Origin of the sequence: Acinetobacter sp. ANC 4558, assembly GCF_002135375.1 — a bacterium.
Lineage (GTDB): Bacteria > Pseudomonadota > Gammaproteobacteria > Pseudomonadales > Moraxellaceae > Acinetobacter.
In genome coordinates, this window is the sequence record NZ_NEGH01000011.1 from 1 (window position 1) to 163189 (window position 163189).

Annotated in this window: 133 protein-coding genes and 12 pseudogenes; 110 read left to right on the plus strand and 35 right to left on the minus strand. The window is 35.7% G+C overall.

Annotation, left to right across the window (positions count from 1 at the left end; genetic code table 11):
* Nucleotides 1-192 (minus strand): annotated as a pseudogene (locus B9T31_RS13060) (IS256 family transposase); the annotation flags it as partial.
* Between the two features lie 195 nt (nt 193-387).
* Here B9T31_RS13060 and B9T31_RS13065 point away from each other — a divergent pair.
* From B9T31_RS13065 to B9T31_RS13115, 11 genes and pseudogenes are all read left to right on the plus strand, one after another.
* Nucleotides 388-1519, plus strand: a pseudogene (locus B9T31_RS13065) (IS3 family transposase).
* A 36-nt stretch (nt 1520-1555) separates the two neighbouring features.
* Nucleotides 1556-1785 (plus strand): annotated as a pseudogene (locus tag B9T31_RS13070) (transposase); the annotation flags it as partial.
* Between the two features lie 412 nt (nt 1786-2197).
* Nucleotides 2198-3676, plus strand: coding sequence for a flavin-containing monooxygenase (locus B9T31_RS13075; RefSeq protein WP_086182389.1), 1479 nt, complete (start codon nt 2198-2200; stop codon nt 3674-3676).
* Nucleotides 3673-4611 (plus strand): alpha/beta hydrolase, encoded by a 939-nt coding sequence (locus B9T31_RS13080; protein ID WP_086182390.1) that lies wholly within the window; start codon nt 3673-3675, stop codon nt 4609-4611. The genes B9T31_RS13075 and B9T31_RS13080 overlap by 4 nt, the downstream gene beginning before the upstream one ends.
* Nucleotides 4612-4623: 12 nt before the next feature.
* Nucleotides 4624-5766 carry an iron-containing alcohol dehydrogenase gene (locus tag B9T31_RS13085; RefSeq protein WP_086182391.1) on the plus strand — a complete coding sequence of 381 codons (1143 nt, stop codon included), beginning with the start codon at nt 4624-4626 and terminating at the stop codon, nt 5764-5766.
* 16 nt (nt 5767-5782) lie between these two features.
* Nucleotides 5783-7195: a sigma-54 interaction domain-containing protein gene (locus B9T31_RS13090; protein WP_086182392.1), complete on the plus strand. Its 1413-nt coding sequence runs from the start codon at nt 5783-5785 to the stop codon at nt 7193-7195.
* A 31-nt stretch (nt 7196-7226) separates the two neighbouring features.
* Nucleotides 7227-8669 (plus strand): NAD-dependent succinate-semialdehyde dehydrogenase, encoded by a 1443-nt coding sequence (locus B9T31_RS13095; protein ID WP_086182393.1) that lies wholly within the window; start codon nt 7227-7229, stop codon nt 8667-8669.
* A 24-nt stretch (nt 8670-8693) separates the two neighbouring features.
* Entirely contained in the window at nt 8694-10058 is a 1365-nt protein-coding gene (locus B9T31_RS13100) for an MFS transporter (protein WP_086182394.1), read from the plus strand.
* A 131-nt stretch (nt 10059-10189) separates the two neighbouring features.
* A complete protein-coding gene (locus B9T31_RS13105; RefSeq protein WP_086182395.1) occupies nt 10190-10915 on the plus strand; it encodes an SDR family NAD(P)-dependent oxidoreductase in 726 nt (241 codons plus the stop codon).
* Between the two features lies 1 nt (nt 10916).
* Complete coding sequence (locus B9T31_RS13110) at nt 10917-11351, plus strand: acyl-CoA thioesterase (protein ID WP_228146049.1); 435 nt, start codon at nt 10917-10919, stop codon at nt 11349-11351.
* Nucleotides 11335-12069, plus strand: a complete 735-nt coding sequence (locus B9T31_RS13115; RefSeq protein ID WP_086182397.1) for an SDR family NAD(P)-dependent oxidoreductase — start codon at nt 11335-11337, stop codon at nt 12067-12069. The genes B9T31_RS13110 and B9T31_RS13115 overlap by 17 nt, the downstream gene beginning before the upstream one ends.
* 531 nt (nt 12070-12600) lie before the next feature.
* On the opposite strand, the pseudogene B9T31_RS13120 reads toward B9T31_RS13115, so the two are convergent.
* From B9T31_RS13120 to B9T31_RS13160, 9 genes and pseudogenes are all read right to left on the minus strand, one after another.
* Nucleotides 12601-12992: pseudogene (locus tag B9T31_RS13120) on the minus strand (Fic family protein); the annotation flags it as partial.
* An 874-nt stretch (nt 12993-13866) separates the two neighbouring features.
* Complete coding sequence (locus B9T31_RS13125) at nt 13867-14757, minus strand: SphA family protein (RefSeq protein WP_086182398.1); 891 nt, start codon at nt 14755-14757, stop codon at nt 13867-13869.
* 91 nt (nt 14758-14848) lie between these two features.
* A complete protein-coding gene (gene catA, locus B9T31_RS13130) occupies nt 14849-15769 on the minus strand; it encodes a catechol 1,2-dioxygenase (RefSeq protein ID WP_086182399.1) in 921 nt (306 codons plus the stop codon).
* A 135-nt stretch (nt 15770-15904) separates the two neighbouring features.
* Nucleotides 15905-16966: an NADH:ubiquinone reductase (Na(+)-transporting) subunit F gene (locus B9T31_RS13135; RefSeq protein ID WP_086182400.1), complete on the minus strand. Its 1062-nt coding sequence runs from the start codon at nt 16964-16966 to the stop codon at nt 15905-15907.
* A 12-nt stretch (nt 16967-16978) separates the two neighbouring features.
* On the minus strand, nt 16979-17341 hold the full coding sequence (locus tag B9T31_RS13140) for a phenol hydroxylase subunit P4 (RefSeq protein ID WP_086182401.1): 363 nt from the start codon (nt 17339-17341) through the stop codon (nt 16979-16981).
* Between the two features lie 86 nt (nt 17342-17427).
* On the minus strand, nt 17428-18963 hold the full coding sequence (locus tag B9T31_RS13145) for an aromatic/alkene/methane monooxygenase hydroxylase/oxygenase subunit alpha (RefSeq protein WP_086182402.1): 1536 nt from the start codon (nt 18961-18963) through the stop codon (nt 17428-17430).
* 56 nt (nt 18964-19019) lie between these two features.
* Nucleotides 19020-19289 carry an MmoB/DmpM family protein gene (locus B9T31_RS13150; RefSeq protein ID WP_086182403.1) on the minus strand — a complete coding sequence of 90 codons (270 nt, stop codon included), beginning with the start codon at nt 19287-19289 and terminating at the stop codon, nt 19020-19022.
* 13 nt (nt 19290-19302) lie between these two features.
* Nucleotides 19303-20301 carry an aromatic/alkene monooxygenase hydroxylase subunit beta gene (locus tag B9T31_RS13155; protein ID WP_086182404.1) on the minus strand — a complete coding sequence of 333 codons (999 nt, stop codon included), beginning with the start codon at nt 20299-20301 and terminating at the stop codon, nt 19303-19305.
* A 59-nt stretch (nt 20302-20360) separates the two neighbouring features.
* On the minus strand, nt 20361-20684 hold the full coding sequence (locus B9T31_RS13160; RefSeq protein WP_086182405.1) for a phenol hydroxylase subunit: 324 nt from the start codon (nt 20682-20684) through the stop codon (nt 20361-20363).
* 362 nt (nt 20685-21046) lie between these two features.
* Here B9T31_RS13160 and mobR point away from each other — a divergent pair, with 362 nt between their 5' ends.
* The 5 genes and pseudogenes from mobR to B9T31_RS18065 form a co-directional block, all read left to right on the plus strand.
* On the plus strand, nt 21047-22732 hold the full coding sequence (gene mobR / locus B9T31_RS13165; RefSeq protein ID WP_086182406.1) for a phenol degradation transcriptional regulator MobR: 1686 nt from the start codon (nt 21047-21049) through the stop codon (nt 22730-22732).
* 116 nt (nt 22733-22848) lie between these two features.
* Nucleotides 22849-22958 (plus strand): annotated as a pseudogene (locus B9T31_RS17690) (IS5/IS1182 family transposase); the annotation flags it as partial.
* A gap of 245 nt (nt 22959-23203) precedes the next feature.
* Nucleotides 23204-24340, plus strand: coding sequence for an IS256 family transposase (locus tag B9T31_RS13170; RefSeq protein WP_086182407.1), 1137 nt, complete (start codon nt 23204-23206; stop codon nt 24338-24340).
* Nucleotides 24341-24343: 3 nt separating this feature from the next.
* Nucleotides 24344-25167 (plus strand): annotated as a pseudogene (gene tnpC / locus B9T31_RS13175) (IS66 family transposase).
* A gap of 146 nt (nt 25168-25313) precedes the next feature.
* Nucleotides 25314-25806 (plus strand): annotated as a pseudogene (locus B9T31_RS18065) (transposase); the annotation flags it as partial.
* A 175-nt stretch (nt 25807-25981) separates the two neighbouring features.
* On the opposite strand, the gene B9T31_RS13180 reads toward B9T31_RS18065, so the two are convergent.
* Nucleotides 25982-26650: a GntR family transcriptional regulator gene (locus tag B9T31_RS13180; protein WP_086182408.1), complete on the minus strand. Its 669-nt coding sequence runs from the start codon at nt 26648-26650 to the stop codon at nt 25982-25984.
* A 131-nt stretch (nt 26651-26781) separates the two neighbouring features.
* Here B9T31_RS13180 and madL point away from each other — a divergent pair, with 131 nt between their 5' ends.
* From madL to B9T31_RS13295, 21 genes and pseudogenes are all read left to right on the plus strand, one after another.
* A complete protein-coding gene (gene madL / locus B9T31_RS13185; protein ID WP_086182409.1) occupies nt 26782-27195 on the plus strand; it encodes a malonate transporter subunit MadL in 414 nt (137 codons plus the stop codon).
* Between the two features lie 39 nt (nt 27196-27234).
* A complete protein-coding gene (madM, locus tag B9T31_RS13190) occupies nt 27235-27996 on the plus strand; it encodes a malonate transporter subunit MadM (RefSeq protein ID WP_086182410.1) in 762 nt (253 codons plus the stop codon).
* 37 nt (nt 27997-28033) lie between these two features.
* Entirely contained in the window at nt 28034-29689 is a 1656-nt protein-coding gene (gene mdcA / locus B9T31_RS13195) for a malonate decarboxylase subunit alpha (protein WP_086182411.1), read from the plus strand.
* Between the two features lie 4 nt (nt 29690-29693).
* Entirely contained in the window at nt 29694-30011 is a 318-nt protein-coding gene (gene mdcC, locus B9T31_RS13200; protein ID WP_086182412.1) for a malonate decarboxylase acyl carrier protein, read from the plus strand.
* Nucleotides 30004-30900 carry a biotin-independent malonate decarboxylase subunit beta gene (locus tag B9T31_RS13205; protein ID WP_086182413.1) on the plus strand — a complete coding sequence of 299 codons (897 nt, stop codon included), beginning with the start codon at nt 30004-30006 and terminating at the stop codon, nt 30898-30900. The genes mdcC and B9T31_RS13205 overlap by 8 nt, the downstream gene beginning before the upstream one ends.
* Nucleotides 30897-31613: a biotin-independent malonate decarboxylase subunit gamma gene (mdcE, locus tag B9T31_RS13210; RefSeq protein ID WP_086182414.1), complete on the plus strand. Its 717-nt coding sequence runs from the start codon at nt 30897-30899 to the stop codon at nt 31611-31613. Before B9T31_RS13205 ends, mdcE begins: the two co-directional genes overlap by 4 nt.
* Nucleotides 31614-31626: 13 nt before the next feature.
* Nucleotides 31627-32271 carry a malonate decarboxylase holo-[acyl-carrier-protein] synthase gene (gene mdcG / locus B9T31_RS13215; protein ID WP_086182415.1) on the plus strand — a complete coding sequence of 215 codons (645 nt, stop codon included), beginning with the start codon at nt 31627-31629 and terminating at the stop codon, nt 32269-32271.
* 3 nt (nt 32272-32274) lie between these two features.
* On the plus strand, nt 32275-33153 hold the full coding sequence (mdcB, locus tag B9T31_RS13220) for a triphosphoribosyl-dephospho-CoA synthase MdcB (RefSeq protein WP_086182416.1): 879 nt from the start codon (nt 32275-32277) through the stop codon (nt 33151-33153).
* Entirely contained in the window at nt 33131-34045 is a 915-nt protein-coding gene (locus tag B9T31_RS13225; protein ID WP_086182417.1) for an acyltransferase domain-containing protein, read from the plus strand. Before mdcB ends, B9T31_RS13225 begins: the two co-directional genes overlap by 23 nt.
* An 86-nt stretch (nt 34046-34131) precedes the next feature.
* On the plus strand, nt 34132-35469 hold the full coding sequence (locus tag B9T31_RS13230; protein WP_086182418.1) for a Na+/H+ antiporter NhaA: 1338 nt from the start codon (nt 34132-34134) through the stop codon (nt 35467-35469).
* Nucleotides 35470-35938: 469 nt separating this feature from the next.
* Nucleotides 35939-36010: pseudogene (locus B9T31_RS18255) on the plus strand (hypothetical protein); the annotation flags it as partial.
* Nucleotides 36009-36474 (plus strand): annotated as a pseudogene (locus B9T31_RS13235) (type I restriction endonuclease subunit R, EcoR124 family); the annotation flags it as partial. The pseudogenes B9T31_RS18255 and B9T31_RS13235, both read left to right, overlap by 2 nt.
* A 192-nt stretch (nt 36475-36666) precedes the next feature.
* A complete protein-coding gene (locus tag B9T31_RS13240) occupies nt 36667-37413 on the plus strand; it encodes an IS5 family transposase (RefSeq protein WP_086182419.1) in 747 nt (248 codons plus the stop codon).
* 178 nt (nt 37414-37591) lie between these two features.
* A complete protein-coding gene (locus B9T31_RS17930; RefSeq protein WP_213033238.1) occupies nt 37592-37945 on the plus strand; it encodes a hypothetical protein in 354 nt (117 codons plus the stop codon).
* A gap of 28 nt (nt 37946-37973) precedes the next feature.
* Nucleotides 37974-38141, plus strand: coding sequence for a POTRA domain-containing protein (locus tag B9T31_RS13250; RefSeq protein WP_265733387.1), 168 nt, complete (start codon nt 37974-37976; stop codon nt 38139-38141).
* Nucleotides 38123-40029: pseudogene (locus B9T31_RS18070) on the plus strand (hemagglutinin repeat-containing protein); the annotation flags it as partial. The gene B9T31_RS13250 and the pseudogene B9T31_RS18070, both read left to right, overlap by 19 nt.
* 292 nt (nt 40030-40321) lie before the next feature.
* Nucleotides 40322-40573: a hypothetical protein gene (locus B9T31_RS13270; RefSeq protein WP_086182423.1), complete on the plus strand. Its 252-nt coding sequence runs from the start codon at nt 40322-40324 to the stop codon at nt 40571-40573.
* 1373 nt (nt 40574-41946) lie between these two features.
* Nucleotides 41947-42168, plus strand: a complete 222-nt coding sequence (locus tag B9T31_RS13280) for a hypothetical protein (protein WP_086182425.1) — start codon at nt 41947-41949, stop codon at nt 42166-42168.
* Nucleotides 42169-42785: 617 nt separating this feature from the next.
* Nucleotides 42786-45527, plus strand: coding sequence for a type VI secretion system Vgr family protein (locus tag B9T31_RS13285; RefSeq protein WP_086182426.1), 2742 nt, complete (start codon nt 42786-42788; stop codon nt 45525-45527).
* Nucleotides 45520-46521 carry a T6SS immunity protein Tli4 family protein gene (locus tag B9T31_RS13290; protein ID WP_086182427.1) on the plus strand — a complete coding sequence of 334 codons (1002 nt, stop codon included), beginning with the start codon at nt 45520-45522 and terminating at the stop codon, nt 46519-46521. Before B9T31_RS13285 ends, B9T31_RS13290 begins: the two co-directional genes overlap by 8 nt.
* A 10-nt stretch (nt 46522-46531) precedes the next feature.
* Nucleotides 46532-48388: a lipase family alpha/beta hydrolase gene (locus tag B9T31_RS13295; RefSeq protein ID WP_086182428.1), complete on the plus strand. Its 1857-nt coding sequence runs from the start codon at nt 46532-46534 to the stop codon at nt 48386-48388.
* Nucleotides 48389-48482: 94 nt separating this feature from the next.
* On the opposite strand, the gene B9T31_RS13300 is transcribed toward B9T31_RS13295, so the two are convergent.
* The 6 genes from B9T31_RS13300 to B9T31_RS13325 form a co-directional block, all read right to left on the minus strand.
* On the minus strand, nt 48483-49292 hold the full coding sequence (locus B9T31_RS13300; RefSeq protein ID WP_086182429.1) for an AraC family transcriptional regulator: 810 nt from the start codon (nt 49290-49292) through the stop codon (nt 48483-48485).
* Nucleotides 49270-49683 (minus strand): hypothetical protein, encoded by a 414-nt coding sequence (locus B9T31_RS13305; protein ID WP_086182430.1) that lies wholly within the window; start codon nt 49681-49683, stop codon nt 49270-49272. Before B9T31_RS13305 ends, B9T31_RS13300 begins: the two co-directional genes overlap by 23 nt.
* Nucleotides 49684-49952: 269 nt before the next feature.
* Nucleotides 49953-50741 carry a TorF family putative porin gene (locus tag B9T31_RS13310; protein WP_086182431.1) on the minus strand — a complete coding sequence of 263 codons (789 nt, stop codon included), beginning with the start codon at nt 50739-50741 and terminating at the stop codon, nt 49953-49955.
* A 44-nt stretch (nt 50742-50785) separates the two neighbouring features.
* On the minus strand, nt 50786-52090 hold the full coding sequence (locus B9T31_RS13315) for an MFS transporter (RefSeq protein WP_171264760.1): 1305 nt from the start codon (nt 52088-52090) through the stop codon (nt 50786-50788).
* A 186-nt stretch (nt 52091-52276) separates the two neighbouring features.
* Nucleotides 52277-53353: a M14 family metallopeptidase gene (locus B9T31_RS13320; protein WP_086182433.1), complete on the minus strand. Its 1077-nt coding sequence runs from the start codon at nt 53351-53353 to the stop codon at nt 52277-52279.
* A gap of 21 nt (nt 53354-53374) precedes the next feature.
* Nucleotides 53375-54169: a gamma-glutamyl-gamma-aminobutyrate hydrolase family protein gene (locus B9T31_RS13325; RefSeq protein ID WP_086182434.1), complete on the minus strand. Its 795-nt coding sequence runs from the start codon at nt 54167-54169 to the stop codon at nt 53375-53377.
* A gap of 117 nt (nt 54170-54286) precedes the next feature.
* Here B9T31_RS13325 and B9T31_RS13330 point away from each other — a divergent pair, with 117 nt between their 5' ends.
* Nucleotides 54287-55222 (plus strand): LysR family transcriptional regulator, encoded by a 936-nt coding sequence (locus B9T31_RS13330; protein ID WP_086182435.1) that lies wholly within the window; start codon nt 54287-54289, stop codon nt 55220-55222.
* Nucleotides 55223-55508: 286 nt separating this feature from the next.
* Here the strand turns inward: B9T31_RS13330 and B9T31_RS13335 are convergent, their stop codons facing one another.
* Nucleotides 55509-55892 carry a VOC family protein gene (locus B9T31_RS13335; RefSeq protein WP_086182436.1) on the minus strand — a complete coding sequence of 128 codons (384 nt, stop codon included), beginning with the start codon at nt 55890-55892 and terminating at the stop codon, nt 55509-55511.
* A gap of 312 nt (nt 55893-56204) precedes the next feature.
* On the opposite strand from B9T31_RS13335, the gene B9T31_RS13340 reads away from it, so the two are divergent.
* The 10 genes from B9T31_RS13340 to B9T31_RS13385 all read left to right on the plus strand — a co-directional run bounded on the left by B9T31_RS13340 (nt 56205) and on the right by B9T31_RS13385 (nt 67631).
* Nucleotides 56205-57152 (plus strand): 2-hydroxyacid dehydrogenase, encoded by a 948-nt coding sequence (locus B9T31_RS13340; RefSeq protein WP_086182437.1) that lies wholly within the window; start codon nt 56205-56207, stop codon nt 57150-57152.
* Between the two features lie 480 nt (nt 57153-57632).
* Nucleotides 57633-58697: an ABC transporter substrate-binding protein gene (locus B9T31_RS13345; protein WP_086182438.1), complete on the plus strand. Its 1065-nt coding sequence runs from the start codon at nt 57633-57635 to the stop codon at nt 58695-58697.
* Between the two features lie 19 nt (nt 58698-58716).
* Entirely contained in the window at nt 58717-59430 is a 714-nt protein-coding gene (locus tag B9T31_RS13350) for a class II aldolase/adducin family protein (protein WP_086182439.1), read from the plus strand.
* Nucleotides 59431-59476: 46 nt separating this feature from the next.
* A complete protein-coding gene (locus B9T31_RS13355) occupies nt 59477-60670 on the plus strand; it encodes an LLM class flavin-dependent oxidoreductase (RefSeq protein ID WP_086182440.1) in 1194 nt (397 codons plus the stop codon).
* 10 nt (nt 60671-60680) lie between these two features.
* The gene (locus B9T31_RS13360; RefSeq protein WP_086182441.1) at nt 60681-60911 is read left to right on the plus strand and encodes a hypothetical protein; all 231 of its coding nucleotides are present in this window, start codon (nt 60681-60683) and stop codon (nt 60909-60911) included.
* Nucleotides 60912-60932: 21 nt separating this feature from the next.
* Entirely contained in the window at nt 60933-62504 is a 1572-nt protein-coding gene (locus B9T31_RS13365) for an ABC transporter substrate-binding protein (RefSeq protein ID WP_086182442.1), read from the plus strand.
* Between the two features lie 3 nt (nt 62505-62507).
* Entirely contained in the window at nt 62508-63659 is a 1152-nt protein-coding gene (locus B9T31_RS13370) for an ABC transporter permease (RefSeq protein WP_086182443.1), read from the plus strand.
* Nucleotides 63656-64504 (plus strand): ABC transporter permease, encoded by an 849-nt coding sequence (locus tag B9T31_RS13375; RefSeq protein ID WP_086182444.1) that lies wholly within the window; start codon nt 63656-63658, stop codon nt 64502-64504. Before B9T31_RS13370 ends, B9T31_RS13375 begins: the two co-directional genes overlap by 4 nt.
* 2 nt (nt 64505-64506) lie before the next feature.
* Nucleotides 64507-66354 (plus strand): dipeptide ABC transporter ATP-binding protein, encoded by a 1848-nt coding sequence (locus B9T31_RS13380; protein ID WP_086182445.1) that lies wholly within the window; start codon nt 64507-64509, stop codon nt 66352-66354.
* 2 nt (nt 66355-66356) lie between these two features.
* Nucleotides 66357-67631 carry an acyl-CoA dehydrogenase family protein gene (locus B9T31_RS13385; protein WP_086182446.1) on the plus strand — a complete coding sequence of 425 codons (1275 nt, stop codon included), beginning with the start codon at nt 66357-66359 and terminating at the stop codon, nt 67629-67631.
* Nucleotides 67632-67751: 120 nt separating this feature from the next.
* On the opposite strand, the gene B9T31_RS13390 is transcribed toward B9T31_RS13385, so the two are convergent.
* Nucleotides 67752-68807 (minus strand): ABC transporter substrate-binding protein, encoded by a 1056-nt coding sequence (locus tag B9T31_RS13390; protein ID WP_086182447.1) that lies wholly within the window; start codon nt 68805-68807, stop codon nt 67752-67754.
* Nucleotides 68808-69092: 285 nt separating this feature from the next.
* On the opposite strand from B9T31_RS13390, the gene B9T31_RS13395 reads away from it, so the two are divergent.
* From B9T31_RS13395 to B9T31_RS13425, 7 genes are all read left to right on the plus strand, one after another.
* On the plus strand, nt 69093-70919 hold the full coding sequence (locus B9T31_RS13395) for an ABC transporter ATP-binding protein (protein ID WP_086182448.1): 1827 nt from the start codon (nt 69093-69095) through the stop codon (nt 70917-70919).
* Between the two features lie 11 nt (nt 70920-70930).
* On the plus strand, nt 70931-72778 hold the full coding sequence (locus B9T31_RS13400) for an ABC transporter ATP-binding protein (RefSeq protein ID WP_086182449.1): 1848 nt from the start codon (nt 70931-70933) through the stop codon (nt 72776-72778).
* 378 nt (nt 72779-73156) lie between these two features.
* Entirely contained in the window at nt 73157-75652 is a 2496-nt protein-coding gene (locus tag B9T31_RS13405) for a TonB-dependent receptor plug domain-containing protein (protein ID WP_086182450.1), read from the plus strand.
* Nucleotides 75653-75664: 12 nt separating this feature from the next.
* Entirely contained in the window at nt 75665-76906 is a 1242-nt protein-coding gene (locus B9T31_RS13410; RefSeq protein WP_086182451.1) for a lipase family protein, read from the plus strand.
* Between the two features lie 353 nt (nt 76907-77259).
* Nucleotides 77260-79752 carry a TonB-dependent receptor plug domain-containing protein gene (locus tag B9T31_RS13415; protein ID WP_086182452.1) on the plus strand — a complete coding sequence of 831 codons (2493 nt, stop codon included), beginning with the start codon at nt 77260-77262 and terminating at the stop codon, nt 79750-79752.
* 14 nt (nt 79753-79766) lie between these two features.
* Nucleotides 79767-81011 (plus strand): alpha/beta hydrolase, encoded by a 1245-nt coding sequence (locus B9T31_RS13420; protein WP_086182453.1) that lies wholly within the window; start codon nt 79767-79769, stop codon nt 81009-81011.
* Nucleotides 81012-81022: 11 nt separating this feature from the next.
* Nucleotides 81023-82282, plus strand: coding sequence for a lipase family protein (locus B9T31_RS13425; RefSeq protein WP_086182454.1), 1260 nt, complete (start codon nt 81023-81025; stop codon nt 82280-82282).
* A gap of 57 nt (nt 82283-82339) precedes the next feature.
* Here the strand turns inward: B9T31_RS13425 and B9T31_RS13430 are convergent, their stop codons facing one another.
* Entirely contained in the window at nt 82340-83428 is a 1089-nt protein-coding gene (locus B9T31_RS13430; protein ID WP_086182455.1) for an LLM class flavin-dependent oxidoreductase, read from the minus strand.
* Between the two features lie 509 nt (nt 83429-83937).
* Here B9T31_RS13430 and B9T31_RS13435 point away from each other — a divergent pair.
* Entirely contained in the window at nt 83938-85008 is a 1071-nt protein-coding gene (locus B9T31_RS13435) for a sigma-54 interaction domain-containing protein (RefSeq protein ID WP_086182456.1), read from the plus strand.
* A gap of 181 nt (nt 85009-85189) precedes the next feature.
* On the opposite strand, the gene tatC is transcribed toward B9T31_RS13435, so the two are convergent.
* From tatC to B9T31_RS13470, 7 genes are all read right to left on the minus strand, one after another.
* Entirely contained in the window at nt 85190-85930 is a 741-nt protein-coding gene (gene tatC / locus B9T31_RS13440; RefSeq protein ID WP_086182457.1) for a twin-arginine translocase subunit TatC, read from the minus strand.
* A gap of 23 nt (nt 85931-85953) precedes the next feature.
* Nucleotides 85954-86337 (minus strand): twin-arginine translocase subunit TatB, encoded by a 384-nt coding sequence (locus B9T31_RS13445; protein WP_086182458.1) that lies wholly within the window; start codon nt 86335-86337, stop codon nt 85954-85956.
* A gap of 22 nt (nt 86338-86359) precedes the next feature.
* On the minus strand, nt 86360-86572 hold the full coding sequence (locus tag B9T31_RS13450; protein ID WP_171264761.1) for a Sec-independent protein translocase subunit TatA: 213 nt from the start codon (nt 86570-86572) through the stop codon (nt 86360-86362).
* Between the two features lie 113 nt (nt 86573-86685).
* Nucleotides 86686-87441, minus strand: coding sequence for an ABC transporter ATP-binding protein (locus tag B9T31_RS13455; RefSeq protein ID WP_086182460.1), 756 nt, complete (start codon nt 87439-87441; stop codon nt 86686-86688).
* Between the two features lie 73 nt (nt 87442-87514).
* Complete coding sequence (locus tag B9T31_RS13460) at nt 87515-88312, minus strand: ABC transporter permease (RefSeq protein ID WP_086182515.1); 798 nt, start codon at nt 88310-88312, stop codon at nt 87515-87517.
* Nucleotides 88312-89151 (minus strand): ABC transporter permease, encoded by an 840-nt coding sequence (locus B9T31_RS13465; RefSeq protein WP_139840925.1) that lies wholly within the window; start codon nt 89149-89151, stop codon nt 88312-88314. Before B9T31_RS13465 ends, B9T31_RS13460 begins: the two co-directional genes overlap by 1 nt.
* Nucleotides 89152-89160: 9 nt before the next feature.
* Nucleotides 89161-90240 carry an ABC transporter substrate-binding protein gene (locus B9T31_RS13470; protein ID WP_086182461.1) on the minus strand — a complete coding sequence of 360 codons (1080 nt, stop codon included), beginning with the start codon at nt 90238-90240 and terminating at the stop codon, nt 89161-89163.
* Nucleotides 90241-90553: 313 nt separating this feature from the next.
* Here B9T31_RS13470 and B9T31_RS13475 point away from each other — a divergent pair, with 313 nt between their 5' ends.
* The 7 genes from B9T31_RS13475 to B9T31_RS13505 all read left to right on the plus strand — a co-directional run bounded on the left by B9T31_RS13475 (nt 90554) and on the right by B9T31_RS13505 (nt 99507).
* The gene (locus B9T31_RS13475) at nt 90554-91678 is read left to right on the plus strand and encodes an LLM class flavin-dependent oxidoreductase (RefSeq protein WP_086182462.1); all 1125 of its coding nucleotides are present in this window, start codon (nt 90554-90556) and stop codon (nt 91676-91678) included.
* 192 nt (nt 91679-91870) lie between these two features.
* Nucleotides 91871-92704, plus strand: a complete 834-nt coding sequence (locus B9T31_RS13480) for an energy transducer TonB (protein WP_086182463.1) — start codon at nt 91871-91873, stop codon at nt 92702-92704.
* A gap of 28 nt (nt 92705-92732) precedes the next feature.
* Nucleotides 92733-93467 carry a MotA/TolQ/ExbB proton channel family protein gene (locus B9T31_RS13485; RefSeq protein ID WP_086182464.1) on the plus strand — a complete coding sequence of 245 codons (735 nt, stop codon included), beginning with the start codon at nt 92733-92735 and terminating at the stop codon, nt 93465-93467.
* Nucleotides 93467-93874: an ExbD/TolR family protein gene (locus B9T31_RS13490; protein ID WP_086182465.1), complete on the plus strand. Its 408-nt coding sequence runs from the start codon at nt 93467-93469 to the stop codon at nt 93872-93874. Before B9T31_RS13485 ends, B9T31_RS13490 begins: the two co-directional genes overlap by 1 nt.
* A gap of 320 nt (nt 93875-94194) precedes the next feature.
* On the plus strand, nt 94195-96531 hold the full coding sequence (locus tag B9T31_RS13495) for a TonB-dependent receptor (protein ID WP_086182466.1): 2337 nt from the start codon (nt 94195-94197) through the stop codon (nt 96529-96531).
* 17 nt (nt 96532-96548) lie between these two features.
* Nucleotides 96549-97742: an LLM class flavin-dependent oxidoreductase gene (locus B9T31_RS13500; protein ID WP_086182467.1), complete on the plus strand. Its 1194-nt coding sequence runs from the start codon at nt 96549-96551 to the stop codon at nt 97740-97742.
* Nucleotides 97743-98118: 376 nt separating this feature from the next.
* A complete protein-coding gene (locus B9T31_RS13505) occupies nt 98119-99507 on the plus strand; it encodes a methylenetetrahydrofolate reductase C-terminal domain-containing protein (RefSeq protein WP_086182468.1) in 1389 nt (462 codons plus the stop codon).
* A 253-nt stretch (nt 99508-99760) separates the two neighbouring features.
* On the opposite strand, the gene B9T31_RS13510 is transcribed toward B9T31_RS13505, so the two are convergent.
* Nucleotides 99761-100546, minus strand: coding sequence for a hypothetical protein (locus B9T31_RS13510; RefSeq protein WP_086182469.1), 786 nt, complete (start codon nt 100544-100546; stop codon nt 99761-99763).
* Nucleotides 100547-100894: 348 nt separating this feature from the next.
* Here B9T31_RS13510 and B9T31_RS13515 point away from each other — a divergent pair, with 348 nt between their 5' ends.
* Genes B9T31_RS13515 through B9T31_RS13535 form a run of 5 tightly spaced genes read left to right on the plus strand, consistent with a single transcriptional unit; the run spans nt 100895 to nt 105799 of the window.
* Entirely contained in the window at nt 100895-102142 is a 1248-nt protein-coding gene (locus B9T31_RS13515) for a dienelactone hydrolase family protein (protein ID WP_086182470.1), read from the plus strand.
* Nucleotides 102143-102158: 16 nt separating this feature from the next.
* A complete protein-coding gene (locus B9T31_RS13520; RefSeq protein WP_086182471.1) occupies nt 102159-102950 on the plus strand; it encodes an SDR family oxidoreductase in 792 nt (263 codons plus the stop codon).
* A gap of 46 nt (nt 102951-102996) precedes the next feature.
* On the plus strand, nt 102997-104235 hold the full coding sequence (locus B9T31_RS13525; RefSeq protein WP_086182472.1) for a styrene monooxygenase/indole monooxygenase family protein: 1239 nt from the start codon (nt 102997-102999) through the stop codon (nt 104233-104235).
* 34 nt (nt 104236-104269) lie between these two features.
* The gene (locus tag B9T31_RS13530) at nt 104270-104800 is read left to right on the plus strand and encodes a flavin reductase family protein (RefSeq protein ID WP_086182517.1); all 531 of its coding nucleotides are present in this window, start codon (nt 104270-104272) and stop codon (nt 104798-104800) included.
* Nucleotides 104801-104851: 51 nt separating this feature from the next.
* Nucleotides 104852-105799, plus strand: a complete 948-nt coding sequence (locus B9T31_RS13535; RefSeq protein ID WP_086182473.1) for a SphA family protein — start codon at nt 104852-104854, stop codon at nt 105797-105799.
* Nucleotides 105800-105936: 137 nt separating this feature from the next.
* Here B9T31_RS13535 and B9T31_RS13540 read toward each other — a convergent pair whose 3' ends face one another.
* Nucleotides 105937-106968, minus strand: coding sequence for an AraC family transcriptional regulator (locus B9T31_RS13540; protein ID WP_086182474.1), 1032 nt, complete (start codon nt 106966-106968; stop codon nt 105937-105939).
* A gap of 785 nt (nt 106969-107753) precedes the next feature.
* Here B9T31_RS13540 and B9T31_RS13545 point away from each other — a divergent pair.
* The 5 genes from B9T31_RS13545 to B9T31_RS13565 all read left to right on the plus strand — a co-directional run bounded on the left by B9T31_RS13545 (nt 107754) and on the right by B9T31_RS13565 (nt 113810).
* Complete coding sequence (locus B9T31_RS13545) at nt 107754-108125, plus strand: hypothetical protein (RefSeq protein ID WP_086182475.1); 372 nt, start codon at nt 107754-107756, stop codon at nt 108123-108125.
* Between the two features lie 212 nt (nt 108126-108337).
* Nucleotides 108338-108892: a DUF6990 domain-containing protein gene (locus tag B9T31_RS13550; protein WP_086182476.1), complete on the plus strand. Its 555-nt coding sequence runs from the start codon at nt 108338-108340 to the stop codon at nt 108890-108892.
* Between the two features lie 54 nt (nt 108893-108946).
* Nucleotides 108947-109489, plus strand: a complete 543-nt coding sequence (locus B9T31_RS13555) for a hypothetical protein (RefSeq protein WP_086182477.1) — start codon at nt 108947-108949, stop codon at nt 109487-109489.
* 259 nt (nt 109490-109748) lie between these two features.
* Nucleotides 109749-110306, plus strand: coding sequence for a DUF6990 domain-containing protein (locus tag B9T31_RS13560; protein ID WP_086182478.1), 558 nt, complete (start codon nt 109749-109751; stop codon nt 110304-110306).
* A 570-nt stretch (nt 110307-110876) separates the two neighbouring features.
* Entirely contained in the window at nt 110877-113810 is a 2934-nt protein-coding gene (locus B9T31_RS13565; RefSeq protein ID WP_086182479.1) for an FAD-binding and (Fe-S)-binding domain-containing protein, read from the plus strand.
* Nucleotides 113811-113877: 67 nt separating this feature from the next.
* Here the strand turns inward: B9T31_RS13565 and B9T31_RS13570 are convergent, their stop codons facing one another.
* From B9T31_RS13570 to B9T31_RS13585, 4 genes are all read right to left on the minus strand, one after another.
* The gene (locus tag B9T31_RS13570; protein ID WP_086182480.1) at nt 113878-114780 is read right to left on the minus strand and encodes a LysR substrate-binding domain-containing protein; all 903 of its coding nucleotides are present in this window, start codon (nt 114778-114780) and stop codon (nt 113878-113880) included.
* A gap of 222 nt (nt 114781-115002) precedes the next feature.
* Complete coding sequence (locus tag B9T31_RS13575) at nt 115003-116283, minus strand: dicarboxylate/amino acid:cation symporter (protein WP_213033240.1); 1281 nt, start codon at nt 116281-116283, stop codon at nt 115003-115005.
* A 388-nt stretch (nt 116284-116671) separates the two neighbouring features.
* Nucleotides 116672-118069 carry a VOC family protein gene (locus B9T31_RS13580; RefSeq protein WP_086182481.1) on the minus strand — a complete coding sequence of 466 codons (1398 nt, stop codon included), beginning with the start codon at nt 118067-118069 and terminating at the stop codon, nt 116672-116674.
* Between the two features lie 16 nt (nt 118070-118085).
* On the minus strand, nt 118086-119360 hold the full coding sequence (locus B9T31_RS13585) for an aspartate aminotransferase family protein (protein WP_086182482.1): 1275 nt from the start codon (nt 119358-119360) through the stop codon (nt 118086-118088).
* A gap of 561 nt (nt 119361-119921) precedes the next feature.
* Between B9T31_RS13585 and B9T31_RS13590 the strand changes: the two genes are divergently transcribed.
* The 24 genes from B9T31_RS13590 (at nt 119922) to B9T31_RS13705 (ending at nt 145402) form a co-directional block, all read left to right on the plus strand.
* Nucleotides 119922-121232 (plus strand): MFS transporter, encoded by a 1311-nt coding sequence (locus tag B9T31_RS13590; protein WP_086182483.1) that lies wholly within the window; start codon nt 119922-119924, stop codon nt 121230-121232.
* 26 nt (nt 121233-121258) lie between these two features.
* The gene (locus B9T31_RS13595) at nt 121259-122011 is read left to right on the plus strand and encodes a class II aldolase/adducin family protein (protein ID WP_086182484.1); all 753 of its coding nucleotides are present in this window, start codon (nt 121259-121261) and stop codon (nt 122009-122011) included.
* Complete coding sequence (locus B9T31_RS13600; RefSeq protein ID WP_086182485.1) at nt 122008-122931, plus strand: 2-hydroxyacid dehydrogenase; 924 nt, start codon at nt 122008-122010, stop codon at nt 122929-122931. Before B9T31_RS13595 ends, B9T31_RS13600 begins: the two co-directional genes overlap by 4 nt.
* Before the next feature lies 1 nt (nt 122932).
* The gene (locus B9T31_RS13605) at nt 122933-124174 is read left to right on the plus strand and encodes a Zn-dependent hydrolase (RefSeq protein WP_086182486.1); all 1242 of its coding nucleotides are present in this window, start codon (nt 122933-122935) and stop codon (nt 124172-124174) included.
* 18 nt (nt 124175-124192) lie between these two features.
* Nucleotides 124193-125257: a histone deacetylase family protein gene (locus B9T31_RS13610; RefSeq protein ID WP_086182487.1), complete on the plus strand. Its 1065-nt coding sequence runs from the start codon at nt 124193-124195 to the stop codon at nt 125255-125257.
* Between the two features lie 54 nt (nt 125258-125311).
* On the plus strand, nt 125312-126235 hold the full coding sequence (locus tag B9T31_RS13615) for a LysR family transcriptional regulator (RefSeq protein ID WP_086182488.1): 924 nt from the start codon (nt 125312-125314) through the stop codon (nt 126233-126235).
* Nucleotides 126236-126463: 228 nt separating this feature from the next.
* Nucleotides 126464-127822, plus strand: coding sequence for an LLM class flavin-dependent oxidoreductase (locus B9T31_RS13620; RefSeq protein ID WP_086182489.1), 1359 nt, complete (start codon nt 126464-126466; stop codon nt 127820-127822).
* 329 nt (nt 127823-128151) lie between these two features.
* The gene (locus B9T31_RS13625) at nt 128152-129501 is read left to right on the plus strand and encodes an LLM class flavin-dependent oxidoreductase (RefSeq protein ID WP_086182490.1); all 1350 of its coding nucleotides are present in this window, start codon (nt 128152-128154) and stop codon (nt 129499-129501) included.
* Between the two features lie 12 nt (nt 129502-129513).
* Nucleotides 129514-130122, plus strand: coding sequence for a nitroreductase family protein (locus B9T31_RS13630; RefSeq protein ID WP_086182491.1), 609 nt, complete (start codon nt 129514-129516; stop codon nt 130120-130122).
* A 61-nt stretch (nt 130123-130183) separates the two neighbouring features.
* Nucleotides 130184-131233 carry an NADP(H)-dependent aldo-keto reductase gene (locus tag B9T31_RS13635; protein ID WP_086182492.1) on the plus strand — a complete coding sequence of 350 codons (1050 nt, stop codon included), beginning with the start codon at nt 130184-130186 and terminating at the stop codon, nt 131231-131233.
* Between the two features lie 110 nt (nt 131234-131343).
* Nucleotides 131344-132216 (plus strand): nitroreductase family protein, encoded by an 873-nt coding sequence (locus B9T31_RS13640; RefSeq protein WP_086182493.1) that lies wholly within the window; start codon nt 131344-131346, stop codon nt 132214-132216.
* 244 nt (nt 132217-132460) lie between these two features.
* Complete coding sequence (locus B9T31_RS13645) at nt 132461-133420, plus strand: TauD/TfdA dioxygenase family protein (protein WP_086182494.1); 960 nt, start codon at nt 132461-132463, stop codon at nt 133418-133420.
* Nucleotides 133421-133519: 99 nt separating this feature from the next.
* Nucleotides 133520-134245 carry a Crp/Fnr family transcriptional regulator gene (locus B9T31_RS13650; RefSeq protein WP_086182495.1) on the plus strand — a complete coding sequence of 242 codons (726 nt, stop codon included), beginning with the start codon at nt 133520-133522 and terminating at the stop codon, nt 134243-134245.
* Nucleotides 134246-134668: 423 nt separating this feature from the next.
* Nucleotides 134669-136123, plus strand: a complete 1455-nt coding sequence (locus B9T31_RS13655; protein WP_416202542.1) for a DUF3138 domain-containing protein — start codon at nt 134669-134671, stop codon at nt 136121-136123.
* A 23-nt stretch (nt 136124-136146) separates the two neighbouring features.
* Nucleotides 136147-137247, plus strand: a complete 1101-nt coding sequence (locus B9T31_RS13660; protein WP_086182496.1) for an ABC transporter substrate-binding protein — start codon at nt 136147-136149, stop codon at nt 137245-137247.
* Between the two features lie 82 nt (nt 137248-137329).
* The gene (locus tag B9T31_RS13665) at nt 137330-138589 is read left to right on the plus strand and encodes an MFS transporter (protein ID WP_086182497.1); all 1260 of its coding nucleotides are present in this window, start codon (nt 137330-137332) and stop codon (nt 138587-138589) included.
* A 1-nt stretch (nt 138590) separates the two neighbouring features.
* Nucleotides 138591-139448 (plus strand): ABC transporter permease, encoded by an 858-nt coding sequence (locus B9T31_RS13670; RefSeq protein ID WP_228146047.1) that lies wholly within the window; start codon nt 138591-138593, stop codon nt 139446-139448.
* 14 nt (nt 139449-139462) lie between these two features.
* A complete protein-coding gene (locus tag B9T31_RS13675; protein ID WP_086182498.1) occupies nt 139463-140233 on the plus strand; it encodes an ABC transporter permease in 771 nt (256 codons plus the stop codon).
* Nucleotides 140234-140244: 11 nt separating this feature from the next.
* Nucleotides 140245-141354, plus strand: a complete 1110-nt coding sequence (locus B9T31_RS13680; protein ID WP_171264762.1) for an ABC transporter substrate-binding protein — start codon at nt 140245-140247, stop codon at nt 141352-141354.
* Complete coding sequence (locus tag B9T31_RS13685; protein ID WP_086182500.1) at nt 141347-142174, plus strand: ABC transporter ATP-binding protein; 828 nt, start codon at nt 141347-141349, stop codon at nt 142172-142174. The genes B9T31_RS13680 and B9T31_RS13685 overlap by 8 nt, the downstream gene beginning before the upstream one ends.
* Nucleotides 142175-142203: 29 nt before the next feature.
* A complete protein-coding gene (locus B9T31_RS13690; protein ID WP_086182501.1) occupies nt 142204-143052 on the plus strand; it encodes an ABC transporter permease in 849 nt (282 codons plus the stop codon).
* Between the two features lie 5 nt (nt 143053-143057).
* A complete protein-coding gene (locus B9T31_RS13695; RefSeq protein WP_228146048.1) occupies nt 143058-144104 on the plus strand; it encodes an ABC transporter substrate-binding protein in 1047 nt (348 codons plus the stop codon).
* Between the two features lie 196 nt (nt 144105-144300).
* Nucleotides 144301-144516: a TOBE domain-containing protein gene (locus tag B9T31_RS13700; RefSeq protein WP_086182522.1), complete on the plus strand. Its 216-nt coding sequence runs from the start codon at nt 144301-144303 to the stop codon at nt 144514-144516.
* Between the two features lie 61 nt (nt 144517-144577).
* The gene (locus B9T31_RS13705) at nt 144578-145402 is read left to right on the plus strand and encodes an ABC transporter ATP-binding protein (RefSeq protein WP_086182502.1); all 825 of its coding nucleotides are present in this window, start codon (nt 144578-144580) and stop codon (nt 145400-145402) included.
* A 171-nt stretch (nt 145403-145573) separates the two neighbouring features.
* Here B9T31_RS13705 and B9T31_RS13710 read toward each other — a convergent pair whose 3' ends face one another.
* On the minus strand, nt 145574-146740 hold the full coding sequence (locus B9T31_RS13710; protein WP_086182503.1) for a sigma-54 interaction domain-containing protein: 1167 nt from the start codon (nt 146738-146740) through the stop codon (nt 145574-145576).
* A gap of 641 nt (nt 146741-147381) precedes the next feature.
* Between B9T31_RS13710 and B9T31_RS13715 the strand changes: the two genes are divergently transcribed.
* From B9T31_RS13715 to B9T31_RS13750, 8 genes and pseudogenes are all read left to right on the plus strand, one after another.
* On the plus strand, nt 147382-148797 hold the full coding sequence (locus B9T31_RS13715; RefSeq protein ID WP_086182504.1) for an amino acid permease: 1416 nt from the start codon (nt 147382-147384) through the stop codon (nt 148795-148797).
* Between the two features lie 14 nt (nt 148798-148811).
* Entirely contained in the window at nt 148812-150152 is a 1341-nt protein-coding gene (locus B9T31_RS13720) for an aspartate aminotransferase family protein (RefSeq protein WP_086182505.1), read from the plus strand.
* A 22-nt stretch (nt 150153-150174) separates the two neighbouring features.
* Nucleotides 150175-151485 (plus strand): NAD(P)/FAD-dependent oxidoreductase, encoded by a 1311-nt coding sequence (locus B9T31_RS13725; protein ID WP_086182506.1) that lies wholly within the window; start codon nt 150175-150177, stop codon nt 151483-151485.
* A gap of 19 nt (nt 151486-151504) precedes the next feature.
* Nucleotides 151505-153094 carry an aldehyde dehydrogenase family protein gene (locus tag B9T31_RS13730; RefSeq protein WP_086182507.1) on the plus strand — a complete coding sequence of 530 codons (1590 nt, stop codon included), beginning with the start codon at nt 151505-151507 and terminating at the stop codon, nt 153092-153094.
* A gap of 75 nt (nt 153095-153169) precedes the next feature.
* Complete coding sequence (locus tag B9T31_RS13735; protein ID WP_086182508.1) at nt 153170-153829, plus strand: 3-oxoacid CoA-transferase subunit A; 660 nt, start codon at nt 153170-153172, stop codon at nt 153827-153829.
* Nucleotides 153830-153851: 22 nt separating this feature from the next.
* On the plus strand, nt 153852-154508 hold the full coding sequence (locus B9T31_RS13740) for a 3-oxoacid CoA-transferase subunit B (RefSeq protein ID WP_086182509.1): 657 nt from the start codon (nt 153852-153854) through the stop codon (nt 154506-154508).
* Nucleotides 154509-154510: 2 nt separating this feature from the next.
* Nucleotides 154511-155713 (plus strand): annotated as a pseudogene (pcaF, locus tag B9T31_RS13745) (3-oxoadipyl-CoA thiolase).
* A 15-nt stretch (nt 155714-155728) separates the two neighbouring features.
* Nucleotides 155729-156496 carry a hypothetical protein gene (locus B9T31_RS13750; protein WP_086182510.1) on the plus strand — a complete coding sequence of 256 codons (768 nt, stop codon included), beginning with the start codon at nt 155729-155731 and terminating at the stop codon, nt 156494-156496.
* 170 nt (nt 156497-156666) lie between these two features.
* On the opposite strand, the gene B9T31_RS13755 is transcribed toward B9T31_RS13750, so the two are convergent.
* The gene (locus tag B9T31_RS13755; protein ID WP_086182511.1) at nt 156667-157536 is read right to left on the minus strand and encodes a MurR/RpiR family transcriptional regulator; all 870 of its coding nucleotides are present in this window, start codon (nt 157534-157536) and stop codon (nt 156667-156669) included.
* Between the two features lie 706 nt (nt 157537-158242).
* Between B9T31_RS13755 and B9T31_RS13760 the strand changes: the two genes are divergently transcribed.
* The 5 genes and pseudogenes from B9T31_RS13760 to B9T31_RS13780 all read left to right on the plus strand — a co-directional run.
* The gene (locus tag B9T31_RS13760) at nt 158243-159799 is read left to right on the plus strand and encodes a BCCT family transporter (RefSeq protein ID WP_086182512.1); all 1557 of its coding nucleotides are present in this window, start codon (nt 158243-158245) and stop codon (nt 159797-159799) included.
* Nucleotides 159800-159944: 145 nt separating this feature from the next.
* Nucleotides 159945-161141: a hypothetical protein gene (locus B9T31_RS13765; RefSeq protein WP_213033241.1), complete on the plus strand. Its 1197-nt coding sequence runs from the start codon at nt 159945-159947 to the stop codon at nt 161139-161141.
* A 226-nt stretch (nt 161142-161367) separates the two neighbouring features.
* A complete protein-coding gene (hutC, locus tag B9T31_RS13770) occupies nt 161368-162123 on the plus strand; it encodes a histidine utilization repressor (protein WP_086182513.1) in 756 nt (251 codons plus the stop codon).
* A complete protein-coding gene (locus tag B9T31_RS13775; protein WP_086182514.1) occupies nt 162120-162701 on the plus strand; it encodes a HutD family protein in 582 nt (193 codons plus the stop codon). Before hutC ends, B9T31_RS13775 begins: the two co-directional genes overlap by 4 nt.
* Nucleotides 162702-162907: 206 nt before the next feature.
* Nucleotides 162908-163189, plus strand: a pseudogene (locus B9T31_RS13780) (urocanate hydratase); the annotation flags it as partial.

Here is a 163189-nt window from a genome sequence, read left to right on the forward strand (position 1 = left end):
AAAGCCATTGCGGCTATTTGAGCCTTTCTTAGGTTGATGCTTTTCATAACCAAGATGATCTGAAAGTTCTGTATTGAGTGCAGTTTCAATCATGAACTTTTTAAAGACTGCTGTCATTTGGTTTAAGTCTTCTGGAGTTTTTAGACCTTTAGCCAATTCAGCAGCCATACTTCTGATTGTTGCTTCATCCATGTGAAGTACCTTTTGTAATTATCCTCAGAAGGATAAATGAAAATTAAGTACTTACACAAAATTTAGAACAGTCCCGTAACTTGCTTTAAATATTTGAATAGCCACTAAAATTCTAGACACATATAACCATCTTTTGGACTGCCACCACTCTCCTAGACAAATTTCATCTATTCTTTTTGCATAGGAGAGAACATTATGAGTGGACAACGATATACCCCAGAATTTAAAGATGAAGCTGTTAAATTGATTACCGAGCGTGGGTATTCTGTCACAGATGTTGCAGAACGTTTAGGCGTATCACAACACAGCCTTTATAAATGGCTAAAGGCCGTACAGCCTTTACGCAACAACCCTGATGAACATGAATTGCTTGAGGCAAAGAAAGAAATCCTTCGCCTTAAAAGTCAGCTCAAACAAACTGAAGAGGAACGGGATATTCTAAAAAAGGCCGCAAGGTACTTTGCCAGTCTGCCCGAGTGAAGTATCAGTTTATCCTAGAATACAGCCATCAATTTAAGATTAAAACGATGTGCCGGGTTCTTAAGATTGCTCGTGCTGGCTACTATGCTTGGTTGCATGAACCCGAATCAGGCAGGACTATTGAAGATAAGCGGTTATTACAGCTCATCCGTTCTTCTTATGATGCTAGTTATGGCATCTATGGCTATCGCCGCATTACGCTGGATCTTAAGGAGTTAGGTGAAAGTTGTGGGCCTAATCGTGTGCTGAAGATCATGAAGCACAACGCTGTTCGAGGATATAAGAAGCATAAAAGCGATGGTCGCGGTCGTCCTCAGATTGTGCCACCTAACCGTTTAAATCGAGAGTTTATTGTAAACACACCTGATACCTCTTGGGTGACTGATATAACTTACATTCGCACATGGCAAGGCTGGTTATATCTGGCTGTGATTCTTGATTTATATTCGAGAAAAGTCATCGGTTGGTCAATGAAATCTACGCTTGCCAAGGATATCGTTTTGGATGCACTTCTTATAGCGGTATGGCGACGTAGGCCAAGTGAACCTGTGATCATACACTCAGACCAAGGCTCACAATATAGCAGTGGAGACTGGCAAAAATTCTGTCAGAAGCATAACTTAATACCCCAGCATGAGCAGACGACTTGCGCAGTATACTGCTCATGTTGGGATAATGCTGTTGCTGAATCCTAAAGAAGGAAAGAATTAAAAAGAGGATTTATAAAACACGAGAAATGGCGCGTGCAGATGTGTTTGATTACATCGAGATGTTTTACAATCGAATCAGGCGTCATTCGCATCTCGATGGAATGAGTTCAGAAGCCTTTGAGGCAGCTTCAAAATGAGGCTGTTTCATGTCCAGGATACTGGGAGCAGTCCACTCAGAATTTCTAAGAGAGAAAATCAAAACTACAAAAACAAAAAGCCAATATTCCCAAGAAATGTAACGCTAAAACTAGTAATGAACATATGGATTAGTATTTATATAAAATCAGGTGCTTAGTTGAAAATGCATTTGCAAGATTGAAGCATTTTAGAGGTATAGCCACACGTTGGGATAAACTAAAACTCAGTTGCTTTAGCTTGTATTTTTATCTGTTTACTATTATGAAATTTCAATAGATATTAAATTCATTAAAAAATAAAACTTTTGAAAAACGTTAGAACAATAGTTTTTCAGTGAGAGTTGATAACACAACTTTATTGCTTCTTAAAGTCTTGATTCTTTGGTCATGCCTTGAATTAATATGCGTATAAATTTTATTTTCAATCAAAGTCTAAGAAAAAATTCATAAATAATTTAATAGAAATATCAATAATTAATTCGTATAAAATTTCAATCAGAAATTATTCATCAGAAATATGGGTGTATAGGAATATATTCATCATTGATGGGTGTGTCTTAATTTAAAATATAACTAAAAACAGTTACTTGTGTGTATATTTAAAGTTGGCACGTTTCTTGTATTTATAAATTTGATGATTTTTTTCATATTTTTGAAAATTTGGTAAAGGATTAACAAGTGAAAAGTAAAGTTATTGATGTAGCAATTTTAGGTTCAGGTTATGGCGGTCTAGGAATGGCGGCCCAATTGAAAAGAAATGGCATAACAAGCTTTCAAATTTTTGAAAAAGCATCTGCATTGGGCGGTGTTTGGCGTGACAATATTTATCCAGGCGCAGCTTGTGATACGCAGTCGCATATTTATTGTTTTGATTATTTTCCAAACCTGCGTGTCAGCCGCATGTACGCAGGTCAAGAAGAGTTACTAAGCTATTTACAGCGTCTTGCGCAGCATTTTGAGCTTGAATCAAATATCCAATACAACGCTGAAATTACCAAAGCGGAATGGAATGAAGCTGAGCAGCTTTGGGATTTAGATATAAAAAACGCCGCGCCAGTAAAAGCGAAAGTTTTTGTTCCAGCTTGGGGCCAGTTAAATAAAGCAGTCACACCGAAATTTAAAGGTGCGGAAAGCTTTAAAGGCACTGCATTCCATTCGGCTGAGTGGGATTATTCTGTTGATCTTTCAAGCAAAAAAGTCATCAGCATTGGTAATGCTGCAAGTGCTGTGCAATACATTCCCGAAGTTGCCAAAGCTGCTGCGAAATTAACCGTATTCCAACGCAGCGCTAACTGGATTATGCCGCGTGATCAGCAAATTTTCACCGCTGAGGAGTTAGATGAATTTGAAGCAAATCCAGAAGTGTTCTTTGCCAGCCGTAATCACATTCACAAAATGCGTGAAGATGGTTTTAACCGTACTCAGCATGGTTCAGACTCTCAAAAAGAAGGTGTACGTATCGCACTTGAGTTCTTAGAAAAGAATATTGATGACCTTGAGCTGCGCCAAAAACTCACTCCTGATTATGAATTTGGTTGTAAGCGTATTTTACGAACAGATGATTATTATGCAGCTTTAAATCGTGAAAACGTTTATTTGGTTACGGATGGTGTGGCAGAAATTACTGAAAATGCAGTGATTACAACTGCCGGTGAAGTGATTGAAGCGGATGTGATTATTTACGGTACAGGTTTCGCAAGCCAAAATTTCAATGGCGATTTGGATATTATTGGCCAGCAAGCAACGCGCTTATCAGAAGCGTGGGCTGAGGGTGCAGAGGCTTACTTAGGTTTAACCGTTCCAGCATTCAACAACATGTTTGTTGTCTACGGCCCGAACACTAACTTAAACCACAATTCAATTGTGACCATGCTTGAAATTCAACACCAGTATATAGTCGATGCAACAAAATATATCTTGCAGAATCAATCATCCTTGGATGTCAAAGCACCAATTTTCACTGCTTATAATGAAGATATTCAAGTGAAAATGGCAGGTTCAGCATTTGCATCTGACTGTTCAAGCTGGTACAAAAATGACGCAGGCAAGGTCATTAATAACTGGCCATTAAATGTTGAATCATACCGTAATTATACGCAGTTTAATGCTGAAGATTATGTGGTTCATGTAGCTGTAGTTCATGGTGAGCCAGCATGAGCCTGCAGTTTCATCCAGAGGCACAGCCTATCATCGATGCTTTTATTGCCAATGGCGGTAAATCATTTGAAAAGATGGGCGAGATTCCAGCATTAAGAACAGCGTATGAAAATAACTGTACTTTAGCTGCTATGCAGGATTTGGATCAAATTCAGACAGAAGATGTCAGTGCCTTTGTGTCCGATCAAGCGGTGAATTTACGAATTTACGATACGCAAATCGAGCAGACTGAGAAACGTCCAACTGTTTTATTTATTCATGGTGGCGGCTGGGTCATTGGCAACCTCAATACGCATGATTCAATTTGCCGAAAAATTGCTGCATCGGCAGATGTGCGTGTTATTGCTGTGGATTATCGGTTGGCACCAGAAGCGAAGTTTCCAGCACCATTTGAAGACTGTCAGCGTGCTTTGCAATACATCATGGATCATGCGGATGATTTAAATATTGATGCAACGCGTTTGGTGTTTGCTGGTGACAGTGCAGGTGCAAATTTAGCTGCACATTTAGGGCAAAATTTTTATCAAACCTATGGTATGGAATTAAAAGCCCAAGTGCTGTTGTATCCGTTGATTGGATATTTCCCTGAGCTTAACAGCTATCAAAGCTATCAAGATGGTTTGCCATTGGTAGACAGCACGATGCATTGGTTTTTTGCACAGATCTTCGATGAAGGGCAAGATGCTTCTAAAATTTCACTATTAAATCAACCATTTGATGCTAAAAATGGTGACATTTTCTTATTAACGCTTGAGCACGATCCTTTACGTGATGAGGCTTTGCTGTATTTGCAAAAAGCCATTCAAAGCGGACTGAATGTGGAATATCACCACTTAAAAGGTTTAATGCACGGCATTTTTACATTGGCAGGGAAGTTGCCAGTCGCAGAGCAATATTTAGCCAAAATAGGTAAATATATCACGAGCAAAATTTAAACAGGAAAGTGAATGAGTTTTTCTACTTTTAAGAGTGCAAATAAATTAGTTACTGGTCAAACAGCACTGCAATATTTAGTGCAAGCGATTGAGCACTTTAAAGTGCAAAAGCCTTTAATTGTGACCGACCAAGGCGTGGTGAAGTCAGGCACGATACGGTATGTCTTAGACTTACTCACTGTTGATTATTCAATTTTTGATGCTGTAAAACCTGAGCCCGAAATAGGGCAAGTACAAGAGTGCATTGATGTTTACCGTACTCAGCAGTGTGATGCTGTATTGGCTGTCGGTGGCGGAAGTGCTTTGGATATTGCAAAGTGCGTGGCTGCATTAGTAGGTCAAGTTGGTGATATTCATGAATTTGTCGGCACAGATAAAATCAAAAGCCGTGATGTTCCTTTGATTGTCATTCCTACGACTTCGGGTACCGGTTCGGAAGTGACCAATATCGCGATTTTATCTGATACAGCAAATCAAATGAAGCAAGGCATCGTCAGTGATTTTTTACTACCGGATGTAGCGATTGTGTCGCCACTGATGTCGGTAAGCTGTCCTGCTTCTGTTACTGCTGCTAGTGGTGTTGATGCTTTGGTTCATGCGCTGGAAGCCTACATTTCGGTAAATCACTCTGATATTACTGATGCGCTAGCTGTTCAGGCAATTGAGCTGATTGTGGAGTATTTACCGCAAGCCTATGCCTTGCCAAGCAATCTGGTTGCGCGGGAAAAAATGGCAACAGCAAGCTTAATGGCAGGTTTAGCTTTTGGTAATGCAGGTGTAGGTGCAGTGCATGCCTTGGCTTATCCGCTTGGGGGTAAATACAAAATCCCGCATGGCGTGAGCAATGCCTTAATGTTGCCGCATGTCTTGAAATGGAACGTTATTGGCTGTGCAGAACGTCTGAGCCATATTGCGACGATTTTGAAACTGAATAAAGGACAAAATCATCAGGAAAACGCTGAAAGCTTGGTTGAGTTTTTACATAAGTTTTCTGAGCAGCTCAAAATCCCAGCAGGCTTACGATCTTTTGGGATTAAAGAATCAGATATACCAGCGTTGGCAGCAGAAGCCATCAAAGTAGAACGCTTATTGAAAAATAATCCGCGTCAGCTTTCTGTCGCTGATATTGAAGCTATTTACTATGAAGCTTATTGATTAGGCAGGTGATGATATGAGTGTAGATGAAGTCATTTCGTTTATGAAAACCAGTAAGGAGCGTTTTACGCTTCAAGATCAAGATGGACGTTCTATATTTGATATTGAGCCAATCCGTTCAATTATTGATGCAATTCAAGATGGTATTTATATCACCGATGCAAATGCAGTCACGATCGCGGTTAATAGTGCTTATCAACGTATTACAGGTCTAAACAGAAATATTTTGATTGGCCGTTATATGGGGGATTTAGTCAAGCTGGGTTATCTGTCGAATTCAGCATCTATAGAGGTGCTGAAGCGACAAGAAGTGGTAACGCTTGTGCAAACAATTAATGGTACACAGAAGATTTTGGTCACAGGTAGCCCAGTTTTTGATGAAAAAAAACAGCTGATTTGTGTTGTGACCAGTGTGCGGGATATTACTGAACTACTGCGTGCCAAACATGCACAGGAGCAACTGGAGAATTTATTCCGCAGTCAGTCACAGTACAAAATTTTCTGTGCTTCGAATGAGTTGATCATTTCCCGTGAAACACAAAAGCTCTTCGATTTGGCGACGAATGTAGCGAAATTTAATAGCAAGGTTTTATTGCGCGGTGAAACGGGCACAGGCAAAAGCAAGCTGGCTCGTTATATTCATAGTATCAGCCCACGTGCGGAACATGCCTTTTTGGAGCTGAACTGTTCAGGTATTCCAGATAACCTGCTAGAAATTGAGCTGTTTGGTTATGTGCCGGGTGCGTTCACGGGTGCTGCTGCCAAAGGCAAAAAGGGCCTACTTGAAATTGCCCATCAAGGAACACTGTTTCTGGATGAAATTGGTGATTTACCGCTCAGCATGCAAGTAAAGCTACTGAAAGTCATTGAAGAAAATCGCTTTTTACCTGTTGGCTCCACCGAATTTAAAGAAGTGGATATTCGGATCATGTCTGCAACACATCGCAATTTGGAAGAGATGGTGTCTAACGGTGAATTCCGTGAAGACTTGTTCTATCGCATTAATGTGGTGGAGCTGGAACTGCCACCTTTAAGAGCACGTAGCTCTGAAATCTTGCCTTTAGTTCAGCAGTATCAAAAAAGTTTTAATGAAAAATATGGCTTGGATAAGCAATTTAGCCCAGAAGTCATTGAGTCATTAACGCAGCATGATTGGCCTGGAAATATTCGTCAGTTGGTGAATGTTCTTGAATGTCTGATGGTCAGCACAACGCACACTGAAATTACCTTACACGACCTGCCTGCATATTTGCGACATGAAGCGAATATTGGAAAAGCAGAACTGAATTTGAAAGACAAAGTGCTCGCTTTTGAACGAGATTTGATCCTCAACGCATTAAACATCCATGGCTCTACACGTGCTACAGCTGATGCCCTTGGAGTTGAGCAATCGACGCTGGTAAAGAAAATTGCACGCTTTAAACAGTAACCATTCAAAATAGATATACGGAATTTACTATATGGATATCAAAAACTTATCGGTATTTGAAAATAAATGCTGGGTTAATGGTGTATGGATCAGCGCTAAAGAAACTCTAGAAGTTAAAAATCCACTGGACAATTCTGTGATTACTGAAGTCCCAGTATTGTCAGATGAAGTTGTATTACAGGCATTAACAGATGCTGAAATTGCTCAAAAGTCTTGGAAAAATGTCGCGCCGAATGAGCGTAGCCGTTTACTCCGAAACTGGTTCGATTTGCTCATGCAGCATCAAGAAGAACTTGCTGCGATTATGACAGTTGAGCAAGGTAAACCATTGAAAGAGGCAAAGGGTGAAATTGCTTATGCTGCCAGCTATGTCGAATGGTTCAGTGAAGAAGCAAAACGTGGCTATGGTGACATCATACCAACTGTGCCTTCGAGTCAAATTTTGGTGTTCAAAGAAGCCATAGGTGTTTGTGCAGCGATTACGCCATGGAACTTCCCTGCGGCGATGATTACCCGCAAGGTTGCGCCAGCTTTGGCGACAGGGTGTACCATTTTGGTCAAGCCAGCATCTGAAACGCCATTAACTGCATTGGCCATTGCAAAATTAGCTGAAAAAGCTGGTATTCCTGCGGGCGTATTTAATGTGATCACGGGTTCATCGACCAAAATTGGTAAGATTTTTACCGAAAGTCCAATTGTTAAAAAACTTAGCTTTACAGGTTCAACTGAAATTGGCGCCAAGCTGATGGCTCAAAGTGCACCTACAGTAAAAAAACTTTCACTGGAGCTTGGTGGCAATGCGCCTGTATTGGTCTTTAACAGTGCAAACTTAGATCAAGCAGTTCAAGGTGTGATGGATACCAAATTCCGAAATGCTGGACAGACCTGTGTTTGTGCCAACCGCATTTATGTACAAAGCGCAATCTATGATGAATTTGTTGCCAAACTGAAAGTCAAAGTAGATGTATTGAAAGTTGGCAATGGTTTAGATGCAGATACTGATATTGGTCCACTGATTAACCGTAAGGCTATTCAAAAAGTTGAAGAGCATATACAGGATGCCTTGTCTAAAGGTGCAACTTTGGTTACTGGAAAAACTGTGAATACTGAAGGCAATTGGTGTGTTCCAACATTAGTCAAAGATGTGACTCAAGACATGCTCTGCGCTAAAGAAGAAACTTTTGGTCCATTTGCGCCAATTTTCAAATTTGAACAAGAACAAGATGCTATTGCAATGTCGAATGATACTGAGTTTGGCTTGGCATCATATATTTTCACACAAGATATCAATCAATTTATACGTGTTTCACGCGGCTTAGAGTACGGCATGGTAGGGGTAAATACCGGTCTTATTTCAAATGCTGCTGCACCTTTTGGAGGGGTTAAATCATCAGGAATTGGCCGCGAAGGCTCTAAATACGGCATGGACGAATATTTAGAAATTAAATATGTCTGCTTAGGCAACATTAATTAAGTTAAGGGTTAAAAGGAAGTTTACATGGAAGCAGTTGAAAATAATGCTGGGGCAGTTGCTGTACCAGTAGAAAAGTCGTCAATTAAGAAAGTAGTTGGCGCGGCAATGGCAGGAACCATTGCAGAATGGTATGAATTTTTTATTTACGGTATTGCAAGTACTTTAGTATTCTCGAAACTATTTTTCCCTGCAATGGGCGATGGCAGTCTATTGATGGGTATCATCGCAGCTTTTGCTACTTATGCAGTTGGTTTTATTGCACGTCCTTTAGGTGGTTTGGTTTTTGGTCACTACGGTGATAAATACGGCCGTAAAAAGCTTTTACAGATCAGTTTGATTATGGTCGGGCTAGCGACATTTTTGATGGGATGTATTCCATCGTATGAAAGCATTGGTTATGCAGCGCCAGTAGTTTTAGTTTTACTTCGCTTTATCCAAGGTTTTGCAGTAGGCGGAGAGTGGGGCGGCGCAATGCTGTTAGTGGGTGAGCATAGCCCGGAAAATCAGCGTGGTTTTTGGACGAGTTTTCCACAAGCAGCAGCATGTGCAGGTAACGTCTTGGCAAGTTTAGTTTTACTAGGCTTATCGTTTACATTGCTTCAAGAAGATTTCTTGGCTTGGGGCTGGCGTGTTGCATTCTGGCTATCTGCAATTATCGTATTCATTGGCTACTATATTCGTAAAAATGTTGAAGAATCTGATGTTTTTAAAGAACAAATCAAACGCCAAGAAGAACAGCACAAAGCATCAGCAGGGTTAAAAGAGGTTTTGGTTCAATATCCGAAACAAGCACTATTTGGTATGTTGATGCGTGTAGGTGAAAACTCGACTTATTACATCATTGTTGTGTTTTCCATTGCCTACATGTCTATTCAATTGAAATTTGAATACACCACCATTTTATTGCTTTTACTATGTGCGAATACATTTCAATTTTTTGCAATGATTTTCTCTGGTTATTTATCTGACAAAATTGGCCGTAAGCTGACGATGTATATTGGTTATGCAGGCTTAGTGGTATGGCTACCATTCTATTTCACTGGTTTAAATACAGCTGAGTTCTCGGTTGTCTTGTTATCTATGTGTGTGGGTTTGTATTTCCAAGCAATGTGTTATGCAGGACAGGGTGCGGTGCTTGCAGAAATTTTCCCGACGCGTATGCGTTACTCAGGTTCATCATTCTGCTACCAAATCAGTGCGATTTTGGCAGGCTCAATTGCACCGATGATTGCAACGGTGCTATGGAAAACTTATGACAGTACTACACCGATCACGATCTACATTATGTTAGTGATTGCGCTATCTGTATTTGCCATTTTTATGCTTAAAGAAACACGTGGTCGTTCATTGCATGACGTAGACAATGAAGACCAAAAGAAATTTTCTTAACTCATCACATTTAAATGATTTAGACCATTTCACTCACATTTGGTGAGTGGAATGAGGAAATTTATGTTTAAAAAAGGACTTCTGAATAAAATTTAAATTGATTGCTATCTTCAGCTTTTAAGGATTTTAAAATGAACGGATTAATACAAAAGACAGTTGTCATCACAGGTGCCTTAGGCAGTATTGCTAAAGCAACTGTACAAGCCTTTGATGAGTACGATGTAAACTTTATCTTGCTGGATGTTATTGAGGAAGATGTAAATTTTTTATCGACTTTAAAAAGTTCTTACCAATATTTTAAAACTGATATTTCAACTTCAGATGCAATAGATTTGGTCAAAGCACAAGTTGAATCACAATTTAAAAACATTGATTTTTTGATTCATGCTGCCGGTTTATATCAGCATATTGAACTGGAAGATTTAAGCTACGAAGAATGGAATCGCCAAATCAGTATTAATTTAAATGCTAACTACTATCTAATTAAAAGTTTCCTGCCGATTTTGGCAGAGCAAAGCGCCATCGTCAACATTTCCTCTATTGCAGGACATCAAGGCAGTATTGCACATACAGCTTATGCCACAGCAAAAGGTGGTGTACTGGCATTGACCAAAAGTTTAGCGATTGAACTTGCACCAAAAACCCGTATTAATACCATTTCACCAGGTTTAATTGACACTGCAATGATGCAAGGTATGAGCGATGAAAAACGTAGTGCGATGATTAACAGCACACCGTTGAAGCGTTTAGGTCAGCCAGATGAAATTGCACAAGTAATTAAATTTCTTTGTAGTTCAGATGCATCATACATTACAGGTGAAAATATTCATGTAAATGGCGGGTTGTATCGTGGCTGACATGGTGCGATTTTCTCAAGTTATTCGTCCTATTTCTTGGGGCGAAATGGATCTGTTTGGACATTTAAATAATGTTCATTACTTCCGTTATATGGAAGATGCGCGGATTGAGTTTTTAGATCAGTTTCATTTTTTCCAAGAATCTTTGTATAGCATAATTTTGAAAAATGAATGTGAATACAAAGCACCAGTAGTTTATCCAGATAAGCTTGTGACGCGCTCCTATGTTAAGCATGTTGGCAATACTAGTTTCAGCATGTGTTATGAAATCTATAGTGTGGCTCAACAAAAAGTCGTGGCGGTTGGGTACAGTGTTATCGTGATTGTAGATCAAATAAACTTTTCAAAACAGCCAATCCCAGGTCATATAAAAGACTGCATACAAACCTATATGGCTCAATTTCCTTATGGTGAATCGAATGAAAATGCAAAATAAAGTGGCGATGATTACTGGTGCAGCATCAGGTATAGGCCGTGAAGTGGCTGTTTGTTTAGCTCGGGAGGGCTGTCAATTATGTTTGGTCGATATAAATGCGGTTCAATTAGAGCGGCTTAAGGAGGAATTATCCGAGCTTACTTTCGTATTGACTTGTATTGGAGATGTGACAGATCATCATTTTATTCAAGGTGTTATAAAAATGATTGAACAGCATTTTGGTCGTTTGGATTTAGCGCTGAATAATGCAGGGGTAACTACAGCTGCTAATGCGGTTGCCGATGTTACGATTGATGAGTGGCATAAAGTCATGAATATTAATGTCGACAGTCTGTACTACTGTATGCATTACCAAATTCCATTGATGTTGAAAAATGATGGCGGTGCCATTGTGAATATGTCTTCGATGTTAGGATTGATCGCCACGAAAAACCGTGCGCCGTATGTGACCAGCAAACATGCGGTTACGGGTATGAGTAAAGCGGTTGCATTAGATTATGCAGATCAAAATATACGGGTCAACTCAGTGCATCCAGGCTATATTGAAACACCGCTTATTGAGCATATTGATCATCAAGCACTTGTCAAAAAGCACCCTGTAGGTCGTTTAGGAAAAGTAGAAGAAGTTGCGGCTCTAGTCAGTTTCTTATTTTCAAATGAGGCTCAATTTATCACAGGTTCACAGTATGTGATCGATGGTGGATATTCAATTCAATAGATTTTCAGATCATAAATAGGAATTTCTTGTATGTGAGTTTTGATTAATAGTGAAAGTGAAACTATCAAATTAAAAAATAGTATTATATTTAGAGCCTGTTGATATTTCATAATGTTAGCCAAATAAATAGACAAGCTAAAACAACTGAATTTTCATAGTTCTGCTTTAGCTTATATCCACTGACACTAAGATTTTAGTATAACTTTTCTTTTAATCGCTCATGGTTGTTTTGCCATTCATGGCTGCGTGGGGTCGGGCATAGTTATTAATGCCTCCCATTCAGCTAGCTTGGCATTTAAATCGACATCATTGGTATAATCTAATAACTGGTAGAATTCCATTTTATCTGTCTTATGAGATCGTTCAACCTTACCATTATGCTTGGGCGTTCAGGATTTAATATAGCGATGATGAATAGCTAGATCATTCAAATGCCAATAGGATTTTGATTGAAACTCATGACGGTTATCACTCTGAATGGTATGGATGCGGAAAGGAAAATTTATCAATAACATTGACTTGATTATGTCTCTCTGGTGGGGTAGTCGTACACCTGAAATCAAGAGGTTTTGCTGGCGATAACGTCCTGCATTGTCATCATCAATATTCTTTAGAATAAGGTGGTGGATATTTCGAATTTGCCATTCAGAAAAAGGTTCTTCTTTGCGAATAATGTCTTCAACATAGTAGATCGCATTTCTATGGTTGATTGTCTTGAAATGTTCTTGTAATACTTTTCCACCAACAGTTATGCCTTCCAATATAACTTTTGTTTCTAGCAATGTAAGTGTATTGCCTTCGATTGCATTTGAATGATATGTCCAACGAACAATAAGATATTCTTATAGATTTTTTACAATTTCAGGAGAAAGAGGACAATGCTGATCTAATTTTGCTTTTAAAGCATCAATATTTTCAAACATAATCTTGTTCCTGCAGTTGTATTCTTAAATAATACATGAAAAAAGAAATGTTATATTATGTCATTTAGTATCGCATTTATACGTATTAAAATCAGTATGTTAGTTCAAATCCTAAAAGCGACTTTGAAAAAAATTAGCTTTTGTTTTTAATGTACTAAATCTAATTTGGGTAAAAATTGAATATATAATTTTTAAAATATTATAATTTATATTTAAAATCATTAAATTAGGTTTTGAGTTCAACCCCTGTAATTAAAAAATTATTTATTATAAATTAATCGCTTACATAAAAAATTTTTTATTGCCACATATTTTATTCCAAGAGCTGAAGTATTTAAGCTATACGTGCTACGCTAAGTTTCGCAATTTCTTGCTTGTTCTTATCCCCATGCAACCATTTAATATAGCATTTGATCAGCATTTATAGACTATGCCCAAGTTGGGTATATATAGATTAAATATCGAAAAAGAGAGTAGTAAAAGCTACTCTCTCTTTTTTGGTAAAGAGGATATTTGTATATATCTAAAATGTTAAGACTATGTAAATTAAATATTTTTTTGGAAATAAATTGCTACCTCCCAAAAAGAGATAAACAAGATAAGATGTACAATCCTCCTAACTTTTTTGCCACACTTATTTAAAATTCTATTATTATTTATTTACTAGAAATAGATAAAGCTAAGTATATTAAAATATTTGCGATTTATTTCACTTAAATATCAGGACGTATTTTGCCTTATTAAATCCTAAATTTTGTGATTCTGCATCATGACTTCTTGACTAATGATAGTTTCATATTTGAATTTTTTAAAATTAGGTGCAGAATATTCAAGTTGGGTTAGTATAAAAACCATTATTATTTAGTTTTTTGTACTAAAAAGCCCAGATGAATTTTAAAAGGCTTGTATGCCCTTTAGGGCGGTTTTCAACATTAGTTTCTTTTAAATATTTTGCTTCAATAGACCAATTTTGATCCCGATATTGGATAGCAGGGCCAACCGCAAGGACTTGTCCTTTTTGACCAATATCATTACCGCTGATACGATCTGATTTAACTTGTTTAAAGGCATAACCTTCTATTGCCAATTTGACATGATCACTTAATTTATAGCCTAAACTGTAGTCACCAGCAAAATATTCCCCAGATTTATAATGTATTTCATCATTTTCATCATTTTCATCATTAAAGCTATATGAAATTTTAGTCGAAATATCTAAGCCATTTAACGGCGCGTAGGTATAGGCAAGAATTGGGCGAATCGTATTATAGTTTTTGCCGACATTGGCAACTATAGGTTGATTTGCAGTGGGTGTATCGTACTTACCTGTGGCTAAAACAGTTTCTAGTGCTGCAATCCAATGATGGTTACCTTGATGCCAACCGAGCATTGAGCCGAGCACAATGTCACCTAAAATGGTATTTTTATCTGACATGCCTGCAACATTGAGGTTGAGATTAACCATAGGTTGAATGGCATAGAAACCGAGTTGTCCACCAAAATAATTTTGTTCAGTCATCCATACTAAGCGTGGAATGAGTGCAGTAAAATCAAGATGGAAATTATCGGGCCCATTAACATACTCGCCTGCATGATAATTTTGATAGTAAGTCAGTAAATATACACCTGCAGGTGGCAATGCGCCTGCCATCATGCCTTCTGCACCTAGTGCAAAGGAATCAGCCCCATTTTCAGTGGCAAGGACGGTTTGTGCAGTGCTTAAGCCTAAACATAAGGCGAACGAAAGTGCATGAGCTTTTTTCATGGAATATCCTTTTCATGAAGTTATTTTGTTTTAGATCAATTTAAAATCAGATATAACAGGCGATCTGTGGATAGATTGCCTAATATATTGTTTAAGCAATCGCGCGACGACGATCAATCACAGTTGATGGTGCAGTATCGGTATCTTGAGTTAATTTAAAATTAAACGTGATGTGTTTGAATGGTTTGGTTAAACCATGACGTGCCATTTGATCAGTGTCAGCAACATCAACTGCTGTTGCAACTAAGCCTTCACGTGTTACAAAAGCAAAATCATCCCAAAGGTATTGATCACCTTCGATATTAAATTGTGTGGTCAATTTGCGATAATTCGGCGCAGATACAAAATAATGTACATGCGATGGGCGATTGCCATGACGACCTAATTTATTCAGTACAGCTTGAGTTGTCCCTTCAGGAGGGCAGCCATAGCCCACAGGTATAGTGGTTAAAGCGGTATATTTGCCATGTTCATTAGTAAAAATGGTACGACGTAAATTAAAATCAGACTGTGATTTATCAAAGAAAGAGTAGTTGCCTAAGCCATTGGCATGCCAAATTTCAACTTTTGCATTTGGGATAATATTGCCTTGGGTATCGGTTACGGTACCTTCGATGATTAATGTATCGATATAATCTGATTCAGAACCATCATCCATACGGGCAAAGCCAACAGAAGCAGGTGCACCAGCCACATATAATGGACCTTCAATTGTACGTGGTGTACCGCCTGTAATTCCTGCTTTGGCATCTGCTTCATCAGCACGTAAATCGAGGTAATGTTCTAAGCCTAGACCTGCAGCCAATAAACCAAGTTCATGTGCCTGACCTGCATCGGTAAAATATTCTAAACCTTTCCAAACTTCTGTTTGAGAAATGTCTAAATCTTCAATGGCTTGGAATAAATCACCCAATAAACGGACAATAATTTGTTGAATACGTGCATCAACAGGACCTGTAGCCGTATCTACATTAATTTTTTGAACTAAAGCATCGATTTCTTGCCGATTCATCGTGATCTTCCTTTGATAGATGAGTAGTAAAATTGAATGATCTACGAGGAGTTTTAAGCATAGATCATTCGAAAATTATTGGGTTTGTGCATCTGTATGCAGTTCATATTTGGATTTAGATCAACTATATGTTGCTTAAATGCTTCTAAATAAAGCCGAACGTGCACCCGTAGTTGCACCATCAGCCGCACTTAAAAAACGTTCAGTATGAATATCTTTTTCAAACAAACGACTTTGCATTAAGGTTGAGATTGCTGCATCAATCATCGGTGGTGGACCACATAAATAAGCTTTATGACCACTGCATTTATTTTCAAAATAATTGGCAACAGCTTCATGGACAAAACCTGTAAAACCTGTCCAATTGTCTTTAGTTTTTGGTGCATTTAAAGCAGGGATATAGCGGAAGTTTGGATAATCTTTTACAAGTTGTTCAAAGATTTCACGGTTATACAATTCAGCGATATCACGTGCACCTTGGAATAAATACAAGGTACGATTATCCCCACTTTCTAATAAATCCATGATCATTGATTGCGGGCTAGATAAACCTGAGCCTCCTGCAATAAAGATCATGTCTTTTTCATCAGATTTACGTACAAAGAATTGTCCGTACGGACCTGAAAGGTCTAATTCATCGCCTACTTGTAGGTTTTTATGTACATAAGTTGTTGCTGCACCGCCTTGAATTTGGCGAATATGTAACTCAATCACATCGGCTTCGCTTGGTGAGTTAGCAATAGAGAATGCACGTGTACCTTCAATATCAGGGAATTGAATATTGACATATTGACCTGCTTGGAAATTCATAGTACGGTCAATTTGCAAGCGTACCCCTTTAATGGTTGGTGATAAGTCTTTAATTTCGATGACTTTGGCTTGGTAGTCTTGAACTAAATATCCGAGGAAATCTTCATCTTCATCGACATCCGCTTCAATCACCATGTCAGATTCTGGCTTACAGCAGCACGCGAGTACTTTGTTTTCTTCACGCTCAATATCCATCAAGGCAAATGAAGATGCTTCACCGATATCAAAAAAGCCATCGGTGACTTGTACTTTACAAGTACCGCAAGTGCCATGTCCGCAAGCGAAAGGCAACCAAACACCTTGTCGTAATGCTGCATCTAAAATGGTTTGATCTTCTTCAACCTCAATGGTCATACCAATTGGTTCAATAGTCACTTGATAAGTCATACGCTTACTCCTTTAAACGTGGCTGCTGTTGTAGCCTGTTAAGCCCGGGGTCACTAAGCGTAATAATGATTTGTGATCAAAACCGAGTTCTTCTAAAGTTTTAGAAAAATCATTGGGAATGGCTTGGTGGTTTAAGGTGAATTTTGCTGCTGACCAATCAATTTGACTAAATTCAGGATGTTGATGAAATCCACCTGTAATTTGTTGATCAATCAGGTCTTGTAACGTTTGTATTGGTGATACCACTAAGGCATGTGCTGCACAAAATAGGGTGTGATTGTCCCAACCCACATAAATGAGGATGTTGTTACCATAGTTCTTTTTTTGGTCACGTGCTTCAAAGTTGTAATCGGCTTGAATCGCTTGTACTGGCATGAAAATTCTCCTAATGTCCTTAAGGGAAGATCATTCCAAGATTTCACTTTATTTGAGTGGAATGATCTTCGATAAAATGGGTTGTGTTACACAGCACCTTTCCATTTTTTCCAGCGTTCTTGATCTGGAGAACCTTCAATGTCTAAATTGTCTGCACCGACGTTAAAGTTGTAATAGTCACGTAAAATGCTTTCTAAATCAGGACCGCCACAGTTGCCTTGTAAGATTTGGTTTACCGGTAACCATGCTTGGATATATTTTTCAGGTTCACGTTCAAAGATGTCATGACAACCATCTGAACAGGTGTGATAACGCTCACCTTTATAAATAGAATCACGGTAGCTAAATTGAGTTTGATCGCCATCCATTTCGGTAAAGGTCATCGGTATCTGACAGATTTGGCACAGTTGTGGTAGGCCATCACTATAAAAACGTTTGCCTTCTGCTTCCATCTTACGAGCAAGTTCCCATTTTGGACGGTAGTATTTGTCAAAAGTATCTGGGTATTTTTCAGATAACCAATCCATTTCTTCGTCTGTTGGAATCCACGTATGGAAGCCTGCAGCATGACCAAAGTTATAGAAAATCCACCATGCTTGATGCGATACGTGTTCTTTTTCTTTTTCAATTACTTCTGAATATTTTGGCATACGAATACCATAACGGCTTAAGTCTTTAAATAAAGCACCGCCTGCTTCTTCAAAGTAAGTTTCCCATGCTTCTTTCCAAGACATCACTTTATTCGGTAACATGTAATCCATCATCATGCCGACAATTGAAAGTAAACGTGTGCCACGCCAGAACCATTTATCAATCCACTCTTGAACGATTGGTACGTTATCTTCATGTTGCTCAAGTAAAAATTTAACGATTTCTAAACCGAGCGTCATGTGACGTGCTTCGTCAGACTGTGCAGAGAAACCGAAAGTCACTGTTGCCATGTCACCGTTATATGCTGCACCAGACATAAATGGCACAAATAAAAGGTTTGTTAATACATATTCAAAAGCAAAACTGATGGCTAATAAAAACTCGAATGGACCTGCTGAGCGTGCATCTTCAAAGAATGATTTTGGTACAGATAAATACCAAACACGATCATGCATGTGCGCCCAATCTTGGAAGCCATCAAAGAACTTGTTGTAATGACTCATCGCATGAATTTGTGTTTGTACATGACGCAATTCATCAATTGATTGCATTTGTGATGCAATACGTGCGCCGATTCCGCTAAATTGACGCCCAACATGCGCATAACCTTGATAAGCTTGGTATTCAAGTGGTGTGACGGCAGTTAAAAAGAGTTTGATGGCATTTAAATAACGTTCATTTGAAACATTCATTTGACCGTTATTTTGTGCAAATGCATCAAAAATGGCGTATAGTTTTTTCTCTTTTTCCGCTTGGTATTTCCAGTAAGAATCCATGGTTAAACGGAATGGATCTTCCCATTTCGACCAATCAGTGATTTTAATGCCTTCAAACTCTTCGTATGGGAAGGCATTTTTACGATCTGCATATGAGAAATCCCAATCCAAATCACGGGTAAGCATGCGATAACGGTCTTTAGCATTTAATTTTTTAGTTGCGGTTTTTGTCGCTGTTTTTGCTTGAATGTTCATTTGATTATCCTGTTATTGTGTCGCTCAGCGTTAAATGCTGAGCGTGCATTCCATGTTTAGTTCCACTTCAACGTGAACATGTCATCATCTTCATCAACGTTGCCACCAAGCGTGATCATGTTGAGTTGTAGTTCTTGGATGTTCCAATCCTGCCCGAGTTTTTCAGAAACAGTTTCGGCACGAATCACTAACTCACCTGTACTTTCTACACGGATCATGGCAGGGAGGTATTGAATTGTGGCTTCAGGGTTATCTTGTTCTATCGCTTCAATGATGTAGCGAGAAGTATCATTGTCTTGTAGTGCTAAATAAACTTTAGAAGTCATGTGGGCAAATTCCTTATGCATTGTCTGTTAAAGCAAAACCTGCTTTTTTACTGCGTTCTGAGATGGTGGTTAAAGCGGTTTCGATATCGGCATCGCCTAAAGCAAAACCTGACCACGTACTGAATGCGTCTTGTACTTGTGGTAAAAGTTCAGCAATCCATGTTTGGATTAAGGCTTTATTTTCTTCAGACTCAGTAGTGGCAAGTTTTAAAACAGGATCTGACCATTTGCGTAAGTCTGTTAAGCAGTCCTGCATAAACTCAATGAGCATTGCCATATCACGTGCGCCGTTCTCTACAAGGAGTTGATCAAACTGTCCATACACTAAACTTTGCATCAAGCTATCGATCAGCAATGTTTGTAAAATATATAACTTGAACCAATCTTGCTCAGTGAGGCTTTGCTCGCACAATTTGCGTAGAGGCTGCCAAGCAGCATCATTCATCCAAATGTCTTTGGCTTGTTGTAAAGATTCACCAGTGTTGCCATCAAGCAGTAAACCAATACGAGAAATGTATTGCGCCATTCCAAGACGATCCATTGCTGCAAACATACAGGCTTGAGTAATCACTGTACCGTAACCATAAGCACTACCAGACATCATGTGTAAGTTGGCAGTTTGCTCGACATAGCGGAAAGGAAGTAAGCAAGAAATCAATTTTTGCTTTACATCTTCACTTAAGTTTTCCACCAAATGACGTTTTTCAAAGAAGGCATAATTACTTTCAGCAATATCTTGTAAACGTGCACGATGTTGTACATAAGCACCATAATAAAATTGGCGTGGATCCTTAAATACATACCAATCTTTCATGATTAAAGCGGTATAACTCGGATCATTTAAAGTTTTTGATGGGTTCCATAAAGGGCGATAATGAAAGTTAGTCGTGCCTTGAATATCAAAACTTACTTCTTGATAACGTGTAGCGGGTTTATTGCCAAAACGGCGTTCTATATACGCATAAGTTTGGCGAATTGGCGAAATGATTGACGTTTTAATTTCTAAAGTCATCGTGATCTCCTTATAGATAAACTCTCAGATCTTCTTGATCTGCATCATTACAGTTTGAATTACTCTGAAACTGGATTTTCTACATTAAAAATATGTTTATTGGTTTGCATCAGTGCTTGTTGAGCAATTGGGTTCAGTACATCGGGTTCTTCACCATAACGCCATTTATCTTCCTGAGCATCATTCCAAGCTTTCTGTTCTTCATTCATTTCAATGACTTGATTAATTTCACAAAAATGCTGAAATGCTTGTTGAGGGAGAACAAGTTCTACAAAAAGGGTTGGATCTTGAATTGCAAAATCGAATTCAACAAATTTGGCATTTCGATCACCTGTAATACGGATGTATTTAGTGAGTTGAGTTGGCTGAGTAAGAACAGTCATTGATTCATCCTTTCATCGGTACATTGAATTCATTTCAACGTGAATTTTTATTTCTGAAAGCCTTAAATCAAAATGTGTGCCAAATTTATTAAATTCTAATTAATCAATTGCTTATGGGTTTTAAGTGGAATTAGGCAGAATAAATAGCTTTAAAAGTTCATGTAAAGATGAATGTTGAAGTGTAGATTTTCATTAAATGATGAAATTTTTTAAAATTATATTTATATAAGATTTTGATAATTAACTTTAAAAATAAAATACCTTAAAGGTATACTATTATAATAATAAGGTAGTAAAGCATTTTAGTCAGGATTAGGTAAGATGCATGTTATCGATATATAGCCAAGGATGGGTATTTCGTCATGCCTACAGCCAAAGATGCGAAATTTTACACGCAAATTTTAGAAAAAAATAAAGACATCCAAGATCTTTTGGATAATATTCAGTTTGATACGCAGCATGGAAAAATTTGGTTTGATGAGAATCGAATGTTGCTTATGCATACCCATATGATGGGTTATCTGCGTAAAGATCTTTGTAATATGTTGGGATGGGAAAGAACAAAGCGCTTTTTTATCCGTTGCGGTTATCAAGCTGGGATCCGTGATGCTGAAGTAACATCTCGATTACGCCCAAATTTAAATGAGGCGGAAGCATTTATGGCTGGTCCACAAATGCATAGTATTCGTGGCATGGTGCAAGTTGAAGTCAATCGGTTAGAACTTAGCCATGATAATAAAAAATTCTATGCAGATTTTAATTGGCTTAATTCTTTTGAAGCGGAAGTTCATCTCAATGAGTTCGGAACGGCAGATGAGCCATCTTGTTGGATGTTGCTTGGCTATGCTTGTGGTTATACCAGTTTGGTGATGGGACAAACGATTATCTATCAAGAAACTCATTGTGTTGCACAAGGCGATGATTGCTGTCGAATTATTGGAAAACCATTAGAAGAATGGGGAAATGCAGATGAACTCATTCAATTTATGTCACCTGACCCTGTGTCGGATGAATTAATTGCTTTGCAAGCAGAATTGAATGAGTTGAAAAAAAATATTTATACCGATGCTGAATCTGATTATGCGATGTTTAATTCGGTAGGTGAGTCTTCATCATATCGACATGTATGTGATTTATTGAAAAAAGCAGCAGGCAGTAAAGTTGCAGTATTACTGCAAGGAGAAACAGGTGTTGGCAAAGAAGCATTTGCACGTGGAATTCATGAAGGTAGTTCGCGGAAAGGTCAGCCATTTATTGCGATGAATTGTGCCAGTATCCCGCCGGATCTAATAGAAGCTGAATTATTTGGTGTAGAAAAAGGTGCATTTACAGGTGCACATCAAACTCGTATAGGTAAATTTGAACGGGCAAATCACGGCACAATTTTTTTAGATGAAGTGATTGAACTCTCAACACGTGCACAAGCAGCTCTATTACGTATGTTACAAGAAGGAGAATTTGAGCGAGTAGGGGATTATCGAACTCGTCATGTTGATGTACGAGTCGTAGCTGCAACCAATGAAGACTTAGAGCAAGCAGTAAAAGCTGGGCGCTTTAGAGCAGATCTCTATTATCGCTTAAATATATTTCCTGTCATGATTCCTTCTTTACGAGAGCGTCGAGATGATATTCCTTTATTGATTCAACATTTCTTGGTACGTTTTGAAAATATGTATGGCAAAAAAATAAAAGGTTTGAGCGATAAGGCCAAAAATTTCTTAATGAATTATGAGTGGCCAGGTAACATTCGGGAGCTTGAAAATTTATTAGAGCGGGCGACTTTACTGACGGATCATCAGCAGGAAATTAAACTTAGTCATTTGTTTCCGCAGATTAAAGAGGACATTGAAACAAAGCTTGAAAAAGTGAACTTAGATGCAGTAATACAAGATGGCTTTTGTTTAGAAGATCATGAAAGACAACTGATTTCTATCGCAATGCAAAAAGTGAATCATAATGTTTCTGAAGCAGCACGTGTATTGGGTATTAGCCGAGCAGCTCTGGATTATCGTTTAAAAAAGCAGGCTATTCATGGTAAGAAAGAGTAGATTTCAATTATATATAGATTGACTATTTATGGCGGGACCGTTCTAAATTTTGTGTAAGTATTGGCTTTGTTGCACGAACCTAGTATAGAAGGCTTATTCAGCAATATAATTTCAAAATGAATAAGTCTGCCCCTAAAATCTATTCTATAACCAATTGGTCCTCCTATAATCAAGCCTTAATTAACCGAGGTAAAATATTTCCATATGCTTTGATTTAAAGACTCAATGATATGCACAATCACAAGGCGAACTCAAACCTACTCTGATACGTAAGCGTCCGCTGAACACACCTTACGAATTCATCCTATAAGCCTTAATTTAGTTCCCACTTAAAAACAAGTGGGGACTTAAATTTATGGCGACAAATCATCAGATATCGAGGATATCAGTGAAAAGAGGACTGCTCTAAATTTTGTGTAAGTACTTAATTTTCATTTATCCTGAAAAGGATAATTACAAAAGGTACTTCACATGGATGAAGCAACAATTAAAAGTATGGCTGTTGAATTGGCTAAGGGTCTAAAAACACCAGAAAACTTAAACCAAATGACAGCCATATTTAAAAAGTTCATGATCGAAACTGCACTGAATACAGAACTCTCAGATCATCTTGGATATGAAAAGCATCAGCCCAAGAAAGGCTTAAACAGCCGAAATGGTTTTAGCTCTAAAACCGTTTCAACTCAAGATGGGCAACTGGCTTTAGATATTCCCCGTGATCGAGACGGTTCATTTGAGCCACAAATTATCAAGAAGCATCAAACGCGCATTACCAGTATGGGTGATCAAATCCTTTCACTGTATGCAAAAGGAATGACCAATCGAGAAATTGTCGCATTCTTTAAAGAAATGTACGATGCAGATGTCTCAGCATCACTCATAAGCAAAGTGACCGATGCTGTGATTGAGCAAGTGACTGAGTGGCAAAATAGAGCATTGGATAGTCTGTATCCAGTAGTCTATCTCGACTGTATCGTTGTAAAAGTCAGTCAACACTCCAATGTAATTAACAAGTCTGTATACCTTGCTTCGGGCATCAATATGGATGGGCAAAAAGAATTATTCGGTATATGGATTGCCCAGACAGAAGGTGCCAAATTCTGGCTATCCGTCATGACAGAACTCAAAAATCGAGGGGTGCAGGACATTCAGCTGTGTATCGTACATGTTGGACGCAATAGCCTGAGATTTGTAAGCTGGAAAGACTACAAGGCTGTTACAGTTGGTCTTAAAGCGATCTATCAGGCAAGTACAGAAGAAAATGCCTTAAAATCTCTAGATATCTTCTGTGATCAATGGAATCATCAATATCCGAAAATTGGAGAATCTTGGCGAGCCAATTGGGAAAATATCCGCACAATCTTTAGCTATCTAGCTGAAATACGTCATGCGATTTATACAACGAATGCGATTGAAGCTTTGAATAGCGTGATCCGCCATTCAACAAAAAAGCGAAAGATCTTCTCGTCAGATGATTTAGTGAAGAAAGTCATTTACTTAGCAACAACAAATGCTGCTAAGAAATGGACAATGCCAATTCAAAATTGGCGTTTAGCAATGAATTGGTTTACGATTCAGTTCGATGATCGATTAAAAGATCATTTATAAAAAATGAAACTTACACAAAATAATTTACAGGCTCGTGAAAAGTTAAATTTCCGACCCGCTCAGTTTTATAAAGAGCAACATGTTCGTGGTAAATGGGGGTGTGATCAATGTGATACATTAACTCAACAAGCAATACCGGCATATATCATTGAAAAAGGAATTGCAACACCTGAGTTACTGAGCCATGTCTTGGTCTCAAAGTATGCAGATCACTTACCACTTTATCGTCAACGTCAAATCTTTTTACGTGCTGGCGTAGATTTATCAAGATCTACGCTCTCCGATTGGATCGGTCGTTGTGGTGTTGAATTAGAGCGCTTAACTGATACTTTAAAAAAGTGATATTGCAACAGCAAGTTCTTCATACGGATGAAACCCTTGTGACCATCATGCGGTTAGATGGCAAAGAGAAAAAGCCAAAGAAAGGTTATGTTTGGACTTATGCCACTACTCAATATAAACCTATTCAAGCGGTGATTTAGGACTTTCAAGATAGTCGCTCTGGTGAACATGCCGAAGCTTTTTTAAAAGATTGGCAAGGTCATTTGGTCTGTGATGATTACAGTGGTTACAAAGCACGTTTCAAATCAGGTCAGATCATTGAAGTGGGTTGTATAGCACATGCTCGACGTAAATTTTATGAGCTGCATGTGCCTGGGAAAAGTGAAATTGCAGAACAGGCTTTAGCATTGATTCAGAAGCTTTATATGATAGAGGCTGAAATCAGAAAAAATACCGATGGTAGTGCTGAACAACGCCATCAGTACCGGCAACAATATAGTAAACTTGTTATGACGCAACTTCATGAGTGGCTACTACAACATTAACACGTAGTCCCCTCAAGTTCTGCAACGACCAAGGCGATTAATTACAGTCTCAAACGATTGTCAGCCTTAAGTCGTTATTTGGACGATGGTCATCTACCTCTTTGTGCAATAATTGGGTGAAAAATCAAATGCGTCCATGGGTTTTAGGGCGTAAGAGTTGGTTAGACGCTTACTCTGATACAGCAATTCAATGCTGTTTTAATGATCAAATCTCTATTTGCCTTTATTTACCTATGGCTACAGGCTTTGCGCAAAGCCTTATTTAATTATATGGTTTAAATTGGACAGCCCCGAATATCAGCGATATCTGTATCCAACTCTCTGTCGCAGATAAAACATATTGATATTGTGATAAGTTATCAAAAAGCAGTGATGAACTACACTTACTGGTAGACTTAACTGGTCTGAAGCTTTTAGGTGATAGTGAATGGAAATGCAAAAAACATCAGCCTGAATATCTTCGGTAATGGCTTAAATTACATATTGGTATAGATGCTAAAACCTTACAAATATGGGCTATATAACTCACAACAAGATTCGCAAGTTCTTGGTGATCTATAAAAAATTCCATCTGATGAACGAATTAACTCCGTCTATACAGATGGCACGAAATACTGCAGACAAGTTATTTTAGATCGATAAGCTTAGTACTAAGAACTTTGATAGCCAAGTCAATGAAATTTATACACGTATTAGCCATCTTAAATAAATTCATGGAATGAGATCTGCCTCACACCCAAATTTAAATTATACTGGTGGAATTTGTAATTAAGCCAATCCTCCTTAATATAGGATTGGCTTAATTACAGTTTATTTATAAAGTTATAGTATTTAAGGATGAAATTAAATCTGTAAATTTTTCACCCTGAATGACTACATGCTCTTTTAATAATTTTTCTGCAAGGACCTCATTACCATCTACTATTGCATTTAGTAGTGCTTCATGTTCGGAATATGAGTGATTCATACGATTATGAACCCTTAATTGTAATCTTCGATAAGGGTGTAAACGTTTGTGTAGTGAAGTTGCTTGTTCAATGAGAAAGGAGTTATGACTTGCATGATAAATTGCAAAATGAAAATTTTTGTTTTCCTCATAGTATCCTTCTGGATCATTATTAAATAAAAATTTCTCACAACTATTGTGAAGAGCAATCAATGTATTTTTTTCATCAAAACTGATACGTCTTGCAGCTAATCGACCGCACATTCCTTCAAGTTCAGCCATTACCTCAAACATCTCACATAGCACGATGGGTTGAATAGCTGGAATAATTGCACCTCGCCTAGGACGAATTTCAACAAGTCCATCGGCTGCTAATAATTTTAGAGCCTCGCGTACTGGTGTTCTAGAAACGTTGTAACGATCACATAATTCTTGTTCATCAAGCTTTGTACCAGGCATTAAACGCCCCAGAACAATATCATCCTCTAGTTTTTTAGTTACCTGAATAGATAGTGGTAAATTACTTGTAATATCCATAAACAATCCTATTGTATACAAAATATGTGAATTTGGATTCAAATTGCTTGATCTTTGGACACATCTAAATTATAACTATATCAAATTATGAAATTAATTTCATTTTTTACTAATCCAGGGAGGATTAAAAAATGTTGATTTATGGAACAGCCATTCTTGCAGTCTCACATTTACTGGGTGATTTTCTTGGAAAAGCTTTAGGTGCATTAATAGGCGTAGATGCAAATGTGGGTGGAGTAGCAATCGCAATGATTCTACTTATCTGTTTTAAAGAACTTTTAGCAAAAAAAGGTTTACTTTCTAAGACAACACAATTAGGGGTGTTGTATTGGTCAGGTATGTATATTCCAATTGTTGTTGCCATGTCTGCAGGTCAAAACGTTGTTGCTGCATTATCTGGTGGAATGGTAGGTGTGATTGTTTCTATCTTTGCCTTGGTAGGAACAGTATTTGTAATTCGTTGGTTAAATAAGTCTAGTGGTGACTATGATACATACGAATGGCCATCTACAAATAACGATGAATTGAATGCAGAGCAAAAATAATAATTTTATTAACGGAATAATTAAAACGGAAATTACACTATGGATTTATTAGTAGAAGTTCTAACTAAAAATGCGTTGGTTACAGCGCTAGCAATCACAGGTTTGATGATGTTGGTATCTCAAATGCTGTCTAAATATTTAACTAAGGGGAAGTTACAAAGTTCCGCTATTGCAATCACACTTGGTTTGGTCGTGGCATATTTTGCAGGTTTGTATACTGAAGGTACAAAAGGTATTTCTGACATTGCAATATTTTCAGGGTTTGCATTGCTGGGGGGAGCGATGATTCGCGATCTTGCGATTGCATCTACAGCTTTCGAGGTTGATGTACGAGAAGTAAAAAAAGCTGGGAAAGTTGGATTAATTGCATTGGCATTGGGTTGTGTTGTGCCATTTGTAGTTGGTGCTGGTATTGCATGGATGATGGGTTATAAAGATGCAGTCTCAATGACAACAATTGGTGCGGGTGCTATGACATATATTGTTGGTCCAATTACTGGTACTGCTATTGGTGCAACTTCAGATGTGATTGCGCTGTCAATTGCCATTGGTTTGATTAAAGCAGTTTTCTTTATGGTTGGTACACCACTTCTAGCAAAATTTATGTATTTAAAAAGCCCGCGTTCAGCAATGATATTTGGAGGTTTGGCGGGTACTACTAGTGGTACTGCAGCAGGTTTAGCTGGTACTGATGTTCGTCTAGTGCCTTATGGTGCATTAGTTGCAACATTTTATACAGGTTTAGGTTGTTTATTAGGACCCTCATTATTTTTCCTTGTTGTAAATGCCTTTTTTGGATAAATAGAAAATTTAAGCAATATTATTAAGAGGATTAGTGATGAATCATTTTACGGAAAATATGACGTGGGATACACAAAAAGCAAAAAGACAAAATAAGTTAGAACAGGCTAAAAAGAAAGGATTTAGTAAACAAGTAAATGCACAACAGGCAAAGGATTTACTTGAAACAGTAATTTTTTGTAGAGACCGTGTTTGTATTGAAGGAAATAATCAAAAACAAGCAGATTTTCTCTCTAAAACTTTAAGCCAGTGTGATCCACAAAAAATAAATGATTTGCATATATTGCAGTCAGTACTTGCTTTACCTAGTCATATTGATGTTTTTGAAAAAGGTATAGCATCTAAGGTGGACTTTTCTTTTGCTGGACCTCAAAGTTTACGTTTAGCACAATTGGTTCAGCAGCAAAAAATTAGTATTGGTTCAATACATACTTATCTAGAGCTTTATGGACGTTACTTTATAGATCTTATACCAAATGTGTGTTTGGTAACTGCACACTCAGCAGATCAATATGGAAATTTATATACAGGACCTAATACGGAAGATACGCCGCCAATTGTAGAAGCAACTGCATTTAAAAGTGGTATTGTCATTGCTCAAGTTAATGAGTTGGTTGAAGCACTCCCCCGTGTTGATATTCCTGGTGATTGGGTAGATTTCTTTATTGTTAGCCCAAAACCTAATTATATAGAACCATTATTTACTCGTGATCCTGCACAAATTACTGAAGTGCAAATTCTTATGGCAATGATGGTCATTAAAGGAATTTACGCACCATATAAGGTAAAACGTCTGAACCATGGCATTGGATTTGATACAGCTGCTATAGAATTGTTATTACCAACCTATGCAGCTTCATTAGGGCTGAAAGGTGAAATTTGTACGAATTGGGCACTCAATCCACACCCTACCTTGATTCCTGCTATTGAAAGTGGATTTGTTCAATCTATTCATAGTTTCGGGTCTGAAGTTGGGATGGAGGATTATATTTCTGAACGCTCTGATGTTTTCTTTACTGGTAGTGATGGCAGTATGAGATCTAATCGTGCATTCAGTCAAGCTGCTGGTTTATATGCTTGTGATTTATTTATTGGTTCAACTTTACAAATTGATCTTGAGGGAAATAGTTCTACTGCAACTGCTGATCGAATTTCAGGCTTTGGTGGGGCACCAAATATGGGATCAGATCCGCACGGTCGTCGTCATTCTAGCTATGCATATCAAAAAGCAGGACGTGAAGCGGTTGACGGTCGGTTAGTAAAAGGCCGAAAACTTGTGGTGCAGATGGTGGAAACTTATCGTGAACACATGCATCCAGTATTTGTAGAACAACTTGATGCATGGCAATTACAAGACAAGATGGCAAGTGATTTACCACCAATTATGATTTATGGTGAGGATGTTACTCATATTGTAACTGAAGAAGGAATTGCCAATTTATTACTATGTCGTACTGCTGAAGAACGTGAACAAGCAATTCGAGGAGTGGCTGGTTATACCCCTGTTGGTATGCAACGTGATCATGCCAAAGTTGCAGAGTTGAGACAGCGCGGAATTATTCAGCGTCCTGAAGATTTAAGCATAGATCCTACCTTAGCAACAAGAGATTTATTGGCTGCACAATCTGTTAAAGATTTAGTGAAATGGTCAGATGATTTATATAACCCACCTAGTCGTTTTAGGAATTGGTGATCACATGGAAAAATTACAGTTTCAACTTGACTCAAACAGCCCGAGTGCCACAAAACGATCAGTAATTTGTGGTGTTGTAGGCTCTGGGAATTTAGAAATTTTAGTAACTAAAATAGAAAATCAACATCAGTGTGTGATTGAAGTGAATACATCAGCTACTGGTTTTGAAAAAGTTTGGTATGCAGTACTTAATGAGTTTTCTCAACGATATGCTGTAAATGGCTATAAGTTTCAATTAAATGATATGGGTGCAACTCCTGCGGTAGTGAGCTTAAGGTTGAGTCAAGCGGTCGTTATGCTACAGGGGGCAGAGCATGAATAATTTAGGGATAAAAAATAGTTTTTATGAAAAAACAGCTCGTGGGCGTATTGCTGCGTTAGTCGATGAAAACAGTTTTTTAGAGATACTAAAACCTGGTGAGTATGATCTTAGTCCACATTTACAAGTTTTAGATATTTCTGGAAGTTTTGATGATGGTGTCGTGATTGGTACGGCAAGTATTCATCAACAACCTATTCATATTATTGCGCAAGAAGGGCAATTTATGGGAGGGGCAGTAGGTGAAATTCACGGTGCAAAAATTGTTGGTCTATTACTAAAAGCAATTAAAGATAAATCACAAGCAGTTGTTTTTTTAGTTGATTCTGGAGGGGTGCGTTTGCATGAGGCTAATGCAGGTTTAATCGCAATTTCTGAAATTATGCGTGCCATGTTAGCTGTGCGTAATGCAGGTATTCGTATTATCACGATGATTGGCGGTACTTGTGGTGCATTTGGTGGCATGGGTATTAGTGCTTGTTTAAGTAGTCATATCATTATGACTGAAGAAGGCCGCCTAGCACTGTCAGGCCCAGAAGTGATTGAAACGGTAAAAGGTGTTGAAGAGTTTGATTCTAAAGATCGAGCTTTAGTTTGGCGAGTGATGGGTGGTAAGAATCGCTATTTACTAGGGCATGTGGATACTTTAGTCGAAGACAATATGGATGAAATCCGGAAAGCAATTTTAACGATGTTGATAGCGCCACCAAAGAATATTGATATTGATACATTGACTAAACAGCAAAATAGTTTGAAGCAGCAATATCAGAAATGGATTGGTTATAAAGATGGTTTAGACATTTGGAAAGATTTGGGTATTCACCCTGCTGAAAAAATTCCAATGTTGTCAGCTAGTCAAGTGACTGAAATTAAAAAAGGATTAAATCAATGAATACAGAGCAAGTTTTAAATGCTTTATTTCCTGATCAATTAAATTATGAAATTGATGGATACTTTATAAAAGGGCAAGCAAATACAGCACAAGGTCATGTTCGTATCATTGGTACAGTCAATTCGGCACCAATTAATCAAGACATCGCGATAAAGATTGCAGATGAAATTTTGGATGTAATTCGGTTGGGACAAAGAACGCCTATTGTGTTTATTGTAGATACTCAAGGTCAAGCTTTATCTCGTACAGATGAATTACTTTGTTTAAATCGCACCTTTGCATATCTAGCTTCATGTGTCGATTTACTCCGTCGAGAGCAGCATCCTAATTTTTCGCTTATTTTAGGTGAGGCTGTTAGTGGGGGCTTTTTATCATATGGCTTAATGGCGAATGAGATTTATGCATTAGATGAATCTCGAGTTAAAGTCATGGACTTGAATGCCATGTCACGTGTGACCAAAATTCCTTTTGATCAATTACAGGCACTTTCGAAAAGTTCTGCTATTTTTGCACCAGGTGTAGAAAACTTTTACAAAATGGGTGCTATTAATTCAATTTGGAAAAATTTAAATATGGATTTAGTCACTAATGCAATTTTGAATCAGCGGCAAAGAATCGAAGACTTTAAGATAGATCAACGTCGAAACTTAGCTGAACAGCGGCAAGGTCGTTTGTTATGTAATGACGTAATCAGTAAAATTTTACATAGTTAAAGGAAAGACATAAATGGACCGCCATGACTTAGCTTATTTAAGTCAATCTGCAAATGTACACTTTCTGGAAGACTCCTTAACTGAACATCTAAAAGAGAAAGTACTAGCTTTATTGCAAGGTAATGTTCCATTCACGGTGTGTCGACAAGATCATGTTGATGAGGGAGATATTAAGCTGGCGATCAGTTGTTTTGTTGCAGGGATGAAATATCGAGTTGCAGTAACTGTAAATCAAACCGATATTTCTAAAATATCACGCCCTATAGCATTACATCACATATTACCAAGTTTTAATGAGTTATCGACACCAGTGTTTCTGAATTTCATTCAGCAAATGCAAATAATGGCATGTGAGGTTTACGTTTATGGCTCTTATGCTTATCAATATTTAACCAAGGAGCATTATGTCAATACAAATTCCGACTTAGATATCGTGTTATATCCAAAGTCTGAACAAAATTTAGAAGTAATATTAAATCATGTCCAAGAGTTAAAACAGCAAACAAATTTATGTATTGATGGTGAAATAAAAATCCATCCAGATTGGCATGTATCTTTTAATGAGCTAATTCAGATTTTACCCGATATAGAACAAAAAATTATTGTGAAAGGAATTAATAGAATAGGGCTATTTCCTTTAAAAGAAATATTAGGATGAACTATGCAGACACAGTTATTACAGTTTGATACTCACTTAGATGTTAATGCTTTTGCTCATTTGATTGATCAGTTAGCACAAGAAGCGCTTCTAGAAGAGGTTAGTTTAAATTTAAAACCTGGTTTGGTTTGTCGCAATAGCCGTGGTAGTCATACAGATATGGATCATAAATTATTTTTATTGAGTATTAACGCATTAAAAGGTTATTGCCATGATCAATTTTTATATGGCTATCATGCCGTAGATTTTGAAAGAATTAGACAGCGCGGCTTATTAGCCGAACAAGATATGCTAAAAGAAACTAAAGATATTAATACGCATAAAGGTGCGATTTTCAATTTAGGATTTGCCTGTGCAGCAATTGGTAAATGTGTTGCAGAAAATAGAAAAGTTAAAGCTTCAGAAATATCGAAAGTATTACAGTTAAATTGGAACCATAAATTATTACATCATCTTAAACGTCATCAATCTAATCATGGACAACAAATGCGAGAGAAGTATGGGATAACAGGTGCTATTGAAGAAGTTGCCTCGGGATTTATTACCGTACGCGAGATTGGATTGCCATGTTTTAAACGAACATATTTGAAAACGCAAGATATTGAATTATCGAGTATACAGACTTTATTTAGCCTAATAGCGCATGTTAAGGATACTAATATTGTTTGGCGTGGAGGCCTATCTTCATTGTTGATTGTGCAAGATATGGCAAAAGACTTCCTTCAAGCCGGTGGAGTCCTACAAGTAGATTGGCGGCAACAAGCTCAGCAAATATGTGACTATTTTGTACAGCAGCGTTTAAGCCCTGGCGGTAGTGCAGATTTGCTTGGTGTCACCTTATTTTTATACAAGGTAGAACATGAATTTCGCAATATTATTTAGTGGACAGGGATTACAAACGTGGAAGCATATTGATGAATTATTGACTTATAGTGATGATGATGAAATCAGAGCGTGCTTGCAACAAGGTCTTCCTGAAATATTTGAAAAAGATTTACAGCAATTAGATATTTACGACAATCAATTTGCTCAACCTTTTATTTTTGCATTGCAATGGTGTAGATGGAAAAATATTAAAACTATAGTTGATGAGGTTAGTACGTTCTCTGGATATTCCTTGGGTGAGCTGAGTGCTTTAATTTGCTCTACAGAAACAGATCTAGCGACAGGTTTAGCACTTGCAAGAGAACGTGCTCGACTAATGTCAGACGTGGTAAGCGAGCAGGGCAGTTTAGTTTCTGTTCAGGGATTAAATATAGAACAATTAAATGAGCTACTTACACTTACACAAACAGAGTTATCTATCAAGCTAAATGATAGTAGTTGCATTGTTGGCGGTTTATCTTCAAATCTTCAAGAATTGAAGTTTCGAGCGAAGTTAGCTGGCGCACAGATTAAAACCTTAAGTGTTTCAATTCCTTCGCATACATCTCTTATGTATAGTGCAGTAGCACCATATCGGGCATTTCTAAATCAACAACAATTCAAATCACTTTCAGCACCCCTTATTAGTGGGACAGGAGGTGTTAAGTTGTATAACCAATCTCAAGCTATTGAGATGCTTAGTTATCAAATGGATCATGCAATAGATTGGAATTTATGTTTGGAATCATTAAAAGAAAATTTACCCGATGTGGTATTAGAAATTGGACCAGGTAATGTATTAAGCAAAATGATGCTAGAAATTCAGCAAAATGTCATTGCAAGGTCAGTTGATGATTTTAAAACTATAAATGGTTTAAAAGAGTGGTTGCAACGCTTATTAGAACGTTGAGTTAACGTATTTTATGCCGATATCTTCAATGAAAGTATGAAATCGGTATTTAAGTACATTGGATGAAATGTAAAGGATTTACAAATATGCAAGATCATCAGTCAATATCTACTATTCCTATATTACAAAAAGCCACAGACAAGTTCTTTTCTTTATGTGATCGCCTAAAAAGTATTGAAGCTATTGGAGGCACGGTGTTATTAATATTTGCCGTTATAGCAATGTTTTGGGCAAATTCACAATATGCAGAAAGCTATCAAAATTTTTTACATAGTGAGATTACATTAAATATTGCTGGCTGGGTACTCTCAGCCGACGTACATTTTATAATTAATGATATTTTAATGACAATATTTTTCTTGGTTGTCGGACTCGAGGTTCGTAGAGAAATATATGATGGCTCATTAGCTGATTTACGTGTCGCATTTTTACCTATTATGGCTGCTTTTGGTGGTGTTTTAGTACCTGCTTTAATTTATTGGACAATTAGTTCACCAAACATTAGTCAAGGCTGGGCAATACCAACAGCTACAGATATTGCATTTGCTGTAGGAGTATTGGCTTTACTTGGTAAAAGTGTTCCATCTTCAGTTCGTATATTCTTACTAACATTAGCTATTATTGATGATATTGTGGCTGTTCTTATTATCGCAGTATTTTATTCTAGTGGTTTAGATGCCGTTGGTTTGGGGTATTTTATTGCTGGTATAGCAATCATTATTCTATTACAGAAAATGGGGATCTTTTCAATATTTCCCTATATTTTTCCAAGTATTCTAATTTGGTATGGCCTATTAAAAGTTGGCATTCATCCGTCTTTAGCAGGTGTGTTAATTGGCTTGATGACACCAGTATTCTCTCGTCCAAACTCTATTCGTCCTTTGCAACAAATTGAAAATATATTAAATGAATATAAACATGCAGAGGCTAGTGACCCACAGAAATCTGTAACGAAATTAAAGCTTGCTCAACGAGAACTTATTAACCCTATAGAACGTGTAAGTTATTTATTTTCACCATGGGTCGCTTTTTTGATTATGCCTTTATTTGCCTTAGCTAATGCGGGGGTGGATATTGGTAATGTAGATTTAGAAATGATGGGTTCAATGAATATAATGGTAGCAATCACAATTGCATTAGTCGTTGGTAAGCCATTAGGAATATTTTTAACAACTTGGTTCTTTATTTTTATTGGCTTAGGTCGTGTTCCTGCTGGTTTTAATTATCACTGGTTATTTTTAATTAGTTGTTTAGCTGGTATTGGTTTCACTATGTCTATTTTTATTGCGAACCTTGCTTTTACAGATACTATTCTACTATCTTCAGCCAAAATTGGAATTCTGATAGGCTCGAGTATTGCTGCAGTTTTAGGATTGGTTATTGGTTTGTGGGTGATTTATTCCATGAAAATAAAGTCTCTTTAAATTGTAATCTTTAGTATTTTTCTCTTTGATATGAAAGTACTTTATTTAAATTTATTTCTAGAATGTAAATAAAGTAGCCCTGTGGCTCAGTGTATTAAATCAAATTTGACTGAAAATTTGGTAAAATTAATTGCCACATTTTTTGCCACACTTATTTAAAACTCTATTATTAGTTATTAATGAGAAATAAATAAAAGTAAGCATATTCAATTGCTTGTTGTTTACAGCGCTAGATAGAGTTGAGCTTAAGTGAGTTCAACTCCTGCCATCTCCACCAAAATTTAATTCAGAGATGTTCGGCTGGATGTGAAAAATCCTTTAAATTCAATATTTAATGGCTTTTTTATTGGCTGTATTGTCCGATACTGTCCTAAGCTGTGTGACCCAATTTTTGCCTTTTGTGGGTAATAATTGGGAAAATTTACCCAATTATTTTTAGTCTAGATAAAGGGTAAATACAGATGAAGCTCCAACTTGCGGTTCGGGCTCTTTATTATTACGTGTTAAACGTGAAGTGAAAGATGTCGATATGATTTATGGTCTTACATAGTGATCTGGTGAATGTCGGCTATATCATCAATTTGCTACAAATGGCTGTAAACTCAGACAATGAAGATAAACGTCAGCAAGATGAAGCACAAGTACATGATTTAATAGGTAGCGATGTCTCTCTTCATGAAAAGCAAGGCTTAATTGAAAAGTTTATTGCTGAAAATATGCCTAAAATGTTGAATGGGGAGAATGAATGTAGCGCAAGTATTTGCTGAGTTTTGGGATGCAGAAAAAGAGCAGGCGTATCAATATTTATGTGAACAAGAAAACTTAAAGCCTGATGTTCTGAAAAAAGTACTCGATAACTATGAGTTTACCCAGCGATTACCACGCCAAGAAGAATTGACTGATTTACCTAATTTTAAAGTCAAGCTATTTGAACGAGAAAATGTATTTAGTGCATTACTTGCGAAGACACGACAATTTATTGAAAAATTTTATACTGGGCTTTAAATAAAATGACTACTTTGATATATCCATACAGTCATATGGCTGCATGGAAATACGATGTTTTTGAAACATGGGTAAAATTGGGTAATGATATTTAGACATATTTCAGTTAATGATTAGGGTCTGTTGACATTTGATGTATAAAAAATAGCGAGTAAGTAAAATTCAATCGCCAAACCAAATTTACTACTCGCTATGCCTCGTACAATGCTGAATGATCAACACTGGTCAAAGTTAGAAACTATTCTGCGTAATTTTGATATTTATCTCAAACGAAATCTTCGAAATTTTATTGAAGCTATTCTTTATCGAATTAGAACAGGTTGCCCATGGCGAGATTTACCACCAGATTTTGGTAATCCAAATTCAATATTTAAAAAATATAGTCGTTGGTCTAAACATAATAAGCTGCTGAAAATATTTAAATTAATCAGTAAACATACAGATAAAGTGTGGATTTTTATTGATAGTTCTCATATTAGAGCGCATCAGCACTCTGCTGGGTTAAAAGATCAAGCTATATCAAAAAGCATTGGTGGGAATAGTTCAAAAATACACTTGGCCGTTGATTCTTATGGTAATCCAATTGAAATTATGATCACGAATGGAACAACACATGATGTTAAGGTTGCACCTGAGCTAGTTGAAAAATTAGATTTGGAAAAAACTGAGGTCTTATGTGCAGATAAGGGTTATGATTCTGAACCATTACGAGAGCAAATCAGAGCAACAGATACCGAAGCTAATATTCCACGGAAGTCAAATACTCAGTCCAACAATAATCATATGGATTGGAATTTATATAAAATTAGGCACTTAGTGGAAAATACTTTTGCAAGATTGAAGCAATTTAGAGGAATAGCAACTCGATATGACAAGCTAAAACGTAATTATGAAAATGCGGTTGCTTTAGCTTGCATATACATGTGGTTGCCATTATGAAATGTCAACAGACCCTAATTTTTTATAAATAGATTTAGTCAGTTAAACTACCACCACCTCAAAAGAGTATTTAAAATAGCAATAAAATGTATTTTAGTGCATTAAATTTTAGCTAGCTAAATGTGAAAATTAAAAAAGCACATATTGTAAAAACAATATGATTGTTAATAAAAATAAAATGTATAACAATAAAAAACAAATCCAGATTGTATTTTTAATAATCTGTGCCTTTAGTATATCTGGTCTATCTTTAGCACAGGACTTTGACCCAGCCGTTGATGGTTTAATTCAGAATCAACAACGCCAAACCGAACTTGAAAAAATTACTCAACCACAACGAGATGTCTTGTTAGAACAAGCACAAAATAAATCACCTATTACATTTCAAGAAATTGAAGATCAGAATTGTTTTCCGATTCATCAAGTCAAATTAAACGGAGATATGAGCATCCGGTTTGAAAAATATCTAAAACAGACTTTAAAAGGATTAGAATTTAAAGATGGTTTATGTATGGGGGGAGCAGAGAATTAATCTGCTGATGAGCCAAACACAGAACTTGATGATTGGGGAGGGTTATACCACTACGCGTATTTTAGTTGCTCCACAAAACTTAAGCTCAGGCAAACTTGAACTGACGGTGATCCCAGGTTTATTGGGTGAGATTAAAATTGATTTAAGCGATGATATTCATACCCATGCAGGTCGTATTCAATTCAAACTGCTGTAGATGCGACCAAACAAGTCGGTCAAAGCAAAAATGACCGTGTGAATGCAATGGCAGCAGCCAATGCAGGCTTTAATGCATATAAAGCAGGACAGTCATTGGCTCAATTAAAAGATGCAGCGACGAGTGCCCAAAACTTGTCAGAGGCAGCGAATGTTAGTGCCAGTATTATGTATGGCAAACAAAAAGATACAAGTTTTAGTCACACTGAAAGTACCACAGGTGCATCGAGCCAAGTTTATGCAGGTGGATAAACCAATATTGTGGCGACAGGCGCAGGTGAGCAATCAAATATTAATATTATTGGATCAGATGTATTGGGTCAACAGGGCACCACTTTAATTGCAGACAATGACATTAATATCAAAGCCTTTGAGCAGAATAGTTCAGAAGAATCTGGAAATAAAAGTTCAGGCTGGAATGCGGGTGTTGCCATTAGTTACGGACAAAGTGGTTTTGCTTTTGGTGTGACGGCTGGTGGTAATTTAGGAAAAGGTTCAGGCAATGGAGAAGAAACCAGTTATTTGAATAGCCATGTGGGCTCTCAAGAGAGTCAAACAGTTATCAATAGTGGCAATGCGGCGAATATTATTGGTGGTCAGGTGCAAGGCAAAGGCATTGAACTGACTGCTAAAGAACTGAATATCGAAAGTCTGCAAGATAAAATAACCTATAAAGCCAAACAGGAAAATATTTCGGGTCAATTTACGATTGGTACCGGTGGGGGAAGTGCCTCAATCAGTGCAAGTAAATCAAATATTGATGCCAACTATGCATCGGTGAATGAGCAGTCTGGAATTTATGCAGGGGATGATGGTTATCAAATTAATGTTACAAATAATACTGATTTAAAAGGTGCCATTATTACTTCAACCCAAAAAGCAGAAGATGCTGGCAAGAATACACTGAGCACAGGAACACTTACCGCTTCAGACATCAAAAATGTGAGTGAATATGATACCAAAGGGATTGGTCTAAGTGGAAAGATGAGCGTTAGTGGTGAAAGTCTTGGTCAAAAGGCACCATCAAGAGATCAAGGAGTAGTACTTAACAATGAAGGAAATAAAGGATCAGGTAAATCGATTGGTTTTGGTTTAGATAGTGATTATGACAACAGTGTGACCAAGAGTGGTGTGAATACCAAAAACATTACGATTACAGAGGAACAAGGGCAACAAGCACTGACTGGTAAAACAGCAGAGCAGATGAAATCTGAAATCTATACGAATATCACTACAGACAATGCCAAAGAAAACAGTGGAGCGTTAAAGAACAACTTTGACAAAGACAAAGTTCAAAGTGAGATTAATTTACAAGTTTCAGTGACACAGCAATTTGATGCCAATCGTCAAGAAGCGAAGCAAGAAATCAATAAAAAGTTAGATAATATTAAAAAAGAATATGCTGATGTACTTGAAAAAGAAAAGAATAAGCAGACTTTAACTGTACAGGATCAAGAACAACTAAAAGTGTACTATCAAACGGTAGATAACTACCAAAAGCTTGGATTGGTTTTAGATACTGTTGCAGCAGCCCTCAGTCCAACAGCAAGTTATGAGATTGGACAGTACTTTAAAGGAAAAGATGCCGAAGGAAGTGCAGCCACATCCTTGCACATACCTTACTAGGTGCAGCCGTTGTCGCAGCTGGTGGCAATGATGCATTGACAGCAGGTTTATCTACCGGTGGTGCAGAAGCCTCAGCGCCAATCCTTGCGCAATATTTATATGGTAAGAAGCCAAGTGATTTAACTGCGGATGAAAAGGGAACGATCAGCTCAATTACAGGTTTAATTGCTTCGGGTGTTGGTGCAAGCACAGGAGATATTGGTTCGACAGTGCAAAGTGGGCAAGTAGCTCAGAATGCCGTGGAAAATAATAATATGGATATTCCACTTCCTGTTAACCAAGAGTGGGGAAAAGGAGCACAGTCATTAGCTGAAAATGTACATGGAAAAAATTATAGTAATGAAGATATTTTAAAAGCATTAGATAGTTATACACGTGGAACTTTGCTGGATAATGCAGATATTATTAAACATGGAGGTCAGGCATGGCTTAATCTTGTTGCAAGCGCTACTCCAGTATCTGGAGGATATAGAGTTTATCAAAGTGGAAAATGGATATTTATTTCATTATCACAGACTAGAAAATTAAATGAAATAGCCAAAGCTGTAGGATTCAATGGGGAAATTCGGTGGAATAGCAGGAATTGTTATTAATAATGGTTTAAATAGCGATCCTTTAACTAATAATATTATAAAATCGGGAGTTGTTGGGGCACTAATTCCAAAAAATAGCGGTCGAGCTGCAATTTCGTCTTCTGGAACAAATTCTAAAGTTGCAAATATCATTGTTGATATTAATTCTGCTGTAATAGGTATTGGAGCCGAAAAAATCCAAAAAGTAAAACCTAAAGATAATAATAATGTTTAAAAGAAATAATAAAAATGTTAATCATAATAAATATATGAATGGGCCTGATATTATCTATAGGTCAAGTGATATAATTGTACACATAATAATGACTATTTTAATGATGGTTGTATTTATTCTTTTATGTTTCTTTGTGTTTAGAGAAGGGGTTGATAACCTTCTTTTAAATGGTACTCTTAACATATTACTCTTGTTATTTACTGTGATAGAAGATTTTTTACTAGTGATATTTGGTTTTGCAATGATTTTCCCAATTTATATTAATGAATATGGAGCTTTATTTAGAACATTGTTTTTGAAAAAAAAGTTTTTAAACTAGAATGATGTAGAATATATCTACTTTATAAGGCAAGTTGATTACAGCTCTAATAATATCATGTATAGATGTATTATAAATAGCAGAAAAGAATTAAAATTATCTTGGAGTATTGAGGTTCAAAAATGATGATTATCATGAAATACTCAATACTATTGATTTTTATGTAAAAAAGCACAATATTAAAATTCGTTTTAAAGATTAAGAATTTAACTTTAATAGTGAATTAAAAGAAATACATAAAAAATTGGATTTTTCAAATTAATTTGAAGGGTTTTAAAATTAAAATAAGGAGTGTTGTAAAAATTATGATTAAGTTTAATTTTAAGCGAAGGGAATTTCATTAAATAAGAGTCAGCTAAATGGCGAGAAGGATGCATATGCAAGGTATAGAGGCAATCTGCCAATGTGCAAAAAATCCTAAACAACCTGGATAATAAGTATGGTTAAGATTATATTAATAAATTATGTAATGGGGAAAGATCGTAAAACGATTATAATTTCTTAACTATTATTTTTATTTTCTTATTAATAAAATGAATTGTAATATCTAAAACTCTTAACTTTAATGAGGACGCTTTATATCTAATAATATCCTATATTACCTTCGTTGTTTCAATATATAATGGTTCGCCTATAGGGTATCCATAATTTAATTCGGACTCTAATTCTTTTGATATTTTTATGAGATTTTTTTTATTAGTTATGACATTAGCAATATTCATATATTTTGCATATAAGTTGTATTAGTTTAAATATTTAAATAGTGAATTTTCGAATAAGTAATAAATTCGTTCATTAGGGGTTTTATTTAATTAATAAATTAAAAATTCCTAAAATTAACATAATACACTTATACAAAGATGGATTGTTGGAACCCATTTAAAGTGTCTATTTAGATACTGATATAATTTGTGATAAAGGTAATGTACTGTGCGAAAATGATGTCAAAGACAACCTAGTAACAAATACTCAGGGAAATTAAACTTTTATAGGCAATAAGAGCTATCCAACATTTCAATCAATATTAGATGCTGATCCAAATATATGACCATTTTTGGACATATTTGGTTCAACAGGCGGCTTTCAACTAATTAAAGGAGGATGGTATTTACTCAAAGGGAGTGTGATTCCTTACGAATCTGGTAGTTGGTCTGATATGTTCGTTAAATCATTTGCAGGTACTCATGATTTTATTGGTGGGAAAATATGGGGATGGTATGGTAAAGATGGAAATACGTTAATAAAAATAAAAAAAATTCAAAAAGTATGCTTCTGAGGCTACGACAATAGTGGCTATACATTCAACATATTATGCGGATTTTCTACATTTAAAGGGCTGGGGGTAAGGGTTACTAATGATATTCATTGGTCTGATTTATGTTTTTTATATGATGGAACACTTAATTTAATTCGAAAAACTACTGCAATAAAAATCAATTTAGCACATGACGCAGCAATTAAACTGTTAATATTAAAGTAAAAAAGGCATTTAAATTTTGCATGTTTTAAAACAGTAGGGTTGTATTATCATGAATTAAAATTGAATGGAGTTCCCATTTAAATCTAGGATCAAAAGATTTTGATAAATACTGCTCAGAATAGTTCGCTCTATCCAGATTTGATTCTATAAAACATCTGAGAATGATGTTTGGAAGTGGATTGAAAAATTCTGAATAAGAAGGGTTTTCTATAGATTTAGTCTGATTTGATAAAAATGTGATAGAAGTATTTTGAGGAATTCTATATTTTTCCATATTGCTCATGAATTAGCATTAATCTAATAATCGAGTATGAAATGCTAGTATGTCAATTAATTGTCGAAGTAGTGTAGAGTGTTGACTAAAGATAAGTATTTATTAAGATACTGTTAATTAAAACTAATTAGAAAGAAAGATGTTGAATGATATTTTACCCATTTTAGATAAATTTGGTAGTAAAACTCAAAATCGAGCAATTCATATTACATTTAATAACTTATCACTTAACAAAAAAGTAGTCTTGCAACGAATTGATGGTTATCAACGTATTAACGAAGGGCAGTCAGCAGAATTAATCTGCTTATCCACAGATCCTTATATAGAATTGAAGCAGTTTATTGGATGTCAAGTTGCTATAGACCAAGTGACAGATCAAGGCCAATTATTTAGAACTACAGGAATTATTACTGGAGCGTGTCAAGGACAGTCTGATGGCGCACTGTCACTTTTTAGACTAACTTTACAAGATTCAACAGCACTTTGGCATAAACGTAGAAATAGTCGTGTTTTTATGAATAAGAGTGCAATTGAAATTATTGAAACTGTTTTTAAAGAATGGCAAGACAAAAGTAAATTATTTGCTTCAAGTTTGCAGCTAGATTTAAGTGGTTTAAATCACACTTATGATGTAAGACCTTTTTCAATGCAATCGAATGAGTCAGATTATGAATATTTGACCAGATTAATGCGTGAAGAGTCAATTAATTGGTTGATTGATGAGACAGATTCTTTTGTCCAGAATAATGAAGAAAAAATTGAACCTCAAAAATTACGTTTAGTTGATCATAATGATCAGTTTTCAGCTTTAACTCGAAGAATAATTCGCTATCATCGTTCCAATGCTACCGAACAAAAAGACAGTATTATAAGTTTTGTTGCACAGCGACAATTACAACCTACGGCAATTCACGTACAACGTTGGCAAGCTGACCTTCTTTCTCAAGAAGAAGGGAGTGGTAGTGTATTGAGTGTGCATAAACAAAGTGCTCAACATGACAACATAAGTTTAAGCTTAGAACAATCATGGAATATATCACCTGCTTGGATTCGAGATTTAAACGGAGAGGATCAAGCTACAGCTGCCAGCAATAGCCAACTTGAAAAATTAAATAAACAACTGAACCAATATCAATCACTACAATCTAAGTATTTCACAGTTTGTAGTAGTGTTCGTGATATTCAAGTAGGGTACTGGTTTCAAATGATAGGCCATCCTGAGATTGACAAGAATCATAGTGGCAGTGATCAAGAATTTTTAGTTATATCTAAACATTATTATAATCAAAATAACTTTCCTAAAGAGATACAAAACCAAGTTGAAAAACTGTTGCATTTAAACCATTGGGAAAGAAATAACGATCGTAAAGAAGAACGTCAAGCCAATCAATTTGTGGTGATTAGACGTAGTATTGATTTTGTTCCAGAATATGATCCTTTAAAGCATCGTCCAATGGCTTATGTACAACGTGCTAAAGTAGTAAGTGATGGCGAAGAAATCTATGTTGATGAATGGGGGCGAATCAAAGTACGCTTTTTATTTACTCGAACTGACGATCATGGTCATGATGGTGGAGCAGGAAGTAATGACAATGATACTGATTCGGCTTGGGTAGATGTACTAACACCTTGGGCGGGTGAAGGTTATGGGGCACGTTTCTTACCGCGTAAAGATGAAATAGTCGTTATTGATTTCTTTGATGGTAATATTGACCGCCCCTTTGTGACTGGACGCATTCATGAAGCGCAACGCAATCCAACTAAATTTGATATTAAAGGACAATTACCTAATACCAAAAAGCTTAGTGGTATTCGCTCTAAAGAGGTCGGTGGTGATGGTTTTAACCAACTTCGTTTTGATGATACGACAGATCAGATTAGTGCACAGCTACAGAGTAGTCATGGCGCAACACAGCTTAATTTGGGACATTTAAGTCACCCGAAAGAACAAGCAGAAAGTGATGGTCGTGGAGAGGGCTTTGAATTAAGATCAGACCGATGGGGAGCTATTCGAGCACCACAAGGAATATTAATTACCACTGAATCAGCTAATAATGCATCTGGGCATCAGCTTGATCGAATGGAAATTCAGAAAGAGCTTGAAATTAATAAAAAGACGAATGAGTCGATGGTTGAATTAACAAAAGGGCATTTAACCGCTGAGCCTGAATTAGATTTACAAGAAAATATTTTAGCAGCATTACCCAATTGGAATGATTCAGAAGAAACACCATATATATTATTAAATGCGAAAGATTCAATTGTATTGAATACCATGCAAGGTATTGTCTCTCAAGCAAAAAATCATATTGAAATGATGACACCTCGTAATATTCAATTATTTTCAGGGCGTCAAATTTTAGCAAATGCACTTGATAAAATTAGCTTATTTGCTAAAGCAGCAGGAATAAAAATTAAGGCAGGTGCAGGCGATGTGGAGATAGAGGCACAAGATGCCAATATGAAACTTGCTTCAAAAAATTTAATGCATATGTATGCCTTAAATGACTATGTCAAAGTTGAGAGTGGTAAAGGTATTTTACTTGCTTCAGGTGGTGGGTATATCAAAATTGCGGATGGAAATATTGATATTGTTTGTCCTGGGGTTATCTCTTTAAAAGCTGGTCAAATTAAAACAATGTCTGGAAGTACTTTAAGTACAGACTTAGCTCAAATGCCAGAAATGCAGATGGATTATAATGAACAATTTGTTGTTCGCAATCGTATTGGTAAAGCCATGCCAAATATGAAATATCGTATAAAAACAGAAGATGGCAAAGTGATAGAAGGCATTACGGATGCTGAAGGAAAAACAGAAGAAGTCACGTCTTTATCAATGAATAAGGCAATAATTACATTATTAGGATATGCCGATGAATAAATTACTCACTGCTTTAGCCTTAACAGGATGTATCTTTAATATCAGTTGTACATCTACTGCACAATCGCAAGTACAAAATACAGGTAAAAATATGATCAATTTAGAAAAAACTAGGCCCTATTGTATTGGTCGTTATGTGGTTGATATTCCAGTAGAAGCAAAGCCTCTAAAGCGGTTTGATCAATATGATTCATTTATTATCAAAGTGATTGATAATGCGACGCGTCAAGATTTTGATGCAGCAGTGCAAAAAAGGAAAAAAGAGTATTCTGAGTATGATTGGTTTATTACAGAAGACCCCGCTGAACAAAAAAATACAGGTCGATTGACTAAAACACTAAAAGGTAAAAAATCTAAAGATCAAGGAAGTCCTTTTACTGTATTTGGGTTCATTTTAGATAAAAATACTTTATTTTTAATTGAAGGAAATCATAGTGATACTCCAAGATTTACAAAAGAAAGCAATGAAGCGATGCAACATTTAATTAAAGACCTACGCTACCGTGCTGAGAATGAAATTCCAAAAGAAAATGGGCAATGTATTTATCAAGGATTTATTAAAGATAATGATAAAATTTTTAGGTATAGTGAACAAAGCTTAGGCTTTGATTTTGAAAAATACCCTACTTTGGTTTTACGTTTTAAAAGCGAAACTACTTTTGATGTAGTAACGCCACTTATTCCAAGAATTGAACAAAATTTAAAAAAGGCAGGCTTAGGGCGTTTAATAGCTCCTGCTACAATTCGTAAAGGTGAAAAGAATACACAACATTTAACCGGACAAGAATGGATTTCTGTACAAAAAATGACAGGTAAAAATGGTATTAGTGCAGTTTGGGAACATGTGGGAACCACAAGAAAAAACCAAGATCCTTTGATCGAGTTTGAAACAGATACAGGTTACGAAACTCAGGAAAATAAATCGGCTAGCCTGGCGCAGGTAGATGCATTAAAGCTTTATGAGTCTATTTTAAAAACGATCCGTAAATTCTAAGAGAAAGATCATGTCCAATAATAGCTATACGCATGATGCATATGAAAAAATCCAACAACATGGAAGATTAAGTTACATTTCTCAGACCACGCCAGATAGTGTGAATACAGAATGTGAAGTTCCTGCTCCGATTAAATATGTGGTACCCATTATTTTTATTCCAGGAATTATGGGGTCGAATCTAAAGAATGATAACAAAGAAAAAGTTTGGTATCCGAAAATATCTCTTTCAACCATCCGAAAATATAGTATTCGTGATGCGAAAGAACGACAAATAGCATTGAACCCTGAAGCAACACAAGTTGGGTATGATGGGGACATCAAGCTAAATAAAAAGATGATTTCCGATATAACGGAAGATCTTGCTCGTGCACGTGGTTGGGGCTCGGTCATTCCTGTTGGGTACCCGAATGTTTTGATGTATTTAGAAAGTCAATTGAATCAGCCTTTTAAAACGATCAAGGAACAGAAGGAAGGAGAGTTTAAAGGAACCAGTGAGTGGGAAAAAATTGTTTCACCTGGCAATAAGCAGACTCAAAAATTATTGGATAAATGGTTAAGCTCTCAAGTAACTGAACTATTAAAGGTAGAACAGCATGAATCCTTAGCAGATTATACATTTCCTGTTTTTGCCTGTGGATATAACTGGCTACAAAGCAATAGGTTATCTGCAGATAATGTTGCGGATCGTATGAATAATGAGATCATGGCGCAAATTAAAAAAGAGCATCCTACTGCAAAATTTAAGAAGTTTATTGTAGTGACTCATTCTATGGGAGGATTGGTTACCCGAGCTTTAATTCAAAATGACAAAGTTAAAGATAAAATTGCAGGCGTGGTACATGGTGTGATGCCTGCGAGTGGCGCACCTGCGGTCTATCAACGTATTACAGTGGGATGGGATGGTTGGAAAGCATCTACAGGTATTAAAAATAGCATTACAGCTTGGATCACCAAATTTATGTTTGGAGATACATCAGAACGACTGACTGCCACATTAGCCAGTGCACCTGGCGGTTTGGAGTTATTACCTTTTTCAAATTATCTAAATCCTGATAATTCAGGTAATACAAAGGCGTGGTTAACTATTAAAGCCAACACTCCAAATGGTGAAATTACAGCTACTTTGCCGAAAACAAATGATCCTTATACTGAAATATATAAAAGAAAAAATACATGGTGGGCCATGATGAACCCTGATTTTATTGATCCTGCTGGATTAATGAAAAAGGAAGCTGAGAAAAAAAAATTACAGGACATTTTTGATGTTTATCGTGAAAATATAGATATTGTTAATAAATTACATAAACACATTGCAGATTCATATCATGAAAATAGTTATGCACATTATGGATCAGATACGAATTTTAAGTCATATGGTCAGGTTGTTTGGCGTTGTAAAGAAACATTAAATATTAAGAGTGAAAATGAATTAATTGAGTTAATGAACTTATATGGAAAGAAAAAATTAATTCAATTGCCGAATATTCAACCCCAAACGAAAGAGCGTGATGAAACTCAATTTGAAAAAAATGAAACCGATGTCATTGTAAAGGATTCTAAAACCTACAATTTAAATGATAATGCATATAAAAAAGATGGTGTTAGAGAAATTATTTTAGATGAGAAGTCAGGTATTTCTAAAACACATAAAGCAACTTTTTATTTAGATATTAAACCCACTTCACCTGGCGACGGCACCGTATGTTATCAATCTGGACAAGATGTTAAGGCTGTAAATCGGAATTTAAAAAATACTTTTATTATTAATGGTTATGAACATGCGAGTAGTTATGATAATGATGATGTTCAATTGAATACACTTTATTGTATTGCTAAAATTTTTAGTGAAATGAAAAAAGATTAAAGTTGACAATAATGAGGTAAAACCAGTGATGGTGATTGAAATAAATTGGGCTTTAATGGGTATTATGATTTAGAGTATTATTTTATCTATATGGTTATGAATGATTTAGGTTTTCAGTATCTTCATTGAGATATTTGATCATGAATTTTTTAGGTGAATATTTCATTACTTTTTTAAACATCGTAATAAATGAACTTTCTGAGACATATCCTAGTTTATTTGCGATATATGTAATGTTATTACGATCATTTAGCATTTGTAATGCAAGGATGATATGTAATCGTCTACGCCAATCATGAATAGAAAGAGAAGTTTCTCTTTTAAATATCCGAGTTAAACTACGTTCACTCATATGACATTGTTCTGCACATTTTACTAAACTAATTTTTAAATCTGGTTGATGTAATAATGTATCAGTCAAAACTTTTAAACGTTTATCAGTTGGTAAAGGAAGATAAAGTTCTTGTGGAGGCGCATGACAAATTTCATCTATTAATACCGATATTAAACGAGAGTCTGGACTGTTCGATGAATAGTTTTGATTCATTGTTTCAGCGCGTTTTAATAATTGAGTAAATAAATCATTGGTATGAATGATTTGACAATTATGGTGAGATAGTTGTTCTTCTGAAGTGAAAACAATGTAGCAAGTTGAAATGCCGATTCCCGTTGCTGAATGCTGCATATTGGCAGGAATCCAAATCGCGGTTTTAGGTGGAATAATCCAAATACCGATGTCTGTCGATAGCGTAATTAGACCTGAAATGGTTGCCATGAGTTGACCAGATGCATGGTGATGAACGCCTAACTCCCAATCAGGTGTAATAGGGGCAACTTTGATGACATTAACCGCCTGTTTGGGCTGATTAAGTGGGTGAATATCAGTTAAGTTTTTGACAATCATAGTTTAAATTAAGTAATTGCGTTACAAGGCGATCTAATTCATTTTGATGGCTGACAATATGCATAGGATAACCTGAAAAGGTGATATACATTTTAGAAAAATGTTCCATTTTTACTCTTTGTTCTGAGTCTTGTTCAAGATGAATCAGTGCCAGAATATATTTCGATAGTGTTTGTCGATTGGCTTTTACCCAAGTTACTATTTTTTTACGTGATTCGTAATCTTGCTCATTTTCTGCTTCATCAAAAGAACCTTCGCTTATAAATAGAAATTTTTGACGTTTTGCTAATAGTGCATCAAATTTTGCCAATACATCTTCAACAGATTGCTTATCTGTAGATTTATAACTGATGGTAATGATTGGAAACTCAGTTTTATCGGTAATATACATCGAATATACTCTATAAATGATAATGATTCTTTTTTATTTTAGTGTAATATCCGTCTAAATTATTTTTATAATGCGCCATAACATTTATCATTTCAGCCATTTGACTTCAGAAAATGTCATAATTTGGATATTTTGTAGCAAACGATTCTTTTAATTTTTGTATTTGATGTGGATTGTTTAAATTTTGAATTCAGTAATCCAACGATAATAATTCATTACCGAATTCAAAATTAAAGTTGATGAATAAGTGAAAACTTAAATGATATTTTTTAGAAATTATATTGAATGCCAAAAACTGCCATATTTTTTTGATGGGCTGCCGCTCGATTTTCTCCACCAATAATATATTTTATCCAAGCATTGATATTCTCATTAATGACTGGATGTGAAAGTTGAATTGAAGCATGTCGAAAGACAAAATGTTTTGGTGTATTGTCTACTGGTCGATATTGGGTTTTTCCATCTTGTGTGTAATAGTTTAGACCCGTTGATAAATCAAGTATAAATTTTTGAGCTAAAGGTTGATTATAATTAAGTTCGACATAGGTATCGCCTTTATTCATATAAAATACATCATTTAAATAGGTTTCAACAAAAATACCGACTGAATTACCTGTCTTCTTATTGATCGGATGGCTTAAACGAACCCGTGATGCAAGACCCGTCGAGTTTTTACCGCCAGGATAGTAAAATGTTGTTAAATTAATATCATAATGTAAATCTTGATATTTATTATTATACCCCACTAAAAACAAGTTTTCGTAATAGTCTGGTGCTGGAGCAGGTTCTCCAGTTTGTAATGCTTTAACCGAAGTATCTAATTTTGAACCCCACCATGCGCTATAAAAACCTTTATAACTCGCATTTAAAAAAGCTTGTAGCGTAGCATTGTCATTTTCTGGGTTGTTGGTTGAGCCTTTAGAGACATATGCAGATACAGCTCGAATATAGCCATTAATTTTGATGTCATCGTTTGTATCTGCTTGAGCATTTGCTGTAAAAAATACCATTGAAGATAATGCAGCCATTAAAATAGTAGGTTTTCCAAAACCATTCATTAAAATTTCCTTTTACATTTGAAAGATAATTAGGGCGATTTAAATTATTTCTGAACATTTACATTTTTGGATTCAGGTAAAAACACCAAAGCAACTAAACTGAGAATACTAATACCAACGACATACCATGCTGGAGCCATTGGGCTGTCAGTCATTGCAATTAGCCATGTCACTATGAATTGTGTGGTGCCACCAAAAATTGCAGTTCCAAAAGCGTAAACTAAAGACAAACCTGTACTTCGAACAGCAATCGGTAAAAGTTCTGGAATTTGTACAAGACCTGCAGTTGCAAACATTGCAGTACATGAGGCAACAATTGCATTTACTGTAAAAAGTGTTAGTAAGCTAGGAGCATTACTCATCCATGTGAAGATAGGAATAACCAATAGCATTAAGACAATTCGCGGCAGAATGTTAACGACTTTACGACCAAATCGATCGCTTAATATGCCGCCAATAAGGGCAGATATAAAAGTCATGATGCCACCAACTAAAACACTTCCTTGAGCTATAGGAGCAGAAAGTTTTAGAACCTGAACCGCGTAACTCACCATGTAATTACCAATTTGAGAAGCAACGCCAATTGATGAGAATAAAAGAATACCTAAAATCAAAACCTTTTTATGTTCACGAAATACTGTACTGACAATTTCAGAACTAGAATGTTCATCTTTATTTTCATGTGTTTCAGGCAAAGTGCGACGAATATAAATTGCAATAGGAATAAGTACTAAACTCAAAAGAAAAGGAACTCTCCAACCCCAATCTGCGAGCTGTTCAGTGGTTAAATTAATTGAAAGAAGTACACCAAATGTTCCACCCACGGCGACTGCAAGTCCTTGACTAGCAATTTGCCAACTTGAGTAAAACCCTCGTTTTTTTGCTGGTGCAGCTTCAATTAATAAGGAGGTTGCAGGGCCAATTTCACCACCAAGGGCTAATCCTTGCATCAGACGGCAAATGACAACAATAATAGGCGCAATAATTCCTATACTTTCATAGCTTGGGGTAATGGCTAAACCTAATGTACCAACGGTAATTAATCCAACAGTTAATATCATGGCAGGTTTTCGACCTGCACGATCTGCGAAAGAGCCAATTAAAATTCCACCTAGTGGTCGGGCAAAAAAACCGACACCAAATGTGGCAACTGCTGCCATTAGGCTTCCGTACTCTCCTGTCACTGGAAAGAATGCTTTGCCGATATATACAGCAAAATATGCGTATATGACGAAATCGTAAAATTCTAGCGCATTCCCAGTAACAGCAGCAGCAACAGCTTTTTTGCTAATGGGTGGGGTTTCAGACAAATTGGTTGAAACCTGTGTTTGTTCAGAGGAAGAAGACATTGATATTACCTTCATATGGTATGGATAAATCACTTTAAATATTCATTTAAAGTACTTAAGACATAACTGAATTTAGTGGGATGAGAGGTTTTATCTCACACCATGTGTTAAAAATATTTGATGAACCATTCCATGGTTTATTGTGAGTGTTTGTTAATTAATTAAGACAGATATGACTCATGTTGATTAAGCATCATTATTTTTTAAGCCACTTAGTGCTTGTAATGTCGCTTTATGAGCCTGTTTCCAAATCTGATTTTTCCATTCAGGATCATCAGGATAGAAAGTGTCTTTCAAATTCTTACGAATTTCATTTCCTTGAACGGTATCAAACTGTTTATAGCGGTAAGCCCAATGATCTGCTCGAAGTGTATTGATCATTTTATCTAGCGGATAAGTACCGTATTCAAGACAAATACCGATGTGTTCTGCATGAGCACATTCTTCTGTTAAGGCAATTTGAATTGGTCCAGTCATTGGAATACTGGTTGAACTTCCTGTATGGACACTTGTGATTTCACCCCACCAGTTTTGAGCTTTTTTAAAGACATTAGAGTCAAAACTTGCGAAAATTTTTTCACCTAGACCATAAGGACCTAGACCAGTGTGAATATCTATAGATGCAATGAGTGGAACATTTGGCGTGTATTTTTTTAAAATATGTCGGATGGTCGTATTACTCCAAGTGGGTGAAAACCCTCCAAAATACATCCCATCTGGAAAATGGTGCTGACCTAAAGTGATTGCATATTGAAGAGACTTTTCACCATGAATAACTTGATAATGATTGAGTTGTTCATCTTGTTCAAAAGGATAAATAGGAGGAAGAAGGGCATTATGAATCTTACTGTATTCTTTATTTTCAGGAAGATTTTCAGCAAAATTAATAAAATTTCGATTTAGATCAACATTATCTTCATTGACCCGACGTAAGTGGGAAAATCCATAAGGGTTAACTGCATGTATGTATAAAATAGCGATATCATGAGGAAGGTTTAGCGTTGAGGACAGTAATCCAGTTTGAATAGCAGAACCTGTAAAACCTTCTACACCATGTACGCCACTGAGAATAATTAATAATTTAGAAGCATTTACCTCTCCTTCATAAACGACATCGATTGCTAACTCTTCCTGATTAATTCCTTTAAACGGTGAAATATAATGATCAATTGCAAGATGTCTTTTTTTTGCTGCGGATAGAAATTTATTTCTTGATTCAATATAGCTTTCGCTAAATAGATTCAAAATTTCAACACTATTCATTGTCGTATTTTCCTGAAAACTCTATTGATCTAATTTCAAACGTTGACGCATTCTGTGACGGCATGCCTCACCAAATGCTTTAAATATGTTTCGTGAAAGTTCATGATCATGAACTCGCATTTCAGGATGCCATTGCACGGCTAAGGCGAAGCTTTTCGCCTTTTTAATTGAAAATGCTTCGACCAAACCATCTGGAGCAATCGCTTCAACAACTAAACCATCGCCAAGTTTCTCAATACCTTGGTGATGAAGTGAATTTACATTGGTATATTTTGAAGAGTGAAGCTGAGAGAGAATGCCACCTGGAACGATCTCAATAGCATGATTGTCTTCATACCATTGTTGAATGGGCCTTGCACGATCACCTTCACGATGGTCGATTGCTTCAGAACGTTCATAAACAGCAGTATTAAGTGTTCCTCCCCATGCGACATTTATTTCTTGCAGACCTCGACAAATTGCAAGTATTGGAATTTCTGCCTCTATTAATTTGCAAAGAAGGGGGAGAATTGTTTGATCACGATTTGGGTCAAGTAGAGGATCATTCTCTTTGGGAATACCACCATAATAAATAGGAGAAACATTCGATGGACTTCCCGTGAGTAAAATACCATCAATATTGGCAATTAAACTTGGATAATCAATTGATTCTGGGTCAGAAGGTAGTGACATTGGGAGTGCATTTGCAGTATTGGCTACAGCTTCGACATAACCAAAAAATAATGAATAAGCACGATGTCCGTATCGTTCTATGCAGTCTGTTGAAATAGCAACAAGAGGCTTAATCTCTCTTTCTTGATGTAATACTTTATTCATAAAAATCTGCTAGGCGGTTAAGGATTACGCTGAGAAGTGTATAAATAAGATTGACTGATGTAAATTGCATTATTAATTGTGATATATTGCAATTTTTGCAATTAAAATAAATGTGTCATGAATATTAGACAGTTACAACATTTTCTTCAGGTGATGGAAACGGGTTCACTGAGTCTTGCAGCAGAAAAAGTATATTTAAGTGAGTCGGCTTTATCTCGTAGTTTGCGCGCTTTAGAAGATGAGCTTCGTGTTCCTTTATTTGATCGTAGTAATCGACGTTTACAACCAACGGCTTATGCATTTGAATATTTAGAGCGTGCCAAGAGAATTGTATTTGATGAACGTGAAGGGGCACGTGCATTAACAATGATGAAATTAGGAGATTATGGATCGTTAAAAATTGGGCTAGGATCATCTCTTGCAATGGATTTTTTATCTCCCATGATTAAGACCATGCTTAAAGAAAGCCCGAATATACGAATACAAGCTTTAGTTCAAAGCTCAGATATTCTTTTAGAAGAGTTATTGAAAGAAAAGTTAGACTTTTTTATTGGTGATGTAAAGTTGGTTGCAGGAATTGGAGAAATATCAGTAGAACCGTTATATAATTGTGATGTTGCTTGGTTTGCTAGAAAAGATCATCCATTGGCATGTAAAAAAAATATTACAATTAAAGATATTCAAAAGTATCCAATGATTGGATCTGGTTATATGAATGATAGTCATGCATGGACAATGTCTAGACTATATGATTTATCATTGCCAATAGAAAATCATTTTTCTGCGAGCATTAATAATCTAGAAACCGTTCATAAATTAATCGTTGCAACAGATGCAATTGCACCATCAACATTTATTGCAATGCTTCACCTTCTTCGTTCCGGTGAGGTCGTAAAAATTGATGTTTGCCCAGAATTAAAATTAGATATGGTCTTGGGTGTTATTCGTTTATCACTTCGAACGCTTGTACCTTCTGTAGAGAAAGTTTTTGATTTACTTCGAGAATATTTTATAAAGGTTGATACAGAAATTAAAGAGTTTTCTTCTTCATAATTCAAAAGAGGATGTGATGTCTTCTTAATCAGCGGTTACAATGTTTAAACTTAAATAAGTAATGCGGTGAGTAACATATTTGGAAATTTCCATCTCAATTATTTTATTTAACCTTGATAAAAAAGACGGGAATACATGGTTGTAAGTTATGTTTTGGATCAATACTTAAATGAGGAGCAATCGCTTCTGGTATTGAGTATTACGGCTTAACTAAATAAAAAAATATAGCGAAAATGAACTATAGTTTACATTCACGCTATTCTTATACAGAAAATATTAGCAGTTTTTAATCAATATAATTAGATATTTCTATTAAGTTATCATCTGGATCTCGAATATATACAGACATTATATTGCCCATAGCACCTGTACGTTGAATAGGTCCTTCTTCAATTTTGATCTCTAAATCATGGAGGTGTTGAATAACCACATCTAATGGTGTTTTTGCTATAAAACATAAGTCAGCAGAGCCTTTTGTGGGAAATTTAGCCTTAGGTTCAAATTCATTTCCAGCTTGATGCAAATTAATTTTTTGCTGTCCAAACTGTAGTGCTTTACGATCATTTTTAAAAGAAACGACCTTGAAATTTAGAACGCTATTATAGAAGTTACATGATTTCTCTATATCAGAAACTGTTAAAACTAAATGATCTAAATGTGAAATTTCCATATTAACTCTCAAAATATTTGAAGTCATTGAACAGTTGATTTATCAAATAATTTAATTGATTTTAAACAGGCTTACTGTTTTCAATTCGTTAAAAATTAAGATATAAACCATTTAATTTTATTTTTAAATAATGTAGAGATTATCATTGAGCATATCGCTAAAATTGTTATGGATAGATGGAAAGTACTTCATTATCAATAACTGTAAGCTGTGAGCCAATTTTTAAATGCTGTGCTATAGATTTGGCTTATTTAATTTATACAAAGTAAAGTATGTAAATTGTATATACAAGGAAAATTGACGGATTTAACAATGAAAAAAGTGATTCCTTTTGTTTGTGATGTAAATTGTTCAGGTATACAAGAATGGATATCTGTGTTGCAAAAGGCGATGCCTGAGCTACAAATTATCTTACTGGATGAACTTGACGAAGCAACACGTGCAACATGTGACGTAGCAATTGTTGCCAATCCAAATCCGAATGATTTGAAAAAACTGATCAATCTTAAATGGGTTCATAGTGTGTGGGCGGGTGTTGAACGGCTTGTGAATGACTTACATGATCAACATGAGATTAAGGTTGTAAGATTAGTTGATCCACAGTTATCGAAGACCATGGCAGAAGCTGTTCTTGCGTGGACTTTATATTTGCACCGTGACATGCCACGATATGCAAAACAGCAACGAAATAAAATATGGTTGGATCATGACTATATTCCAGCCGAAGAAAAAACGATTTCTATTTTGGGATTAGGTGCATTAGGCACTCTTTCGGCAAAGAAATTAAGAACTGCTGGGTTTAATGTATCTGGATGGAGTAGAACGCTAAAAAGTATTCCAGAAATAACTTGCTATGCTGGAGAGCAAGGTTTATCTGAAATGCTAGAAACGACCAATATCTTAATTTGTTTATTGCCATTGACACCTCAAACTAAAGAAATCGTGAGTCATCACTTATTAAAAAAACTTCCGAAAAATTCGTCGATTATTAATTTTAGTCGCGGATCAATTATTGATGATATTGCTTTACGTGAAGCACTGGATCAACGGCATTTAGCACATGCGGTATTAGACGTTTTTGATCAAGAACCGTTACCTTCAAATTCATGGCATTGGAGTCATGAGCATGTCACGGTTTTACCCCATATATCCGCACCGACAAATCGTAAAACTGCATCAATCATTGTTGCCCATAATATTCAAAAATATCGTGATACGGGCATTATTCCTTCTTTTGTGAATCGAGAAATTGGTTATTAATGAGGATGGTAATGGCTTGCATTTATTTTTAAAGCTAAAGTCTCAACAATAAAGGTAGATTGCATTTTTAGGCAATAGTTATCTCAAATGGCTAGGTCGTCTATTTGATAGATTGATCTGGAATAATGCAATAAAACAGACATTTTGAAGTGTCTGTAACCACAAAAAATGGGTGATAACTTCTATTCGATGTATTCTCAACGTACATTGTGCTTTGATTGCTAGATTATGATTACTTCTTAAGTAGCGACCATAGTTGTGATTATAAATGAATGATAAAAATATCGCATTGGGACTGTACGAAATAAAACAAGAATGGCAATTAGAGGTGTTGGAAAAACAACTTTTTTGTTGGAATTTAAAATGGAAAACCAACAATTAAATTAATAAATTTTATAAGTAATTGAAATAAATGATAAATTAATTTGGCATGATTACTGCTAAATATGGATATGAAATTTTAAAAGATAAGGAAAATTCATGTCCGTTGTTATTGATGAAGTTGAAGAAATTCAAGAAACTCATTCAGGGTTATCTCATATTTGGATTACTAGATGTCCAGTACCAACAGCAACAGGTATTTCATTAAAGCGTGGGACGTTAAGAAAAAAATTTGAACACCAAGGGATTGATATTGAAGTTCTGCAAGATGCCAATAAAGGACTTTCAATTCATCATTTTGACCATAAATTACCAGCTTTATTCCGTGAAGGTGGCAATGTTCCAGCATTGGCAGCACTTTCAGAAGGGGCACCAAGTCGTTTAATTGGATTGACGTGGATTGATGAATGGCAAGTATTAATTGTACGCCCAGACTCAAATATTAGTCATCCTGAACATTTGAAAGGTGTAAGAGTTGCTTTACCAGAATATGCAGAAAAACGTGCAGGAAGTATTTTCCGCGCCATGTCATTACAAGGCATTCGCGGTGCTTTACAGTTAGCAAACTTAAGTTTTAGAGATGTTAAATTTGTTGAAGTACCTGAGCGTGCTGAATCTGTGAATAAAGAAATCAGACGTGATGCAAGCTCATATTGGTCAGGTTTAGATGCACTCTTAACAGGTGACGTTGATGCAGTATATGTAAAAGGTGCATCTGCAGTTGAAGCAGCAACTAAACGTGGTTTAAAAGTCGGAATTGATCTTGATCAATTTGAAGACTTCACTTCACGTGTAAACAATGGTACTCCACGTCCAATTACAGTCCATAAAGATTTACTTAAAGATCATTTTGAAATTGTGGTTGATTTCTTAGAAGAATTATTTGATACCGCAGACTGGGCATCTGAAAATTTAGATGAAGTATTAAATATTTTACAAGATGAAACGATTGCAGGTGCAGAAAGTGTTGCAACAGCTTATCGCAATGATTTTCATAAATCCTTACATCCGTCTTTAAGCCATGATCGTTTAGAACTATTAAAACAACAAAAAGATTTTCTTTGGTTACACGGCTTTTTAGAGCGAGATATTGATCTCGATGCTTGGATAGATGACGGTCCATTACAAGAAGTACTAAAACGCCGTAAAAATAAAGCAATTTAATAGAAATAGGAATTAAACCATGACTGCAATTATTCAAACATCACTTTCAAGTGAACTCACAGATTTTATTGAAGAACATAGAAAAATAGCGGAGTTTGCATTTGAAGTTTTTCGTAATACTTCGACCATTACTGCAAATGGGACAGTGAATTTCGTTGAACGTGGACCTGAAAACACGTTGGTTACGTTTAACTATGCAGGACCTTGGTCTCCAGAACGAAAAAGTAAAGTGCTGGTTGAAACATTAGAGGGAGAAGTACTCTCTGGTCGTAAGGGGGCAGGTGGTCGCTACAATAAATTATTTCGTGAACATGCTGATGTGACGACGATTTCACATGTACATGCACCAAATTTAGGGGCATGGGCGCAAACACATCGGACTTTGCCAATTCGTTATGTTCCAGTACAGCGCTTTCATTTATTTAAAGAATTGCCTGTTTATATTGATCGTCGTCAAGCGGAAGTTGATTTCATTTTAGATCAGCTACGTATTGATAGTGATTACCGCGCCATTTTAGAAGCCAATGGTGGTGCAACAGTTTGGGGGCGTAAGGGGTTACAAGAGACTGCTGAATTTATTTTATTGCTTGAAGAAGGTGCACAAATTCAGCTTTTGGCGGAATTGATTGGTGGAAGTCGTGAATACGGTCAAGGTGTATTACATCAACAATGGAAAATGAGTGGATTAACAGATAAAGCGAAAGCATTGGGTTTATTACCACAAAGCGAATAAACGCAAATCGATTTAGGCATTCAAAAGTAAAGATGTAGAGAGAATTATGGCTGTAAAACTTTTGTGGTATTTAACATCTCCAGATGGTCCTTATCCATGGTTAGAAAATGGACGTTGGGATACGGATTATGAACATTTAAAGCAAGTTGCTATTACAGCAGATCGGGTGGGATTTTATGGCTCACTCATGGGTACAAGTGAATATGAAACACTAGCTGTTGCAGCAAGTCTTATTCCGTTCACAGAGCGATTAAAATTTTTAGTGGCTCAACATCCAGGAGAAGTTCAGCCTGCTGTCTTAGCAAAATATGCACAAACCTTTGATGCATTTTCCAAAGGGCGATTGTTATTTAATGTTGTGAATGGAAATGACAGAGGTTTGGCTGCTTTAGGTATTCATTACAGCCATGATGAACGTTATGACTTTAGTAAAGAATATTGGACTGCGTTCCAACAAAATTACCTAGGCGATACTTCTGGGTTTGAAGGGAAGTTTGTAAAAATTTCACCTCGTCAAGAAAGTGCTTCTCCGATGGGGAAATGGCGAGGTCCGACCCAAAGTAAAGGAATTGAGTTATGGGGGGCAGGGACGTCAGACAAGGGTGTTGAACATTCTGTAGCACTATTAGATGTCTATCTTAGCTTTGCCAATACCCCCCCACTTTTGGGCGCTAAATTTAAAAAAGTTGCAGAAAAGGCAGCGGAAGTGGGTAGAACACTTGAGTTTGGTACTCGCTTACAAATTATTGTGAGAGAAACAGAAGAAGAAGCTTGGCAATATGCTCAATCTTTATTAGACAAACTTGATGTGAACTATGCAATTGAAGCAGTAAAACGTCAGTTACCAGCAGGTGAAAGCTTTGAAACGTACCAAAGTCCTCATCCACAAGTGCAAAGAAACTTGGAATTATTAAGACAAGGCATTTTACCCAAAGCGAAAGATTTTGAAATTTATCCAAATGTGTGGACAGGTCCGTCTTTGTTTGGGTTTGATATTTTAAATCCTGCTGCAGGAACCGCTTTAGTCGGTAGTGCTGAAAAGATTGCTGAACGTATTAAAGAATATGAAAGTTATGGTGTGTCAGCATTTATTTTATCTGGCTTTCCTTTAATTAGTGAAGTTTATCGTGTGGCAGATTTACTGTTCCCATTACTTGACTTAGATCATGGTTTTGAATTGCCCAATCTGAAGAATAAATCAGATTCAGGTATTTCTCATCAGACTAAAACAGTCGCTTAAGAGGAAGTTCATGACACAACATTCAGCTCGTTCAATTGGGTTCAAGCACTCTCTGGTTACGATGTTCGTCCAAAGGATTGAAACTGGTTTATTTCGACAATTTATGAATGATCAGCCCAATTTTTTTTGTACGTGCTGGATGCTGTGGCTTCAACAGAGCTTTTGGAAACACACCATAAATACGCACATGCAAACGAGTCAATTTAAATCTTCAGATGCAAATCTGTGGCTAAACATCTAAACCAGCAATGAGATGGTAACAATGAGCAAAATTACACGTAGAGAATTATTTAAACATACTGGTTTAGGTTTAGGAACAATTGCGGCTGCAAGTTTAATCGGCTGTTCTCGTTCAGATGCACCTGCAGAACCTTCGGCAAATCAATCAGCTCAGGATCATGAACCTCAAAAAGGTGGTGTGATTAAAATTGGTGTGATTAATGGGAATCAAGCAGGAAATTTAGACGCGCATAAACCCATTGGAATGTCTAGTGCATTTCGTGGATGGCCTCTATATGCAAAACTTTGGGAATGGGGTCGTGATATTCAGCCACAATTGGCTTTGGCTGAATTTGCTGAACCGAATGCAGATGGAACCAAATGGACCATTCGACTAAAGAAAGGCTTAGAATTTCATCACGGTAAGACGATTACAGCAGATGACGTTATTTTCTCGGTACGTCGCCTCACAGATCCTCAGCTTGCATCTCCATTTGCAGCCTATTTATATTCTTTACAACGAGATTCAATTAAAAAACTTGATGAGTACACCATTGAAATTCCATTTGCACAGGACAAAGGCTTAGTTGCATTACCTGAAGCATGGATGAGTTGGGGAGGAATTGTTCCAACAGATTATGATCCTGTAACGAATATTGTTGGTGCAGGTCCTTTCAAACTTGAAAGTTTTACTCCAGGACAACGTTCTCGATTTGTCCGTTTTGAAAATTATTGGAAACCGAACCAACCGTATGCAGATGCGATTGAGGTAATTGATTTCAAAGATCAAACAGGTAGATTGGCGGCATTACAATCTGGACAAATTGATATTGCAACAGGAATCCTTGCAGAACATTTACCCCTGATTCAAAAAAATTCGCAATTGAATGTTGTGGCATCTGAAACTGATGCTTGGCAATCATTTGATATGAATACTAAAAAACCACCATTTAATGATGTACGTGTACGCCAAGCTTTCCGATTGATTGCTAATCGTGATGATTTGGTTAAACGTGCTTTGGTGGGGCAGGGACGTGTTGCAAATGATCTTTATTCATTTAGCGATCCTGTTTATAACCATGATATTGAACAGCGTAAACAAGATTTAGATCAGGCAAAAGTATTATTAAAACAAGCAGGTTTTGACAATAATTTAAAGGTTGATCTTTATACAGGTCCAGACAGTAATGCGGCTTTAGTTTTTGCCCAACATGCAGCGCAAGCTGGTGTACTTGTCAATGTACGTCAGGTAGAGGCAGCAACATTTGCCGATGCAGTGAAACAAGACTGGGCATTTAGTACTGGTTCTGGTGTTTCACGTCCATTTTTATTAACGGTACTTCAAGTGGATGGGCCAGATGCTGCAAATAATAAAACACGATTTAAAAATGAGCGTTTTTCTGAATTAGTACATGCTTCATTGCAACAGGCAGATCTAGAAAAACGGAAGAAATTGGTTCATGAAGCTCAGAAAATTCAACATGAAGAAGGTGGTTTACTTTTGTGGGGCTTTAGCAATGTATTAGATGCACACTCTAATAAAATTGGTGGAATTACCCCTGATCAGACAGGATTTTCAGGATGGCGTACCGATGGGTTTTGGCGCAGAGGGTAAGGTATGACATCTCATACGAGTGAAATAGATAAGTCGATTGAACAAAAATCTGCAATGAAAAATTTTGAAATACCCGCTTGGTTACCGTGGTTTTTGACACGGTTAGCACTAGGTGTATTGGTTGTGTTTGTGATTACATTGATTGTATTTATCGCGACACAAGCATTACCATCAGATCCTGCAAGAGTCATTTTGGGACCAGAAGCGCCAGATGAAACAGTTCAATTGCTAAGAGAACAGTTGGGTTTAACTCAACCGATTTTATTACAATATTGGCATTGGCTGAGTCAGTTATTTCAGGGCAATTTTGGCATTTCGATTGATTCACATGTTCCAGTTGCACAAATAATTGGTAACTTTTTTGGCAATACGATTGCATTAACTTGTTTAGTCCTTGTGATTACTATCCCTGTTTCTGTGGTATTGGGTGTGTGGTTAGCATTACATCGAGACAGCATCTTAGATCGAGTTGTTGTATCAACCTCAATTTTATTTAAAGCTGTACCAGGCTTTGTATTGGCAATATGGTTGATGATGTTTTTTTCAACATCGGTATTTCATATTTTACCTGCAGCGTCCTTATTAATTCCTGGTCAATCTCCGTTTACTCAACTGGAATTTCTAATCTTACCTGTGATGACCTTATCGTTGTCACTGATCCCTTATTTAATGCGATTGGTGCGTGGCTCAATGATTGATGCATTGGAGTCTGATTATGTTACTGCGGCAAGAATGAGAGGAATTCCAGAGCGAAGAATTATTTGGCGTCATGTGCTCCCTAATGCCTTAGTTCCAGTGATTCAAGGTACCGCATTAAGCACACGTGTTTTATTGAGTGGTGCGTTGATTATTGAAGTGGTATTTAGTTATCCAGGCATTGGAAATGCTCTAAATGCAGCAATTGAAATGCGTGATATTCCAACAATTCAAGCCATTGTCCTGCTTTTAACGATTTGTGTGGTTGTCATTAATCTAATTGCTGACTTAATCACCACATTATTAACGCCTAAAATTAGAACGACGAAAAAGCATAAAGCACGTTCACCAGGGCGTCGTCATGCCTTAAGTTTATGGAAGACGGGTCGTCCTATTACAGTTAAACCTGTAGATCGTCGTAATGCATTAAAAAATGTAAATAAAGGAGATGTTAAATGAATGCACTCCCAGAAAATAAGCATACATTTTTAAAACTTTTATTGCGTGAACGCCAAATCCGTTTCGGTTTCATTGTCACCATTTTAGTTTTAGTTTTTGCATTAATTGGACCAAGTATTGCACCTTTTGAGCCAACTGCATTAGTGGGTACAACATATGGTCAACCAGAAGGTCAGTCTTTATTAGGCTATGACTACATTGGTCACGATGTTTGGTCACGTGTTTTAACAGGTGGTACATCTGTGATTTGGATGACGCTTACTTCTAGTTTAATTGCGCTCATTATTGGTTCGAGTTTAGGAATTTTATCTGCATTTGCCCGAAATAAAGTAGATCAGTTTGTGACTTGGTTAACCGATGTATTCATGGCCTTTCCAGATTTAATTCTGGTACTTCTCATCGTTTCTATGTTGGGTCGTCAACCGTGGTTAATTGTATTAACCGTTTCAATTGCCTTTATTCCAGGGGTAGTACGTTTATCACGTAGTGTTGCTTTAAATATTGTTGAACAAGAATATGTTGAACAAGCAAAAATTTTAGGATATTCAAAGCCATATATTCTATTTTATGAAATTTTACCCAATATGCTTACTCCACTTCTCATTCATTTAGGGGTGATGCTGACTTGGGCAGTTGGAATGCTCGCTGGACTTGCATTTTTAGGTTATGGCGTTGCTCCACCGATAGCAGATTGGGGATTAATGATTAATGAAAATCGAGCAGGATTATTTATTCAGCCTTGGGCCGTATTTGCACCTGTTATTTTGATTGCTTTGTTTGCACTTGGAACCAATGTACTGGCTGAAGGTGTGGGACGAGCAGCCGCACGTATTGAGGAAAAGTAAAGATGAATCATCAATATCGTCCAACAGTTTTATCGGTGCAAAACTTATCTGTTGGCTTGGTCACAACAGCTAAAGATGTCATATCAGAAATTAGTTTTGATTTAAAAGAAGGTGAAGTTCTTGGTTTAGTTGGGGAAAGTGGTTCAGGTAAAACCACGTTATCGAGTGCATTACTCGGTTATTCGCGTCATGGTGCAAAAATTACTCAAGGTAAAGTTGAGCTCGATGGGGAAGATATTTTAGCACTTGATGAACATGCGTTACGTCAGATTCGCGGAAGCAAAATTAGTCATGTGGCACAGGATCCAGGAACAGCTTTAAATCCATCGTTAAGAATAGGACAGCATCTTGATGAATTATTAGAAGTTCATCATAAACAAATCACTCCAGCAGAGCGATTAATTAAAGTTAAGAAAATTTTACAAGAGGTCGGTTTACCTGCTGACGATCAATTTTTAAAACGTTTTCCACATCAACTGTCTGGTGGACAGCAACAGCGAATATTATTGGCGTTGGCTTTTTTGTTGCATCCACGCTTAATTGTTTTGGATGAACCGACAACTGCCTTAGATGTAACCACACAAACTTTAGTTTTGAACATTATTCGAAAGTTATGTCAAGAATATAAAGTTTCTGCCATTTATGTTTCACATGATTTAACCGTCGTTAAAGATATTGCAGATCGGGTTATTGTCTTATATTCAGGGCGTATTGCTGAAGATGCACAATTACCACAACTATTTGAACAACCGAAACATCCGTATACACAAGGCTTAATTCATGCGATTCCTGATGTTTCGATTCGTAAATTGTTATCTCCGATTGAAGGACATGCACCTTCACCGAATCATCGCCCTGCAGGTTGTGCATTTGCACCACGCTGTTTTTATGCCACGGATCTGTGTCGAACACAGCATCCACAATTAATCAAAATGGTTGATGAATTTGAACCTCATTTTGTGGCTTGCCATCATTTAAATCAAATTGAATTATTTGAGCCTGTACAAGAGGAATTGAGTCTAAACTTACAAGAATCTGAGCAAAAAGTTTTATTAAATGTTGAAAATATTAATGCTTGGTATGGTCATCACCAAGTTTTATTTGATGCATCATTTCAATTGCGACAAGGTGAATGCCTTGCTTTGGTGGGCGAGTCAGGTTCTGGAAAAACGACATTATCGAGAGCATTAGCAGGTTTAAACGATAGTGTTGAAGGCAAATTATTTCTTGAGCATGCGTTGTTACCTTTTAGTGGAAAACTAAGAACATTAGCGCAACGCCATCAACTACAGTATATCTTCCAAAATCCGTATAAAGCTTTAAATCCTGCACATACCATTGGACAAACATTGTCTAAAGTCGTTGAGCATTTTTATAACACGACCAAGGCAGAAACTGCTGAAAAAGTTGCACAAGTATTGGCAAAAGTTTCGTTGCCACTACAAGTTAAAGATTTATATCCACGAGATTTATCTGGCGGTGAACGGCAACGTGTTGCCATTGCACGAGCGCTCTTATGTCAGCCTAAAATTTTAATATGTGATGAAATTACTTCAGCACTCGATGTCTCTGTGCAAGCCTCTATTTTAAAATTACTTCAAGAACTTCAAAAACAAGGCGTCACCTTATTGTTTGTTACGCATAACTTAGGTGTTGTACGTGCAATTGCTGATCGCATTGCTGTATTGAAGAATGGAAAAATTGTTGAATATGGCCATACAGATCAGGTGTTGAACCAACCGAAACACGCTTATACCCAACTTTTACTTGCACATGCGCCAAGTCTTTATAACAGCACAGCAGCAAAAGTTGAAGATAAACAACATTATTTAGATATTTCTGGAGCTTAAACATGAATGATATTCACAACCCTAATTTTCTCGCATTAGGTGCAGTCCGTCATATTCAAACTGAACAAGAAGCGTTACAAGTCGCAAAAGAGGTTGCAAAACAGCTCAATGAGTTTGCGAAGAATCCTGAATATAACAGAACGATTCCTTATGAACAGGCGAGATTAATTTCTGAGGCAGGTTTAACGACAATTAGTGTGCCTAAACAATTTGGTGGTTTGGGTGCAAGTATTTTAACGATTGTTAATGTTGTTAAAATTATTTCTGCTGCAGATGGTGGTGTTGGTCAGTTATTACAAATTCATTTCACCATGTTCCGTGGCATTTTAAATGGATATGATGATGATATTCGTGATCAATTAATTGCTGATGTCTTGGCAGGAAAACGTTTAGGTAATGCACTTGCGGAGGTTGGTGGAAAAGATAAATTCCATCATAAGACGCGTGTTGAGAAAAATGAACAAGGACAATCGGTATTAAATGGCAGTAAGTTTTATTCAACAGGTTCTTTGCTTGCAGAATGGATTTCACTCATTGCAGGGAGTGATGAAGGTCCAGTATCTGTTCTTGTACACCGTAATACACCAGGATTAGAACTTATTGATGACTGGAGTGCGATTGGACAAAATAATAGTGTCAGTGGCACAGTTAATTTTCATCAAATTGTATTAGATGAGCGTTACATTGCTAAACGTAACACGGGTGGTCTAGGAACTGTTTTACGAACTGGTTTAACATGGCCACAAATTTTACATGCAGCGATGGATACAGGAATTGCTTTAGGTGCATTGCAAAGTGGTATTGAATATTTACAAGAGAATGCACGTCCTTGGGTTGAAAGTGGTGTTGATTCTCCAACACAAGAACCACATATTATTAAACAAATTGGCGAGTTTGTAGTATTGGTTCGTTCAGCAGAAGCATTACTTGATCGTTCAGCAAATATTTTTACCCAGCATTTAGAAAATGTTCAAGATGAAGATTTACAAACTGAATTGATTTTATCTGTTGCTGCAACACGTAGTCAGTCTGATGCTGCATCATTAAAAATTTCAAGTGAAATCTTTGGTTTATTGGGTGCTAGCTCAACGTTATCAAAATGGAATTTAGATCGTTTTTGGCGAAATGCACGTACGCATACTACACATGATCCAATTCGCTGGCGTTTATACCATGTTGGCAACTATTACTTAAATAACATTCCACCTGGTGAATATAATTCGGTGCTACTGAAAAGACAGGCGCAAAATGTAACGCAATTCTCGAAAGAAAAATAATCGTTATTTATTATTAATAGAAAAAAACTCTATCTGTATCAGATAGAGTTTTTAATTGCTGATGATTGTATAAAAAGGTTTGATTTATATGGAATTTATAAATCAAACTGGATCAAAATATTATTTTAGAATGTTTTGATAAGCTTCAGGTGCTAACCATTCTTTTACATCTATTTGTTTTGGAATAAACTTCCAACGATATAAAAAGTCACTTAAGTCTTGTAATGCAAGTACCGACGTTTCATCAAAATTGGTATTTAATTTTAAATGTGCATTTTCGCCATATGCTAAATGAATCCATTGCTCACTACTATTACATTCTTTTGCTAAGTAGCGATGCGTATCGCTAGCATGTAGATGAGACCATTGTTCTGCTTCAAGAACAGATTCTACAATGGTTTGAGCTTGTTCTGGATAATTTAATAAAAAGCTCTCATCTACAGTCAATGTCCGTGGTGTACCATTATTTGAACGTAAGATCGGGTCAGGATGTGAACCAATATCAATAATGGTATGTAAAGCAAAGTCATGAGCAACTTGAGCTGCATGCGCACCTTTTAAAAAGATTGCATCAACATCGCCTTTTAATAAAGCGACAATTTCAGCACTGGCATTTTGTTTATTTCGATCACCTAAACCTGTTGCAGGACCATCTTGATGAAGATACTGTTGCTGTTGAGCTTCTACGATATCTTGGCGAATCGTATCGACTAACTCTAAGTCTGCAACTTCTAGACCAACTGTTTTCAAGGCATTTTCTAAGCCACGAATTGCTTGTGCACGTGAAAAATCAATTAATGCATCTTGATTATGAGGTAGACCAAAACGTTTCCCTTTTAAATCAGAAACATTTTTGATGCCTGTATCATAGCGTGTAAGTAATAACTGAATTTCATCTGCCCATGATAAACCAATGACTTTGGTTTTTTGACCAGATGAATAGGCCCAAATTGCTGGAATACTACCGCCATGGCGTACAGAGTTTTCTAAGGTATGGTTAAAATGAGAGTTACGGACATCTTTTGAGTTTGATTCACGAATAGATTTAATTTCGATATCTTGCTCAGAAAATTTGTTTTTTAACCAACCCTTTTGAATGGCAATCCCTAAACCTGTAGGTACTGGGCAACGTGTATACCAAAGTGTTTTTAAAGAAGTAGGTGTAAGTGTCGTCATAGCAACATCCTAAATAGATTTAAATGAATTAAAGCAATATTGATGCCATTTTATAAGTTATTGATTTTTAATAAATATTTTTGTTATATGAATTTATGATGTTGATATATCAGATTTTGTTGAAATCAAAACATATTCTTCCAAAGGGTGTCTGAAATTCAACATTACATAATATCTTAAAAATATAAAATAATAAAAAACAAATAGTTGAGATTTTTTTGCTCAATTGAAAATTGGCATAATTTTAGCAATATGAGCTTAGTTTAGATTTATATTTTGGTTGAAATGTTGAAACAATATCCATTGTTACGTAGCTTAGCACTTTATCGATTTATGCCATTTCGTTTTGGACTAACTGCTGTCTTATTTTTTTTAGCGAATTTAGGATTAGCATTACAACAGTTTTCGATTGGTCAAGCGATTGATACCTTGCGCCACAGCGATCCAAGTACATTATTTCAACATGCATGGTCAAGTCCATTAAACCCATGGTTCTGGTTTTTATTACTTTCAACCATTGCAATCGTTCGATCTTTAATTCAGTACTTAGCTGGAATTAGCGCATTAACGATCGGGCAACAATTATTAACCATTTTACGTGAAAATATTTTTAGTCAAGTTCAGCATTTAGATATTTCATGGCATTGGAAACATGGGCTCGGTGAAGTCTTATCACGTAGTACACGCGATTCAGATAAACTTAAAGAAGCTTTAATTAATTTTTGGCGACAAGTTTTTGAGTCAGTTTTAGTGGTTATTGCGACAACAGGTTTACTTTGTTGGTATAACGTTTGGCTTGGTTTAGTGCCTTTATTCTTCGTTGCTTTAGGCATTTTTGTTTTATTTAAATTAACAAATCAGTTGGTTCATTTAGACCATAAAGTGGCATATGCATATGAAAAAGTAGGAGACACTTTGGCTGAAAGTGTGAATGGTGTTCGTGTTGCAAAAGCCTTCCGCTTAGAAAATAAATTACAACAACGTTTCACAGATGCGATTCATCATTTTATTCACCATTCGCTTCAAGCAATTGCATTAGCTTCAAAACGGTTGCCAATTCCACAAATGATTATTGCATGTTCTTATTTATGGGTCATCGGGTTTGGTGCATATTTGATTGGACAACATCAATTACAAATAGGGGAATTTATAGCAGCCGTATTGATGGCAAACCTACTGGTATTTCGAATAGAAGGCATTGGTCAAGTATTACATATCTTTGCAGATGCACGATCTTCTGCTGTTAGAATTTGGCAAATGTTAGATGAAAAATCTAAAATTATTGATGGCAATGAAGCATTTTCGAAATCTGTGGATCATGGACTGAGTATTAAATTAGATCATGTGAGTGTTTTTTCTATAGAAAGCAAAAAATATATTTTAAGACAATGTAATGCGGTCTTTAAAGCAGGTGAAATTGTAACAGTTGTAGGCAAAACAGGTGCTGGAAAAACAACATTAATGAATTTGTTGAATCGATTCATTGATCCAACAGAAGGCAGAGTATTGATTGGCTCAGATGAAGAAGGCTGGGTTGATATTAAACATTTAAAATTACAAGAATTACGGTCTTTGGTTCAAATTATTCCCCAAGAAAATTTCTTTTTTTCAGGAACATTGGCAGAAAATTTAAGAGTGGCTAAGTCTGATGCAAGTGATCAAGAATTACTGAATGCACTTGATCAAGCTTCAGCATTAGAATTAATTCAACGACTTGAATATGGTTTGGACACCATTATTGGCGATAAGGGAGTGACATTATCTGGCGGTCAAAAGCAAAGAATTGCAATTGCTCGCGCAATTTTAAAAAACTCACTGGTCTTGGCTTTAGATGATTCAACAAGTGCATTAGATGCAACTACAGAACAACAGGTTCTTGGAAAAATTAGTCAATATTCTTCAACACAATCTTTAAAAACCTTAGTCATTAATTCAAATAAACCAACCACTATCGCATTATCAAATTGGGTGTTGGTACTTGATAAAGGAGAAATTATTGATCAGGGCAATCATTACGAATTATTAAAACGTTGTGATTATTATTGTGAGTTAATGGGTTTTGAAAAGCCTGAACCAACACAAATGTTAACAGCTACAGTTATGACGGTATAAGAGGCTTAGACATGAATATATCCACTCAAAAATTTCAGCCGAGAAAAGAAATAAGTGATTTGCAAGTTGAGGAAAACTTAGCAAAAACATCTATTCAGCGGAGCATGTTAAAAAAGCTTTTACCTCTAATTGCACCAATCCGTTATTTACTCGTTGCTTTAATTGTAGTTGAAATCTTCCAAGTCATGAGTATTTTTATACGACCATGGGTGATTAAATATATTTTGGATTCAGGATTTAGCCATCAAGCTGGACAATTAATACTGAATCATCACGTTTTATTCACTGCAATGATGATTTTATCATTAAGTTGGATTGTGCGATTTGGCTTGGCAGGATTTTCAAAATATTTATCAGGCTTTGCCGCTTTACGTGTTTTAAATGAATTACGGAAAAAATTATTTCAACACATTCAGACACTCAGTATTAGTTACTTTGATAAAACAAAAGCTGGGCGCATTATTTCACGTGCAGATAGTGATGTTGATACGCTTGAACCTTTATTGATTCAAGGGCCACCAGAATTATTATCAGCGGTTTTGCGCTGTGTGCTTGCATCGGGTTTACTATGGTATATCTATCCTCCATTTTTTTGGTGTTTATTTGCTGTTTTACCCATTCTTTTTACCGTTACTTTTATTTTTAAAAAATCGTCCCAGCGACATTGGGGGCGTGTTGCAGAAGAACGAAGTCGATTTACAGCACATTTAGTTGAAACGGTAAACGGGGCTAAAATTATTCAACAATTAAATTATAGTGAAAAAAATCAAAACCGTTATCAGCGATTATTACATGATTTCAACTCATCCATTATTTATGGCAGTAAACGAACCAGTTGGTTTGCTCCATTTACAGGTGTGTTATCAACAGTTGCAACAGCATCTTTTATTGTGATTGGAAGTTATGCACTGAGTGAAGGTGCAATTACCATTGGACAATTTGCTGAATGTATTTTCTATGTATTTTTATTTTTGGCACCACTACAAGAGCTAACTGATTTATTTGAGCGCTATGCTAATGGGACCGCATGTGCTCAGCGTATTTTCTTATTATTAGATACTCAACCTGAAATTTTGGATCAAGCTAATGCAGTAAAATTGGAACAATTATCAGGAAATATTAGCTTTAAAAATGTTGATTTTGCTTATACTACGAAACCCGTTTTACGAAATTTTAATTTAGATATTGACGCAGGCCAAGTGGTCGCTATTGTTGGCCCAACAGGGCATGGTAAAAGTACAGTTGTGCAATTGTTAACTCGATTTTATGAAGCACAGCAAGGGCAGATTCTTTTAGACCGTTATCCTATTCAAGCCATTAGTCAATCCAGTTTACGTCAGCACGTAGGAATTGTATTGCAAGATAATGTTCTTTTTAGTGGAACAATACTCGATAATTTACGTATGGTTCAACCCGATGCCTCGGACCAAGCTTTAATTCAAGCCATTGAGGAATTAGGTGCAAATGAAATTTTGGAACAATTGCCTCAACGTTACTTTACAGAGGTCGGTACATTGGGGGGGAACTTAAGTCATGGTCAACGTCAGTTGGTATGTTTAGTTCGGGCCTATTTAGCAGATCCTAAAATTCTAATATTAGATGAGGCGACCTCAGCAATTGATATTTATACGGAACAAAAAATTCAATTTGCTTTAAAGCGCTTATGCCAAAATCGTACATGTATTGTGATTGCACATCGTTTAAGTACGATTCGTGAGGCAGATAAAATTATTGTGATTGAAAATGGAACTGTTGTTGAGCAGGGAGCACATCAGGATTTGTTGAATAATCAGCAGCAATATTTTAAGTTGTATCAGTCCTATTTAAATCATCAGCTTGAGGAAAGTCACGTGGCTTAAGTGATTTTGAGTTGATAAAATGGTGATGTGATAATGCCGTAGCAGCACTGGTAATATATTCTTTATGGTACTTAGCCACATATATGGTGGCTAATTTTTTGTTGTATTGATTTCCAGTTTTAATTCATCTAACTTTTAAATAAATATTCGCTTATTTAATGCAATTAAGAATTTTTAATTCGTTTAAAAATACTTTGGCGGTGTTTGGTAAAAATGAATTTATGATGAAGATATAAGTTGTTTTTTAAACAAATTGGTAATTTTTTGTTTAGAAAGTGACAATTCTATTATTTGATTTAAATATAAGCTTATGATTTTTATATCATAAATAAGTTGGCATTGTGTTTGCTAAATGGGATTACTTTTTAGGGGAACGCAATGAAAGCATTACCATCATCGATTTTAAAATCTTCCATATTTATTTTAAGTGCTTTAGCAGGTTCAATTGCGCTTGCGAATGAATCTCTCACGCCAAAACAGAGTGAAGAGGATGTGATTACACTTGAGTCTGTTGTTGTAACAGGGAGTCGACGTGCAGTTAAAAGCCCACTGGATGCATCTGCACCTGTTGATATTATATCTGAAGAGCAGTTGAAAAATACAGGAACAGTTGACCTTTCAAAGGCATTAACGATTTTATCGCCTTCTTTTACATTCCCACTTGAGCCAGCTGGCGCATTTGCAGCACAAATTCCAGCAGGTGCATCTTTACGTGGTTTGGCATCAGATCAAGTTTTGGTATTAATTAATGGAAAACGTAGACATACGGGGGCGATTTTTACGCGTCAAAACTTAGCTAATGGACGTGGTGCTGCATCGGTAGATTTAAGCTTAATTCCATTGAATGCAGTAAAGCGTGTTGAAATTTTAAGAGATGGTGCAGCAGCACAATATGGATCAGATGCACTTGCTGGTGTCATTAATATTATCTTAAAAGATGATGATGATCATGGTGCTGTATCTTACCGCTTTGGAGAGTTTTCTTCAGGTCAGGGGGCACAAAATAAGATCTCTGCATGGAAAGGTTTTTCTTTACCCAATGATGGTAGTCTAACGTTTGCCATCGAATACGGTAATCAAGATTATGCGAATAATACTAATCCAGATAATCGTAGATTCTACCCACTTAACTATCCAAATGCTGAATATTTAGAAGCAAACTCTCCTTACCGACACTGGCGTTTTGGCTCTCCTAAGGTAAAAGATCAAGTGAATTCGGTCTTAAATGGTGAACTTCCTCTTACCGATACAATTAAACTCTATGGTTTTGCAACATATGGTTATAAAGAGAGTGTGGGGCAAAATTTCTATCAGCCACCGAATACCAATACAACCTTAAACCAAAATCCTTATTATTTAGCACGTTATCCACATGGGCGTATTACGACATCAATTTATTCATTGTATGACTATGCGATTACGACTGGCGTTAAAAACAGTGATTTCTTATACGGTAAAGTCGATTTCTCTGTTAATTACGGACGCAATAAGGCTTCTCAGCTTTATACAAATGGTATTAATCCAAGTTATGGTTATGATTCACCATCTGATTATAAAGTGGGTGACAATATTAATGAACAAACCAATGTAAATTTAGACTACCAAAAACCTATTAATGTCGCATTCTTCGAAGAACCAATTACATTTGCGACGGGTCTAGCCTATCGCAGAGAGCAATATCAACAAATTGCGGGTGATCCGATTGCATATACACGAGGTCCTTTTTATAACCCAAGCCCTGTAATTGGTGTGGGTGTTCCAGAAATTTATTCAGGTATTACCGATCAAGATGAGCGTAAAGTTTCAAGAGATGTTTTTGGTGGATATTTTGATGTAGAAGCAAAAATTTTGCCTAAAGTTGTTGCTGGTCTTGCATTTAGAGCAGAAGACTATTCTGATTTTGGTAGCACAACCAATGGTAAATTATCACTTAAATATGATATAGATCCGAGAGTTTCGGTACGTAGTACTTATAGTACAGGGTATAGAGCACCATCTATTACACAGCTTGGTTTTTCTGCCTATAGCCGACAAACTGTGTTGCAATCCAATGGTGTCTATCAAGACGTTTCACAACGAACATTATTACCAGGAAGTGAAGCCGCATTATTACTCGGAGGCAAAGACTTAGAACCCGAAAAGTCTAAAAATATTTCATTAGGTTTTGTTTTTAAACCATTGAAGAATTTATCTGCAACAGTAGATATCTATAAAATTGATATTAAAAACCGTATCTTACTTTCTGATAATATTACTGGAAGTATTATTAAGAATGCATTTGCAGGTACACCATATGCAGAAATTAACAATGTCGCATTTTTTAATAACCTGTTAGATACACAAACTAAAGGCTTAGAAATTACGACCAATTATGCATTAGATTTTGAGAAGTACGGGCAATTAAAATTAAATCTAGGTTATAGCACGAACAAAAATAAAATCACAAAAACACGTGATGCAGTAACAATTAAAGGTGAAGTTATTCCGTTTGAATCAATTGCTGGTCGTAGCACACGTGGTTTGATTGAATCTGCTTCTCCTAAAAATAAACTAACACTTGGTACAGATTGGACGATTGATAACTGGATTATTACGACTCACTTAAGACGTTATGGTGAATGGTCTACGATTGATAATACTCGTCCAGCATTCGATCAAACTTTTTCACCACAGTGGATTGCTGATTTAAATATTGGTTATAAACCAAGCATGGTTAAAGGTTTACGGATTGATGTTGGCGCTTATAATTTATTTAACTCTTATCCTGACCGTGCGATTAACACCAGTGTTGGTGGTGTTGTGAAATATAGTTTCAACTCACCTGAAGGTGGAAATGGAACCTTTATTTATAGCAAGCTTACATATGATTTTTAAGGATAAAAATATATGAAAAGTCGTATTCTAAATGCCGCTGTAGTTCTAAGTTTATTGGTATCCTTACCATTTGCTCAAGCCAAGGTTTATCCTGATAACTTGGTGGGTGATAGTTATTTATCTGATTTTTATGAATGGAATCAAGAAATTCCAAAAGCATCTGGGACTTTGTTACGTATTGAGCCATTAACGCCATCTTATATTGGTCAAAATAAAGCTTCAGCTCAATATCGTATTTTATACTCATCCACTAGTGGTGTAGATGCAAGTAAGGCATCTGTGGTGTCTGGTGCATTATTTATTCCTAAAGGCACACCGCCTAAAGGCGGATGGCCATTATTGGTTTGGGGGCATGGGACGGTGGGTTTGGCGGATACTTGTGCGCCATCATGGTCGGGTCGCTTATATATTGGGGTTGAACATTTAGATAAATGGTTGAGTGAAGGTTTTGCTGTTATTGCACCAGACTATGAAGGTTTGGGAACACAAGGCGCACATTGGTTAATTAACAATCCAATGTTGGCCTATAACATGCTTGATGGGGCAACGGCTGCGATTAATGCGCAAGTGAATATTGCAAATAAAGTCATTTTATCAGGTGAGTCGCAGGGCGGAGCGGGAGCATTTGCAGCTGCAGCATATGCTCCAAGTTATGCACCTAAGCTCAATATAAAGGGAACCGTTGCAACAGGTGTTATTTATCGTGATAAAAATGCAAAGCAACAAGAAGTCATCCGTTCAAATCCACATGAAGTGGTGACTGCAATTGCTTTACCGATGTATAGTTTTATTGCTGCGCAAAGTTACAATCCAAAGTTAAAACCCGAGGATGTCTTTACTGAAAAAGCACTTCCATTTGTTGAGCGTGCGCGTAACACATGTATCATTACTTTACAGCGTGATGTAACGAGTGCAGGCTTAACTTTTGCGAATGCCTTAAAGGAAAAGCCAAGCGAAGCTTATACAAAAACAGTAGAAGAAATGCAGGAAAAATTTGGCTATTTCCCAACATTAAAAATTAATCATCCTGTTTTTATTGCCACAGGTGCAAATGACAAAACACCTGATGTTCGTGGTCAGCTCAAGTTGATGAAAGATAGTTGTCAGGCGGGAACAACCATTGAAGGACACATTTATGCAGGTTATGGGCATAGCGATGCAGTTCCAATTTCAATGAAAGATGCTGTGCCATTTGCAAAAAAAGTATTAGCTGATCAAAAAATAAAATCGATCTGTCAACCAATCTTGGAATAATTTCAAAATGATATAGATAATAAATTTATATCAGTATTTGTGATTAAATTGAGTTCTCTCTTGTAAAAGAGAGGACTCGTAACCATATACTGAATACATAATAAATTTGACTGTTATTCATTGATTAAAAGTCATCAGTCATCTTGATTATTTAATTAAAGATAGAATGAAAAATATATTTTAAATTGCCATCTTTTATTTTTATAAAAGTTGCTTTCAAAACACTTTGTTAAAATATTTGTCGGAATAAAAACAACTAATTTGGTTTGTATTTTATAAGTTATTGATTATAAATAATAAAAATAATGGCATTAGCTTTGCAATTGATCTCATAGTTTTTATGGGAAAAGTATATGAATCAGACACGTCATTTATCAATTTTAAAATCTTCTGTATTTGTACTGAGCGCATTGGCAAGTTCAATTACTTTAGCAAATGAAAATTCACAAAAAAATAATACCGATGATGTTGAAGCAATTACGTTAGAATCTGTGGTAGTTACAGGTTCACGACGTGCGGTAAAAAGTGCATTAGATGCACCAGCACCAGTCGATATTATTACTCCTCAAGCCTTATTAAATACGGGTGAGTTTGATCTCTCTAAAGCACTGGCAAAAATATCTCCTTCTGTGACTTTACCAACATCGCCTGCGGGTGGCTTTGGCGCTGCGGTTGCTCCAGGGATTGCACTGCGAGGTTTAACATCCGATCAAACTTTAATTTTAATTAATGGTAAACGTCGCCATACATCAGCGTATTTTACCCGTCAAAACTATGCAGGTGGCCGTGGAGCGGCAGGTGCTGATTTAAGTTTGATTCCAATTAGTGCGGTTGAACGTATTGAAATTTTACGTGATGGTGCTGCTGCTCAGTTTGGATCAGATGCAATAGCAGGTGTTGTTAATATTATTTTAAAAACTCGTGATTCTGGTGCAAACTTAACCTATCAAGGTGGGGGATTTACCCAAGGTGATGGCGAACAACATAAAATTTTAGGTTGGAAAGGTTTAGCGTTACCAAATGATGGTTCATTAACGCTCGCATTTGATGCTGGAAGAAGAGGATCTTCAAACAATACATTGGCTGATAATCGTAAATTTTATAATAATTTAAGTAATCCAAATCATAAATATGATGAAAATAACACACCCTATAGAAATTGGAAATTTGGCGCACCTGAATTAAAAGATCAGTTCAACCTAAGTTTTAATGCAGATTTGCCACTGACTGAAACTGCTTCACTGTATGGTTTTGGTACTTATGGTCATCGTAAAACGCGTGGCGAAAACTTCTATGAACCGCCATCATCCACTTCAGCAATTAATAAATCACCTTATTTCCAAGAAATTTACCCAGATGGGCGAATTCCTGTTTCAGTCATCAGTGTTGATGATTTTGCAGTGACCGTAGGTGGGAAAAGTGGTACGCAAAAAACTGGAAAAATAGATGCTTTTGCCACATATGGTCATAACAAAGTTCATTCTCAACAAGAAAATGGCTTTAACCCAAGTTATGGCGTACGTTCACCCACAGAATATAGCTTAGGAAATAATTTATTTTCACAGTTAAATACTGGTGTGGATTATAGTCGTGATTTTAATACCTCTTGGTTATTTAGCCCATTAACAATTTCAACTGGCGCGCTATATCGCTGGGAAGAATATAAACAACAAGCAGGCAATCCAGTTGCTTATACCAGAGGTTCATTTTATGACCCTGTAAAAGCACCTAATATTTATGCGGGAATTACCGATCAAGATGTTCGTAGTATCCATCGAGATGTTTATGGTGCATACCTAGATTTAGAAGCAGATATTGTGAAAGATTTGAATGCAGGTGTTGCGCTACGATCTGAACACTATTCTGATTTTGGTAGCACAACCAATGGAAAATTAACGCTTAAATATAATATTGATCCACAGTTCAGCATTCGCGGTTCCGCAAGTACAGGATATCGTGCACCATCTTTAGCACAATTAGGGTATTCAACATATAGCGTTCAAACTGTTCAAGGTACTGATGGTATTTGGAGAGATGTTCAGCAACGTACTTTAGTTGCAGGAAGTGAAGCAGCGCAATTGGTGGGTGGTAAAAAGCTGAAATCTGAAAAATCAACAAACTATTCATTTGGTTTTGTTTGGGAACCATTGGCAAAAACGGCATTCACTTTAGACATTTATCAAATTAATATTAAAGATCGTATTTTATTATCAGATAATATTTCTGGTAGTTTAGTGACCAATGCATTTGCAGGCACGGCTTACTCTAATATTAATAACGTGGCATTTTTCAATAACTTACTGGATACACGCACACGTGGTTTAGAGTTTACTGCGAAACATGATTTAGATTTAAATGACTATGGAAATTTAAAATTAAACCTTGGTTTTGCATTGAATGACAATAAAATCACCAAGGCTCGTGATGCTGTAACTTCAAAAGGTGATGTGATTTCATCTGCATTAATTGCAGGACGTAATACACGGAGCTTAATTGAATCTGCGGCGCCAAAGAACAAACTTACCATTGGTACGATATGGGATAAAAATGAGTGGAGTGTGAGTAGTAACTTACGTCGACACGATAAATGGACCATTTTAAATAATACCAATACCTTCTTAGATCAAACATTTAGCCCACAGTGGGTGCTTGATTTAGATGTTGGTTATAAAGCAGATCAGTTCGTTAAAGGCTTAAAACTCAATGTTGGAGCAGTGAACTTATTTAATAGTCATCCTGATAGAACTAAATCACAAGATCCATATGGTGTTGTGAAATATAGTTTTAATGCGCCAGAAGGTTCTTTTGGTACATATGTATATGGCCGAGTGAGTTATGACTTTTAATTGAGAGAAATGCAATGAGTTCATTAAAAATTTTAGTGGGCTCTTTATTGTCTATTTTAGCAATACAGAGCGCATCAGCAGCACCCGCGAAATATCAATCAAGTCCATTATATGGTGATAAAAAATTATCAGATTTTTATGAGTGGAAAAATAAAATACCATCACAACCTGGTTTATTGTTACGTAGTGAGCCTTTAAATGAAGGTATTCGCTTACCTGAAGGTGGAGAACAATATCGTATTTTATTCACCTCAACAGATGGTATAGATGGGAAATCTCCAGTGGTGGTGTCTGGATCTTTATTTTTACCTAAAGGAAAAGCACCTAAAGATGGATGGCCATTATTGGTTTGGGGACACGGTACGGTTGGTTTAGCTGACCAGTGTGCGCCATCTTGGGCAGGTCGAGTTTATCGAAATGAGCAATATTTAGATCAATGGCTGAAACAAGGATTTGCGATTGTGGAACCTGATTATCAGGGCTTAGGCGTTGCAGGTCCACATTGGTTAATTCATGTACCCCAACTTTCTTATAATATTTTAGATAGTGCGCGTGCTGCTCTTAAATCGGGTCATAACATTTCCAATAAAGTGATTATTGCTGGTCAGTCACAAGGTGGTGCTGCTGCATTTGGTGCTGCTTCTTATTCTGCAAGTTATGCACCAGATTTAAATGTAAAAGGAACAATTGCAACAGGTGTCATTTATAAGAAGCAAGATGAGCAATTGCCGATTTTAAATCAAGTTAATAAATACACACCTAATCCAGCAATTGCATATCAAATTTTAAGTTTCTTAGTACAACAGCAGTTAGATCCAACTTTAAAAGCATCTGAAGTATTTACTGAAAAAGCAGTACCTTTGGTTGAACATTCTAGATCTCAGTGTGTTGATCAAATTTTTTCAGATGTTGCCTTTGAAAAATTAACCACAGCGAATGCATTGCTAGATCAACCTTCTGAAAAATATAAAAAGTTACAGGAAAATTTTGAAAAATCGTATGGTTATTATCCGACTTTAAAAATTAATCATCCTGTATTTATTGGAACGGGGGCAAATGACAGAACGCCTGATGCACGGACACAAGTGCAACTGGTTAAAGATGCCTGTGCTGCTGGAACACAAGTGCAGTCCCATCTTTATCATGGTTTAGGTCATAGTGAGGCTGTTCCACGCTCTCTACAAGATGCTATTCCTTTTGCCAAGCTTGCATTGAATGATCAGCCTATTCCAAATACTTGTTCTGTAAATTTTAAATAAGAGATGGATGAATGAAAAATACATTACTAAAAAAGTTTAGTGTCAGTTTAATTTGCAGTAGTATTTTATTGGGTACAACTGCTTATGCACAGAAACCTCCAGTTGCACAAGAAAAGTATGGTGATGGACGTGTCTCGGCTTTTTATACGTGGAATCAAAATATTCCAAATAAAGCGGGTGAATTATTACGTACGGAAAAAATTACCAGTCCTTATATTCGTTTAGATAATGATAGTCAGGCAATTCGAATTTTATATAGTTCGACCAGTGGTGCAGATAGTAAAACACCAATTGTTGTTTCGGGCAGTATTCATGTACCGAAAGGGACACCACCGAAAGGTGGTTGGCCTGTGGTACTTTGGGGACATGGAACAGTAGGTTTAGCAGATAGCTGTGCACCTTCGTGGAATGGACGTTCTTATCGCGATGTACAATATTTAAATCGTTGGTTAAAAGAAGGTTTTGCTGTTGTTGCTACAGATTATGAAGGTTTAGGCGTTCCTGGCCCTCATTTATTAATTAATAATCCTATGCTTGCATATAATATTTTAGATAGTGGTCGTGCAGCCTTAAAAGCAAATTTACCTTTAGCCAATAAATTTGTGATTGTTGGACAGTCACAAGGTGGTGCAGGTGCAGTTGCCGCAGCAACCTATTCTAAGACCTATGCACCAGATTTAAATATTAAGGGTGCGGTGGGTACAGGTGTAATTTATAAAGATCCGAATGCGACGGAAGAAGATAATAGTTTAAAACTTAATCCTCATGAAGTTAGCCCTTCATTGGCATATGGTATCTATAGCTTCTTGGTTGCACAAAGCCTAAATCCTGAAATTAAAGCTGAAGACATTTTTACACCTGAAGCCTTACCTTTGGTTGAACAAGGACGAAATGCGTGTTTGGTTGGGTTTATGTCGGATATTCAATCATCTGGGCTATCTCCAGCAAAAGCATATAAAGCAGATCAACCTACTTACTATAAGCAAATTTTGGAAAAACAGTCGAATGATTATGGCTACTATCCAACGCTAAAAGTTGATTTTCCAATTTTTATTGGAACAGGGGCAAATGATGTCACTCCAGATGCACGTAATCAAATGAAGCTTGTTGCAGATGCTTGTAAAGCAGGTACTGTTGTGGAAGGTCATTTGTATCATGGTTTGGGACATAGTGAAACGGTAAATGCATCTTTAAAAGATTCGATACCATTTGCGAAAAAAGTGATATCAGATCAAAAAATTCAACCGATTTGTAAACCTGATATTCAATAAAAAATAACCACTTTGGTTTTATGACCAAAGTGGTTTATCAATTATAAATAATGATAATTATGCGCTAATTTTCTTACGCTTTTCCGCTTCTTCTCTCACGGTTGGTATAATGTAGCGACCATAATCTACAGTATCATAAATTGGGTCATATCCACGATTTAAAAAAGTAGTCACACCTAAATCTACATATGCTAATAAAGACTCAATAATTGTATCTGGTGTACCGACAAGTGCTGTTGTGTCGCCATAAGCACCGACTGCTGCTGCGGTTGGCATCCAGAGTGCTTTATCATAACGATCAGATTTTTCAGCTGCAGCCAATAGCCTTTGTGAACCAGTTCCCTTAATCTTATGTCCAGATATTCCATTATTATTTTGAAATAATGGATTTTTTTGAATATCGGCTAAAATTTTATGAGCACGTTGCCATGCAAGCTCTTCTGTTTCACCAATGATTAGTCGAACAGAAAGACTAACTTCTGGTGTTGGTTTATTTGCAAGTTTTGCAGCATTTTTAAGTTTGTCAATTTGTTCTTTTACACCGACTAAAGGTTCGCCCCAGAGTGAATATAAGTCTGCATGTTCTACAGCAATTTGATATGCAATATCGGAGGAGCCACCGAATGAAATTGGAATTGAACCTTGAACGGGTTTGAGAGGAATAAATGCATTTTCTATTTTAAAAAATTTCCCATTAAAACTAATAGGCTCATCGCTCGCCCAGAGTAATTTGATAATTTTAAGATATTCTTCAGTACGTTGATAGCGTTGAATTTTATCTACAAGATAGTCTCCTTCCTGAGGTTCAGCGGTAATGCCAGTAATTGCATGTAAACGAATACGACCACCACCTGTCAGATGGTCGAGTGTAGCAAATGAACGTGCTGCTAAGTTAGGTGTTATTAATGCGGGTCGATGTGCGATCATAAATCCAAGGTGATCGGTATGTTGGGCCAAATAGGCAGCAATTTGAGCACTATCGGGACTTGAAGGATTACTCGCAATTAATACCTTATCAAACCCAGCATATTCATGTGCTCTTGCATGGTATTTTAAATACTCTAAATCAATTTTATGGCCTATCCGTTGCCCCTTGGTTTCCGACCATTGGTTAGGAAAAACCATACCAACAAATTCAATACTCATAACAAAACTCTTCATGACTTTTAGTCAAAAGAGCAATATAAGTGCCAATATAATAAATAGTAAAATCAATTAGATATGATTTAATAAGTAAACGATTGTTTAAATTTAAACAAAAATCATTCATTTTGTTTAAATATAAGCAATTCATTAATTTATATATATTAAGTAAAATACTGAAAAAATTCAGATATATTAAATTATTATAATTTTTAATCATGCATCGTTGTGTTTTAGTATTTTATTATTTATATGAAATTAATAGTTTTAATTTATAATTATTTATATAAATTAATTTAAGTTTTTATTCATTGTAAAATTTAAATGTTTGAATTTAAGCAAAATAAATACATAATGATTGAAAATAAACATTTAAAAAATCTTGATATAATTATTTGATTTAAAATTAAAAAAATGAATAGATTATCTATAATTGTTATTTATAAACTTTGTTATAGAAATGTATTATCAACAATTAAATATAAATTTCTAAATATTATTAAGGTTGTAAAATGAAATCATATTTGGATAATGATTATAAAGTAATTACCTTGCCTGATAATGGGGTTCCCGTTAAACCCATTCGAGCAAAAGCAATTATTTTTTCAGATCAAAATTCTAGAAAGCTTTTGAGTCAGGTTGAAACCATTGCCCCAAGTGAGGCAAGTGTGATTATTCAAGGTGAATCAGGTACGGGTAAAGAATTAATTGCGCGTGAAATTCATTTGAAAAGTGATAGAAAGAACAAACCATTTCTTGCAGTAAATTGTGGTGCATTAGTTGAAAGTTTAGCTGAATCAGAACTTTTTGGTTATGAGGCAGGTGCATTTACAGGTGCACATAAAACCCGCGCAGGAATTTTTGAAGCAACGGAAGGCGGAACATTATTTCTTGATGAGGTGGGTGAGTTACCTCTATCATTACAAGTGAAGTTATTACGTGTATTACAAGAAAAAGAAGTAGTGCGTGTTGGTGGGCGTAAACCCATTCCTGTGAATGTACGTATCTTATCAGGTACGCATATTGATTTACGAAAAGCAGTGTCGGAGAACAAGTTTAGATTAGACTTATACTACCGTTTAAATGTTGTGATGCTGAACATTTTGCCATTACGTGAGCGTAAAGGTGATATTTTGCCTTTAGTCGATTATTTTCTAAGTTCGTATTCACAAAAACTAATTACACCAAAACCAAATATTAGCGATCGTGCCCGAAATGCATTATTAAATTATAGTTGGCCAGGTAATATACGTGAATTAGAGAATAATATTCATTATGCTTTACTGGTCAGTAGCGGTCAGAATATTGATATTGAGCATTTACGGTTTTCTGAAGAAAAAGGAGCAAGTGTTGCCTTGGATTCTGATTTAATTCTTGAATTTGAAGATGTATTGAAACGTCTGTTTCAAGAATATCATGGTGAGGCTTGGCATGTTATTGAAGATAAAATTGTTAATAGTGCATTTTCAAGCTGCTGGAATAATCAAGTAAAAACAGCAAAAATGTTAGGAATTTCTCGAAATGTTTTACGCAATCTTTTAACGCGTTATAATTTACTACCGTCAAAAAATGAAACAGTATAAATACTTTGGATTCATGCTGTTTTATTGTTTTCATTCTGGCAAGAAAGGATATGATGTCATGTGTACGTATGTCTTTTTTCTTGAAAAATTAACGCTCAAAACAAGTAAAATTTATTTATATAAAATAAGTTATTAGTCAATCAAAACTATAATAATCCACTAATTTTCTAGCACATATTTATTAAGATTTTTTCAGAGTTAATTTCGTTACGAATAGTCCAAGTTCAAATAACAACCACATTGGTATTGCAAGTGCGAGCATACTAAAAATATCTGGGGGTGTAATAAACATTGAAACGAAAAAGAAGAAGACAATAATATGTTTACGGTATTTTTCAAGCTGTTCGACAGAAAGCAAACCAATTAAAATAAGAATATAGGTCAAAACTGGAATTTGAAAAGCGCAACCAAAAGCCAAAAATAATTTTATACAAAAATTAAGATAGCTATGAATATCCGTCATAGGTAAGACATTTTCAGGTGAGGCTAATATAAAAAATTTAAGCGCTAAAGGTAAAATAACGGTATATGCAAACAGAATTCCTAAATAAAATAAAAATGTACTGACTATAATTAAGGCTAGCCCAATTTTTTTTTCGCTCTTGTATAAAGCAGGAGCAATAAAACGCCAGAATTGGTAAAAAGTAAAAGGAATTGTTAAAAAAATTGCAAGATAAATATTTAATTTAAAAGGCGTAAGAAATGTACTAATTACATCTGTCGCAATCATTGTTGAGTTTGTTGGAAGAGCTGCAATTAAAGGGTTTGCCAAAAATCTATAACTTTGTTGTGCCCATGGTAATAATAATAGAAATACGATCATCACCACAGAAATAATATAAATTAAACGCAATCTTAATTCTTTAAGATGTTCTGTATATTTCATCTCGCTAAAAGATTCATTTAGTGCTTTTTCAGTCATTTCACTTGCTCCTCATGAATAATTTAGATCGAAAATTTAGAGATAAAAGGTACATTTAATTGAGCGATATTGGCATAAAATTGATAATACAAGTGTGAGGTTTTAGGGTAATGCTCACGTACATGTAGGGTTTGTACATTTTCCAGTTCTTGTTGCATTAAGTTCAGCTGTTGTTTAAGCTCTGCCTCACTTTCTTTAATTTTTTGCAATTCAACCTGCATCATTTTTTTTAATTCAATTAATTCGAGTTCATTTTCAAGATCTGTTTGTATTTTATCAATTTGTATTTTTAATTTTCGGTATTTCACAAATATACTGCTTAATGTTTGGAGAAGTTTTTCAGGTCCTAATATAATGAGGGCAATAATACCCAAAAATAAAATTTCTCCAAAGCTAATATTAAACATAGTATTTTAAAACCCAATTAACTTAATGACTTTTTTCTTTATTTAAGTCAATTTGTGTTACATCTTTTAAAGCTTGAGATTCATTTAATTCTTTCTTTTCATCAGAATTCACAGAATCTTTAAAGTCTTTAATCACACCACCTAAATCTTTACCTAGGTTTTTAAGTTTTGCTGTACCAAATAGTAAAATTACAACGAGGGCAAATAGTAAAATATGCCAGATTGATAAACCCATAATTTTATACTCCTAAATAAATTATATTATTAACATAAATAATATGTTTTCCTAAATCATAATAAATTCATTATAAATATTGCATAATGATTTAAATATAATGAAGAAAATATTCATATTAATTGGTCAAGTAAATTAAGTGCTTGGTTTCGTATTTTAAATAATACTTCCGATTCCTTATGCCGTGGATGTGAAATTGGAATATCAATAATTTGTTTGATTCTTCCCGGGCGTGCTGACATTACAATGACACGATCACCAAGATAAACAGCCTCCTCAATATCATGTGTGACTAAAATCATTGTAATTTTTTCATGTTGCCATATTCGTTGTAATTCACTTTGAAGGTGGCTTCTGGTCATGGCATCTAATGCACCAAATGGTTCGTCTAAAAGTAAAATATCGGGTTTGTTGACTAGACCGCGAGCAATCGCAACTCGTTGTGCCATACCTCCAGAAAGTTCATGGGGATAAGCATTTTCAAAATCTTGTAAACCAACAATTTCAATGTGTTCTTGAACTCGTTGTTTTTTTTCTTGGTTGCTCAGCGTAGTTTCTTCTAATGCTAAATAAATATTCTCTGTAACAGTTAACCACGGAAGTAGGCGGTGTTCTTGAAAAATCAGACCACGTTTTAAGTCAGTTCCTTTAATGGGCACCTGATTCAGCAGTATTTCACCTTGATAATTTAAATCTAATCCCGCGATTAAACGTAGTAATGTTGATTTACCACAACCACTACTACCGACGATAGAAATAAATTCACCTTGTTGAATTTCAAGGTTAATATCATCAAGCACCATCAAAGAAGATTTATCTTTTTGAAAGCTTTTATTCAGATTTTGAATAGAGAGTAAAGAGAAGCTCATGTATAGTCCAGATGCTGTATTAAGTGTTTAGCATTGATCAATTGTGAAAAAATGAATTGAACTGTTGCATATTTTATATTCCCCATTTGAAAAGTTTTTTTGAAACTAACTTAATTGTGATGGTCATTAAAATGCCTATGACCGTTACGGTAATAGCACAAGTTAATAAAATTGCCATTTCAGTATTGACCTCAGCTTTCATCATTAAGTTGCCTAATCCAGCACCTGCATTAAAAAATAACTCACTGGCTGTGGTGGTAATCCAAGTAAAGGGAACGGCTAGATTTAAGCCTGTGATAATGCTAGGCAACGCTTGAGGTAAACGAATTTTACAAAAAGTGCGCCATTTAGAAAGACGATAGATCTGTGCAAGTTCATTGTATTTAGGCTCAAAATGACTGAGTCCTTGAAATGTATTAATCACAAGTGGAAAAAAAGAGGCGAGCGCAATAATAAATACTTTAGCTTGTTCGCCATTACCAAACCATAAGGCAATTAAGGGTGTTAAACCGAGTAAGGGTACTTGTCGAATACTATTGAATAATGGAGATACAATGGCGTTGAGGAGCTTAGAGTAAGCCAGCAATGTGCCGAGTAAAATGCCTGTGAATGATCCTAAAATTAACCCGACTCCTGCACGTTTAATACTGCCTAATGTATTAAGCCAGAGCTCACCACTTTCGATGAGCTGAATAAAGGCATAATAAATATTTTGTAAGGGGACAAATGCATAGGCATATGTTGGGCTAAAACTTGAGCTGTACTGCCATAGCAAAAGAATGCCGATTGGCAGAATTAAACCTTGTAAATAAAGTCGATATTGCTTTGAGAATACTTTTAGCTTTGAATGAGGAAAAATATGTTTTAGCATCATGTATTTTCCATTTTTTGAATGGCTGGGCTAAAGTGATTTTCGACTAGACGTAAGAGTTTATCTAACATAAAGCCGATAATCCCCGTGATAAAAACGCCAACCATTACAATATCTAAACGTAACATTTGTCGTCCTAATTCCATCATTTGTCCAATCCCTGTTCCTGCTGCTAATAATTCAACTGCGACCAGAATGAGCCAAGCACGTCCTAACGAAATTCGTAATCCGCTAATTAATTTTGGAAATATTGATGGAAAAATAATATATTTAATTTTAGCTACTGTTTTAAGCTGATAAAGTTGACCAACTTCCAGATAATTTTTAGGAATATTTCGAACGGCATCTGCGGTTGCAAGCGCGATTGGGAAAAAACATGCTTTAATGATTAAAATAATTTTAAAAACTTCGCCAATACCAAAAATTAAAATAAAAATTGGGATGAGTACAAAAATTGGAATTTGATAAAGAACATTGAATAAAATAAAGGTATAGCGATAAAAACAATCCCAAGTGGAGTAGGCGATGCCAAATAAAATTGCACTTAGTGATGCAATGGAAAAACCAATAAATAGACGCGATAAGCTATCTTTTAAATGCAGTGTAATTTCACCCGATTGAATGAGTGACATAAATGTGTGCCAGACTTTTTCAGGGGGGACTAAAATTTGTACTGGGAACAAATTAAGTTGGCAGACGCTATACCAAATAAACAGCATCACCAATGGAGAAGCTGTGGCGATAGTAGAATAGTATTTTGTTTTTGAAATACTTTTATGGTTTTTTTGATTTGAAAAACTATGATTTATATAACGTGAAGTATTGGTTAATATTTTCATTACAAGCTCCTAAGGTTGATCCCAATAATCACCAACCTGAAGATTTTGAATCGCTTGATCTGTAAATTTAGAATTTAACAATTCATCACTTTTTATGGGAGTTTGAATTAATTGATTTTTAACAGCATGGTCAATGACCCGTTGATAATGCTGTGTTAAAAATGGAATTTGGTAGTTTGGAAACCAATCTTTTTTCCATGTGCTTGTTGTGTTGTTACTTTCCCTTTGAATAACAGATAAGGGTTGACCAAATTTAGTTTGGCTCAGTTGGTATTCATCTTTGTTTTGTGAAATCCAATACATCGCTCGAACAGTTGCATCGGCAAGTTGTTGAGTTACTTTAGGATGTTGTTCAATATAGCTCTGACGGCCCCAAAGTTCTGCTCGCATTTTCCATTCAGCAGGTAATGACTGTGAAGACCAGATAATTTTACCTAATTTACGATCTTGTAAAGTTAGTGCATCACTGAGTGTGAAAAATGCATCAACACTTTTTGCAGATAAAGCTGCGGCCCCTGCTTGAGGATTTAAATTAATAATTTGAAAATCTTTGAAATTAAGCCCTTCACTTTCGATTAACTGACTAAAATTAATTTCCCATGGTCGACCACGGTGTAAGGCGATTTTCTTACCTTTTAAATCATGAATATTTTTTGCTGGAGAGTTGGGCGGTACAACTAAGTAGATATTATTGCCAATATTTCCAGGCACAATTAATTGTGTGCGAATACCCGAAGCATTGAGAACGACTGCTGGTAGATTGCCATAAAATGCAAAATCAATTTTATTATTAATGAAACTTTCATTCACTAAGGTTGCAACAGCAGCAGTCGTGACAGGTTCCCATTGCAGTTCAATGTTTTCTTGTTTTAGCTGGTTTAAAAATATCTCATCTTTCGAGATAAGTTCTGGTACCCCAATAAAATCTAATTTTCCAGATGTACCGTTTGCAACAACAGCGATACGGAGTTGTTGTTTATTTGATATGGATGTTGTATTTTCAGAATTCGTAGAGTTATTTTTTGATTGATTACATGCAAGTAATCCAATAAAACTTAAGCTAAGAAGTACCCTTAAAATAATGCGCATATGAAAATAATAAGATTAGAATTTATATCAATTCAGCAAGAATTAAGCCAAAATGTTTTTAATAAATAAATCAATAATTTAAGTTAAATTAATTTTTTAATTTATCACAACACTAGAGAAAATGTTGTTCAACCAACAATCTGTTTGTTAATGATGTCTAGATTTCAACAGTTATGTTTATCATTTTTTATTTATATTGATAAAAAACAAATATATAAGTGTTTTTTAAATTTTTCTATAAACGGCATATTTCCTGCAACTTAGAAAACAACGACTTTGGGTCGTTTTTTATAATGATGAATTGAGAAGAACTATGTCAGTTGAGTTTTTATGGAGAATACCCGTTCATGGGGATGGTCGTCGTGCACATCATTTACATACACGCGGTGAGTGGAATGGGTTACAAACACTTCAAGCACCGAAACGTGTAGCACCTGAACATGATGACCAATTATTTGCATATTATGATTATATTCAGCAAGTTGCAAAAGCTACGGATATTGTAGGATTTCATGGGGCGCTCATCCCTGCATTTCCACATACGGAAGAACCGTGGGTATTGGCATCTGCATTGGCACGTGAAACGAAACGCTTAAGATTATTAATTGCTATTCAACCATGGTTTATTCATCCCGCATACGCGAGTCAAATGGCTGCAAGTTTACAACGTTTAAGCCAAGGGCGTGTGGAATGGAATGTGATTTCAGGTGGTGGTGGGGCACAGCAACGTGCATATGGTGATTTTATTGAACATGATCAACGGTATGCAAGAACACGTGAATTTTTAGATTTTGTAAAAGGCTATAGTCATCATACTCCTTTTGATTATGATGGGCATTTTTTTCATGTTGATCAGGGTGGGCTTCGTTATCCAATGAACCAATATCCTGTACCGAGATTGTGGCTTGCAGGTGCAAGTGATGCAGCTCTAGATGTAGCAGGGCAACATGCTGATATTCATTTAACGTGGGGTGAACCTGTAGAGCAACAGAAAAAAGTCATTGAACATGCGCGTGATTTTTTTCAGAAAAAGCACCCTGATCGCCAAGTTAATTTTGGCATGCGAATTGATGTTTTAGCTCGACCTACAGCTGAACAAGCATATTTGGAATTAAAGCAAGCGCATGAAACCATCACAGGAACACGAAATAACTTTGCACGAACTGATACCGAATCGGTGGGTGCAAAAAGACAACAACAGTTAGTTCAAAGTAATCGCTTTGAAGATTTATTTGTTCAGCCTAATGTATGGGCAGGTATGTCGAATGTTCGTGGGGGACCCAATTGTATTTTGGTCGGCAGTTATGAACAAGTGGCACAGCGTTTACAGGAATATATCGATATTGGTGTTGGGCACTTTATTCTCGCCAGCAACCCTCATTTAGAAGAAGCATATCGAGTTGGTGAAGAGGTCTTACCGCTACTCGGCTATAAGTAAAATTCATAATCTTTTCACCCCTTTATATATAAAGGGGTTTTTGTTTCTGTACCAACAGCAAAATGTTCGAAAAACAACAATTATGATTACTTTAGATCATTAAATTTAAAAAAAAACTTATAAAACATATGGTTAATTTGTTGGCATGGCTTATGCACCTTTAAACGTAATCTTTGTAAATTATTTTTTATTATGAGCGAATTTAATCTAAGCCATCATAAAAGGGCATTGCTATTTGGGCAGTTTACTCCGCCTCATATAGCGACAACCCAAGCGGTTGATCCCTTTTTAGGAAATCAAACTGCTGATTTTAAGCCACCATCGCCACAAATCAATAAATTGACAATTGCACTTGCGATTGTTGTAGTTGCACATTTTGGCATTTGGTTTATTGCAAAACAATTGCCAACTCAGGCATTGGAAATTAAAAAGCCAGAACCTGTTGTGATTGAAATTGTTAAACCAGAAGAACCACCTAAAATTATTGAACCTAAAATTCCACCAGTAACACAAAAACCTAAAATTCCACCAGTTGTAGAAAAACCTAAGCCTGTTCAGAAACCAATTGAACAACCACAACCAAAACCCGTTCAAAAACAAGTAGAGCAGGCAAAGCCAGCGGAAAGACCTACTGAAAAAACAGTCGCTCAACCCGCTCTTGAACCTACGGTATCGAAAAGTGTTGTAACTGACTCTAAGCCTGCTGAACCTGCGGCGAAATCAACTGATGACAATTTGCCAGTAACGGATGCGAAAGGATATGCAGGTTATTTAAGTAACCCTGCGCCAGATTATCCAGAGCAAGCTTTAGAGAGAGGTTGGGAAGGTTCTGTATTACTTCGAGTAAAAGTTGCTCCAAACGGTAGCCCTGAAAGTGTAACTATTAAGCAAAGTAGTGGCAAAAAAGTGCTAGATAATGAGGCTTTACGAACGGTGAAAGGTTGGAAGTTCTCCCCCGCATTAAAAGGTAAAACTCCAGTCGAAGGTTGGGTTGATGTCCCTCTACATTTTAAATTGCCGAAATAAATTTTGATATATTAAATAGGATAAGGTTATGTCTGATATTAATTCTTTGATTCATGATGCAACAATTTGGTTATTGGTTGCATTTTCTATCGTAACTTGGGTTTTGATTGTCGTAAAAGCAATACAAACCAATAAAGCTGCAAAGCAAAGTAAAACATTTGTTGATGAGTTCTGGACAGCAAAGAGTCTACCTGAAGCAATTGATAAAGCTGAAAGTGGCGAAGGTCCTACAGCCCGTATTGCAAATGTAGGCTTTAATACGCTGATTGAGGCAGATGAAAAAACGCATCAAGATTTACAACAAACCTGGAGCCGTCAAGATTTACTTGAGCGCCATTTACGTAAACAAATTTTGACTGAACGCCGTCAGCTTGAAAAAGGATCTGCATTATTGGCATCGATTGGTAACAATGCGCCATTTATTGGTTTATTTGGTACGGTATTTGGGATTATTAATGCACTACAAGCCATTGCTAAAACTGGAAATGCAAGTATGGATGTTGTTGCAGGACCAATCGGTGAGGCATTAATTGCAACAGGAATTGGTATTGCTGTTGCTGTTCCAGCAGTCCTAGCTTATAACTACTTCGTGCGTAAAGTGAAAACTATTGGTGCTGATCTTGATGATTTTGCAACCGATTTCGTTAGCTTAAATCAAAAAGCAGGTTTCCAATTAAATCCAGTTAAGCCTAAAACTACACCTAAAATTGTGGAAAATGAACCACAAGGAAAAGATGTTAAAGAAAAAGGAGCATATGCATAATGGCCATTTCTACCTCTCAAGAAGATGATGTTGTTAGTGAGATTAATATCACGCCTTTAGTCGATGTTATGTTAGTTTTACTGATTGTATTTATTGTTACCGCACCATTATTAACGAATTCGGTTAAAGTTAATTTGCCTAAAGCTGCACCTACACAAACAACGGATCAAAATAAAGCCTTAGTGGTGAGTGTGAATCCAGAAGGAGAGGTGTTTTTAGATAAAGAAAAAGTAACTTTAGCAAATTTTGAGCAAGAGATACAAAATCGTAAAAATGCAAATAGTCAACTTGCATTAAATTTAAATGCAGATGAAACGGTTCCTTACGGAACAATTGCTAAATTATTGGCAAGTATTGAACGTGTTGGCGTCGATAAACTCTCGGTCGTCACCGTGCCAGGGCAGTAAAGTAATTAAGTATTGAAAATAAAAAATGCTGCAAATGCAGCTTTTTTTATGTCTATTCAATTAATCGCTCATGATTTTTTCAATGTAAGAAAATTAAGTGGAAAAATATCACTTGATTTGGAAATGAATTTAACGCTTGAACTTTAGGGTAAAGTTACATGTTGCAATTTAAACAAAAGTGTTTGAAATATTGTTTAATAGTCAGCATTTTATTTACTTAAGTTAAATAAAATAAAACATAATATATTGATAATAAATAAAAAAAATAAATGGCACAGTTGTTGCCATATAAAACTCTATTGGGTACATATGGAATAAAAATGTTTAATTTAACAAAAATCAAGCAAGGCATTTTAACTGCAATATGGGGCGTTACAACAGGGGTTTCAACGTATACATTTGCTGCAAATGAAACTGAAAGTTCTGCCTATGAACAGAATCAAAGGGCTGAAGTTGTTGCTGAAAAAGATGTAAAAAAACTGGGGGAAGTTATTGTAACTGCACAATTTCGTGCACAAAATATTCAAGAAGTACCTACAGCCATTACATCAATTTCTGGTAAAGACTTAGTCGCAAAAGGGGTTACCTATATTGGGGATGCTATTAAATTTGCACCCAATACATCAGCGGAAAAAACGGATGGAGATAGTCGACCACGATGGTATATCCGTGGCATAGGTACAGGCGATGTTTCTGCGTCGACTGTATATCCTGTGGGTATTTATGACAATGGTGTGTTTTTAAATTCACCTATTGCAGGTGCAGTTGATTTATATGATTTACAGCGAATTGAAGTTTTAAGAGGTCCTCAAGGCACACTGTATGGAAAAAATACGACCGCAGGTGCTGTAAATATCATTGCAAATAAGCCTAATTTTTCAGATAAGCCGAATGGTTATGTAACTTTTGGTATTGGGGATTATAATTTAAGAACTTATGAAGGCGCACTTAACGGTAAGATTACAGAAAATATTGCTGTACGTGGTTCATTCTACTCTGAAAATAGAGATGGGTATGCCACAAATATTGCCAGTGGAAAAAGTTTTGGAGATGTCGATAAGACAGCTTATCGCTTACAAATTTTAGATAAAATTAATGATGATTGGACGGCATTACTTAATTTACACAGTCAAACTTATAACGGTGTAGGAAATAATGGTTCTTTAAGCGTTGGAAAATATTGGGGTATTTATGAGCGTCCACACGGTCGAGATACAGATCTTGATTTAGAGGGAAGTCAAAAAATTACGCATGAAGGAGCATCTTTAACGTTAAATGGACGTCTAAATGATGACTATACCTTCACTTCAATTACTGCTTTTGATAATACAAAACAATCTACGATTAGCGATGGAGATTATACTCCTTATGATATCGCTAGAGGTTATGGTAATAATCAGTGGAAACAGTATTCTCAAGAATTTCGTTTAGCATCAGATCCAAGCAAGCAATTAAGTTGGATTGTGGGAACACATTTTTTTAATGAGAAGCTTGATGCATTAAGCGCAACAGCGCGAGTAAATAAGTTATTACCCAATGGGGCAAATGCTCAAACTGCATCGACACCAGCGTATTCTAATACCAATTATACGCAAAAGAATCGAAGTGTCGCATTATTTGGTAATAGTACATATAAATTAACGGATAAATTTAAGGTAACCGGTGGACTGCGCTGGACGTGGGAAGATAAGGATTTAGACCTTAACTTAATTCAAATTACCACCGGTGATTATAGTAAAGGGGTTTGGTGGAAAGCGAATGCATTTTCTAATCCACAATATAATTTAAATCCTGGTGCAAACGGTTCGACGAATCGCAAAAAAAATTGGAGCGAGTTTACCTACGATATTACACCTGAATATCAACTGACTCCAGATATCAATACATACTTTAGATATGCTCACGGCTTCCGTTCAGGCGGTTTTAATACTGGTTTATCGGGTAATTTAAACCAAGTTTCAATTGTGAACCCAGAATATTTAGATAGTTATGAATTGGGAATTAAATCACAGCTATTAGATGGGAACTTAATTGCCAATGCCAATGTGTTTTATTATGACTATAAAGATATTCAAACCAACTTATTGGTTTCAACACAAGGACAGGCTGGTGGTGTAACGTCTGTATTAACCAATGGACCAAAAGCAAAAATTAAGGGTGCTGAATTAGAATTAGATTATTTAGCAACGGATAACTTACGGTTACGTTTATCAGGGGCGTATTTAGACAGCGAATACACAAGCTTTGTAGACCGTAATCCTGTTACGAATGTCGTAAATGCAGATAATACGGGCAATAGTCTCGTGCGTTCTCCGAAATATACCTTTGGTATTGGTGGAGAATATACCTTCGAATTAAATAGTGGCGGTCGAATTGTCATTGGAACCGATGCAAACTATCGCGATCGTGTCTATTTTGTCGTAAATCGCCAAGACCATCATGTTGATCCAATTTTAAGCCAAAAAGCCTATGCACTTTGGAATGCAAATATTGGTTACTACACAGCAAATAATAAATATCAAATCAATGCATATGTGAAGAACCTATTAAATGAAGAATATCAGGTACATGGTCGTCCAAATGGTCCAGTAGGTCAGTATGTTTTAACGTATGGTGATCCAAGACAATTGGGTGTTTCTGTAACTGCTAAATTTTAAATAAAGAGATCAAGATCATGGCAATTGAATTTTTCACGCGTTTACCATTACATGGGGAAACAGAATATTTACCTGGTGATCCACGAAATCGTGGCGATTGGAGTAATATTCCAGACGTAGAAAACACTGGTGCAGTTTCAAATTATGATGTTGGCGATGATTTTACATATATCGATTATTTGAGTCAGATTGCACGTGCTGCAGAAATTAATGGTTTTGCTGGTGCTTTGATGGTGAATGCACCTACGGGTGAAGAGCCATGGACAGTATGTTCACTTTTAGCAAGAGAGACTAAAAAATTAAATTTTGTGACCGCATTTCAACCGTATCATTTTAGTCCATACAATGCAGTACAAAGTGCAGCAACTTATCAGCGCGCAACAGGTAACCGTTTAGTGTGGAATATTATTAATGGGGGTTCTGAGATTATCCAGCGTCAGGTCGGTGATCATACACCACACGATGATCGTTATGAACGTGCCACTGAGTTCTTAGATGTGGTCAAAGGTTTTTGGAATAATGCATCTTTTCATTATCAAGGTAAATATTATTCGGCAGAAGGCGGTGGACTGAAATATCCACTCAACAAAGCACAGTTACCTATTATTTGTACAGCTGGTTCATCTGAAGCTGCACGTGAGTTCGGTGCCAAACATGCAGATTATTATTTAATGCGTGCAGAGAAGCCAGATGAAATTAAAGCTTTAATTGCAGATGTTCGAAAACGTGCTGAAAAATATGGTCGTGGTCATATTAAATTTGGTTTATCTATTGATACGATTGCACGTTATACAGAACAAGAAGCTTTAGCAGAAGCACAACGTTTCTTAGACGATGCAGCAGAGAAGAAACGCCTGCATGCAGCGGCAGCTCATACGGGTTTAAGATCAGCTCGTACCTTAAGTTTTGAAAAGGAATATGTTGAAAAAGAAGGGAGTCAAAATGTAAATGACTTCTTTATCTATCCAAATGTTTGGTCGGGTTTTGGGTATATTGGTATTCCACCAGGCGTGGCTTTAGTGGGAAGTTATCAGCAGGTTATTGAGAGAATTCAAGAATATAATAGTCTGGGAATTGATTTATTCTTCTTAGCCGGTTATCCGCATTTGGAAGAAGCGTATCGATTGGGTGAACATGTATTGCCTTACTTTAAACAGCAGCGTCAGAAGCTACAAAGCATCACAGAAACTGTGAAAGCGCTGATTGCTTAAAATGTTTCTGAGGTAAATTGATGATTCTGGGCTTATTCTACCACGCATTATGCAGTTGAATAAGCCTAGGTCTAAACGATATCGCACACGCATTAAATAACTAGAATTATTACTTTATATTTCATTTAATTATTTTTCACTTTCTCTAATGGTTTAATGTCTTTTAATTTCTATAGAACAGATAAAAAGCTAGTTAAAATATGATTAGTGAAGAGAGTGCCCTATGCTTACAGGGGCAATATTCTGATAGAGATTTCCTTATATAGTAATAAACCTAACTATTTTGATGGTTTTCTGGTTGATATATCATCTTGTGGGATGGTGTTTCGAGAAAACTGAATTATAATTTTATTAATGAATTTTATTTATTCGGCATATGTCTGAACTCTCCCAATATTTTGCTCAAAATAAGTTTTGTATATTAGTTGAATATTTAGCATCTACGCGCATATTTCCAGTTCGAACTAGTTTGGCTGATTTTCCTACAATGATGACTTTGGCAGATCGGGTACATTCTGATGATGATCTTGTACCATTAGAGGCCGCAAAACTTTACTCACAACATAGTGAAAAAGTACTGCATTATGCAGGTAAAGGGCGGGATATTGCTGAGTTTGAACTTTTTCTTAAAAAAGCGAAGTTACAGAATATTCAAAACGTATTACTTTTGTCAGGTGATAAATTAAAACAACACCAAAGTGGTACTCACTATACTGAACGGACACGTTATTTAGAGTCTGTGAATGCAGTAATGGTTGCCAAGCAACAAGGTGGCTTTTGTATTGGCGTAGCTTTTAATCCCTTTAAATATGCAGAAGCAGAGCGAGATGCACAATATTTAAAATTGCATAAAAAAATTAAAGCGGGGGCTGATTTCATTATCACGCAACTTGGTTATGATTTAGCCGCATTGAAACAGGCAAAGCAGTTTTTAAATCAAAATCACTATTCACAAAAAATGTTAGCTTGTGTCATGCCGCTTAGTTTGGCACGTGCTAAATTTATGTTAAAACAAAAAGTTGCTGGAATTGTGATCACACCTCATATGTTGCAAGTATTAGAAAAAGAAAAACAAATTGGATTAACAGATCGAGTTTATCGTCGCTGTGCATTACAGATTTTGCTTTGTAAGCGTTTAGGTTTTTCGGGAGTTCACCTTTCAGCTTGTTATCAACCTGAAGAACAATTGAAATTAGAACAGTATATTCATGAATATCAGCACTTAGATTTTCAAGCATGTGAAAAATTATGGAATGATTTATGGGAAGTTGCCACGGGTAAAGAGTTTGAGCCTGCATTGGTATATTTTTCTAAACCTGCAAGATCAACGGAAATCCTTAAATATCAACATTTACATTTCCTCCATGAGACCCTGTTTAATTCACGATTTGGACGTGGTATTGGTCAGTTTATTTTTGACCACCAATTTTGGAATAAAAAAATTGCTATCCAGAGCCTATTAAAAACTGAACTTATGAGTAAGCATCGTATGGTGGGCTGTGAAAGTTGTGGACAATGTCGTTTGGGAGAGACCTTGTATATTTGTCCTGAAACATGCCCAAAGGGGTTAGCCAATGGTCCTTGTGGTGGTACAACCTTAGATCAATGTGAGTTTGGTGATCGTGAATGTATTCACTCCGTCAAAGCCCGTTTAGCAAAAGCGGTACAACAAATTGATATCTTAAAAGATGAATTGATTCCAACTGTACCCATTGAAATGAGAGGAACCAGTTCTTGGAAAAATTGGTATATACACCAGAGTTAAATATTAATGCGGATATTTAAGTATAGAGAAAAGAGTGTGTGGTTCGATCAGGTTAAAAGTCATGAGAGGGCATATATGGAATCATATGGATGAAGTGGGCGTGTTGAATCGTTGAGAGATCTTTAAATTAACCTTTAAAGACCTCTGACAATTCACCTGATTTGTTTAGATCTCTATACCATAATAATGACAATCGGTTCAGATTGTAGTGTTTATAAGATCAGTTTTTAAGGGTCTAGATATGATTTCTTGGTTATTTTCGATTATTCCAGATTTCTTTAAGTGATAATAAATCATCAGGCGTGACATGAATGACACCTTTTCCAGGAATATCAATTTCAGCAATAATAAAAAGTGCTGAGGTAATGAGAAAAGGTAAAATTAAAATGAGAAGATTCATTCCTTGCTCTTTACGCGCGTTGTATCCAATCAGAAAATTAGAAACTACCGCGAAGAAAATAAGTAAACCCCATACGATCGTTGGAATTTGATAACGCCAACTCACTGTTGTTTTTTCTTGAGAAATATATAAGTCATTATAAGCAGTAAGTACAGAAGCAGTGACTGGATTAGGTATTTTACTCGCTTCTATCACGGCAATGTCCCAGAGCTCATTTTGTTTTTCTATTGAAATAATTCGCCAATTTTTATTTTCTTCAGGGCTTTTTGCTTTAAAAAACTCAATTCGCGCATCTAAATATTCATGTAATAATTTCTCAGCTTCTTTTTGTTGTGATGGTGCCAAAATTTGAGTACGCTGTAGCGCAGTACCAATGACGACCATTTCATTTTCTTCAGTTTTTTGTCGATCATTGTAGCCACCTATTGAAATTGAAAGAACAAATCCGATAAGTAAACCTAATAAAGATAAAATTGCACCAAGAACAATCTTGGCTTGATCATCATTAAATTTAATTCGATGATTTTTTAGAATATATTTCCCAGCATATGCTGAACAGCTTAATATAAAAAAAATGCCCCAAAAAATATATGCAGAATTCACTGGTAATTCATCTAAAAATTGTTGGATCCATGACATACTTTCTGTCCTTTGGGGTGTTCCAAATGTCGATTATTAAAAAAAGAAGCAGTCCATTTTCATCCAGTAGTATTTAAATATCTGAAAATAGAAGTTGAGTTTTATTCGCTTCATCGTTGAAGTTTAAGTATAAAGAAGAACCACAATAAACACGATCACAAATAAAATTGTCCTTACGATATTGATGATAAAAACAGCATTTATACAATACAAATGAATTAAGTTTTAGATAAATACCTATTTTTATACTTTCTTGCACTGATTGGATAATTCTTGCAGCTTTTGGACAGTTGTTTATCGCCTTTCTAAGACATGATAACGGTCATAGTTAGGTCTAGAGTTGATGAAATGGAAGGTCAATATATTGATGTAAAAACTGAGACAGGGAAATCATTTACTGCCTATTTAGCCGTTGCAGAAGGGGGAAAGGGACCAGGGATTGTACTTTGTCAGGAAATTTTTGGTATTAATGCAGCAATGCGTGCTAAAGCAGATTTTCTTGCAGAAGAAGGTTATACCGTATTGGTTCCAGACTTATATTGGCGTACAGCATCTGGTATTGAATTGGGTTACACCGAACAAGATTTTCAAAAAGCGTTTGAGCTTTATGAAAACTACGATGAAAACTTGGGCGTAGAAGATATTGCCGATGCTTTAAATTATCTTAAAACATTAGATAGTTGTGATACCAGTACGGGATTAGGCGTTATTGGATATTGTTTAGGTGGAAAACTGGCCTATCTAGCAAGTTGTCGTATTCCAGAGGTGGCTTGTGCAATTAGTTATTATGGTGTGGGCATTGACAAAGCCCTCAATGAATTAGCCAATGTGAAAGGTAATCTGGTCTTACATCTTGCTGAATTAGATAAATTTACACCGCCAGAAGCACAGCAAGCAATATTAGCTACAGCGGCACAATATCTGAATGTTGATGCTTATGTTTATGAAGGTGTAGATCATGCCTTTGCTCGACCAAATAGTGAATATTATCATAAGCCATCTGCACGTTTCGCACATGAGCGTAGTGTTACGGCACTACATAAAACCATTGGTCCTGTATACGATTTAGTTCAGCTTTGGGAAGAACATATTCGTCATGAGTTTGATACGCGGGATGTACCTGCCACAATGGCAACTATGGTTGCACAACCTTATGTGAACCATATCCCAACATTAACGGGCGGGGTTGGGTATAGCCAACTTGCTCGTTTTTATCAATATCACTTTGTTCATCAAAATCCAAAAGATATGAAGATTACTTCAATTTCACGCACCGTTGGTTCAACGCAGGTGGTCGATGAATTCATCATGAGTTTTACCCACGACAGAGAAATTGATTGGTTACTACCAGGCGTAGCACCGACAGGAAAATATGTTGAGATTCCAATGTTGGGGGTCATCCAATTTCGTGGTCCAAAATTATGCCATGAACATATTTATTGGGATCAAGCTTCGGTATTAGTACAAATTGGATTATTAAATCCTAAAGGGTTGCCTGTTGCAGGCGTTGAGACAGCACAAAAATTATTAGATGAAGCCTTACCATCAAATACTTTAATGCCGTCATGGTCAAGCAGTGAAGCTAAGCCGATTTAACGATTAGGAGTGAAATATGGACATTCAGTTGAATCAAAAAATTGCCGTGGTGAGTGGTGGAGCAACGCTAATTGGTCAGGCTGTTGTACAGGCACTGGTCAATGCAGGTGCTCAGGTGATTATCTTAGATATCGCAGAACAAGGACAGCAAGTCGCTGAGGCGATGCAGGGACAAGCAAAATTTATTCAGACTGATTTAAGTAGTGATGTTGCGATTGCACGTGCTGTGAAAATAATTCATGAGGCGCATGGAAAAGTTGATTATTTGGTTAATTTAGCATGCACCTATTTAGATGATGGTTTTAAATCATCACGTGCAGATTGGTTACAAGCATTAGACATTAATTTAGTTTCAACTGTGGAATTAACACGCGCATTTTATGACGATTTAAAGATGAATCGTGGCGCGATTGTAAATTTCACTTCAATATCTGCCAAATTCGCTCAAACAGGGCGTTGGCTTTATCCTGTTTCTAAAGCGGCAATACGTCAATTAACACAGTCTATGGCAATGGATTTTGCAGTGGATGGAATTAGAGTTAATTCAGTATCACCCGGTTGGACGTGGTCAAGAGTCATTGCTGAAGTGAGCGGAAATAATCGAAAAAAAGCAGATGCTGTTGCCGCTGACTATCATTTACTTGGGCGCTTAGGGCATCCAGAAGAAGTTGCGAATGTTGTACTGTTTTTACTTTCACCTGCTGCCAGTTTTGTGACAGGTGCAGATTATGCAGTTGATGGAGGCTACTCCGTCATGGGACCAGAAGGGAATCAAGCTGCTATTCCACGCTTAGCGAATGAAGCGTAATAGCACAAAAAAACTAAATAATTTAAGGGATATAGGAGTACGCATGATGCGTCGTATAGCAATAGTAGGTGCAGGTCAATCAGGTTTACAGCTCGGTTTAGGATTATTAGATACAGGCTATGATGTAACCATTGTCACCAATCGAACAGCCGATGAAATACGTCAAGGCAAAGTTATGTCAAGCCAATGTATGTTTCATACTGCGCTACAAACAGAACGAGAGGTTGGACTAAATTTTTGGGAAGAGCAGTGCCCAGCAGTTGAAGGTATTGGATTTACCCTGGTGAACCCAGAAACGGGAGAAGCTGCATTTTCATGGAGTGCACGTTTAGAGCGCTATGCCCAAGCAGTGGATCAACGAATTAAAATGCCCTATTGGATGAATGAGTTTGAACGTCGCGGTGGCAAGCTGATCATTCAAGATGTGGGGATTGATGAACTTGAAGAGCTGACAGATGAATATGAGTTGGTTCTATTGGCTGCGGGTAAAGGTGAGGTGGTTAAGCAGTTTGAAAGAGATGAAGAGCGAAGCACTTTTGATAAACCGCAGCGTGCGCTTGCACTTACCTATGTCAAAGGGATGACACCGATGTCCCCTTATTCACGAGTTGCTTTTAATATCATACCTGGCGTGGGTGAATATTTCTGCTTTCCTGCCTTAACAGTGACGGGTCCATGTGAAATTATGGTATTTGAAGGTATTCCTGGTGGTCCAATGGATTGTTGGCAAGATGCTAAAACGCCAGAACAGCATTTACAAGTGAGTAAGGACATTTTAAATAAATACTTACCTTGGGAAGCAGCACGTTGTAAAAACATTGAAATGACTGATGATTGTGGATATGTATCGGGGCGTTTCCCACCAAGCGTGCGAAAACCTATATTAACGTTAGCTTCTGGTCGTAAAGTTTTTGGTATGGCAGATGCCTTAGTCGTCAATGATCCAATTACTGGGCAAGGCTCAAACAATGCAGCTAAATGCAGCAAAGTATATTTTGATGCAATTTTAGCGCATGGTAATCAAGAGTTTACAGATGAGTGGATGCAAAAAACATTTGAACGTTATTGGTCATATGCGGAAAAAGTAGTGGCATGGACCAATAGTCTTTTAGTTCCACCACAACCACAAATGATCGAAATTTTAGCAGCTGCTAGTCAGAATCAGACGATTGCATCCAATATTGCCAATAATTTTGATGATCCTCGTAATTTCTCACCTTGGTGGTTTGATCCAGAGCAAGCACAGCACTTTATTAAGTCGAAAGATTGTAAAAAAGTAGCATAACAAGGAGGCAATGTGAAAGATGAATGCCATGAATATGAATACCTTAAGCACGCAAGATTTAAAACCAATTGATCGAGAAAATCCAAGAGAGATTCGAAATTTATTAGGACAATTTGCAACGGGCGTTACCGTCATTACAACACGTGGACAAGATGGGCGAAAGATTGGAATGACAGCCAATTCATTTTCTTCATTGTCATTAGATCCCCCTCTTATTTTGTGGAGTTTATCGAAGAGTGCGCCAAGTTTAGCAGACTTTATGCAAGCAGAATATTTTGCAATTCATATGCTTGCTCAGGAACATCACTCACTTTCAGGTCATTTTGCACGTGGCTCAGACGATAAATTTTCGGGTATTGCTCACCGAGAATGTGAACGTGGTTTACCACTACTCGAAGATGTTTTAGCAACATTGATATGTAAAAATATTAACCAATATGAAGGCGGAGATCACCTTATTTTTATTGGGCAAATAGAACATTATCAACAACGTCATGGTGATCCATTGGTATTTCATGCAGGAAAATATCGAATTGCAGCAGAACATCCAGAATTAAGTACTTAATAATTTTAATCACGGTCAATTTTGATCGTGATTTTTTTTCAGGGAATGAAAATGAAAAGTAATGTAATGAAAAGAAGCTTTCTTGCAAGTAGTGTTATGTTGATGTCCGTTGCAGTCCATGCTTATGACTTACCGACTGTTAATTTAGGAATGACCAGCTTTTTAGATGGTGGTTTACCCGCAGGGACAGGTTGGTATTCGCAAACTTATTTTCAAAACTATGATTCAAGTAAATTAATGAATAATCAAGGGAATAAACTACCTTTGCCTAAAACGAATTTAAAGTATCAAGTGATTGTAGAGCAAATTAGTTATATGTCTAACATTCGTGTGGGAGAAAAGGCAGCTTTGGGTTTGAATTTTTTGCTTCCATTTGTCAGTAAGATGGATATGAATGATGGCTTAAATCATGCTGCAATAAAAGCACAAGGTGGTTTTAGCGATATGATGATTGGACCATTTATTCAGTTTGATCCGATTATGGGGGAAAATGGGCCGAAATTTGTGCAACGGATAGAACTTCAAGTTAATTTACCTACAGGAAAATATAGTCGAGATAAAAATATTAATCCGAGTAATAATGCTGTTTCAATTAACCCTTATTGGGCGGCAACTTATTGGTTTAATCCAAAGTGGACCGCTTCAACACGTTTACATTATTTGTATAACTTTAAAAATAATGATCCAAATTATACTTTTGGTCATGCAGATAATATTCAAGCTGGGCAAGCATTTCATGCAAATTTTGCAACTGAATATGCTGTTACCCCTCAATTACGCTTAGGTATTAATGGTTATTGGTTAAAGCAAATTACAGATACAAAAGTTGATGGGGAACAACAAAAAGGATCACGTGAACAAGTATGGGCCATTGGACCTGGTGCTATGTATAGTTTCTCTCAAAATGATCACTTTGTTGCGAATGCTTATTTTGAACAAAATGCAAAAAATCGTCCTGAAGGAACACGTGTACAAGTGCGTTATATTCATCATTTTTGATTTCTAAGTGATGATTATCAAATTAGGATTGACCTATTTAAAGAGATTTAAATAGGTTTTTTATGGTGATGAATATAATAAAAATAAAAAGATTATCTACTTATATATTGATTTTAAATTATCTTCGTAATTTAAATTTAATTTTTAAATGGATGGCGACGCGTACGAGAAGGAAGTTCTCCATAGCGGCGTTTATATTCTTGAGAAAAACGTCCTAAATGTGTAAATCCCCATTTAAAAGCTACATCTGTAACCGAGATTTGTTCATTTTGCATGAGTTCAAGATGTGCTTGTTCAAAGCGAAGTTCTTTTAAATATGACATAGGGGTTGTATTAAGAAAACTTTTAAATCCTGTAAATAATGTTCGGACACTGACACCAGCATGCTCAGCCAATTGCTCAATGGTCAGTGTTGTATGTAAATGTTCTCGCATAAAAGCTTCAGCACGTTTGATGAAATAGGGAGAGACTGCTTTTTTATCCTGATGTTGAATATGGTGGAGTAAATTATTTTCTTGACCATAAATGAGTGCATTAAAAAGACCCGATTCAAACTGTTTAAAAGCCATTGGATGATGTAAAGGGTGATGTTGATAGGATAAAGCATCAATTAATGTTTTTATTAATTGTAAAAAGTAGGCACCACCTTGGGTTGAGAAATCTAATTTAGGTTCAAAAATAGGTAAATGATGATGAACATTTGGCATATGCTGGCGACAGTGCTGTAAAAGATCGTCCTTATTTATTTTTAAAATAAGTTGAGGGGAGTTTGCATGCCAACGCATTTTTAAGGATTGGTCGGGAGAAATTAATGATGCAACTTGTGTATAAGAAATAAATTTTTGCTGATTAATTTCAATTTCTGCATAACCTTGCATTGGAATTTGAATTAAATAAAACTGTTCTAGATGATCAGGTTCAATATATACATCTGCACCATATTCAAGGCGACTTAGAGATAATCGCCCTGCATTAATGTGGTACATAGAGGAAAAAAAATCATGTTCTTGCTGAACTATTTTTAATAAATGGGGTTTAAATATTTGCCCAACACTTTTACAGGTTTCATCTAAGTCTTGGTGTTGAAAGATCAAATTATGTGGAGAAAAAATGGCACATTGCTGTAAATGACGACCATTTAATTCTAAAGTAGGATCAATCTGACTCATACAAATTCCTTTTGATTAGTTTGCAGATAGACGATAAAGAGGAAGAAAATAGACTAAAAGATGAAAAGGCTATTTAAAACTTTGTATTCTGTGATCGATTGTGTATATAAATTTCTAATAAGAATATTAAGTTGTTTGATCACAGGTATACGGAACTCTTTATAACGATCTTACTCCTTAAGATCTAAGATAATTTATATCAAATTTGAATAAAATGAACAATTTATTTTTTATATGCCTACGCCTGTATTTCAGTATCCACTATTTTAAATATTGATTATTAAAATGATTTAGATAAATAGAGTTGAAAAATAAATATGTAAAATGAATGATTTAAATATGATAAATATATTTAATGTAGGTTTTTAGATTAATTAATATTAATCAATATAATTATGTTTTTTATTTTAAAACTATAATAAAATGTTGGTATTTGTTATTAAAAATAGCATATAGGTATGAATTTTATTTCAGCACAGTCATGCACGATACCCCTATGTTTAAATCAATGATATTAAATGATGGAAACTCAGTTATTTTGAGAAAGAATCCAACTGGTCCAGATACTATTGAAATTCAGAAAACTAATAGTAATAAAGTTATGGAGATTCGATATGAACGAGATTGAACAAACATGGTTAGGAGGAAGAAACTGACCCACTGATTAGAAGCAGAGATTTTATTTAGTAGAAATAAAAATAAATGAAATATAAATTATATAAATAATTTCATAAAGATACTGGATGTAAAGCTATGGGCTATCAAGAAAAATGTGGAGTTGCTAAATGATGATTGGTCTTGAAAGTGCGGATAATTTTTTTTTAATTTTAATATATATATATATTTATCAAAGTATTGTTTCTATATTAGGGTGGAAATTAAAAGAGAAAAGAGAAAAACTTTTGAATTGGAATATTTTAATTGGCCTATTCCCACTAATGTTAATTTTAGAAATATTATTTTCTTATTATAATGGTGAATATCTTTTATGGCATAAATTAGATTGGATATTTACTTTTTCTTGTATATGTAGTGTTTTAAATATATGTTTTTGGATTGTTAGTAGGGTATTTCGGTTAAGTATAATTAAATTAAGATGGTACTTTTTTGTTTATATAAATGTTATTGGTGGTTGGATGTTTTCAATCATGATTTAAATTGATTATATTTTTTTAATTATTTTATAAGTTAAATGCCAGATGAATATTATGTATGAATGATGTGAATTTATAAATACAAAGAAAAAGTTTGGCAATAAGATATAGATGTTGCTGATAGGTTTGATTTAAAAAATGGAGTTCCATTAAAAGACCAAGGTTATCCAAATGGAATTCCAGTTACTGTAATTCATTTACCTGGACTTAAATAAATGACGAATAAAGAATTATTAGAAATAATAAAGCGCTTAGGTTGGAAAAATATAAATAAAGATGGAGATATGGTCTCAATTTTATATTTACAGGATAGGGTAATTGAATTGTTACCTTATATAAAAAGAGCTGGTTCTGATCTTTATTTTAGTTTAGGTGCAAGTCTAGGGCGTGAAGATTTTAGTCAGGCATCTAAATATATAAGAAAAGAAAGAGGACGACATCCATTTAGCTATATATTGCATCATGGTAAAGAAAGGGATGTTGTTTCTTTAGAAGAGCTTACAGAAAGTTATGTTGTGAATGAAATTAACGATGTAATAGACTGGGCAAAAGCACAAGCTTTGCAAGCTGGCATAGATGAGTATGCAGCCTTACCCACAGGTAGCCTAGGCATATATCCACTTTATCATTTGGCTGCTTTAGCCGTAAATAAGGATCAAGCAACGCTATTAAATTACTTAAATCACTTTAAAGCAGGTGATCGCTTGGATTTTGTTCCTTATATTACTCAAGATTATATAGAAAGAGCCTATGAATTGGCATGTAAATAATTAAGGCATTGCTACTTACAATATATTCAAAATAAAGGATGGAGTATTAAATAAATGACTTATTTAGTTCCAGATATGGAGGCAGAAATTATTCCCGGAAAATCTGCGGCTGGTTTTGAGCTTGGAATATTATTTGATGATTTTATAAAGCAAGTAAAATACAAAAAATTTGAGTCTCGCAATGACTTTAATCCAAAGGTTGAGGAAAAGGGAACATGGGGAATAATTCATCGAGATGAAATATCATTTAATTTGGATTATATTAACGAAATTCAGTGTAAGTGGGAAAATTCTGTTGAGCTTGTTTTTGATATGAATAAATTAGGAAAATTAACCTGGATATATTTATATGAAGGTTATAAAGGAAAATTGTTGAATATATTAGGGATTGGGGATCGCTTAGATTCAGTCAAGGATGAATTTGATTTTGATTTTTACGGTGATGCTCATTATTTAATGTACAAGGAAGGTAGCCCACATTATGGTGATATTGTTGGGGTGGAAATTGGGACAAATTATCTAATTGAATACTCCGAAGAGTATCCTGACCAAATTATAACTAGTTTCTTAGTGTATATTTTTAAAGATCAGCGTTAATTGTGTACTAACTAGCACTGTTGCAAATAGGAAATCGAGTTTTAGTTTTTGGGTTAATCAGGCTTAGATTCTGAGAACTCGATTTACTAAACCAAGTATATAACAATCAGAAATCTATCCTCAAATACGCGATGGAAATTCAATTCCTAAAGGAAAAGTTGCTGAGGATTTTGGTTTATTAAAAGGAATTCCATTAAAAGACCAAAGTTATCCAAACGGAATTCCAGTTACTGTAATTCATCTACATGGACTGAAATAAATGACGAATAAAGAATTATTAGAAATAATAAAGCGCTTAGGTTGGAAAAATATAAATAGAGATGGAGATATGATCTCAATTTTATATTTACAGGATAGGGTAATTAAATTGTTGCCTTATATAAAAAAAAGAGCTAGTTCTGATCTTTATTTTGACTTAGGTGCAAGTCTAGGACGTGAAGATTTCAGTCGAGCTACAATGCATATAAGAAAAAGGAGAGAAAGAAATCCATTTAGCTATATATTGCAGCATGATGAAAATATTAGTGTTCTTTTTGTAGAAGAGATTACAGAAAGTTTTGTTGTGAATGAAATTAACGATGTAATAGACTGGGCAAAAGCACAAGATTTGCAACCTGGTATAGATGAGTATGCAGCCTTACCCACAGGTAGCCTAGGCATATATCCACTTTATCATTTGGCTGCTTTAGCCGTAAATAAGGATCAAGTAACATTATTAAATTACTTAAATCACTTTAAAGCAGGTGATCGCTTAGATTTTGTTCCTTATATTACTCAAGAATATATAGAAAGAGCATATGAAATAGCATGTAAATAATTAAGGCATTGTTACGAATAGGAAATCGAGTTTTAGTTTTTGGGTTAATCTGGCTTAGATTCTGAGAACTCGATTTCTCATGTAAAAGATCTTGGATATTAAGAGTGGGTATGTAATGTCCGAATATTGTGTTTCATTGTGTGATGGATTAATGTCTATTTTTGTCTGTAATTAAATGTTCTGCAAGTTAAAGCAATAATTCAAAAAAATCCAACTAAGAAAAAATGGAATGGGTCAATGCGGAGTCTTCTCTTGCTAGAGAAGATGAATCCTTATTTAATCAGATTTCCAAATGTCATTTTTCTCAGTAAAAGAATGAATTTTAATTTACTTTTAAATGAGAAATTTTAGTCAAATTATGTGGTTTGTGAGCAAATTAATTTACATGAAATGACAAGAGGATATTTCTAGTTTATATCAAGGATTGATGTAATAAAAATAATGATTTTATTCAATTGATTTTTGATACTTGCAATGAATTTATCTAATGGCATTTGTGATGTTTTTATGTTTTGTCATTTTGTAATGACTAAATATCTTAATTCAGCCATTAGCTTAAATTGAAATTATATGAATTCAGTCATTCAGATTACGACACAACAATTTTTAGATGAACTTCATCCGTTATTTCATGGTGATATAGATGGTTCAGACGCTGCAAAACACGTATTTTCAACGGATAATTCAATTTATCAATTACTGCCTCAAAGTATTCTTTATCCTAAAGATATCAATGATCTGCAATTGATTATGAAGCTCTTAAGCCAAGAGAGATATCATCAAGTTTCGGTTACACCACGTGGAGGTGGAACAGGAACAAATGGACAATCTTTAACACATGGCATTGTGGTAGATTTATCTCGCCACATGAATAATATTTTACATATTGATCCGATTCGCCGTATTGCTATTGTTGAAGCTGGTGTTGTTAAAGATCAGTTAAATGCTGAACTCAAAAAACACGGCTTATTTTTTGCGCCAGAATTATCCACTTCCAATCGTGCAACCATTGGTGGAATGATTAATACCGATGCGAGTGGTCAAGGTAGTTGCCGTTATGGAAAGACCCATCATCATGTATTGGGTTTAAAAACCGTCTTAAAAAATGGTGAAGTCCTAGATTCAAAGGCAATAAATTTAGCGCAATTTAATCAAGTTATTGCCAGTGAAAGTGCGCAAAAAAAAGAAATATATGAAAAAATTTTACAATTGGTGACTGAAAATCAAGGCTTAATTCAACAGAGTTTTCCAAAATTAAATAGATCGTTGACTGGCTATGACTTACCAGCAAGTTATGATGGTGAAGAGTTTAATATTAATAATATTTTGTGTGGCAGTGAGGGCACATTAGGTTTTATCGCCCAAGCAACCTTGAATGTACTAGAAATTCCAAAATATCGTGCATTAATTAATATTGGTTATGCACATTTCCAAAGTGCTTTACAAGATGCAAAAGCCTTAATGGCACTTGCTCCTTTATCTATTGAAACAGTTGATTCAAAAGTATTAAATTTGGCAAAACAAGATATTGTGTGGCAAAAGGTTGCTGAATATTTTCCTGAATCTGAGCATACTGAAGCGACACAAGGTATTAATTTAGTCGAAATTGATGCATCTACTGAGCATGAATTATTGGCTTTACAACAAATTTTTTTACAACAATTGCAAATAGATCAAAGTGTAAAACGTTTGACCGTGACGATTGCACATGGGGATGAACGAATTAAAGATGTTTATTCCATGCGTAAACGTGCTGTAGGTTTACTTGGAAATGTCTCGGGGGAAAAAAGACCACAACCTTTTGTGGAAGATACGGCTGTTCCTCCTGAGCATTTACCAGAATATATTGCTGAATTTCGTGCTTTATTAGATCAGCAAGGTCTAGATTATGGGATGTTTGGGCATGTTGATGCTGGGGTACTACATGTCCGTCCGTTATTAGACATGAAACAAGCTGAATCTTTAAAAATGGTGCAATATATTAGTGACCAAATTGTTGAACTTACACATAAATATGGCGGTGTAATTTGGGGTGAGCATGGGAAGGGGCTACGTTCTGCTTATGCGCCTGTATTTTTTGGAGCATCCTATCCACTTATTCAACGTATTAAGGCACTATTTGATCCGCATAACCAATTAAATCCTGGGAAAATTGCCACTCCAGATACCTTACCCAATGCGCAATTAACTGGATTACTTGATGTTCCTGTTCGTGGACAACAAGATAAACAAATTGCAGTTCAGCAATGGACTGAGTTTTCAAATACCATGCATTGTAATGGAAATGGTGCTTGTTTTAATTATGATGTGAATGATCCAATGTGTCCATCATATAAGGCAACTAGAGATCGCATTCATTCGCCTAAAGGTCGAGCAACCCTAATTAAAGAATGGTTACGCCGTGAAAATACTGCACAGCGGAGTGAGGAATTTAATCAAGAGGTATATCAAGCTTTGCATGGATGCTTATCGTGTAAATCATGTGCTGGGCAATGTCCAGTCAAAGTAGATATTCCAGACAGTAAAGCAAGATTTTTACATCAGTTTTATCAAACGAAAAAGCGCCCTTTACGTGATTATTTGATTAGTTATTTAGAAAGCTTTATGCCTTTATTGGCACATTTTGCAGGATTGTATAATCTGATGCAAAAGTCGAAATTACTGCAAAAAGTACAGCGTGATGTGTTCAAGGTCGTTGATATTCCTTTATTTCATCCTCAAGCAAAAGCAGATTTAGCGCAATTTGGTGCCATTTTACTAGATTCAGAATTAAGTCAAATTCGGTCAGATCAGGGTTCAGCTGTTATTTTGGTGCAAGATGCTTTTACACGTTATTTTGATACGACAGTTTTGATTGAAACCATTCAATTTATTTCAGCCCTCGGTATTCAAGTGTATGTATTGCCGTATTTGGCAAATGGTAAACCTTTACATGTACATGGTTTTTTGCCACAGTTTGAACAAAAAAGAGCAGAATGTATCGCTCTTTTAGAAAAAGCAGCACAAACAGGTGTGCCATTGGTTGGTATTGACCCTGCGATGACTTTGGTTTTTAGGCAAGAATATAAAGCAAAATATCTATCCGAAAAGCCTGAGTTTAATGTAGAAGTGCATTTATTACAGGAATGGTTGATAAATTGGCTTAAGGATAACCCACCAAGCATAAAGCAGATTCCGAGCGTAGACACTTATTATTTGGCTGGACATTGCACGGAGAAAACACAGGTTCCAATGTCAACGATGCAGTGGCAGAGTATTTTTAAAACCTTTGGTCTTCATTTAAAACCATTGGTTTTAGGTTGTTGTGGAATGTCTGGAACCTATGGCCATGAAGCTGAACATCGTCAATTATCAGAAAAAATGTATCAACAATCTTGGCAGCCACAGGCCATACCACATATCGAAACTTTATTAGTGACGGGGTATTCATGTCGGAGTCAAGTTAAACGTTTTGAACAGCAAACAGTGATGCATCCAGTGCAAATTTTACGATCCATGTTATAAACGCTTAAGCTAAACCTCCAAAAGATCAGGTGATATATCGACTTTATGGAGGTTGAACTTATATCGTTTAAGTCTGCTGTTCTATGCGTTGCTTAATCCATTGTACCATTGCTGTAATTTTAGTAGTTTGTGACATCGAAGATGGATAGGTCATGTAATATGACCGATTTGTGAGCATTTCATAAGGCCATGCTAAAACGAGTTCTCCTGCAGCCAATTCGCGTTGTACAAAAAATTGTGGAACCAGTGCAATTCCTGAATGAATCAGCGCCGCATTAACACAGGCGGCAAAGGTATCAACCCGAGGTCCTGTAAATGTTCTTTCATGAACATAATCTTGCATTTGAAAATATTCATCCCATGCTCGAGGTCGAGCACGTGATTGAATTAATACATGTTGCTGAAAATCTGTGATCGATTGTAATGGTTGAATGAGTAATTCTGGCGAGCAAACCGCAATACATTTTTCTTCAAATAATTTGATACTGGTCATATCTCGCCAAACACCATCACCATATAAAAAAGCAATATCAGTTTTATTGGTATCAATGTCGGCAGAACTGAATTGTTCCTGAATATCTAAGTGAATCTCTGGATGTAAATCATTAAAGCCTTTAAGCTGTGGGATAAGCCAACGTGAGCAAAGTGTAGGATGGGAGACAATATTCAAGGTATCTGCTTTATTACGATGCGCCATTACATTTAGTACAGAAGTTTCAATCTGATTTAAAATGGTTTGTGTTTCAGTTAAAAATAACTTTCCTGTTGGCGTCAACTGTAAGCGTTGTAAAGAGCGCTCAAATAATTGCACATTCAAGCTATCTTCTAAGTGAGCAACTTGTTTACTGATTGCACTTTGCGTCATATGCAGCACTTGTGCAGCTTTAGTAAAACTTAAATAGCGCGCAGATGCCTCAAAACATCTTAAAGACATAATAGACGGATATTCTTTCGATTTTAGTGTGTGCATCTTGATTCATCGTTACGCTATCAATCTATAATATCATACTCAATTGGTCGGGTATTTATCATACGTTTACGACTAAATATAGATCACAATAAATCGAAGGCGAAATATCATTTTTGATGGAATGGATTGGTTCTAAAAGTGCAATAAAACATTAGATTTTTATTCACCTAAAAACACCGTAGATTTGATGTCAGTAGGCGAATAAGAGGGGGGTGTATATGCTTAAGTTAAGATCTTACTCGAGGTATTCGTATCTACATTCGGTTCAGAATCTTGTAGTTCTAATTTTTGCTCAGTCTGATCGACAATTTTTGCACCAACTAAATCGCCAACTACATTACCACATGTAAAAATCATATCTAAAATGACATTAACACCTGCGGTTAAGGCAACAATTTCAATGGGTAAGTTGGCTTGAGAAAAGACAATTGACATGCCAATTAAACCTGCACCTGGAACACCTGCCGTTCCTACTGCAGCTAAAGTACTAATAATGACAATAGTTGCAAGCTCTGGAATGGACAGCGTGATACCTATAATTTCAGAAGCGAAAATTACTGCGACCCCAAAACGTAGTGCTGTGCCATTTAAGTTAAAAGCTAATCCGAGTGGTAATGTTAAGCGAGAAACTTTTTCACTAATTCCTGCTTTTTCAGCACATTTAAAAGTAATCGGCAAAGTTCCAATACTACTGCTGGTAACAAATGCGGTAAGCATTGCTTCCTTGATATTTTTGTAGAATTGAATAACCTTAACGCGAAATGCTTTTAAGAAAATTGGATAAACCAAGACCAGTAAAAGAATAACACCCAGATAAGAAGTCGCAATAAATTTACTGAGGACAATTACCGTTTCAATGCCTTGGCTACCAAAGGTATTGGCAGTAATTCCAAAGACACCAATAGGTGCATAAAGTAAAACACCTGCAAGTATTTTGGTCACAGCTTCATTACAACCTTGTAAAACGTTATAAAGTAAGTCACCCAATTCTCTTTGTTTTGCATCTTCGCTATGGCGCATAAATAAAATAGCCAAGCCACCGACTAAGGTAATGAAAACAATCGCTAATAAATCACCTGAAGTCAGTGCATGAAAAATATTAGTCGGCACCATATTTAATAAGGTGTTAATAAAAGATGGGCTTTCAGGTGCTGTAACACTTGCAGTATTTGGAAGAGTTAATCCAACGCCAGGATTTGTCCATTTCGCTAAAATAATACCTAAAATGACAGCAACTGCAGTTGAAACAAGATAAAACGGAAAAATTTTAAGACCAATACGCCCCAATTCTTTAGGGTGTGAATTATTGACCGCTACAATCAAAGGTAGAATGACCAGCGGTATGACAATCATCTGTAAGAGGTTTAAAAAGAGTTTTCCGAGAGGGTAGAAAATAGAACTCTTAGGTCCTAAAATAATCCCGACGATAATTCCTAGAATAAAGCCTGTTGTCATTTTCGCCATAAATGACTTGCTTTTGTACCACGTCCAAATTTTCTTCACAAAATATTCCTTTTCTTTTGCGCATTGTAAATTTAGTTGAGAAGTTTTCATCACTCAAACGAATAATTAGACGTTCCCCATTCCGTTTCGGAATAAGAAATGACTTAACATGATTTGTTTAGGTCGATCAGAACGAGTTATCTTGATGAGGGATACTTAAAATTTAACCATACAAAGTTGATGGAGATACCGTGTGCTTTAAATCAAAAAATGAAATCACAATATATTTATATGATTTACATATATTTTAAAGTTAATTTAATCAATCGTGTTCATGATGATTTAAATAAAGTGTAAAAGCACAAGATTAAAATTGAAGTTATCGATCTCGTTTAAACATAAAAACTCCGTAAATTGAGAGAAATACGGAGTTTTTTGATTTAAATGGTTAACTTAAAGCAATACGTTGATTGAGTTGTTCAAGGCATGCATTTAATGATTTTTGCTGTAATTCAGCATATAGCTGCATTTCATCAAAAACGCTTGCACCTAAACTTTCTTCAAAAATCTGTTGATTTGAGATTACGCCATAATTACTTTGCTGATCACCGCCTAAGTTTGATTGAAAGATTCCAGCTGCAGATACAGGGAGAAAATCTTCATACACAATAGGTTCAATCTTAATTACACCTGATTGAATCAATGCGGAAATGTTTTCAGTATTTACTGATAGATCATCATTGTGTAATTGATCTTGTTTTGCAAAGTAATAAAAATATGCTAAACCTTGATCATGCAATACTTGATAATCATCTGGAAATGCTTGGAAAGTTTCTTCTAAAATACGTACATATTCGCTTGCATTACTTTCATCTGGCGCACACCCTAAACATGCACGCGCCTGTTGTAGTAGTTCATCGTACAACTCGCGGCCTTTGCGTGTCAAAGCAACACCACGTTGTTCAATTTCACCAAAACGCGCTGTATGACTTCCTTGTTCAATTGTTGAACCACCGTTGAAATTTACTTTTTCATTCAGTGCTTTAAAGCTTGTTTGTCGAAGTAAAATAGGGCAATGGCGACGTGGTGGACCTTCAATGACTGCTTTAGGCGTAATTCCACGTGAAAGCATATTATTCTGTACAGCATCAATATCTAATGTACGCGGTGTTAGGTGATTAATGTGTGGTCCTTTAAATGCCACGACATCTGCGATTAAACGATGTTGATCGTGCAATGCTTGATAGAGCGATTGACTCACAGGTGCTTCAGTATGCCAGCGGAAAGTTTCAAGAACTTGTTCGACAAATAATCGTGCATCTTCGGCATTTAATCCGCCTTGTTGTTCAAACTTTTCTGTAAGTGCTAAAGCCAGTGGGGTAAAAATTTGACGTTTTGCTAGTACTTGTTCTGCTGTCGTTCTGAGTTCAACATGATCGATGAGTTCAAGGCGTAATAATGATGTAAAGACGCGAAATGGACATTGATTTAAAGCTTCGGTCTCAATTGCGCGAAAGGCCGTAGAGTGAACAGGAACACCTGAAGGCACCAAATCATAGTAACCAACGGGAAACATGCCCATGACTGCAAAAATACGACGCATATTTTTGAGTTCATCTGCTGTTCCAAGGCGAATGGCGCCATGACGTTCTTGAGATAGACGAGGGAGTTCACCTGTTTGTTGCAATTGCTGTTCAAGTGCTATATGTGTATTTAAAGTTTCCTGATTGATGTCTTTGACCAACTCAATTAGGTCACCATATAATGGCACTTCATTTTGATACATATCTGACATTAATGCAGAAAATTGACTACGAATTTCGTTAGAGTTAATCCAAGTTGACATGATTTTCCCTTTTTAATTATGCTGTTGCTTCAAGTGATTGAGTAGCTGTTGCTGCAAGAATATTTTCTAAAATAGCTAAGCCTTCATTTAATACTTCAGCCGAGATTGTAAGTGGCGTTAATAAACGAATAATATTTTTTGCTTCACCGCTTGGCATAAGTAATAAGCCTTGTGCACGGGCTGTTGCGAGAATATTTGCAAGTTGCTGTGTACCAGCTCCAAGCTCTGGATGACAAAGTTCAATACCACGCATTGCACCAACACCAGTAAGCCGACCTAACCACGGTGTTAAATTCTGATTTTTCCAACGTAAATACGTGTTTTCAATGGTTGAGATATAATTTTGAGTCGTTGCTTGAAATTCAGCAGATTGCATAATATCAAGTGTTGCAAGACCAGCTGCACATGCAATTGGGTTGCCAGAATATGTTCCACCTAAGGCACCTTTTGCAGGATAGTCCATATATTTTGCTAAACCAACAACAGCACCTAGTGGAACACCCCCCGCGATACTTTTACCTAATAAGAGTAAGTCTGGTTCAATACCCAAGTGAGCAAATGCAAATGGAATTCCAGTTCGACCAAAACCTGATTGAATTTCATCAGCAATAATTAATATGCCATGTTGATCGCAGAATTGGCGTAAATATTGTGCGAATTCTGGATCCATTAGTTGGAATCCACCTTCACCTAAAACAGGTTCAAAGATAATCGCAGCAATATTTTCTACATCTACTTCCACTTGAAATAAACGCTTGAGTGCGTGCTTCGCTTCATTAGCAGTGACTTGATTATCCTTACTTGGATAGGGAATATGATAAACAGGACCAGGCAATGGACCTAAGCCATCTTTGTAGGGTTTAACTTTACCGTTTAAATTAACGGCTGCAAGTGTGCGACCATGAAAGCCGCCATCAAAAGCAATAACACCAGTACGACCAGTTGCAATACGTGCAACTTTTAATGCATTTTCAGTGGCTTCTGCACCACTATTGGTAAACATACCTGCTAATGGTTGGTTAATTGGAATGTAAGCCAATAGTTTTTGCATCAAGTCTAAATAAGGGCGATGCTGTGCAGCGTTGAATGCATAATGTGTTAATTGTTCAGCTTGATGCTGAATGGCGTGTACAATTTTTGGATGACAATGACCAACATTTAAAACACCAATTCCACCAATAAAATCGATATAACGCTTTCCATTTTCATCCCAAACTTCTGCATTCAGTCCTTTTTGAATGACAATTGGATGGATCAAACCTAATGCCGTTGAAATCCCTTGGCTATTCATGCTAACTCTTCATTTTTCTATCTGAGATAGGGAACTATTTAATAATTAGAACATTCTTAGGGCAAACGAATAAATTGAAGAGACCTATGAGTTTTTTTCTTAGTCTTGGTGAGATTAAGTTCAGATTGATAAGATTAAAAGTTTAGAAAAATTGTGATTAATGAAAATTACTTTTGGCCTGAATAATATGTTTTCGCATTATGAATCATAAAATGAAATGCTTAACATTAGAATTAAATAAACTAATGTGAAGAAAAATAATAATAAAAAAATATGCATTATTTTTGTGCAAAGTACCCTTTTTTTAAAAAAAAAGGTACTAAAATAGATAAAAAGTGGGTTATTTAATAGGAGTTTGCATCAATTTATGCCCTATAAGTTTTTCTAATGTACTGATTTAAAATTTCTAGCTTGAAGAGCGTTTTTAGCTTCCTATATCTTAATTGAGTTAAACAGTAATTAATCATGAGTTAAAAAGGAAAAGTATCGCATTTTTGATGCATACATTAATGAACGTGAAGTGACTAATCTGATTTCAATTAATTAAGGATGATGTAAATAATGAAGAAAGATCAATCAAAACGTGCAGCCGCCGCTGCATTTATGGGAACCACAATTGAATTTTATGATTTCTATGTATATGCAACTGCTGCAGCATTAATTTTAGGTACGGTATTTTTTCCTGAAACTGATCCCGTTACAGGAACATTGGCTTCATTTGCAACCCTTGCCGTCGGTTTCGTAGCACGACCAATGGCTGGAATTGTTTTTGGACATTTGGGTGATCGATTAGGTCGAAAAAAAATGTTGCTGTTCACTATGGTACTCATGGGACTTGCAACAACATGTATTGGTTTAATTCCAAGTTATCATAGCATTGGAATTTGGGCACCTATTCTTCTTGTACTCTTTAGGTTTTTACAAGGAATCTCTGTAGGTGGAGAATGGGGTGGTGCTGTTTTGATGGCAAGTGAACATGCCCCAAAAGAGAAAAAGACTTTTTTTGCCTCTTTTGCGCAACTAGGAAGTCCAGCAGGTTTGATTCTTTGTTTATTGGTATTTAGAGGCGTAAGTACATTAGATGAGCAAGCTTTTGCAAGCTGGGGATGGCGAGTTCCATTTTTGCTTAGTTTTATTTTGATGGGGGTTGGTTTTCTAATTCGTTTTGGAATTGAAGAATCGCCAGAATTTAAAGAAGCAAAAGAGAATGATCAAACTTTAAAACATCCAGTAAAAGAGCTACTGTCTAATTATTTACCACATGTTATTTTTGCTGGATTGACGATGACTATTGGTACAGCAGGATTTTTCTTTACCAATACATTCATGATTACCTACGTCACTCAGTATTTGGAAATTAGTAAAGCCACTATTTTAGATGCTTTATTTTTGGTCACGATCTTTCAATTCTTGACGATGCCAGTTGCTGCATGGATTGCAGATAAAGTTGGTTCACAGCGTTTTTTAACCATTGCCGCAATTTTATGTATCTTAGTGCCATATCCAATGTTTATGTTGGTAGAAACAAAGAACATTATTCTGATTACCTGTGGTATTAGCTTAGCGGTTGTAACACTGTCTGCACTTTATGCCGTTGCTGCGGGTTTCATGGCAAATATTTTTCCAACACAAGTTCGTTATTCAGGCATTTCAATTTCTTATCAATTCATTGCGGCACTTGCTGCGGGAACAACACCATTTATTGGCACAATGTTAGCAAGCCATTATGCAGGGCAATGGATGCCACTTGCGATTTTCTTTAGCTTCTTATCGCTATTATCTTTAATTGGTGTCGTTGGTGTCAAAATTATTACGAATAAAAATAAAAATGCTGTGAATATTGATCAAGTGGTTGTAGAAAAATCAGTTTAAGTTGAAATAGATAAAGGAACATAGGTATGAATCATATGGAAAATATCAATCCTATTGAATGGGAAGCACGCTGTGAATTAGCTGCGTTATATCGATTGATTGCATTTTATAAAATGACCGATTTAATTGATACGCATATTAGCTATCGACTACCGCATGAGCCCAATCATTTTTTAATTAATCGATATGGGATCCCATTTGACAAAATGACCGCATCACACTTAATTAAAATTGATCATGAAGGTACTATTGTTGAAAATTATGATCAAGGAAAACGAGTGAATGTTGCAGGTTTTGTGATTCATTCTGCAATACACCATGCGTGTCCTGAAGTTCATTGTGTGATTCATACGCACACAGCAGATGGCGTTGCTGTGTCAGCACAGTCGCATGGTTTACTTCCTTTATCACAACATGCATTAAAGTTTTATAACCGTATTGGCTACCACACATATGAAGGAATTGCCCTTTCATTAGATGAGCAAAAAAGGCTCATTGAAGATTTAGGACAGCACCGCTGTATGATTTTAAGAAATCATGGTTTGTTGTCAACAGGGAATAGTATCCCTCGAGCATTCCATGAAATCTATTTCTTAGAGCGCGCATGCCAAATTCAGGTGAAGGCACTGTCGAGTACGCAACTGAACTATCCATCTCCTGAGGTTTGTGAGCATACCGCACAACAATTTGATCGTGAGGAGGCAGAACAAATTATTCTGGATGCATGGCATGCGGCACTTTCTTTAATTGAGCAACAAAAAGCCGAGTATTGCGTATGATCGTTATTGCTTCAACCAAAGCCTATGCTAAACAAATGCTAATTGATGCATTTCAGCAATATGCCCCTGAAGGAAGTTATTGTCTAGAAGAAGATGAGCATGCCAATCAAGCGACAACAGCGGCTTGTTGGTTCCCCAATTTAGATAATTTAAATCAAACTCCATCATTAAAGCTCATTCACTCAATGGGTGCAGGTATTGAGCATTTAGAATTAGCAAAAATCAAAGAATCACATCAAGTGTGTCGAATTGTTGATCAAGATCATAAGTTTGGCATGTTAAGTTATCTTCAATGGGGTGTTTTATATTTTCAGCGTTTTTTTGATCAATATTTAAAGCAGCAAACCAAGCAAATTTGGCAACAGCATCCGCAACTTAAAAATGCAGATGTTTATATTGGTATTATGGGGCTGGGGGAAATTGGTGGATTTGTTGCGGAAAAACTCGCAAGTGAAGGTTATCAAGTTTCAGGGTGGTCAAAGTCTAAAAAATCACTTAAACACGTAGACTGCTTTGCTGGAGACGCTGAACTTGAGGTATTTTTAGCGCGCAGTCAAATTTTGATTAACGTATTACCTTTGACCCATGAAACACGTGGAATTTTATCTCAATCGACTTTTGAAAAATTACCTCGAGGTGCCACAGTCATTAATAGTGGGCGAGGTGAACATCTTGTTATTCAAGATTTGCTTAACCTGATTGATGCAAAACATATTCGTGGCGCAATTTTGGATGTATTTGAGCAGGAACCATTGAATCCTTCAAGTCCATTATGGAATAAAGCTGAAATTGTATTAACACCACATATCGCATCTCATGCACCGCTTGAGGTCGTGGTTCAGCAAATATTAGAAAATGATCGACGAGTGATGCAAGGATTGCCATTGCTAAATTGCGTGAATATAGGACGAGGATATTAACATGAAGGTTAATGGTAAAAGATTATGGAATTCGTTGATGGATATGGCCAAGGTGGGGGCGAGTGAAAATGGAGGCAGTACTCGCTTAGCATTAACTGACCAAGATATTGCAGGTCGTACCTTACTCATTGAATGGGCAAAAAAAATAGATTTAACTTTGAAGTACGATGCAATTGGCAATTTGTTTCTGCAAAAAGCAGGGCTTGATTCTTCACTCAATCCTATTGTGATAGGGAGCCACTTAGATACACAGCCTAAAGGTGGACGTTTTGACGGTATTTATGGTGTTCTTGCAGGATTGGAAGTCCTATATAGTCTTCATGAAACAGCGATAGAGACTCATCATCCAATCGAACTTGCGGTTTGGATGAATGAAGAAGGTGCTCGGTTTACTCCAGCAATGATGGGGTCTGCGGTATTTACAGGGCATTTTTCACTTGAGGAGATATTAACTGTCAAAGATAAACAAGGTATTTGCGTTGCTGATGAGTTAAAACGAACACAACAGCAAGGCGAACTAGAATTACAACGAGCATTTGAGGCTTATTATGAACTCCATATTGAGCAAGGGCCTGTATTAGAAAATAATGCAAAAGAGATTGGGGTTGTCACTGGTGGTCAAGCCATTATTTGGTTAGATATTGAAACCACTGGCAAAGCAGCACATGCAGGCACAACCCCTATGTCTATGCGCCATGACACCATGATTGGCACTGCAAAAATGATGGTAGATTTAGAGCAATTGGTATTACAAAAATATCCAGAAGGATTAATCACCTTTGGTGAAATAGCCGTAGAAAACTCCTCAAGAAATACGATTCCTGCAACAGTGAATTGGACCATTGATTTGCGTCATCCAGACGATAATACAATGGAAAAAATGCAGCAAGATGTACTGCAAGTTTTAGAGCAATTGGCAAATACGCGCAGTTTAACAGTGAATACCAAGTTGCATTGGCATAGTCCAGCAACTCCATTCAATGAAACATGTGTTCAAACAGTTTTAGATTCAGTTCAAACCTTAGGGTTTAGCTATCAAAAAATTGTAAGTGGTGCTGGACATGATGCCATTAATTTAGCCAAACATTGTCCAACCACCATGATTTTTATCCCATGTGAAGGTGGACTTAGTCATAACGAAGCTGAAAACATTACGGCATTACAAGCAGAGCAAGGTGCTCATGTTTTGCTAAATAGCATTCTAAAATTTGATCAACAATTAAAACTGGCTCAAGTCGGCTAAAAGTTGGAAGGGATTATCATGAAATTATTTTTTCATTCAGAGCAGTTGAAACATCGCCCAGCAAGTTATTATTCAAGAGGTAAAATGCGCGAACCTCAAGAAAAGCCCGAGCGTATGTTTGAGTTATTAAAAACAGTGGAACGCTTAAATTTACCACTTTTAACAGCGAAGGATTTTGGAACAAAGCCATTGCTAGATGTACACACTATGGGGTATTTGAATTTTCTTCAAAATGCGTATAAAGAGTGGATGGAATTACCAGAAGATTGGGGCGATGAGGTGCTTTCGAATATTTTTATACGTGAAAATAATCGAGAAATTGGTATTTTAGCAAAGGCAGCGAAGTATTTGGCAGATGGTAGTGCTCCAATTGGAAAAGATACTTGGACATCTGTTTATTGGTCTGCACAAACGGCATTATCCTGTGCTGATGCATTGCTGAAAGATGATGAACAATTAACCATTGGACTGACAAGACCAGCAGGGCATCATGCAAGAAAAGAAGGTGCTGGTGGATTTTGTTATATCAATAATGCGGCGGTGATTGCACAATATCTTAAGCAAGATTATTCACGCATTGCAATCATTGATACAGATATGCATCACGGTCAAGGAATACAAGAAATTTTTTATGATCGTTCAGATGTATTATATACCTCAGTTCATGGAGATCCGACCAATTTCTACCCAGTAGTATCAGGTTTTGAAGATGAATATGGGGTAGGAGAAGGGCATGGTTATAATAAAAATTTTCCAATCCCACATGGGAGTAGTGAAGAAGTATTTCTTGAATATCTTGATCAAGCTATAGATTTTGTTAAACTTTTTCAACCTGAAGTTGTTATTCATGTGATGGGGTTTGATGTATATGTGGATGATCCCCAAACGAAATGTGCAGTGAGTACCTTTGGATTTGAGAAAATTGCAGAAAAAATTAAGTCAGTGAATGTACCTACAATTAGTTTAATTGAAGGTGGGTATTGTATTGAAAAATTAGATGAAAATTTCCAAAGCTTTTTAAAAGGTTTTGGTGTGAATTTACCCAGATATAAAACGGAAAAACAGGAAGTGAGTTCAACATAATCTTGCTATGATTGGATCTAATTTAAGAAATAATATCATGCGAGGAGCGTTGTCATGAGATCAAATATATTATTAGAAAAATGTAATTGGTCTCTGCTACGTATTTTTCGAGTTATTGTTCAAGAAGGAAGTTTAAATAAAGCTGCAATTAAATTATTTTTAACGCAATCTGCGATTAGTCAAAGTTTAAAAAGACTGGAAGAACAAATTGGGGAAATCCTGATTATTCGAACTGGAGGGAAGTTTTATTTAACACCTACAGGCGAAATTGTATTTGAAGCTAGTCTTATGATTTATAGTCAGTTAATGGATTGTGAAGAACGATTAAATACTAAAAAAAATAGTTTGTCAGGAACCATTAAACTTTTGGTATTAAGTCGTGTCGAGTCAGCACGATATGATCAGTTGCTGCATGATTTTCATCAAAAATACCCATTGGTAGATTTTCATGTTGATGTGTTGAAAAGTAAGGAAATTCAACAATTGTTATTACAGAAAATTCCAGCACTTGGAATTGGAATTAACCAAATTGTGCATCCAAAATTGAATTATCATACTTTGCTGAATCAAAAATATGCACTATTTTGTAGTAATAAACATCCTCTTTATACAGAGAATATTCAATCTATTGATCAAATTAAAGGTTATGGGTTTATTTCATTTCAAAGTGAGCAATTGAATGATCCATTATCGCCATTAAGTGAGGTACGAGAAAAAATATTGAAAAATAATAAACTTTTGGTCACGACAAATAATATGGATGAAGTGATACGATTTATTCAAAATGGAATTGGTATAGGGTTGTTACCTAGACATATGATTGAAAAAAATCATAAACGAGAGATGTTTAAACAATTACCTCCATTTCCTTATGTTTCGATTATTCCAATATTATTAATGTGGCATAAAGATCGTGAACTATCATTATTAGAGCAATATTTTATTAATGATTTACGAAGTATTTTTTATGGAAATTAAGAATATAATGCGCTTATTTATGATGAATCAATATGTTTAATATGCAGAGTAAAATGTTATTTAAATTTGCTGCTTTAAAAGCATACGATCAGCAAGATGATTCTGAGTCATCATTAGATCTATTTTTATAAATATAATGGATTGATTTTTAATGAATTAAAATGTGGCATATATTTTGAAATATAAATCCTGTCTTTAAATTTAATTTAAAAAATGGGGTTTAATAATATGAGTAGAAAAATTCGATTAGGTGCATTTATTCCAGCAACAGGGCAACATGTCTCTGCTTGGCGACATCCAGATGCATCACCTGAGCGTCATTTAGACATTAATTACTTGATTGAAATTGCACAAACTGCTGAACGTGGTTTATTTGATGCATATTTTTTAGCAGACTCGCCAGCGATTAATTTTGGTGGTGCAGCAGGCGGAGATCAGTATGGCGTAAGTAGTAAAGTAGCAGGTTTTGAACCTGTCACATTATTTGCTGCACTCTCTACAGCAACTCAGCATATTGGATTTATTGCGACTGCTTCGACAACCTATGAAGAGCCTTATTTGCTCGCACGAAAATTTGCATCTTTAGATCATATCAGTAATGGACGAGCAGGATGGAATGTTGTAACGACAGCATCTGTAGATGCTGCCTATAATTTTGGATATGATGAGCAGCCTGAATATACTGAACGTTATGAGCGTGCTCAAGAATATGTAGATTTGATTCAAAAATTATGGGATAGCTGGGAAGATGATGCCTTTGTTTATAATAAAGAAACTGGCATTTTCTATGATGTAAATAAATTACATCACCCAAACCATAAAGGAAAATATTTATCAGTTAAAGGGGCATTAAATGTTCCTCGTTCTCCACAAGGCTATCCAGTTGTCGTTCAGGCAGGTTCATCTGAACCAGGACGTGATTTAGCTGCACGATATGCGGAAGTCATTTTTACAGCACATCAAGAGTTAGAAAATGCACAAGAATTTTACCGTGATGTAAAAAGTCGTTTAGCAAAATATGGTCGTCGTCCTGAAGAGTTACTCATTTTACCTGGGGTTTCAATCTTTGTGGGTAAAACAGAAGAAGAAGCGCGTGCTAAATATGAAGAATTAACAAAACTGATTCGACCTGAAGCTGGTTTAGCACTTTTGAGTGGTTTAGCTGGTGGCATTGATTTTTCTCAATATGATTTAGATGCTCCATTTCCTGATATTGAATCAGATTCAAGTGTACGTAGTCGTCCAGCATTAATTGCAAATATCGCGAAGAAAAATAACTTCACGATTCGTCAACTATATGAATGGGTTGCTGGGGTACGTGGGCATTGGCAAATTATTGGTTCAGTTGAACAAGTAGTTGATCAATTGCAAGAATGGTTTGAAAATGAGGCTGCTGATGGTTTTAATGTTTTACCACCAACCACGCCAAATGGGTTAAATGATTTTGTTGATTTAGTAGTACCAGAATTGCAACGCCGTGGTTTATTTAGAACTGAATATGAAGGTAAAACCTTAAGAGAAAATCTTGGCTTAGCTCGCCCTGAAAACCAATATGTATTGGCACAAAAAACTGAAAAAGCATCTTAATCTTTTATTTATAAAAAACCAAAGTTTTGCTTTGGTTTTTTTATTTTTAAAAGGAATAAATACTTTATTTAGGCTTTAACGTGATTTCTCGAATGATTGATCGGCAGAACACAGAAATACAATTTGTACGTTTGGCAAAACTGATTATCAAAATTGTTGCTGAGACTATGCTGAATTAGATGCAGTAGATTCGTTTAGATTGCGTAAATTACAGCACAGAAAGTATTTGTCTTTCTAACTGTTTGAAAAATATAGTTATAAGAAGTTGGTACGAAAATTGGTATGTAGTTAGGGGGCATACTTTATACCTATAATTTTGTGAGAAAAAGATGAGTAGAAAAATTAGATTGGGTGCATTTATTCCAACGACAGGTCAACATATTGCTGCATGGCGATTACCAAATTCACAGCCAGAACGCCATTTAGACTTTGAGTGGGTAAAAGAACAAGTACAAACCGCTGAACGAGGGCTATTTGATGCGTATTTCTTAGCTGATGGTTTATCTGTAAATCTTGGTTTATCTGAAAGTTTAGGGGTTTCCGATAAAGTTGCAGGGTTTGAACCTGTGACATTATTTTCAGCGTTATCTACGGTCACCAAACACATTGGATTTATTGCTACAGCATCAACAACCTATGAAGAACCTTATTTATTAGCACGTAAGTTTGCTTCCTTAGATCATATTAGCCAAGGTCGGGCGGGTTGGAATGTTGTGACAACGGCTTCTGAGTCGGCTGCTTATAATTTTAGTTATGAGAATCAACCGTCACATCAAATACGCTATGAGCGTGCAGACGAATATGTGGGATTGATTCAAAAACTATGGGATAGCTGGGAAGATGATGCTTTTCTTTATAATAAGCAATCAGGTGTTTTTTACGATACTGAAAAATTACATCATCCACAGCATAAAGGGAAACATTATGCGGTACGTGGTGCTTTGAATGTTCCTCGCCCTCCACAAGGATACCCAGTCATTGTACAAGCAGGATCTTCTGAACCTGGGCGTGAGTTAGCGGGAAAATATGCCGAAGTTATTTTCACAGCACATCAATATCTAGCAAGTGCACAAGAATTCTATCGTGATGTTAAAACGCGATTAGCAAAATACGGCAGAACACCAGATCAACTATTAATTTTACCTGGTGTTTCGGCATTTGTTGGAAAAACAGAAGAAGAAGCACGTAAGAAATATGAGCAAGTAACAAATTTAATTCATCCAGAGGCAGGTTTGGCATTGTTAAGTGGAATGCTAGGAGGGATTGATTTAAGACAATATGATTTAGATGGACCCTTACCAGAGATTCCAATCACTGAAACTCAGATTAGCCGACGTGAGTTAATTATCAGTATTGCGAAGAACAATAATTTTACGATTCGCCAATTATATGAGTGGGTTGCGGGAGTGAGAGGTCATTGGCAAATCATTGGTACAGTTGAACAAGTTGCGGACCAATTACAGACATGGTTTGAAAATGAAGCAGCCGATGGATTTAATGTTTTACCACCAAGCACACCAGATGGCTTAAATGACTTTGTTGAGTTAGTCATCCCTGAATTGCAACGTCGTGGTTTATTCAGAACAGAGTATGAAGGTCAAACATTAAGAGAGAATTTAGGCTTAGCACGGCCTGAAAACCAATATGTACTTGCACGTCATGCAGCTAAAGTGTCTTAGGGAGAAAAGCAAATGACAAATTCAAGAGAAATACAGCATGATGTAAATGAATTATTTACTCAGCGTTGGTCTCCACGAGCTTTTAATGAAAAAATTACAATTGATCAAGAAACCTTATTCCAGTTTTTTGAAGCTGCGCGATGGGCACCTTCAGCTTGGAATGCTCAACCATGGCGTTTTATCTATGCTTTAAAAGATACAGCCTATTGGGACACTTTATTTACGTCTTTGTCAGAATATAACCAGTCTTGGGCGAAGCGTGCTTCTGCTTTAATTTTAGTTCTCTCTAAAAAAAGTTTTGTTGTACCTGGGCAAGAAAATACAGTTGTCTTAGAAAGCCATTCTTTTGATACCGGAGCTGCATGGGCAAATTTTGCATTACAGGCGAGTTTGAAAGGTTGGTATACCCATGCTATTGGAGGTTATGACCGTTCTACTTTACGTCAGTATTTAGATATTCCTGAAGACTATCAACTTGAAGCAATCATTGTTGTTGGTCAGCAAGGCGACAAAACAGTCTTAGCTGAGGGATTACAATTTAAAGAAAACCCAACCATACGCCATCCTGTTCATCATTTTGTTGCAGAAGGTCAATTCACTTTTAATGAAGTTGGTGAATAGTCAGCAATTTTTGTAGTTTTAACCTTAGAAACTTGTAAATTTTAGCAAAATAGGATGCTTTATGCAGTATCGTAAAATTGGTCAAACTGATTTAAATGTGAGTGTAATTTCTTTAGGCACCATGACTTTTGGAGAACAAAATACAGAGCACGAAGCGCATACTTTAATTGATTATGCAGTGGCGCAAGGAGTGAATTTATTGGATACAGCAGAAAGTTATCCAGTACCACCACGACCTGAGACACAAGGGCAAACTGAACGATTTATTGGAACTTGGTTAAAGAAAACTGGCAAGCGGAATGAGGTATTCATTGCAACTAAAATTGCAGGACCATCTCGACAATTAGGGCATTCTTCGCATATTCGTCAGGGTGAGAGCCGACATAATCGCCATAATATTGAATTAGCATTAAATGATAGTTTACAGCGATTACAAGTCGATCACGTTGATTTATATCAATTACATTGGCCAGATCGAACAACCAATCATTTTGGGAAATTGGGATATACACATACTGAACATGAAGATTTTATTCCTATTGCAGAAACCTTACTAGCACTTGATTCTTTGGTTAAAGCAGGAAAAATTCGACATATTGGTGTATCAAATGAAACACCGTGGGGAGTAACACAATTTATTAATATTGCTGAAAAATTGGGATTGTCACGGATTGTCTCAATTCAAAATCCATATAATTTATTAAATCGTACATTTGAAATTGGAAATGCAGAAGTTTCAATTCGTGAAAATGTAGGGCTACTTGCATATTCTCCACTAGCATTTGGACATCTCTCTGGGAAATATTTAAATGGTGCTCAACCAGAAGGTGCACGAGTAACACGTTGGGAACGTTTTGCACGTTATAAAGGTGAAAATGCTGAAAGAGCAACTGAATTGTATGTTGAATTAGCACATAAACATGGATTAAATCCTGCCCAGCTGGCTTTGGCGTATGTTAATAGTCGACGTTTTGTGAGCAGTAATATTATTGGTGCCACTCATCTTGAACAGTTAAAAGTCAATATTGGCAGTGTTGATATTGAACTCAGTGATGAAGTACTCGCAGGGATTGAACATATTCATCAATTATATCCAAATCCAAGTCCTTAAATAACGCATTGTAAAATCCTCATCTCGCGAAAATAATGTTACTTAACATATGATTAAAGAGGGATGAGGCTTGATATTACCAAATAAATGAAATAAAAAGAGGTTTAACAATGTCAGAACTCAAATCTTTAATCCAACAACGTTATGGCAATGAACAAATAATTCCAGAGGAACTTAAAAATATAGATATCTCTGGATTGAATAATCCTGTTTTAACTGCATTACTCAGTCATGCTTCTTTACGTCAATTTAGTGATCAAGCGATTTCATCAGAAATACTTTCATTACTTATTGCGAGTGCACAATCCGCTTCAACCTCTTCGAATTTACAGGCATGGACAGTAATTTCTGTTCAAAATAAAGCACATAAGGAAAAGTTAGCGAGTTTTGCTGCAAATCAAACTTTTATTCAAGATGCGCCTGTGTTTCTTATTTGGACCATTGATTTACGTCGTTCTGTTGATGTAATACAGTTGACGCGATCTGAACATGATATTAAGCAAACAATTGGACTTGAATCTGTTGATAGTTTATTAGTGGGTACTATTGATGCGACGCTTGCAGCACAAAATTTAACGATTGCAGCACAGTCATTGGGACTTGGTTCAGTTTATGTGGGTGCTATTCGTAATAATTTACAACAAGTAGTTGAAGTTTTAGAGTTACCTCAAGGTGTGATTCCTATTTTTGGAATTGCGCTAGGGTATCCAAAAGAAGATGTTATAAAAAAAATAAAACCAAGATTACCGCAAGAAATCATATTGCATCATGACGTTTATCAAAGTCAAAAACGTATTAATGAATCAGTTTTAAACATTTATGAGAAAAATTTAAATATTTTTCAACAACAATCAGGCCAGCAACAAGAACGTTGGCGAGATAAAGTCACACAGCGTTTGAGTAGTTTAAATGGGCGAGAGTATTTAGCTGATACATTTAATCGACAAGGTCTAAATGTATTTAATGTGAATGAAAGTGAATAATTAATATGTGGGAATAAATTTTTTAATTTTAGGGAGAAATAATTTTAAAATAGTAGATTTAATTAAATCTACTATTTTAATATCAATATATTAAAAATACATTATGAATAAAATGATAAAGCTTATTTTTAAACAATATTAAAATTGTTAATTTTTTAACAGATTAAAAAGTTTTTATAAATAAGAATAGAATTGTTGTTAATACTTAATAATGAATTTGAATTGAATAAATATAGGAACTAAAATGAGTCTGCAAAAAAATGATTATCAGTATATTCAAGTAAAGCCAATCACGGGTAGAGTGGGTGCAGAAATTTCAGGCGTTAAATTGGCTGGAGATTTATTAAAAGAAACTGTTGCTGAAATTAATCAGGCAATTTTACAATATAAGGTTGTTTTTTTTCGTGATCAACAACATTTAACTGATTTAGATCAAGAAGCCTTTTCTAAGTTATTAGGCACGCCATTAAATCATCCAAGTGTTCCATTAAAAAATGGCACTGAGCATACATTATCGATTGATTCGCGAGGTGGGCGTGCTGATTCATGGCATACAGATATTACATTTTTACCTAATTATCCCAAAATTACGATTTTAAGAAATGTAATTGCACCAGAATTTGGAGGTGATACAGTCTGGGCAAATACTGCGATAGCTTATGAATATTTAGCACCAGAACTAAAAGTCTTAGCGGAGAGTTTAAGAGCAATTCATACCAATGTATATGATTATGCTGCAAGAACATCTTCAACGGGTGCTATTCCAGAGAATGAGCTTGAACAACGCCGTCTTTTCACTTCAGCAGTAGAAGTTGAAACAGAACATCCATTGGTGCGTGTACACCCTGAAACGGGTGAAAAAACGTTAGTTTTAGGACATTTCTTTAAAAGTTTTACTGGATTAAATCGAACGGATTCTCAGCTTTTATTTAACTTATTCCAAAATCATATTACGCAATGGGAAAATATTGTTCGTTGGCGCTGGGCTGAAGGTGATGTCGCAATTTGGGATAATAGAGCAACACAACATCGTGCTATTAATGATTATGGTGATCAATTAAGAGTTGCAACACGTGTTACATTAGAAGGAGATATTCCTTTTGGTGTGGATGGTCAATTAAGTAAAGTTGTGAAAAATGTTGTAAATCAAGATATTTCAGATTTACGTCGAGATGAAGGTAAAACGTATAAGAAAGTATCTTAGAAAATTCATTAAATTGAATAATGCTAGTTTAAAATAATATTTTATTTCACCATTAAAGCGACTTAGTATGAATTAAATACTAGGTCTTTTTTTATAATTATGTTTGAAAAATATGATGATTACATTACTCCTAAAATACGGTTAAAAGATATTTTAGCAAGAGATGAAGTGTTCAATAAATTTAGCCAACAGACACAGGAAAAAATGTTGGAAAATGTTTCATTTAAAAGGTTTTTTCCAGAGCAATTAGTGCTAGGACATCAGCATGTAGTAAATGATATTTATATTTTAATCAATGGGTCTTTACAAGTGGGTTGGTTAAAAAATGATGGAAAATTAAAAGTTAATAATTATATTGTAAATTATACAGTATTTAATTTAGTTGCATTTTTACAAAATAAACCAACAAGTTACGACGTGTTTTCAATAGGTGAAGTACATATTGCAATTTTATCGGGTGAGATATTTTTAGAAAAATTAAGACAAGAACCAGAAGCAATGTGGCAAATTTTAAAAATAATGAGTCATAGAATGTATAATTTATTTGAGCAGTCTAAATATATTCATACTGCAAATTTAACTCAACGAATTGCTTATTATCTGCATAAATTATTTATTCAATATGGCGTATTAGAAGATAATAATATTTATTCTATTTCATTACGTATAACACAGCAAGATTTTTCGGAATTATTTGGTATTACTAGACAAACTTTACATAAAAATTTAAAACCATTTTTAGATAATAAGATAATTGAATGGAATTATAGTCAAATTTATATTCTTGATTTAAGCAAACTTGAAGAATTTTTAAAACTGGAATAATTATATATTATATCGTTATAAGTTGGGTGGTTGTTGTTATTTTATTTTTTAAATTAAATTTTATTAATTTTTTACAAAAATGTTTATAAATAAACATAATGCTTAATAAACAGCACATCAAAAGCATACTAAAGCCGTTGGATTTATTTTTAACAATAAATATTAATAAAATCAATAATATAGTGTTTGGCATGATTTTTGGAATAATGAAATTAAATTCAATTGTTTTATTGTTGTTTTTAATTGGTTTAATTATTTTCCTTAAATATTAGATATTTATTTTGGATTGTTTTTTAAATAAAACCAGTTGTGAAAAAATTTTAATAATTTGATGTTTTTATAATGCTTGGATATTAAATTATTTTATTTTTAATTTAAATATAAGTATTGATGTCAAATTAACACATAAACTAGGGGTTAATTGTGATACGAAAGAGTCTTTCTACATCTGTTGCATTAGGTACTTTATTCCTATCTGCAGGTCATTCAGCATTTGCTGCAGATGCAGATATATTAGCTAAGTTACAAGCGCAAATTAATGCATTACAACAACAAGTTAATCATCTTCAACAAGGCAGTCTTTCTGGAGAGGCGCTTCCAGAAGTCGTTTTTAGTGAGGAAGGGATTGTTGGCGAAGAAGATAATAGTAAAATTATTGCAACCAAGGCAGATGTTGATGGTGTTCAAGCCGCACTTGAAAGTTATAAATATGATCAAGATCGACAAAGAGAGCGTCAAACAGTTAAATCCGCTCGAGATACAACACTTTTTGGTGCTGTTCAAACACGTATTCAGCAGACATCTATACCAACGAATTCTGGAAATTCAAATACTTGGGAAGAGCGAAAATTAAACTTCGAAGTTCCTTTGGCACAAATTGGTTTACGTGGAAATTTATATCGAGATTATAAGTCAGGTAAAAATTTAAGTTATCAGCTCTCTTTTGGTTATTCGAAACGAGCAGGTAGTACGACAAGTGACTTTAGTTTGCAGGACGCTTATTTACAATATAGTTTTGCACCAACAAATGGTGGATTAGAAGATCCAAAATTAACATTAACCGTAGGTCAGCAACAAGTTCCATTTGGTCAAGAAGCACAAGCACCAGAAGATTTGCGTCCAACAATTACACAAGCGCGTGCAGTTTCTCAATTAGGTTTAAGCACCCGTCAAATCGGTTTGGTCTTACGCGGTGATATCAAACCTTATACTGATTATGCGGCAAATTACCGTGCACCACTACTTGAATATGCTTTTGGGATTGCGAATGGTAATGGCCCAAACCGCAATGATGATAATAATAAAAAGGATTATATTGGGCGAGTTGCTTTCACATTACCTGTTGATTATGCAAGTATTTTTAGAGAGTTGAAATTTGGTGCATCATATAAAAAAGGCACCAGTAATATTACAGCAGGGACGCCTGTACGTTTAATTACAGATAACGGTAAGAATGATGTACTGGGTTTAGACATTTATTATAACCATGCGCCTTTTGGTGTGACCTATGAATATTATAAAGCGACTCGGGATACATGGGTTCCTGGGAAAGCGAGTACACAAGAGGTCAAGTCTGATGGGCAAACCATCACATTGTTCTACACCGTTGGTGATCAATTTTATAACAGTATAAAAACCTCAGCAAAATTTGATGATTTTTGGCCTAAATCAGTACAAGCCTACTATCGCTTTGATACTTACGACCCAGATACTGCAACAAAAAATGCGCTAAATGAAGTTGATATTCATTCTGTTGGCTTGAACTTCTTCTTTGCTCAAACAACTAAATTTCAATTGGGTGTAAACCGTTGGTCGTTTGCAAATGTTAATCAGAAAAATTACACCGAGTTATTGGCTCAATTCCAATACGGGTTCTAATTTTATTTATAAAGAGAGTGATGATGAGAAATTTTACACGAAAAATAATTTTTGCAATTACGGCTGCAAGTGCATTTATTCCGTTTATTCCAAGTTTTGCTGCTGAGAATCCAACTGTTATTCGTATTGGTGTTCCGAGTGCAGGCGAAGGTGGACGACCAAAATCTGGGGGGAGCTATCATGCATCAGCACATTTACGTGGCGCAATAGAAAATGAGTTTAAGAAAGATGGTATTAAAGTCAATTGGACCTTTTTTCCAGGTGCTGGTCCAGCTTTAAACGAAGCTTTATCAAACGGTAAAATTGATTTTGCAACTCATGGTGATTTGCCTGCAATTGTCGGTCGCTCTACAGGGTTAAAAACGAAAGTGATTTTATCTGCTGGTCGGTTTTCAAATGCATACTTTACTGTTCCTGCCGACTCTTCAGCTAAAAATATTCGTGATTTAAAAGGCAAAACTATTGCAACATTTAAAGGAACGAACGGTCAATTGGCGTTAGGTCGACTTTTAGAAAAACATGGGTTGAGTGAAAAAGATTTTAAAGTTATTAGTCAAGATACCTACTCTATACGGACGTCATTAGCAACTGGCGATATTGATGGTGCAATTACAAACCCTTGGTCATTAGAAGCACGAGGTGTTGCAAAGCGTATTTATGATGGTCGAAATGACCGTACAACGTATGGACCAAGTGTATTTTGGGTAACAGAAGCTTTTGAAAATAAATATCCTGAAATTGTACAGCGTGTCGTCAATGCCTCTTTAAAACAAGCGTATTGGAGTAGTCAAGAAAAAAATCGTGAAGAACAATACCGTTTGTGGGCACAAACAGGTCTTCCATATTTAGATTATAAGCGTGATTGGGATGGGGTGAATTTAAAAGAAAAAATCAATCCGTTATTAGACCCATATTTTTATGCTCAGACTAAAAAATCAGTTCAACAATCTAAAGATTACAAACTGATACGTCGTGATGTTGATGTTGATAGCTGGGTAGAGCCTAAATATCTTAAACGTGGTTTAGTTGAATTAGGTTTAGAGAATTATTGGCCACAATTTGATGCCAACATTAAGCCGATTGCTGGTACTGGTACTCAAACTACACCAACAAAAACATGGTAAGGAATATTGTGAAAATATGAGGTTTATTCTCATGTTTTCACCTACGAATGAATGAACGTCATGTTATTTAAGGCCGTAATGTATGACCAACAGTTTTTCAGCACCCCCTTTATCGAGTAATTCTCGTTTTATGTTGAGCTTCATTTTAGTTGCCTCAACAGCAGGTCTTGGAATTGGTACAGCTAAAGTTGCAATTTCACTTTTTGCAATTGAATTAAACGCTTCTGAATTTGAAATGGGATTGATTGCAGCATCACAAATGATCGGCATTTTATTCATGGGTTTACCTGCTGGAGCGCTGATTAAACGCTATGGTCCTTTATTTATTTTTAGTTTAGGTAGCTTGTTAGCGGGCTTGTGTTATGCCTTAACACCGTGGGTGCAACATGCATGGTTTCTCATTTTATTTAGCGCTTTAGCAAGCTTTTGCATGCCTTTACGGTTTGTCTCATTAAATACTGTATTTATGAGTCATTTATATCAAATTGGCGCAGCAAAAGCGGGTTGGTTTCGTGGCGCACATATGATTGGTTTCATGCTTATCGGACCAATTTTAGCAGTTTGGTTTACGCATAATTTAGGTTTTATTGGTGGATTTATTGCATTAGGTGCGTTGTTTATTATTCCTGTGATAATTGCACCCACAATGTTTAATAGCTATCAGATCGATACAAAAAAGGCAACGCCAATAAGTTGGAAATCGGTGATTCAGCCTCTGTACCTATTAAAAAAAGAAAAAACTTTACGGTATGTCTCATTGCTTGAATTCGCAAGTAGTGCATCGATGATGTATTTCACTTTTTTTATTGTTGTGATTGCAATTCAAAACTATGGCTTTAGTGCGACCGCAGCAGCGAGTCTTGTTTCACTCTATGGGGCTATATATATGGTGACTTTATTTACTGTAGGGCATTTATTTGAACGATTAGGAAAAAAGCATTTTTATCAAATCAGTTCCGCGAGTATCGCAACAGGACTGTTCTTCTTGGCACTACCATGGGGGCAGTATTGGTTATGGACAGGATCGGCAATATTAGGTGTGGGTTTGGGTGGAATGGGTGTTGCAAATTTATCAACATTTGCACAAATCGGGCAGCGTGTCGGTATGGAGAATGTATCAGCATTATCTTCATTTTTTGGTCCAGTGGGTAGTTTGCTGAGTGGCGTTGTTGGTGGTTTATTTGGTTATGTATGGGGATTACAAAATTTATTTTTCATATGGATGTTTTTGTTTTTAGGTTTACTTGTATTACTTCAAATTAAACAACCATTTAACTCTCCTGAGCAACCACAAATTACAAACTCAGAAGTTGAAATCTTAACAAATGTGGATGGTCAATAAAATGAGTATATTAAATAGGCACTCTTCAAATGCTGTTTCGAATAAATTGCAGATTATGATTATTTTTAAAAAATTATCACAATGGATAATCGAATTAAGTCAGCATATTTTTAAGTCGATTTTAGGAATCTTTGTACCAGTTCTCGTTTTAATTTTCTGGCAGTACGTTTATCAAAAACAATGGTTACCAGAACAAATTTTACCTAGCCCAGCATTGGTGTGGGAAACATTTTGGGAGTTTATTGATACGGGTGAATTATCCGAAAACCTTCAGATTAGCTTAACGCGAATTGGATGGAGCGTTTTACTCGGTAGCGGAGTTGGACTAGTTTTAGGTTTTTTTGTTGGGTTATCACGTAAAGCTTATGAATATTTATATCCAACATTCAATTTAATTGCTCAATTTCCTGTGATTGGATGGATTCCTTTACTTCTCATTTTTCTGGGCATCGGAGAAAGCTTAAAGATTGTCGCTATATCACTTGCTGTTGTTGTTCCTGTAATGGTCGCAACTTATAAAAGTGTTCTCAATACTCCCGCTTATTTATTGGAAGTCGCCCAAGTTTACAAATTCAGTAAATGGCAAATATTAAGAAGAGTAATTTTTCCCTCAGCACTACCCAATATTGTGAGCGGACTTCGTCAGGGCATTATGCAAGCTTGGCTCGCATTAGTCTTTGTTGAACTCTTGGCAAGCAGTGAGGGCATTGGCTATTTGATTGTTTGGGGACGTCAACTTCTTCAACCCGATATTATTTATATGTCCATTTTTGTGATTGGTCTGGTTGGCTATGCTTTAGATAATATTTTGAAATTCATAGAGAAACGATTTAATCGTTGGCAAAATCACGCATTCTAAAGGGAAGAGAAGTTATGACAATTATAGCGCGAGTTAAACAAGCAAACTGGCGAGGTCTTTTAATACCAGGGTTATTTGTGGCAGCTTGGAGTATTGCTTCTTGGTTGAATTGGGTAAATCCTAAATTAATACCAGCACCTTTAGAAGTATTAGATACAGCATGGCGCAATATTATTGAAATAGAATTTTGGAAAAGCATTGCGGCAAGTTTAGGACGAGATTTAAGTGGATTTACCATTGGTGCATTATTTGGAGTCGCTTTCGGTATCGTTGTCGGGATCTCAAAAATAGCGAATTATTTATTTTCTCCTAGTTTTAATTTTTTAAGACAAGTTTCGTTATTTGCATGGTTACCTTTGATTTCGACCTTTTTAGAATATGGAAATAGCGCAAAAATTTTATTTATCAGTTTATCTGTTTTCTATCCTGTTGCATTACATACCATTGATGGTGTACGAGGTATTTCCAATAAGCAGTTTGAGGTTGCCCAAGTTTATCAATTCAACCATTGGCAATTGCTGACTAAATTAATTTTGCCAGGAGCAGCGCCCCAAATTTTTGTAGGACTACAGCTTGGGCTTATTTTTGCGTGGTTGGCGACAATTGGTTCTGAATTCTTGCTTGCAAATTATGGAATAGGCTTGGGCAATATTGTTATTCGAGGTCGGGCAACATTAGATGTGAGTTTGATTGTATTTGGTTTAGTTGTCATTGGCATTATTGGTATTGGTCTGAATCATTTAGCACTTCGTTTAGAAAGATGGCTATTAGCTTGGCGTCAATGAGGAAAAGCATAATGAGATTAAACGCATATTTCGATCGTCCAGTTAAACCTTCTGTATTGCTATATTTGTTGGGGCTGATTGTCGCTGTAATATCTTTATCAGGTTGTAATCGTTCTACCTCAACACATGAAGTCGATTCAGCAACACAAAATAAATTTATTTTACGTTATCAAGATTATCCAGGAAGAGTGAGTTTACCTGAGCTTGCTGAAGATCTAGGTTTTTTTCGAAATATTAAGCTCGATTATAAAGGTAGCATTCAAGGTGGTCCTGAAAATATGCAAGCTATGATGAGTGGTGATGTGGATTATTCGAGTGCCTTTAATGGGGCGATTGTTAAATTGGCAGCAACAACTCGAAAGAGCCCAAATAGTATTGTTGCAGTGGTAGGTGCCAATGGAAGCGATAAGGAAACTTATTTATCTTATGAGGTATTAGAAGATAGTCCAATAAGAACAGCACACGATTTGAAGGGTAAAAAGATTGCAGGAAATACATTAGGTGCACAAGTTGAATTTATTTTAAAAGAATGGTTAAGCCAGAATGGGCTCAGTGAAAAAGACGTTAAACAAGTTGAACTGATTGCCTTACCGCCAGTTGCTACAGAACAAGCCTTAAGACAAGGACAAATACAAGCTGCTGCAATGTATGACCTTATGCGAATTAAAGCAGATGAAAGGGGCGGATTACGTCAATTATTTTCAGATATAGATTTATATGGTGAATATACCTCTGCAAATTATGTTTTTACTCGTCGTTTTACTCAGCAACACCCAAAAATTGTTCAAGATTTTGTAAATGGCGTGGCTTTAGCACAGCAGTGGAGTCAAGCGCAACCCAAAGAGATTGTACGTGAACGCATGATCGCAATTATTGCGAAACGAAAGCGTAATGAAAATGACAATTATGTCAAACATTGGCGAAGTTACGGCATCGCTGAAAAAGGTGCATTCATTCAGCCAAGTCAATATCAACCTTGGATTGACTTTATGGTGAAGCGTAATGAATTAAAAGCAGGTGAGATTAAACCTGAAGATATTTTTTCTAATGAATTTAATTCTTTTGCACAAAATACTTTATCTACAACAGTTGTAGCAAAAGAGGGAGTAAAAAATGAGTAGCCATTTAAGTATTAAAAATGTGTATAAAATTTTTCCTGCCAAGAAAGTGAAAGGGCAAACAACTGAAGATTTTATTGCTGTCAATGATGTGTCTTTAGAAGTAAAAGCAGGTGAGTTTTTAGTGATTGTTGGTCCGAGTGGCTGTGGAAAATCGACTTTGCTTGATTTGTTGGCAGGTTTGACAACACCATCCAGTGGTGAAATAAAAATTGATGGGAAGCAAATTATCGGTCCAGGTTTAGATCGTGGCATTGTTTTTCAGCAATATGCATTATTCCCATGGCTTACAGCGAAAGAAAACATAGAGTTTGGTCTAGAAGCGAAAGGGGTTGAAAAAATAGAAAGACAAAAACAAGCACACTATTTTTTACAACTGGTTGGTTTGGCAGATTTTGAACATCATTACCCAAGTGAACTGTCTGGTGGTATGAAACAGCGCGTCGCAATTGCACGTTCATTGGCATATAACCCAGATGTTTTATTAATGGATGAACCATTTGCGGCATTAGACGCACAGACTAGAGAAACATTACAAGCAGAATTATTACGAATTTGGCAACAGACAGGAAAAACAGTCATTTTTATTACACATAGTATTGATGAGGCAATTTATTTAGGTCAACGCATTGCAATTATGACTTCTAGACCAGGTCGGATTAAAACCATTATTGATGTTCCTGAATCATTGAAAGTGAATCAAGAAGATGTTCGGTCTAATCAAGAGTTTGGTCAGTTAAGGCATCAAATCTGGAGCTTATTAAGAGAAGAAGTTGTGAAAGCACAGGAACTTGAAAAAAACAGCCAGTTAGCAGTTTCGTGATGCCTAAAATAAATTGAGGAGAAATAAGAATGAGCTATGAACCAGTTACGTTGTCAGATAAACCGAAAGAAAAATCATTTATTCGGTATTTTAATCTCGAAAAGATCAGTCGATTTGAAACCTTATGGACATATTATGTATTTAAAAGAAGTATTGTCATTATTATCTTCTTTTTACTGTGGGAAGCATTGCCACGTTTAGGTGCGGTGGACGAAGCATTTTTACCTCCGCTTTCGAAGGTGCTCGAAACAGGTTGGGAATTGATTAAAAATGGTCAATTATTTGTGCATTTACAAGCCAGTTTATCTCGTTCATTTGGTGGATTTATTATTGCTTTGGTAACAGCAATTCCACTCGGCTTTGCAATTGGGTGGTATCGAGGTTTTTCAGATTATGTGAATCCGTTGTTAGAGTTATTAAGAAATACCAGTGCATTAGCAATATTACCTGTATTCATGCTGTTCTTAGGAATAGGCGAAGTTTCTAAAATTGCATTAATTATTTTTGCCTGTGTGTGGCCAATTCTTTTAAATACGATTGCGGCTGTTCAAAATGTCGATCCTCTATTAATAAAATCTGCACGCACTTTAGGTTTAAGTGATGCCAAACTATTTAGAAAAGTCATTTTACCTGCTGCTGTCCCAACGATATTTGTAGGGATTCGTTTGGCTGGTACATCATGTATTTTGGTTTTGATTGCTGCCGAAATGATTGGTGCAAAGGCTGGTCTGGGTTATTTAATTATTTATTCACAGTATAACTTTCAGATCCCTGAAATGTTCTTGGGCATTATTAGTATTACTATTTTTGGTTTTTCTTTTAATTATCTCCTATTGGCAGTAGAAAAATATTTTACAGCTTGGAAAAGAACAGGGTGATCAGCGTGTTGTTAATTCAAGTGCAAAAAATAAGAAATCCTCTTTTATTCGTTCTTTTTACAACACTATTTTTTTTATTAAGTGCATGTAGTAAAAATGATGGAGCTATTGCTACAGGCGAGTTAAATATTGAAGGCAAGCCATTAGAGCGATTGACGGTTAATTATTTAGCTTCTCCTGGTGCAGTCGGGCCTATTGAGCTAGCAGAAGATCTTGGTTATCTCGAGCCAGTTAAACTGAATTATACAGGGATTGCAACGGGTGGACCTCAAGGTTTACAAGCTGCAATGTCTGGAGATGTTGATATTAGTAGTCCTTCATTTACTGGATCAATTGTCAACGTTATTGCCAGTAATGCTCCGATAGTTGCGGTTGCTGCAAGCTATGGTTCACCACCTGATGATAATCGTGGCTATTACGTTTTAGAAAAAAGCCCAATTAAGCAACCACATGACTTAATTGGTAAAAAAGTAGCAGTGAATATTTTAGGGGCTCAAGCAGAGTTCATGCTAAAAGAATGGTTAAAACGTGGTGGTTTAACAGCAGATGAAATAAAACAAGTCACACTTGTTGTGGTACCCCCAGGCAGTGGAGAACAAGCATTACGTCAAGGTCATGTAGATGTCAGTATTCTCAATGGTCCAGCAATTGATCGGGGTGGTGTTCGTTTACTTTATCGAGACTGGGCAATGTTTGGTGATAAAACGCTTGGCATATATGCGATGTCGAAACGATATTTAGATAAAAATCCGAATACAGCAACTCAAGTTGTCACAGGAATTGCACGTGCATTTGAATGGGTAAATCAACACAGTCGAGAAGAGGTTATTGCTCGATTTGAGCAGATTGTAAAAAAACGGCAACGAGCTGAAAATCCTGATGCATTAAAATATTGGTATGGTTGGGGAGTGTCTGATGGTGGGCGTTTAAAAGATGAAGACTTTCAAATATGGATTGATTGGCTCGTTAAAGATGGTCAGCTGAAAGAGAATAAAGTTAATGCACAATCATTATATACAAATAAATATAATGTTTATGAGAAATTTAAATAAAATAGTATGAGCTGATTATATGGTTTATATAAGTTAATTATAATTATTTATTTAAATTATATTTAAGATGAGTATTTAATTTATATTTTTCAGATTTATATATTATTTTTTGAAATTTAAATCATATATTTATTATTTATTTTTGTTTTTATGTGGTTATTATGTTTTAAATATTATTTGAATGGGTTTTTTGAAAATGAGTATTCCAGTTATTAATGTTCGTAATCAATTTAAAGGCATTATACAAGAAATTGTAGATGGGCCAGTGGTAACGGAAGTCGATGTAAAAACACCAGCAGGTTTGTTTACATCAGTCATCACGACACGCTCAGTAAAAGATTTAAATTTACAAGTAGGTTCAGAAGTATTGGTGTTAATTAAATCTACAGAAGTTGCTTTAGCAAAACTATAAATGCTCATTTTAGCGTGTATCTATTAGGTTTATGACATCAAATTGAATTTTGGAGAAGTACATGGTAGATGTTAGTTCCGGTTCACTCCGTATTAACAAAGTTAATAAATACTATAAACGTCGGAATGAAGAGTCTTTTCAAGTTTTGAAAGATATTTCATTAGACATCAAATCTGGTGAGTTTATTAGTATCGTTGGCAGCAGTGGGTGTGGTAAATCTACCTTACTTCGGTTATTGGTTGGATTAGATAATACTTATGTTGGAAATATTGAAATTGATGGAACTGAAATAACAGGAACAAGTATCAAGCGAGGGATTGTATTTCAGGATCATCGATTATTTCCTTGGTTATCGGTTCGGGAAAATGTTCGTGTTGCGTTGCAAAATAGTCCGTTAAGCCGTATCGAACAAGATAAATTAATTGACGAGCATCTTGAGCTAGTCGGTTTAACAGCATTTCAAGAGGCTTATCCCACTCAACTTTCAGGTGGAATGAGCCAACGTGTTGCAATTGCAAGAGCATTGGTGAACCGTCCAAGTATTCTATTATTGGATGAGCCTTTTGGTGCACTTGATGCATTGACTCGTGCGAATTTACAACAAGAATTACAACGAATTTGGCAAGCTGAAAAGATAACAATGATTATCGTCACACATGATGTTGATGAAGCTGTTTTTTTAGGTGATCGTATTGTTGTAATGCAACCGAATCCCGGTCAAATTAAGCGAATAGTACCTGTCGAGATTGCGCATCCGCGATATAGAGATGATGTAAATTTGGCGATTATACGCAATAATATTTTAGCAGATTTTAGTCAAACCCCTGAAATTACTTTAATTGAATCTGTAGAAAAAACGATTGATGATTATCAATTTGCTTGGTAAGTATTAGCATAAATATTTACTATTGATCAATTTCATTTTTGTTATTGATCAATAGTAAAGTGAATAAGTTTTTAATTTTATTGATCTTTTATAAATTTAACTTGAGCGACTTAATCAAATATATTCAACAATAATATGATGATATACATTTGTAGTACTGAATCAATATCATTAAAAATTCAGATCAACGATGGATGATGCCTCATGACCGATGAGCTTATATTTCAGTAATCTAGCTCGAATGACATTGCGGCTTACACCAAGTAATTTTGCTGTTTGCAATTGATTTCTATGGCAATATTCATACGCAACTTTAATGGTAGCTTTTTCGATGACTGAATCTAAAGTCTCATGAGTTGTTAAGTTACCATCTTCAAATATTTTTAATAAAGCTTGATGTAAAAATTGTCTAGGGGCTAAAGATTGTGGAAGATTTTTAGTCTGCGCATGAAAATTATGATGAGATATTACTTGTTCTCCATTTTCATTATATTGCTTATGCTGAAAATTAGTAATTTTACTTTGCTCAATTGAAGCTAAGGTTGTAAAACAAAAATCATTAGGTTGAATTTTATTATTTGAGCATACGAGTAAGGCATGATGCACAGCATTCTCTAACTCACGAATATTTCCTGGATAAGTATAATTTAGCAACTTATCAATTGCTGCTTGACTGAATGTGGCGCGAGGATAACCAAGGCGATTGCAATATTCCTCAATAAAATAATTAGCCAAAGGCAAAATATCATTGGGTCGATCACTTAAATCTAATACTTTTAGTCTAGCGACATTTAAGCGATAAAATAAATCTTCACGAAATTTTCCAGCTTGTACGGCCTCTTCCAATAAGACATTTGTTGCCGCAATGACTCGGATATTTAATTTAATTGGTTTTAATGAACCGACTCTGTAAATTTCACGTTCTTGTAATACTCGCAGTAATTTTACTTGTAAACTTGGAGATAAATCTCCAATTTCATCTAAAAATAATGTTCCATTATTTGCAGCTTCAAACCAACCTACTTTGGTTTGAATCGCACCTGTAAATGCACCTTTTTCATGACCAAATAATTCACTTTCAGCTAAACTCTTCGTTAAAGCACCACAGTTAACCGCAATAAAAGGACTATTTTTTCGGTGGCTTAACATATGTATATGTCTTGCAATCAGCTCCTTTCCTGTACCTGTTTTACCATTTATTAGAACACTGGCTTCACTCGGTGAAATTTGCTCCATTCTCGCTAAAAGTGCTTTAGATTTTTCATCTTGATATACAATTGCAACAGCTCGTTCAGACTTTATGAGCTTCCTTGATTCGGGATACGCTAGTATATTCATCCTCATTTCACTTCTATATATATTTATATAGATGATGCATTAATATTAATGCTAGACAAAATAATTTATATTTCTTAGTTATGCATGATATATTAAATGTGATATATGTATCGCTATGTGGTTAATAAAGAATAATAAATAGATTTGTGTTTTAAAATAATATATTTTTTTATTTTAAATATTAAAAATTATATAGAATGAGTGGTTTTATCTAATAATTGTTAGAAATTATGAATAAATTTTATATTTATTAATATATATTTAATTTTAATATTATTAACATGATATGTATTATTTATAAAAAATATTTTATAAATTTAAAAATGATATTGGTTAAAGTGAAATAGTCTTTATTTTTTATCTTCGTTCCAATTAACCTATTCAATATACATCGTAACTTACGCTGTATTTTCAGATCTTTGAATCTCTTGCATTTCAGCACCCTTTCGTATTTATTAAAAAAAATATAAGCTCAACTATTTGATTTTTATATTAAAAATTTATTTTAAAGATTTAAAATTTAAAATAATTAAAAATATCTTGCATACAAAAGATACATTTGTTATTTTTTAATATTTAATAATACAAATGTATCTATGTGAAAAATTTACACCATCAATACGTGATGGGAGAGAACAAATATGGCTATCAAGGATGTTGAACAAGCCCAAGAAAGTAAGTTGGGTAAAGGACTTAAACAACGACATGTCACGATGATTTCTCTAGGAGGAATTATTGGTGCGGGATTATTTGTAGGGAGTAGTGGTGTTATTGCAACGATTGGGCCAGCAGCAGTATTAAGTTATCTACTTGCCGGTATTGTGGTGTTATTTGTAATGCGAATGCTCGGTGAAATGGCAATTGCTATCCCTGGAATTGGCTCATTTACAGAATATATTCGAGCAGGTTTAGGCAATGGTGCTGGATTTACCTCGGGTTGGCTTTACTGGTATTTTTGGGTGATTGTTGTTGCTGTTGAAGTTGTGATTGGCGCAGAAATGTTGCAAGTCTATATTGATGCACCACAATGGGTGATTGGTATTGTGCTATTAGCAATATTAACACTTGTTAATATTATGTCGGTGAAATCTTATGGGGAGTTCGAGTTTTGGTTTGCATCTTTAAAAGTTGCGGCCATTATTGTTTTTGTTGCAATTGCTCTTTCATTTGCAACAGGAATTACATCATCAGGTGGATCTACCTTTAGTAACTTATATAGTAACTCATTTATGCCAAATGGCTGGTTATCTGTTATTGCAGGTATTCCGATGGTTATTTTTGCAATATGCGGTGCAGAAATTGCCACTATTGCTGCAGCAGAGTCAGATGAGCCTGCGAAGAGCGTAGCATCAATGACACGTTCAGTGATTGTTCGTGTGCTTTTGTTTTATGTTGCTTCAATCTTAATGGTGACAGCAGTCGTACCATGGGAAACGATTGTTAAAGGACAATCTCCCTTTATTCTTGCTATGAATCTTATGGATATTCCATATGCAACGCAAATTATGCATGCAATTGTTTTAATCGCAGTTTTATCTTGCCTAAACTCAGGTATTTATGTTGCTTCACGCGTACTTTATAGCCTTGCAAACCGCAATGAAGCACCTGCAAATGTCAAACAAGTTTCAACGAAAGGTGTTCCTGTCAGAGCGGTTATTTTAAGTAGTTTAGTTGGTTATATTGCTGTACTTGCCTCTATTTTTTCCTCTGAGGTTGTATTTATGTTCCTGATCAATGCTTCAGGTGCAATTATGCTTCTTATTTACTTAATGATTTGTGCATCACAACTCAAAGTCCGTCGTCATTTTGAACGCGTTGAACCAGAACGTTTAGTCTTCAAAATGTGGCTATTCCCAGTATTGACCTATGTTGTGATTGTTGCAATCACCTCTATGTTAGTTGCAATGGCATTTACCGAATCTTTTAGATCTCAAATTTATTCAAGCCTCATTTTAGTTGCCGTTATCTATGCGATCTATTATTTCAAATTTCGAAGAAATACGTCACAAGCGGCAATGAATCAACAAGTTTCACAGCTTCCAAGTAACGATGCCTAAGTCAGAGAGATATTATGAATAGTGCGATTCAAGCCCAGCTCACCCGAACAGTCTGTCGATCTAAAGAAATTTATGATGAAGCACTGAATTATTTACCAGGTGGTAATACAAGAACCACGGTGTATATGAAACCACATCCTATTTATGCGAGTCATGGCGAAGGTTGTCGTGTTTGGGATGTAGATGGCAATGCTTATATCGACTGTATTAATAATTTCACATCAAATATTCATGGTTATAGTAGCCCTTCGATTAATGTGGCAATTACACAGCAATTAATTTTAGGTACGTGTTTTGGTATGCCAACCTATTCTGAAGTAAATTTGGCTAAGTTAATTGTTAACCGGGTGAAATCGATTGAGGAAATTCGTTTCACTAACTCAGGTACTGAAGCGGTCATGATGGCATTAAAGGCTGCGCGTGCTTATACCAAAAAATCTAAAATTGCGAAAGTTGAAGGGGCTTACCATGGTTCTTACGATTATGCTGAAGTAAGTCTCGATTCAAATCCTAAAAATTGGGGTGAAGATGAACCGACCTCAACAGCATATGCTGTAGGAACACCGCAAGCAGTATTAGATGATGTTGTTGTTTTACCTTTTAATGATTTAGAAGCATCTGAAAAAATTTTACGTCAACATGCAAATGAGCTTGCGGGCGTATTAATTGATCCTGTTCCAAACCGTGCAGGTCTTATTCCTGCTAGCCAAGCATATATTGATTTACTTAGAAAATTAACAACAGAATTAGGTATTTTATTAATATTTGATGAAGTCATTTCATTTCGCTTAAGTTACTACAGTGCTCAAAGTCTTTGGGGAGTAGAAGCCGATTTAACTGCACTTGGAAAAATTATTGGCGGTGGTTTTCCTATTGGCGCAGTCGGTGGGAAAAAATCTGTCATGGCTGTTTTTGATCCGACCCAAGGTAAACCCGCTTTGCCACATGGCGGAACATTTTCAGCAAATCCAATTTCTATGATTGCAGGATATGAGGCACTTAAGCTTTTAGATGAACAAGCTTTTGCTTATTTAGATGAAATTGGAGAGAAGTTACGTCACTCTATTAACGCATCTTTTAAAAAGCACAATTTAGCAGGCGTATGTGTAGGTTTAGGTTCATTACTTAAAATTCATTTTACGGATAATGTGATTAAGGATTACCGCTCAATTTATCCAGATGAACAGCAAAACAAGATTTTAGACTTTTTTCATAAACAAATGTTAAATAGAGGAATTTTAACTGCAAGTTACGGCTTAATAGCTCTATCTACAACCATGTCATTAGATGATGTTGATGAAATTGGTACAGCAGTTGAATTAACCATTGAAGAAATATCTAAAGTTTTTAATTGAATAATCTAAAAAGTTGAAAATTATGGAAGAAAGAAACGAAACACCTATTAATTCAAATCCTTATTGGTGGAATGCAGCACCAATTCCAGTCGGATTAGATAAGGTACCTAACCAAGCAGATGTGTTGATTGTCGGATCTGGGATTACTGCAATGTCAGCGGCCATCACTTTATTAAGAAATGGACGCAAAGTGACTGTTATTGATCAGAACAAAATTGGCAGTGGCGCGAGTCGACGAAATGCGGGTTATGTATCACGTTCTTTCAAACATAGTTTTGCTGATTTAGAGAAGAAACACGGCCTAGAATATGCCATTAAATTACATCGTGAATTAGATGAATCTGTGAAATCTGTTCAAGAGTTTGTAGATACATATCATTTAGATTGTGAGCTTAAATTTCTAGGTCGTTTAATGCCTGCACCGAATTCAAAGCACTTTCAATCACTTGAACAAGATTTAGCAAAACAAAAGCATCATCTCGGGTTTGAGTATCAGATGTTAGATAAATCTGAATTACAAACTGAATTGGCGACGGATAGCTATTATGGTGCAGCTTTAATTCCAGATTTAGGAGGAATTCATCCGGGAAAATATCATGCTGAACTATTAAAAGTTGCACTTTCACTTGGGCTTGAGGTGTGTGAGGAAGTGAAAGCTTTAGAAATATGCTCAGCCGGAGAGACTAAGCAGGTGAATACCACGAAAGGTATTATTTCTGCAAAAGAGTTAATTCTAGCGACGAATGGTTATACGGATTTATTGTTCCCTTGGTTACGCAGACGTATTATTCCATTTGATGCCTATATGATTGCAACAGAAGATTTGCCGAATCAATTGGCTCAAAAGATTATTCCTCATAATCGTGTCGTGATTGATACCAGTCATAATCCATTATTTGTACGTCAATCACCTGATGGAAAAAGTATTTTATTAGGTGGATTAACAGCGACGAAACAAGCTTCAAGTGAAGAAAAAGGGCATCATCTCGCTAAAATTTTAAAGCGATTATTGCCTGATTTGGAAGGAGCAAGCATTGCTCATTCTTGGACTGGGAAATGTTCTGGAACCTTTGATTTATATCCACATGCAGGTCAGCACGAAGGAATTTATTATTCATTAGGTTACTGCTTTGTCGGTGTTCCGATGGGAACATATTTAGGAAAAAAACTTGCATTGAACCTTTTGGGGAAAAATGAAGGAAAAACACTTTTCTTTAATCGTAAATTTCCAACGATCCCATTTTATAAAGAAAACCCTTGGTTCTTATCGACCGTATTTAAATATTACGATCATTTAGATAAAGGAACACCAGCTTATGATTTTGCATATTAATTTAAGGAAGAAATAATTTATGAATACTTTTACACCACGCCTAACAGCTACTTATTTTCCACGTGTGACATATGCATCGTCGGGTGAAGATTTTAGTCAATTACATGAATATTTAGATGATGAAATTTTAAAGTATAAGACTGAACAATTGGGAAAACATTATTCAAATCTTGTTGCTGGAAAAAAACTAGAAACGGGTGAGAATTATACGGTTTATTCGCCTATTGATCATGAAACTGTTATTGGTACTTTTTCAACCGCTGATGAAAATACTGTAAATTTAGCAGTTAAAAATGCGCAAGAAGCTTATAAAACCTGGTCTATAGTTCCTTGGCAGGAGCGAGTAGCTCGTGTTCGTCGTTGGACAGATGTATTAACACGTGAAAAATATAATATTGCGATTGCAACAATTTTTGAAGTCGGTAAATCACGTATTGAAGCGTTAGGTGAGGCGGATGAAGTATTAGATATGATTCAATATTATTGCGATGAAATGGTTCGTAATAATGGTTATCACCAATCGTTACGTCGTGCTTTTGCTCATGAAGAAACAAGTACACGTTTACGTCCATTGGGTGTTTTTGGGGTTATTTCACCTTTTAACTTTCCGTTGGCGTTGTCTGTAAATTTAATTATAGGTGCGATACTTACAGGAAATACAGTGGTATATAAACCTTCTCCAAATTGCGGTTTAACAGCAACATTATTGATTGAAGCACTACAAGAAATTGGACTTGGTGATTTAGTACAATTGGTTCATGGTCATGATCTCGTTGGAAAAGCAATTGTAAATCATGTAGATATTGCAGGTATTGCATTTACTGGATCTTATAACACAGGAATGAGTATTTTCCGTCAAGTGAATAGTAATACATATACAAAACCCGTTATTGCAGAGATGGGAGGAAAAAATCCTGCTTATGTCACATCATCTGCACATTTAAAAACTGCTGCAAATGGTGTTGCGCGTTCAGCTTTTGGTCTACAAGGTCAAAAATGTAGTGCTAATTCTGTTGTATATGTACATGAATCTGTTAAAGATGAATTTGTTAAAGAATTAATTGCAGTTACTGAAAAATTAAAATTCAATGATCCAACGCAAAAAGATACTTTTGGTGGGCCAGTATATAACCGAGAAGCCTATGATCGTTATCTGGCGGCTATTGAAGAAACAAAAGTAGATGGCAAAGTATTATTTGGTGGACAAGCGTTGAATATTAAAGGCTTAGAAAAGGGCTTTTATGTTTCTCCTGCCATTGTTGAAATTCCTAAAGGTCATCGTTTAACAAAAGATGAATTATTTGCTCCATTTATTGCAATTCGAACATTTACACAACTTGAAGATGCAATTATTGAAGGCAATGATGTGATTTATGGTCTTGCTGCTGGCGTATATACACAAGATGCTCGAGAGTTAGATTATTTCTTAGACTTCGCTGAAGCAGGTGCACTTTATGCGAATCGTGCAAGTGGTTCAACGACAGGTGCATGGCCTGGTATTCAAAGTTTTTGCGGTTGGAAAGGTTCAGGCGTGAGTCATAAAGGTGGCTTAGGACCTAATTTTATACAGCAATTTATGCGTGAACAAAGTCATACCGTAATTCGTTAATTTAATATAAATCAATCTATTGCCCTTAATTTTTTAAGGGTAATAGGCTGCTTTTGCCTAAAATTTGAGAATTAAATGATTAACAAGACTGAAGAAACCATGACAGATGTTCTGTCTCAAATTAAAGATAGCTCAACCATCATGATCGGTGGGTTTGGAAAAGCTGGTCAACCTGCCGAATTGATTGATGGATTGATTGAATTAGGCATCAAAGACTTAGTTATTGTTAATAATAATGCTGGAAATGGTGATTATGGATTAGCAAAGCTATTAAAAACTGGCGCAGTACGGAAAATAATTTGTTCATTTCCTCGACAATCTGATTCCTGGGTTTTTGATGAACTGTACCGTAATAAAAAAATTGAATTAGAACTTGTTCCACAAGGAAATTTAGCTTGTCGCATTCAAGCAGCGGGTATGGGACTAGGTCCAATTTATACACCGACAGGTTTTGGCACTTCACTTGCGCAAGGTAAAGCAACACTCAAATATGAAAATAAGGATTATGTTCTTGAAAATCCAATTCACGCTGATTTTGCTTTGATTAAAGCTGAAAAGGGTGATCGTTGGGGAAATTTAATTTATCGAAAATCAGCGCGTAATTTTGGTCCCATTATGGCCATGGCAGCAGAAATTACGATTGCACAAGTCAGTCATATTGTTGAGTTGGGGGAACTTGACCCAGAACAGATCATTACGCCAGGAATCTTTGTCAAACATGTTGTCAAAGTTTAAAGCCTACTAAGCAGAAACAAATATGAGCTATATCAAACTGAGTCGTGAACAAATTGCACAACGTGTTGCACAGGACATACCCAATGGTGCTTATGTCAATTTAGGAATTGGTTTACCTACAAAAGTAGGCAGCTTTATTCCGAAAGATAAAGAAATATTTTTACATTCTGAAAATGGAATATTGGCTTTTGGTCCACCACCTGAGCAGGGTCAAGAAGATGATGAACTGATTAATGCTGGTAAAGAATATGTGACGATGCAAATAGGAGGCGCTTTTTTTCATCACGGTGACTCATTTGCCATGATGAGAGGAGGGCACTTAGATATTTGCGTTTTAGGTGCATTTCAAGTTGCAGAAAATGGTGATCTTGCAAATTGGCATACAGGTGAGCCTGATGCAATACCCGCTGTAGGTGGTGCGATGGATCTAGCCGTAGGTGCTAAAAAAGTCTATGTGATGATGGATCATGTCACTAAAAATGGTGAGTCGAAGATTGTTCAAGAGCTGTCTTATCCTGCTACAGGCTTAAAATGTGTTGATCGTATTTATACAGATCTATGTGTCATAGATGTGACTTCTGAGGGTTTAAACGTCATTGAAACAGTAGATGGCTTAAGCTTTGAAGTGTTGCAGCATTTAACGGAAGCAAAATTAATGAATGCGATGACAAGGAATTGAGCATGAAAGACGCATATATTATTGATGCAATTAGAACCCCTTTTGGACGATATAACGGTGCTCTAGCAACAATTCGTACTGATGATTTAGGTGCTATTCCTATTCAAGCATTGATGGATAGAAATCCAATAATCGCATGGGAGTATCTAGATGATGTGATTTATGGCTGTGCAAACCAAGCAGGAGAAGACAATCGTAATGTTGGGCGTATGTCAGCCTTACTTGCTGGTCTACCTTATAGTGTTCCTGCAACAACAGTAAATCGATTATGTGGGTCTTCTTTAGATGCAATTGCAATTGCTGCACGAGCAATTAAGTCGTCAGAAGCAGATTTAATTATTGCAGGAGGTGTCGAGAATATGAGTCGTGCACCTTATGTGATGGGGAAATCTGATCGCGCTTATGGACGCAGTCAAAAACTTGAAGATACCACAATGGGTTGGCGTTTTATTAATCCGAAATTAAAAGAAATGTATGGCGTAGAGAGTATGCCGCAAACAGCTGAAAATGTGGCGGAGCAATTTCATATCAGTCGAGAAGATCAAGATATATTTGCATTGAATAGTCAGTTAAGGGCGCAACAGGCACAAGAAAAAGGATTTTTTAAATGTGAAATTGTTCCTGTTAAATTAAATATACGTCAAGGTAATCCAATTGTTTTTATGGAAGATGAGCATCCTCGTCCATCAACAATCTTTGAAGGATTGGCTAAGTTAATTCCTGTGGTTAAGGCGAATGGAACTATAACCGCAGGTAATGCATCAGGAATAAATGATGGTGCTGCAGCAGTTTTACTGGCATCTGAGAACGCTTTAAAAAAATATAAATTAAAGCCACGTGCAAAAATTATAGGTGCAGTTGTTGTTGGTATAGAACCCAAAATTATGGGATTTGGACCAGCACCCGCAATAAAAAAATTACTCAATCAAACTGGGCTAAATTTAGCGTAAATGGATGTTATTGAGTTAAATGAAGCATTTGCGGCACAGGCTTTAGCTGTTTTAAGAGACTTAGGATTGCCAGATGACGCCTCGCATGTCAATCCAAATGGAGGCGCAATTGCACTTGGTCATCCATTAGGTGCTTCAGGTGCGCGATTAGTACTTACAGCACTGAATCAATTAGAAAAAATCAATGGACAATATGCACTATGTTCAATGTGCATTGGTGTTGGGCAAGGTATTGCCTTAATTTTAGGACGTTAATCAATAGGGAAAATTATGAAATTAAAAGTAGGATGTCTTACTTTAGGACTTATATTGCATCATCATGCATTTGCAGAAGAGTCTGAACCCGTTAAACCAACTTTCAATGGTGCAATTAGTGTTGTTTCAGCATATGTTTCACGTGGTGGGACAAATTCCCCTGAGAATTCTGATGCTGTGATTCAAGGATCTTTAAGTGCAGGTTATAATGGTTTTTATGCATATTACTGGTTTTCTAAATTAGGTTATTCAATTAAAGAGTTACAAGGAGGACATGCAAAATCTGCAGATTATTATGAACATGACTTATTTTTAGGATATGCAAGTCGTTATAAACAAATAGATTATAACTTATTTACTGCAATATATTTTTATCCTGGCGCAAAACATTCAACAGGTGTTGAAACGGGAATAGATTTGAGCACGAAACTTTCTGAACGAAATGACCGTGTAAAATTAAGTTTGATGACCTATGTGAATGATGTTTATTACAATAATAAATGGGATACATATATGACAGTAGGTTATGACTATCCGTTCAATGATAAATGGAATATTGATTTCACAGCAGGTTTTTCATATTTTCAAGACAAAGGAAAATATGAGGGAGATTTATTCTTAAATACCAAAAAAGATTTTGCTTTTAGGCATTTAACAACCAAAATAAATCGAAAATTGTTTGAGAACACAAATGCATGGATACAGTATATTGTTGGTGGAGAGAACCGAGCAGGTATTGATCAGAAAAACATGGTTGTTGCTGGTATAAAGTATAGTTTTTAGGTTGTTAATAGATAAAAGAGTAACTAAGGTTACTCTTTTTTATTGGTATTTGATTATTTTTACCGTAAGATTTACTGCATATAAAGAGACTAATAACTAGATTATTTATATAATGATTTTTTAATTGTAAAGAAAATATCGATTTTAATTGAATAAGACATAGAAATTTATTATTCATCTAAAACATAAACATTAAAGTTTCTAAGTTGTTCTTGTGAAGCTTGTAAGCTTGCACGACTTCGTTCTTTATTTTTTAAAAAATAAAGTGCAGCGATAACCTGAGAGGTGCTAATTGCAGAGACAACTGAAGGAAGTAAAAAAGATGAATTATTTGGAGCTACAATCAGATTATCTGCTTGAAATGCTAATGGAGAGACTTGACTATCTGTTATTAAAATAATTTTTGCTTTACGTTCTTTTGCAAAATTAGATGCCAAAACAGAATCTTTGGTATAGGGATAGTAGCTATAAATAAGTAAAACATCATTTTGATCAATGAAGCGCAGTTCATCTGCAAATGCACTACTAATACCAGTAACAAGTACGGTATTTTGCGTAAATAATCTACAAATATAATTAAAGTAATGTGCAGCACTAAATAAACTACGAAGTCCTAATATATATATTTTTTTCGCTCGATTAAGTTCGTCAGATATTAGATGTAATTCTTTGGACTGCTCTGGCGTATAGGTACTTTTAATATTTTGAATATCATGATTGAAAAGCTCATCAATAATATTCTGATTCGCCATGTTTTCTTGATGTATTAACTGATTAACAGAATTAGTATAAGCAGACTCTTGGCTTAATACCCATTGTACATAAATATTTTTAAAATTTTCGTAATTTTCAAATTTGAAGCGTTTGATGAATCTAACCATTGATGCTGGTTGTACATCAGCTAATTTCGCAAGCCCGCGCATAGATTCAATAGCAACATTTTGTGGGCTATCAATAATATATTTTGCAATTTTTTGAAGAATTTTAGGCAAAGATGCAAATTCAGCCTTAATCTGTTCCTCTAAGTCATTTTTTTTCATAATTTTGATAAAGTAAAATTAACTTATTAAAGTATCAGGAAAGATATTATAATACTAGAGAATAAAATTACGTATAAGTTATTCAAGAGATTTCTTTGAATAAGATGAAGTACACTTTATAAGAAATTAATATTTAAAATAATAAAAAGGTGATTTTAATATAACTTTATATTTGTAATTTTCTATTTTATTTTTGAGTAATGACAATATCGGTTTTTAATCTACACGATTTTATTATATTGGTTTATTTTTATATAATTTAGCACTTAAGTATCTAGAGACAATTAATTTTTTACAGAAATAAAGAATGGAGTTGTAATTTTTTTTCAAGTTTTGTATTTTTTTTATGCAAATGATGTCATCAATCGATATACATATAATTAATTAAAAACAATTGGTTAAGTTTTTTTTAGTATATTTTTATCGTTTTTTTCGATATGTATATGACTAAAGGCTTAAATTTTTTAGTTGTACATACATGTTAAAACATGTACTGTTTTCCTCGTATTAAACATGATCAATTCTCACATTGCCTAGTGATCATCAAGTGTATGGCTAAGTTATATAAAAGACTTAATATCCCATCAAATGATTTAAATTTTAGCGGCTTAATATTAGTAAGTGTGTGAAGAGATGAAATGATTTCATCTCGATTTAACGATCTTTTTAATCACCTTATTCCAACGACATACATAAGGATGAGTATATGGAAGACATTTCAAAAGATGCCAAAACTGTACGTTGGGGTGTCTTTGCTCCAATGTTCTGTTTGATTTTTTCTGCCGTTGTTTTAGGAATTTTCCATAGCGAAACGTTAATCTCATTGGCGAAAGATTTTTTTAATTGGTCGTTGCAGAATTTTGGATGGCTTTATCAATGGATTTCAATGCTCGCGCTTATTTTGGTCGGAGTACTGTTAGTTTCAAGATATGGTCATATTCGAATTGGTGGCAAAGATGCTAAAGCAAAAATGAGCTTTAGCAAATGGTTTGCGATGGCACTGAGCAGTGGTATTGCAACAGGTTTAATTACATACGGTGCAAATGAACCTATTATATATTTTGGGAATGTGTATGGAGAGCTAAATCAAACTGGGGTTGAGGCGAATACACATAGTGCTGCAATATGGGCACTAGGTCGCGTTTTTTATAATTGGGGTTTTGTTCCCTATGCAATGTATACATTATCTGGCGTAATTGCAGCGTATATGTATTTTAATCGAAAAAAAGGTTTATCGGTCTCTGCAACATTAGAGCCAATTCTTGGTAAATATGCACGAAATAAATTCATTGCAAGCGTTGTCGATGTGCTCGCGACTTTAGCGATTGTATTGGGCTTAGCATCGGGTTTAGGGACAGGCCTAACTGTTGTAGTGACTGGACTAAAAATTAGCTATGGCATTAATGCAACCACATCAACTTGGGTTATTTTAGGTGCTTTAACGACGTTCTTATTTACGTTCTCCTCGTATATTGGACTAGATAAAGGATTTAAAATTTTAGCCAGTATTAAGTCTAAGATTTTATATGCATTGTTAATTTTACTCTTTATTACTGGCCCAACTATTTATATTTTACGTACCTCTACAGCAGGTATGGCAACATGGTTACATAATTTCTTCCTTTGGGGATTAGATCCGATTGATATAGGTGGTGCTGCTTTAACTCAATGGTGGACACTATTTGATTGGGCCGTTTGGGTTGCCTATGCACCATTGATGGGCTTATTCCTTGCAATGATTTCTTACGGTCGAACTTTAAAAGAATTTATTATTATCAATTGGATTTTACCTTCGTGTTTTGCTTTATTTTGGTTTGCAGTATGGGGCGGAACATCACTTTACTTACAAGAATCAGGTGCATTAGATTTAGTACAAATTATTAAAGATAATGGTGCTGTTTCTGGTCTATGGGCCTTCTTACAACATTTACCATTTAAGCTAGGTGTGGTGATTGTACCTTTAATATTGGTACTCAGTTTATTTGCTTATGCCGTTGCAGCCAATAGTATGACCACAACCATTGCTGGCATGTGTACCAAAAATGTTCCCATTGGTGAAGAAGCACCTGCTTTTCAACGTATTATTTGGGGCGTTTTAATTGGCTCTATTGCCATTATCATGAGTGCTTTTGGCGGTGGAGAACAAGGCATCGATGGGATTAAGTATCTTGCCGTGTGTGGTGGGTTCTGCGTCTTGTTTATTTTTATGTTGCAGTTGCTTTCCATTATAAAAACTTTCTTTTACGACAAGCCAACTGAGTAAAACGATCTTAAAGCACCCTAGTTAAATTTTATTTAACTAGGGGCTCTACTTATTCATTTTCATTTAAAAAATGTATGCATTCGACTTGTCGAAGGGATGAATGCATCCAACAAAAAGCATTGAAATACATATTTAAGGATAAAGTATGCAAATTTTATTGAAAGATAAATCGTTACGATCTCTATTTTTACTGACTTTATCTTATGCAATCTGTCAAAGTAGTTACGCAAATGAAACGGAAGAAAAGCCTCAAGTTGAAAGTAGACGTATTGATTTCGGTGGCGCAATTCGAATGCGTTTTGATTATGATGCTGACCGAGATATTCGTAAACTAGGCTTTGATACTGCCATTGCAAATTTAGATTTTTATTATGATCAGCTTTCAGGTCATGCAGAATATCGAATTCTAGGTGGTGCATATCCATATGATTACACGGATAAAATTGGCGATATTCATTTTGCAAAGAAAGCATATTTAGCTTATCGGTTTAATGAGCAGCAATCAGTACAAGTCGGTTTAAATCAGGTGCCTATCGGTTTTCAACCTTATTATACCAGCACAGTAATTGAATCACTTGGGTATATTGCGGGAGTTGAAGATTTATATCGAGTGGGTGTGAAATATGATTATAAAGTTGAAAATCACCAAGTTTTATTTGGTTATTATGTAGCCAATGCGTGGAAAGGAAAAGGAACTGGACAGGGGGCTTATTATTCCAACCAGATTATACCAGCAGATCCGAGTTTAGAGCATGGTACTGATTATAAAGAAAAAGATGCTGTTGCATTTCAGTATAATTACACACAACAACATGATGCATGGACATCAAACTATGGAATATCAGGGTATTATTCCAAATTAAAATCTAAAGCAGTTGATGAAAAAAATGCGCATCGTGAAGTCTATGGACTGCATTATAGTATTGATGGTAATCGTTTAGGCATTAAACTGATTACATTATTTAATCATCTGACTACACCTGCTGATCAAACCACATTTGGCTCTTATGATGGGACATTTAATGTGGCTAATAAAGGAGTTTTATATAGCGCAGATGTGAATTATAAAATTCCTCAATTTAATGTAAAAGACATTGATAACTTTAATATTTACGCACATTACAGTCGCTATGATAAATCTAAAAAAGACTTTTTAGATTCAGAACAGGTTGTATTGGGTTCGGCATTTACATATAAGAAAAATTTTTATATTGCAGCAGAGTGGCTTTTTGGGAAAAATAATCCTTATATTGGAAGTAGTAGTTATGCTCAAAGTTTAGCTGCTGGTGGAACAAATCGATGGGAAAATCAAGTCAACATTAATATAGGTTATTATTTTTAATAAGTATTACTCTTCTGATTTTTATATATTTATTTAATTTTTATTGAGCTGAAGTAAACTTTGGCTCAATGATATTTTGAATACTCTACGACTTTATAAAATTGTTGATGTATTTTATGATTTGTAGAAAATAGAGAAGTTATGAATGAAATGTTACTTGTCTTTATATGTATATATCTTTTAGGCACGACAGAGTAAACTATAAAAAATTTTATTGAGCACGCACATGGCGGGAAAAACTAAGCCTCAACCAGATCTGGAACTTTCGATTGACGAAAATAGTCCTGTTCCAATTTATATGCGAGTAAAGCAATTGATTACAATGAAAATTAATCAAGGTGCTTGGACAACAAATCAAAAAATTCCGTCAGAAAGTGAATTGGTTAATCAGCTTGGTTGTAGCCGCATGACGGTAAACCGTGCTTTGCGAGAATTAACAGCGGAAGGCATTTTAGTACGTGTACAAGGGGTAGGGTCTTTTGTTGCCGAAGGGCAAGGTCAAACTTCTTTATTTCAAATTCATAATATTGCAGATGAAATAGCTGCACGGAATCATCAGCATCGTGCTGAAGTTTTAGTGTTAGAAAGCATTCGAGCAGATTCAATACAAAGCTTGCAGATGCAGGTTCAAGAAGGTCATCCACTATTTCATTCAATTATTGTGCACTATGAAAATGATATTCCAGTACAGGTTGAAGATCGTTTGGTGAATGCATATTTAGTATCGGATTATTTGAATCAAGATTTTACCAGAATTACGCCAAATGCTTATTTAATGGCAAATGCACCCATTACAGAAGGTGAGCATATTGTTAAAGCAATTTTAGCATCTGCTCAAGAAAGTAAGTGGCTTAAAATTAATAAAACTGAACCTTGTTTATTTATTCAGCGTCGTACGTGGTCGAACAAAAATTTAATTTCGAGTGCACGTTTGATTTACCCAGGCAATCGTTATCATTTAGAAGGTAAATTTACACCGTGATTCAAGTTTTGAGTACAGCACATTATATAAAAATGCCATGGAAAAATGGTCAAGGATTTACGTTAGAAATTGCCAGAAGTCATGGTGAAGGTTTAGATGATTTTGACTGGCGAATATCAATTGCAGATGTGAAAACAGCAGGTGTATTTTCTCATTTTTTAAATAAGCAACGTATTATTGGTGTGTTGGAAGGTGATGAATTAGTTCTACATTTAGAACAGCAAGTGCCCGTTACGTTAAAGAATAAGCAATTTTTTGCATTTCAGGGTGAAGAAAATGTATATGCAGAAGTGCCGCAAGGACCAATACGTGATTTTAATTTAATCTATGATCCTCAACGATATACAGCACGCTTACAGTGGATCAATGCAATAAGCACTGAGTCTTGGTTGAGTGATGCGGATCAAGTCATCATTTTTAACTCTTATTCTGAACTGAGTATTTGGGTGGATGGAACTGAATATCATTTAGCTGAACAGGAAACTTTGTTGGTTAAAAAAAATCAAAAAATTCAGAAATTTACGTTGGGTAAGTTATCTCATTATGATCTATGTGTGATTGAGATATTTTTAAAATAATCCAGTATTGAATTTTTAAAAGGATATATAAGGTCGCTTATATATCCTTTTTTTTCATTTATAAATCATCTAATTAAAAAAAAGATTTAAAAAAGGATTTAAAAATAAATTTTAATGTAGTATATATATGTATATACAAGTTAATACGTTTTTATTTAATACATCATTTTGTATTAGGTTATCTTAGAAAGGAAAGGAGTCTGTTCATGACGATCAATAATCCACGCTTCCGTGATATCGAAATCCGTGCACCTCGTGGTACAACATTGAATGCGAAAAGCTGGTTAACTGAAGCACCACTTCGTATGCTAATGAACAATTTAGATCCAGATGTTGCAGAAAACCCAAAAGAATTGGTTGTCTATGGTGGTATTGGCCGTGCAGCACGTGATTGGCAATGTTTTGATAAAATTGTTGAAACATTAAAAAACTTAGAAGATGATGAAACATTATTAGTGCAATCCGGTAAACCTGTGGGTGTATTTAAA

What these genes read in the sequence shown, in the direction of transcription:
- B9T31_RS13080 (WP_086182390.1), top strand. Translation starts at nt 3,673, where the DNA reads ATGAGCCTGCAGTTTCATCCAGAGGCACAGCCTATCATCGATGCTTTT.
- B9T31_RS13085 (WP_086182391.1), top strand. Translation starts at nt 4,624, where the DNA reads ATGAGTTTTTCTACTTTTAAGAGTGCAAATAAATTAGTTACTGGTCAA.
- B9T31_RS13090 (WP_086182392.1), top strand. Translation starts at nt 5,783, where the DNA reads ATGAGTGTAGATGAAGTCATTTCGTTTATGAAAACCAGTAAGGAGCGT.
- B9T31_RS13095 (WP_086182393.1), top strand. Translation starts at nt 7,227, where the DNA reads ATGGATATCAAAAACTTATCGGTATTTGAAAATAAATGCTGGGTTAAT.
- B9T31_RS13100 (WP_086182394.1), top strand. Translation starts at nt 8,694, where the DNA reads ATGGAAGCAGTTGAAAATAATGCTGGGGCAGTTGCTGTACCAGTAGAA.
- B9T31_RS13105 (WP_086182395.1), top strand. Translation starts at nt 10,190, where the DNA reads ATGAACGGATTAATACAAAAGACAGTTGTCATCACAGGTGCCTTAGGC.
- B9T31_RS13110 (WP_228146049.1), top strand. Translation starts at nt 10,917, where the DNA reads ATGGTGCGATTTTCTCAAGTTATTCGTCCTATTTCTTGGGGCGAAATG.
- B9T31_RS13115 (WP_086182397.1), top strand. Translation starts at nt 11,335, where the DNA reads ATGAAAATGCAAAATAAAGTGGCGATGATTACTGGTGCAGCATCAGGT.
- B9T31_RS13125 (WP_086182398.1), bottom strand. Translation starts at nt 14,757, where the DNA reads ATGAAAAAAGCTCATGCACTTTCGTTCGCCTTATGTTTAGGCTTAAGC.
- catA (WP_086182399.1), bottom strand. Translation starts at nt 15,769, where the DNA reads ATGAATCGGCAAGAAATCGATGCTTTAGTTCAAAAAATTAATGTAGAT.
- B9T31_RS13135 (WP_086182400.1), bottom strand. Translation starts at nt 16,966, where the DNA reads ATGACTTATCAAGTGACTATTGAACCAATTGGTATGACCATTGAGGTT.
- B9T31_RS13140 (WP_086182401.1), bottom strand. Translation starts at nt 17,341, where the DNA reads ATGCCAGTACAAGCGATTCAAGCCGATTACAACTTTGAAGCACGTGAC.
- B9T31_RS13145 (WP_086182402.1), bottom strand. Translation starts at nt 18,963, where the DNA reads ATGAACATTCAAGCAAAAACAGCGACAAAAACCGCAACTAAAAAATTA.
- B9T31_RS13150 (WP_086182403.1), bottom strand. Translation starts at nt 19,289, where the DNA reads ATGACTTCTAAAGTTTATTTAGCACTACAAGACAATGATACTTCTCGC.
- B9T31_RS13155 (WP_086182404.1), bottom strand. Translation starts at nt 20,301, where the DNA reads ATGACTTTAGAAATTAAAACGTCAATCATTTCGCCAATTCGCCAAACT.
- B9T31_RS13160 (WP_086182405.1), bottom strand. Translation starts at nt 20,684, where the DNA reads ATGACTGTTCTTACTCAGCCAACTCAACTCACTAAATACATCCGTATT.
- mobR (WP_086182406.1), top strand. Translation starts at nt 21,047, where the DNA reads ATGCCTACAGCCAAAGATGCGAAATTTTACACGCAAATTTTAGAAAAA.
- B9T31_RS13170 (WP_086182407.1), top strand. Translation starts at nt 23,204, where the DNA reads ATGGATGAAGCAACAATTAAAAGTATGGCTGTTGAATTGGCTAAGGGT.
- B9T31_RS13180 (WP_086182408.1), bottom strand. Translation starts at nt 26,650, where the DNA reads ATGGATATTACAAGTAATTTACCACTATCTATTCAGGTAACTAAAAAA.
- madL (WP_086182409.1), top strand. Translation starts at nt 26,782, where the DNA reads ATGTTGATTTATGGAACAGCCATTCTTGCAGTCTCACATTTACTGGGT.
- madM (WP_086182410.1), top strand. Translation starts at nt 27,235, where the DNA reads ATGGATTTATTAGTAGAAGTTCTAACTAAAAATGCGTTGGTTACAGCG.
- mdcA (WP_086182411.1), top strand. Translation starts at nt 28,034, where the DNA reads ATGAATCATTTTACGGAAAATATGACGTGGGATACACAAAAAGCAAAA.
- mdcC (WP_086182412.1), top strand. Translation starts at nt 29,694, where the DNA reads ATGGAAAAATTACAGTTTCAACTTGACTCAAACAGCCCGAGTGCCACA.
- B9T31_RS13205 (WP_086182413.1), top strand. Translation starts at nt 30,004, where the DNA reads ATGAATAATTTAGGGATAAAAAATAGTTTTTATGAAAAAACAGCTCGT.
- mdcE (WP_086182414.1), top strand. Translation starts at nt 30,897, where the DNA reads ATGAATACAGAGCAAGTTTTAAATGCTTTATTTCCTGATCAATTAAAT.
- mdcG (WP_086182415.1), top strand. Translation starts at nt 31,627, where the DNA reads ATGGACCGCCATGACTTAGCTTATTTAAGTCAATCTGCAAATGTACAC.
- mdcB (WP_086182416.1), top strand. Translation starts at nt 32,275, where the DNA reads ATGCAGACACAGTTATTACAGTTTGATACTCACTTAGATGTTAATGCT.
- B9T31_RS13225 (WP_086182417.1), top strand. Translation starts at nt 33,131, where the DNA reads ATGAATTTCGCAATATTATTTAGTGGACAGGGATTACAAACGTGGAAG.
- B9T31_RS13230 (WP_086182418.1), top strand. Translation starts at nt 34,132, where the DNA reads ATGCAAGATCATCAGTCAATATCTACTATTCCTATATTACAAAAAGCC.
- B9T31_RS13240 (WP_086182419.1), top strand. Translation starts at nt 36,667, where the DNA reads ATGCCTCGTACAATGCTGAATGATCAACACTGGTCAAAGTTAGAAACT.
- B9T31_RS17930 (WP_213033238.1), top strand. Translation starts at nt 37,592, where the DNA reads ATGTATAACAATAAAAAACAAATCCAGATTGTATTTTTAATAATCTGT.
- B9T31_RS13250 (WP_265733387.1), top strand. Translation starts at nt 37,974, where the DNA reads ATGATTGGGGAGGGTTATACCACTACGCGTATTTTAGTTGCTCCACAA.
- B9T31_RS13270 (WP_086182423.1), top strand. Translation starts at nt 40,322, where the DNA reads ATGGGGAAATTCGGTGGAATAGCAGGAATTGTTATTAATAATGGTTTA.
- B9T31_RS13285 (WP_086182426.1), top strand. Translation starts at nt 42,786, where the DNA reads ATGTTGAATGATATTTTACCCATTTTAGATAAATTTGGTAGTAAAACT.
- B9T31_RS13290 (WP_086182427.1), top strand. Translation starts at nt 45,520, where the DNA reads ATGAATAAATTACTCACTGCTTTAGCCTTAACAGGATGTATCTTTAAT.
- B9T31_RS13295 (WP_086182428.1), top strand. Translation starts at nt 46,532, where the DNA reads ATGTCCAATAATAGCTATACGCATGATGCATATGAAAAAATCCAACAA.
- B9T31_RS13300 (WP_086182429.1), bottom strand. Translation starts at nt 49,292, where the DNA reads ATGATTGTCAAAAACTTAACTGATATTCACCCACTTAATCAGCCCAAA.
- B9T31_RS13305 (WP_086182430.1), bottom strand. Translation starts at nt 49,683, where the DNA reads ATGTATATTACCGATAAAACTGAGTTTCCAATCATTACCATCAGTTAT.
- B9T31_RS13310 (WP_086182431.1), bottom strand. Translation starts at nt 50,741, where the DNA reads ATGAATGGTTTTGGAAAACCTACTATTTTAATGGCTGCATTATCTTCA.
- B9T31_RS13315 (WP_171264760.1), bottom strand. Translation starts at nt 52,090, where the DNA reads ATGTCTTCTTCCTCTGAACAAACACAGGTTTCAACCAATTTGTCTGAA.
- B9T31_RS13320 (WP_086182433.1), bottom strand. Translation starts at nt 53,353, where the DNA reads ATGAATAGTGTTGAAATTTTGAATCTATTTAGCGAAAGCTATATTGAA.
- B9T31_RS13325 (WP_086182434.1), bottom strand. Translation starts at nt 54,169, where the DNA reads ATGAATAAAGTATTACATCAAGAAAGAGAGATTAAGCCTCTTGTTGCT.
- B9T31_RS13330 (WP_086182435.1), top strand. Translation starts at nt 54,287, where the DNA reads ATGAATATTAGACAGTTACAACATTTTCTTCAGGTGATGGAAACGGGT.
- B9T31_RS13335 (WP_086182436.1), bottom strand. Translation starts at nt 55,892, where the DNA reads ATGGAAATTTCACATTTAGATCATTTAGTTTTAACAGTTTCTGATATA.
- B9T31_RS13340 (WP_086182437.1), top strand. Translation starts at nt 56,205, where the DNA reads ATGAAAAAAGTGATTCCTTTTGTTTGTGATGTAAATTGTTCAGGTATA.
- B9T31_RS13345 (WP_086182438.1), top strand. Translation starts at nt 57,633, where the DNA reads ATGTCCGTTGTTATTGATGAAGTTGAAGAAATTCAAGAAACTCATTCA.
- B9T31_RS13350 (WP_086182439.1), top strand. Translation starts at nt 58,717, where the DNA reads ATGACTGCAATTATTCAAACATCACTTTCAAGTGAACTCACAGATTTT.
- B9T31_RS13355 (WP_086182440.1), top strand. Translation starts at nt 59,477, where the DNA reads ATGGCTGTAAAACTTTTGTGGTATTTAACATCTCCAGATGGTCCTTAT.
- B9T31_RS13360 (WP_086182441.1), top strand. Translation starts at nt 60,681, where the DNA reads ATGACACAACATTCAGCTCGTTCAATTGGGTTCAAGCACTCTCTGGTT.
- B9T31_RS13365 (WP_086182442.1), top strand. Translation starts at nt 60,933, where the DNA reads ATGAGCAAAATTACACGTAGAGAATTATTTAAACATACTGGTTTAGGT.
- B9T31_RS13370 (WP_086182443.1), top strand. Translation starts at nt 62,508, where the DNA reads ATGACATCTCATACGAGTGAAATAGATAAGTCGATTGAACAAAAATCT.
- B9T31_RS13375 (WP_086182444.1), top strand. Translation starts at nt 63,656, where the DNA reads ATGAATGCACTCCCAGAAAATAAGCATACATTTTTAAAACTTTTATTG.
- B9T31_RS13380 (WP_086182445.1), top strand. Translation starts at nt 64,507, where the DNA reads ATGAATCATCAATATCGTCCAACAGTTTTATCGGTGCAAAACTTATCT.
- B9T31_RS13385 (WP_086182446.1), top strand. Translation starts at nt 66,357, where the DNA reads ATGAATGATATTCACAACCCTAATTTTCTCGCATTAGGTGCAGTCCGT.
- B9T31_RS13390 (WP_086182447.1), bottom strand. Translation starts at nt 68,807, where the DNA reads ATGACGACACTTACACCTACTTCTTTAAAAACACTTTGGTATACACGT.
- B9T31_RS13395 (WP_086182448.1), top strand. Translation starts at nt 69,093, where the DNA reads ATGTTGAAACAATATCCATTGTTACGTAGCTTAGCACTTTATCGATTT.
- B9T31_RS13400 (WP_086182449.1), top strand. Translation starts at nt 70,931, where the DNA reads ATGAATATATCCACTCAAAAATTTCAGCCGAGAAAAGAAATAAGTGAT.
- B9T31_RS13405 (WP_086182450.1), top strand. Translation starts at nt 73,157, where the DNA reads ATGAAAGCATTACCATCATCGATTTTAAAATCTTCCATATTTATTTTA.
- B9T31_RS13410 (WP_086182451.1), top strand. Translation starts at nt 75,665, where the DNA reads ATGAAAAGTCGTATTCTAAATGCCGCTGTAGTTCTAAGTTTATTGGTA.
- B9T31_RS13415 (WP_086182452.1), top strand. Translation starts at nt 77,260, where the DNA reads ATGAATCAGACACGTCATTTATCAATTTTAAAATCTTCTGTATTTGTA.
- B9T31_RS13420 (WP_086182453.1), top strand. Translation starts at nt 79,767, where the DNA reads ATGAGTTCATTAAAAATTTTAGTGGGCTCTTTATTGTCTATTTTAGCA.
- B9T31_RS13425 (WP_086182454.1), top strand. Translation starts at nt 81,023, where the DNA reads ATGAAAAATACATTACTAAAAAAGTTTAGTGTCAGTTTAATTTGCAGT.
- B9T31_RS13430 (WP_086182455.1), bottom strand. Translation starts at nt 83,428, where the DNA reads ATGAGTATTGAATTTGTTGGTATGGTTTTTCCTAACCAATGGTCGGAA.
- B9T31_RS13435 (WP_086182456.1), top strand. Translation starts at nt 83,938, where the DNA reads ATGAAATCATATTTGGATAATGATTATAAAGTAATTACCTTGCCTGAT.
- tatC (WP_086182457.1), bottom strand. Translation starts at nt 85,930, where the DNA reads ATGACTGAAAAAGCACTAAATGAATCTTTTAGCGAGATGAAATATACA.
- B9T31_RS13445 (WP_086182458.1), bottom strand. Translation starts at nt 86,337, where the DNA reads ATGTTTAATATTAGCTTTGGAGAAATTTTATTTTTGGGTATTATTGCC.
- B9T31_RS13450 (WP_171264761.1), bottom strand. Translation starts at nt 86,572, where the DNA reads ATGGGTTTATCAATCTGGCATATTTTACTATTTGCCCTCGTTGTAATT.
- B9T31_RS13455 (WP_086182460.1), bottom strand. Translation starts at nt 87,441, where the DNA reads ATGAGCTTCTCTTTACTCTCTATTCAAAATCTGAATAAAAGCTTTCAA.
- B9T31_RS13460 (WP_086182515.1), bottom strand. Translation starts at nt 88,312, where the DNA reads ATGCTAAAACATATTTTTCCTCATTCAAAGCTAAAAGTATTCTCAAAG.
- B9T31_RS13465 (WP_139840925.1), bottom strand. Translation starts at nt 89,151, where the DNA reads ATGAAAATATTAACCAATACTTCACGTTATATAAATCATAGTTTTTCA.
- B9T31_RS13470 (WP_086182461.1), bottom strand. Translation starts at nt 90,240, where the DNA reads ATGCGCATTATTTTAAGGGTACTTCTTAGCTTAAGTTTTATTGGATTA.
- B9T31_RS13475 (WP_086182462.1), top strand. Translation starts at nt 90,554, where the DNA reads ATGTCAGTTGAGTTTTTATGGAGAATACCCGTTCATGGGGATGGTCGT.
- B9T31_RS13480 (WP_086182463.1), top strand. Translation starts at nt 91,871, where the DNA reads ATGAGCGAATTTAATCTAAGCCATCATAAAAGGGCATTGCTATTTGGG.
- B9T31_RS13485 (WP_086182464.1), top strand. Translation starts at nt 92,733, where the DNA reads ATGTCTGATATTAATTCTTTGATTCATGATGCAACAATTTGGTTATTG.
- B9T31_RS13490 (WP_086182465.1), top strand. Translation starts at nt 93,467, where the DNA reads ATGGCCATTTCTACCTCTCAAGAAGATGATGTTGTTAGTGAGATTAAT.
- B9T31_RS13495 (WP_086182466.1), top strand. Translation starts at nt 94,195, where the DNA reads ATGTTTAATTTAACAAAAATCAAGCAAGGCATTTTAACTGCAATATGG.
- B9T31_RS13500 (WP_086182467.1), top strand. Translation starts at nt 96,549, where the DNA reads ATGGCAATTGAATTTTTCACGCGTTTACCATTACATGGGGAAACAGAA.
- B9T31_RS13505 (WP_086182468.1), top strand. Translation starts at nt 98,119, where the DNA reads ATGTCTGAACTCTCCCAATATTTTGCTCAAAATAAGTTTTGTATATTA.
- B9T31_RS13510 (WP_086182469.1), bottom strand. Translation starts at nt 100,546, where the DNA reads ATGTCATGGATCCAACAATTTTTAGATGAATTACCAGTGAATTCTGCA.
- B9T31_RS13515 (WP_086182470.1), top strand. Translation starts at nt 100,895, where the DNA reads ATGGAAGGTCAATATATTGATGTAAAAACTGAGACAGGGAAATCATTT.
- B9T31_RS13520 (WP_086182471.1), top strand. Translation starts at nt 102,159, where the DNA reads ATGGACATTCAGTTGAATCAAAAAATTGCCGTGGTGAGTGGTGGAGCA.
- B9T31_RS13525 (WP_086182472.1), top strand. Translation starts at nt 102,997, where the DNA reads ATGCGTCGTATAGCAATAGTAGGTGCAGGTCAATCAGGTTTACAGCTC.
- B9T31_RS13530 (WP_086182517.1), top strand. Translation starts at nt 104,270, where the DNA reads ATGAATACCTTAAGCACGCAAGATTTAAAACCAATTGATCGAGAAAAT.
- B9T31_RS13535 (WP_086182473.1), top strand. Translation starts at nt 104,852, where the DNA reads ATGAAAAGTAATGTAATGAAAAGAAGCTTTCTTGCAAGTAGTGTTATG.
- B9T31_RS13540 (WP_086182474.1), bottom strand. Translation starts at nt 106,968, where the DNA reads ATGAGTCAGATTGATCCTACTTTAGAATTAAATGGTCGTCATTTACAG.
- B9T31_RS13545 (WP_086182475.1), top strand. Translation starts at nt 107,754, where the DNA reads ATGATGATTGGTCTTGAAAGTGCGGATAATTTTTTTTTAATTTTAATA.
- B9T31_RS13550 (WP_086182476.1), top strand. Translation starts at nt 108,338, where the DNA reads ATGACGAATAAAGAATTATTAGAAATAATAAAGCGCTTAGGTTGGAAA.
- B9T31_RS13555 (WP_086182477.1), top strand. Translation starts at nt 108,947, where the DNA reads ATGACTTATTTAGTTCCAGATATGGAGGCAGAAATTATTCCCGGAAAA.
- B9T31_RS13560 (WP_086182478.1), top strand. Translation starts at nt 109,749, where the DNA reads ATGACGAATAAAGAATTATTAGAAATAATAAAGCGCTTAGGTTGGAAA.
- B9T31_RS13565 (WP_086182479.1), top strand. Translation starts at nt 110,877, where the DNA reads ATGAATTCAGTCATTCAGATTACGACACAACAATTTTTAGATGAACTT.
- B9T31_RS13570 (WP_086182480.1), bottom strand. Translation starts at nt 114,780, where the DNA reads ATGCACACACTAAAATCGAAAGAATATCCGTCTATTATGTCTTTAAGA.
- B9T31_RS13580 (WP_086182481.1), bottom strand. Translation starts at nt 118,069, where the DNA reads ATGTCAACTTGGATTAACTCTAACGAAATTCGTAGTCAATTTTCTGCA.
- B9T31_RS13585 (WP_086182482.1), bottom strand. Translation starts at nt 119,360, where the DNA reads ATGAATAGCCAAGGGATTTCAACGGCATTAGGTTTGATCCATCCAATT.
- B9T31_RS13590 (WP_086182483.1), top strand. Translation starts at nt 119,922, where the DNA reads ATGAAGAAAGATCAATCAAAACGTGCAGCCGCCGCTGCATTTATGGGA.
- B9T31_RS13595 (WP_086182484.1), top strand. Translation starts at nt 121,259, where the DNA reads ATGAATCATATGGAAAATATCAATCCTATTGAATGGGAAGCACGCTGT.
- B9T31_RS13600 (WP_086182485.1), top strand. Translation starts at nt 122,008, where the DNA reads ATGATCGTTATTGCTTCAACCAAAGCCTATGCTAAACAAATGCTAATT.
- B9T31_RS13605 (WP_086182486.1), top strand. Translation starts at nt 122,933, where the DNA reads ATGAAGGTTAATGGTAAAAGATTATGGAATTCGTTGATGGATATGGCC.
- B9T31_RS13610 (WP_086182487.1), top strand. Translation starts at nt 124,193, where the DNA reads ATGAAATTATTTTTTCATTCAGAGCAGTTGAAACATCGCCCAGCAAGT.
- B9T31_RS13615 (WP_086182488.1), top strand. Translation starts at nt 125,312, where the DNA reads ATGAGATCAAATATATTATTAGAAAAATGTAATTGGTCTCTGCTACGT.
- B9T31_RS13620 (WP_086182489.1), top strand. Translation starts at nt 126,464, where the DNA reads ATGAGTAGAAAAATTCGATTAGGTGCATTTATTCCAGCAACAGGGCAA.
- B9T31_RS13625 (WP_086182490.1), top strand. Translation starts at nt 128,152, where the DNA reads ATGAGTAGAAAAATTAGATTGGGTGCATTTATTCCAACGACAGGTCAA.
- B9T31_RS13630 (WP_086182491.1), top strand. Translation starts at nt 129,514, where the DNA reads ATGACAAATTCAAGAGAAATACAGCATGATGTAAATGAATTATTTACT.
- B9T31_RS13635 (WP_086182492.1), top strand. Translation starts at nt 130,184, where the DNA reads ATGCAGTATCGTAAAATTGGTCAAACTGATTTAAATGTGAGTGTAATT.
- B9T31_RS13640 (WP_086182493.1), top strand. Translation starts at nt 131,344, where the DNA reads ATGTCAGAACTCAAATCTTTAATCCAACAACGTTATGGCAATGAACAA.
- B9T31_RS13645 (WP_086182494.1), top strand. Translation starts at nt 132,461, where the DNA reads ATGAGTCTGCAAAAAAATGATTATCAGTATATTCAAGTAAAGCCAATC.
- B9T31_RS13650 (WP_086182495.1), top strand. Translation starts at nt 133,520, where the DNA reads ATGTTTGAAAAATATGATGATTACATTACTCCTAAAATACGGTTAAAA.
- B9T31_RS13660 (WP_086182496.1), top strand. Translation starts at nt 136,147, where the DNA reads ATGAGAAATTTTACACGAAAAATAATTTTTGCAATTACGGCTGCAAGT.
- B9T31_RS13665 (WP_086182497.1), top strand. Translation starts at nt 137,330, where the DNA reads ATGACCAACAGTTTTTCAGCACCCCCTTTATCGAGTAATTCTCGTTTT.
- B9T31_RS13670 (WP_228146047.1), top strand. Translation starts at nt 138,591, where the DNA reads ATGAGTATATTAAATAGGCACTCTTCAAATGCTGTTTCGAATAAATTG.
- B9T31_RS13675 (WP_086182498.1), top strand. Translation starts at nt 139,463, where the DNA reads ATGACAATTATAGCGCGAGTTAAACAAGCAAACTGGCGAGGTCTTTTA.
- B9T31_RS13680 (WP_171264762.1), top strand. Translation starts at nt 140,245, where the DNA reads ATGAGATTAAACGCATATTTCGATCGTCCAGTTAAACCTTCTGTATTG.
- B9T31_RS13685 (WP_086182500.1), top strand. Translation starts at nt 141,347, where the DNA reads ATGAGTAGCCATTTAAGTATTAAAAATGTGTATAAAATTTTTCCTGCC.
- B9T31_RS13690 (WP_086182501.1), top strand. Translation starts at nt 142,204, where the DNA reads ATGAGCTATGAACCAGTTACGTTGTCAGATAAACCGAAAGAAAAATCA.
- B9T31_RS13700 (WP_086182522.1), top strand. Translation starts at nt 144,301, where the DNA reads ATGAGTATTCCAGTTATTAATGTTCGTAATCAATTTAAAGGCATTATA.
- B9T31_RS13705 (WP_086182502.1), top strand. Translation starts at nt 144,578, where the DNA reads ATGGTAGATGTTAGTTCCGGTTCACTCCGTATTAACAAAGTTAATAAA.
- B9T31_RS13710 (WP_086182503.1), bottom strand. Translation starts at nt 146,740, where the DNA reads ATGAATATACTAGCGTATCCCGAATCAAGGAAGCTCATAAAGTCTGAA.
- B9T31_RS13715 (WP_086182504.1), top strand. Translation starts at nt 147,382, where the DNA reads ATGGCTATCAAGGATGTTGAACAAGCCCAAGAAAGTAAGTTGGGTAAA.
- B9T31_RS13720 (WP_086182505.1), top strand. Translation starts at nt 148,812, where the DNA reads ATGAATAGTGCGATTCAAGCCCAGCTCACCCGAACAGTCTGTCGATCT.
- B9T31_RS13725 (WP_086182506.1), top strand. Translation starts at nt 150,175, where the DNA reads ATGGAAGAAAGAAACGAAACACCTATTAATTCAAATCCTTATTGGTGG.
- B9T31_RS13730 (WP_086182507.1), top strand. Translation starts at nt 151,505, where the DNA reads ATGAATACTTTTACACCACGCCTAACAGCTACTTATTTTCCACGTGTG.
- B9T31_RS13735 (WP_086182508.1), top strand. Translation starts at nt 153,170, where the DNA reads ATGATTAACAAGACTGAAGAAACCATGACAGATGTTCTGTCTCAAATT.
- B9T31_RS13740 (WP_086182509.1), top strand. Translation starts at nt 153,852, where the DNA reads ATGAGCTATATCAAACTGAGTCGTGAACAAATTGCACAACGTGTTGCA.
- B9T31_RS13750 (WP_086182510.1), top strand. Translation starts at nt 155,729, where the DNA reads ATGAAATTAAAAGTAGGATGTCTTACTTTAGGACTTATATTGCATCAT.
- B9T31_RS13755 (WP_086182511.1), bottom strand. Translation starts at nt 157,536, where the DNA reads ATGAAAAAAAATGACTTAGAGGAACAGATTAAGGCTGAATTTGCATCT.
- B9T31_RS13760 (WP_086182512.1), top strand. Translation starts at nt 158,243, where the DNA reads ATGGAAGACATTTCAAAAGATGCCAAAACTGTACGTTGGGGTGTCTTT.
- B9T31_RS13765 (WP_213033241.1), top strand. Translation starts at nt 159,945, where the DNA reads ATGCAAATTTTATTGAAAGATAAATCGTTACGATCTCTATTTTTACTG.
- hutC (WP_086182513.1), top strand. Translation starts at nt 161,368, where the DNA reads ATGGCGGGAAAAACTAAGCCTCAACCAGATCTGGAACTTTCGATTGAC.